Origin of the sequence: Actinomadura terrae, assembly GCF_022751215.1 — a bacterium.
In the GTDB taxonomy this organism is placed as follows: Bacteria; Actinomycetota; Actinomycetes; order Streptosporangiales; family Streptosporangiaceae; genus Spirillospora; species Spirillospora terrae.
The window spans coordinates 227024-454498 of the sequence record NZ_JAICDG010000002.1; the positions used below are offsets into that span (position 1 = coordinate 227024).

A 227475-nucleotide genomic window follows, 5' to 3' on the forward strand; every position below is an offset into this window, starting at 1 on the left:
CGTCCCGCTGACGATCTCGCCGCCCACCCGCGAGCAGCTCGCGAGCATCGTCCGCGCCCGGCTCGGCGAGGAAATGGAGAACACGAGCGAGGACCTGCTGGCGCGCTTCGTGGAAAGGCAGCACAGCGGCCGGGAGCTCGCCACCGACCAGCTCCTCAACGCGGTCTACTTCCGTTTCGAGGCGGCGCGCAGGCAGGGGACCTGTATCGAGGACGTCGCCGAGAAACTGATCGAGCACCTGCGCACGACGACGGACTGACGATGGCGTCCATCGAGGATCTTCTGGCCGCGCTGGAGGCGCTCGGCGTCCGGGGCACCGACCGGGAGATCGCCGAGACCCTGTGGCTGGCCGAGCAGTTCGGCTCGGCCGCGCCCGCGTCCAGGCGCGAACGCGAACGCCGCGCGCCCGCCGAGCCGCCCGAACCCGGCCCCCCGGCACCGCCCCGCCCGCAACTCGGCGAACCCGCCGGGCCGCGCCCGGTCGAGAACCGCGTCGCGCTCCACCCGCCCGAGCCCGTGATCGAGGGCGCCGCCCGCGAGACCGGCCGCGCCGTGGCCGCCCGCGCGCCCGCCGTCACACCGCTGCCCCAGGGCCTCGACATCCTGCGCGCGCTGCGCCCGCTCAAGCGGCGGTTCCCCTCCGACCACGCGCTCGTCCTGGACGAGGACGCCACCGCCGACCGGGGCGCCGACGAGAAGGTGCTGCTCCCGGTGCTCGTCCCGGAGTCGCGGCGCTGGCTCGGCCTGTCGATCGTGGTCGACGCCGGGCCGTCGATGGCGGTGTGGCGGTCGCTGGCCCTCGAACTCCGCCGGCTCCTGGAGACGCTCGGAGCGTTCCACGACATACGGCTGTGGTACCTGCGGCGCCTGCCCGGCGGCGGCCTCGGCCTGCACGCCGGGCCGGGGAGCGGGACCGCGCCGCGCAGCGCCAAACAGATCATCGACCCGTCCGGGCGGCGGCTGACGCTGATGCTGAGCGACTGCGTCGGCGATATCTGGCACGACGGCGAAGCCCTCAAGGTGCTGGACGACTGGGGGCGCCACGGCCCGGTCGCGATCCTCCAACCATTTCCGCAGCGCCTCTGGAAACGCACGGGCCTGAACGTCGTCCCGGCGCGTTTCAACGCGTGCGAGGCAGGGGTGCCGAACGCCCGGCTCACGGTGGAAAGGCGCGGCCGTCGCCCACCTAGCGGCGATGTCCCCGACGGGCAGGGCATTCCCATTCCCGTCCTCGAAATCGAGCCGGAATGGCTCGGGCCCTGGGCGAAACTGCTCGCCGCGAACGCGCCGGGCGGCATCGACGGCATGGTCGCCTGGACGCGCCCCGTTTCCCAGCCCGTGGATGAGGAACCGCCCGACCTTGTCGTTCCCGGCGACCGCGACGCGTCGCCGGAACAGCGGGTCGCCGCGTTCCGGGCCGCGTCACCGCAGGCGTACCGGCTCGCCGGATACCTCTCCACGGTGCCGCTGTCGCTGCCGGTGATGCGCCTCGTCCAGCAGCTGATGCTGCGCGACAGCCGTCCGTCCCACCTGGCGGAGGTGCTGGACAGCGGCCTGCTGCACATCGTCGGCGAGGCCGCCGCCGACCCCGACGAGACCCGCTACGCCTTCGACGAGGGCGTCGCCGAGGTGTTGCAGTGCACGATCCGCCGGTCCGAGGCCGTCCGGGTCATCGAGGAGGTCAACGCCTTCGTCACCGAGCGGCTCGGACAGCCCCGCGCGACCGGCGTGCTCCTGGAAATGCGCGCCGCGCCCGGAGGCCGCGCCCTTTCGCCGTCCAGCAGGCCGTTCGCCGAGTTCTCCACCGACCTTCTCGGACGCCTCGGCGGCGACTACGCGGAACTGGCCAAGCCCCGTGTCGACGCGCCCCCGCGAAGAACCCCGCGAACGCTGGTCGAACACGTGGACGCCGTGGTCGTCGGCTCCGGATTCGGCGGCTCCGTCGCGGCGTACCGGCTGGCCGAGGCGGGCCATTCCGTGGTCCTTCTGGAACGCGGCCGCCCCTACCCGCCGGGCAGCTTCGCCCGCTCGCCGTCCGAACGGGAAAAGGCATTCTGGGAACCGGATGCCCGGCAGTACGGACTGTTCGACATCTGGACCTTCGACGGTGGCGACTCGGTCGTGTCGGCGGGCCTTGGCGGCGGTTCGCTGATATCCGCCAACGTCCTGATGCGAAAGGACGAGCGCTGGTTCGAGTCATGGCCGATCTCGCGGGCCGACCTCGACCCGCATTACGACGCCGTCGAGCGGATGACAGGCGTGACGCCCTACCCGATCGACCACAGGCCGTACGACGACACCCCGAAGACGCACGCGATGCGGGACGCGGCGTCCGAACTCGGCCTCGACTTCACGCTTCCACCGCTGGCGGTCAGTTTCGCCGGCGAACCGGGTGGAACTCCGGGCCTCAGCCTGCCCCTCGTCAATCGGGACTTCCCCGACCTGCACGGAATCCCCCGCCGGACCTGCCGGCTGTGCGGCGAATGCGTCATCGGCTGCAACGACGGTTCGAAGAACACGCTCGACTTCACCTATCTCTCGGCCGCCGCGCACCACGGCGCCGATCTCCGCACGTCCCACGAGGTGAAGGCGATCCGTCCCCGGCCGGGCGGGGGATACGAGGTCGACTACGTCCACCACGTCGAAACGGAAAAGCGGCGCCCCCGGATCCATACGCTGTCCTGCGACAAATTGATTCTCGGCGCGGGCGCATACGGGACGACGTACCTGCTGCTGAAGTCCCGCACCGCGTTCCCGGGCCTGAGCGACGCGCTCGGAACCCGGTTCAGCGGCAACGGCGACCTGCTGACCTTCCTGCAAAGGACCAGGGACAACACCCGGACACGACCGCTCGACGCCAGCCGGGGCCCCGTGACCACCAGCGCGATCCGGCTGCCGGACGGCTTCGACGGCTATGTCGAGGACGGCGGCTATCCGAATTTCACCGACTGGCTCGTCCAACCTCTCGACAGCGAAGTCCAGCGCGTGACGAGGTATCTGACGAGCAGGTTCACCGACTTCCTCACGCGCACGCCGGAATCTCACCTCGCCCGGGAATTGTCGGAGATGATCGGCGAAGGTGCCCTGTCCGCCGGTGCGCTGCCGCTGGTCGGCATGGGGGACGACGCCGCCGACGGTCGGCTGCGGCTGGAGCGCGGGCGGCTCGCCGCCGACTGGACGACGGAAGGCGGCGAGGCCCACTTCACGCGGCTTCGCCGGACGATGCAGCGTATGGCGCACGTCCTCGGCGCCGAGTACGCCGACAATCCCGCATGGTTCCGGCCCCGGATTCTCACCATCCACCCCCTGGGCGGCGCGCCCATGGGCCGCCATCCCGGCGAAGGCGTCTGCGACGAGTTCGGCGAGGTCTTCGGATATCCGGGCCTCTACATCGCCGACGGCGCCGCGATGCCGGGCGCGGTCGGCTCGAACCCGGCACTGACCATCGCCGCCCACGCCGACCGCATGAGCACGCACATCGCGGAATCGTCCCCGGCCGTCCGGGTCTTCCCCACGTCCGGGAACCCGGACGCGACATCGCTGTCGTTCACCGAGGAACTACAGGGCTATTTCACCTTCGGCAGGGCCGAACCCCGGGCCGGTGAAATGTCGGCCAAGCGCGAACGGATGACGGTCGAGATCGGCGCGGTCATCGATGACACGAGACGCTTCCTGAGCGAGCCCGGGCGCCGGGCCGAAGTCGGCGGATGGGTGAGGTACGGGGAGCAGCGATACGGCGTGAAGGGGACCCTCACCATGGATGCCGAGGCCGGGGACTCCCAGCAGATGAGGTACCGCCTCTACGACATAGTCGGACACCGGACGCTGGTCATCGAGAGAAGCGTCTCGAACCCTTCGGCGGGGCAACCGGTGAGGCTTTTCCCGGGCCGGGTCGCGGAAGGCGGGGAGGACGGCGCCCAGGCCACCGGAGCGGGAGTCCTGTATCTCCGGCTCTCGAACTTTGCGCGCGTGCTGAACTCTTTCCACACGCGCGGTCCCCACGGCGGCGACGCCATGGACCATGTCGGGCCCCTGCTGTACGGCCCTATGTGGGGGGACTGGGGCCCGAGGGAGTGACACCCGCCCGCCGGGGCCAACTTTCGCAAAAGCCCTGGTCAACAGCGGTGTGATCGTGGTTTGGCGCGGCCGCCGTCGGACATGTCGGGCTTTGTGGGCATTAGTCCGCCGGGGCTGTGGCCATGGACGAGGGGAGGTTCCGATGACGACCAGAGCCATGCACGAGCGCCCAGAGGCGCGCCACCCGCATCGGACGTCCGGATGGTTGACGTTCGCGGGCACGCTGGCCATGGTGGTCGGCGCGTTCAACGTCATCGACGGGCTGGTGGCGTTGTTCAACGACGACTACTACCTCGTCGCCCAGAACAAGATCATGGTCTTCAACTTCACCGCGTGGGGATGGTTCTGGCTGATCCTGGGCGCGATCCAGGTCGCGGTGGGCCTGAGCATCCTGACCGGCAAGCTGTGGGCCCGCGCGGCCGGCGTCCTGTTCGCGGTGCTCGCCGCGATCGGGCACGTGGCCTTCCTCCAGGCGTATCCGCTCTGGTCGGTGCTGACGATCGCGATGTGCGTCCTGCTGATCTACGCGCTCACCGCGCCGCCCGCCGGAGCGACCGGCGCTTAGCCGCAGCCGCCCCTACCCACGCGAATCCCCGGGCCCGGGAGGGCCCGGGGATTCACGGCGTCACGCGTAACCGAGGTGTCCCGCGAGCCTGCCGATCTCCTCGACCATGGCGTGGGGGAGCCCGCAGAACGCCTCCCGCAGGCTCACGTCCGGCAGGGACGGCGGGAGCGTCTCCGGTGAGCGGAGGGGGTCGTGCTCCCCGGTACCGGCTCCGGCGAAGACCCAGTCCTCGGCGGGCTTCACCAGGGCGGCGTCGGTGCCGTCCACCCCGAGCCAGTCGAAGATTCCGGGCAGGTGCGCGGCGGGGTCGGTGAGCACCTCCTCGGCGCGCACGCTGATCGAGCGTCCGGGAGGCAGCGACGCGAGCGCGGACACCGCCCGCAGGTGCCCGCGATACCAGGCGGACGCCCCGCGCTCCAGCAGTTCGCCTTCGCCGTCGGACGGGAACAGGTCGCGCCACTGCTCCCGCATCGACCGCGCCGTGGTCACCGGATGCCGGACGAGATGGACGTACCGCGCGTCCGGGTACGCCGCGAAACAGCGCCGGAGCCCCTCGGGGTGCATCAGCGTGTCCGTCGACCTCTCCACCGGAATGCACCGTTCCAGGCGCGCGCGGAGATGGTCGAACAGGCGCGGCGTCGGCCAGTCGTGGCGTTCTTCGAGCCACCGGCGCGCCCGCTCGACGGCCGGTGCGTCCTGGCGGCCTTCGTGGATCTCGGCGACCGCGCGCAGCGGTCCGCTCAGCCGGGCCTCGACCCAGCTCTTCGGGAGGTTCGGGCGGCGCGTGCCCTCGTCCAGCAGCTCCGCGACGGTGGTCGCGCCGAACAGCAGCAGCTCTGGAAATCCGTAGATTCGGTCGTGTCCGGAAAGCAGGGCGACGAGGGCGGTCGAGCACGAGCGTGCCGGGGCGAGGACGAACACGGGGCTTTCCCGGTTCTCCCGGGCGTGGACGGGGCCTTCTACAGGGGTTGGCGCAGGCATGACGGCTCCTCGGCCCGCCGCTCCATCATGTGGGCGGCCGGGCGGTCAGGCGAGCGGGTCGGGGTGGGTCGAGCTCGTCGGGGGCGGGACGGGTCGTCCGGTCGCCGCATTGGATCTGTGGGGGTGGGGGGCGGGTGACCGGGATCATGACCCACCCGCATCGTAGGCCGACCGCCCCGGTTTCGGGGGCCGTCTGGCCGATGCGGGGGTTTCGGCTCCCGGGGACCCGGCGCCGTGCGCATTCCGGAAGATGCCCGGCCCGGTGCGGGGGTGGAAGCGTCGTGTGTGGCGGCCCGGGGCGCCGCCGATCGGTCGTCGTTCGTCGGGTTCGCGAGGAGGATGCGATGTTGGCCAGGGATGCTGTGGGTCAGGACGAGCTGGTCGGGCGTGCCGTGGAGGCGGCGCGCGCGGCGGGGGCGCATGTGGAGTGGTCCGATCGGAATCGTCGGCTGGCCGATGAGCAGATCCAGATCCTGGCCGACGCGGGGATCTTCAAGCTGCGGACCCCGGCCCGGTTCGGCGGTTACGAGGCCGACACCGCGACGCTGGTGCGGATCGGTGCGGAGCTGGGAGCGGTGGACGGGTCGCTGGGCTGGACCGCGCAGGTGTACTGGATTCCGACCTGGATGGTCGGCCACTTCCCCGAGTCGGTGCAGGAGGAGGTGTTCTCCACCCCCGACGTGCGGGTGTGCGGCACGCTCAGCCCCTCGGGCATGGCCACCGAGGTCGACGGCGGGATCGTCGTGAACGGCCGGTGGGGGTTCATCACCGGCGCCCATCACGCGCACTGGCAGGAGATCATCGCGGTCGTGGTCAGCGCCGAGGCCGAGCCGATGCCGGTGATGGCGCTGGTCCCCATGTCCGACCTGGAGGTGGGCGACGACTGGGACACCTACGGGCTGCGCGGCACCGGGAGCGTGAGCACCTCGGCCACCGACCTGTTCATCCCCTCCGAGCGCGTCGTCCCGCTCGGCGCGGTGCTGGAGGGCCGCTCCGGCGGTGATGGCCCGGCGATGTACCGGGCGCCGCTGGTGCCGGTCGCCTCGGCGTCCTCGGTCGGTGTCGCGGTCGGCCTGGCCCGCGCCGCCCGGGACCTGTTCGGGGAGCGGCTGCCGAACCGGAAGATCACCTACACCTCCTACGACCGCCAGGGCGAGGCGCCCGTCACCCACCTGCGGGCCGCGCGCGGCGAGCAGCTGATCGACGAGGCGCGGTTCCACGCCCAGCGGCTGGCCGACCTGGTCGATTCCGGTGCGGCCTCGGGCACGCCCTGGACGCTGGCCGACCGGGTCGCCGCGCGCGGGATGCTCGGCGCCTCCTGCGGCCGCGCCCGCGAGGCGGTCGAGACGTTCGCGCAGGCCAGCGGCGGATCCTCGGTGTATCGGGGGGTGTCGATGGGGCAGATCCTGGCCGACGTCCAGGCGGTCAACCTGCACGCGCTGATGAACCCCGAGACCAACGCCGAGCTGCACGGCCGGATGCTGTGCGACCAGGAACCCAACACCCTCTACATCTGATGCCACCCACCGGCGGCCCGGGAGGGAGAACACCGTGAGCGGCGCCATTTCGTCCCCCGCGGTCAAGCATGTGCCGGTCAGCGAGGCCATGCGCGCGTATCTGGCGCGCTCGTGCAGTCCCCCGGACGCCGCGCTGACCAGCCTGATCGAGAAGACGGCCGCGCTCGGCGACCAGGGGGGCATGATGGTGCCCGCCGAGCAGGCCGCGCTGCTCACCCTGCTCGCCCGGACCGTCGGCGCGCGGACGGTCGTGGACGTGGGGACGTTCACCGGCCTGTCCGCGCTGGCGTTCGCCCAGGGGCTCGCGCCCGGCGGGACGGTCATCACCTGCGACGTGTCCGACGAGCACGCCGAGCTGGCGCGCGAGCACTGGGAGCTGGCGGACGTGTCGGACCGTGTCGACTTCCGACTCGGCGCGGCGGGCCGGACGCTCGCCGCGCTGCCGGACGACCTAGCCGCCGACATCGTCTTCATCGACGCCGACAAGATGAACTACCTGAACTACCACGCGCTGGCCGTGCCGCTGCTGCGGCCGGGCGGCCTGCTGATCGCCGACAACGTCCTGCTCGACGGCTACGTCATGGACCCCGACCTCGCCGACGACACGCTCATGCGCAGTTGCGCGCGGAAACTCCGTGAATTCAACGCGGCGCTCGCGTCCGACGACAGGCTCGACACGGTCATGCTGCCCATCGCCGACGGTCTGACCATCGCCCGGAAACGCTGAACGGCACGACGGCCGTCCCACGAACGCGGGCGGTCCGGATCCTCACCACAAGCTCGGTACCCCCGGATCCGGACCGCCCGTACTTCTTTTCCCTAGGCCTTCTGGGCGGTCGCCGCGACCTCGCGGGCGAGCGTTCCGGCGTCGCAGTCGCCGAAAAGGACGCCGATGTCCAGCACGACCCCGAACTCGTCCTCGACCCGCGCGACGATGCGGGCCGCGGAGATCGACTGCCCCTGGAGCTCGAAGAACGTGGCGTTCTCCTCGCCCTCGCCGGCGTTCAGCACGTCCGCCCAGATCTTCCTGACCCGGTCCTCGATCTCCTGCGGACTCAAGGCACCCATCATGCGGCTCCCTTTTCCTCGTGACAATGCCGCCGGTGAACGCGGCGCAGCAGGTCCATCGTCATCGTGGCCGCGCCGGCCCGGCATCCTGGCGATTGCGCTTTCCCAGGTCGCCCCGCCCGGGAAGTCGCCGCGCAATTCATGAGAAGCGTGCCGGTTCGGCGCCGTGTGAGGATCCATAACTGTCAAAGGAGGTGAAATGGCGGCGACGAATTCAGCGGCGGTACGGGAGCGGCGGCCCGCCATTTCCCGCGCCCAGGAGGGGCTCTGGTTCCTGGACCGGCTGACCCCGTCCGCGCCCGCGCTGATCCTGCGCAGGAGCTACCGGGTGACGGGCGAGCTGGACGCGGGCAGGCTGGACCTGGCCTGGCGCGCCGTCACCGAACGGCACCGGGTCCTGCGGACCCGGATCGTGCGGGTGGACGGACGGCCGGTGCCACGGGTCGACCCGCTGGCCCTCGCCACAGTGGGCCACCGCCTCGACCTCGCCGAGGGCCCGGTGGCCGGGCTCACGATCGTGCGGACCGGCCCGTCCGAGCACCGGATCCTGCTGGACGCGCACCGCGCGGTCGCGGACCGCGCCTCGCTCGCGATCCTCGCCGGCGAGCTGTCCGCCGCCTACGGCACCGGCCGCGCGCCCGACGTCCAGGCCCCCCGATACGCCGACTACCTGCGGTGGGAGGCCGAGGCGGAGTGGCAGGCCGCACGCCGGTACTGGGACGGCGCGCTCACCGCGCCCCCGCCCGCGCTGCCCTTCGACCGGGGCAGCGGCGCGCCCGTCGCGGTGCCCTTCGACTGGGGGCCCGGGACCGCCGCGCGGGTGGCCGCGCTCGCCGACCGGTGCGCCACCACGCCCGAGATCGTGCTGCTCACGGCGTTCCACGCGCTGCTCTCCCGCTACTCCGGTGGCGGCGTCGTGCCGGTCACGGTGCCGATGGACGTGCGTCCGGCGGGCTTCGAGCGCACGGTCGGGCCGCTGGAGAACCCGGTGGTGGTGTGCGGCGACGCCTCGGGCGGGCCGTCCTTCGCCGTGCTGGTCGCCCGGGTCGCGCGCGCCCACGCCGAGGCCCACGAGCACCGCGGCCTGCCGTTCGCCGACGCACTACGGTCGATGCGGGCCGATCGCGACCCGGACCGCGTGCCCTGGAGCGACGCGACGTTCGTCCCGCCGATCACGGTGGCCGACACGCTGGTCCTCGGCGAGGCCCGCGTCGAACTCCTCCCGGTGGCCGACGCCGAACCCGCCGACCTGTGCCTGAGCCTCGACGAGACGCGGCGGACGGTCAGCGGCAGGCTGACCCACCGCGCGCACCCGGACGCGCCCGACCCGTCCGCCATGCTCGACCACCTGCGGACCCTCGTCCAGGCGGCGACCGATGACCCCTACGTCCTGATCGGCGACCTGCCCCTGGAGCGGCGGGTCCTGCTGGCCGACGACCGGCTCGCCGCCGGCGCCCCGCGCGAGCCCGTCCACATGCTCCTCGGCCGGCACCGCGACGGCACCGCCATGACCTGGCCGGACGGGGAGCTCTCCTACCCGGCCCTCCAGAAGCGGGCCGCCGCGTCCGCGTCCCGGCTGGCGGAGATCGGCGTCGACGGGGCACCGGTCGCGATCCGCATGGCGCACGGGCCCGCGCAGCTCACCGCGTCCGTCGCCGTGCACCTGGCCGGCGGGCACGTGGTGTGGTTCGGGCCGGGGGACGCGGGCGAGCGCGGCCGGTCGGTGCTGACCGAGCTGCGCCCCGCCTGCCTGATCACCGAGACCCCGGACGCGCCGCTGGAGCGCTGGTACCACGACCACCTCGGCGGCACGCTGCTCCTCCCGTCCGATCTCGCCCCGGGCGGAGCGGCCGAGGCCCCCGTCCCGCCGTCCGACCTGGAGCGGCTCGCCTACGCCGCCTACACCTCGGGCTCGACCGGCAAGCCCAAGGGCATCGCGCAGACGCACGGCGCACTCGCCCAGTTCGCGAGCTGGCTGGCGGACGAATGCGGCATCGTCGCCGACTCGCGCGTCGCCCTGTGGGTCGCCCCCGAACACGACCCGAGCCTGTGCGAGATCTTTGCGACGCTGGTCGCGGGCGGCACGCTGTGCGTGATCCCCGACCGGCTCCGGCTGCGTCCCGAGGCGCTGCTGGAATGGCTGCGGGACGAGCGGATCACCTTCCTCCAGACCGTCCCCAGCTTCGCGGCCGAACTGCTGCGCGCCGCCCACGAGGGCGCCGGCGGATGGCCCCGGACGCTGGACCGCGTCGCGCTGATGGGCGAGGCCCTCCCGGCGGAGCTGGTGAACGGGCTGCGCGCGGCGGCCCCGCACGCGCGGATCTTCAACGGCTACGGCCCGACCGAGACCATCGCCGCCACCTGGCACGAGTTCACCGCGCCGGTGGCCGCGACCGCCCCGATCGGCCATCCCATCCCGGGCCGCCAGGTGCTCGTGCTGGACGGGAACGACCGGCCGTGCCCGGCGGGCGTCACCGGGGAGATCGTGATCCGCAGCCCGTTCGCCGCCGACGGCTACATCGGCGGCGACGACACGGGCGCCTTCCGGCCCGTCCCGGGCCTGGGCGGCGCGATCCGCTGCTACCGGACGGGCGACCTCGGCCGCTGGGGCTTCGACGGGACGCTGGAGTTCCGCGGCCGCCGCGACCACCAGGTGAAGCTCGGCGGCAACCGCGTCGAGATCGCCGGGGTCGAGGCGGAGCTGGCGGCGCACCCGTCCGTGCGCGAGTGCGCGGTCGTCCCGGTCACCGACGACCGGGGCCTGGTCACGCACCTGCTCGCCCATGTCGTACCGCGGGACGGCGCCGAGGCCGCCCCGCACGCCTGGCGCGCCCACCTCAACCAGCGGCTGGGCGCGTCCATACGGCTGATCGCCTTCCACACCCTGGAGGCCGGACTGCCGCGCAACATCGCGGGGAAGGTGGACCGCCGCCGCCTGCCGGAACCGGCCCGGGTGCTGGCCCGGCGGGGCCGCGCCCCGGCGTCCGATATCGAACGCGCACTGGCGGACATCTGGCGCGACCTGCTCGGGGCCGCCCCGGAGACCGTCGAGGAGAGCTTCTTCTCGGCCGGCGGCCACTCGCTGCTGGTACCCGCGCTCGCCCAGCGAATACACGGCAGATTCGGCGTGCCGGTCTCCCTCCGGGAATGCCTGCTGCGCCCTTCGCTCGCCGGAATGGCGGCTCTGATCGAGTCCGTCACTGTCAATTCCCGTCCCCACAACGACGAGCGCCGTCGTGATCGAGTGAGAGGTTGAGTTTGGTGGATTCCGAGTCGCGGGTTGTTTTCGATGGTGTGGGTGTGACGACCGCCGACGTGCGGCGGCTGGCGGAGTCCGGCACCCCCTGCGAGGTGGCGCCGGGCGCGCTGGAACGCGCCGCCAAGAGCCGCGGCCAGTTCGAGGACCTGGTGAGCCAGGGCGTCCCCGTCTACGGGGTGACCACCGGATACGGCGAGATGATCTACATGCTCGTCGACCGTGCGCACGAGACGGAGTTGCAGACCAACCTGGTCCGCAGCCACGCCGCCGGGGTCGGCCCGCTGTTCAACATGGTGGAGGCCCGCGCGATCGTGGCGGCCCGCTTGAACGCCCTCGCGAAGGGGCATTCGGCGGTGCGGCCCGAGGTGCTGGAACGGCTGGCGCTGTACCTGAACTCCGGCCTTATTCCGGCGATTCCGCAAATGGGATCGCTGGGCGCCAGCGGCGACCTGGCGCCGCTGTCGCACATCGCCCTCTCGCTGATCGGCGAGGGCTACCTGCTCGGCAAGAACGGCGAGGGGCAGGTGCCGACCGGCCCGGTGCTGAAGGAGCGGGGCATCGAGCCGATCCGGCTGCGGTTCAAGGAGGGTCTCGCGCTGATCAACGGGACCTCCGGCATGACCGGTCTCGGTGCCCTGATCGTGGAGCGCGGGCTGGACCAGGTCCGCCAGGCGGAGATCGTCACGGCCCTGGCCGTCGAGGCGCTGCGGGGCTCGACCGGGGGATTCCAGCCCGAGGGCCACGACATCGCCCGCCCCCACCCCGGCCAGATCGACACCGCCGCCAACCTGCGCGGCCTGCTGTCGGGCAGCGACCTGGTCGTCTCGCACGCGCAGTCGCGCGAGTCGGTGCAGGCCGCCCGCCGCGAAGGCGACGGCGTGCAGCGCACGCAGATGTACATGCAGAAGGCGTACTCGATGCGGGCGATCCCGCAGGTGCTCGGCGCCGTCCGCGACACCCTCTACCACGGCCGCCGCGTCGTGGACATCGAACTGAACTCCGCCAACGACAACCCCCTGTTCTTCGAGGGGATGGAGGTCTTCCACGGCGCGAACTTCCACGGCCAGCCGGTCGCGTTCGCGATGGACTTCACGATGGTCGCGCTGACGCAGCTGGGGGTGCTGTCGGAGCGGCGCACCAACCGGATGCTCAACCGGCACCTCAGCTACGGCCTGCCCGAGTTCCTCGTCGCGGGCGACCCGGGGCTCAACAGCGGGTTCGCGGGGGCGCAGTACCCGGCGACGGCGCTGGTGGCCGAGAACCGCACGATCGGCCCGGCCTCCACGCAGAGCATCCCGTCCAACGGCGACAACCAGGACATCGTCTCCATGGGCCTGATCGCCGCTCGCAACGCGCGCCGGGTGCTGGACAACAACCGCTACATCCTGGCGGTCGAGTTCCTCGCCGCCGCGCAGGCCGTCGACATCGCGGACCGCGCCGCGGGGCTGTCGCCCGCCGGGCGCGCCGTCTACGACCACATCCGCGCGACCGTCCCCACGCTGGACGCCGACCGGTTCATGGCCGACGAGATCGACCAGGTCGCCGGAATGATCGAGCGCGGTGAGTTCCTCGCCGCCGTCACCAACACCGGCACCACCCTCCACTGAAGGAGAGACATCAATGGACGAGCCCGGGTTCGATGTGGTCGTGGTCGGCGGTGGCCCGTGCGGGTCGACCGTCTCGACCCTGATCGCCCGTGAGGGCCACCGGGTGCTGCTGCTGGAGCGCGAGCGGTTCCCCCGCTACCAGATCGGCGAATCACTGCTCCCCGCGACCGTGCACGGGATCTGCCGCCTGCTCGGCGTGAGCGAGAAGGTCGAGGCGGCGGGGTTCACGGTGAAGCGCGGCGGGACGTTCCGCTGGGGCGCGAGCCCCGAGCCGTGGACGTTCGCGTTCGCCGCGTCCCCGCGGTTCGCGGGGCCGCACTCGACGGCGTTGCAGGTCGAGCGGATGAAGTTCGACCAGATCCTGCTCGAGAACGCCCGCGAGACCGGCGTGGACGTCCGCGAGGAGGCGACGGTCACCAGCCTCCTGCACGAGGGCGACCGCGTCAGCGGCGTGACCTGGCACGACGCGAGCGGCGTCAAGCACCAGACCAGCGCGAGGTTCGTCGTGGACGCGTCCGGAAACGGGTCGCGCATCCACACCGCCACCGGCGGCAGCCGACGCTATTCGGAGTTCTTCCGGAACCTGGCCCTGTTCGGCTACTTCCGGGGCGGAAAGCGCCTCCCACCGCCGAACCGGGGCAACATCATCGCGGCGGCGTTCCCGTCGGGGTGGTTCTGGTACATCCCGCTCAACGACGAACTCACCAGCGTCGGCGCCGTCCTGTTGCCCGAGGCGCTCGAACGCGTTCGCGGCGACAGGGCGGAAGCGCTCGAAACGCTGATCGGCGAATGCCCGTTCATCGCCGATCTCCTCGAAGGCGTTCCGCGGGTCACGTCCGGGCCGTACGGGGAGGTGCGCGTCCGCAAGGACTACTCCTACATCCAGGACGCCTTCACCGCGCCCGGCCTGGTGCTGGCGGGGGACGCGGCGTGCTTCATCGACCCGGTGTTCTCCTCCGGCGTGCACCTGGCCACCTATTCCGGCCTGCTGGCCGCACGCTCCATCAACACCGTTCTCACCGGCACGCTCGGCGAGAGCGAGTGCATGGAGGAGTACGAGGCGCGGTACCGGCAGGAGTACGCCCGGTTCCACGACTTCCTGGTCGCGTTCTACGACATGCACCAGGACCAGCACTCCTATTTCTGGCGCGCGAAGAAGGTCACCGAGAACACCGGCACCGAACTGGAGTCGTTCGCCGAACTGGTCGGCGGCGGCTCGTCCGGCGAGACCGCCCTCAGCGGCAGGACGGCCGCCATCCAGGAACTGTCCCAAGCCGTCCAGACCATCGACAGGGACACCGAACAGGTAGCGCCCGACCGCGACCTGCTGCACACCAGCCTCGCCCGGTCGGTCACCCGGACCGGCATCCGCCTGCAACTCCAGGCCACCGGCGACACCGACGACACCACTCCGATCCGTCCCGGCGGGCTCATCCCCACGCCCGACGGCACCCACTGGACGGTAGCGAAGTAAGGCAGTGTTTATTGAAGTCCCGGCCCACGGCCGCTCGCCTGGCGGCTCGCGGCCGTGACCGTGCCTTTGCGGGCGCGGATCGCTTCGCGATCTTCGCGGTGGGGCCTCGCCTCCGGCTTCGGCCCCACCGCTCAGCTACGCGCCCGCGTGACGGCTGAGGCCACTTTGAAACACGCCCTGGGGCACGGCGTCTCACCGGTGGGGCCACGCCTTCGGCGTCGGCCCCACCGGTCGGTTATGTGCGGGGGTCGTCGCCGCGCAGGTACCGGGTCACCATGGCCACCAGCTCGTTCTCGAACGTCTCGACCGGGATGCCGCGTGGGTCGGCCATGACCTTGTGCGTGTTCATCTCCACGGTGAACACGATCAGCTCGGCGGCGGTGTCGAGGTCGCCCACATGGACGTCCGGGTGCCGCGCGAGGAGGTCGCGCACCCGGCCGACGCGGATCCGGCCGTGCCGGTCCACGGTGTCGAGCAGCTCCCGCGACAGCGGCGCCTCCTCGATCATGATGCGCAGCAGCTGCGGGTCCTCGCCGTGGTTGGCGACGGCGTCGCGGACCCACGTCCGCACCGCCGCCTCCAGGCTGCCGGGGGACAGGTCGAGCCGATCAGGCGCGGTCCAGCTGCCGCGGTCGATGTGCCGCACGAGCAGCTCGGCCAGGATCGCGTCCTTGTTCGGGAAGTACTGGTACAGCGAGCCGATCGAGACGCCGGCGCGTTCGGCGATGCGGTTGGTGGTTCCGGCGGCGTAGCCGTGCTCGGCGAAAACGTGAGCAGCGGCGGTGAGGATGCGCTCGCGGGTGAGCTCGGCGCGCACCTGGCGGGGCCTGCGACGTGGCTGGATTCCGCGGTCGGCCGAGGGCATCCTGAGGTCCTTTCCGGGCCCGAAAAGCGAGTAGCAAAGAGTTGAGCTATTGCTCATAATAACGCTATGAGCTGCGAAAACAAGCAGAACTCGGGTGCCGTATCGCACCGGTTGACGACGGCCCGGCAGATCGAGGCGACGGTCGGACGGCCGCCCTCGTTCATCATGCTCAAGCAGATCGGCACCCTCGACGCGGGCTGCCGCGCCGTCCTCGCCCGCTGCCCGATCGCGGCCATGGGCTACCGGGACGGCGACGGCGCTGCCAGGACGACCTTCGTCGGCGGGACGCCCGGGTTCGCGCGCGTCCACTCGCCCACGCGGATCTCGTTCGCGCTGCCCGGGCCCGATGTCGCGCGCGGTCCGGTCTCGTTCTTCTTCCTGCTGCCGGGCATCGGGGAGATCCTGCGCGTCAACGGCTCGCTGGCCCGACGGAAGGGCGCGGAGGCGATCGTCGGCGTCAAGGAGGCGTACGTGCACTGCGCGCAGGCCGTCCTCCGGTCGCGCCTGTGGAAGCCGCCCGCCCCACCCGAGCCGCCCACCGAGATCCCGGCCGACGGGCCCCTGGGCCTGCCCGGCGTCGCCGAGTTCCTGGCCGCCTCGCCGTTCCTCGCGCTGTCCACCTGGGACGCGTCCGGCGGGAGCGACACCAGCCCGCGCGGCGACCGGCGGACGGTGGCGCGCGTCCTGGACGGCCGCACCCTCCTCGTCCCCGACCGGCGGGGCAACAAGCGCGCCGACACCCTCCACAACCTGCTGGAGGACGACCGGCTCTCGTTCGCCGCGCTCGTGCCGGGCCGCGACGGCGTGCTGCACGTCCGCGGCCGGGGTGCGATCACCGACGATTCCGCGCTGCTGGAGACGATGGCGCTGCGCGGGACGCCCCCGCACGCGGCGCTGCTCATCGACGTCGAGGATGCCGAGCTGACCGGCAACGACGCCGTGGCGCGCGCCCGGCTGTGGACGCCGGACGCGCACGTCGTCCGCGGGACGGTGCCCGACCTCCTCGGGCTGTCGCGGGAGCACCTCGCCGCCAACACCGCGAAGGCCGACCGCGGCCCGGCGACGTTGCTGCTGAAGGCCGCCGGGGCGGTCCCGGGGGCGTCCCGGTTGCTGCGGGCGGCGATGAACCGCCTCTACCGGTCGGAGCTGCGGAAAGAAGGGTACGAGGACGTCGATGCGTGACCGCGGGCTACGTGCCGGTTCGCCCGGACGTCAGGAATCCAGGTCGGGCACCGTCCAGCCGTCGAGGTCGTATTCGGCCATGCACTGGTCGACGAGGTCCTTGTAGGACGCGAGCTGACCGCCGAGCGTGTGGGCGCCGAGCAGTTCGAGCCGGGTGTTCTCGTGGTTGCCCGCGTAATTGCGCTCGTAGAGCTCGTGCCGCCCGCCGAACTCGGTGCCGACCGCGTCCCACAGCAGCTTCATGAGCTTGACGCGCTCCACCGAGTCCGCGCCGCCGGAGCCGCGCAGGTACTTGTCGAGATACGGGCGGACGCGGGGATCGCGGAAGTCCGCGGCGCTGGAGTTGACATAGATCAGGCCGCTCGCCACGTCCTGGAGCACGATCTCCCGGATGCGGGGATAGCCGATCTGCATGAACCAGCGGTAGGCCATCCCGTAGTCGGGATTGGGGAGCACGGCCCCGTTCTTCCACGGGACGGGATTGCGCGCCGCCGCGTCCGACAGGCCCCAGAACAGGTTCCGCCAGGCGAGCACTTCCCCGAGCCGGGTCTGCACGCCACGGAAGTCGGCGACGCCGGTCAGGTCCAGTGCCTTGGCGAGCAGCCCGGCGATGAATTCCAGCTTCACCGCCAGCCGCGTGGTCCCGTGGAAGGTGAAGCGCTCCACGAATCCCGACTGGCTCGTGAACGTCTGCGCCTTGCCCAGGTCGCCGTAGACGAACACGTTCTCCCAGGGAATGAGCACCTTGTCGAGGACGAGGATCGAGTCGTTCTCGTCCATGCGCGCCGAGAGCGGGTAGTCGAACGGGCTGCGCGCCGCCGCGGCCGCCGTGTAGGAGGGGCGGCAGATCAGCTTCACCCCGGGCGCGCCGGTCGGCACGGTCGCCACGAGCGCGAATTCCTTGCGCCTGACCGGGACGCCGTAATGCGCCACGAAAGTGTGGTGGGTGAGGGCCGAGCCGGTGGCCACGACCTTGGCGCCGCTGACCACCAGGCCCGCGTCGGTCTCCCGCTCGACGTGCACGAACACGTCGGCGACCTCGTCCGGCGGCCTGCTCCGGTCGACCGGCGGATGCACGATCGCGTGGTTCCAGTACAGTACGCTCTCCTGCGCCCGCCGGTACCAGTGGCGGGCATTGTCCGCATACTCGCCATAGAATTCGGCATTGGCGCCCAGCGTGCCGAGAAAGGACCCCTTGTAGTCGGGGCCGCGCCCCATCCAGCCATAGCTCATCCGCGCCCAGAGCGCGATCGCGGCCTGGTCGGCGACCAGGTCCTCGGAACTGCGCGGCGCGGTGAAGAACCGGTGGGTGTAGCCCTCGCCGCCGCCGTCCAGCGGAACGGTGAGCACCGGCCGGGTCTTCTCGTCGTGCAGCGAATCGTAGAGCCGCGCCGTCATCGCGATCGGGTTGCGGAACGCCGGATGGGCGGTGACGTCCTTGACGCGCTCACCGTCCAGGAAAACCTCGCGGTCGTCGCGGAGACTCTCGACGTACTCCGCACCGGTGTACGGCCTTGTCTCGGGCATCGCCAGCCGCCCTCCTTCACTCGTCGATCGCGGTGGCCGGGGCAGCGCCCGGTCGGCCGGGACGCGCGCCGGGCGTCGCCAGCATCCCCCGCGCGGCCGCGCGGCCACATCTCGCGACGTGCGCTCACCCACCCGCGACCGACCGAGCGCCGCCGCCGCGTCCCGCCGCCCCGGCCCTTTAATTGGGCGGTGTTATGGAAATGCGTTATAAAATGGTGTTATCAATAAATGATCGACGGGCGCACGTAAAGAGAAGCCGGGAGAACGCCATTACGGCACGCTGTCAGCAGAATTAATTGTGGTCACGCACGGGGGAGATGAGTCCTTGAGCACATCGGAGATCGATTTCGTCCCCGTACCCGCCCCGCGGCCGGTGAACGGCCACGCCGTCGCGCCCGCCATCGTCCCGCCGAGCCTCTCCATCCCGGCCGGACCGGCCACGATGCGGGAACTGCGGGAGCGGCGGCGCGAGCTCGCGGACCGCGTCAGGGCGGGCAAGGCGCCCGCGGTCGCGCGGCAGCACGCGCTCGGCAAGCGGACGGCGCGGGAGCGGCTCGACCTCCTGCTCGACGAGGGCTCGTTCATCGAACTCGACGCGCTCCGCCGCGCCCGGGGCGAGGACGGCGCGCGCCCCCACACCGACGGCGTCATCACCGGCTCGGGGACGATCGACGGCCGCAGGGTGTTCGTCTACGCCCAGGACTTCACCGTCATCGGCGGCTCGCTCGGCGAGGCGCACGCCGCGAAGATCCAGAAGCTGATGGACCTCGCGCTCGCGAACGGCGCGCCGCTGATCGGGCTCAACGACAGCGGCGGCGCCCGCATCCAGGAGGGGGTGATGGCGCTCGACGGGTACGGCGGGATCTTCCGCCGCAACGTCCGCGCGTCCGGTGTGATCCCGCAGATCAGCGTGATCCTCGGCCCGTGCGCGGGCGGCGCGGCCTACTCGCCCGCCCTCACCGACTTCACGTTCATGGTCCGCGACACCGCGCAGATGTACCTGACCGGGCCCGACGTCATCGAGGCCGTCAGCGGCGAGCGCGTCACCCACGCCGAACTCGGCGGCGCCGACGTGCACGGCCAGCGGACGGGCGTGGCGACGTTCGTCCACGACGACGAGGAGAGCTGCCTGGACGAGGTCCGCTACCTGGTCTCGATGCTGCCGGCCAACTACCTGGATCCCGCGCCCGCCGGGCCGCGGCGCGGCGCGACCACCGACGAGCGGCTCGCGCTGGCGGACATCGTGCCGGTCGAGCCGAACAAGCCCTACGACATGCGGCTGGTGATCGGCGAGCTGGTGGACGACGCCGACTTCCTGGAGGTGCACGAGCGCTGGGCCGCCAACGTGATCTGCTGCCTGGCGCGGATCGACGGGCAGGTCGTCGGCATCGTCGCCAACCAGCCGATGGTGCTGGCGGGGGTGCTGGACGCGGCGGCCGCGCAGAAGGCCGCCCGCTTCGTCCGGTTCTGTGATTCCTTCGGCATTCCGCTGGTGACGCTCGTCGACGTCCCCGGATTCCTGCCCGGCACCGACCAGGAGCACGCCGGCGTCATCCGGCACGGCGCCAAGCTCCTGTACGCCTACTGCGAGGCGACGGTCCCGCGCGTCCAGGTGATCATCCGCAAGGCGTACGGCGGCGCCTACATCGTCATGGACTCCCGGTCGATCGGCACCGACCTGTCGCTCGCGTGGCCGACCAACGAGATCGCCGTGATGGGCGCCGAGGCGGCCGTCAACCTCGTCCACCGCCGCGAGCTCGCGGCCTCGCAGGACCCGGCGGCGCTCCGCGCGGGGCTGGTCGCCGACTACACCGAACGGCTCATGCACCCCTACTACGCGGCGGAGCGGGGCCTGGTGGACGACGTCATCGACCCGTCCGACACCCGTGCCGCCGTCGCGCGCGGCCTGGCGATGCTCGCCGACAAGCAGGCCACCGCGCAGCCGCGCAAGCACGGGATCGGGCCCCTCTGAGCCGGGCGTCCCCGGAGAGCGTCAACCGCCGGTGTCGCGGAGCCGCTCCAGCGCCTCCCGCGACGCCTGGACGGACCCGGACGCCCGCTCGGGCGCGTCCCCCTGGCCGACCATGAGGCTGACGAGCTGGCTCTCGAAACAGGTGTCGGCGTCATAGGGGGGCACCAGATAACCGCCCAGCTCCAACGCCACGAGCCCGTGTATCGCGCTCCACATCTGGTGCGCGACGAGTTCGGCGTCGACGGACGTGAAGCGCCGCGCGGCGACGCAGCGCGCCGCCGTCTCCACCACCCGCGCCAACGTGAACCGGCCGTACTGGCGGTCCTGGTCGGTGAGGGAGAAACCGGCCAGCGTCGTCGTCCCGAACATGATCGCGTAGAGATACGGATTCGTCCGGGCGTTGGTCCGGTAGACACGGCCGATCAAGGCCATGTCCGCCACCGGATCGGCGGAATCGGTGATACCGGTAAAGCCGCGCTGCAAACGCGCGAACCCCTCGTGCACCATTCCTCGGACCAGCCCGCCCATGCCGCCGAAATGGGTGTAGACGGCCATTGTCGAGCATCCGGCCTCGGCCGCCAGTCGCCGCGTCGACAGCGCTCCGGGCCCGCCCTCGGCCAGCAGTCGGGCGCCGATGTCGATGAGCCTGGTGGTCAGTCGGGGATCAGGGCGCCGGGGCGACACGGTCGCGTCCACGAGTGCGCCGCCACGCGTGCCCGTTCAAGACACCACTTCCTTTCCCTTATCACGAAAGGGGGAATGCGCCGATGGTAGCCGCTGATCGTCGGTAGGCCTAATTTCTGATGAGCCACGTTAGAGGGAAAAAGGTGATATTCCTGGCTATAAGCCTTGAACGCGGTGGTTCATGGCGGGGTCGGGTGATCATCTTCGGACTCGCGGAGAGGCGCGGTACGACCCTCGGCCCCGGCCTCGGTGCCGGCCTCACCGCGCACCTCGGCGCCGATCTCGTCCAGCAGCGCGACCAGCTCGCCCGGTGCGGACACCATCGGCCAGATGCCGGTATCGAGCGTGCGGAACCGCCAGGCGGGCGATGACCGCAGCCGCTCCACGTCCGGTGGGAGCCGTCCGTCGAAATGCTCCAGCCCGCACACCACGTAGGTGGCGGGCCGCTCCGCCACCGGCCGGCTCAGGCGGATCGGCTCGGTGAGCGGGCGCCCCGGGTGGTCGAGCAAGCGATCGGTCAGCCATTTCGCCTGCTCGGGCGTCAACCCCTGGCCGTCGGCGACCGCCTCCATGTCGGGCGTCGGCCACCGCCCGTCGTGCTCCTCGATCAGGCGGAGCTCGGCGGAGCGCAGCGGCTCGCCAAACGCGTCGATGGCCGACCTGCCGTCGCGCGGGACGAACGCCTCCACGTACACCGAGTGGACGACCCGGTCGGGCCTGCGGTCGGCGACCACCCCGGCCACCAGCCCCGAGGTGCTGTGGCTGACCAGGATGACCTCGTCGAGCGCGGCGACGACGGTCTCCACGTCCTCGACATGCCGGTCTATCCCGATTTCGGAGACGTCCTCTCCGTACTGGGCGAGTCCCGACAGCGTGACGGGATGGACGGAGTGGCCGCGGGCGCGCAGGCCCTCGGCGACACCCTCCCAAACCCAGGAACCCATCCAAGTCCCGGGGATCAATACGTACGTCTGCACGAGATCTGGCCTTCCCTTCCGCATCGGAGCGGACCCACTCGCGATGTCAGTTCAAAATGATCGCACCACTACGGGACGAGTTTTGTCGCGACAATGGCTCTCTGCCAGATCAGGCGGTGAATGGCCGCGATCCCAACGGCGGACACGGGGGACACGGCGGACCCGGCGGGCGCTCGCCGGCGCGGTTCCCGACCACGGGAGGCCGGGCCGTTCCGGTTCGCGGCGGTACGACGTGGTCCTCACCGACAGCCCCTCCACCCTGCGGCAGGCCGAAGCCCGGCCTCGCGACCGTGTCGGCGCCCTCGTGCACACCCTCACCAATGGGGCCGCTGGCGCGTGTTCGCTGTAGACAACCTCACCGCAGGGGCCCTGGCCTCGGCGTTCCCACACGCGCGCACGCGGCACGGCCCCGCGCCGCGGCCCGGCCCAGGTCCGGTGAGCCCGGCGCGGCACGGCCACCATACTCCGTGTTCGCGCCCGTCTCGGCTCGGACGCCACGCCCGGCTCGCCGTTCTCGCGGCAGCCCGTCCACACCGGACGACAGCGGCCCTGACCAGCCCGAACACCGCCACGGCGCGCTCGCCGACCGGCATCGGCGGGGCGGCGTCCGGAAAAATGGATCTATAAGTGCTCGTGCGCTAACCGCAATTAGATGTCAACCGGTTCTGGTATCCGTCCGGCGGGTGATCCGGCGCGAGGCGCGGCCCCCTCCGCACGGCCCCAGTTGAAACGGTGTGCGGGGCGTCCGCGGTGAGTTTTCGGGCGCTCGGTCGTCACATAACCGAGCCGTGCGGGTGCGGCGATCTTCGGGTGTAAGGGGACGGGTATGGGTGCGGTGTCCGAATCGATGCCGCGGGCGGCACGGTGTGAGCGGCCGGAGGCCCGCGCGGGCTCGCCGTGGGCCGCGCCCGCCGGCCGGCCCGGCGACTGATCATCCATAGGACGACGAGGGGCGGGCGCCCGTGTGGCGCCCGCCCCCAGAGGACGAGGTCGGCGGACCCGGGGCCCGCCGACCCGGGATCACTGCTTGGCCGCGGCCAGGACCCGGCTCGACGTGCGCATCACGCGCATCATCAGACCGGGCTTCATCAGCGCCTGCGGCTGGTCGACGAGACCGGCCGCCCGCATGAACGCCTCGGTGACGCTGGCGTCCTGGGTGGCGGCGATGATGACCCGCGTCATGTACGCCTGCATGATCTTCAGCTTCCGGCTGCGCTCCCCCTCGACGCCGGGGAAGCTGAGGTCGATGCCCCGGGTCATCTCCCACGCCGGGTCGATGATCTGGCCGACCTCGCGCATGAACTCCAGCGAGGACGGCGCCTTCCCGTTCCGCATGTGCTTGAGCAGCGCCAGCGCCTCCAGGGCCGCCAGCGTCTGCGCCTGCGCGAAGACGGGGTTCGGGGTGCAGACCGCGTCGCCGATGATGAGGAAGCCCTCGGGGAACCGGTTGAACTTCTCATAGCGGCGGCGCAGCGTGGTCGGGAACTTGTAGAGGGCCGGGTCGTCGATCGCCTTCGCGTCCACGATCGACTCGTAGATCTCCGGGGCCGCCAGCGTCTTGACGAAGGCGGTGAACCCCTCGGGGTCGGTGGGCGGGTGGTCACCGAGGATGCCGTAGGCGGTCAGCTCGACGGTGCCGTGGTCGGTCTTGGTGAAGATCGCGCCACGGGGCCGGTCGGGCGAGGCCACCACGATGATCGAGTGGTCCTTGCCGAACGGGTCGGACTTCAGCACGTAGTGGCGGCTGGCGTAGCCGAGGCCGATCTTCGCCCCGTCCTCCTGCACCCGGCCGTAGCCGAGCTCGGTGAGCCAGAGCGGGGACCGCGAGCCGCGCCCGGTGGCGTCGATGACGAGGTCGGCGTCCAGCACGATCTCCTCGCCCTCGGTGTCGCGCGGCTGGACGCGCGCGCCGATGACGCGGGAGTTGTCGTCGTTGGTCACCAGCCCGAGCACGTCGTGCTTCTCCATGAACGTGACGTTCTCGTACGCCTGCACCCGCTCGCGGACATGCGCCTCCATGAGCGGACGCCGCGCCGCGACGTTGGTGAGCCCGGCGCGGGTCTGTTGCAGCGGCACCCCGTTGAAGTACCACCGCACCGTGCCCGCGAGGTCCGTCAGCGGGCAGCCGTCCCGGACCAGCTCCGCCGTGATCTCGGGGAACATCTCCTCCATGGCCCGCGACCCGCGCGCGAGGAGGCCGTTGATGTGGCGGCCCTGCGGTGCACCCCGGCGCACCTCCGTGACCCCGATCAGCTCGTCCCGGTCGACCAGGACGACCTCCTCGTACCCCTCGGCCAGCGCCCGCGCCGCGAACAGGGCGGCGATGCTTCCACCGAGCAGTACCGCGCGGTTTCCAATCTTGGCACCCACCCGATCATCTCCTTCAGTCTCTGTTCGCACTGGAATTCACCGTCGCAGCCCGCGCGCGGCCGGGCACCTTCTGGATTGCTGGAGTCGGGGCCGCCCCCGCCATTGGACTTTCATGAGCGCGCGGCTCTCTCGGCGGGCGCGTCGCCGTTGACGTCCTCGACCTCGGCGGCCAGCCGGAGCAGGGACGCGGCCACCGACCGGGACGCGTCCCGCCGGGTGTCGCCCGCGCTCGTCATGAGGTTCACGAGCTGGGTCTCGAAACAGGTGTCGGGATCGTAGGGAGGAATGAGGTAATGGCCGAGTTCGAGGGTGACCAGGCCGTGCAGGGCCGTCCACATGTGGTGCGCGACCAGCTCGGGATCGTCGGTGCTGAAACGCCCGTCGGTGATGCAGCGGTGGGCGGTGTGGACGACCTTCGCGAGCGTGTAGCGGCCGTACTGGCGGTCCTCCTCGGTGAGCGAGAAGCCGGCGTGGGTCGAGGTCCCGAACATGATGCTGTAGAGGTGCGGATTGCGGTGGGCGTTGTAGCGGTAGGCGCGGCCGAGCAGGGCCATGTCGGCGACGGGGTCGGACGTGTCGAGGACGTGGGAGAAATGGACCTGGAGCCGGGCGAACCCCTCGTGGACCATTTCGCGGACGAGCCCGCTCATGCCCCCGAAATGGGTGTAGACGGCCATCGTGGAGCATCCGGCCTCGGCCGCCAGCCGCCGCGTCGACAGCGCGCGGGGGCCCTCCTCGGACATCAGCCGGGCCCCGATGTCGATCAGCGTGGGCCGGATGAGCGGGTCGGATCGGCGGGGGCTCACGACGCCGCCCGGGGCCTGCGGGCTGCCCCTGTCCGGGACGTTCGTACGCGCATGGGACGGTCCCTCCTCGGTGCGTCCAGACTCGTACCGGCCAGATGTATACATCTCAGGCGGTGGTATTCAGACGACTTTCCCGAGGCTAATCACCCGCTGATCGGCCGAAATCTCCGATTGTGCGGGCGGCCGCCCGCCGGGTGCGCACGGCATGAGATGACGGGGCACGGCGGCGGATGTGAGCATTGGAGCGCTACCGCCAACGGCCGGTCCTCGGGGCCCTCGACCATGGGAGCGACCGCGCATGGAGCAGCCGCGCATGGAGCAGCCGTGCTCGGAGCAGGAGCGACCCGAGCAGGAGCGACCCGAGCAGGAGCGACCCGGGCCGCAGCGACCCGGGCCGCAGCGAACCGGGCCGCAGCGAACCGGGCCGCAGCGAACCGGGCAGCCGCCCTCGGAGCAGTGCGGCGGCGGCCCCGTCGTGATCCGGCTGGACGCGTCGTCCTTCGGCGACGACCCCTCGGAGCGGCTGCGTGATGCGCTACGAGCGGCGGAGGCGGCACCCCGCGAGGTCGTGTGCGATGTCGGTGAGCTGGCGCGCCCGGATATGGCGACGCTCGAAATTCTGCTCCGCATGCAGCTCACGGCCCGGCGCCTCGGGCACGAGATAAGGCTGTACCGGCCCAATGCCGAACTCGTGCAACTGCTGGAGCTGATCGGTATGGCCGACACTCTCCCCTTGTACGGTTCCTGACAAACCGGCAGGGTTGATCGGCCATTTCCCGTGGTTGCCGTGCCGTCGCGGACGGTAATGCCGTGATCATGGCAATACGCGCTGTCGCCACAGCCGCGTCGAAACCACCAGCGCCGGAATTGACCGCTTCCGGCTGATACGCGATTCGCCCGGCCTTCGAGGATTGGGTCACTATTCCGGCACCGAGGGTGACCGCGATTTCTTCATTCGTGCTCAGTGATCGAACTTACGACGAAGATCGTTGCGGCCCTTCATTTCCCACTGGCATCCCCCGTAATATCCGAGGCGGCGTCTGTGACGCCTGTGATCGGGGATCGCATGTGTTTCATATGTGGAGGGGAGCCTGGCATGAATACCAAGCGAAATCTCGAAGGAGCGGGGTCGCGGACACGCTCCCGAAGGCTGGGCCTCATCGTCGGCGCGTTCGTGGCCCTCGCGGCGCTGCTCTTCGGCACCACGGCCGCCACCGCGTCCCCCACCGCCGGGCCCGGCCAAGGCGACCTGAAGGGCCTGAGCGGTTTCCGACACGGGTTCGTCCCGGTCGACGGAGGGTCCCTGCACTACGTCAAGGGCGGTCAGGGGCCCGCCCTTGTGCTGCTGCACGGATGGCCCGAGACCTGGTACGAGTGGCACGAGGTGATGCCCGAACTCGCCAAGACCCACACGGTGATCGCCTTCGACCTGCCGGGCCTCGGCAAGTCCGCCGTCCCCACCGACCGCAAGTACGACCTGGTCACGATCGCGGCGAAGGTGCACCAGGGCGTGACCAAGCTCGGCTACGACAACGTCGCGATCCTCGGCCATGACGTCGGCGCGCTGGTCGCCTACCCCTACGCGCGCAACTTCCCCGGCAGCGTCTCGCGCATGGCCGTGCTGGAGGCCCCGCTCAACGGCTTCGGCCTGGAGTCGGCGTACGGGTTGAGCTGGCACTTCCAGTTCAACATGACCGCCGCGCCCGTCCCCGAGCAGCTCATCAACGACCGGGCGCACGTCAAGACCTACCTGGGCTGGCTGTTCGCCGCCGCCAAGCACCCCGACAAGATCGCCCAGTCGGCCTACTTCGACGCCTACTCCGACGCCGACCACCGCAGCGCGGGCTTCGACTACTACCGCGCCTACCCGACCAACGCCGCCGACAACAAGAGGCTGGCGGAGCAGAAGCTGACGATCCCGGTCCTCGCCATGGGCGCGGCGGACGTGTTCGGCCCCGCCGTCGGGCAGTCCTTCGGCGCGGTCGCCACCGACGTCCGCACGGTCGTGGCCCCCGACAGCGGCCACTGGATCCCCGAGGAGAACCCGGCCTTCCTTGAGCAGTGCTCGGCGCTGTTCTTCGGTAGCGCCGACACCAAGCCCACCACCCCCGAACTGGCCGGCTGCGCCCGCTGACGGTCGGTCCCGCACGTCCCGTCCAGGCGGCAGGTCACTCCATATGGCCTCCCGCCTGGACGTTCGTCGCGGCGGGCCGGTACCGCACGTTGACGATCAGCGAGGGATCGCCCGCGCCGATCCGGTCGAGCCGGATCGGCTCGCCGCCCGGGCTGTCGTAAAGCCGGATCCCGTCGCCGAGCAGCACCGGCACGATGTGCAGGTCGATCTCGTCGATCAGCCCCCGTTCGAGCAGTTGGCGGCCGATCGTCGGCGAGAACACCTCCAGGTTCTTGCCGCCCGCCGCGTCCAGCCCGATCCGCACCGCCTCGGCGACATCGCAGTTCAGGAACGTGACCCCTTCGGCGGGACGCGCGTCCTCCGGATGATGGGTGAGGACGAAGATCGGCCCGTCCCACTCGCCGCCGTAAGGGCGCTGGTCGTCCACTATGGCGTCCCAGCCGTCGCGTCCGCCGAGCACCGCGCCCGTCGTCTCGACGTACTCCCGCACCAGGCCCGGCCGCGACGGCGTCCCGGTCATCCAGTCCATCGTGTGGTTCCGCCCCGCCACGAATCCGTCCAGCGACATTGAGAAATGCCAGAGGACCTTGCCCGCCGCCGTCTGCGGTTCCGTATCGTCCATGCCCGCCTCCCAGCCCTGTGCGAGCAAGCTACGCCCCGCCTGTGACAGAACGACGACCAGGCGTTTCGGACTTATTGCGACTTTGTGGCAGGAGCGAGGTGTGTCACCATAAGCGGGTAGGCGACGGCGGAACGAGGAAGCCGGTGTGAATCCGGCGCGGTCCCGCCACTGTGATCGGCGAGCGGATCCCACGACGAGGCCACCACCGCGCGAGCGGCCGGGAAGGCCGGGACGAGCGTTGACCCGAGAGCCAGGAGACTCACGCGGTCGCCTCCTCAACTGACCTGGGGCGGATCTCCCCAGAGAGGAGCGCGGGATGCCATGGGCACGCCGGATACGACACGCGGCGCTGCTGCTCGTCGCGGTCTTCCTTGTGGGCGGATGCGGTTCCGCCGCTGAGGACGCCGCGGAGGAGAGCAGTGCGGCGCCCGGGTTCCCGGTGACGGTGACCAACTGCGGGGTCACGACCACCTACGAGCGTCCGCCCCGGCGCGCGGTGTCGCTGAACCAGCACGCGACCGAGGTGATGCTGGCGCTCGGCCTCGAACGGTCCATGGTCGGGACGGGCTTCCTCGACGACCGCGTCCTGCCGGAGTTCCAGGCCGCCTACGACCGGGTGAAGGTGCTGTCCAAGGAGTACCCGTCCTTCGAGGCGCTGCTGGCGGCCGAGCCCGACTTCGTCTACGGCGGCTGGGTCAGCACGTTCGACGAGAAGGAGGGCCGCGGACGACCGGCCCTGCGCAAGGCCGGGATCGACACCCACCTCAACATCGAGGAATGCCCCAAGGGCCCGGTCACGATGGCGACCGTCGAGGAGGAGATCCGGACGATCGCCAAGATCTTCGGCGTCCCCGACCGGGCCGAGCAACGGATCGCGGCGCTGCGCGCCGTCCTGAACCAGGTCAAGAGCAAGGTAGCCGGCACAACCCCCGCCAAGGTCGCCGTCTATGACAGCGGCGAGAGAACGGTCCTCACCGCCGGAGGCGCGGGGATCGGCAACGAGATCATCCGCATGGCGGGCGGCACCAACGTGTTCGCCGACGTGCGGAAGGCCTACGGCGACGTCTCGTTCGAGCAGTTCGCCGAGCGGGCGCCCGACGTCGTCCTGATCTATGACTACGGCGACCAGACCGCCGACCAGAAGAAGCGGTTCCTGCTGGCCAGCCCGGCACTGAAGGACGTCCCCGCGATCAGGAACCGCCGGTTCGCGGTGCTGCCGCTGTCGTCCACGGTGACCGGCGTCCGGGCGGCCGGGGCGGTGGACGCGCTCGCCCGCCAGCTGCACCCGGACCGCTTCGCGTGACCGGCGTCCGGCGATACGCACTGGTCCTCACGTCCCTCAGCGCGCTCGTCCTGATAACGGCGACGGCAGGAATCACGGCCGGATCGATCCACATCCCCTCGGACCAGGTCTGGGGCATCCTCCTGCACCGGCTGCACCCGGCGCTGGCCGACCCGACCTGGTCGCCGGTCCGCGAGACGATCGTGATCGACGTGCGGCTGCCCCGCGTCCTGCTCTGCGGCGTGGTCGGCGCGGGCCTGTCGGTGTGCGGGATGGCGCTCCAGGCCCTCGTGCGCAACCCGCTCGCCGACCCGATGCTGCTCGGCGTCTCCTCGGGCGCGACGGTCGGCGCGGTGACGGTCGTGGTGTTCCACATGGCCTGGTTCGGAACGTTCTCGCTGCCCCTCGCCGCCTTCTGCGGCGCGCTCGCCGCGCTGGTCGCGGTCTACTTCCTGGCCCGCTCGGGCGGCCGGATGACCACGGTCCGCCTCGTCCTCGCCGGGGTCGCCACGGCCGAGGTGCTGTCGGCGGTCGCGAGCTACCTCGTGATCAGCTCGGACGACCCGCGCGCGGCCGAGTCGGCGCTGCGGTGGATGCTGGGCGGCCTCGCCGGGACGACCTGGACGGTCGTGTGGATCCCGGCCGCGATCGTGCTCGCCGGAACCGCGATCCTGCTCGGCGTGTCCCGCCACCTGAACCTGCTGCTGGCCGGGGAGGAGGCCGCCGCGTCGCTGGGCCTGGACGTGCACCGGTTCCGCGTGTCCCTGTTCGTGCTGGTGGCGCTGATGATCGGCGCGGTGGTCGCGGTCAGCGGCTCGATCGGGTTCGTCGGCCTGATGCTGCCGCACGTGGTCCGCCTCCTCGTGGGCGCCGACCACCGCCGCGCCCTCCCGGCCGTCGCCCTGCTCGGCGCGGCGTTCCTGATCCTCGCCGACCTGGCCGCGCGCACCCTCGTCACCCCCGAGGAGATCCCCGTCGGCGTCCTCACCGCCCTGGTCGGAGGCCCCTTCTTCCTGTGGCTGATGCGCCGCAAGGCGGCCCGATGACGACAGCACTGCAAGCCGAGAAGGTAACGGTCGTCCTCGACGGCCGAACCCTGGTCAACGCGATCTCCCTGGACGCGGCGCCCGGCGAGGTGATCGGCCTCGTCGGCCCCAACGGCGCCGGAAAATCCACGTTCCTCCGCACCTTCTACCGCGCCCTGCGTCCAACCTCAGGCCGAGTACTCCTGGACGGCGAGGACGTCTGGCGAATGCCGGGCAAGAAACTCGCGCGCCGCCTGTCCGCCGTCCTTCAGGAAACCCCCGGCGACTTCGAACTGACCGTGTACGACGTTGTGGCGATGGGCCGCACCCCCCACAAACGCGCCTTCCAGGGCGACGACGCGTACGACCGCGAAATCACCCTGCACTCCCTCTCCGAACTGGACGTCGCACACCTCGCCGAGGCCGACTTCGACCGCCTCTCCGGCGGCGAGAAACAACGCGTGCTGATCGCCCGCGCGCTGGCCCAGCGAACCGGCGCCCTGATCCTGGACGAGCCCACCAACCACCTGGACCTACGCCACCAACTGGACGCCCTGCGCCTCGTCCGCACCCTGGGCGCCACCGCCCTGATCGCCCTACACGACCTGAACCTGGCCGCCACCTTCTGCGACCGCCTCTGCGTCCTCCACGAAGGAAACCTGATAGCCGAAGGCCCACCCAAAAACGTCCTGACCCCAGACCTCCTGGCCGACGTCTACCGAGTAAAAGCAGAAATCACCACCCACCCCCGCACAACAACCCCCCAAATAACCGTCCTCCCAGACTGACGTCAGAGATGGCCGCACCGGGCCAGTGGCCTCGCCAACGGGGGGAGGAGCGCGACCACACGGCCCGGTACGGAGTCAGAACGGCGCCCGATGCCGCCCCCGATAGCCGCCCCGCCGCGCCCCGGCAAACGCCAAGCCGACGCCCGTCACCAGGGCCGTCGCGAGGATGAGCGAGGCCACCAGGAGCGCCGTCATGTCACGTCCCCGCCCGGACCGCCCGCGAGGAAGCGCAGCCGCTCCCGGGCCGCCTTCAGGTCGCCCGCGTACAGGGGGAACTCGGCCCACAGGCGGTCCTGCCGGTGAGTCTCACGGGCGCACGCGTCCGGCCCGTATACGGCGGACTCCAGTCCACCGCACTGCTCGCGGGGTGTCAGCCGCTCCTGGAGGCGGGCCGTCCAGTGCTTCCCGTCCGCGTCGTATTCCGGTGATCGCCACCGCCGAGTCACGCGGGCCATATCCTCGGAAGTCATCGCTTCTCCATGGTCACTATCGCGCATGGATATACGATGCAGCACCCACGCGCATCCGAATTCTCGACATGTATCCCGCCCCGCGTCATCTGCGTGGTCAGTCCGTATGCGCAGATTGCGATCCTCAACGCGTCCAGCCTCGCCTTGACCTCGGCAGTCATCAGTCGCTCGCCTCCTACCGGGGTCGTCACCCCGTGACTTCCATGAGCGTCTCGCGGGCACGGGGGACACCGGAACCTCACCCAAACCACACTTGGGGACGTCCTGCACGGGGCAAAATGTCGCTAGCGACGTCCTCCAGGTCCGGGAGCGGACATGCCGAATGAACGACTCAGAACGGCCATGATGGCGGGTGGCTGGACATATGCCACGCTTGCTGAAACGCTCGGCGTAGATCCTAAATCGGTGGAGCGGTGGGTCAATCGTGACCGCACACCTCACCGTCCTACGGCCACGCGCGCGGCTGAGATCCTCAACGAAGATGTGTTCGCCCTGTGGCCTGCACTTAAGCAAGCGCGGGCGGCGCGGGTGGTGAGCCCGGAGCTCGCCGCTCTGTACGACCAGCGCGCGGAGGTTCCGATCTCCGCATTCGTGGACCTGCTGCAGCAGGCGCGGGAACGGATCGACGTCCTGGTGTATGCGGCGGTGTTCCTCCATGAGGCGTACCCGCGCCTGAACGACCTCCTGCGGGAGCGGGCCGCAGGCGGGTGTGACGTACGAATCGCAGTGGGAGACGCTGAAAGCGACAATGTCCAGCAACGCGGGAAAGAGGAGCGGTTCGGGCACGGTATCGAATCGCGCTGTCGTCTCGCGGTGATGCATTACCGGCCGCTGGTGGGTGCCTCCGGAATCGACGTCCGGACGCATGGCACAACGCTCTACAACAGCCTCTACCGTGCTGACGGGCAGATGTTCGTGAACGCCCACGTATGGGGCATGAACGCCTACGACGCGCCCGTTTGGCACTTGCGGCGTGCTGGGGACGGTGGGCTCTTCGACAAGTATGCTGCGAGTTTTGATGCCGTTTGGGCGACTGCGCGGCGGGTGGGAAGAGGTGATCGGGATGGTGCGTACTGAGTATTTTGATGATCCGGGAGCGCCGGAGGTTAACAGTATTGTGGTTGCGGCCTCGGCTGTGGTTACGGACGAGGGCGGCAGGGTTTTGTTGCAGCGGCGGGCGGACAGCGGGTTGTATGCGCTGCCCGGGGGCGGAATGGATTTCGGGGAGTCGCTGCCTGGGGCGGCGGTTCGTGAGGTTCGGGAGGAGACCGGGCTGGACGTGGAGATCACGGGGCTGGTCGGCACCTACACCGATCCCCGTCATGTCATTGCTTATAGTGATGGTGAGGTGCGTCAGCAGTTCAATGTGTGCTTTACCGCGCGGGTTGTTGGTGGGGCGTTGCGAATTTCTGATGAATCTACGGATCTTCGGTTTGTGGCGCCCAGGGAGTTGGGTGACCTTCCTATGCATCACACGCAGCGGCTTCGGTTGCGGCATTTTTTGGAGGGGCGGGAGCGGCCCTATTTGGGGTGAGTGGGGGCGCAGGTGGACGGGGTGCGCTTTTCGGTGTTCTGGATGAAGTCGTGTAGGGCCTGGCGGGAGCGGGTGAGGGTTTCTATGCGCTCGTCCAGGCCGTGCAGGCGGGCGTTGAGGACGTCCATGAGTTCGGAGCAGGGGTCGATTTCGAGGAACACGCCGCTGACGCAGGGGAGCATGTAGGCGATCTCCTCGGTCGACAGCCCGGCTTCGAGCAGCTTCCTGATCTGGTACACGGTGAGGACGTCGTCGTCGGTGTACTCGCGGTAGCCGTTGGCGCGGCGGTCGGGCTCCAGGAGGCCCTGGGCCTCGTAGTAGCGCAGCTGGTGGGTGTGGACTCCGGCGCGCCGGCTCAGCTCCCCGATCCGCATGGAGGTTCCCCCTTGACCTTCATATCGATGTGAACGTTGATGATTCTGGCATGACCTCCAACATGACTGGAAAAGAGCACACGTCCGTGAGCGTTCTCGGGCTCGGGCTGATGGGGCAGGCGCTGGCCGACGCCTTTCTGCGCGCCGGGCATCCCACGACCGTGTGGAATCGCACGGCCGCGAAGGGTGAGGAGCTCGTGGCGCGGGGTGCGAAGTTCGCCGACTCGGTGGGGGACGCCGTTGCGGCCGGCTCGCTTGTTGTGGTGTGTGTTACGGATTACGAGGCGGCTCGGGGGCTTCTTGAGCCCTTGGGTGATGTCTTCGGGGGGCGGGTCCTGGTCAATCTGACCTCGGGGACGCCGGGGGAGGCGCGGGAGGCCGCGGAGTGGGCGGCTGGGCGGAACGTCACCTATCTCGACGGGGCGATTCTGGCCGTTCCCGAGGGGGTGGGGAAGGACGCCCTCATCTTGTACAGCGGGCCGCGGGCGGCCTTTGAGGCGCATGAGTCGGCGCTGGGCAGTCTCGGGGAGGGGGTGACGTATCTCGGGGACGACCATGGGCTGGCGTCGTTGTACGACGTCTCCGTGCTGAGCCTGATGTGGAACATCCTGAACGGGTTCCTTCAGAGCGCGGCCCTGCTCGGCGCGGCGGGGGTGAACGCGTCGGCGTTCGTGCCGATCGCGACCAAGGGGGTCGAGACGGTGACGAGCTGGTTGGGCGACTACGCGCGGCAGGTCGACGAGGGTGTTTATCCGGCCTACGACTCCACGATCGACACTCATGTGGCCGCGATGCGGCATCTCGTCAGTGAGAGCGAGGCCCTTGGTGTGAATGCCGAGCTGCCGAAACTCATTCAGGAGCTGGGTGCGCGGGCGGTGGCGGCGGGGCGTGGTGGTGACGGGTACGCGGCGTTGATCGAGCAGTTCCGGACGCCCGCGCGGGGTTGACGGGTCAGGACTTGCGGGCGAGGAGGAGGCGGTAGCGGGGGCTGCCGTCTTCTCTGCGGCCCAGGGCCTTCATGGGGACGGTCGTCACGGTGAATCCGGCCGCTGTCAGGTCGTCGCGCATCGCCTGTAGAGGGCAGGTGCGGTAGTACATGACGAACGGGGGACGCCATACCGCGTTGCGGATTCGCATGGCCGCGTCGAATCCGAGCAGCGTCCAATACCAGGGGGACGTGATGGGCGGCGGGGCGCCGATAGGAAAGGCGAACAGGCCGCCCGGACGCAGCGCGCGGTGAACCCCGGTGAAGAGCGCGGGACGTTCGGCGGGCAGCAGATGTCCGAGGGCGCCGAAGGTGACGGCCAGGTCGAATGCCTCGGAGAAGGGAAGGGCGCGGACGTCGGCTCGTATCCATTCCGCGTCCGGGTGCGCCTCGCGTGCCCGGGCGAGCATTCCGGTGCTGAAGTCGACGCCCGCGATCTGCTCCCGGCACAGGGGTTCGAGCGTCCGCATGCCCGCGCCGGTGCCGCAGCACACGTCCAGTCCCCGGCCGAAAGGACCGAACGGACGCAGCGCGTCGGTCGTCGCGTCGAGGATGGCGTCGGGGGTGCGAAAGGGGGTGTGGTCGAACTTCGGGGCGAGCAGGTCGTAACCGCGCTCGACCGAGGACAGCGACTGGACCGCCAGTTCGCGCAGCGACGGGCCCTGGGACGAGAACATCGCCCAAGCCTAGGCCGTAATTCAGGACACCGAGCGCTGGGGGCGCGCACCGATGCCCAGGACCTCGTACAGGTGGATGCCGCGCGCGGCCCAGTCGATCAGGCTCTCGCGGTCGATGAGGTGCATTCCGGCCTTCGCGGCGAATTTCCTGGCGTCCCTCGTATAGGTGTTGGTCGTCACGACGAGCGTCAGTTTCGCCTGGTAGATCGGCCACGCCGCGCCCGCGACCTTCTGGACGTCCTCGGAGGTGACCTTGGTTCGCGGGCCGTAGTGCTTGACCTGGACCATCCAGTTCTCGCCGAGTACGGGGTCGAGGCCGATCACGTCGCCGGAGAAGTCGCCGGTCTTGCCGACGTGCTCGGCGGCGATGCCGTCCCGGCGCATCAGGTCGCGGACCGCGACCTCGAAGTTCAGCCAGGTCATGCCGTCGAGTTCGCCGATCGTCCAGGACAGGGCGGCGAGCCGTTCGCGCCGCACCTTCTCGTGCGCCCAGCGCGCGCGGTACCAGCGGTCGACGAGCCACCACACCCCCGCGAGGACCGCCAGCGCGATCAGTGGATGCGCGAGCGCCTGCCGCAGGAGCAGCCAGACCGCCAGGACCGCGACCAGTAACCCGAGGCCCGTGTAGCCCCATTCCCGGGCGTCCCGCGGCGGCCTGATCCGGGTCGCCCAGTCGGGAATCAGCCAGCGGTGCCGGTGCTCATGGAAGGGACTCGGCCGATCGCGCGCCACCGGTCCGCCGAGCCCTTTCCTGGGAGGGGTCCTCATGCTGCGATGGAAACACGGATGCCTCACGGAATCGGTCCCCTGGCCGCGAATTCAGAACGTCGCGTCCACATGAGGCCATCCGGTCGGATGATCAACTTTGCGCGTTAGGGATATCCGAAACATGAAACAGGGTCAGGATCGGGTGCCCTTTCCGCCGAACACATCTGTCGCTGATTTTCGGGCGGCGCGCCGCGCGCCGGGGCTAGGGGATCCGGCGGGTGCCGAAGCGCACCCATTCCGCGTCCCACAGGCGGTATCGGCGCTGGTCGCAGCGGTAGCGGACGATCAGGTACAGCCCCAGCAGCGGCATGCCCAGGGCCATCGCGGTACCGAGGGCGACGGTGAGAGTGTCGCCGATCGTCCGCGTGTGGTGGCGCGGCGCCTCGTCGGTGACCACGGACGGCCCGACCCACACCGCGCGCCGCTGGCCCACGTTGCCGCCGTGGAACGCGGTGAACGAGCCTGTCCGCGCGGTACCGTCCGGCTCACGCCAGGTCACAGTGACCTTACGTCCGGACCGCATGTCCTCGACCTTCAGGACGGTGGCGCCGACCTCGTGCCGGGTCGCCGCCTCCCGCCGCTCGGCGCGGACGCCCGAGGCGTAGACGCTTCCGCCCGCCCACACGCACAGCGGCGGGGCGAGGCTCAGGAACAGCATCAGCAGGGCGACCCCCAGCATCCACTGCCTGCGGTCCACGTCGCGGCGCAGCGCGTTGTGGTCGAAGCCGAACCTCCGCCTCAGCCGGTCGAGGCCCGACGCCGCTCCGGTCGGCCGCATAGCCGCCTCCCTCATCCGTTCCTAGTGTGAGGCTAGGCAAGCCGATTATCGCCGCGACAGGGCCCAATGTCCCTGTATCAGAGCAAACTTCCGGTATGTTCGCGGCCGGTCTTGTGATCTGCGCCGATCGCTGCCGGGCACCGCGTCCACTCCTGGACGGCGGGCACCGGCGCCCCGCTACTCTCCGTGAGGCGCCGGTGCGGCACGTCGCCCTCGCGTCTCGTGCGGTCAGCCGCCGGACGCGCGGGCTTGGAGAAGGTCCGCCACGTCGGCGACGGCCGTCTCGACGCGTCCGTAGACGCGGGGGTTGAGCAATGTCGTCCCGTCGAAGTCTCCTGAAGACGCGAATATCGCGACCGGTATGGTCAACGCCTGGAAGAAGCCGAACAAAGGGCGCAACGCGTGTTCCAGGACGAGCGCGTGATGGTCGCCCCCTCCCGTCGCGGCGAGCAGGACGGGTTTGTTAGCGAGCGCGTACTGGTCGACCAGGTCGAAGAAATGCTTGAACATTCCCGGATAGGAACCGCGGAACACCGGCGCCGCCGCGACCAGCAGATCGGCCCCCTCGGCGAGCCGCAGCGCGTCCTCGACCTCGGGCGTGACGTCGTCGCGTTCGATCGCGCCGGTGAATCCCGCGCCGAGACCGTACACGTCGACCCTGGACGTCTCGACCGGCAGCGCCTTCTCCAAGGTGTCGAGGACGACGTCGACGAGCCCCATCGTCTTGGACGGACGGCTCGGGCTCCCGTTGACCACGACGACCCGCAACGCCGTCATGCCGCCCTCGCCTCAAGCGCGGCGACCTCGCGCCGCACGACCGGCGCCACCTCCGTGCCGAGCCGCTCGATCGCGTCCAGGTGCTCCTTCTGCGGCATGCCGCCGAAACCCATCTGAATGATGGCCCGCCTCACCCCGTACAGGGCGTGATATCCGAGCAGTTTGTCGATGATCTCCTGCGGGCTGCCCACCAGCAGCCCGGCCCTCGGCGACGACTGCGCGTCGAAGGCGGCCCGGGGGATCAGCATCCCTTTTCCGCGCTGATGGTTGTTATCCGCCATTCCCTTGGCGAAATAGGGATACATGACGTCCCGCGCTTCCTGGCTGGTGCGTCCGACATATCCGTGCACGTTGATGCTGACCGGCAGCGCGTCCGCGTCGTGCCCCGCCTCCTCGGCGGCCGCCCGGTAGAGGTCCACGGTCTGCTCGTGGGAGGACATCGGCCCCAGCAGCAGCGCGAGCGCCATCGGCAGCCCGAGCCGTCCGGTGCTGATCGCGGACGCCGGTGACCCGCCCACGCCGACCCAGATCGGGATCGTGGCGCCGTCGGCGCGCGGCGCGATGTCGGCCTCGACCAAGGGGGCGCGGAAGTTCCCGTCCCAGGTCAGCGGGTTGTGATCGCGGATCTTGAGCAGCAGGTCGAGCTTCTCGCGGAACAGGTCGCCGTAGTCGCGCAGGTCGTAGCCGAACAGCGGGAACGACTCGGTGTAGGAGCCGCGGCCCGCGATGATCTCCGCGCGGCCCGCCGACAACAGGTCGATCGTCGCGAACTGCTCCCACACGCGGACGGGGTCCTCCGAGCCGAGCACGGTGACCGAGCTCGTGAGCCGGATGCGCTCCGTCCGCTCGGCCGCCGCCGCGAGCAGGACGGCCGGGGCCGACCCGACGAAGTCGCCGCGATGGTGCTCCCCGACGCCGAACACGTCCAACCCCACCTCGTCCGCGACCCCCGCCTGCTCGATCGTCTCCCGGACGCGCCGCCGCGGCGACGGCGCCGCCCCGGTGATCGGATCCTCCGTGACCTCGCCGAACGTCATGATGCCGAGCTCGAACGTCATCTCCGGTCCCTCCCTCGGTGCGGGCCGGGGGTCCGTCCCGCCTGACCACAACAACTTGTCTGCGCAGGCAAATATTCCGGCTTGGTCGTGGCGCGGACATCTGGATACGGTGCGGTCATGGCGACGGACGGTCTGAGCGACCTTGAGCAGGACGCTTGGCGCGGATTCCTGCTGACCCACGACCGGCTCTGGCGCGCGCTGGAGGCGGAACTCGCCCAGCTGAACGTCAGCATGGCCGAGTACAGCGTGCTCGCCCTGCTCTACGAGGCCGGGCCCGAGGGCATGCGCATGTCGGACCTGGCCCAGCGCCGCCTGATGTCCACCGGCGGGTTCACCCGCCTCGCCGACCGCCTCCAGAACCGCGGCCTGATCGAGCGCCGCCGCTCGGCCGTCGACGGGCGCGGCTTCGACGCGACGCTGACCGGCAGCGGGCGCGCCCTGATCCGCCGCGCCCGCCGCCGCCACCACAGCGACCTGCGCGCGCTCTTCTTCAGCCGCCTGGACGACGACCACCTGCGCTGCCTCGCCGAGATCTGGACCCGCCTGGACCCGGACGTCTTCTCCTAGATCCGGACGTCCTCTCCTAACCCTTGGCGAAGGCGTCGATCGCGGCGATGTCGTCCGCCGTGAGGGTGAAACCGTCCAGGTCGAAGTTGGCGGCGATGTGCTCGCGGCGCGACGACCTGGGCAGGATCACGATGTCGTGCTCCAGATGCCAGCGCAGGATCACCTGGGCCGGGCTGGCGCCGTGCCGCTGCGCGATCTCGGTGAGCACGGGATCGCGCAGGTCGGTGTTGTTCAGACCGCTGTAGCCCTCGACGACGACGTCCCGCCGCCGGTGCTCCTCCAGCAGGCCCGGATCGTGCCGCGCCGGGCTCCACGAGATCTGGTTGACGGCCGGACGCCGCCCGGTGGCCTCGGTCACCAGGTCGATCTGCTCCGGACTGTAGTTGCTCACCCCGACATTGCGGGCCAGCCCGGCGTCCTTCGCCGACAGCAGCTCCTCCCAGGTCGGGACGAGATCGTCCGGGCCGGTCGCCCAGTGGATCAGCCAGAGGTCCACATAGTCGGTGTCGAGCAGCCGGAGGCTGGACTCCAGCGTGCGCCGGGCGTGCCGCGCGTCCCGCGGCTGTAGCTTGGTGGTGACGAAGACCTGCTCCCGGTCGACGTCGCTGTCCTTGACGGCCCTGCCGACGTCCGCCTCGTTCCGGTACAGCGTCGCGGTGTCGATATGCCGGTAGCCGATCTCAAGTGCCGCGCGTACCGCGTCGTAGGCCGTCGTGGGCCGTAGCTGCCAGGTCCCGAAGCCGATCAGCGGCAGCGCGGTCCCGTCGGGCAGGTTCACAGTCCGAGTCATGCTCCGCATTCTGCCCGGACGAGTCGGCGCGGAACCGGTGCGAAGTGACCTGGCTCAGAGGCCGAGTTCCCTGGTCACCCGGTCGGTCAGCTCGTCCTCGCCCATCGCGGTATCGACCTCGATGGCGGGCAGCCCGAGTTCCTTGCTCTCCTCGAAGAGCCGGTCGGTGAACATTCGGTCGCGTTCGAGCAGGTTGCGCCGAGCCCTTTCGGGGTCGCTCGTCCTACGCGGAATGTCCCAGCCCCTGCCGTCGAACGCGGCCCAGCGGAATTCGGGCGTCGGCAGCAGCCAGACCGCGTTTCCTTCGCCTGCCAGAAGCGGCTGGACGAGGCGGGGCAGCAACCGGAAACCCTCGACGATCACGCCTTCGCCCTTCGGCAGCCGCAGCAGATCCTCAACGATCAGACCGAAGCCCTCACCCCGAAACCAGTGGAAGGTGGCCAGCATCGTCTCCGGAGACCGGTGCACCCACCGCTCGTCCATTCCCATGGACGCGAACTGGCTCAGAAAAGGCGCGTCCTCCGGCGAAAGGCGGGCGGCATGATCCGGCATCACGTCGTCGGTCGAATAGAGGCGCATTCCATGCCGGGCGGCGAGGCGCCGGGCAATGGTCGTCTTGCCCGCGCCGCTGCCGCCGCCGATCCAGTAAACGTTCCGCATGGGCATAAGAGTAGGCGGTGCCTTACCGAATGGAGGCCGCGCCGACCCAGCGGTGATAGGAATCCAGGTCGACGTTGCTGCCGCACACGATCGTGACGATATGACGTCCGGCGAAACGCTCGCGGTCCTCCAGGATCGCCGCGATCCCGAGCGCCGCCGACGGCTCGACGACGAGGCCCGCGTGGTCGAGCAGCAGCCGCATCCCCGCGGTGATCGACTCCTCCCGGACCAGGACGGCGTCGTCGGCGACCAGGAGCAGATCGTCCAGCACGACCTTGATGGGCCGCCGCCCGGCCACGCCGTCGGCGATGGTGTCGGTCGAGTCGGTGGTGACGACGCTCCGCCGGTGCCACGACCGCGTCATCGCGGGCGCCCCCTGCGGCTGGACGCAGATCACCTCGACCCCGGGCGCGAGCGCCTTCAGCACGTGCCCCACGCCCGTGGCCATCGCCCCGCCGCCGAGCGCGACCAGGACGGCGTCGATCGGCTGCGCCGCGTCCACCAGCTCCAGGCCGATGGTCGCCGCGCCCTCGCAGGTCTCGATGTCCTCGCTGTCCTCAAGGAGCCGGATCCCGTCGCCGCGCGCGATGGCCACGGCCCGTTCCCTCGCCATGTCGAAGTCGCCGTCCACGAGCTCCAGCCCGGCGCCCAGCGCGCGGATCCGGTCGAGCTTGGCGGCGGGTGCGAATCTCGACGCCACGACCGTGACGTTCAGCCCCCGTCCGCGTCCCGACCAGGCGAGGGCCAGCCCGAGATTGCCCGCGCTGGCGCACACCACGTCATGCGAACCCTTGTCGACGAGCTGGCTCGCGACCAGCTCCGTCCCGCGCGCCTTGAAGCTGCGGACGGGATTGGCCGTCTCCAGCTTCACGCTGACCGCGCACCCCAGCTCGGGCTCCAGCCCCTCGCACCGGTACTGCGGAGTATCGAGGAAAAGAGGGTCGATGACCCGGCGCGCCGCCCGGATCCGTCCAGTATCAAGCCGCGTTTCTAGCACGACACAACACCCTAACCTCACCGTACAGCCTTATCCGCCTGAGGTTCGGCGACCGGCGGCGTCCCGCGTGCCTTCTGGTTATGCTGACCATGGGAATGGCCAATTCAAATCGAAGGGATCATCGCCATGGGTAAGCATGAGAATCCCGCGAACTGCGGCATGTGCGGCGGAAATGGAAAGGTCGTGGTGAACAACGACAGCAAGGAGGAGAAGATCGACTGCCCTATCTGCAACGGCTCGGGCAAGGCGTGAGCATCGACGCGGCCTTCGGCGCGGTACCGCGCGCGGCGTTCGTCCCCGACCTGGTCTGGGTCCGCGGCGGCGACGGGTGGGCCGTTCCGCTGCGCCGCCAGGACGACCCGGAACGCTGGCGCGCCCTGGTGGAATCCGACGACGCGGTGACGACCCAGATGGACGACGGGGCCACCGGCAGGGGGATGTGGCCCACCAGTTCATGCTCGGCACCGTCCGTCGTCCGGGAAATGCTCGAATTGCTCGACCTCGAACCTGGACACCGCGTAATGGAGATCGGCACCGGCACGGGCTGGAACGCCGCGCTGCTCGCGCGGATCACCGGGCCCGAGAACGTGACCACGATCGAGATCGACCCGGCGCTGGCGGCCCGGGCCCGGCTGAACCTGTCCGGCGCCGGCTGCCCCGTCCGGGTGATCACCGGGGACGGCGAGGCCGGGCACCCGGCGGGCGGCCCGTACGACCGGGTGATCGCCACCGCCGCCGTCGCGGAACTGCCGCACGCGTGGGTGCGGCAGACCCGGCCGGGCGGGCTCCTGCTGGTCCCGTGGGCCCCGACCTTCCACCCGGACGGCCCGCTCGCCCTGCTCACCGCGCACACCGAAGGGCACGCCGAAGGCCGGTTCGTGGCCCCGTCCTGGTTCATGCCGCTACGCGGCCAACGGATCTCCCAGCCCGACCGGAACGCCTACAAGTCCCGCTGGACGCAGGCCGGCGAACCCGCCTGCGACCGTTTCGGAATCACCGTGACCTCCGAGGGCCAAACAATCTGGCTCGACACCCCCGCCAACCCGATCACCCCCTGAAGCGGGCGCCTTTCACACGAGCGGGTTATCCGGAGAGTCCAACCAGACGCGTTGCCCTTCTGAGGTGACGGTGAGGCCGTACCGCGACACCTTAGGCTCCCCGGTGGCCTTCCAATGCTCCTCTGCCTCTCGGGTGCTTTGAGCGTCGACGTGTTGCGCGCGCAGCGGCATGAACGGTGACGGGGCGACGCAGCGCCCCCGCGCCGTGCCGTCCTCCCGCACCTCGAGCACCACGAGTGGCCACTCCGGGTGGACCGTCGGCGCCAGCGGAACGATGATCAGCCCGCCCGGCCGGGTCTGCCGCACCCACGTGTACGGGACGGTATGCGCGGACGCCGTGGCGACGATCCGGTCATAGGGCGCCCCGGGCGGGTGGCCGGACTCCCCGTCCGCCGTGACCACCTCCACCGGGCGGCCGACGGCCTTCAGTGCGGCCCGGGCCGAAGCCGCCGCGACCGGGTCGATCTCCACGCTGACGACGTTCTCCGCGCCGACGAGGTGGGCGAGCACGGCGGCGTTGTAGCCGGTACCGGTGCCGATCTCCAGGACGCGCATGCCGGGTTCCACGTCCATCGCCTCGATCAGGCGGGCCATGACGAACGGGGCGCTGCTGGAACCGGTGGAGATCATTCCCTTGCCCGTCGCCGGGTCGGCGTCCCCCGGGGGCAGGGCGGGATCGGGGGCGACCTGCGTTACGACGGGAGCGTCCGCCGCCACCAGTTCATGCCACCGCTCCGGATCGTCGGTGCGGCGCAGCGGCACCAGCCACCCTGCGGCATCGCGCACGAAGACCAGTTCAGGAATGAACGGTTCCCTGGGAACCGCCGCTACGGCATCGTAGGCGTTCACTGCTTACCTGATCCATTGCACAGGATGCAGGGTTGCCACACCTTGTTACCGTCGTCAGATCCCCACTTTCCGCCCTTGCCGCTACAGGCGGAGCAATCTACTACCTTCTTGTGCTTTCCCATGCCCCTGCCTCCTCCGTTTCTCGCTCAGTATCGCGCCTCCGAGGGATTGGGGGGTGGGGTGGCCCGTTTTGGTGGGCCACCCCGGGGTTTCTTCTCAGGTAGGGCTTACTTCCGGTAGCAGAGGTAGATGTACTTGCCTCCGGCGCCCTTGTTGAGGTCGGTGTCGATCTTGGTGTAGCCGTCCGGGGCGTCCTGGTCCTTGGCGAGGAGGAAGTAGATGTCGCTGACCGCTTCCTCGGAGCCGTCGGTCTCGAAGGCGAGGTAGAGATAGGCGCCGCCGGCGCCCTTGTTGAGATCGGTGGGGTCCTTGTGCCAGCCGGGCGGGGGAGATTGGTCCTGACCTTCCAGGATGGTGATGTTGGTGACTGCCACGCGCTGTCTCCTCTGGCGGATCGAGGGGATCTGAGCGGTACCGCTCGCTACACCGTTACCGCTACCCCGCGGTATTGATCGATTACCGGCAATGCCGGTCTTTTTGGTATTTGTGTCTTTTGGCATTCGGGGGCGGGGCTTAAGGGCTTTCCGTTTGGGATTCTGGACGGGTGGTCGCGTGAGCCCGGAGAGTGCGTGCTGGCGGTATGGCGGGGAAGGGCGGTTCCGGTCAGGGCGCCGAAAAGGCGTGGCGTGGGTGGAAAATCGCTGGCGTGGGCCGCGGAGCGTCGTTAGGGTCGCGCGGTGATCTACGAGCATCCATTGGCCTACCTGCTCGGCATCGAGGGTGTCGCGCTGCTGCGGGCGTTCACGGGGGAGGGCGACCGGCGGTTCGTCGAGGAGCGGATCGCCGAGGTGCGGCGCCTGCTGGACGACGAGGCGCTGGCCGGTCTCGGCACCGAAGTCCGGCGGGTCGACACCGTCGAGGGGTACGGCGTGTGGGCCGGGACCTATGACGATCCCGGCAACGCGGCGTTCGGCATCGACCGGCCCGTCGTGGACGAGATCCTCGACGGGCTCGCGCCGGGGGTCGCGCTGGACGCGGCGTGCGGCACCGGCCGGTACGCGCGCGAGCTGGCCGGACGCGGGCACCGGGTCATCGGCGTCGACAGCTCACCGGACATGCTCGACCGCGCCCGGGCGAGCGTGCCGGAGGCGGAGTTCCGGCTCGGTGGGCTCCACCGGCTGCCGGTGGACGAGGTGGACGAGGTGGACGTGATCGTGTGCGCGCTCGCGCTGACCCACGTCGCCGACCTCGGGCCCGTGATGGCGGAGTTCGCGAGGGTGCTGCGGCCCGGCGGGCACCTGGTGATCTCCGACGTCCACCCCGAGGCCGTCGCGCGGGGGTCGGTGCCGTCGCTGCGCGGGGCCGACGGGCGTCCCGCGCGGGTCGCGACCCACCGCCATCTGGTCGGGGACTACCTGCGGGCGGCCCTGGCGGCGGGCCTGCGTTTGCGGCGGTGCGAGGAGCCCCGGCTGCCGATGACCTCCCACGAGGCGACCGATGAGGCGGGGCCGTGGGAACTGTGGCCGTGGAGCCTGGCGCGCATGGTCCCCGAGGCGGCGCGGGCGGCGAACGCCGGGGTCCCCGCGATGGTCGTCTGGCATTTCCAGGCGTGACGCGTCACGGCTCCGGGCGGCAGCGCTTCGCGTCGACGAAGCCGTTCCAGGAGAAGGCCGTCCGGCAGCGGTGCATTCCGGTGGCCCCGCTGATGACCTTGATCACCACGTCGACGCCCTTGACGTCGCAAATTTGGGCGGCGAGGTCGTAGTAGCCGTTCTCTCCGGGGGTGGTTCTGCCGAAGAAGCAGGTGTAGTAGTCGTCCGCGTGGGCGGCCGGGGTGGACGGCGCGGACGAGAGCAGGCCCGCGAGCACGGTGGCGGCGACGGCGAGGCTGGTGAGGCGCACGGTGATCCTTTCGCGGATCCGGTTTTTCCTCCCCTCAAATTAGGCAGTGGAAGCCGCCGCCACAATGGGGGCCGGGATCGGGCTCGGCCTTCAGGGGAGTTCGTTCGCGCGGATCGGTTCCAGCCTCGGGCGTTTCGCGATGCGTCCGTCCGCCGATGAGCGGCCGCGTAGTCGCCTCACTATCCACGGGCCGAGAAAAGTCGCGGCCCAGGTGAATTCGGCGCGGGCGCGTTGCCATTGCGGCATCGGCGGTAGGGGCGGAAGGGGGGCCGTCCAAGACGCGTCGCCATCCGTAAGTTCGAGGGCCTCGGCGACCGCCGCCGCGATGCGCGCGTGGCCGAGGGGACTGGCGTGGATGCGGTCGCTGCTCCACAACCGGGGATCGGTCGTGACGGCGTGGGGAAAGGTGTCGACCAGTACCGCGTCGTGGCGGCGTGCGGCCGCGCGGATTCGGGCGTTGAAGTCCAGGAGTTTCGGGCGAAGGTGCCGGACCAGCGGGGCTATCTTTCCGACGTCGGGAAAGGTGAAGGCGACGACCCGGGCCCCGGACGCGGCGAATTCCGCGTACATCGCCTCCAGGTCGGCGGCGACGGCGCGGGCGTCGAACCCCGGTCTGATCAGGTCGTTCACTCCCGCCATGACCGTCACCAGGTCGGGCTTCAGCGCGCGGGCGGCGCTCGCCTGCTCGGCCCGGATCCGCGGGGTGAGGTGGCCGCGGACGGCGAGGTTCGCGTAGCGGAACTCCGGTTCGCGCGCGGCCAGGGATTCGGCCAGCCGGTCGGCCCAGCCGCGGTAGCCGGTCCGCTCGTCGCCGTCGTTCAGTCCCTCGGTCTGGCTGTCGCCGATCGCCACGTACCGCAGGTAGCGCACTGGTCCGCCTCCACGATGGAGCCCGTCCGAAAGCCGTCCTGACCCGCACGATACCCGTAAACGATCATGATTGGGGTCGAGAGTGAAACCGGGCCTGAAACCGGGGTGAAAGGGCGCTGAAGGGCGGCCGCCGCAGGGTTCGGGGCATGGAGAACTCAGCGGAGCAGACGGCGATACACGCGACCGGGCTGCGGAAGGCGTTCGGCGACAAGGTCGTCCTCGACGGGCTCGACCTGGACGTGCGGCGCGGGACGATCTTCTCGCTGCTCGGCCCCAACGGCGCGGGGAAGACGACCACGGTCCAGATCCTGTCCACGCTCATCAGCGCGGACGGCGGGGACGTGCGGGTCGCGGGCCGCGACCTCGCCCGCGACCCCGAGGGCGTGCGGCGGGCGATCGGCGTGACCGGGCAGTACTCGGCGGTGGACGGGCTGCTGACCGGCCGGGAGAACCTGATCATGATGGCGGACCTGCACCGGCTCGGCCGGGCGGCCGGTCGGCGCGCCGCCGACGAGCTGCTGGAGCGGTTCGACCTCGTCGAGGCGGGCCGGAAGCCCGCCCAGACCTACTCGGGCGGGATGCGCCGCAAGCTCGACCTCGCGATGACGCTGATCGGCGACCCGCGGATCATCTTCCTGGACGAGCCGACGACGGGCCTCGACCCGCGCAGCCGCCGCACGATGTGGGAGATCATCCGCGAGCTGGTCAGGGGCGGTGTGACGGTCTTCCTGACCACGCAGTACCTGGACGAGGCCGACCAGCTCGCCGACCGCGTCGCGGTGCTGGACGGCGGCCGCCTGGTCGCCGAGGGGACGCCCGACGAGCTGAAGCGGCTGGTGCCCGGCGGCCATGTGCGCCTGCGGTTCGCCGACCTCGCGGCGCTGGACGCGGCGGCGCGCACGCTCGGCGTCCAGACGCGCGACGACGAGGCGCTGTCGTTGCAGGTGCCGAGCGACGGCGGCGTGCGGGCGCTGCGGGACCTGCTCGGCCGGCTGGACGCGCAGTCGATCGAGGTCGACGAGCTGTCGGTGCACACCCCTGACCTGGACGACGTCTTCCTCGCCCTGACCGGGCGGCACGAGAACGAGGTGGCCTCGGCATGAACACTTTTCACGACTCGGCGACGATGCTGCGCCGCAACCTGCGGCACGCGCTCCGCTACCCGTCGCTGACGGCCGCGACGCTCGCCACGCCGATCCTGATGCTGCTGCTGTTCGTCGGCGTGTTCGGCAACGCGCTCGGGACGGGCGTCGGCGGGACGTCCAGGGGCGACTACATCGGATATGTCGCCCCCGGGATCATTCTGATGGCGGTGGCGTCGGGCTGCATGGTCACGTCGGTGTCGGTGTGCGTCGACATGACCGAGGGCATCGTCGCGCGGTTCCGGACGATGCCGATCGCCCGTTCGGCGCTGCTGACCGGGCATGTCGTCGGCAGCATGATCCAGACGCTGCTCAGCACGGCCGCGGTGGTCCTGGTCGCGGTGGCGATGGGGTTCCGGACGAACGGGAACCTCCTGGACTGGCTGGGCGCGGCCGGCCTGCTGACGATGCTGACGTTCGCGCTGACCTGGCTCGCGGTCGTGATGGGGCTGGTCGCGAAGAACCCGGAGGGCGCCAGCAACACGCCGCTGATGGTCCAGTTCCTGCCGTTCCTCGGCAGCGCGATCGTCCCGCCGGAGTCGATGCCCGCCGGGGTGCGGTGGTTCGCCGAGTACCAGCCGTTCACGCCGGTCATCGAGACGCTTCGCGGGCTGCTGATGGGCACCCCCGTCGGCAACGACGCGTGGATCTCGGTGGCCTGGTGCGTGGGGATCGCGATCGTCAGCTACGTCGGGGCCAAGCGCCTGTTCAACCGCTCCCAGTGAGCCCGCGTTCGCTGAGGACGGCCAGCGCGGCGGACCGCAGACCCTGACGGTCGAGGCCGGCGTACTCCGACACCGCGTCGGCGTACGCCGGCCCGTCGGCGTCCCGCGCGGCGCGGTGGGCCAGCGTCGCGGACATGGTGGGCTGGAAGTTGCGGATGAAGCGCAGCCGCTCCGCCAGCGCGATCATCCGGGCGGCCCGGGCGGGTTCGTCGCCGCGTGCCAGGTCGGTCATCGCGAGCGCCAGCAGACCGGCGCCGCAGACCGGCAGGTCCATGTAGAAGGACGGGATCTGCTCCTCGGGGAGGGTGAGCAGGATGGTCAGCTTGCCGGGCAGCCCGTCGGCGATGTCCTCGACCAGGGCGAGCTCGCCGTGCCGGGCGTGCGCCACGACCGCCGCGCTGTGGGTCTCCAGCGTGAACGGGTCGAGGTCGAGGTCCTCCGAGGCGAGCGGGCGTTCGACGTCGTTCAGCTGCTCGGCGGCCTGCCGCCACAGGGCGAGGCCGGTGGCCGTGTCGCCGCGCGCGAGGGCGATCTCGGCGCGGGCGGTGAGGTAGAAGGGGGGCGTGCCGGACGCGTCGTCCGTCTCGTGCAGGAACGAGATCTCCAGCCAGTGTTCGGCCCCGTCCAGGTCGCCGAGCTGGAGGCTGATGATCGCGAGGGCCCAGCGGAGGCCGATGACGTCGGCCCACGCCTCGTGCCCCTCCAGGACGTCCAGCGCCACCCGCATGTGGCGTTGCGCGCGGGCGCTCTGGTTGACCTGCATGTACAGCTCGCCGAGGCGGGAGTGGGAGGCCATCCGCAGCCACGGAGCCTCCTGGTCGTCGAGGGCCTCGACCATCCGCTCGGTGGCGGCGATCGCGCGGTCCAGGTCGCCGTGGCTCTCGTGGATGTAGCCCGCGACGGCGTTCGCGGCCCCCGCCAGCAGCGGCTCGCCGCTCGCGCACATCTCCGCCAGCGCCGCGCCGTCCCGGGCGAGGAGCTCCGGCAGCGACCGGACGACGGTGGAGATCGCGCTTCCGACGGTCGTGGGCGGGACGGGCGGGAGGCGGCGCAGCGCGACGAGCGCGCGGGTCGGGCGCGGCCCCTCCAGGACGAGGCCGGTCATCGCGCACAGCGTCAGCGCCGACCGGGCGACCTCGACGTGCTCGGGCCCGGGACGGAACCGCGACAGCACCCCGGCGGTGTCGGCGGCGAGCGCGCCGAGCCGGATGAACGCGGACTCGACCGTCCACAGGCAGCCGAGGACGGCGGTCACGGCGGCGACGGCGGGACCGTCCCGGCGGTCGACGGCGTGGTGCAGGGCGAGCTGGAGGTTGTCCTGCTCGGCGCGGACGAGTTCCCCGGTCGTGAACGGCTCGGCGCCGAACAGCGCGGCGTGGTGCGCGGCGCCGAACTCGCGGGCCCACGCGACGAGCCCGTCCACCGCCCGCGCCTCCTCGTCGGCGCCGGCGAGCTGGGCCGCGCTGAACTCGCGGACGGTCTCCAGCATCCAGAACCGGACGCCCGCGCCGGTGTCGGACACCTTGAGCAGCGACTGGTCGGCGAGGTCTTCGAGGATCGCCAGCACGTCGCCGTCGACGAGGTGGCGCGCCGCGTCCACCGTGAACCCGCCCGGGAGGATCGACAGCGCCCGCATGGCGGCCCGCCCGGACGGCGCGAGCAGCGCCCAGCTCCAGTCGACGACGGCGTGGATCGTCCGGTGCCGGGACGGCGCGTCGCGGGCGCCGCCGCGCAGCAGCGCGAACCGGTCGCCGAGGCCGCGCGCGATCTCCGGGACCGACATCACCCGGACCCGCGCCGCCGCCAGCTCGACCGCGAGCGGCAGCCCGTCCAGGTGGCGGCAGATGTCCGCGACGACGTCGCCGGGCAGGTCGGCGCGCGGCCGCGCCGCCCGCGCCCGCTGGACGAACAGCTCGGCGGCCGTCGCGAGGTCCAGTTCGGGCAGCGGGTACACCGACTCCGACGACAGCCCGAGCGGCGCGCGGCTCGTGGTCAGCACCCGCACGTCCCGCGTCATCGACACCAGCGCGCCGACCAGGTCGGCCGCCCCGCCGACGACGTGCTCGCAGTTGTCCAGGACGAGCAGTGTCGGTCCCGGCCCGAGTATTTCCGCGATTCCCGAGACCGGGCTGTTCCGGGGGGTGTGGGGGGTCGTCCCCCCACCGGGGCCCGGGCCGGTGTGGCCGGGGCCGCGGCCGGGGGTCAGGCGGGTGTCGCCGACGCCGAGCACGAACGCGACCTCGGCGGCGACGTCCTCGTCCCGCGCGACCCCGGCGAGCGGGACGAAGTGCACCGAGCGCTGTTCCGCGCCGCGCGCGACCGCGTTCGCGAGCCGTGTCTTGCCGAGCCCGCCAGGCCCGACGATCGAGGTGACCCGCGACGCGCGCACGAGGTCGCGGACGGCGGCGAGGTCGCCCTCCCGGCCGAGCAGCGGGTTCGGCTCGTGCGCGACGCCGCGCCGCACGGTGGGCGCCTCGTCCCGCAGCAGGTCCTGGTGGACGGCCCGCAGCGCGGCGCCCGGGTCGGTGCCGAGATCCTCGCGCAGCGTCCGCCGGTACTCCTCGTACCGGGCCAGCGCCGCCGCCGGGCCCGCCGTCGCGGCCTCGCAGCGCAGCAGCTCGCCCAGGATCTCCTCGTCCTTCGGGTACTCGCGGGCCAGGACGGTGAGCGCGTCGGCCGCCTCGGCGCGCCGGCCGAGCCGTGCCAGCGCCAGGCCGCGGGCGCGCAGCAGCGTCCAGTACGTCGGGACCCGCGCGGCGCGCAGCGCGGACACCGGGTCGTCGCCCGCCTCGCCCTCGGGGCGGTGGGCCTCCCAGTGCGCGAGGCCCGCGTCGGCGTGCGCGAGCGCGGCGGCGTGGTCGCCGTCCCGCGCGGATCGGGCCGCGGCGGACGCGGCGAGCAGCACGGCGGACGCGTCCACCGCGTCCTCGGCGAGCGAGAGCCGGTAGCCGGACGGCGTGCTCGCGATGACGTCCGCGCCGAGCTGCGACCGCGCCCGCGACACCACGACCTGGAGCGCCTTCGCCGGGTTCTCCGGCCGTTCGTCCGGCCACAGCCCCTCGGCCAGCCGGGACGCGGCGACGCCCGCGCGCGGTTCGGCGGCCAGCAGCGCGAGCAGGTCCCGCACGCGCGGGCTCGTGATCTCCCGCCCCCGGCACGCGACCCGCGTGAGCAGCGCCAGCTCGACGGCCATCAGCCGCTGCGGTAGTGCTTGCGCAGCGCGATCCCCGCCGCGACCCCGCCCGCCAGGGCACCTGCCCCGGCGGCGGCGGGCAGCGCGACCATCGTCACCTTGCGGCCGGTACGGAAGTCGTGGATCGGCCAGCCGTTCGCCCTGGCGTGCTCGCGCAGCTCGGCGTCGGGGTTGACCGCGTGCGGATGCCCGACGGCGGTGAGCATCGGCAGGTCGTTGGCCGAGTCGCTGTAGGCGGCGCAGCGCGCGAGGTCGAGGCCCTCGCGCTGGGCGAGCGCGCGGACCGCCTCGGCCTTCGCGGGCCCGTGCAGCAGGTTCCCGACGAGCCGTCCGGTGTAGACGCCGTCACGGGTCTCGGCGACGGTGCCGAGCGCGCCGGTCAGCCCGAGCCGGTGCGCGATCGTCCGGGCGACCTCGACGGGCGTCGCGGTGACCAGCCAGACCTGCTGGCCCGCGTCGAGGTGCTGGAGCGCGAGCGTGCGGGTGCCGTGCCAGATCCGGTCGGCCATCACCTCGTCGTAGATCTCCTCGCTCAGCTGGACGATCCCGGCGACGTGCTGCCCCGCGACGAAAGCGAGCGCGGCCTCCTTCGCGCTGCCGATGTGCTCGGAGTTCTCCGTGCCGCGCAGCCGGAACGCTGCCTGGCCCCAGGCGAACGTGGCGAGGTCGCGCAGCGTGAACAGCCGGCGGGCGGCGAGGCCGCGCGCGAAGTAGTAGATCGACGCGCCGCGCATCATCGTGTTGTCCACGTCGAAGAACGCGGCGGCGGCCGGATCCGGCGCGGGCGGCGGTGCCGCCGCGGCGGCCGCCGCCGCGGCCGCCTCGCCGGCGCTCACGGGGTCCTCGTCCTTGCCGCGCTGCCAGAACAGCCCACGCCGCCAGAATTGCCGCATGGGCCCGAGCCTAGTCAAACGGGCCCGGACGCGACGTCTGATCTCCTCCCGGTCGACCTGCCCTTTTATGCCATGGCTTGTCTGACGGTGTACTCGACGGGCTTACTCGACGGCTTCGGTGTGGTTGTCCTTGCGGTGGTCTTCGCCGTGCCCACCGGCGGCGGCCATCAGCCGCTCGCGCAGGTCGGCGCGGAACCGGGGGTCGGGACCGTCCCCGCTCGTCCGCAGCCGCGCCAGCGCGCCACCCTTCTCGACGATCTTGCCTCGCCTGGTTCTCACCGGCCGCTCCCTTGCGGATCCAGGCGCGAAAGCGCTCTCCTGCCCGCGAGAACGACCCTGGGGCGGGCCGGGTTACGGGCAATCCGTCACCGGACCGTCCGTCCGACGGGGTCGGACGGGCCGTCCGGCGGTGCCCGGGCCGCCCCGGTGTGTCACGTTCCGGCAGGTCACGCGACGCCGCGCCGACATGCGCCACCCCGGAACATCACACGGGTCGATACGGCCCGATAACACCGGTTAATAGCGTAGATCGTCCGGCAGCATCCGGGCCAGCGAGCGGACGGCCCGGTATTGCAGCGCCTTGATCGCGCCCGGCTTCTTGTCCATCACGAGCGCGGTCTCGGCGACCGACAGCCCGTGCAGGAACCGCAGCACCACGCACTCCTGCTGCTCCGAGCCGAGGCGGCGGACGGCGGCGAGCAGCGTCCGGTTCGTCATCGCCTCGATCACGGCGCGCTCGGGCCCCTCCTGCGGGAGGTCCGGCTCCACCTGCTCGGCCGTGCAGACCTCCAGCCGGTACCGGCCGGACTTGAAGTGGTCGGTGACGAGGTTCCGCGCGATCGTGACGAGCCACGCGCCGAAGTCCTTGCCCTGCCAGCGGAAGTCGGGCATCCGGCGGAGCGCGCGCAGGAACGTCTCGCTCGTCAGATCCTCGGTTAGGGAATGGGCGCCGACGCGGTAGTAGACGTACCGGTAGACGAGTTCGACATAGTGGTCGTAGAGGGAGCCGAACGCCTCGGCGTCGCCGTCCCTCGCCCGCAGCACCAGCGCCTTGAGCATCGCGGCCCGGTCGGCGCCCGGCTCGGCCGCCCGCGGGGTGGGCCGGCGAAGCGGGACGACCCGGGTATCGAGGGTCAAGCTGCTCATGCAGTTCTCCTCGGGGCGTACGCGACCTCCGGCGTGATCTGCCACTCTAGATACCGAAAGGTACGGCGGGCAATGGCCTGCGGTTTTGGGGCCCCGAACCGGACCCGCCCGGGGCCCGGGAGGGCAGGCTCCGCACCGGGGGTTTCCCAGGGTTTCGGACGCCGGACCGGAAAGCGGTTACCCGTCACGCCCCCGTATCGGGCACCATGGGGCGCGATGGTCGACGCTCTGCTCGCGCTGCTGGCGACCCTTGGTGCCTTAGTGGCCACCGGGTTGCTGATCACGCGCGCCTACAAGGACCGGCTGCTCTACCTGATCAGCTGGTCCATCACCCAGGTCGGGCTGACGCTCGCGCTGCTGGCGATGGGCATCGGCTTCCTGGCCGGGTTCAACGGGCCGCTGTTCCGCGTCGCCGAACTCGGCGCCGCGATGATCGGGCCGGTCTGGCTCGCGCTCGGCATCATCGAGTTGATCGCGCGGTACGTGCAGGTGCGGTTCGCCGCGTGGCTGTTCGCGGTGTCCTACACGCTCGTCGCGCTCGTGATCCTCATGGTCGACCCGCTGAAGGGGTCGCTGAGCAAGAGCCTGCCGAAGCCGGGCGACACCTACGACGCGCTGCCGCTGCTGCTCATCGACGGCGCGCACGTGGTCGCGGTGATCGCGCTCGTCGGCTGCACCGGCGTCACCGCCTGGCTCGCGAGCAAGCAGGACCGCGAGGCCGGGGAGCTGCTGATCCCGGTCGCGCTGCTCGCGCTCGCCGGGGTGCTGGTGGTCAGCGGCAGCCGCGGGCTGCTGCCCGCCCCGATCGCGATCATCGCCCTGGGCGCCGCCGCCGGGCTGGTCTGGTACGGCGCGATGCGCATCGCGCCCGGCTACGAGGGCGACGAGCGCTACGACGACGACTACGCCCAGCAGTACCGGGACGAGCCCGCCACCGGCTACGAGCAGCAGGGGTACGAGGATCAGGGTTTCGAGCAGCAGGGTTTCGAGCAGCCGGGCCTGGCCGCGCCCCAGCCGCGGCACGAGCTGGCCGCCGCGCCGACCCCGCCTCCCGTGCCCCAGCCGGGGCAGCCGCCCGCGACCAAGCGCGGCGAGCTGCGCTTCCCCGAGCAGGCCCCGGCCGACGAGCTGCGCTTCCCCGACGCGCCGGGCCTGCTGGACGACCCGTCCGCCGACCCGGCCGGGCCGACCTCCATCGACGGCCTCCGCGGCCCCGTGCCCCGGCCCGCCCCGCCGGGCGGGTTCGGCGGCGCCGACCTGCCGGGCGGCTGCGGGCAGATCACCGTCTACACCCTCCTGGAGGGACGCGAGGACGCCTTCGACCGCCTCGCCGCCAACCTCGTCCAGGCCGCGCGGGCGGCCGAGCCCGACACCGTGATCTTCGCCTCGCACGAGGTGGTGGGCGCGCCCACGCAGCGGATCTTCTACCAGGTCTTCCGGGACGAGGCGGCCTTCGCCGCGCACCGGCGCCAGCCGCACCTCCAGCGGTTCCTCGCCGAGTCCCGCACGCACGTGCTGGCGACGAACGTGATCGAGCTGCGGCTCGGCGCCGCCAAGCTCCCGCTGCCCGCCGCGCCCGAGTTCCCCGGGAGGTGACGGTGGAGCCCAACACTGTGGAGCCCCACACGGCGGAAGCCATCACGATCACGCTGCTCGGCAAGCCGGGCTGCCACCTGTGCGACGACGCCCGCGCGGTGATCGAGCGCGTCGCGGGCGAGCTGGAGGTGCCCTGGGAGGAGCGCGACATCACCCGCTCCGAGGAGGACACCCGGCTCTACTGGGAGCAGATCCCGGTCACGCTGATCAACGGCGTCCAGCACGACTTCTGGCGGGTGGACGAGAACCGCCTCCGCGCCGCGATCGCGAAACTCCGCGCCGCCCGCTGACCCGCGTCCCGCCACGCGCGTCCCCGAGGTGCCCGACATCTCCTGAGATCGAGGACGGTCGGCTGTCTGGTCGGTCACATCCGGCGGAGCCGGGGCGGGCGCCGCGTCCGCCGGAACGGTCCGCCGGCCCCTGCTGGACGGGGCATTCCGCGCGCCGCGCCTGGCCAGCGATGATCGCGCTAGCAGGGGGGCACTTTGTGCGCGTATTCACAAAGGCTTAACCTGGTCGGTAGCCCCGGGGGGTCAGGCCGCGGCCGTGCGGCCCGGCCAGGCGAGCCGGGGTGAGGGGTGCACCGGCCCCGCCTCAGCGTCGAGCCCCGAAGAAGCAGGCCGTGACTCAGAACCGTCAGCGCGACCGCGGCATCCCCGAAGCCACCGTGGCGCGCCTCCCCGTTTACCTGCGGGCCCTGACCGGGCTCCAGGAGCGCGAGGTGGCGACCGTCTCGTCGGAGGAGCTGGCCGCCGCCGCCGGCGTGAACTCCGCCAAGCTCCGCAAGGACCTGTCCCACCTCGGCTCGTACGGGACGCGCGGCGTCGGCTACGAGGTCGAGTACCTCGTCTACCAGATCTCCCGCGAGCTCGGCCTGACCCAGGACTGGGTCGTCGCCATCATCGGCGTCGGCAACCTCGGCCGCGCGCTGGCCGGATACGGCGGGTTCGCGTCCCGCGGCTTCCGGGTGGCGGGCCTGCTCGACGCCGACGAGGCCATCGTCGGCCAGGAGATCTCCGGCATGACCGTGGCGCATATCGACCGGCTGGAGGACATGATCGCCGAGCACGGCGTGTCCATCGCCGTGATCGCGACGCCGGCGGGCGCCGCGCAGGTCGTCTGCGACCGGGTGGTGGCGGCCGGCGTCACGAGTGTCCTGAACTTCGCGCCTGTCGTACTCTCCGTACCAGAAGGTGTGGATGTGCGTAAGGTCGACTTGTCCATCGAATTGCAGATCCTCGCTTTCCACGAGCAGCGCAAGGCCGGAGGCCCAGGGGACTATGAACCCGGGGCGGGCGGCGGTGACGCGCCTCCCGGCCCCACGCAGTACGTGGAGGCGGTAGAGGCGTGACGGCAGATGCGCGGCGTCGGCGGCGTTGATGTCGGCAAGGGCTTGACGATGCTCGACGGTGCTCGACGGTGGGGAGAGGCGTGATGGCGGGAGAGACGGTATGAGCGTGTTGGTCGTGGGGCTCAGTCACCGCAGCGCCCCGGTGGCCGTGCTCGAACGCACGGCGGTGACCGGGGACGATCTGGCCAAGCTGCTGACCTCCGTGCACGGCGCCGCGAACGTCGCCGAGGCCGCCATCGTCTCGACCTGCAACCGGGTCGAGGTGTACGCGGTGGTCGACAAGTTCCACGGCGGCGTCTCGGCGATCTCCGAGCTGCTCGCCCTGCACTCGGGCGTCCCGCTGGAGGATCTGACCCGGTACCTGTACGTCCACTACGAGGAGCGGGCCGTCCAGCACGTGTTCGCGGTGGCGTGCGGGCTGGAGTCGATGGTCGTCGGCGAGGGGCAGATCCTCGGCCAGATGCGGCAGGCGTTCCGGCTCGCGCAGGAGCACCGGACGCTCGGCCGCGACCTGCACGACGTCCTCCAGCAGGCGCTGCGGGTGGGCAAGCGCGCCCACCACGAGACCGGGATCGACAAGGCCGGGGCGTCGCTGGTCAGCGTGGGCCTGGAGGTCGCCGAGCGGCACCTCGGCCCGCTGCCCGGCGTGCGCGCGCTGGTCGTTGGCGCCGGGTCGATGAGCTCGCTCGCCGCCGCGACGCTGAGCCGCGCCGGAGCCCGCGAGATCGTCGTCGCGAACCGCACGCACGCGCGCGCGGTGCGGCTGGCGGAGTCGCTGGAGGTCCCCGCCCGCGCCATCGAGCTCGCCGACCTGGACGAGGCGATCACCGACGCCGACCTCGTCGTGTCCTGCACCGGCGCGGCCGGGCTCGTGCTCACCGCCGAGCGGCTGCGCGCCCGCGGCGTCGGCGCCGACGGCCGCCGCCGCTTCTTCCTCGACCTCGCGCTCCCGCACGACATCGACCGCGCCGTCCGCGACCTGGCCGGCGCGGCGCTCGCCGGGCTCGACGACCTGCGCACCGCGCAGGAGGCCCGCCGGGCGATCGGGCCCGAGGCGGTCGAGGCCGCCCGCGTGATCGTGCGCGAGGAGGTCGCCGCGTTCCTCGGCGCCGCCCGCGCCGCCGCCGTCGCGCCGACGGTCGTCGCGCTGCGCAGCAAGGCCGCCGAGGTCGTGCGGTCGGAGCTGGCCCGGCTCGGCGGACGGCTGCCCGAGCTGGACGAGCGGGCCCGCAAGGAGATCGACCAGACCGTCCGGCGCGTGGTGGACAAGCTGCTGCACGCGCCGACTGTCCGGGTCAAGGAGCTGGCGGCGGCGCCGGGCGGCGACTCCTACGCCGTCGCGCTCCGCGAGCTGTTCGACCTGGACCCGAAGGCGCCCGAGGCCGTCACGCGCCCGGACCTGCGCGAGGGGGAGCCGCAGTCGGCGCGGGAGTCGGGACGCGCGTCCCGGCAGATCTCCCGCGGGACCGCCCCCTTTCGGAACGGCGCCGCGCGTTCGGCGCCCGCCGCCCCTACGGTGGAATCGGGCATGCGGGAGGAATGCGCGGACGCCGACTGCCTGAGCGGCGGTCCGATCGAGGCGGCCGGTGCGGCGGCTAGCGCGATCGAGGCGATCGAGGGGCCCGGCGGGGTGACCGCCGAGACCGTCACCGCGCAGGCCGCGAGCGTCCGCGCGGTGAGCGGCCGCGACCCGCGCGGCGAGGGAGAGCAGTGAGCAGTCCAGGGGCAGTGAGCAGCACGGGGGACGGCGGGCCGCTGCGGCTCGGCACCCGCAGGAGCCTGCTGGCGATGGCGCAGTCGCAGCAGGTCGCGGACGCCCTGACGCGGCGGACCGGGCATGCGGTCGAGCTGGTCGGGGTAACGACCGAGGGTGATGTCTCCAAGGCGCTGCTGGCGCAGATCGGCGGGACCGGGGTCTTCGTCAACCGGCTGCGCGAGAAGCTGCTGTCCGGTGAGATCGACTTCGCCGTGCACTCGCTGAAGGACCTGCCGACGGGCCCGCCCGACGGGATCGCGCTCGCCGCGACCCCGGTCCGCGAGGACCCGCGGGACGCGCTGTGCGGCCCGGCCAAGCTGTCCGACCTGCCGCGCGGCGCGCGCGTCGGCACCGGTTCGCCGCGCCGCGCCGCGCAGCTGCGCGCGCTGCGTCCCGATCTGGAGGTCGTGCCGATCCGCGGCAACGCCGACACGCGGCTGCGCAAGGTCTCCGACGGCGAGCTCGACGCGGTCGTCCTCGCGTACGCGGGGCTGCGCCGCCTCGGCCGGGTGGAGGGCGTCGCCGAGGTGTTCGACCCCGACCAGATGCTCCCCGCCCCCGGGCAGGGCGCGCTCGCGCTCGAATGCCGCGCCGACCGGGACGACCTGCGCGCCCTGCTCGCGGCGGTCGACGACCCCGCGACCCGGCGCGCCGTCACCGCCGAGCGGACGGTGCTGGCGGTGCTGGAGGCGGGCTGCTCGGCGCCCGTGGGAACATACGCTGCCGAAGAAGAAGAGAACCTGCGCCTGACCGCGACCGTCGTCGCCTACGACGGCGGCCGCCAGGTCAGGCTGTCCGCCAGCGGCCACCCGGAGCGGGCCGAGGAGCTCGGACGCGAACTCGCGCGCCGGCTGCTCGCCCAGGGGGCCGACCAGTTGATGGGGGAGCGCGACATTGAGCCCCGCTAGCCAGAGCCCGGCGACCCAACCCGCGTCCCAGCGGGCCGCCGCGAAGACCACCAGGCCCGTGCCCGCCGGCGGGAGGACGGCCGACCCCGGCACCGTCGCCATCGTCGGCGTCGGCCCCGGCGATCCCGGCCTGCTGACGCTGCGCGCCGCCGCCGAGCTGGAGCGCGCCGACACCGTCGTCGTCAGCCGCGCCCACTGCCCCGCCGAGATCCTCGCGTACTGCCGTCCGGACGCGGAGATCATCGACTCCGCCGAGGGCGACCCGGCCAAGCTCGCCGCGCGCGCCGCGAAGGCGGGGCGGCGGGTCGTCCGGCTGTTCCAGGGCGATCCCGGCCTCGGCTGCGGGCTCGCCGACGAGGGGAGCGCGCTCGCGAAGGCGGGCGTGCCGTTCGAGGTCGTCCCCGGGGTGTCGGCGGTGACCGGCGTCCCCGGCTACGCGGGCATTCCGCTGACCGACGCCAAGCACCGCGAGGTCCGCGTCGTGGACGCCTCGCACGGCGGCGTCGACTGGGAGCGGTTCGCCGACCCGGCCGCGACGCTGGTGATCCTCGGCGCCGAGGACACGCTCGCCGAGACCGTCAAGGGGCTGGTCGCCGCGGGCCGTCCGGCGAGCACCCCCGCCGCGATGACCAGCCTCGGCACCACCACCGAGCAGGAGACCGTCGTCTCGACGCTGAACCGGCTGGTCGCCGACACCAAGGGCATGGAGTCCCCCGCGATGATCATCGTGGGCGACGTGGTCGGCTGGCGCGACAGGCTGTCGTGGTTCGAGACCAAGGCGCTGTTCGGCTGGCGGGTGCTCGTCCCGCGCACCAAGGAGCAGGCGGCGTCGCTGTCGGACCAGCTCCGCGGCTACGGGGCCGTGCCCGACGAGGTCCCGACGATCTCCGTCGAGCCGCCCCGCACGCCCCAGCAGATGGACCGTGCCGTCAAGGGCCTCGTCACCGGGCGCTACGAGTGGGTGGTGTTCACCTCCACCAACGCCGTCAAGGCCGTCCGCGAGAAGTTCGTCGACTACGGCCTGGACGCCCGCGCGTTCGCCGGACTGAAGGTCGCCGCCGTCGGGGAGCAGACCGCCGCCGCGCTGGTCGAGTTCGGCATCCAGCCCGACCTCACCCCGACCGGGCAGCAGTCCAGCGAGGGCCTGGCCGAGGTGTGGCCGCCCTACGACGAGGACCTCGACCCGATCAACCGCGTGCTGCTGCCGCGCGCCGACATCGCCACCGACACGCTCATCGCCCGGCTCACCGAACTCGGCTGGGAGTGTGAGGACGTGACCGCCTACCGCACGGTCCGGGCCGCGCCGCCGCCCGCGCCGATCCGCGAGGCGATCAAGGGCGGCGGGTTCGACGCGGTGCTGTTCACCTCCTCCTCCACGGTGAAGAACCTCATCGGGATCGCCGGCAAGCCGCACAACGTCACGGTCATCGCCGTGATCGGGCCGCAGACCGCGAAGACCGCCGAGGAGTACGGGCTGCGCGTGGACGTCATGGCCGACCGGCCCTCGGTCTCGGCGCTCGCCGAGGCGCTCGCCGAGTACGGGGCGAAGCGGAGGGCGGCCCAGATCGAGGCGGGGGACCCGCTCCGCAAGCCGAGCCAGATGCGCCGGGGAGCCCGCCGCCGCAAGTAGCCGAGCCGCAACCAAGGCCCAGCCGCGAGTAGCCCAGACACGCCGAAGAGCTGGAGAAGGACGATGACCGCTCAGTTCCCCGTCGCGCGCCCCCGGCGCCTGCGCCGCACCCCCGCGCTGCGCCGGATGGTCGCCGAGACCCGGCTCAGCCCCGCCGAGCTGGTGCTGCCCATGTTCGTCAAGGAGGGCATCACCGAGCCGCAGCCCATCGCGTCCATGCCGGGCGTGGTGCAGCACACCCGTGACAGCCTCCGCAAGGCCGCGCACGAGGCCGTCGAGGCGGGCGTCGGCGGGCTCATCCTGTTCGGCATCCCCGCCGTGAAGGACGGCGTCGGCTCGGGCGCCGACGACCCGGCCGGGATCGTCCAACTCGCGCTGCGCGACCTGACCACCGACCTCGGCGACGCGACCGTGGTCATGACGGACCTGTGCCTGGACGAGTACACCGACCACGGGCACTGCGGCGTCCTCACCGGCGCGGGCGAGATCGACAACGACGCGACGCTGGAGCGCTACGCCTCGATCGCGGTCGCGCAGGCGGCGGCGGGCTCGGCGGTGATCGGCCCGTCCGGGATGATGGACGGCCAGGTCGGCGCGATCCGCGAGGCCCTCGACGGCGCCGGCTACCAGGACATCTCGATCCTCGGCTACTCGGTGAAGTACGCCTCGGCCTACTACGGGCCGTTCCGCGAGGCCGCCGAGTGCGCGCCCCAGTTCGGCGACCGCTCCACCCACCAGCAGGACCCGGCCAACGCCGAGGAGTCGCTCCGCGAGGTCTTCCTCGACCTCGACGAGGGCGCCGACATGGTCATGGTGAAGCCCGCGGGCGCCTACCTCGACATCGTCCGCCGGGTCCGCGACGCGGTCGACGTGCCCGTCGTCGCCTACCAGGTCAGCGGCGAGTACTCGATGATCGAGGCCGCCGCCGAGCGGGGCTGGATCGACCGGGAGCGCACGATCCACGAGTCGCTGATCTCGATGCGCCGCGCCGGCGCCGACCTCATCCTGACCTACTGGGCCACCGAAGTGGCCCGCGCGCTCTGAGCCCCGCTGGTTCCGTGCGCCTTTGACCCCCGGTTACCCAGAATCCCCTAGTTACTTAGGGTGGGTTACCGGGGGTTGCCGTGTGCCCGGGGGCCGGACGGCGGCATCATCGTCCTAAGAGGAACCCACGGGCGACGTTGGGAAACGGGGGGCGACATGCTGGCGGTCACGGGGAACAGGCGGCAGCGGGCGGCGCGCGACCGGATGGCGGCGGCGGCTCTGGAGTACGCCGTGCTGGGCTGGCCGTGCTTCCCCGGGGCGCATCCGCCGGTCGGCGGCGACCGGGCGTGCTCGTGCGACCGGGTCGGCTGTCCCGACCCGGGCGCGCACCCGGTGTCGGCGGCGTGGAAGCTTGAGGCGAGCGTCGACCCGGCCATGATCCGGCGCTGGTGGGCCGAGCGGCCGCGCGCCAACCTCGTCCTGCCGACGGGACGGGTCTTCGACGTGATCGACGTCCCGGCGACGGCGGGCGCGCGGGCGCTGGAGCGGATCGCGCGCGACGACCTGCCGGTGGGGCCGGTCGCGAGCGTCGGCGGCGAGCGGCACCTGTTCTTCGTCGCGACGCGCGGCGCCCCCGCCGACGAGGACGAGTGGTGGTCCTGCCACCTCGACACCTCGCCCGAGACCGTCACCGAGACGCCCGGCATGCGGTGGCACTGCCGCGACAGCTACGTGATGGCGCCGCCGTCCGTCCTGCCCTACGGGCGGGACGTGGGCTGGCTGCGCGCACCGGAGAAGGGCGGCCTGCCCGACCCGCTGCGGCTGCTCGAAGTGCTCTCCGACAGCTGCGAGGACGCCTGACGCGGTCTCAGGAGGTCAGCGCGGGGCCTTGACCGGTGCCGCGTGGCCCCAGCCCGAGTAGGAGACCGAGAGCACCTGCGTGTGCTTCTTCGCGGCGTCCTGCGCGCGGACCCACAGCTTGACGGGGAGCCCCCCGTCCATCCGGAGCGCGAAGCTGATCTTGGACGCGCCGGTCGCGCGGGCCATCTCCGCGTACAGCGGGCCCGAGCCCGGGTCCTGCGCGAGCTTCGGCGCGGGCGCCTCGCCCTGGTAGACGTCGCCGGCCCGGCGCAGCGCCGTCGCCGACCGCAGCAGCGACGTCATCGCCGGGACGGAGCTGCCCTGCCGGATCTGCCCGGCCAGCGCCGGGTAGCCGCGCCCGCTCGTCGGGGCCTGCCGCCACCGCTTGCCGGCCCGCAGGTACACGACGTCGCGGACGACGACGGCCTGGGCCGCCTTGCGGGTCCCGCCCGCGCCCGACAGCGTCATCGAGTACGACGCCGGGCCGCCCTGCACCAGCGTGAAGGCGCCGCGTCCGGTGGCTGCTCCGCCGGTGCCGGTCCGGCGGTAGGAGAACCGGGCGCCGCCCGCCTGCGCGGTCGACTGGTCGATGCTCGCCACGAGCGGGGCCGGGTCCACGCCGCCCGCCGGGAGGGAGGGCTGCGGGGTGCTGCTCTGCGCGGGGGTCGGGTCGGGGTCGGCGGCCTTGTCGTCCTTGCCGAGCAGCAGGACGCCCGCCGCGACGACGCCGATTACGACGACCGCCGCCGCTGCGGCGATCCACCTGCCGCGCCCGCCGCCCGCCGCCGGGGCCGCGGTCGCCCCGGTGGCCGCCGCGACGATCGGGTTGCGGCCGCTGCCGCGCGCGGGTTTCGGCTTCGGCTCCGGTTGCGCCGCCGCCTGCGCGGCGAGCTCGGTGAGGCGGCCCCGGCCCTGCGCCTCCCAGGACGGCCCGTACGCCGACACGGCCGCGTCCTCCAGCGCGCCGAGGAAGTCCGCCGCCGTCTTCGGACGCTCGTCCGGGTCCTTGGCCAGGCCCTGCGTGATCAGGCCGCGCAGCGGCCCCGGGACCTCCTCGGCGGGGATCGGGCCCTCGCGGTGCAGCTTGGCCATGTTCCGCCCGGCGAACGGCGGCCGCCCGGTCAGGCACTCGAAGAAGACCGCGGTGGCGGCGTAGAGGTCGGTGGCGACGCTCGCGGGCGCGCCGTCCCACAGCTCGGGCGCCGCATAGGCCGGGCCGGCGGCCGTCTCGGTGCCGGCGGGCGCGGTCGCGAAGTCGGCGAGGCGGGCGTTGCCCTGCCCGTCCACCAGCACGTTGGACGGCCGGACGGCGCCGTGCACGATCTCCCGCGCGTGCCCGGCCGCCAGCCCGAGCAGGGTCCCGCCGAGCATCGACAGGGCCGCGAGCGGGCCGGTGGGGCCCTGCGCGGCGAGGATGCGGCGCAGCGGGACGCCGTCCACGCGCTCCATCACGATCGCGGCGCCGTCGGCGGTCTCCACGAAGTCGTAGAGATCGACCACGTTCGGGTCCTCCAGTTGGGACAGCGGCCGGGAGAGCGCGCGGAACCGCGCGCGGAACTCCTCGTCGGCCTGCCGCCCGCCGAAGTACCTGATGGCGACCTTCGTGCTGGTGAGGTCGTCGACCGCCAGCACCACCCGGCCTGAGGCGCCGCCGCCGAGCTCTCGCTCGTGGGTGAAGCCCGGGACCGTCCAGCCGTCAACCACGGTGAAAGCCATCCCTCCGATCCGGCCGCCGCCGGTGAGAGTCGTCGATGCGGGTAGATGCGTTAGAGAAGGACATAGCAGGCCCAGTACCCCGTGGGTCTCATGTCGTACTTGGTGGAATATCGGCCCGTACCCGGCGAGGTCAAGGGCAGTCGCCGAACTGCAACTGAGAGGATTGGAGCGTGACTGGAACCGATCGCTCCCAGCAGTTGTTCGACCGTGCCGCCGAGGTCGTCCCCGGCGGCGTGAACTCCCCGGTGCGGGCCTTCGGCGCCGTCGGCGGGACGCCCCGCTTCATGGCGTCCGGGCGCGGCCCGTACCTCACCGACGCCGACGGTAACGAATACGTTGACCTCGTGTGCTCGTGGGGGCCGCTGATCCTCGGGCACGCGCATCCGGCCGTCGTGGACGCGGTGCGCGAGGCGGCGGCGCACGGCACGTCCTACGGGGCGCCGACGCCCGGCGAGGTGGAGCTCGCCGAGGAGATCGTCGGCCGCACCCCGGTCGCGAAGGTGCGGCTCGTCAACTCGGGCACCGAGGCCACGATGTCGGCGATCCGGCTCGCCCGCGGCTTCACCGGCCGCAGCACGATCGTGAAGTTCGCGGGCTGCTACCACGGGCACGTCGACTCGCTGCTCGCGGCGGCGGGCTCGGGCGTCGCCACGTTCGGGCTCCCCGACACCCCCGGCGTCACCGGCGCGACGACCGCCGACACGATCGTGCTGCCCTACAACGACGTCGCGGCCGTGGAGCTGGCCTTCGACGAGCACGGCCACGAGATCGCCTGCGTGATCACCGAGGCGGTGCCGTGCAACATGGGCGTGGTGCCGCCGCTGCCCGACTTCAACGCGCTGCTCAAGCGGCTCTGCGAGCGCAGCGGTGCGCTGCTCGTGATCGACGAGGTGCTCACCGGGTTCCGGGCGTCCAGGTCGGGCTGGTACGGGATCGAGGGCGTCCCCGGCGACCTGGTGACGTTCGGGAAGGTGATGGGCGGCGGGCTGCCCGCAGCCGCGTTCGGCGGGCGCGCCGACATCATGGACCACCTCGCCCCCGCCGGGCCCGTCTACCAGGCGGGCACGCTGTCGGGGAACCCGCTCGCCACGGCGGCGGGCCTCGCGACCCTGCGCGGCGCCACCGACGAGGTGTACGCGGCCGTCGACGCGGCGGCGGAGCTGGTGTCCAAGGCCGCGTCCGAGGCGCTGACGCGCGAGGGCGTCCCGCACCAGGTGCAGAACGCCGGGAACCTGTTCTCGGTCTTCTTCACCGAGGAGGCCGTTGGCGACTTCGCCGCCGCCCAGCGGCAGGACTCCAAGGCGTACGCGGCGTTCTTCCACGCCGCGCTCGACCACGGCGTCTACCTGCCGCCGTCGGCGTACGAGGTGTGGTTCCTGTCCGCCGCGCACGACCAGGCGGCGCTGGACCGCGTCCTCGCCGCCCTCCCGCACGCCGCCCGCGCCGCCGCCGCTGCCTCCTGAACTCGCGATTCCTGTAACCCGGCCGGGGCTTGCGGCGAGACCCCGGCCGGGAGCCGGTCAGTGTCCGGGAGTTCAGTAGGGGAGGATGTGCAGGGCGTCCCTGGCCCGCGCGACCGTGTCCGGGTGCGGCGCGCGCAGCGGCGCCCGGACGGCGGGGTCGTCGATCACCCCGGCCTCGGCCAGGCACGCCTTCAGCACCGCCGGGGACGGCTCCGCGAACAGCGCCTCCACCACCGGGTGCAGCGCGTCGTGGAAGGTCAGCGCGCGGGTCGTGTTGCAGGTGCGCGACGCCTCGGCCATCGCCGCGAACGCCTCGGGCGCCAGGCACGCGGACGCCGCGATGGCCCCGCACGCGCCGAGCTGGAGCATCGGGTAGGTGTAGGCGTCGTCGCCGCACAGGATCGCCTTGCCCGTGCGGGCGGCGAACAGGGCGAGGGTGTCCTGGTCGATGCCGCCCGGGCAGTGCTTGAGGCCGAGGACGCAGTCGAGCTCCAGCAGCCGCAGCAGCGTCGCGGCGGAGAGCTGCTTCCCGGTCCGGTAGGGGATGTTGTAGACGAGCAGCGGCACGTCCACGGCGGCGCCGATCGCGGCGATGTGCTCGATCACGCCCTCGTCGGAGGGGCGCAGGTAGTACGGGACGACGACGAGCAGGACGTCGGCCAGAGGGGCGCGCTCGCGGGCCTGCCGGACCGAGTCCTCGGTGCCCATCGTCCCGGCGCCGACGATCAGCGGCGCGCCGTGCTCGGTCGCGACGGCGCGGCACGTCTTCAGCACCGCCTGCTGTTCGGCGGCGGTCAGCGTCGCCGCCTCGCCGGTCGTGCCGAGCGCGACGAGCCCGCACACGCCGCCCGCGAGGCAGTGCGCCGCGAGCCTTTCGAGGGACTTGACGTCGACCTTGCCAGCGGGGGTGAACGGCGTCACCAGGGACGCGTGGATTCCGTGCATGTGTCTCACCTCGTCTGGACGGGTCAGGTCACCCGTGCGATGGCCGTGGAACGTTCTATAGACGCGCGACCCCCTCCACTGGACGGCAGCCCCTTGCACACAGGGCCCGCAGAGTGCGGGCCCCGCCCAATCGTCCCCGCCGGATAGCTTTAGGACAAGCTAGAACTCTTTGACGGTTCGTTTTAGCATTGCTACATGCTCGATCTGGAACGGCTGCGCGCCCTGCACTCCGTCGCGACCTACGGCTCGGTCAGCGCCGCCGCCGACGTGCTCCACGTGACCACCTCCGCCGTCTCCCAGCAGCTCGCGAAGCTGGAACGGGAGACGGGGCAGAAGCTGCTCGAACGCAACGGGCGCGGCGTCCGGCTGACCGACGCCGCCGAACTGCTCGTCACGCACGCCGAGCGTATCCTCTCGCTCGTCGAGCAGGCCCAGTCCGACCTGGAGGCGCACCGCGGCTCCGTCGTCGGGCAGCTCTCGCTCGCCGCGTTCCCCACCGCCGTGCGGGGGCTGATGCCCGCCGCGCTGCGCAGGCTCCGCACCGAGCACCCCGACCTGCGCGTCCTGCTCCGCGAGGAGGACCCGATGCAGAGCATGCCGCTGGTCTCGCGCGGCGACCTCGACCTGGCCGTCGTCCAGGACTGGAACAACGAGCCGCTGCCGGTGCCCGAGGGCCTGTGCAAGGGCATCATCTGCGCCGACGTCGCCGACGTCGCGCTCCCGGCGGGCCACCCGCTCGCCGGGCGGGACACGGTCGAGCTGAGCGAGCTCGCCGGCGACTCCTGGATCAGCTCCTCGCCCGACAGCATCTGCTGCGACTGGCTCCTGCGGACGCTGCGCGGCATCGACAGCGAGCCCCGCATCGACCACATGGCCTACGAGTTCGCCACCCAGCTCTCGCTCGTGGCGGCCGGGCTCGGCAACTCGATCCTGCCCCGCCTCGGCCGCTGCGACGTCCCGCCGGACGTGGCGATCGTGCGGCTGACCGAGCCGCTGACCCGCCGCGTCTACGCGCTGTGGCGGGAGGAGGCGGCCCGCCGTCCGGCGATCCGCGCGGCGGTGGCGGCGCTGCGCTCCGCCGTCCCGGCCGCGGGATGATCTCGGCGGGGCGCGGCCGGTGGACCGGGATACCGCGCGGCCTGGGTAACCTGACGGGCGATGACCGAGAAGACGATCGTTCACCTGCTGCGGCACGGTGAGGTGCACAACCCGGACGGGATCCTCTACGGGCGGCTGCCCGGCTACCGGCTGAGCGAGGACGGCGTCCTCATGGCCAAGGCCGCCGCCAAGTGGTTCGGCGACCGGGACGTGACCGCCCTGTTCTCCTCGCCGATGCAGCGGGCCCTGGAGACGGCGGCCCCGCTGGCCGAGGCGTTCGACCTGCCCGTGACGGTGGACGACCGGCTGATCGAGGCCGAGAACCACTTCGAGGGGCTGACGTTCGGGGCGGGCGCGGGGTCGCTGCGCCGTCCCGAGCACTGGCGGCACCTGCTCAACCCGTTCCGCCCGTCCTGGGGCGAGCCCTACAAGGACCTCGCCGCCCGGATGCGCGCGGCGGTGATCAGGGCCAGGGAGGCCGCCCGCGGCCACGAGGCGGTGTGCGTGAGCCACCAGCTGCCCGTGTGGATCCTGCGGCTGCACGCCGAGCACCGCAGGCTCTGGCACCATCCGAACAAGCGCGAATGCGGCCTGGCCAGCGTCACCAGCCTCACGTTCGAGGGCAGCCGGCTCGTCGAGGTGGCCTACGGCGAGCCCGCCGCCGGGCTCGCGAAGGGGCCCGGTGTCGCGGGTGCCTGAGGGCACCGCTACCGTTGTGTACTACGTCCTGTAGTAGTAGGAGGGTCCGTTGAGCCCCCGACTTTCCCCCGCGCGCGCCGGAGCCGTCGCCGTCGCGCTCTGCGGGCTGCTCGCCGGCTGCGCCGGGACGAGCGCCTCCGACAACGGCGCCGGCGGCAACGACAACCGGTTCATCTCGGGCGACGGGAACGTCACGGAGTTCAAGCCCGGCGACCGCAAGAGCGTCCAGGACGTCGAGGCCGAGGGCCTTTCCGGCGGGCGGCACCGGCTCGCCGACCTCAAGGGCAAGGTCGTCGTCGTGAACTTCTGGGCGTCCTGGTGCGCGCCGTGCCGCGGCGAGGCGCCCTCGCTGGAGCAGGTCTACAGCGAGAACAAGGCCAAGGGCGTGGAGTTCCTCGGCGTCAACTTCAAGGACGCCAAGGAGAACGGCAAGGCGTTCGAGCGCAAGTTCAAGGTCACCTACCCGAGCATGTTCGACGCGGACGGGCGGGTCACGCTCGCCTTCCGCGAAGTTCCGCCGAGCGCGATCCCGAGCACGCTCGTCCTCGACCGGCAGGGCCGCATCGCCGCCCGCGTCATCGGCGCCACGACCTACTCCAAGCTCGGTCCGCTGGTCGCCAAGACCCTCGCGGAGAAGTGAGCCCGCCATGATCCCGGGAAGCGGCGCGGGCCGATGAGCGCGGCCGAGACCGTCACGAGCGGGTCGCTGTTCGCGGCGGCGCCGCTGGCCGCGCTGGCCGGGCTGGTCTCGTTCGCCTCGCCGTGCGTGCTGCCGCTCGTCCCCGGCTACCTGTCCTACGTGACGGGCATGACCGGCGCCGACCTCGCCGAGCAGCGGCGCGGCCGGCTGCTCGCGGGCGTGTCGCTGTTCGTCGCGGGCTTCAGCCTCGTGTTCGTCAGCTACGGCGTGCTGTTCGGCGGGCTCGGCCGGTGGCTGCTGGAGTACCAGGACCCGATCACCCGCGTCCTCGGCGTCGTCACGATCGTGTTCGGGCTGGCGTTCATGGGCTTCATCCCCGGCCTCCAGTGGACGCTCAAGTCCGGCCGGATGCCCGCGGCCGGCCTGGCCGGGGCGCCGCTGCTCGGCGTCCTGTTCGGGCTCGGCTGGACGCCGTGCATCGGCCCCACGCTCGGCGCCGTCCAGGGCCTCGCGATCACGGAGGCGAGCGCCGGACGCGGCGCGCTACTGTCGCTGGCGTACTGCGCGGGTCTCGGGCTGCCGTTCGTGATCACCGCGCTCGCCTACCGGCACGCGCTCGGCGCGTTCGGCGCGGTGAAGCGGCACTACCCCCTCGTGATGCGCACCGGCGGCGGGATGCTGGTGCTCATCGGGGTACTGCTGGTGAGCGGCCTGTGGGGCGACCTGACCATCGAACTGAGGTCGTGGATCAGCGGCTTCCAACCGGTTATCTGAGATGAGCGAGACGACGGACGAGATCACAGCCGAGGCCCGCGAGGCCGCCGAGGCCGAGGACGCCGAGGCGGGGACGCGGGCGCCCTCCGCCCGGCAGGCCCCCGGCGAGGTGCCCCGGCCCACCGGCATCGGCCCGCTCGGCTGGCTGCGCTGGGGCTGGCGGCAGCTCACGACGATGCGCACGGCGCTGATCCTGCTGTTCCTCGTCGCGCTCGGCGCGGTGCCGAGCTCGATCTTCCCGCAGCGCGACCAGACGCCCGAGAAGGTCGCCAAGTACTTCGAGGACCACAAGACCCTCGCGCCCTGGCTCGACCGGCTCTCGCTGTTCGACGTGTTCTCCGCGCCCTGGTTCGCGGCGATCTACATTCTGCTGTTCGTGTCGCTGGCGGGCTGCGTGGTCCCGCGCGCCGTCAAGCACTACCGCTCGATGCGGGCGCGGCCCCCGGCGGCGCCCCGCAACCTCGGGCGGCTGCCGCAGTCGGCGTCCTACGAGACCGACGCCGCGCCCGAGGACGTCCTCGCCGAGGCGCGCCGGGTCCTGCGCAAGCGCCGGTTCCGGGTGGACGTGTCCGGGGGCAGTTCTGGTGGCACGGCGGCCGCCGAGAAGGGGTACCTGGGCGAGACCGGCAACCTGCTGTTCCACCTGGCGCTGCTGGCCCTGCTGTTCGCGCTCGGCCTCGGCAACCTGTTCGGCTACCGCGGCAACATCCTGCTCACCGAGGGCAAGTCGTTCGCCAACTCGCTGAGCCAGTACGACGACTTCAAGCCCGGACGCGCGTTCGGCGGCGACGACCTCTCGCCGTTCTCGCTCACGCTGGACGAGTTCACCGCCACCTACGAGACCAAGGGCGACAAGCGCGGCCAGGCCACCGACTTCCACGCCGGGATCCGCTACCGAGACTCCCCGGGCGACAAGGAGAAGCGCTGGGACCTGCGGCTCAACCATCCCCTCAAGGTCGGCGGCGCCAAGCTGTACCTGCTCGGCCACGGGTACGCGCCGGTGTTCACCGTCCGGGACGGCAAGGGCAACATCGCCTTCCAGGACGCGGTGCCCTTCCTGCCGATGGAGCCGCGCAACCTCACGTCCGAGGGCGTGATCAAGGCGCCCGACGCCGAGCCCGAGCAGCTGGCCTTCTACGCGATCCTGTGGCCGACGGCGATGGCCAGCGAGGACCAGAAGCAGATCGTCTCGGCGTTCCCCGGGCCGATCCGCCCGGTCGTGACGATCTCCTCGTTCAAGGGCGACATCGGCCTCGACTCCGGTACCCCCCAGTCGGTCTACAAGCTGGAGGGCATCGGCAAGACGCTCCAGCCCGTCAAGGACGGGCAGAAGCTGCTGGAGCCGGGCGAGACGTTCAAGCTCCCCGGCAACGCGGGGTCGATCACCTTCGACGGCCTCCGCGAGTACACGACGATGTCGGTCAACCGCGACCCGGGACGGTTCCCCGCGCTGATCGCCGCCGTCCTCGCGGTGCTCGGCGTGGCGACCTCGTTCATGGTCCGGCGCCGCAGGGTGTGGGTCCGTGCGAGCGCCGGAAAGGGCGGGCGTACGGTGGTGGAGGTCGGCGGCCTCACGCTCGGGAACCCGACCTCGGAGTTCGACGACATCGTGACCGCGCTGCGCGGCCCCGCGCCCGACGCGGAGCCCGCGCCTGAGGACAAGCCCGAACCCGCTGAGCCCGAACCCGGCGAGGCCGAACCCGGCGAGGCCGGGGCCGAGCCCGAGGCGGGGTCGGCCGGGCACGACCCCGACACAGAACCGAAGGAGTGACGAGGGTGGGCGACGCCGACCTCGCGAACCTGAGCGACAAGCTCATGCTGACCACGGTGGTGCTCTACATCATCGCGTTGTTCGCCTACGCCGCGGACCTCGGCTTCGGCCGCCGCCGCTCCGCCGCGCTGGTGGCGGAGAAGGCGGAGGCGAAGGTCCTGGTGGGCGCCGGGGGCGCGGTCGACGCCCCGCCCGCGAAGACCGCTGCCCCCGAGGGCGAGGACGGCGAGCGCCGCCAGGTCGACTGGGCGCGCCTCGGCGTCGTGCTGAACCTGCTGGGCTGGTCCGCGCACCTCGGCATGCTGGTGACGCGGGGCCTGTCGGCCGACCGCTGGCCGTGGGCGAACATGTACGAGTTCCTTGCCGCGATCGCCTTCGCCGCCGTCACCGCGTTCCTCGTCGTGATGTGGCGCTACCAGGCGCGGTTCCTCGGCGCGTTCGTGATGGTCGCCGCCGTGGTCGCGCTCGGCATCGACAACCTGTGGCTGTACGACTCGGTCGGCCCGGTGAGCCCGGCGCTGAACTCCTACTGGATCGCCATCCACGTGACCGCCGCGATCACCGCGACCGGCGCGTTCACCGTCGCCGGGGCGGCCACGATCCTGTACCTGGTCAAGACGCGGGCGCAGGCGCGCGGCACGGTCGCCGAGGGCGGCGTGCTCGCCCGGATCCCGGCCGTGGACGTCCTGGACCGGCTGTGCCTGCGCGTGACGATGTTCGCGTTCCCGATCTGGACGGCCGCGATCATCATGGGCGCGATCTGGGCGGACGAGGCGTGGGGCCGCTACTGGGGCTGGGACCCCAAGGAGACCTGGTCGTTCGTCATCTGGATCACCTACGCCGCCTACCTGCACGCGCGCTCGACGGCGGGCTGGAAGGGACGCAAGGCCGCGATCCTCTCCCTGATCGCCTTCGCCGCGCTGCTGTTCAACTTCTTCGGCGTGAACTACATGTTCTCCGGCCTGCACTCCTACGCCTGAGAACTCCACGCAACCGAGGGGACCGCTGTGGCGGTCCCCTCGTTGTTTTGCTCCCGAACCCGCGCCACCAGCGGATACGTCCCTGACCTGAGGGCAGCCGGTGACTGATGGGGATGACGCGATGTCGGGTTCCGGCTTACCCTGCCTCCGGGACCCGGACGCTCGTCGAACCCCGCCGGGGTCCCGCCGACAGAGGAGCCCGATGCGCTTCAAAGGCATCCACCGCAAGCCCCGGGAGCTGAGGAATCGGGAGGCCTCCCGGGGCTGGCGGACCGACAGGAACGACACCGCCGACCGGAACGATCCCGCCGACCGCGCCGGCGACACCGCGTACTCGCCCTCACCGCCCGACTCGGGCGGACCGCCCGAGGCCGGGCGCGTGCGCCCGCGCAGCAACCAGCCGCGCGACCGGTTCGGCCGGTTCCGCAAGGCCGGCCGCGACGACGAGTTCACCGCCGGGCCCGACGTCGCGGGCGAGGTCCGTCCGGGCGACGCGCCCGAGGGCGTCACGGGACGGTACGGGCGGCGCCGCCCCGGCCGGGCCGGAGCGCGCGACCACGCGCTGCGCGCCTTCGAACTCGACGACGACACGCTCCGCGTCGAGCCCTACCCGCCGGGCATGCCGCACGTCGCCGACGGCCGCCGGCACTGCGGCGTCCTGGAGGGCGTGCTGTACCGGCAGTGGGACGCCCGGCTCGGCCCGCCGCCGCCCGAGGTGATCCGCGCCGTGGACAGCCTCGCCGGGCTGCCCGCGCCGCTCAAGGAGAAGCTCGCGGCCGGGCTCGACGGCATCTACGTCGGCCCCGGCGGCGTCCCGCAGCTCGACGACATGGGCCACCTGCGCGACCGGCCGCTGCCCTCGGGCCGCGCGACCTGGGACATCTGCGCGGGCGCCTACGGTGACCGCAAGATCGTCGTGGGCGACCGGCCCTCGCCCACGCCCGACGTCATGCTGCACGAGGTCGGGCACGCGCTCGACGACATCGACGGCGACGACGGCGCGTGGACCTCCGACAGCCCGGCGTTCGTCGCGCTGTACGAGCAGTGCAGACCGCACCTGGCCAGCGACTTCCACCGGCAGCCCGACGCGCTCGGCCGCCGCGAGTTCTTCGCGGACGCGTTCGCGGCGATCTCGTCCCGGCAGCGGCCCGCGCTGGTCGATATGCTCGCCGGCAACATCCGGACGGCACTCGAGGTCATGCTCTTCTTCAACCGCAGATACGGGATCTAGGACCCCCGATGGACCCGACGCACACCGATGCACACCAAGGGTGATCGACGATGCAGGTGATCCGGCTCCCCGACGGCAGGCTCCGGGTACCCCACAGCGTCCTCGCCGACACCGGCGCGGACGAGCCGGGCCGCGGGCGGATCATCGCGGACGCCTATGTCGAGATCGGTCCGGACGATCCCGACTACGACCGGCTGCTCGACCAGTCGCTCACCGAGGACGAGCTGGCCGAGCGGCGGCGGCGCTGGCGCGACGAGGACGCGGAGCTCCTCAGGCGTTTCGAGGAGTGGAAGACGGACCGGTCGGAGGACTGAGGGCGCTTCCCCGTGAGGCGCCCTTCCCGCCGTGCCGGCGGTCCGGAAGAAGTTCCTGGACGGGTAGGGTCAGCGAGCCGAGGGCTCGGCGACCGGCTCCTCACCGCGCAGCAGCGCGTGCACCTCGGACTCGCGGAAGCGGCGGTGGCCTCCGGGAGTGCGGATGCTGCTGATCCGGCCCGCCGCGGCCCATCGTGTGACCGTTTTCGGATCGACCCGGAAGAGGGCGGCGACCTCTCCCGGGGTGAGCAGGCGCTCGCTCGTGCTCTCCACGTTTTCTCTCCCCCTTTGTCCCGCTCTCGTCGCGGGTGGACTGTTTACAGTGTGGCGGTTCAAGACCGATTTCTCCCTTGTTTTCGGAAAACATCACGCTCGGTAGTCGCATGAGCTGCCGTGATGACCTGATGTGCTCGCGACGTCGCTCGCAGCGGCCATCCGAGCAGCGGGAACGCCCCGATCGACCGGCCGTGTCGCACTCGCGACGCGGGGTTGACGGAGAGGCGGCGGAGAGGCGGCGAACGGACGTCGGGCAAGCGGCGCGCGGGCGGCGGCGAAGCGAATAGTCTCCGATCATGTCTCGTCTCCGGACCACGTCGGACCTCGTCTCGCTGACCGAGATCGAGGCCGCCGCCGGACGGCTCGCGGGGATCACCGTTCGGACGCCGCTCGTCCCGTTCCCGCTCCCGCCCGGCGCGCCCTCGCTCCTCGTCAAGCCCGAGTCGCTGCAACCGGTCGGCGCGTTCAAGCTGCGCGGTGCGTACGCCACGATCTCCTCCCTCCCCGATGACGTGCGCGAGCGGGGAGTCGTGACGCACTCCAGCGGCAACCACGCGCGCGCCGTCGCCTACACCGCCCGCGAGCTGGGCATCCGCGCCGTCCTGGTGATGCCGCACACCACGCCCGCCGTGAAGGTCGACGCGTGCCGGGAGCTCGGCGCCGAGGTCGTGTACGTCGAGCCGAACGCCGAGGCGCGCGTCGAGACCGCGGACCGGCTCGCGGCCGCGCACGGCTTCACGATGATCCCGCCCTACGACGACGCGCGCGTTATCGCGGGCCAGGGCACGGTCGGCCTGGAGATCGTCCAGGACCGCCCGGACGTCGACGTCGTGCTCGTCCCGATCAGCGGCGGCGGCCTCATCTCCGGGGTCGCGGCGGCCGTCAAGGCGCTGCGCCCGGAGGCGCGGATCATCGGCGTAGAGCCGGAGCTCGCCGCCGACGCCCGCGACTCGCTGCGCCTCGGCCGCCCCGTCTCCTGGACGGCCGAGGACACCGGCCGCACGATCGCCGACGGCCTGCGCGTCCAGCAGGTCGGCGACCTCCCGTTCGCCCACATCCAGGCGCTCGTGGACGGCATCGTCACCGTCACCGAGGACGACATAAAGGCGACGATGCGCCGCCTCGCCCGCGAGACCCGCCTCGTCGCCGAGCCGTCGGGCGCCGTGGCCACCGCCGCGTACCTGCACCACCGCGACGAGCTGCCCGAGGGTGCGACTTATGTATCGGTGCTGTCAGGCGGAAACGTCGACCCGGCCCTGTTCCAGGAGGTGTACGCCTGACCTGACCCCGACCTGCCGCGAGGTCGCGAAAGGGCGGCGGTAGGCTCGGGGTGTCATGCGTTCCGTATTCTTCTACACCGCCGCGCGGTTGATGATCTTCGTGGCCACCGCGGGCGTGCTGGCGCTGCTCGGCACCCGCGGGTTCCCGCTCGTGCTGCTGGCGTTGCTGATCAGCGGCATCGTCAGCTTCGTCCTGCTGTCGAACCAGCGCGACCGGATGTCGGCGGCCGTGCTGACCGGCGTCCGCGACCGGCGCCGCAGGTTCGAGCGCTCCCGCACCAAAGAGGACGCCTAGTACTACCTGGCGTGGCCGGTGCACGGCGGTGGTTCCGCTAGCTCTTAGGGTGGACCCATGACCCGCGCCTCACTCGACAAGCAGCCCGCCGACGTGGCGGCGATGTTCGACGGCACCGCCGAGCGCTACGACCTGCTCAACACGCTGATGACCGGCGGGCAGGACCGGCGCTGGCGCAGGGCGGTCGTCCGCGCGGTGGACGCGCGGCCCGGCGAGCGGGTGCTCGACCTCGCCGCCGGGACCGGCACCTCCTCGGTGCCGTTCGCCGACGCCGGGGCCGACACGGTGGCGTGCGACTTCTCGCTCGGGATGCTGCGGGTCGGGACGCGGCGGCAGGCCGGAGTGGAGCGGCTCAACTTCGTCGCGGGCGACGCGCTGCGGCTCCCGTTCGCGAGCGGCTCGTTCGACGCCGTCACGATCTCCTTCGGGCTCCGCAACGTCGCCGACACCGTCGGCGCGCTGCGCGAGCTGCGGCGTGTCGCGAAGCCGGGCGGGCGGCTGCTGGTGTGTGAGGTCAGTCACCCTCCGAACACGCTGCTCGCGCTCGGCCACAGGGCCCACCTGCGGTTCGGGCTGCCGCTGCTCGCGAAGGTCAGCTCCAACCCGGGCTCCTACCACTATCTGGCCGAGTCGACGCTCGCGTGGCCGGACCAGGCGGCGCTCGCGCGGCTCATCCAGGACGCCGGCTGGACGTCGGTGCGATGGCGCGACCTCACGTTCGGGGTCGCGGCGCTGCACCACGGCACCAATCCGGGATGACCGTGACGGCAGGTGGATCGGGGACCGCTCCATATTTGGATCGGCCCAGAAGTACCCACCGGTCGTGATAAAGGAATAGACTCCCCACCGGATCCTTGTGAAGTACTTCACAAGCGAACGAGCTGAAGAGGAAAGCCGTGACCGACTCGACCCGACACGCGGACGTCATCGTCGTCGGGGCCGGCCCCGCCGGGGCCTCGACCGCCTACTGGCTGGCCCAGGCCGGCCTCAGCGTCCTGCTGCTGGAGAAGGCGACGTTCCCGCGCGACAAGATCTGCGGCGACGGGCTCACCCCGCGCGCGGTCCGCGCGCTGATCGGCATGGGCGTGGACGTGGGCGATCCGGGTTGGGGACGCAACAAGGGCCTGCGGATCTACGGCGGCGGCGTCAAGGTCGAGCTGCCCTGGCCCGAGCTCGCGAGCTTCCCCGACTTCGGGCTCGTCCGCAAGCGCGCCGACCTCGACCAGCTCCTCGCCGAGCACGCCGCCAAGGCCGGCGCCCGGCTGCTCCAGGGCTGCACGGTCACCGGCCCCATCCTGGACGAGCGCACCGACCGCATCACCGGCGTCACCGCCACCTACGAGGGCGAGGAGACGTCGTTCCACGCGCCGCTCGTCGTCGCGGCCGACGGCAACTCCACCCGGCTCTCGCTGGCGATGGGGCTGCGGCGGCGCACCGACCGGCCGATGGGCGTCGCCGTCCGCCGCTACTTCGAGACGCCCCGCCACGACGACCCCTACATGGAGGCGTGGCTGGAGATGTGGGACGGCCAGCGCCTGCTCCCCGGCTACGGCTGGGTGTTCGGCGTCGGCGACGGTACCGCGAACGTCGGGCTCGGCCTGCTCAACACCAGCAAGGCCTTCCAGAACGTCGACTACCGGGGCATGCTGCGGGGCTGGTGCGCGCAGATGCCCGCCGAGTGGCAGTTCTCCGAGGAGCACGCCACGTCCAAGATCCGTGGCGCGGCGCTGCCGATGGGCTTCAACCGGCAGCCGCACTACACCCGGGGCATGCTGCTCGTCGGCGACGCCGGCGGCATGATCAACCCGTTCAACGGCGAGGGCATCGACTACGCGCTGGAGTCCGGCCGGCTGGCCGCCGACATCATGGTCCAGGCGCTCGCCCGCCGCACCCCGGCGCAGCGCGAGCGGACCCTGTACGAGTACCCGCGCATCCTCAAGGACGAGCACGGCGGCTACTTCACGCTGGCCCGCGTGTTCGTCCAGGCCATCGGTGACCCGCGCGTGATGAAGTTCCTCACCTCGCACGGCCTGCCGCACCCCACGCTGATGCGCTTCACGCTCAAGCTGCTCGCCAACCTGACCGACCCGAAGGGCGGCGACGCGATGGACCGGGTCATCAACGCTATGCAGAAGGTGACCCCAGCAGCATGAGTGGGTTGACCCGGAGGGGAGTGCTATTGAACGCCTTGGCTAGGGTGGCGGACCGCGGAGGCGCCGCCCCGTATCGCGCCGCGGGTTCCCGAGAGAGGAAGTAGGGACATGGATCTCTATATCCCGATCATTGTGCTGGGGGTGCTCGCCTTCGTGTTCGCCGCCGGTTCGGTGGCGATGGCCTCGATGACGGGGCCCAAGCGCTGGAACCGGGCCCGGCTGGACGCCTACGAGTGCGGCATCGAGCCGACGCCGCAGCCGGTGGGCGGCGGCCGTTTCCCGATCAAGTACTACCTGACGGCGATGCTGTTCATCGTCTTCGACATTGAGATCATCTTCCTGTACCCCTGGGCTGTCGCGTTCGACCGGATGGGGATCTTCGGCCTTGTGGAGATGGTCCTTTTCATCGTCACCGTGCTTGTGGCGTACGCCTACATCTGGCGGCGCGGCGGTCTGGAGTGGGACTGACATGGGCCTAGAGGAGAAACTCCCGAGCGGGTTCCTGCTGACGACGGTCGAGCAGGTCGCGGGTTGGGCGCGCAAGAGCTCGGTGTGGCCGGCGACGTTCGGCCTCGCGTGCTGCGCGATCGAGATGATGGCGACCGGCGACCCCCGGCACGACTTCTCCCGGTGGGGGATGGAGCGTGCCTCGGGAACGCCCCGGCAGGCCGACCTGATGATCGTCGCGGGCCGGGTGAGCCAGAAGATGGCGCCGGTGCTGCGGCAGATCTACGACCAGATGACCGAACCCAAGTGGGTCATCGCCATGGGCGTGTGCGCGTCGTCCGGCGGGATGTTCAACAACTACGCGATCGTGCAGGGCGTGGACCACATCGTTCCGGTGGACATCTATCTGCCCGGCTGCCCGCCGCGGCCCGAGATGCTGCTGGACGCGATCCTGAAGCTGCACGACAAGATCCAGAACACCAAGCTCGGGCCGCAGCGCGAGCGGCAGATCGCCGAGCTGGAAGAGGCCAAGCGCCGCCGGCTCCCGCTGCTCGGACAGGGGGCCTGATGTCGTCCCAGCACCCAGAGCAGCGGGCCGAGCAGGCCGCCGACCAGCTCCCCGCGCAGGTCGAGGAGGAGCGCCGCGAGCAGCCGGTCGCCCGCAAGGGCATGTTCGGCGCGAAGACCACCGGCGACACCTCCGGGTACGGCGGGCTGGTCGTCCGGCAGAGTCCGAAGGTCAGCGCGCCGCGCCCCTACGGCGGGCCGGACGGCGCCGCCGAGCCGGGCGAGTTCGACGAGATCGCCGACGAGCTGGAGCGCGTCTACCCGGACTTCGGGGACGCGATCGAGCGGGTCGTGATCCACCGCGGCGAGATGACGTTCTACGTCAGGCGCGAGCACCTGCTGGAGGTCGCCCGGACCATGCGGGACGAGCCGTCGCTGCGCTTCGAGCTGTGCTCGGGCGTGTCGGGCGTCCACTACCCGCAGGACACCGGCGCCGAGCTGCACTCGGTGACGCACCTGCTGTCGATCACCCACAACCGGCGCGTCCGCCTTGAGGCGACCTGCCCCGACGCCGACCCGCACGTCCCGTCGCTGGTGCCGGTGTACCCGACGAGCGACTGGCACGAGCGGGAGACCTACGACTTCTTCGGCATCGTGTACGACGGGCACCCCGCGCTGACGCGGATCCAGATGCCCGACGACTGGGTCGGTCACCCGCAGCGCAAGGACTACCCCCTCGGCGGCATCCCCGTCGAGTACCGCGGAGCGGAGATCCCGCCGCCCGACGAGCGGAGGTCGTACACATGAGTTCCACGAAGTACACCGAGTACGACGCCTACGCCGCCGCCGACGAGGCGACCGCGACCGAGGGCCGGGTGTTCGACGTCGGCGGGCAGGACTGGGACGAGGTCGTCGCGGGCGCCGAGGACCTCGGCGACGAGCGGCTCGTGGTCAACATGGGCCCGCAGCACCCGTCCACGCACGGCGTGCTGCGGATCATCCTGACGCTCGACGGCGAGACGGTGGACGAGGCCCGCGTGGTCATCGGCTACCTGCACACCGGCATCGAGAAGAACATGGAGTTCCGCACCTGGACGCAGGGCACCACGTTCTGCACCCGGATGGACTACCTCGCGCCGATCTTCAACGAGACCGCGTACTGCCTCGGCGTGGAGAAGCTGCTCGGCGTCACCGACCAGGTGCCGGACCGGGCGCAGATCATCCGCGTCATGCTGATGGAGCTGAACCGGATCTCCTCCCACCTGGTCGCCATCGCCACGTTCGGGCTGGAGCTCGGCGCGACGACGGTCATGCTGAACGGGTTCATCGAGCGCGAGTACACGCTCGACCTGTTCGAGGAGATCACCGGCCTGCGCATGAACATGGCCTACGTCCGCCCGGGCGGGGTCGCGCAGGACCTGCCGAGCGGAGCGCTCAGCAAGGTCCGCGACTACCTCGACCGGATGCCGAAGCGCATCCAGGCGCTGCGCAAGCTGATGGACTCCAACCCCGTCTACCTCGCGCGGACGAAGGACGTCGCCTACCTCGACCTCACCGGCTGCATGGCGCTCGGCGTCACCGGCCCCGTGCTGCGCGCGACGGGCCTGCCGTGGGACCTGCGCAAGTCGCAGCCCTACTGCGGCTACGAGACCTACGACTTCGAGGTCGCGACGCAGGACACCTGCGACGTGTACGGCCGCTATCTCGTCCGGATGGAGGAGATGGAGCAGTCCCTGAAGATCGTGGAGCAGTGCGTGGAGCGGCTCCAGGGGACCAAGGGACCGGTCATGATCGAGGACAAGAAGATCGGCTGGCCGGCACAGCTCGCGATCGGCGCGGACGGCATGGGCAACTCGCCCAAGCACATCGCGCACATCATGGGCACGTCGATGGAGGCGCTGATCCACCACTTCAAGCTGGTGACCGAGGGCTTCCGGGTGCCCGCGGGGCAGGCGTACTCGCACATCGAGTCGCCGCGCGGCGAGCTCGGCGCGCACGTGGTCAGCGACGGCGGCACCCGTCCCTACCGCGTGCACTTCCGCGAGCCGTCCTTCGTCAACTTGCAGGCCACGCCCGCGATGGCCGAGGGCGGCATGATCGCCGACGTCATCGCGGCCGTCGCCAGCATCGACCCGGTCATGGGGGGAGTGGACCGATGACGGCGAACGAGACGGGCGCGGCGAGCGAGACGAGCGCCGCGTACGAGCCGGACGTCCGGGAGCGGTTGGAGCGGGACGCCAAGGAGATCATCGCCCGCTACCCGAAGCCGCGGTCGGCGCTGCTGCCGATGCTGCACCTGGTGCAGTCGGTGGACGGGCACGTCACGCAGCAGGGCATCGAGTTCTGCGCCGAGCAGCTCGGCATCACGCCCGCGCAGGTGACGGGCGTCGTGACGTTCTACACGCAGTACAAGCAGCGGCCCGTGGGCGAGTACCACGTCGGCGTGTGCATCAACACGCTGTGCGCGGTGATGGGCGGCGACCAGATCTGGGACGAGCTGAGCGCGCACACCGGGGTCGGCCACGACGAGGCCACCCCGGACGGCAAGGTCAGCCTGGAGCGGATCGAGTGCAACGCCGCCTGCGACTTCGCGCCGGTGATGATGGTCAACTGGGAGTTCTTCGACAACATGACTCCCGAGAAGGCCAAGCAGCTGGTCGACGACCTGCGCTCGGGTGAGCGGGTGCTGCCCTCGCGCGGCCCGAACACGCTCGCCACCTGGAAGGACGCCTCGCGCGTGCTCGCCGGGTTCCCCGACGGGCTCGCGCACGAGGGCGTCCAGGCCGGTCCCGAGTCGCTGCGCGGGCTGGAGCTCGCGCGCGAGCGCGGCTGGGAGGCCCCGCCCGTGGACGCGGACCGCGAGCAGCCGCAGGAGCCGGTGCGGCCGAGTGAGATCAGCGACCCGCCGCCCAACGAGCCGGGCAAGCCGATCGGCGGCGACGTGAAGCCGGGCAGCCAGGAGGGGCGGAACCAGTGACCACGCTCACCCCGATCCTCACCAGGAACTGGGACCAGTCCGACTCGTTCACCCGCGAGGGCTACGAGCGCGAGGGCGGCTACCGGGCGCTGCGCACCGCGTTCGGGATGGAGCCGGACGCGATCGTCCAGGCCGTCAAGGACTCCGGTCTGCGCGGCCGCGGCGGCGCGGGCTTCCCCACCGGCATGAAGTGGGGGTTCCTGCCGCCGAGCAGCCCGAACCCGCGCTACCTCGTCGTCAACGCCGACGAGTCCGAGCCGGGGACCTGCAAGGACATCCCGCTCATGATGGCGAACCCGCACGTCCTGGTCGAGGGCGTCATCATCAGCTCCTACGCGATCCGGTCCAACCACGCGTTCATCTACGTGCGCGGCGAGGTCCTGCACGTGATCCGCCGGCTCCAGCGCGCGGTCGCCGAGGCCTACGAGGCCGGCTACCTGGGCAAGGACATCCTCGGCTCCGGCTACGACCTCGACGTGGTCGTGCACAGCGGCGCCGGGGCCTACATCTGCGGCGAGGAGACGGCGCTGCTGGACTCCCTGGAGGGATTCCGCGGTCAGCCCAGGCTCAAGCCCCCCTTCCCGGCGGTCGCGGGCCTGTACGGCGGCCCCACTGTCATCAACAACGTCGAGTCGATCGCGTCCGTTCCCTCGATCGTCGGGAACGGCGCCGACTGGTTCGCCGCGATGGGCACCGAGAAGTCCCAGGGATTCGGGATCTTCTCGCTCTCGGGGCACGTGACGCGGCCCGGCCAGTACGAGGCGCCGCTCGGCATCACGTTGCGGGAGCTGCTCGACATGGCGGGCGGCGTCCGCGAGGGGCACCGGCTGAAGTTCTGGACGCCGGGCGGCTCGTCCACGCCGATCTTCACCGAGGAGCACCTCGACGTCCCGCTGGACTTCGAGTCCGTCGGCGCCGCCGGGTCGATGCTCGGCACCCGCGCCCTCCAGATCTTCGACGAGACGACGTGCGTCGTCCGGGCCGTGCTGCGGTGGTCGGAGTTCTACGCGCACGAGTCGTGCGGCAAGTGCACGCCGTGCCGCGAGGGCACCTACTGGTACAAGCAGATGCTGAAGCGGCTGGAGGCCGGGCAGGGCGAGGAGGCGGACCTCGAAACGCTCCTGGACCTGTCCGACAACATCCTCGGCCGCTCGTTCTGCGCGCTCGGCGACGGCGCGACGAGCCCGGTGGTCTCGTCCATCAAGTTGTTCAGGGACGAGTACCTCCAGCACTTCGAGCAGGGCGGCTGCCCGTTCGACCCGTCCAAGTCCACCCTCTGGGGAGGTGCCAAGTGACGGTCACCAGCGACTCGGCGGCTGTCGAACAGGTCGAGATGATCTCGTGCACCATCGACGGCTTCGAGATCGAGGTGCCCAAGGGCACCCTGATCATCCGGGCCGCCGAGCTGCTCGGCATCCAGATCCCGCGGTTCTGCGACCACCCGCTGCTCGACCCGGTCGGGGCCTGCCGCCAGTGCCTGGTGGAGATCCCCGACGCCGGGAACGGGCGCGGGATGCCGAAGCCGCAGGCGTCCTGCACGACGACGGTGATGCCGGGCATGGTCGTCAAGACCCAGCTCACCTCGCCGGTCGCCGACAAGGCGCAGCACGGCGTGATGGAGCTGCTGCTCATCAACCACCCGCTGGACTGCCCGGTCTGCGACAAGGGCGGCGAGTGCCCGCTCCAGAACCAGGCGATGTCCAACGGACGCGGCGAGACGCGGTTCGTCGAGGCCAAGCGGACCTTCCCCAAGCCGCTCGCGCTGTCCAGCCAGGTCCTGCTCGACCGCGAGCGCTGCATCCAGTGCGCCCGCTGCACCCGGTTCTCCGACCAGATCGCCGGGGACGCGTTCATCGACCTGTTCGAGCGCGGCGCGAAGGAGCAGGTCGGCACCGCCGACGGCAAGCCGTTCCAGTCCTACTTCTCGGGCAACACCGTGCAGATCTGCCCGGTGGGCGCGCTGACCGGCGCCGCGTACCGGTTCCGGTCGCGGCCGTTCGACCTCGTGTCGCAGCCGAGCACGTGCGAGCACTGCGCGTCCGGCTGCGCGCTGCGCACCGACCACCGGCGCGGGAAGATCACGCGCCGGCTGGCCGGGGACGACCCGCAGGTCAACGAGGAGTGGAACTGCGACAAGGGCCGCTGGGCGTTCACCTACGCCACCCGGCCCGACCGGCTGACGCACCCGCTCGTCCGCAACGAGGCCGGTGAGCTGGAGGTCGCGTCCTGGCCCGAGGCGCTGGAGATCGCCGCGCGCGGTCTCGCGGCGGCGCGCGGCTCGGCGGGCGTGCTGACCGGCGGGCGGGTCACGCTGGAGGACGCCTACGCCTACGCCAAGTTCGCGCGGATCGCGCTCGGCACCAACGACGTCGACTTCCGCGCCCGTCCGATGTCGGACGAGGAGTCGCGGTTCCTCGGCTCGTCGGTGGCGGGCCGTCCGATCGAGGTGACCTACGCCGACCTGGAGAAGGCGCCCGCGGTGCTGCTCGCCGGCTTCGAGCCGGAGGAGGAGTCGCCGATCGTGTTCCTGCGGCTGCGCAAGGCGTACCGCAAGAAGGCGCTGAAGGTCTTCGCGGCGGCGCCGTTCGCGACGCGCGGCCTGCGCAAGGTCGGCGGGACGCTGCTGCCGACGCAGCCGGGCGCCGAGGCCGAGACGCTCGGCTCGCTGATCGGCGAGGGCGGGCCCTCCGGCGTGCGCGCGCTGCTGGAGACGCCCGGCGCCGTGATCATGGTCGGCGAGCGGCTCGCGGGCAGCCCGGGCGCGCTGTCGGCCGTCGTGCGGCTCGCGCAGGTGACCGGGGCCCGGCTGGCGTGGGTACCGCGCCGGGCCGGGGAGCGCGGCGCGGTCGAGGCCGGGGCGCTGCCCGGGCTGCTGCCGATCGGCCGCCCGGTCGCCGACGCCGGGGCGCGCGCGGAGGTCGCCCGTGCCTGGGGCGTCGCCGAACTGCCCGCCGAGCCGGGGCTCGGCACCGAGGCGCTCATCGAGGCGGCGGCGCAGGGGCGGCGCGGCGCGCTGCTCGTCGGCGGCGTCGACCCCGAGGACCTGCCCGACCCGCAGGCCGTGCTCGCGGCGCTGGAGGCGACGCCGTTCGTGGTGAGCCTGGAGCAGCGTCCGAGCGCCGTCACCGACCGCGCCGACGTGGTGCTGCCGGTCGCGGCCGTCGCCGAGAAGTCCGGCACGTTCGTCGACTGGGAGGGCCGCGGCCGCCAGTTCGAGGTCGTGCTGAGGTCCGCCGGGCGGCTCTCCGACCTGCGGGTGCTGAACTCGCTGGCCGACGAGATGGACGTCCACCTCGGCCTGCCCGGGCCGGACGCGGCGCGCCGCGAGCTGACCGGGCTCGGCGCCTACCGCGGCGAGCGCCCGGACGCGCCGCACGTGCCGCAGGTGATCACGCCGCACCCCGAGCGGGGCGAGGCGCTGCTGGCGACCTGGCGGCTGCTGCTCGACCGGGGCCGCCTCCAGGACGGCGAGCCGTACCTCGCGGGCACCGCCAAGCCCGCGGCGGCGCGGCTGTCGCCCGCGACGGCCGCCGAGATCGGCGCGGACGGCCCGGACGGCGCGGTGCGCGTGTCGGGCCCGCGCGGCGAGGTCACGCTCCCGCTGGAGATCACCACCGACCTGCCGGACCGCGTCGTGTGGCTGCCGACGAACTCGGCGGGCTGCGCCCTGTACCGCGACATCGGCGCGGTGGCGGGCGACGTGGTGCGCGTCGCGGGCGCCCCGGGCGGTACGCTCTCCGGCGCCGCCCCGCGTGGCGGCGCCATCGCGGCCAGGGACGTCCCGGGCGGCGTGGCCGACGCACCCGCCGACGCACCCGCCGACGACCCCGCTGGAGGCTCCCGATGAGTCCGCTCACGCTCGCGGCGGCGTCCGCGAAGGAACCCACGCTGAAGAGCTTCGGCGACGACCCGTGGTGGCTGATCGGCGGCAAGGTCCTCGCGATCTTCGTCTTCCTGGTGCTGACCGTCCTGCTGTCGATGTGGGTCGAGCGCCGCGTGATCGCCCGGATGCAGCTCCGGGTCGGCCCGAACCGGGTCGGCCCGCAGGGCCTGCTCCAGGGCCTCGCCGACGGCGTGAAGCTGGCGCTCAAGGAGGACATCGTCCCGCGCCAGGTCGACAAGCTGGTGTTCGTCCTGGCGCCGATCGTGTCGGCCGTCCCGGCGTTCATCTCCTTCATCATCATCCCGTTCGGGCCGACGGTGTCGGTGTTCGGGCACCAGACCGCGCTCCAGGGCACCGACCTCCCGGTCGCGGTGCTGCTCGTGCTCGCGATGTCCTCGATGGGCGTGTACGGGATCGTGCTGGCCGGCTGGTCGTCGATGTCGCCGTACTCGCTGCTCGGCGGGCTCCGCTCGTCCGCCCAGGTGATCTCCTACGAGATCGCGATGGGCCTGTCGTTCGTCGCGGTGTTCCTGTTCGCGGGGTCGATGTCGACCTCCGACATCGTCGCCGCGCAGCACGACAAGTGGTTCGTGGTGCTGCTGCTGCCGTCCTTCCTCGTGTACGTGATCACGATGATGGGCGAGTCGAACCGCATCCCGTTCGACCTGCCCGAGGGCGAGGGCGAGCTGGTCGGCGGCTTCCACACCGAGTACTCGTCGCTGAAGTTCGCGATGTTCTTCCTCGCGGAGTACATCAACCTCGCGACGCTGTCGGCGCTCGCCACGACGCTGTTCCTCGGCGGCTGGCGGGCTCCCGCGCCGATCTCCACGGTGTGGGCGGGCGCCAACGCCGGCTGGTGGCCGGTGCTGTGGTTCCTGGTCAAGCTGTGGCTGTTCATCTTCTTCTTCATCTGGCTCCGCGGCTCGCTGCCGCGCGTCCGCTACGACCAGCTGATGAAGCTGGGCTGGAAGGTGCTCATGCCCTTCTCGCTCGGCTGGATCCTGCTGGTGTCGACGATCCGCGCGCTGCGCAACGAGGGCCACGACATGCGGCAGATCGTCATCATCGCCGCCGTGGTCGCGGCGGTGGTGCTGGTGGCCACGGTGATCTGGGAGATGCTCCGCGGCGGCGAGGACGAGAAGGAGATCGTCCCCGGCGCGGGTCGGGACGCCGCGCCCGATCCGGCGGCCGGCGGGTTCCCGGTGCCGCCGCTGGACCTGCCGCACTACCACGGCGGTCCGGCCGGGGCCACCAAGGTCAAAACCCCTCCTGAGGAGGTCACCAGTGGGACTCACTGATTTCCTGAATCCCGTCAAGGGGTTCGGGGTCTCGTTCCACCAGATGTTCAGCAAGAGCGAGACCGTTCAGTACCCCGAGGTGAAGAAGCCGACCGCGCCGCGCTTCCACGGCCGGCACCAGCTCAACCGGTGGCCGGACGGGCTGGAGAAGTGCGTCGGGTGCGAGCTGTGCGCCTGGGCGTGCCCCGCCGACGCCATCTTCGTCGAGGGCGCCGACAACACCGTCGACGAGCGCTACTCGCCCGGCGAGCGGTACGGCCGCATCTACCAGATCAACTATCTGCGCTGCATCCTGTGCGGGCTGTGCATCGAGGCGTGCCCCACCCGGGCGCTCACGATGACCAACGAGTACGAGCTCGCCGACGACAGCCGCGAGAGCCTGATCTACACCAAGGAGATGCTGCTGGCGCCGCTGCGCGAGGGCATGGAGCAGCCGCCGCACGAGATGCGGCTCGGCGACACCGAGGAGGAGTACTACCGCCTCGGCCTCCAGCCCGAGGAGTCCGCCGCGGCTCCCGCGGAGAGCGGCGGCGCGTCCGCGGCGAAGCGCCCGCGCGGACGCAAGGGCGGTGACGCCAAGTGAGCGCCGCGCTGACCGGCCACGCGCTGGCGGGGCACGTCGCCTCCGGGCACGTCCTGGCCGGGCACGTCGCCGACAAGCAGTCCGGCGAGCCGTTCTTCTTCTGGCTGCTGGCCGTCGTGTCGGTCTGCGCCGCCCTCGGCATGATCTTCATGCGGAAGGCGGTGCACTCGGCGCTGCTGCTGGCGACCGTGATGCTCTCGCTGGCCGCGCTGTACGCGATCCAGGACGCGCCGTTCCTCGCGTTCGTCCAGGTCATCGTCTACACCGGCGCGGTGCTCATGCTGTTCCTGTTCGTGCTGATGCTGGTCGGGGTCAGCTCCACCGACTCGCTGGTGGAGACGATCAGGGGCCAGCGGTTCTGGGCGGCGGTCGGCGCGATCGGGTTCGTCGTGCTACTGGCGATCGGGCTCGGGAACGCGGCGCTCGGCGACTCGGCCGGGCTGAAGACCGCGAACGGCGACGGCAACGTCGTCGGCCTCGCGCGGCTGCTGTTCAAGGACTACGTGTTCGCGTTCGAGGCGACCAGCGCCCTGCTGATCACGGCGGCGCTCGGCGCGATGGTGCTCGCGCACCGCGAGCGGACCGAGCCGAAGCCGACGCAGCGCGACCTGTCCAAGGGCCGGTTCCTGTCCGGCGAGCACCCCGGCCCGCTGCCGGGCCCGGGCACCTACGCCCGGCACAACGCCGTCGACATGCCGGCGCTGCTGCCCGACGGGACGCCGTCCGAGCTGTCGGTCAACCCGATCATCGCGGCCCGGACCGACACCGTCGAGCGGCACGTCGACCTGCACGGCGAGACCGAGGAGGAGGCCCTCGGGCACGACGTCGCGGCGGTGCGCGCCGTGACCGGTGAGGCGCGGGACGCGGGCGCCGAGTCGCGCGTCGTCAAGGCCGGGTCGCCGGTCGCGGGCGGGCCCTCCGAGGGCGGCGCCGGCGGCGGGACGTCCGGCAACGAGCGTGAAGGCGAGGCTGGTCAATGAGTCCGGGGCACTATCTGGCGCTCTCGGCGATCCTGTTCACCATCGGTGCGCTCGGCGTCCTCGTGCGCCGCAACGCGATCGTGGTGTTCATGTGCGTCGAGCTCATGCTGAACGCGACGAACCTGGCGTTCGTCTCGTTCTCCCGCATGCACGGCGAGCTGGACGGCCAGATCATCGCGTTCTTCGTGATGGTGGTGGCCGCGGCGGAGGTCGTGGTCGGCCTGGCGATCATCATGACCATCTTCCGAACGCGCAGGTCCTCGTCGGTCGACGACGCCAACCTGCTGAAGTACTGAGAGGCCGGGGATGAAAGCGGAAGGCATCCAGGCCGCGTCCTGGCTTCTCATCGCGCTCCCGCTCGCGGGCGCCGCGATCCTCCTGCTCGGGGGGAGGCGCACCGACCGGTGGGGCCATCTGCTCGGCGTCACGATGTCGCTGGCCTCGTTCGTCGTGGGCGCGGCGATGTTCGTCCAGATGCTCGGGTACGAGGCCGAGGAGCGGCGCCGGACCCTGCACCTGTGGGACTTCATCGACGTCGGCTCGTTCAAGGTCGGCATGGACCTGCTGGTGGACCCGCTGTCCATCAGCTTCGTCCTGCTGATCACCGGTGTGGGCTCGCTCATCCACATCTACTCCATCGGCTACATGGCCGAGGACCCCGACCGGCGCCGGTTCTTCGCCTACCTGAACCTGTTCGTCGCGGCGATGCTGCTGCTGGTGCTCGGCAACAACTTCCTGGTGCTGTTCCTCGGCTGGGAGGGCGTGGGCCTCGCGTCCTACCTGCTGATCGGGTTCTGGCAGTACAAGCCGACCGCAGCGACCGCCGCGAAGAAGGCGTTCGTCGTCAACCGCGTCGGCGACATCGGCCTGATCCTCGCGATCGCGCTGATGTTCTCCACGTTCGGGACGGTCGGCTTCGACCAGATCCTCGGCACCGGCGCCGAGCACGTGGGCCTCGCGTCCCAGCTCAGCACCGGCACCGCCACCGCGATCGGGCTGCTGCTCCTGCTCGGCGCGTGCGGCAAGTCCGCGCAGCTGCCGCTCCAGTCCTGGCTGCTGGACGCGATGGAGGGCCCGACCCCGGTGTCGGCGCTCATCCACGCCGCGACGATGGTGACCGCCGGCGTCTACCTGATCGTCCGGTCCGGGCCGATCTTCGAGATGTCCGACACCGCGCAGCTGGTGGTGACGATCGTCGGCGCGGCCACGCTGCTCGCCGGTGCGATCATCGGGTGCGGCAAGGACGACATCAAGAAGGCCCTCGCCGGGTCGACGATGTCGCAGATCGGCTACATGCACCTCGCCGCGGGGCTCGGCAAGCCCGGTTACGTCTTCGCCATCGCGCACCTCATCGCGCACGGCTTCTTCAAGGCGGGCCTGTTCCTCGGCGCCGGGTCGGTCATGCACGGCATGAAGGACGACGTGAACATGCGCCACTACGGCGCGCTCCGCACGATGATGGTGATCACCTACGCCACGTTCGGGCTCGGCTACCTCGCGATCATCGGGTTCCCGGGCCTGTCGGGCTGGTTCACCAAGGACGGCATCATCGAGGCCGCGTTCGACAAGGGCGGCACGTCCGGGGCGATCCTCGGTACGTGCGCGCTGGTCGGCGCGGGCATCACCGCCTACTACATGTCGCGCGTGATGTTCATGACGTTCTTCGGTGAGAAGCGCTGGGCCGAGGACGTCCACCCGCACGAGTCGCCGAAGGTGATGACCGTTCCGCTGATGCTGCTGGCGGTCGGCTCGGTGTTCGCGGGCGGCTTCCTCATCCTCGGCGGGTTCTCCGACTTCCTGGAACCGGTCGTCGGGGCGCCCGAGCACGAGCACGAGTTCAAGCTGATCACCGCCGCCGGCGCCGGCACGTTCGTGCTGATGGTCATCGGCGTCGCGATCGCCTGGCGGCAGTACGGCAGCCGGAAGGTGCCGCGCGAGGCGCCCGCCGGCTCGTTCGTCACCGTCGCCGCCCGCAAGGACCTGTACGGGGACGCGCTGAACGAGTCGCTGCTGATGCGGCCCGGGCAGTGGCTGACCCGGCTCGCGGTCTGGTTCGACGGACGCGGCGTCGACGGCGCCGTCAACGGCCTGGCCGCGGGCGTCGGCGGCAGCTCCGGGCGCATCCGGCGGCTCCAGACCGGCTTCGCCCGCTCCTACGCCCTTTCGATGTTCTTCGGCGCGGCTCTCGTCGTCGCGGCGCTCCTGGTGGTGAACGTGTCGTGAATGACTTTCCCTGGCTGAGCGTCCTGATCGCGCTGCCGCTCGTCGGCGCGGTGCTCGTGGCGGTGCTGCCGCGCGAGCGCGAGGCGCTGGTCAAGCAGGTCGCGCTCGGCGCGTCCGCGGTCACGCTGGCGGTCGCGCTGGTGATGGCGGCCCGCTTCGACGCGGGCGGCTCGCGGTTCCAGTTCACCGAGAAGTACTGGTGGATCAAGGAGTTCGGCGTCCACTGGGCGGTCGGCGTCGACGGCGTCGCGCTCGTGCTGATCGTGCTGTCGGTGATCCTCGTCCCGCTGGTGATCCTCGCGTCCTGGACCGAGGACGACCGGTCGGGCGGCGTGGACGTCCCCGCCAAGCGGTCGGTGAAGACCTACATGGCGCTGCTGCTCACGCTGGAAGCGGCGATGATCGGCGTGTTCGCCGCGACCGACGTGTTCCTGTTCTACGTCTTCTTCGAGGCGATGCTGATCCCGGTGTACTTCATCATCGGGTACTTCGGCGGCCCGCAGCGCTCCTACGCGGCGGTGAAGTTCCTGCTGTACTCGCTGTTCGGCGGGCTGCTGATGCTCGTCGCGGTGATCTGGCTGTACCCGCTGTCGGCCAAGTCCACCGCCGACGGCGGCCTCGGGCACGGCACGTTCATGTTCGACGAGCTGTCGAAGATGAACATCGACCCGACCACGGCCAAGTGGCTGTTCCTCGGCTTCTTCGTCGCGTTCGCGATCAAGGCGCCGATGGTGCCGGTGCACACCTGGCTCCCGGACGCGGCGCAGCAGTCCCCGCCCGGCGCGCTCGTGCTGATCGTCGGCGTCCTGGACAAGGTCGGCACCTACGGGATGCTGCGGTTCTGCCTGGAGCTGTTCCCCGGCGCCGCCAAGTGGGCCACGCCGGTCGTGCTCGGGTTCGCGGTGCTCAGCATCATCTACGGCGCCGTGCTCGCGATCGGCCAGGTCGACCTCAAGCGGCTCATCGCCTACACCTCGGTCTCGCACTTCGGGTTCATCGTCCTCGGCATCTTCGCGATGACGTCGCAGGGGCAGTCCGGCGCGACCCTCTACATGGTCAACCACGGGTTCTCCACCGGCGCGCTGTTCCTGATCGTCGGCTTCATGATCGTCCGGCGGCGGTCGGCGCGGATCGGCGACTACGGCGGGGTGCAGAAGGTCGCGCCCGTCCTCGCCGGGACGTTCCTCGTCGCGGGCCTGTCCGGGCTGTCGCTGCCCGGCCTGTCCACGTTCGTATCGGAGTTCCTCGTCATCGTCGGGACGTTCAGCCGCTACAGGTGGGCCGCCGTGCTCGCGGTCAGCGGCGTCGTGCTCGCCGCGATCTACATCCTGTGGATGTACCAGCGGACCATGGGCGGGCCCAAGGCCCCGGCCGTCGAGGGCATGCGGGACCTGACCGCGCGCGAGAAGTGGGCGATCGCGCCCATCCTCGCGATCATCGTGGCGATGGGCCTGTTCCCGCAGCCGGTGCTGCACGTCATCAACCCTTCGGTGAAGGAGACGCTGGTCCGGGTCGATCGGCATGATCCCGCGCCGAAGACCACCGGGAACGTCGCCGAGAACGGAGCCCGTCCATGAGCCGCAGCAGTCAGGTGAGCGCCGTCCTCGCGCAGGGGGGTGACATCCCGGCGCCGCACATCGAGTACGACCAGATCGGCCCGCTGCTGCTCGTGCTCGGGATCGCCGTCGCCGGCGTGCTGGTCGAGGCGTTCGTCGGACGCACCTGGCGCTACTACGCGCAGGTCCCCCTCGCCTTCCTCGGCCTCGCCGGCGCGTTCGCGTGGACGATCGTCCTCGGCGTCCACGACGAGCCGCACCACGTCGCCGCCGAGGGCGCGCTCGGCGTGGACGGCCCCACCCTGTTCCTCCAGGGCACCATCCTCGTGCTCGCGCTCGTCAGCCTCCTGCTGATCGCCGAGCGCGGCGGCAGCGTCGTCGGCGGCGGGCACTTCGCCGCGCAGGCGTCCGCGCTGCCGGGCAGCGAGGCCGAGCAGCGCAGCGCCGCCGCCGGGATCACCCAGACCGAGGTGTTCCCGCTGATGATGTTCGCGGTCGGCGGGATGCTGATGTTCCCGGCGTCCAACGACCTGCTCACGATGTTCGTGGCGCTGGAGGTCATGTCGCTGCCGCTGTACCTGCTGTGCGGGCTCGCCCGCCGGCGGCGCCTGCTCTCGCAGGAGGCGGCGGTCAAGTACTTCCTGCTCGGCGCGTTCTCCTCGGCGTTCTTCCTGTACGGGACGGCGCTGCTGTACGGCTACGCGGGCTCGGTGCGGCTCGCCGACATCTCCGCCGAGATCAGCAAGGACGCCGGGAGCGAGACGCTGCTGCTCGCGGGCGTCGCGCTGCTGTCGGTCGGGCTGCTGTTCAAGCTCGGCGCGGTGCCGTTCCACATGTGGAAGCCGGACGTCTACCAGGGCGCCCCCACCCCGATCACGGCGCTGATGGCGTCCTGCACGCTCGTCGCCGCGTTCGGCGCGATCCTGCGCGTCTACTACGTCGCGTTCGAGACGCTCAAGTGGGACTGGGAGCCGATCATGTGGGGGGTGGCCATCCTCACGATGGTCATCGGCGCCGTCATCGCGATCACCCAGACCGACCTCAAGCGGATGCTGGCCTACTCCTCGGTCGCGCACGCCGGGTTCCTGCTGACCGGCGTCGTCGCCACGTCCAAGGACGGCCTGTCCGGCTCGCTGTTCTACCTCGCGGCCTACGGCTTCACCACGATTGGCGCGTTCGCCGTGATCACGATGGTGCGGGACGCGGGCGGCGAGGCGGCGCACCTGTCGCGCTGGGCCGGGCTCGGCAAGCGCTCCCCGGTCGTCGCGGGCACCTTCGCCTTCTTCCTGCTGGCCTTCGCCGGAATCCCGCTGACCAGCGGCTTCACCGGCAAGTTCGCGGTGTTCAAGGCGGCCGTGCAGGCGGACGCGACGCCGCTGGTGATCGTCGGTGTGATCTCCTCGGCGATCGCGGCGTTCTTCTACGTCCGCGTGATCGTCGTGATGTTCTTCAGCGAGCCGGAGGCGGACGGACCGACGGTCGTCGCCGGCCCGGCGACCGCGGCGGCGGTGGCACTCGGGTTGACGGCTACTGTTGTACTCGGTGTGCTCCCCCAGCCGATCCTGGACCTCGCGGGGCACGCAACGACACATATGTTCGTCCGGTAAGGGGTCATGGGTGAGCAACGCCTTCGCTGAGGAGTCCGGGCAGGTCTCTGGTGGGGGGAGTGCGCCCCCGCAGGCCCCGCCCGAGGAGACCGGCCCGTTCGGCCTGCACGTCGACGCGGCGCTCGCGGCCGACGCCAAGCGCCGCCTCGCCGCCGTGGAGGCGCTCCTGCTGGAGTCGGTCCAGGGGGAGGACGCGCTGCTCACCGAGGCGTCCAAGCACCTGGTCGTCGCGGGCGGCAAGCGGTTCCGCCCGATGCTGGTGCTGCTCGCCTCGCACTTCGGCGACCCCGCCGCGGCCGGCGTCGTCCCGGCCGCGGTGGTGGTCGAGCTGACCCACCTCGGCACGCTCTACCACGACGACGTCATGGACGAGGCGACCGTCCGGCGCGGCCGGGAGTCGGCGAACTCCCGCTGGACCAACACGGTCGCGATCCTCACCGGCGACTACCTGTTCGCCCGCGCGTCCGACCTGCTCGCCGACCTCGGGCCCGAGGCCGTCCGCATCCAGGCCCGCGCGTTCGCGCGGCTCGTCCGGGGGCAGATCCAGGAGACCGTCGGCCCCGCGGAGGGCGCCGATCCGCTCAAGCACTACCTCCAGGTCGTCGCCGACAAGACCGCCTCGCTGATCGCGGTCTCCGGCCAGTTCGGCGCGCTGCTGTCGGGCGCCCCCGCGTCCGTCGTCGACACCGTCACCTCCGCGTGCGAGAAGATCGGCATCGCGTTCCAGCTGTCGGACGACATCCTCGACATCGACTCCGACGCCGAGCAGTCGGGCAAGACCCCCGGCACCGACCTGCGCGAGGGCATCCGCACGCTGCCCGTCCACCACGTCCTCGCGGGGACCGACGAGAAGGACGCCCGGCTGCGGGAGCTGCTCGTCCAGGACCTCTCCGACGACGACGCCCTGCACGCCGAGGCGCTCGCGCTGCTGCGCGCGCACCCCGCCATGGACCTCGCCCGCGCCGACCTGCGCCGCTGGGCCGAGGACGCCCGCGCCGAGCTGCTCACGCTTCCCGACATCCCCGCGCGCTCGGCCTTCACGGGCCTGTGCGACTACGTCGTCTCCCGCACGGGTTGAGGCCTGCTCGTCAGACGCTCTGGGTCTCGGTGAGGCCGCGCGACTTCATCGCGTGCAGGACGAGGTCGATCAGCACCTGCTTGCAGGAGCCGAGCTCGCGCGCGTCGCAGAGCATCACCGGGACCTTCGGGCCCAGGTTCAGCGCGAGCTGGATCTCCTCCAGCTCGTAGGCGCGGGCGCCCTCGAAGCAGTTGACGGCGACGACGAACGGCGTGGACCGGCGCTCGAAGTAGTCGACCGAGGGGAAGCAGTCCGACAGCCGGCGCGTGTCGGCGAGGACGACGGCGCCGAGCGCGCCGAGCGCCACCTCGTCCCACATGAACCAGAAGCGCTCCTGGCCCGGGGTGCCGAACAGGTAGAGGACGTAGTCGTCCCGCATGGTGATGCGGCCGAAGTCCATCGCGACCGTGGTGGTCTTCTTGCGCTCCACCCCGGCCATGTCGTCGATGCCGACGCTCTCGTCGGTGAGCAGCTCCTCGGTGCGCAGCGGCTGCGTCTCCGACACCGTGCCGACCATGGTGGTCTTGCCGACCCCGAAGCCGCCCGCGATCACGATCTTGACCGCGGTGGGGAGCCGGCGGGCGCGTACCTCCCGCCTAGAGGGCCCGGAGTCCATCGATCACCGCCTTGTAGAGCCTGATGTCGTGCATGTCCGCCTCCGGTTCCGGTTCCTGGAGCGAGACGAACCCCTTGTCGAACAGGTCGCCCAGCAGCACCCGCACGGTCGCGACCGGCAGGTCGAGCCGCCCGGTGATCTCGGCCACCGACAGTACCGACTGGCACAACCGGATGATCGCCAGATGCTCGGGGCCGAGCCCGATCGCGCCCTCCGGCTCCGGACCCTCGGCCACCACGAGCGTGATCAGGTCGAACCTGCCGCGGGTCGGCTCGATCCGCCCGCTGGTCATCACGTAGGGCCGCACCATCGGCCCGGTGCCCTCCGCCAAGAGCCTCGGGTCCTGGACGGGCGGCCGCGGCGCCGGCACCGCGGGCGGCGGCTCGTCCCGCCAGGGATCGAGCGGGTGCTCCTCGGGCGGCATCATGAGGTGCGTCCCTCCGCGGCGGCCTCGGTGCGGGCGGGCGAGCTGAGGTGCTGGCCCATCGCGGTCACGAGCATCGCCATCTCGTAGGCGACCAGGCCCACATCGGCCTCCTCGCCGGCCAGCACCGCCAGGCAGGCGCCCTTGCCGGCCACCGTCACCAGCATGAAGGCCGACTGCATCTCGATGATCGTCTGCCGTACCGGGCCGCCGCCGAAGCGGGTCCCGGCGCCCTTGGCGAGGCTCTGGATGCCCGCCGAGACCGCGGCGAGGTGCTCGCCGTCGTCCTGCGTCATGCCCTTGGAGGAGGCCATGAGCAGGCCGTCGGCCGACAGCACGACCGCGCTGCGGGTGTGCGGCAGCCGGTGGACCAGGTCGTCCAGCAACCAGCCCAGATCGGATGAAGGACCCGTCTTCTGCATCACTGGCCTTCCTCGCCTTCCTCTGCGTGACTGCCGAGGGCACCGGATGCGGCAGCGGACGCGGCGCCGGCCGGGGCGCCGTTCGCGGCACCGGCCGCGTCCGTGCGGCCGCGGCGGGTGCCGCGCTGGTACGAGCCCATGATCTGCTTGATCTCCTCGGGCGAGCGGCCGGGATCGTCCTCCTCGTCCGGCCGTCCGGCGGCGTCCGCCTCCCCGGTCCGCAGCGGCTCGGCGAGGTTCGCCTGCGGCACCCGGACGGGCAGACCGGACGGTGTCGTGGAGATGTCGGCCACGGGTGACTGGTCCTCCGCCTCGGTGGTCGGGACTTCGGTGGTGGACGCGTGGTGCCCGCCGGCCACCGCGGCCCGCCGGTAAGACGAAGCCCGCCGGAAGGACGAAGCTTGCCGGTAAGGCGAAGCGACCGGCACACCACCGCGGAGAGCCGTGGCCCCGGCCCGCGGACACGCGTCGCGGATGCGCATGACAACCCGTCCCAACGAGATCGAACGGGACCGTGCCACCGGCCGGTGAAGCTACCGGCGGTCGCGGGGCCCTCGGTGTCCAGGTGTGCGGCGCGGCCGGGCACACGGCCTCGCGGCCGGCTCCCCGCCCTGCGGCCGGGAACACGGCCTCGCACACCGCAGCACCTTAGCAACGCCTGTTCGCCCTAAGGCGTCAATTTTCACTATTTGAAGGGGTTATTTGTGCGGCGACTACTGAGAGCCATGTGGCAAAGTTCACTTAAAAGTTTCAGATAGGTACTTGCGCACCGCGCTCGCTCTCTAACGCGCGAGGTGAAGTGCCGCGAGGACCGTCCCGCGGACAATTGCCCGTGGCAGGTAAAGGTCCTTATCGTGCCAGAGCGGCGGGTCGGACGTCCGGCCGCTGAAGCGTTCCAACCAGGCGCGGCCCCGGACCGCCGCCCCCACCGACGGGATGCTCCGCGACATTCCCGCCATGGCGCCGCGGCCGAGCAGCAACGCCTGCACGGCCTGCGCGGTCTCCTCGGCGGTGCCGTCCCACAGCCCCCAGGAGCCGTCCACGCGCTGGGTGTCCACCACCCAGCGCAGCGCGCGGCGCACCGGCTCCCGGGCCGCCTCGCCGCCGAAGCTCCGCAGCGCGGCGGTCGCGCAGGCCGTCGCGTAGTACGGCGAGACATGCCACCGGTCGGACCAGCTCCCGTCCGGCCGCTGCTGGCCGAGCAGCCAGCTCGCCGCCTTCGCGATGGCGCGCGCGTACCGGGGCGCCGCGGCGGGACGGGACTTCACGTACTGCCCGAACGCGTCGAGCACGTGCGCGTTGGTCGTGACGGAGGCCCCCTGCTCGCCCTGCCAGGTGCAGAAATGCTCGTCCAACTCGAAGGCGAGCAGGCTGTCGGGCTCGTGCGGCGCGCCGAGGAGCGCCAGCGTGTAGAGGGTCACGGCGGTGGTGTCGGCGTCCGCGGGCAGGCCCTCCCCGGCCGGCGTGCCCTCAGGCCCGAGCGCCGCCGCCAGTTCCTTCCGCTGGCCCTCGGGCACCTGGATCGGCACCCCCGCCCGGACCGTTCCGCTCAGCGTCCACGCCTGCTCGAACACGGTGATGGGCAGGCCGCACGGGACGGGCCCGCCGTGGAGTCGCGCGGCCCGTTCGAGGAAGCGGCGCGCCCGGTCGCCCGGCGGCGGGACGCTGCCGCCCAGCCAGGCCGCGGTGGCGGCGGGCGACGCCCCGACCGCGCCGGTGCGCGGCCCCGGCGACACGCTCGCCGATCCCCGCGCCGCGGGCCCGGCGATCTCCAGCGCGTGGACCATCTTCGTGGGGACGCTCCGTCCGGCGGCGATCCGGGCGCGGATCGGTTCGAGGAGCGCGCCGTCCCAGCCGTGGGGGAGGCTTAGCCGGGCCCCGCCCAGCCAGGCGTCCAGGCCGCTGATCGGCGCGGCGTCGAGCGCGGCGAGATGCCCGTTGAGCAGCTCGGTCAGGTACGCCGAGATGAGCTCGATGGCGGGCATGTCGGGGACCGGCCGCCCGCGCCCGCCGGTGAGGAGGGCGTCCGCCGCGCGCAGGCCGCGGTCCGCCGCCCGCGCCAGCACCTGCGGGTCCAGGCCGCTGTCGCGCGCCCGCAGCGACGACAGGACGCCCTCGGTCGCGCTCAGCGTCGGGACGATCGCGTAGCCGTCCCGCGCTCCCCAGCCGCCGTCCTGGCGCTGCGCCGCGAGCAGGAACCGGAGCCGCTCCTCGTGCCCGGTCAGCCAGGGCGCGAGGGACACGAGGCGTCCGGTCTCGTACACCGAGGGGGAGACCTGCCCCCAGGGCTCGCTGGTCAGCCCGGCGACGAGCGCCTGCGCGCCCGCCCTCGTCCGGGCCGCCGCGCCGGTGGCCGGTGCCCGGTCCGCTTCGGCGAGGGCGCAGCCCCCGCCGCGTCCATTGCCGGCCGAGATTTCACCTGTTTCTTCGCCTGCGGTTCCCATCCGGCTACCTCCCGCCAACCGATCGCGGCGCGGTTTTCCAAGGTCCGCCGAATTCGCGCGGGAACCGGCCCTGAGGGGTGAAGCGTTTCAGCCCGCTCTTTCGGCCACGGAACGGCCGGCGCGGGCGCGGGGTGGGTCGGGTCCGGGGTACCTGGCGGGTGCGGAAAGGGGCGATGCCAATGGCTACGGGCATTCTCGGCTGTCCCTCTTCGGATGGGTGGCACATGCTGAGCCGTGGGGAGGCTTGAAGGTGGACGCGCGGACCAGGAGCGGGAGGTTTGTTCGATTATGCGAAGTAAGCGCTGTGTGAGTGGTTCCGCTGAAGTATCACATGATCACTTAACGTAAACAAGGGGCGTTAGGGTAGGAAATCTACCTATTTGCGCGTGATGTAGCTCACTTTGCAAGAGATTCGTCGGTGCGCTACGCGAAAGCTCGACGACTCATTGATGACGCTGAGTTCAAGATCCCGAACACTGGGCAATCAGGGACTGGAACTATCGAATTCCCATTCGACGACACGAGCGCTCAGGAATCGAAAAAGCGGGCGCCCGGAGAATGGTTTACAGGCCGTCGGAAGTGGGGAGAATAGCGGGCCAGGCAAGGCCGTTGGAAACCTTGAACCTGCCGGTGACCGTGCGGGCGCCGCAGCGCGCCGTGATCGTGTAGTGGCCCGGCTTGGCGTCCCGCCGGACGCTCGCGACGCCCTCGCCGTGATCGGCCTTGCCGCGCAGCGCGATCTGCCTGGTGAACGCGGGAGAGACCGCCTCACGCGGCTGCGCGCACCGCGGCACCGACACCTCCACCCGCTGGCCGGGCCGCGCCACGCCCGGCTCGACCGAGATCTCTCCGCGTCCCATGCCGCTGGCCTGTCCCGCCGCGGGCGCCGCGAGCCCCGCGATGACAAGTCCGCTTCCCAACATGGTGACGCTGAGCAGGCGCAACGGGGGACTCCTCGGCCAGGAGGGGATGTGACGTCCGGCACTCTAGTACCTCTAGGCGGCCTCGGACACAGGCTCCGGAATCTGCGGCGCCCGCCGGGCGGCGTTCAGCCCGTCCCAGGTCAAGACAATGAGCGCGAGCCATACCAGAAGGAAGCCCGTCCAGCGGCTCGCGGGCATCTCCTCGCCCTGCACGAGCAGGCCGATGAGGAACTGGAGCGCGGGCGCCAGGTACTGGAGCATGCCGATCATGCTCAGCGGCAGCCGGATCGCCGCCGCGTTGAACAGCATCAGCGGGACGGCCGTGACCAGCCCCGCCGTCGCCAGCAGGACCGCGTGCCCCGTGCCCGCGTGCCCGAACGCCGCGTCGCCGCGTCCTTCCAGGACCAGGCTGACCACGAGCGCGGGCACGAACATCGCCGCCGTCTCCACCCCCAGGCTCTCGGCCGAGGGCATGGCGGCGAACTTCTTCAGCAGCCCGTACGTCCCGAAGGAGAACGCCAGGATCAGCGCGATCCAGGGCGGCTCCCCGTAGTCGGCGGTCAGCAGCACGACCGCCGCCGCACCGAGCCCCACCGCACCCCACTGCCAGGCCCGCAACCGCTCCCGGAAGACGACGACGCCGAACACCACACTGATCAGCGGGTTGATGAAGTACCCGAGAGCGCCCTCGATCGTCCGCCCGCTGTTGACCGCGTAGATGAACACGCCCCAGTTGACGCTGATCGTCACAGCGGCCAGCGTCAGCAGTCCGATCCGCCGCCGCCCCAGCGTCCTGATCCAACCCCAGTTCCGCTTGACCGCGAGCACGACCGCCACCGTGACCAGCGACCACATGATCCGGTGGGCCAGGATCTCGGCCGCCCCCGCCGGCTTGAGAAGCGGCCAGTACAGCGGAAACAACCCCCACAGGGCATACGCCCCGACTCCGCACAGTACGCCCCGTTTCACGCCCCGCACGATAGCAGCGCGGTAATCACCCACCACCACTCAGGCTCATGTCGCCGAGGCCGAGCTACATTGGATCGTATGTTCGCGAAGACCCAGCTGGTCACCCCGGAGAACGCCCTCCCGGGCAGGGACACGCCACTCCCGGTCCCGCCCCGCCACGAGGTCCTGGACGCACCCCTGGCGCCGCCCTTCCCCGCCGGCACCGAGATCGCGGAGTTCGCCCTCGGCTGCTTCTGGGGCGCCGAGCGCCGCTTCTGGCAGACCCCCGGCGTCGTCTCCACGTCCGCCGGCTACGAGGGCGGCCACACCCCGAACCCCACCTACGAAGAGGTGTGCAGCGGCCTCACCGGCCACACCGAGACCGTCCGCGTCGTCTACGACCCGTCGAAGGTCTCCTACGACGACCTCCTCCGCGTCTTCTGGGAGTCCCACAACCCCACCCAGGGCATGCGCCAGGGCAACGACGTCGGCACCCAGTACCGCTCCGCGATCTTCTACCGCACCGACGCCCAGCGCGCGGCGGCCGAAGCGTCCCGCGACGCCTACCAACCCGTCCTCACCGCCGCCGGCCACGGCCCCATCACCACCGAACTGACCCCCGCGACGACCTTCTACTACGCCGAGGACTACCACCAGCAGTACCTCTCCGACACGAAGAACCCGAACGGCTACTGCGGCCTAGGCGGCACCGGCCTCTCCTGCCCCGTAGGCGCCGCCGGCACCACTAGCTGATCCAGCACCCGAGCTGACTCCGCGGCCTGCGATGTTGTAGACACCCGCGATGGGCTCGCCTCGCCTTCGCGGCCGCGGCGTTCTACGTCGATCTACTCGCTGACCAGGGGTGTTGCTAGGGGAGCCGTACACGCGTCAGCTCCACGGCAAGTTGCGAGAGTTGCGCTTCTATCTCGGTACCGAGGCCGTGCGAGTGACCTACTGGATCGCTCCGGGCAAGCGGTTCATCCTGCTAACGGTCTTCCACGAGACGCGTATGCGAGAAGTGGAGCGGGCTCGCCGGGCATTGCGGCTGTGCGTGGCCGAAGCGCACATGGTGGACGCTGGGGAGGGGAGAGGTCGATGGGTGGCCGGTCCGACTGGGGTGAGCTGCGGGAACGCCGCATGGGCGAGCCCGGCGCCGTCGAGGCCTACGCCGCTACTCGCGTGGCCTACGAGCTGGGACGTACCGTCCGCTCCCTGCGTGAGGAGCGTGGGTGGAGCCAGAGGGAGTTGCAGGGGCAGCGGAGATGACGCAGTCCGCCGTGGCCAGGTTTGAGACCGGCGGCACTATCCCGACTCTGCTCGTACTCGAACGGCTGGCGAAGGCCCTCGGAGCCGAACTCGTCGTCCAGCTACGGACCCCCGCCGCATGACCTGAGCGTTCCGGCGGTGGTCGGGGCGGGTCAGACTTTCAGCCAGTCCACGGGGGAGGGGCGGTCGGCGCTGGCGGTCTTGCACAGGGTCGGGATGTGGGAACCGTCGCTGGAGACGACCTTGGCGGGGCCGGTGGCGCTCGCGGCGGTGGCCACGACGAGGGCGTCGATCACGCACTCGTGGCCGGAGAGCCCCGTGGAGTCCAGCAGGGCGGCGGCCGCGTCGGCGATGTCCTCGGTGACGGGGACGATCGTGAGCCTGGAACGGAGCCATGCCAGCCGTTTGCCCGCCCGGTCGGCGCGGCGTTGTTCGGCGACGGTGACGGCGCTGATCACTGGCATGAACTCCTGGCGCACGGCGAGTTCCAGACGTGCGGTCATGCGCCGGTCGTCGTCGGCGAGGAGCGACAGCCCCTGGGCGTCCAACACGAAGGCGGGGCCGACGAGGGGCGAGCCGGTCACTCGCCTCGCCACGCGAACTCCGCCTCGGCCAGTTCCTCCGGCGTGAACTCTCCGTGCCGCGCGACGTGATCGTCGACGATCTCCTGTGCCTTGAGCAGGGAGAGATGGCGCTCGGCCGCGGCGTCCAGGAACTCGGAGAAGCCACGCGCGCCGGTACGGGCCTCGATCTGCTCCACGACGGACTCGCGGAGGGTGACCGACTTCTTGACGGTCTTGCCGTAGCGTCCGCCGGTGGCTCGGCGGACCCTTCGCCCGGGGGAGCGCTGCTCCGGGTCACGGGTGTCTGCCATGGTCCAACTGTACTACTGAAAGTAGGATAGTTGTGGGGGCGGCGCTGGGGGGCGCCGCCCCTGGGTCAGGTGGTCAGGGATTTTGAGTCGGGGATCTGGTGGACGGGGGTTCGGGTCTCGGATTGGCGGCGGTCGCCGTTGGTCCATTGGAAGGCCCATTCGGCGGACATCAGGGCGCCCTCCTGCCAGCCGGGGAGGGGGGAGACCTGGTCGCCGATCACCAGGAACCTGTTGTTGCCCTGGGGGTAGATCAGGGTTTGGTAGATGCGTTTGTGGTCGGGGATTTCGGGGTCCCAGTGGGCCCAGCCGTGCTGGATGTAGGGGACCTTCTGCCAGGCGATGGAGATGGCCTTCTCGTCGGGGACGATGGCGCGGCTGAGGAATTCCTGGTGGAGTTTCGCGCCGGCCTCGCGGGCGGTGGCCAGGCGTTGGAGGTGGGTCTGCTCGCCCAGTTGGCGGCCGGCGTCGTAGGAGGAGTAGGCGCCGGTCAGGGTGGCCTTGCCGGGGGCGAAGCAGTCGTTGGAGGGGTAGACGATCTGGCGGGCGAGGTTGCCGAGCCAGCTGATGCCGCCGTAGATCTGGTAGCGGTCCGACTCCCAGAAGCGCTGGCTGACCTGCCAGCCGACCTTGACGGCGCCGGAGTTCTGCGCGTTCTCGACCGCCCAATTGAACTCGGGTGAGAAGCCTTCGAGGTGGACGCGCTGCCGCAGCACCGGTATCGGGATGCTGCTCAGGCAGTGGTCGAAGGTCTTGTCGTGCGTTCCGTCGGCGTCCCGCCAGGAGACGCGGACGTTGTCGTCGGTGAGTTTGATCGCGTGGACGGGTGCGTTCAGTGTGATGATTCCGGCGGGCACGGTCTTCGCGATGGAACGGACAATGGCGTCCATGCCGCCGACCGCCTGGAACATCGAGTTCTGCCAGACGATGTCGTCGCCGCGGAAGAACTGGTCGTTCCAGAACTCGCTTTCCAGTAGGGCGATGAGGGGCAGCGGGGCGACGCCCTCGGCGGCCTGCGGGACGCCGAGGGGCTTGGCGAGGCCGGAGCGGGTGGAGCCGTTGAAGGCGTGGTCGGTCTTGTCGAGCTGGCCGAACTCCGTGAGGAGGATCAGCAGTTTCTCGCGCTGGGAGTCGGTCAGCTTGTCGCTGTCGAGCAGGCCCTTCTTGACGGCGGCGGCCGCGTATTCGGCGACGTATCCGCGGGTGTCGAAGGCGATCTGGCGGTAGGTCCTGCTCGCCTTCTGGAAGGCCTTGTCGGTCTGGTAGAGGTTGGCGGTCGACTGCATGATGTAGGGCTCGAGCGGAATGTGGAACCGGCGGCAGAGCGCGAACACGCGCTGGTGCTGGTGGGAGAGCCGGCTCGGCCCGATGTTGAGGTAGAGGCCCTGGTCGAACTGGCAGGTCAGGGTGTGGGACGAGCCGTCCGCCCACACTTCGGTGATCGTGTCGCCGCGGCGCAGCGTGCGGGCGCGGCCGTTGGTGCGGTCCTGGGCCTCCAGGACGGTGACCGCGTAGCCGGCCTGGTGGAGTTTGACGGCGACCGTCATTCCGCTGACCCCCGCGCCGAGGACGGCGACGGACCTGCCGCTGGCCTTTCTGGTGGGCGGGGTGAAAAGGCCGGTGGGCGCGGGTTCGGCATGGGCGGGGAGTGCGCCGGTCATGACCTGGAGCAGGCCGGCGGAGGCCGCCATGCCCAGGAAATTCCGGCGTGAGGACCCCTTGGCTGAATTCTCCATTGTGTTCTCCTTGGGAGCGAAACCGACGAGGTGCGGTAGGGCTGCCGGAGGAGGTCGGGGGCGAGGCATGGGGGCGGGTACCTATGGCGCGGTTCGCGTCGCGGGCATGCGCGCAGGGTACGGGGCGCGGGTGGTCCGAACCATGGGCGCGGACGGAAGCGGCCACGTCCTGGCAGCCTTTTCCTCGCCTTGAAGTCGACCGTTTTCGGTCTTCGGTTGTATGGAGTTCTTGTTACCGGAGTTCGCAGCGGGGGCGCCGGGGCGACCGTGTTCAGGGTGGCTGTGGATTTCCGGTCAGGGGCCTATGGGCGAGATTGGCCGTAGATGTGGACGCGCTGGCTGCGGTAGGTCGTGTCGCGGAGGTGCGTGTGGCCGATCCGGGTCGCGACGGCGATGGAGCGGACGTTGGACGGCAGGATCACCGAGATCACCTCGTCCGCGCCGAGCTCGGTGAAGCAGTAGGCGACGGCGGCGCGGCCCGCCTCGGCGGCGTAGCCCTTGCCCCAGTGGTCGCGGGCCAGGCACCAGCCGACGCCGAGGCCGGGGAAGCCGTGCGGGCGCCAGGGGCCGGCGCGTCCGGCGAAGCGTCCGGTGGACTTCTCGACGATCGCCCAGTGCGAGTAGCCGCGGATCTCCCGGTGGCCGATGAAGGTGGCGAGGCTGCGCCAGGCGTCGGCGGGGGACGTGCCGACGGATTCGGCCAGCCCGCCCGTGACGTCCGGGTCGGCGAGCATCGCCGCGTAGTCGTCGAAGTCGTCGCCCGTCAGCGGCCGCAGCAGCAGCCGTTCCGTCTCCACCACGCTCATGATCACAGTGTGCACGGGCCGTCAATGGCGCAGAGCCTCCCCTTGGTGGGAAGGCCCTGCGTTTCGCGCTTTCCGCGGGAGGCGGAGTATGTCTCTAGCGGTGGACGGTGCGTTCGTCAGTACGGCAGGAGGCGGCCCGAAGGCGTCCTCAGGTCGGGCGGGCTCGGTTGACGTGGGGGCTTGGGGCTCTTGATGAGCTGCTGCCGTGCCATGGTGATCATCTCCCCCGTCGGGCCGGGTGTTAACCCGTTGATCGAGCCGATGTCGCCTGCACTTGTACGACGCGCCAGCTGTACGTGAGGTTCGCCGAGCTTTTGCTCCAACTCTGCCCTTTCGACCGAATTTCGCTTGCGGAGCGTGGTCAAAGGCGCGTGGCCGATCACGGTCAGGAGACGGTTCACGGTCAGGAGACGATGTCGCGGTTGCGGAAGCGGCGGAAGGCGAGGGCGAACAGGACGGCCGTGTAGGAGAGGGAGATCGCGGAGCCCTTCGCCATGCCGGTCCACTGGATCTGGGGCTGGAGGGCGTCCATCCACGAGTACATCCAGTGGGTGGGCAGGAAGTCGCGCCAGGAGCCGAGCGCGGTCACCGCGTCCAGGATGTTGCTGACGATCACCAGCCCGACCGCGCCGCCGACCGCGCCGAGCGGCGAGTCGGTGGTGACCGACAGCAGGAACGCCAGCGCGGCGACGACGAGCTGGGCGACCAGCGAGTAGCCGATGATGATCGCCATCCGGCCGAGCGCGGTGCCCGCCGGGACGGTGCCGCCCGTCGGCAGTTCGACCGGCCCCCAGCCGAACCCGACGGTGCCCGCGACCAGCGCCATCAGTGGGAGGCTGACGACCGCGACGACGGCGTAGGACAGCGCGACCGCGAGCTTCTGCCGCAGCAGCCGGGCGCGCGGGACGGGTGCGGCGAGCAGGTAGCGCAGCGACGACCAGCCCGCCTCGCTCGCGACCGTGTCGCCGCAGAACAGGGCCACCGCGACGACGAGCAGGAAGCCGGTCGAGACGAACAGCGCGAACAGCGCGAAGTTGAGCGCGCTCGCGGTGGCGACGTCGACCAGGCTGGGCACGCCGTCCGGCCCCGGATCGCCGCCGATCTTGAACGCGCCGACCAGCACCCACGGCAGGACGAGCAGGATGCCGAACGCGACCAGCGTGCGGCGCCGCCGGAACTGGCGGATCGCCTCCACGCGCAGCGGCAGCGTCCGCCGGACGCGGTACCCCGAGCCGCCCGCCGCGGCGGCGCCCGAGCCCCCCTCGGTGGCGGTGATCTCTCCGGTGGTCATGGGGCCTCCCCGATGATCTCCAGGAACGCGTCCTCCAGCCGCCGCCCGGACCCGGTGATCTCGGCGACGGGACCGGCGGCGACGCGGCGCCCCCCGGCCATGACGACGGCGTGCGTGCAGGTCTGCTCGACCTCGGCGAGCATGTGGCTGGAGACGATGACGGTTCGCCCTCCGGCCGCGTACCGGACGAGCACCTCGCGCATCTCGCGGATCTGCGGCGGGTCGAGGCCGTTGGTCGGCTCGTCCAGGACGAGGAGGTCCGGGAGGCCGAGCATCGCCTGCGCGATCGCGAGGCGTTGCCGCATGCCCTGCGAGTACGTCCGGACGGCGCGCTCCAGGGCCGATCCGAGGTCGGCGATCCGCAGCGCCTCGTCCATGTGGGCCTCGTCCAGGGGACGCCCGGTGGCGCGCCAGTACAGATCGAGGTTGTCGCGCCCGGAGAGGTGGGGGAGGAACCCGGGCCCCTCCACGAAGGACCCCAGCCGCGACAGGACGGCCGCTCCGGGCGTGACACGGTGCCCGAAGATGCGGATCTCACCCGAGTCGGGGTGGATGAGGCCCATCAGCATGCGGAGTGTGGTCGTTTTCCCTGCGCCGTTGGGGCCGAGCAGCCCGAGCACCTGGCCCTTCTCCACGCGGAATGACAGATCCGCCACGGCGAGGTGACCGTTCTTGTACTTCTTGGTAAGGCCGCTTATCTCCAGCGGGACGTCGCTCAACGACGGCTCAGAGGCCCGCCCGCGCCGTCCGCGCACCAGAATCCCGGCGGCCACACCCAGCGCGACGAGCGGCAGCACCCAGACCCACGCCGGGATCGGGGCGGGCTCGGTCTTCAGCGCCGGAACGGTCGGGACCGTCAGCCCCGACACCACCCGCACCTTGTACGAGGCGGGCTGCGGCGGCGTCGCGAACCCCATGTCGGTGGTGGCGAGGACGACGCGGAGCCGGTGGCCGCGGTCGAAGCGGTAGTCCATCGCCGGGAGCGTGACCGTGGCCTCGCCGCCGGGGGTGACGCGCAGCGGCGCGGCGATCCGCCGGGCCGGGACGGAGATTCCGCCCGGCGACACGTCGTACAGCTTGGCGAACAGGGGGACCGGCCCCTTGCCGCTCACCGCGATCCGGACGGTGGCGGCGCCGGTCAGCCGCAGTGGGCTCGCCAGCGGAGCGGTGTCGAAGTGGGCGGCCTGCCCCGGCATGTCGATCGGCAGCCCCGCGCCCAGTCCGCCCGCGAGCCCGCCCAGGTCGCCGAGGTTTCCGAGCGCGCCGAGGCCGGGCAGCGCCGAGATCGACGCGGGCGCCCCGCCCGCCGGGTTGAAGACCGTCTGCTCGCGCCCGGCCAGCGGGAGCGAGCGCGGCCCGGCGCCGAGCCCCGGGTACGCGCGGGACCGCGCCTCCTCCACGACGACCTGCTGCGTGGACGAGTCGAGCCCGCCCGCGCGCGTCACCGCGAAGCCGTCCTCAGGCAACGAACCATTCCGGAGCCGCGCGTCGAAGAAATCGTGCAGCAGCCCCCGGATGCGGTCGGTCTCGGAGTCGCCGCCGTCGTGCCCGCCCTGGTACCAGACGACCGACACCGGCGCGCCGTTGCGGGCGATGCCGCGCGCGTTGGCGTCCGCCTGGTCGAGCGGGAACAGCGAGTCGGCCTGCCCCTGGACCAGCAGCGTCGGCACCTTGATCTGGCCGATGACCGACGACGGGCTCGACCTGCGCAGCGTCGCCACCGCGTCCGCCGTGGGAGCGCCCGTCTCGGCGACCTTCTGGTACATCTCGCACAGGGACGGCAGGAAGCGCCCGCATGCGGAACTGCCCGCGCCGTCGGTGAAGAACAGGCCCGCCCACAGCTTCTTGAAGACGCCCGTCTGGGCGCCCCCGCCTGTTGCGTTGGGGAACAGCGCGTCGGCGAGGTCGTTCCAGGTGATCTGCGGCGCGATGGCGTCCACCCGCCGGTCGTAGGCGGCGGTCATCAGCGCGATCGCGCCGCCGTAGGACTCGCCCGCCATGCCGAGCCGCGGGTCGCCGGGGCCGTCGAGCTGCACCTCGGGACGTTTCGCCAGCCAGTCGATGAGCTGCCGGGTGTCCTTGACCTCGTAGTCGGGGGAGTTCAGCGCGATCTCGCCGGTGGAGCGCCCGAAGCCGCGCGCCGACCACGCGAGCACCGCGTAGCCGTCCCGGGCGAGCGCGCGCGCCTCCTCCGAGACGCCGTGCTTGTCGCCGCCGAAGCCGTGCCCGAGCATGATCGCCGGGCCCTTCGCCCGGCCCACGGGCGCGTAGAACGTGGTGTCGAGGGTGACGCGCTGGTCGCCTTTCGGGCCGTCCATAACGGCGATGTTCTGCTCGGACGTCCGGACGCGCGGTGCCTCGCCCGCCGTGGCGCCCACGGCGGCGGTACCGCCCACCAGCGCGATCGCCGCGACGGCGGCGCTCCAGCGGGCGGCGCGGCCCGTCCTGCCCCATCGCGCCCGGAGCGCGCCCCCCACCCTCATGCAGAGCAGCCTATGCGCGGCTTCGACGCGACCGCTCCGCCGTCAAGTCGATCTACGCTGCGCCCGCTGCCGTACGCGCCGCCCGCCCCTTACAACCAGCGCTGTACGCCGTTAACCGGCGGGAGCGAGCGCGGCGGTGAACATCGCCGTCAGCCGGTCGGCCAGGTCGGCGGGGTCGGCGTCCTCCAGCGCGTGCACGTTGAGCAGCCGCCGGATCGGCCCGCCGCCCATGATGAGCGCGGACGCGAGCAGCGCGCGGGCCCGCGCGTCGGGCCCGTCGAGCTGCGCTGCGATCGGCTGGACGATGACGTCCTCCAGGTAGCGCAGCATGATCTGCTTGACCTCGGGGTCGCCCCCGGACCGGTCGATCATGCGGGTGACCACGGTCGGGGTCTGCCGGTCGAGGTGCCGGACGTAGTGCTCGGCGAGCCGCCGGGCCAGCCCGTCCGGATCACCGGCGATGACCGCGCGCAGCGCCGACTCGCCCGACAGGACCTCGCCGAACAGCGCCGCCTTCGAGCCGAAGTACCGGTTGACCAGCGCCGTGTTGGCCTCGGCCGCGCTCGCGATCATGCGGACGGTGACGTCGGCGTAGCCGTGCTCGTCGAACAGGTCGCGCGCGGCGGCGAGGATGCGCCGCCGGGTCGCCTCCCGGTCGCGTTTCGGCCGGGCAGGCTCGGCCGCGCCCTCTCCAGTTTCCGCAGGTCGCGCTGCCTCCGCAGCCCGCATCACCATCGCGTTCCATCCCCGATCACCCGGCATCCGGACACGGTCCAGTATCCCCGAGTTGCAAGTAAACAAGCGTCTACATAATATACATGCAAAGCACAGATAATCGGTTGAAATGGGGACAGGGTGGCTCAACCGAGCATGGCGGCCCGGGGCATGGGGGCCCAGGGGCCGGGAGCGCGACCCACCGAGCAGGCGCGGCCGCACTACACGCACCGCCAGATCCTGGAGATCCTCTCCGGGCTCATGATGGCGATGCTGACCGCGATGATCTCCACATCGGTGATCAGTACCGCGCTGCCGACGATCGTCGGCGAGCTCGGCGGCCAGGACCAGCTCTCCTGGGTCGCCAGCGCGTCCCTGCTCACGATGACCGCCTCGACCCCGCTGTGGGGCAAGCTGTCGGACATCTTCGGCCGCAAGCTGATGTTCCAGACCGCGCTGCTGCTGTTCGTCCTCGCGTCCGTCGCCGGCGGGCTGTCGCAGAACATCGGCCAGCTCATCGCGGCGCGCGCGTGCCAGGGCCTCGGCGTCGGCGGGCTGTCCGCACTGGCCCAGGTCATCCTCGGCGACGTGGTCGAGCCCCGCCAGCGCGGCCGCTACGCCGGATACATGGGCGCGACGTTCGGCGTCGCGACCGTCGCCGGGCCGCTGCTCGGCGGGTTCATCGTGGACGCGGGCGCCCTCGGCTGGCGCTGGTGCTTCTACGTCTGCGTCCCGCTCGCGGTGATCGCGTTCCTGGTGATCCAGCGGGTGCTGAAGCTGCCGAAGGTCCGCCGGGACACGAGGCTCGACATCTTCGGCGCGGTCACGATCACCGGCGCGGCCACCGCCGTGATGCTGCTGCTGTCCATGGGCGGCCAGCAGTTCGCCTGGAACTCGCAATGGACGTACGTCCTGCTCGGCGCGACCGGCGTGCTCCTCGTCCTCGCGGTGTTCGCCGAGCGCGGCGCCCGCGACCCGATCCTGCCGCCCCGGCTGTTCCGCAACCGGACGTTCGTGCTCGCCAGTCTCACGTCGGTCTGCATCGGCGTCGCCATGTTCGGCGGCATGATCTACATGCCGCAGTACCTCCAGGTCGTCAAGGGGATGAGCCCGACCGCGTCCGGCCTGATGACGCTCCCGCTGGTGCTCGGCATGCTCGTCACCTCCACCGGGTCGGGCCAGCTAGTCACCCGGACCGGCCGCTACAAGATCTTCCCGGTGGTCGGGCTCGTCTTCGTCGGCGCGGGGATGTTCCTGCTGTCGCGGCTGCACGTCGGCTCGTCCAAGCTGCTGATCGGCGCGGACGTCGCCGTCCTCGGCGTCGGGCTCGGGCTGACGCTCCAGATCCTCATCCTCGCCGCGCAGAATGCGTCCGCTCCGAAGGACCTCGCGTCGACCACGTCCGGGATCTCGTTCTTCCGCAACCTCGGCGGCGCGATGGGCGTGGCCGCGTTCGGCGCGATCCTGTCCAACCGGCTGGCGGCCGAGCTGGCCGACGGCCTCAGCGCCGCGCACGTGGCGCCCCCGGCGGGCGGCGGCGAGCTGGGCTCGCCCGACCAGATCGCGGCGCTCCCCGAGCCGTTCAAGCACATCGTGCTCACCGCGTTCACCAACGCGCTGGAGAGCGTGTTCCTGGTCGGCGTCCCCGTCGCGGTGCTCGGCTTCCTCGCGACGCTCGCGCTGAAGGAACTGCCCCTGCGCGGCTCCGGTGGACGCGGCGCCGCCGCCCCCGCACCCGAGCCGGCACCCGTCCAGACGCTGACCGACCTCCCGGTCGTCACCGGGCGCGAGCAGGAACTGGTCGCGGTGGCCGCGGGCGGCCCGTCCGGCGAGAGGCCCGCCGCGATGAACGAGATGCCGTCCAACGGGATCTCGCCCAACGGCATGTCCCCGCCCGGCCCGCCGGCCGGTGGCGGTATGGAGCGGTCCGAAACGGGAGAGGCGATGGGCGGCGGCGTCCCGGTCCAGGGTGTGGTGCGGTCGGGCGAGGGCGAGCCCGTCGCGTCCGCCGCGCTGACCCTGATCGGGGTGGACGGGCACCAGCTCGCCCGCGCCATCACCCGTCCGGACGGCCGGTACGCGCTCCCCACCCCCGGCCCCGGCACCTACGTGCTGATCGCCGCGACCGGCGAGCACGAGCCGCAGGCCGCGACGGTCGTCGTCGGCGACCGTCCGGTGGACTTCGACCTCGTGCTGGCCGGGAACGGCGGCCTCGGCGGGACGGTGCGCGGCGCGGGCGGCGCCCCGATCACCAACGCGATGGTCGTGATCACCGACGTGCGCGGCGAGGTCGTCGGCACCGGGCGCACCGACGCGTCCGGCCACTACACGTTCCGGGACGTGATGTCCGGCCCCTACACGCTCGCGGTCAGCGCCGCCGCGCACCGTCCGGTCGCGGTGCCGGTGGAGGTGACCGGAGGCGGCCAGAACCGCGTGGACGTCGACATGCCGCCCGGCGCGCGGGTGCGCGGAACGGTCCGCACGGCGACCGGCGAGCCGATCGGCGAGGCCAGGGTCACGCTCGTGGACGCGGCGGGCAACGTCCTCGCGATGGTGATCACCGGCCCGGACGGCGAGTACGCCTTCACCGACCTCGCCGGCGGCCAGTACACCGTGATCGCCTCCGGCTATCCTCCGGTCGCGACCGGCCTGGCGCTGTCGGGCGGCGGCGCGGACGGCCACGACCTCACACTCGGCTACCCGGACGAGTGAAAACCCCCCAGGCGAAACGAGAGCGCGGGTCGAGCATGGATGAGAGTCAGGGTCTGCGCGCGGCGGTGCGGACGCGGGACGGCTGGGCCGTGCCGCACGCCATCGTCACGATCACCGACCTGGCGGGCCGCCAGGTCGCGCGCGAGCGCACCGGCGAGGACGGCCTGCTCGCCGCCGGGCGGCTGCCCGCCGGGACCTACACGGCGATCGTGACGGCGCCCGGCTACCGGCCGGAGGCGGCCACACTGATCGTGCACGGCTCCGGCTCGGCCGACCTCGGCACGCTGGTGCTGGCCCGCGCGGGCGGCGCCGCGCTGCCCCCGCCCGGCACCTGGACGATCGACCCGGCGCACTCCATCGTCGGCGCCGTCGCCCGGCACATCGGGTTGTCGAGCGTCCGCGGCCGGTTCGGGGCGTTCGAGGGCCGGATCGAGGTCGCCGAGCCGGTGGAGCGCTCGCGGGTCACCGCCCGGATCGAGGCCGCCTCCATCGACACCGGCAACAAGCTCCGCGACGACCACCTGCGCTCGGCCGACTTCCTGAGCGCCGACGTCCACCCCGTCATCGAGTACGCGGGCGACGGCCTGACCGCCGTCGGCCCCGACCGCTGGACGGTGCAGGGCACCCTCACGCTCAACGGCGTCACCCGTCCCGTCGACCTCGACATGACGTACCTCGGCAGCGGCGGCGACCCGTGGGGCGGCGTCCGGGCGGCGTTCCGCGCGACGGCGGAGCTGCGCCGCGCCGACTTCGGCATCCGCTTCAACCAGGTCATGGAGGCGGGGATCGCGATGGTCGGCGAGAGCCTCAAGGTCGAGCTGGAGATCCAGGCCGTCCAGGGCACGGAGCTGCCCCAGGCCTGACCGGGGGGCTAGTGGCCCTTCAGCTCGCGGATGAGGCGCTCGGCGGCCGCGCGGTCCGGCGACCCGGTGACGGCGAGCTTCCCGTCCAGCACCGGCGTGTCGACGCGCGGCAGCGTGACCAGCCGGTCGCGGACGACGAACGCGAGGTCGCGTCCCACGGTCATGCGGGTCAGGGTGGCGAACGCGCGCCGGTCCACCGGCCGCAGCGTGACCGCCACGTCGTAGCCGGGTGTGCCCTGCGCCCGCTGGACGCGCAGGTCGGCCACCTTGTGGATCGCGATGCCCCGGTTGAGCCAGTAGCAGGTCGGCCCGGCGCCGACCTGCCCGGTGATGCCGGGCGTCCCGGCGGGGCACTGCCCGGGCGTCGTCATCTTCACCGGGTAGATGTGCAGCGGCGCGGCCAGCGTCACCGGACGGGTCCGCAGCGACGCCGCGACCATCCCGCCGGTCACCACCACGGCCGCGATCAGCAGCCCCAGCGTCAGCACCATGACGAGCAGCGCCGACCGGTGCTGCGCCGCCGCCCGGTCGGCCTGCGTGGGCCGCCGGGCCCGCTGCGCGGCGCGGCTGCGCTTGGCCTCCGCCGCCTCGCGGCGCCGGGCCGCCGTGCGCTCGCGGCGGCGCTGCTCGGGATTGGAGGCGGCGGGAAGGGTGGGAGCGGTGGGCGGGGCGGCGGGGAGCGGCGCGGTCCGCCCGTCGGAGGCGCGGCCGGTGGCGGGCGGGCCGGGCGGGACGGGCGGCGGCGCCGACCTCGGCGGCACCGCCGGAATCGGAGAAGGCTGAGGCGGGGCCGGAGCCGACGGCGGAGGCGGGGGAGGCTGGGGCACGGTGGGGGCGGGCGCCTGGTCGCGCGGCGGCGGCGCGGGAGCCGCGTTGCCCGGACGACCCTTGCTGCGGCGCGGAACGACCCGCATCGTCACCTCCAGGGCTGGATGGTCTCGACAGTCTGTCAGGACGGGGCCGCGCCCCGCACCGTGTGATCGGCCGAAAGGCGCGCCGCGCCACTGCCGAAAGGCGCGCCGCGCCGGGACGAGGCCGCCACGGGACAACCGTGCCCCGTCCGCACCGTTTCAATGCCGTGCGACTTCGATGCCGTGCGACGCGGCCGAGGCCCGTCCCCAGGGAGAACCGGGGGACGGGCCTCGAAGGTTCCGCGGCACGCGCCCGCTAGTCGATGCGCCAGGTGTCGCCGCTGCCGAGCAGCGCCGCCAGGTCGCCCTGGCCCTGGGACTCGACGGCCTCGTCCAGCTGCTCGCGCATCAGCTCGTCGTAGGACGGCCGGTCCACGTCGCGGAACACGCCGATCGGGGTGTGCTCGAACGCCGGGGAGTCCAGCCGCGACAGCGCGAACGCCTGCGAGGGGTCCGGGTTGTGGGCGTCGTGCACGGCGATCTCGGACGGGTCGACGTCCGCGATGTTCACGACCTCGAACGAACCGGACGGCGAGCGCCGCAGCGCCTTGGTCCGTTCCGCGCCGAAGATGATCGGCTCCCCGTGCTCCAGCCGGACCGTGATGTCGTCGCGGACCGCCGCGTCCTTCAGCGGCTCGAACGCGTTGTCGTTGAAGATGTTGCAGTTCTGGTAGATCTCGACCAGCGCCGTGCCCCGGTGCTGCGCCGCCGCCCGCAGCACCGACTGGAGGTGCTTGCGGTCGGAGTCGATCGTGCGGGCGACGAACGTGCCCTCGGCGCCGATCGCCAGCGACAGCGGGTTGAACGGCGCGTCCAGCGACCCCATCGGCGTCGACTTGGTGATCTTGCCGATTTCCGACGTGGGCGAGTACTGGCCCTTGGTCAGCCCGTAGATCCGGTTGTTGAACAGCAGGATCTTCAGGTTGACGTTGCGGCGCAGCGCGTGGATCAGGTGGTTGCCGCCGATCGACAGCGCGTCGCCGTCGCCGGTGACGACCCACACCGACAGGTCGGGACGCGAGGTCGCGAGCCCGGTCGCGATCGCGGGCGCGCGGCCGTGGATCGAGTGGAACCCGTAGGTGTTCATGTAGTACGGGAACCGCGACGAGCAGCCGATGCCGGACACGAACGTGATGTTCTCCCGGCGCAGCCCCAGCTCGGGCAGGAAGGACTGGACGGCGGCCAGGATCGCGTAGTCACCGCATCCGGGGCACCAGCGCACCTCCTGGTCGGTCTTGAAGTCCTTCATCGTCTGCGTCTCGTCCGCCTTCGGGACGAGGGAGAGCAGCGACCGGCCGGCCGAGGCGCTCGCGCCGTTCACTCCGTTGTCACTCACTGTCGATCACATCCTGGATGACGCCCTGGAGCTCCTCCGCCTTGAACGGCAGCCCGCGGACCTGGTTGTAGCCGATCACGTCGACGAGGAACCGGCCGCGCAGCAGCAGCGCGAGCTGGCCGAGGTTGATCTCCGGTACCACGACCCGGTCATAGGACCGCAGGACCTCGGCGAGGTTGGCGGGGAAGGGGTTGAGGTGGCGCAGGTGCGCCTGTGCGACGTGGCCGCCGTTCGCCCGGACGCGGCGGACGCCCGCGGAGATGGCCCCGAACGTCCCGCCCCAGCCGAGCACCAGCACCCGCGCGACCCCGGACGGGTCGTCCACGGCGAGCGGCGCGATGTCGTTCGCGATCCCCTCCACCTTGGCCTGCCGGAGCCGGGTCATGCGGTCGTGGTTGGCCGGGTCGTAGGAGATGTTGCCGGACCCGTCGGCCTTCTCCAGCCCGCCGATCCGGTGTTCGAGACCGGCCGTGCCCGGAATCGCCCAGGGCCGGGCGAGGGTCTCGGGGTCGCGCGCGAACGGCTGGAAGTCCTCCTGCCCGGGGGCGGCGAAGCTCGGCTCGATCTTCGGCAGCGACGCCACGTCCGGCAGCTTCCACGGCTCGGACCCGTTGGCGAGGTAGCCGTCCGAGAGCAGGATGACCGGGGTGCGGTACTTCACCGCGATCCGCGCGGCCTCCAGCGCGGCGTCGAAGCAGTCCGAGGGCGACTGCGGCGCGATCACCGGGACCGGCGCCTCGCCGTTGCGGCCGTGCATCGCCTGCAACAGGTCGGCCTGCTCGGTCTTGGTCGGCATCCCCGTGGAGGGCCCGGCCCGCTGGACGTCGATGACCAGCAGCGGAAGCTCGGTCGCGACGGCGAGGCCGATCGTCTCGCTCTTCAACGCGATGCCCGGGCCGGACGTCGTGGTGACGCCGAGCGACCCGCCGAACGAGGCGCCGAGCGCGGCGCCGACGGCGGCGATCTCGTCCTCGGCCTGGAACGTCCTGACCCCGAACCGCTTGTGCTTGGACAACTCGTGCAGGATGTCGGACGCCGGAGTGATCGGGTAGGAACCCAGGTAGATCGGCAGTCCGCTCTGCTCGCCCGCCGCGACCAGCCCGTAGGCGAGCGCCACGTTCCCGGTGATGTTGCGGTACAGGCCGGGCTCGTGCTCGGCGGGCTTGATCTCGTACTGCACCGAGAACGCCTCGGTGGTCTCGCCGTAGCTCCAACCCGCCTGGAACGCCGCGATGTTCGCCTTCATGATCGCGGGCTTGCGGGCGAACTTCTTCTCAAGGAAGGACACCGTCCCCTCGGTGGGACGGTGGTACAGCCACGACAAAAGCCCGAGCGCGAACATGTTCTTCGCGCGCTCGGCGTCCTTCTTGGAGATCTCGAAACCGGCCAGCGCCGTCACGGTCATCGAGGTCAGCGGCAGCGCGTGCACGCGGTACTCGGCGAGCGCGTCGTCCTCGACGGGGTTGCTCGCGTAGCCGACCTTCGCCAGGTTGCGCTTGGTGAACTCGTCGGTGTTGACGATCAGGTCCGCCCCGCGGGGGAGGTCCCCGAGGTTGGCCTTGAGGGCGGCCGGGTTCATCGCGACCAGCACGTTGGGCGCGTCGCCCGGCGTGAGGATGTCGTGGTCGGCGAAGTGCAACTGGAAACTGGACACGCCGGGGAGGGTCCCGGCTGGGGCACGGATCTCGGCCGGGAAGTTCGGCAACGTCGACAAGTCGTTGCCGAACGCCGCCGTCTCCTGGGTGAAGCGGTCGCCGGTCAGCTGCATGCCGTCGCCGGAGTCCCCGGCGAAGCGGATGATGACGCGGTCGAGTCGCTGGACCTGTTTGGTCACAGAGGAAGACCTCCTCGACGCGCAGCACCCGCCCCGGGGGAGGCTCCCGGGAGCGGGGTGCTACTTAGGCTTACCTTCATGGTATGTCCGGGATGACATGCTCTTCGTGGGGGACGGGGGGCACGCCGGAAGAAGCGCGCGGGCCGCATTCGTGCCCGCTGCCGGCCCGTCGATGGCCGCCGGTCAGGGGAAGAGATCCGACCGGAAACCCTTGCTCCGCCCGTCATGTGACGTCCCGCTTCCAGGGAGGTCGTCGCCCCGTAACACAAGACGTACCACTCCCGACCGGAGTTCACCTGACTCCCCTGGATTCGGGCAGGCCCTATCCCGTCGTGCGGCCAGGGCGGGTCCCCCGCTTCATCGCGAACACAGACAGCTCGCCAGGCGGCACAGGTCGACGTGGAGCCGACGCACGAGCCGCGCGGGGATCGTCGAGGAGCCGGGGCTCCCGGGCACGGATTTCACGCCTGAAGTGTAGACAGCACGAGCAAAGCCGCTCCGAACCGGCCCCAGGCCGAGGCCCCGGGCCGGCCCCGCAACAAGGGTCCTCCCTAGGCCGGTTCGGCAGATGAGGCAGGGTTAGACAAGGGATTGGGCAGGGGTGGGCTAAGGCTGCTCCGGGACCGGACACCCTCACTCAGGTGTGCTCGACTTCACTCCGGACTTCTCGCCCTGCTTCTCCTCCGACCCGGCGCTCACCGCCGGTCCGGGCTTCTTTCCGCGCTCCTTGTCGATCATCGCGAGCAGGCCGGGGACGTCCGACTGGGCCACCGCCTCGCCGATCACGCGCGCCTGCGCCTGGTAGGGGTGCGGGCCCGGCTTGTCGAGCGCGGCCTTCATCCACGTCCGCCAGGGCTTGCCCGTGACCATGCACCGCAGCTGGACGCGGCGCCCGGACGGCACCGGCTCCGAGCCCGCGCACGAGCCGAGCGCCTTGCCCTTCGAGACGATCGCCGTGTAGAGGGCGGCGCGGGCGCCGCGCGGGACGTCGCCCTCCGGCGAGGAGAGCGTGGCCGGGACGCTCACCGTGCAGCCGTTGGTGTTCTGGTTGCAGTTGACGAACTCCAGCTTCCCGGGCGCGAACCGCAGCCCCGGGTCGGCGGCGCCACCGAGCTTGGCCACCCGCGCGCGCACCTCGGAGAGCAGCGAGGACGTATCGTCCAGCGGCGCGGAGGTGAAGCTGGGGCTGCGCTGCCCCGCCGCCCGGACGGCCAGCAGGGCGTGCGGGGCCGCCGCCGCGACCAGGTAGTCGGCCCCCTCCGTTTGCACCCGGTACGCCTGGACGCCGTTCACGTTCTCGGTCGGCGGGTTCGGCTTCGCGTGGGCGAGCCGTCCGGCGATCGACTTCGGGCCCAGCACGCCGGGGAGGTCGAAGCCGGGCATCGACGCCGGGGCCTTCGACCAGCGGCCCGCGTAGTTGTCGGGGTGCGTGCTCTCCCCGGCGTAGTCGCGCCAGAACGCGATCGGGGCCTTGAGGTAGGTGACGCCGTCCACGGCCACGACGTCGGCCTTGAGCGCGCCCGCCGTGAGCGTCCCGCTCGCCGAACCCGCCTTGGTGATCCGCAGCCGCGCCTGGACGGGCCTGCCGTCCACGGTCAGCGTGCCGTCGTAGCGCAGCCCGGACGCCGAGGTGAGCTGCCGTCCCGCCGCGAGCGCCCAGCTCGACGGGGGCGGCGACGCCTTCTTCGGGGCCTCCGGCTCCGACCCGCCGGTCGAGGTGAAGGCGAGGACGCCGACCCCGGCCACCGCGACGGCGGCGGCCACGGCACCCGTGACGATCAACTTCAGCCTGCGGTTGCCGGGGCCTGGAGGCATGGCGCCGGGCGCTGGGGGCGGCGGAGGCGGGGGCAGAGTGGGCTGGAAGCCGTCCGGGACCGTCGCCCTCGGCGACACAGGGACGAGGACCTCCGGGACGGGGACGTCCATGACCGTCGCGCTCGCGCTCTCGGCCGCCGGAGCCGGAGCCGGGGCCGGAGCCGGGGCCGGGAAGCCGTCCGGGACGGTCCTGTCGGCGACCGCCGGAGCCTCTTCGGCGTTCTCCGCCTCCTCGGGCTCGGGCGCGGGCTCGGGCTCGGGCTCGGGCGCGGGTTCGGGCTCGGGCGCGGGTTCGGCGGCGACCGGCCGCTCGGGCTCGGTCCCGCCCGCCACCGGCTTCGCGGCCGCACGTCCGCCCGCGACGAGCTTGTCGCCGGGCGCGGGACGGGACGGACGCGGCGCCGCCTCGGGCGGCTCGTCCTGTTCAACGCTCACTCGACGCTCACTCTGCTCGCTTCCGGGGGCTCGGGGGGCGCCCACCCAGAGCATAAGTGTGCCCGGCGACGCGTCCCGCCGGAGCGGGAACCACGCATCGCCGGGCACAAGCCCTCAGATCGGACCGATCCGGGCTATTCGCTGTCGAGACCGCCCTGGAGCGCCTGCACCTCGCTCGCCGTCGCCCCGATGACCTTGTAGTCGGCGTGCTTGTAGTACGTGCCACCGGTGGACTTCGCCCAGCTCGACCAGGCGCTGCTGGTCACCCGGCAGCTGGCCCACTGCGCGGTGCTGCTGGTGATCGTGATCCGGGCGGTGCAGTTGCCGAGGTCCTTGCCGGTCAGCGTCCCGGCGGTGAGCCGGAACCGGACGTCGACCGTGACCGGCGTCTCCACCCCGTACGGCGGACGGATCTTCGCCTCGACCGTGCAGCCGCTGTCGCCGTTGCAGCCGCCCTTCTTCCACTCGTCCACCGTCGGGCGCGCCGAGCCGTCGAAGGAGTCCTTCAGCTCGCCCATGCTCGTGCGCATGTCGGAGATGATCGAGGACGCCTGGCCGGAGCTCTTCGGGCTCACGTCCAGCGCGAGGCGCGGCGTCGTCGACTCGTAGCGCAGCAGCTCCGCGTCGTCGGCGTCGGTGATGTAGAGGGTGGAGGAGAACGTGCTGAACCGCAGCGCCTTCTTGCCCTGCCAGGTGATTTTGGTCGGCTTCACCTTCGCGGCGGCCGCCGCGCGCAGCTTGTTCGACAGGGCCGTCGGCGTCAGCTCCTGCTTGAAGTCGACGTCGAGCTTGTCGGCGCTGAGCCGGCCCCACTGCTCGCCGGTGCCGAGGTAGTACGGCGTCTCGGAGCCGGAGATCTGCCGCCGCCAGTACGACGCGTCGGCCTTGACGAACAGCTTCCCGTCGGCGACGAGGAGCGTGACACTGTCGCTGTTCCAGCGGACGGGACCGGTGACGCGGCCGCCCTTGGTGACGTTCAGCTCACCCTGGATCGTCTCGGCACCGCCGCCGAAGTTGCCCTTGAGGCCGACCGCGCGCGCCGACGCCATCGTGTCGGCCGCCGCGCGCAGCTTCTCCTCGGGCTTTTTCTCGCCGCCGGAGGACAGCACGAGCACCACCGCGCCGATGATCACGACGACGGCCAGCACGCCGCCGATCAGCACCGCGATCAGCGCGCCGCCGCCCTTCTTGCGCGGCGGCGGCATCGGACCGCCCGGGGGCGGCGGGTAGAAGCCGGGAGGGGTATTGGGGGGGCCGAAACCGCCAGGTGGAGGGGGTGCCCCGCCCGGTCCTCCGGGGCCGCCCGGGATGCCGGGACCACCCGGCCCGGGGGGACCGCCGGGGCCCGCGGGCGGTGGCGGCGGCGGCCATGAGGCGCCGCCGGGGGGTTCCCAGCCCGGGGGAGGCGGAGGGTTGCTCATCCGGTCACGTCCTTCCAGGTCAATTGACCCCAATGCTCCTCTAGTGTGCAGCAAAACCTTGACATTGTGATCCTCTCGGGAGGAGGTAGGACGCCACACTCGCGCACACGCGTATCAGCGATACTGGTTGGACGCTCCCCGGGAGGTAACGGTGCGGGACTATTTCGACTCGTACGGGGTCTTGGTGGCGTTGATCGTGGTCGGCGGGGGGATCGTCGGCGGCGGACTGGCCGCGAACCGGCTGCTGCGGCCGAACCGTCCGACGGCCGAGAAGCTCCTCACCTACGAGTGCGGCGTCGATCCCGTCGGCGGCGGGTGGGCGCATTCATACGTGCGCTACTACGTCTTCGCCTACCTGTACGTGGTGTTCGCCGTGGACGCGGTGTTCCTGTTCCCGTGGGCCACGGTGTTCTCCGCCCCCGGGTACGGCGCGACCACGCTCGGGGAGATGTTCGTCTTCCTCGTCTTCCTCGCGGCGGGCCTCGCCTACGCGGGGAAGAAGGGCGTGCTCTCCTGGGTCTGACCCCCGCGGGCCGGCGACCCCGTCCGCGACACGTCGCGGACGGGGGCCGAAACGGGGCCCTGGCGTCATCCGCGAGGGCTGCAACAATGCCCTGTGTGAGCACTATCGATCTCCCGCCGCCCAGCGTCGGGCCGGTCTCCCGGCTGGCGCCGAAGCCGATCAAGTTCGTGCTCAACTGGGGCCGCCGGTACTCGCTGTGGGTGTTCAACTTCGGCCTGGCCTGCTGCGCGATCGAGTTCATCGCCACGTCCATGAGCCGGCACGACTTCATCCGGCTCGGCGTGATCCCGTTCGCGCCGGGCCCGCGGCAGGCCGACCTGATGGTCGTGTCGGGGACCGTCAGCGACAAGATGGCGCCCGCCGTCCGCCGCCTCTACGAGCAGATGCCCGAGCCCAAGTACGTGATCTCGTTCGGCGCCTGCTCCAACTGCGGCGGCCCGTACTGGGACTCCTACTGCGTGACCAAGGGCGTCGACCAGATCATTCCGGTGGACGTGTACGTACCGGGCTGCCCGCCGCGTCCCGAGGCGCTGCTGCACGGCATCGTCCACCTCCAGGACAAGATCGCGGGCGAGTCGCTCGGCGAGCGCTACGACGGCGGCGAGCCGATGTCGCCGCCGCCGGCGCCGCGTCCGCTGTCGGCCACGGTGCTCCGCCGCCCGATCCAGCCCGCACCCGAACCGGCACCCGCGCCCGAGCCAGAGCCCGCGCACGAACCCGCGGTCGAGCCGGAGGCGGAGACACGGCCGCTGCCGCCCGTCGCCGAGCCCGTGCGCGAGGAGCGGCCGTCGCCGCCGGACGAGGCCGGACCCCCGCTGGACCACGACCCGTCGATCATCCCGGGCCTGACCGACCACGGGCACGACGACGAGATCGGACGCGAGCGGTGAGCGCGAACCCGGACCCCGCTGCGCTGACCGCCGCCTGGACGGAGCGGTTCGGCACGGAGATCACCACCGAGGAGACGTTCGGCGGCCTCGCGGTCGGGGTGCCGTCCGAGCACTGGCTGGCGGCGCTGACGTTCGCGCGCGACGAGCTGTCCTGCGGGTTCTTCGACTGGCTGACCGGCGTGGACGAGCTCGCCGACGGCTTCGCGGTCGTCGTCCACGTGTACTCGCTGGAGCGCCGCCACCACCTGCTGCTCCGCACCCGCGTCCCGCGCGCGGAGCCGGTGCTGCCGACCGCGACCGGCGTGTACCGGGGCGCCTCCTGGCACGAGCGGGAGACGTTCGAGATGTTCGGCGTCGTGTTCGAGGGGCACCCGCACCTCGTCCCGCTGCTGCTGCCCGACGGCTTCGAGGGCAACCCGCTGCGCAAGGAGTTCGTGCTCGCCGCGCGCGTCGCCAAGCCGTGGCCGGGCGCGAAGGAGCCCGGCGAGTCGGGGCACGGCGCGCCGAGCCGGCGCCGCGTCCGCCCGCCGGGCGTGCCCGAGGAGGGGACGTGGGGCCCGACCCGGCGGCCCCCGGCCCCGGAGACCCCCGATGCTTGAGATCGTCGGCAAGCTGATCCTGGTCGCGGCGGCGTTCGCGCTGCTGCCGCTGCTGGTGGGCCAGGCCGAGCACAAGGTCATGGCCCACATGCAGGGACGTCTCGGCCCCATGTACGCGGGCGGCTTCCACGGCTGGGCGCAGCTCGTCGCCGACGGCGTGAAGTTCGCCCAGAAGGAGGACGTCGTCCCCCGCGACGCGGACCGGTGGGTGTTCAAGCTCGCGCCGGGCGTCGCGCTCGTCCCCTACCTGCTGGTGCTGCTCGTCGTGCCGGTCGGCCCCGGCGGGCAGGTCGTGCTCGACCTCGGCCTCGGCCTGTTCTTCGCGCTGGCCGTGATGGGCGTCGGGGTGATCGGCGCGATCATGGCGGGCTGGGCGAGCGCGAACAAGTACGCGCTGCTCGGCGGGATGCGGGTCGCGGCGCAGCTGATGTCCTACGAGCTGCCGATGGTGTTCGCGGCGTCGTCGGCGGCGATGGCGGCGGGCACGATCTCGCTGACCGGCATCGCCGACGAATGGCGCTGGTACTGGCTGCCCTGGCAGGCGGTCGGCGCGGTCGTGTTCTTCGTCGCGGGCCTCGCGGAGCTGCGCCGCCCGCCGTTCGACATGCCGGTCGCCGACTCGGAGATCATCTTCGGCCCGTACACCGAGTACGGCGGGCTGCGGTTCGCGCTGTTCCTGCTGGCCGAGTACGCCGGGATCGTGGTGCTGTGCGCGCTGACGACCGTCCTGTTCCTGGGCGGGTGGAAAGGCCCGTTCCTCAACACCGAACTGGGCTGGCTCTGGACGCTGGCCAAGGTCGGCGTGCTGGCGTTCGTCGTCATCTGGCTCCGGGTCAGCTACCCGCGCATGCGCGAGGACCAGCTCCAGAAGCTCGCGTGGGCCTACCTGGTGCCGCTGTCGCTGGCGCAGCTCGCGCTGACCGGCGTCCTGAAGGTCGCGTTCGGCTGATCGGTCACGGCAGGAAGATCGAGTACTCGGAGAGCTGCGTGAGGATGTCGGGCGGCAGATCGGCGTCCACCGCCATCTCCTCGGCGGACACGAACGGGCCCTGCGTCTCCCTGACCCGGACGACGCGCTCGGCGAGTTCGGCGTCCATGCCGGGCAGCGCGGCGATGATGTCGCTCGGGACGTGGTTGACGTCCACGAGACCGCCGTCGTCGTAGGTGCGCGGCGCGTCGGGACGGCCGATCCGCAGTTCGTGGGCGAGCGCCGGGTCCTCGGCGGCGAGCGTGCGGGCCTCCTCGCGCAGCGTCCTGCGGTACTTGGCGACCTCGATGGCGTGCTGGTTGATTCGGTTGCGCGGGATCTCGGGCGGGAAGACCGACGAGCGGACCGCGAACGCGTGCGCGGTGCCCGCGACCCACAGCGTCATCGTCAGCATCGTGCCGAACGCGGCCGGGATCACCCCGTCGGACGAGGTGAGCGCCAGGCACCCGGCCAGCGCGATGCCGTAGCCGGCGGCGGTCACGCCGAGGTTCTTCGAGCCGCGCCGGATCGCCGCGTACAGGAACGAGAACGGCGTTCCGAGACCGAACGTCAGGAACGGGACGAACGCCCAGAGGATGCCCTTCGGGCCCTCGGAGCCCGCCGGGCCGGGCGGCATCGGCGGAACGGGCTGCATCGGCTGCATCGGCGGCCCGGCGAACGGGGGCCGCCACCCGGGCCCGCCGTACGGACGGCCCGGGGGATACGGAGTGGCGCGAGGGTCGTGGGGAACCTGTCCATAAGAAGGGCGTCCATGGGGCGGACGGGCATACGGCGGCCGTCCGGGGGACGGGTGGCCATAGCGCGGGCCCCCCTGGTCGTGGCCGGATTCTGGACCATTGGGGCCGTCCGCGTGATGGCTCACATGCCCTCCCCACCCGTAGGCCGTCCGGAGCGCGGGACGCCAGGTCCCACGTGTGGTTTGACGAACGCGGCCACCGGCGCGTTCCCTGGCGGCGCTTCGTACGCAATCATGGGGCGCGTGGGACGGCTACCAGGAGGCGGGCTGGCCAAGGGGCTCGCCGTGACGCTACGGACGATGACGCGGCGATCCATCACGCGTCAGTATCCGGAGGTCCAGCCTGACCTGGCCCCGCGCAGCCGGGGCGTGATCGCGCTGTTCGAGGAGAACTGCACGGTCTGCATGCTCTGCGCGCGCGAATGCCCCGACTGGTGCATCTACATCGACTCGCACAAGGAGACCCTCCCCGCCGAGGGCGGCGGGCGCGCGCGCATGCGCAACGTCCTCGACCGGTTCGCCATCGACTTCGCGCTGTGCATGTACTGCGGCATCTGCATCGAGGCGTGCCCGTTCGACGCGCTGTTCTGGTCGCCGGAGTTCGAGTACGCCGAATACGACATCGCCGAGCTGACCCACGAGAAGGAGCGGCTGCGCGAGTGGATGTGGACGGTCCCGCCGCCGCAGGCGCACGACCCGTCCGCCGAGCCGCCGAAGGAGGTGGGCGCCGCCGAGAAGGCGGCCGCCCGGGCGGCCCGCAAGCCCCGGGAGGCACAACCGCCGGAGGCGGGGGAGTGAGCGGGCAGGAGGTCGTCTTCGCGCTGCTCGGCGTGGTGGCGGTCGGGTCCGGGATCATGGTGGTGACGACGCGGCAGCTGGTCCACGCGGCGCTGTGGCTGGTCGTGTCGTTCGGCGCGCTGGCCGGCGGCTACCTCGTGCTCACGGCGGAGTTCGTCGCGTGGGTGCAGGTGCTCATCTACGTCGGCGCGGTCGTCGTGCTGCTGCTGTTCGGGATCATGCTGACGCGCGCGCCGATCGGGGAGTCCGCCGACCTGGACTCCGGCAACCGCTGGGTCGCGGCGGGCGTCGCCGCCGCCACGGCCGCCGTGCTCGTCACGGTCATGGCCATGGGCTTCCGGGACGAGGAGATGCCGCTGAAGGCGGGCGGCGGCTCGGCCGACGAGCTCGGCGCCAGCGTGTTCCGGACGTGGGTGCTGCCGTTCGAGGTGCTGTCGGTCCTGCTGCTGGCCTCGCTGGTCGGCGCGATCGTCCTGTCCCGCACGGATATCGGAAGCGGCGCGGAGACGGACGAGGAGGGCGGCGCCTGATGCACCTCGCCTATCCGACGGTCGTGGCGGCGCTGCTGTTCTCCGTGGGCGTGTACGGGGTGCTCGCGCGCCGCAACGCGATCCTCGTCCTGATGTCGGTCGAGCTGATGCTGAACGCGGTGAACCTCAACCTGGTGGCCTTCGACATCCGCTTCGCCGACCGGCTGCACGGCGGGCAGGTCATGACGCTGTTCACGATCGTGATCGCGGCGGCGGAGATCGGGCTCGGGCTGGCGATCGTCCTGCTCGTGTACCGGAACCGGCGGATGATCGACGTCGACCGGCTGGACGCGCTCGCCGAGGAGCCCGACGGCGCGGACGAGCGGCCGCACGAGCGGCCGCACGAGGAGGCGGCCCGGTGATCTGGCTGGCGTCGCTGACCGTCCTGCTGCCGTTCCTCGCCGCGTTCGCCGGGATGCTGCTCGGCCCGAGCCTGACCCGCCTCCTGCGCCGCGTCCGGCCCAACGGGCCCGCGCTGATCGCGTGCGTGCCGATCGCGGTGTCGCTCGTCTTCGCCGCGATCGTCGCGTTCACCGTCTGGCGCGACCCCGGCGAGCGGGTCGGCGAGCTGGCGACGATCGACACCGGCGGCGTGCCGATCCGCGTCGCGCTCCAGGTGGACGGCCTCTCGGCGGTCGTCGCGCTGATGGTGTGCTGCGTGGCGCTCGCGGTGCAGGTCTACTCCGTCGCGTACATGCGGGACGACCGGCGCTACTCGTCCTACGCCGCGTTCATCTCCATGTTCACCGCCGCGATGCTGCTGGTGGTCTACTCGGGCGACCTGATCGTCCTGTACGCGGGCTGGGAGGTCATGGGCATCTGCTCGTACTTCCTGATCGGGCACCACTGGGAAGACCGCGACAACTCGCGCGCGGCGGTCAAGGCGTTCCTGGTGACGCGCCTGGGCGACGTCGGTTTCCTCATCGGAATCCTGGTCCTCGGCGTGGGCGCGAACACCTTCTCCATAAGGGGCGTGCTGGCCGAAGCGGGCAACATGCCGCATTCGACGGTGACGGCGGCGGCCCTGCTGCTGCTCGCCGGTGTCGCGGGCAAGAGCGCGCAGTTCCCCCTCCACACCTGGCTCCCGGACGCGATGGCGGGCCCCACCCCGATCAGCGCGCTCATCCACGCGGCGACGATGGTCGCGGCGGGCGTCTACGTCGTCGCCCGGCTGTACGGCGTGTTCGTCGAGGCCCCCGCCGCGCTGACCGTTCTCGGCGTCGTCGCGGTGGTCTCCATGGTCGGGTCCGCGCTCGCCGCCCTCGCCCAGGACGACCTGAAACGCGTCCTCGCCTACTCCACGATCAGCCAGCTCGGCGTGATGGCGGCGGGCCTCGCGGTCGGCGCCGACACCGCCGCGATCTTCCACCTGCTCACGCACGGCGCGTTCAAGGCGCTGCTGTTCCTGTCGGCGGGCTGCGTGATCGTCGTCGCCGGGTCGAACATGCTCGCGCACTACGGCGGGCTGCGGCGCGGCATGCCGGTCACGTTCTGGTCGATGACGGTCGGGCTGGCCGCGCTCGTCGGCGTCCCGCCGTTCAGCGGCTGGTTCAGCAAGGACTCGGTCATCGAGGCCGCCCAGCACTCCGCCCTGCACGGCGGCGAGTCCGCCGCCGGGCCCGCCCCGGCCGGTTGGTCCCCCGCCCCCTCCGCCCTCCCGGAAGCCAACCCGTTCCCTCAGCTCGTCCGGCCGCCGGCATGCGCGAACGACGTCACGGCCGCCTGCCTGTCGCGGCCGGACGAGGCGCGGGCCGTGCTGACCTCCCCCGGGCTCGTCGAACTGAGGACCATCGGCGTGGACCTGCCCGCCGGGGTGGCGTGGCTGATCTACCTCGGGCTGCTGCTCACGGTCGCGCTGACGGCGGCGTACGCGACGCGCGCCTGGCTGATGACGTTCTTCGGCGAGCCGCGCGGCACCTACGAGATCCGCGAGGCGCCCCGGGCCATGTCGTGGACGGTCGCGGTGCTGGCCGTCCCCGCCGCGATCCTCGGGTTCTTCGGGCTCGGCGCTGAGGAGCTGCGCCCGCATGTCGGGTCCGCGCTGCTCGGGCTGCTGCTGGCGGTGCTCGGCGCGGGCGCGGCGTTCCTGATCTGGAACCGCGATCCGGCGGCCGATCCGTCGCGCGCGCTGGGCCGGGCCCGTCCCGTCTTCGCGCGGGCCTTCTATGTGGACGAGGTGTATGCGGCGCTCGTCGTCCGCCCGTTCCTGGCGCTGGCGCGCGGGGTCGTCGCGTTCGACTCGCGGCGGATCGACGGCGCGGTCGTCGGCGCCGGACGCGGCGCGCGGCGGCTCGGCGGCATCCTGCGCGTCCCGCAGAACGGCAACCCGCAGACCTACCTGACCGGCCTGCTCGCGGGCGTCGTCGTCATCGTCGCCGGGGTGGTGATCTTCCGATGATCTTCCTGCTGCTGATGGCGATCCCGCTGCTCGGGGCGCTCGCGATGCTCGTCCCGGCCGACCGGTTCCTGCGCACGGACTTCGCCGTCCGCGTGTTCGGGACGGCCGTGTCCGGCGCGGCGCTGCTCGTCGCGGTGTCCGCGCTGACCGCGTTCGACTTCGACGCGCCGTCCTCCGAGGGCATGCAGCTGGAGATCGACCGGTCGTGGGCGCCCGCGATCGGGCTGCGCTTCCACCTCGGCGTGGACGGGATCTCGCTGCCGCTCGTCGCGCTGACCGCGCTGCTGACGTTCCTCTGTTTCCTGTACACGCTGCGGCACCCGCCCGCCGGGGGCCGGATCCGGCTGCTGACCGCGCTGCTGCTCGTCCTGGAGATCGGGCTGGTCGGCACGTTCGTCGCGCTCGACCTCGTGCTGTTCTTCGTGTTCTTCGAGGTCGTGCTGATCCCCATGTACGTGGTGATCATGCTCTGGGGCGGGGCGGACCGGCGCGCCGCCGCCTACAAGTTCATCCTCTACACGCTGCTCGGCTCCGGCCTGCTGCTCGCCGGGATGCTGCTCGTCGCGGTCAACGCGGACACGCTCGACATGACCGAACTCGCCGCCCGGCACGGCGACGGCGTCTCGCACGGCATCCAGGTCGCCGCGTTCGCGCTGATGGGGCTCGGGTTCGCGGTCAAGGCGCCGATGTGGCCGCTGCACACCTGGCTGCCGGACGCGCACACCGAGGCGCCGACGGTCGGGTCGGTGCTGCTCGCGGGCGTGCTGCTCAAGATGGGCACCTACGGGCTCGTCCGCGTCGCGCTGCCGCTCGCCCCGCACGGCGCGCAGGTGTGGGCGCCCTGGCTCGGCCTCCTCGCCGTGATCGGCATCGTGTACGGGGCGCTCGCCTGCCTCGCCCAGCGCGACCTCAAGCGGATGATCGCCTACTCGTCCGTCGGGCACATGGGGTTCGTGCTGCTCGGCATCGCCACCCTCACCCCGGTCGGCATCAACGCCGCGCTGTTCGGCAACATCGCGCACGGCCTGATCACCAGCCTCCTGTTCTTCCTCGCGGGCGCGATCAAGGAACGCTGGGGTACCGCCGACCTCGACGAACTCGGAGGCGGCCTGCTCGGCACGTCCCCGCGCCTCGCCTCGATCCTCACGTTCGCGTCCGTCGCCTCGCTCGGCCTGCCCGGCCTCGCCGGGTTCTGGGGCGAGATGCTCGCGCTGCTCGGCGCGTACCGCCCGCACGCCGACCTGCCCCGCGAGACGTTCGTGACGTTCATGGCGGTCGCCGCGCTCGGCGCCGTGCTCACCGCCGCGTACTTCCTGCGAATGCTCGCGAAACTCACGCACGGCCCTTCGTCGGGGGTGAGCGCCGCGCCCGGGCACGCCGTCTCGACGCAGGAGTACGCCGCCTGGGTCCCGCTGATCGCGCTCACGCTGCTGGTTGGGCTCTGGCCGAAGACCCTCCTGGACGTGACGACCGGGCCCGTCCACGCGCTGTTCGGAGGCGGCTGATGATCCAGGGCATCGACTACGCGGCGATCGCGCCGCCACTGATCCTCGCCGTCGCCGCGATCGGACTGCTGCTCGCCGACGCCTTCGACGCGCCGCGCCGCGTCCTCGGCCTGGCCAGCGGCGGCGCGCTCGCCGTCGCGCTGGCCGCCGTCGTCGCGCTCGCCGCCGGAGACCGCCGCGCCACCTTCTGCCTTCCCACCGAACTGCGCTCCGGCGGCCCCCGCTCCTGTTCCTATGTCGCCGATGACTTCACGCTGTTGTTCCAGGGGATCGTCCTCGCGGCCGCCGTGGTCGTCGTCCTGCTGTCCCTCCAGGAGATCACCGACTCGAAGATCCCGGTGGGGGAGTACCACTTCCTGCTGCTGTCGGCCGTGATCGGCGCGCTCGCCCTGGTCGCCGCCCGCGACCTGATCCTGCTGGTCGTCGCGCTGGAGACGCTGTCGCTACCGGTGTTCGCGCTCGTCGGCCTGCGCCGCTACGACGGGAACGCCTCCGAGGCCGCGCTCAAGCTGTTCCTTGTTTCCGTCGTCTCCGCCGCGATCATGCTGTTCGGCATCAGCCTGGTCTACGGCGCGACGGGCGCCATGCACCTGGACCGCATCGCCCCCGCCCTGGAGAAGCTCCCCTCCGACCTGGACCCGGTCGCGTCCGTTGGCGTCGTCCTCGTCCTCGCCGGGTTCGGGTTCAAGGTCGCCGCCGTCCCGTTCCACTTCTGGGCCCCGGACGTCTACCAGGGCGCCCCGCTGCCGGTCGCCGCGTTCCTGTCGGTCGTGTCGAAGGCCGCCGGATTCGCCGGGCTCGCGATCGTCCTCGCCCTCGGCTTCCCCGCCTACGCGCACGTGTGGGGACCGCTCGTCGCCGTCCTCGCCGCGATCACGATGACGCTCGGCAACCTCCTCGCGCTCCGCCAGAAGACCGCGATCCGCCTGCTCGCCTGGTCGTCGGTCGCCCAGTCCGGCTACATGCTCGCGCCGCTGTCGGTCGGCACGCACCGCCTCCCCGAAGCCGTCGCCGCTACCACCGCCTACGTCGCGCTCTACGCCGTCATGAACCTCGGCGCGTTCGCCGTCGTGATCGGCTTCCACCGCCGTCCCGGCGCCCGCGGCTACGCCACCCTCGACGACTTCCGCGGCCTGGCCCGCCGCAGCCCCGCCGTCGCCGCCGCCCTCGCCTTCTTCCTGATCTGCCTCGCAGGACTCCCGCCCGGCGTGATGGGCCTGTTCGCCAAGGTCGTCGTGTTCCGCGCGACCGTGGCCGGGGACGTCACCTGGCTCGCCGTCGTCATGGCCGTCAACACCGTGATCGGCCTGTACTACTACCTGGTCTGGGCGGCCCGCCTGTTCTCGCCGGGTCCTGCCATCGCGGGCGACGTCGCGCCGGGCCTCCCCGTCCGCGCCGCCATAGCCGCGACCGCCGCCGGTGCCGTCGTGCTGTCGATCGCGCCGCAGATCGTCCTGCAAACGGTCACGCAGGCCACCTGACCAGGGCCGCCGCACCTCCCGGCCACGGGAACGTTTGAGCAGGTCAAACCGTTGATGTTCATGGCGGTTATCGACGGGGAGGCTCAGGAGAAGTGCGGTTCAACGGCGTCCGGACGGCAGCGCTGATCGCCGCGCTGTCGGCATTGATGCTCGTCGCCGGATGGGTGTTCGGCGGCGGCGCCGGGCTGACGATCGCGCTCGTGATCGCGCTCGGCACCAACGGCGTCGCGTTCCTGTTCAGCGACCGGATCGCGCTGCGCTCCATGCGCGCCCACCCGGTCGGCGAAGTAGAGGCGCCCACGCTGTACCGGCTCGTCCGCGAACTGTCGACCTCGGCCCGCCAGCCCATGCCGCGCCTGTACGTGTCAGAGACGCGCCAGCCCAACGCGTTCGCCACCGGACGCAACCCGCGCAACGCCGCCGTCTGCTGCACGCGCGGCATCCTCCAGATGCTGGACGAGCGGGAGCTGCGCGCCGTCCTCGGCCACGAGCTCTCCCACGTCTACAACCGCGACATCCTCATCTCCTCCGTCGCCGCCGCGATCGCCACCGTGATCACCTACCTGTCGCACCTGGCGATCTTCCTGCCGATCGGCCGCTCCGACGACGATGACGGCCCCGGCATGCTCGGCGCGCTCATGATGCTCGTCCTCGGCCCGGTCGCCGCCGCCGTCGTCCAGATGGCCATCAGCCGCACCCGCGAGTTCGCCGCCGACGCCGCCGGAGCCCGCCTCACCGGCGACCCCCTCGCCCTCGCGTCCGCCCTCCGCAAGATCGACGCCGGCACCCGCGCGATGCCGCTGCCCCAGGACCCCGAGCTGGCGACCACCAGCGCCCTGATGATCGCCAACCCGTTCTCCGGCGCCGGGATCGGCAAGCTGTTCTCCACCCACCCCCCGACGGCCGACCGCATAGCCCGCCTGGAACGCATGGCAGGCCCCCGCCGCTAGGCCGCGCTTACGGAGCTAGGGCGCCGTAAGGATCACTGGCCCGTCCCCGGTAATGGCCACGGTGTGCTCGAAATGCGCGGCGCGGCTCCCGTCGGCGGTGGCGACGGCCCACCCGTCCGGCATCTGCCACGTCCCGTCCCGCCCGCTCTCGGTCACCAGCGGCTCGATCGCGATCGTCAACCCCTCCCGGAGCGGCATCCCCCGCCCGGCCCGCCCCGTGTTGGGCACCGGCGGATCCTCGTGCATCTCCGTCCCGATCCCGTGTCCCCCGGACCCGTCGGCGATCCCGTAACCGGCGTCCCGCGCCGTCCGCTCCACCGCAGAAGCGACATCGCCCATCCGATTCCCAGGAACGGCCGCCGCAATGGCGTTCTCCAACGCCCGCCGCGTGGTCTCGACCAACCTCGTGGACGCCGCGTCCTGCGTCCCCACCACGAACGACACGGCCGTGTCCCCGCAATAGCCGCCCAGCCGCGCCCCGGCATCGATCGTGACGACATCCCCGTCCTTCAGCACCCGCGAGCCCGGGATGCCATGCACCACCACCTCGTTGACCGAGACGCAGATGTTCCCCGGATACGGAAACGGAGCCCAATCAGGCTTGTAGTGCAGGAACGGAGACGTCGCCTGGTGTTCCTTGAGGATCCGCCCAGCCAACGCGTCCAACTCGGCCGTGACGACACCGACCTCCGCCGCGTCCCGTACCTCGGCGAGGATCCGGGCCACGACCCGCCCCGCCTCCCGCATGCGCTCCCACTCCCGTGGGCTTCGATAGGTCACCATGCAGAATATTTTAATACCAGTATTACAATGCTCGCATGGTCCGCACCCCACTCACCGAGGAGCAACGCGACCGGGGCCGCGCCCTGGGCCAGATCCTCCGCGCCGCCCGAGGCCCCCGCAGCGCCGCCGACGTCGCCCGCTCCGCCGGAATCTCCCTCGACACCCTCCGCAAGATCGAACGCGGCGCCATCGCCGCCCCCGCCTTCTTCACCGTCGCGTCCCTCGCGACCGTCCTCGACCTGGACCTCACCGTCCTCGCCCGCACCCTCGCCCCCTTCGACGACCCCGCCTCCGAATTGGCGGGCTGACACCCGAACCATTTCGCGAACCCCCGCGTCATACCAGTTACGAGCGCGCCGGCCACTTCTGCGGGGGAAGAAGTCGGCGCGCTCGCTTTATCACCCCCACCGCCGTCGCCCTTCACAAGGTCGCGAACCCCCGACCATGCGCAGGCGGCCCGTGCCCCCGATGCGCCACTTCCACCGGAGTGTCCCCAGCTCATTGGGACATCCCCTGTGAAGGCGAGGACCCCGCGCCTACCGTGGAGTCGTCGGAGCTTCACGGAAGGGGCAGGGCCTGATGTCGGACGAAACCCCGGACACCGTTGGCAGACGCGTAGCGCGGGCGCGCAAACGGCGTGGCCTGACCCAGATCGGCTTAGCGCAGCGCGCGGCCTACTCACGATCGCACGTCGCGGGTGTCGAGTCGGGCCGCAAGGTCGCCACCCCCGCCTTCGTCGCCGCAGCCGCCGCCGCGCTCGGTGTGGATCCCGCCGAGATCTACGGACAGCCCTACCGCCTCAACGGCCACGACGACCATGTGCACGACGCGATCCCAGAGTTGCGCCGCTGCATGGTGCACACCGAGATCGGCCCCGAGTTGACCGGGCCGCCTCGCGCGCTGGACGTCCTCGCCGCCGAGGTCGCCACGATTCGGCGGTTGATGAACCAGGCCAAGTTCGTCAAAGCGGCCGCGCGCCTGCCCTCGGTCATTGACGAGCTGTCGTACTGGGCACATGAGAGCGACGAGCCCCGGGTGTGGTCGCTGCTGTCGCGGGCGCTGCGCAGCGGGGTCTCCCTGACCTACAACCTGGGGTACGGCGGTGACTCCCTGGCGTTGCTGGAGCGCGCGGCGGCGACGGCGGCTCGTGCCCAAGACCCGCACGCACAGGTACTCGTTACCTGGTCACGCGCGCCGGTGCTCATGAAGATGAACCAGTACCTGCCCGCACTGAAGCTGCTTGAGGACGCCGCCGCGAACGTCGACCCGACCCGGCCCGACGCGAGCGAACTCGCCGGGGCGGTGGCGCTGCGGGCGGCGATCGTATCTGCCCGCGGCAATCTCGGCGGCCAGGCATGGGAGCAGTACGCGGTGGCCGAAGAACGCATCAGGTCAGGCCGGGTGGGGGCGCTGGTGCACGAAGTGGAGTTCACGCCGGGCAACGTCGCGATTCACGGCGCGGCCGTCGCGATGGAACTGGGGGACCTGGACGAGGCCGCCCGCCGCGACCAACGGATCGGGGATGGTCTGCTGGCATCTCTGCCGCCCTCGCGGCGCACCCACCACCACATCGACATGGCGCGGGCGCTGGCCGAGAACGGCGCCTACGACCAGGCGTTGAAGCGGTTGATGGTGGCGGAGCACAGCGGACCCCAGATGGTCCATTACCACCCGACAGCGCACGTCACGGTGGCGCACCTTGTGGACGTGCGGCGGACACTGCCGGAGCCCCTACGCCGCCTCCACACCCGCCTGATCAACTAGATGCAGAGGCGGGTTGGCAACCCCAGAATGTTCCAACGCGGAACAATGTCACTCTCCGTGGCTTGCATTGTGTGACGCGTGACACAAGAACTCACTGACGCCGAGATAGCCGAAGCGAAGGCGAAGCTCCGGGCCGAGTTCCCGGAGTGGTCGATCATCTACACCACCGACACACGCCGCTGGTGGGCCAACCGCGGACCGCTCGTCCGCGAACACATAGACCCGCGCTCCAGCGTGGACGCCGACACCGCCGACGGCCTCCGGCGCAAGATCAAAGAGCCTCCGTGACGTGGGCGCGGCGGTAGCTGACAAGCGCGGCAGTCGCCGCCGCGTCCACCCGAATGTGCGGGACGTCCTGTCGGCGTCACCGCACCACCGGCACGGACCCGTCGCCCCCGAGGTCCGTGCCCGCCGCCCGCCCGGTGACCGGCATCACCGGGCGGGCGGCCCATCGACGACGCGGCGGCGCGGCTCCTTCCCCCGATCAGACGTGCCGCCGCGTCCGCGGCCCAGCAAGGCGCCGAAGGCGATCGAAGCTGCTGCCCACCCGGGCTGGTGTCGACAGGAGGGCCCAATTCGCCAAGCGTCGTCGACGCACTGTCCAACCCACTTCGGATCACCAGAAGGGGCACACTCATCGGAGCGACCCTCGGGGACGCGGTCACGCATGCGGGAGCGCCGCGCCCGCCCCCTCACCGATAGTTGACGAACTGGAGCGCGACGTCCAGGTCCTTGCCCTTCAGCAGGGCGATGACGTCCTGCAAGTCGTCCTTCTTCTTGGAGCTGACCCGCAGCTCGTCCCCCTGGATCTGCGCCTTGATCCCCTTGGGCCCCTCGTCCCGGATGATCTTGCCGATCTTCTTGGCGTCCTCCTGGGCGATGCCCTCCTTGAGGGCCACCCCCAGCTTGTACACCTTCCCCGACAGCTTCGGCTCGCCGGGATCGATCGCCTTCAGCGAGATCCCGCGCTTGACGAGCTTGTCCTTCAGCACGTCCAGAACGGCGTTCGCCCGCTCCTCGGTGTTCGCCTGGATCTCGATGGTCTCCCCCGACCACTTGATCCCCGCGTCCACGTTCCGGAAGTCGAACCGGTTGGCCACCTCCTTCGCGGCCTGGTTCAACGCGTTGTCGACCTCCTGCCGATCAAGCTTGGACACGATGTCGAACGATGAGTCGCTCAAGGGACAACAACCTCTCTCGTCTGCGTCGCCGCGTCGCTGCTCGTGCTCTGGGGGCGGTGGCTCCCCGCATCGAACGACGAGTCGGCCATAGCACACCCACATCCCCTCGGCAGCAGCTTCCCGATCCAGGGATCGTAGCGACGAACCCGCCCCCGAGCACCCGGCCGCCCCGCCCGCTCCGATGTCACGACCGCTCCGCCCGTCCGCTATCCTTTCCAGTGCCGTCGCGAGAGCGACGCCCAGGCGGGTTGCCCGAGTGGCCAATGGGAGCGGACTGTAAATCCGTCGGCTTAGCCTACGCAGGTTCGAACCCTGCACCCGCCACACCCCGGAAAACGGCCCCTGACCAGCTACAACGCTGACAGGGGCCGTTCGCATCTGAAGATCGTCTAGGCAGTCGGATGCAGCCATGTGCAGCCGGTTGTCGCGGGTTGTGGGATATCCGTGGGATGAGAGTCGGTGCATCGTCGCAGGTAGCCCCAGCAAAGCAGAAGGGCCCCGGCGTCAGCCGGAGCCCTGGAGTGTGCGTCGGATCAGTCGCCGAGCGCGCTGTCGATTCGTCTGTGAGTCGTCGCCTTCTGGCCGTCGATGCACTTCGCATAGATGTCCAACAGGACCTTGACGCTGTGCCCGGCCTCTTCGGCGACCTCGGTTGCTGGCACACCGGCGTTGAGCCGCAGGGACACCCCCCGCATGCCGCAGGTCGTACAGGAGCGACCGGACCACAGTCAGTTCGCCCCATCCTGTTTCCGGCAGGTAGCAGTTGTCCTTGTGCAGCGCGGTCGCCTCGGCCGGGCGAAGCATCGCGTAGTACATCGTCGCGTACAGAGCCCGCAGGCGTCGGCCCCGCCCACGTGCCCCGATGTAGGTGACGGCGACTAGGCATTCCCGCATGTGTCGCGGTCCGGTAACCGCGCGTGGACCGACCCCTTCTGTACGAGTACATCGAGTTGCGCGACGCCGCCCGCGACGGCTGGAAGCTGACCCACTGGGACGAGTACACCGCCGGACTCAACACCGAAGACCCGCCCCAAGCCGCACACCTCACTATTGACAACCGCCTAGGCGCAGCCGTCAGCCTCGCCGACCAAACCCGCCGAGCCCTCACCAAACTCATTCCATAACCGCAGCTCAGCCAGGCAGCACCTGCGCCGGATGAGAACTTTCTCTACGTCTTTAAAGGCGCCCGCTACGCGGTCGCCGGGGCCAGCGCGGGACGGCGGGCGTGCGGCCTCTCCGGGCCGTTCCCGCCGTCCCGCGCTGCCCCAGGCGAACAGGGAGCCAATCGTAGGAGTGCGAGCGACCGGGTAGGTCTGGGATGCTTCGGGCGTGCCCGCCGTCGGGATCGATCTTGATCGTTTCAGCGACACGCCGGGGTCTCGCGCACTACCGGAGGCTTGCTGAAATCGCAGTCCATGTACGGCCGCCTGTGCGCCATCCAGCCAGCGGCTTTACCATGGGGTCCTCATCACCCCTGCGAGGGTTCGCAACCCGTACAACGCGACCTCATCGAGCAGGTGCCCAATCACGGGTCCTCATCACCCCTGCGAGGGTTCGCAACTGACCATCGACACCGACCGCCCGCACCTCTACTTCGTCCTCATCACCCCTGCGAGGGTTCGCAACAGGGCGTGCGGCCAGGACGGGCAGCGTCCCAGCGGTCCTCATCACCCCTGCGAGGGTTCGCAACAGCAGGACGACGCGCGACCACGCGCCGGTCGCGAGGTCCTCATCGACTCTGCAAGGGTTCGCAACTTACCGCTGAACCAGACGAACGCGTTGCCTTCCAGGTCCTCATCGCCCCTACGAGGGTTCGCAACATCTCGCTGCCAGTGAGTTTGAACAGCGCGCCGTCGGGTCTTCATCCGCTCCCGAGGGGGCGCAACACCACGCGGCGGGTGATCCCGAACTCTTCTGCAAGCGTTGGCGCTTGGAGGGTGTTCGCCCGGCGACTGGGCCGAATACGGGCGAGAAGCTTGGTTGTTGGCGGGTTTTTGCAGGTCAGGGGAGTTCGGCGGTGGGACTGTAAATCCGTCGGCTTAGCCTACGCAGGTTCGAACCCTGCACCCGCCACAGCAGCGGAAATAGCCTCTGACCAGCGCAAATGGTTAGAGGCTGTTCGCGTCTCCAAGATCTCTCCGCACGCAGCCGGACGTCGCCAGGCGTCACCGGATGGCGCTGGTCCCGGAATATGCGCGGAATGACTCCGAGCGCGGTCCCGCAGGTCGTGCCGGGAACGGCGAAGCCCGCGCGAGCCGGAGGCTCTGGAGGGGGTGCCGGATCGGCCGTCGCATCGTCGATTCGTCTGTGCGTTGTGGATCCGCGGGGTGCGGTGCGGTCGAGCTGGGTGCTCAGTGTGGTGTGAGGGCGGCGCTGTCTTGGAGGCTCGCGGCGCGGTGTGTGTCGACGAAAGTCGATGGGGGGTGGGGACTATTGCCCGCTGCCGCGGCGTCGGGCCTTTGAGGAGGCTTGGCGTATGGGTTTTTCGAGAGCGGTGGTGGTGTGCGTGGTCGTTGCCTTCGCAGCGATGGCGTGTTCACCGGCGGAGGACGAGTCCGCGGGGCTGGTCGTTGGGACGCAGTATGGGAAGGTGCGTGGATCGGAGTCGGGGGGAGTCGGGCATTTTCAGGGCATTCCCTTCGCTGACCCTCCGGTAGGGAATCGTCGTTGGGAGGCGCCGATGCCGCCCGGGTCCTGGTCCGGGGTGCGCGACGCCACCGAGCCGGGCAGTGCCTGTCCGCAGGAGCCTACCGAGCAGCCGCGGAGAGTCGTTGAGGAGGATTGTCTCTACCTCAATGTGACGGCGCCCCGTGGCGGTCGTTCACGGAAGAAGCCTGTGATCGTGTTTCTCTACGGTGGAGGATTCACTGCGGGGGAGGCGAGCAAGTACAAGGCTGATCGGCTGGTGCGGCAGGGGGACGTGGTCGCGGTCACCGCCAACTATCGTGTCGGCGCCTTCGGGTTTCTCGGCCTGGCTGGGCTGAGGCATTCGGGCAGTTTTGGCATCCTCGATCAGCAGGCGGCTCTGAGTTGGGTGCGGCGTAACATCGCGGCTTTCGGTGGCGATCCGGGTAACGTCACGCTGGCCGGGCAGTCCGCGGGTGGTATCAGTACCTGCATCAACATGGTTTCCCCAGGGGCGGAAAAGCTTTTTGATAAGGCTGTTATCCATAGCGGCCCCTGTACCAATACGGGAAATGGTTTGCTGGCGCCGGTGGGCGAGGTTGAGAAGGAAGGTGAGAAGGTCGAGCGGAAGCTGGGATGTTCCAGTGTCGCCTGTATGCGCTCGAAGTCCGCCGCCGACGTGCTGGACGCTGTGGCGAAGAGCCACGCGGCGGTGGGGCGGGTGGCCTACGGAACGTCCGTGCTGCCGATCGATCCCTACAAGGCCGTTCGGGCTGGTCGGATCCGAAGGATGCCAGTGCTCGTGGGGTCGACACGGGACGACGGTACGCTCGCGGCGTCCGGGCTTCTCCCGCTCATCGGCGGTGTGACTCCCCAGTCGTGGCCGGACGTCCTCAAGGGGCTGTTGTTCTCGCCCAGTGATATTCGGCAGGTCACCAGGCGGTATCCCGTTCGTACGAAGGAGGAGGGGGCGGGTCGGTTCACGGCCGTGCAGACGGATTGGGGCTTCAGTTGTCCGGCGGCGTTCATGCGGGAGAATCTCGCAGCACGGATGCCTGTCTACGGGTTTGAGTTCGCTGACCGGAAAGCGCCGGTATTGCCGGGGCTTGGAGAGGGCATGCCGTCGTTGTCTTTGGGTGCGTATCACTCGTCCGACCTGATCTATCTGTTCGACATGCCTGTGAGGCTGCGACCGGAGCAAGATGTTTTGTCTCAGGAAATGATCGGGTATTGGACGGGGTTCATGTACCACGGTAATCCCAACCGTCCTGGGCTGCCGGTGTGGCCTTCGGCGACGCAAGGGAAGAGGTCTCCTGTGCTGTCGCTCGCGCCGGGAAGGGGAGGGAGCAGGGCGGTCGACGTGAGTAGTGACCACAACTGCGGGCTGTGGAACCGTCTCGGCCGCCCCTGACGGGACGTAGACCAAAGTCGATGGCAGGCGGGAACCAATGCCCGCTGGCCTACTGCGGACGCTCCGCCAAGGTGAAGACATGAACCGGACACCGCACGACCGAACCGCGGCGGAGCCACTCGCCCGCGCCTCCTATATCGGCTCCACGACCGAAGAGCTGGCTCGCAAGAGGCGCGGCGACCGGATCGCGGCCGGTGTGGACCAGAAGACGCTCTTCCCGAGACGCGGAGTGGTCACGCTGCGCTCCGAGCAGCTCGTGCTCGAAGGCTGGCACGATGGGAGAGATCTTGTACTGCGGCGCGCGGACATCACGTCCATCGCGAACGAATTCACCGAACTCTACGGGCGCTTTCTGGGTGGACTTCTCAACGCGGGTAAGCCGCTCATCCTTGGCACCACGGTCGTCGGTGAGATCTATCTCATGATCGACCACAAGTCGTTCCTGGAGACCACCAGCAACCGCAAGTGGGCGAAGCTCCTCAACACATGGCTGCATTCCGCCGATTGATCCGCTGCTGGCGGCGGTGGTTCCGGATGGTGTCGAATGAGGTCATGACCGCATCCGCTCCTTGGCCGCTGTTGCCCGGTGCGCTGCGCGCGGAAACCGACCCCGACCCCGAGTCCGGCACGGGCCCTCGGCGTTCGGCACGCGACATCGCCGTGGACGCGGGCGCGGTCGCCATCGCCCTGCTGGTGGGCGGCCTCGCCTCGTGGCCGCGTATCGCCGCAGGTCCCGGTGGGCTGGAGGCGGTCGCTCTGGTCGGCGGCGGCGGCTGCTGTCTCGTCCTGCCGTTGAGGCGGCGGTTCCCGGTGGCCTTGGCAGCCGTGGCGGGCGCCGTCTCCGCCGTTTCACCGGCCGCTGGCGGGGCGGCGTTCATCGGCCTGTTCTCCGTGGCGGTTCACCGGCGGATGCGGGACGCCGGCTGGATCGCCGCCCTCGGTGTGGCGACCGGCCTGGTCAGTTCGTGGGCGACGCCCGTGCACCACGTGCCGTATGTCGCGAGCGCCGTGATCGCCGTTCTGGGGACCGTGGCCGCCCTCGGCTGGGGCCGGCTGGTACGGGCCCGGAGGCAGTTGCTCGTCTCCTTCGCCGAACGCGCACGGCGTGCCGAGGCCGACTTGCTGGCGCAGGTCAGAGAGGCGCGGCGGCTGGAGCGGACCCGGCTGGCCCGCGAGATGCACGACGTGCTCGCCCACCGCATTTCGCTGATCAGCCTGCACGCCGGTGCGCTGGAGTTCAGACCCGACGCGCCCACGGAGGAGATCGCCCGTGCGGCCGGAGTCATCCGCAGTGGTACGCATCAGATGTCGGACGACCTCCGCGAGATCATCGGCCTGTTGCGGGAGGACTCCGGCGACGATACGGGGACGGATCGGGCGGCGCTCGCGGGACTGCCGGAGCTGGCGGAGGAGTTCTGCAGGACGGGTACGGAGGTCACGCTGATCAGGGATGTCGGCGACCTGGCGACGGTCCCGGTGATGACCGCCCGTACCGCCTACCGGATCGTCCAGGAAGGGCTGACCAACGCCGCCAAACACGCGCCGGGAGCTCCCGTCACCGCGACGGTGCGGGGGGCGCCGGGTGACGGGCTCGCCGTTGAGGTCCGCCAGCCGCTGTCACCGAAGCGGCAGGAGGCCGCGATCGTCCCGCCCGGCTCCGGGGTCGGGCTGGTCGGCCTCGCCGAACGAGCCCTGCTGGCAGGCGGCACCCTGGACCACGGACCGACCGCCGGCGTGTCGGACGGGGGAGAGTACCTCTTGCGGGCATGGCTACCTTGGGAAGCGTGATGGACACGGTGCACACTGCGGAAACGGCTGCTCGGACCGAGGGCGCGGCGCCCGTGCGGGTCCTCCTCGTCGACGACGAGTGGCTGGTTCGTGCCGGACTGCGGACCATGCTCACCGGCGCGGAGGGCATCGAGGTCGTCGGGGAGGCGGCTGACGGGACCCTCGTCCGGGAGCAGGCGCGGGAGACCGGAGCCGACGTCGTCCTCATGGACATCCGCATGCCCCGCACCGACGGGCTGACCGCGACCCGGCAGGTCCGTGCCGGGGACGACCCGCCCGAAGTCATCGTGCTGACGACTTTCGACCAGGACGACCTCGTCCTGAACGCCCTGCGCGGAGGCGCCGCGGGCTTCCTGCTGAAGACCACGCCTCCGGGACGGATCGTCGAGGCGATCAGGGCCGTGGCCGCGGGCGAGCCGGCCTTCTCGCCGAGAATCGTGCGCACGCTCGTCAACCACGTCACCGACGACAGGCACCAGCGGCGCCTCGCCGCCCTGCGCCGACTCGACCAGCTCACTCCCACCGAGCGCCAGATGGCCGACGCGGTCGCGCTGGGACTGTCGAACGCGCAGATCGCGGAGCGGCTTGTGGTCAGCGTCGCAACCGTCAAGTCCTATGTCTCACGGCTGTTGGCCAAGCTCGACCTGGAGAACCGCGTCCAGATCGCGCTTCTCGTGCACGACGCCGAATGAGTTGGGTGACTGCGAACCTGGGAGGAATCCCGGGACGGGGAGATCCCGTGTGGACTCGATGCGGCCGTGCCACATGTGGGGGCCTTCAGGGGCGGCCGTTTCGTTGGCTTGGGGGCGGAGGGCTGAGGGCGGAAGCGAGGAACTGGTCGCGGCCTCGGGCGTCGCGGAACTCTGTGACGCCGTCGGTGTATTTCGAAGCGTGGTTGAGGGGATAGAGAGGCCCAGGGGAACCGCCGTTGTGGCCGCCGTCGTCGAAGGGCCTGCGGGAGGCGCGCTGGTCTGTTCGGCAGTGCTGGTTGAGCTGTTTCTCCGGCGCATGTGCGGGCCACCGGACCTGTGGTGGTCAGGGTGTCTGCTTGCGGATTCGTCCTGAGGGGCGCTGGACACGTCCGGGCAGGGACGTCAGCCATGGTGTCCGCCGGTGCGGGCTCGCGGCAATGGACGACAGCGCTTTGAAAACTCCCTGTTATGGGGACTGGTCGGACGGTGCTGCCTCGCTGTCGGTGGCGGGCCGGCAAGCAGTGTGGGCGGCGAGCCGGTGGGCGAGTTCGTCGCGTTCGCGAGTGATCTCTCGGAGCTCAAGCTGGAGTTCGAAGATGCGCCGGATGGCGGGCAGGCTCATACCCCGGTCCATCATGGAGACGACCTCCTGGATGCGGCCGATCTCGGCGCGGCTGTAGCGGCGCTGTCCGCCGGTCGAGCGCTGTGGTGAGACGACCTGCTGGGCGTCGATGCGTCGCAGGAATGCCTGCCGTACCTGCAACATGTCGGCGACCTGTCCGACGGTGAACAGGGCGGCGTACTCGTCGTCCATAGAAAGCTTCACCAGCCGTCCTCCTTTCTTGTGGTCACCGGCTCCCGTGCAGGGCCCGGAGGTAGGAAACCGGGCTGGACGGTCGGGGCTCGCGGCTTGGGAAGGACAGCGGCCCCGCCCCCGGTGCGGCGGTGTGGTGTGACCCTGGGTACCGCTCGCGTTGGGGCGGGGCCGCGTCGGCCGGGCCGTCACCGGATTCTCCGAACCGACGCCCTTGGGGTGCCGCCGGTGACGGGCCCGTCGCTGTGATGGCCGACCGTTGCCGGGCCGATGTCAGTTGCGGAGAGCCTTCTGGCCACCGGCCTGGACCGCGATCTTGCGGGGCTTGGCCTGCTCGAGGACCGGGATGCGGACGGCCAGGACGCCGTTGTTGTAGGCGGCCTCGATCGCCTCGGCGTCCAGGTGCTCCGACAGGTACACGCGACGGGTGAAGGTGCCCATCGTGCGCTCGCGGACGAAGACGCGGTCGTTCTCGCCGAACTCCTCCTCGCGCCGCGCGCTGACGGTCAGCACGCCGCGGTCCACGGTGACCTCGATGGAGTCGGGGTCGATCCCGGGCAGGTCGAACCGCAGGACGACGTCGTCGGCGCGGCGGATCCCGTCCACCGGCATGGTGCCCGCGCTTTCGCTACGGCCGCTCAGACCGACCTGCCGGATCGCCCGGTCGAACTGACGCTCGAACTCCTGCACGAACGGGTCGATCGACGTCAGCAGCATCTCTCGCTCACCTCCGAAGATCTCCCGGGGCCTCCAACCCCGGGACTGTGTCTCTACAGAGAGGAAATCTACAACTGAAACTATAGGTAGCTTGCGAGGGGAGTTGTCAAGCCCTGCAGCGGCAGTTGGGTGGCTCCAGCTGCCCCTCGGAGGTCAACTCGTGCTGTCTTTGCAGGTCAGGATGCCAGGGGCGGGTTGGCTGGAAGGGGAGGTCGCGCCTGAACGAGCCGGTGTAACGGGCGACCGCCCATACTTCGCTGGGCTTAGCTGAGAACCTTGCGGCAGTCGGCTTGACAAGTATCTGCGGCTCTAGGTATAGAAAATGTGTATCGGTCGTTGACCTGGTGACGCTGGCTGAGGTTTCCGGGAGTGATCGACATGCAGACGATGGCCCCGACACGGGTGCCGCGGCGGGTAGACCGCGAGTTCGCAGAGCTGATCTGCGCCGACGACCAGTGGCTGCGCGAGGAGTTCGACGCCCTGATCGCGGCAAGCTATGGCGCGCCACCCGCCCGGCTCGGACCGCCCGCGCCTCCGTCCACACCGCCCACCGGGCGACCGTGGCCATATGACGTGCCGGAGGCCCCTGGCCGCCGCGCGGTCAGGAGGCGGGCCGCTGGCGGCGGCAAGATCCCGCGTCAGCGCTCACCTCCGCCACGACGATGTGGCTCCGGTGCTCTAGCCGCAGCCTGGAGGTCGGCTTTCGTGACGGCCCGGCCATGACGCACCTGACGGCGGAGCAACCAGATGACGAGGCGGCACGTCCCGCGTCCCGAAGTGCAGAACGTCGGGGCGTGCGGCTTCCAGAACACTCATATCCAGTGCAGCACGTCACGACGAAAGGAGGAGGCGGCAAACCAGCTAAGAGAGTCTCGCTCAGTCTCAGTGCATCAGCCAGGTCGGCGCGTGCTCTCCCTCAGCACTCGCCGACCTGGCGGCTGCTGTACCTCTGGCGCATCCGAGATCCAACCCGATTGAGCCACCTTCTCCGGTGAAGGACGGCAATCGGCGTGGTGATCGGCTCCAATGCTGCGCAAAACCGCGGACTGCCGTCGGCTACGTCCACATCCAGGCCTCCAACTCCCTCACCTGGCATTGCTCTGCCGTCGTCCTGCACGACTTGGTCGCCGCTTACGACCTTGGTGGACCCCAATAGGGCCAAGTGGCTGTTGGGAACTGCCGGCGGTCACCGACTGTGTACGCACCGGCTAGCTGTATGCCGACAACCGGATGCCCCCGAGGGTTCCCGGATGGCGCGCAACCGTCGGTAGGTTCGCAACTCCCAATCGCGACAGCGGAGTGTCATGCGGGTCGAGGAGGCACAGGCGCAGTTGCTCACGTGCCTGGACTCCCTGCTGTACGAGTACGGCACCTTCTCTTTTGGAGGGCCCCGACGCTTCAGCCTGAGCTTCTGCCGTCAGTTCGACGTCGATGAGGACGGCGCACAGGCTCGTTGTGAGCTCGAATACGAGCCGACCCCTGTGCTTGAGGGCCTTGGTGCACACAACCAGTGGTGGTCCGGTGCGGAGGGCGAGCCGTCGCTTCAGGAGCGTTCTTGCTGATGCCTCCTCCTGAGAGCTCGGTTTCATGTGGCTGTGGTTCTCCAACGGACCCGGATGGACGAGTTCGGTCGTACGCATGTCCGTGTTGCGGGTATCTGACGCTTCGGCGGCGTGGCTACTTCGAGATTCGTCCGTGCTCCGCGTTCGTCCGAGTACCCGCCGCACAGCCAGGGGTAGAGGACGGTACTCGGCGTCAAAGCCGGTTGAGTAAGTGATCCGAATCCGTGGCGCACTGCTGATCCGTCGGCTTGCCCGTGCAAGGTTCGCGCTCTGGGCCTGTCAGATCCCTTCTCGCACGGCGCGACACAGGTGAGGGGCTCTTTCATCGGTGTCTGGCCCTCAGCGGGTCAGATGCCCACGGCACGCAGGGTGCATGCGGGTTGACGCCTCTCCTCGCTGGTGGTGCTTCCGTGATGTGACGCTTGAGCTTCTTCCGCGGACCGGCAACATGTTGGGTGTAGGTGTGGAGGAGTGTGGCGTTTCGGCGTGGGGCGGGGAGGGTGCGCCAGGTTGCTTTGGCCGATGTCGGGGGCGCCTGGCAACTGTGCTGGTGGCTGCTCTGTAGCTTGAAGATATGACTGAACGTGATGGGCGACCTAGGTATGCGCGGGTCGCTCAGGAGATCCGGGAGGAGATCCTTGCTGGCGGGCTGAGGCCGGGGGGCCTGCTTCCGAGCGAGGCGGACCTTGCCGACCGGTTCGGTGTGTCGCCGACGGGCGTGCGCAACGGTATTCGCCGGCTGCGGGAGCGGGGCCTGGTCGGCGCGGAGCAAGGGCGGGGCTTCGTGCGAGCGCCACGTCAGCGTCTTCGGCGGCATCACAGCGAGCGCTACCAGTGGGAGAAGGACAGGGCCCGCCAGACGGCTGAGGTCCGAGCGCGGACCGGTGCCACTGAATTTGACACTGATCTACAGTCCACCGACCTCAAGTTTCATGCTGAGTACAGCGAGACTGCGGCTTGCTCAGAGCTCGCGATGCGATTTGATGTTCCGGTTGGGACGCGTATGCTCCAACGTGATTATTCGACATCGTGTAGAGAGGATGACGCGGCGCTGAGCGTTGTGCATTCTTATCTTGTCTATGATGTTGTGGCGACGAATCCGGAACTGCTTGATGTGGCTCGGGAGCCCTACCCGGGCGGGACGCAGAGCCAGCTGTTCACGATCGGCATTGAGGTGGACCGGATCGTCGATGAGTTGTCCGCTCGTCCAGCACTGCCCGAAGAGGCCGGAGTTCTCGGTATTGAGGTCGGCGCATCGGTGCTGGTCTTGAACAAGACCTCTATTGACGTCACCGATCGTGTGGTCGAGTATTCGGAGGTCATCCTTCCGGGGGAGTGGACTGAGGTGGTTTACACGACCGAGCTCAAGAGGTGGTAGCCATGTCGCTGATATCTATCGTGACGCCCATTTATAACCCTGCCGCCGAACACCTTAATGCGGCTTATGAGTCGATTGCGTCACAGGAGCTTCCGGAGGGATGGGAGTGGGAATGGGTGCTTCAGGAGGACGGGAGCACCGGAGTCGCCATGGAGATGCTCCCGAGAGATTCGCGTATAAAGTTCGGGGAGGGGCGCCGGGGTGGCGTCGCCCTTACGCGGAATCTGGCGCTTGCGAGGTCTCGGGGGGAGCTTGTCAAGAATCTTGATCATGACGACTTTTTCACGCCTGGGGTTTTGGCGCGCGACATCGCTGTCTTGGTCGCTAATAACGATATCCAATGGACCACCTCGCCCGTCCTCGATCTACTTCCGGACGGGTCGACGGTCGGGTTCGAGAGCGACCCGCCGGAGGGACGCCTTGAGCGGGGCGTTGTCTTCGAGCATTGGAAGGCTCACAATTACCGGCTCCCTGTGCATCCGACGACCATCTGTATCCGGCGGCCGCTGGTTACGGCGATTGGGGGATGGATGGGGGTGCCGGGGTCTGACGATACGGGAATGCTGGTCGCTGCCAGCGTCCTGAGCGTTGGCTACTTCCACGGAGAGGTGGGGCTTCTCTACCGGAAGTGGCCGGGGCAGGAGACGGCAGGGAAGGCTCATTACCAGGAAGTGGAGTGGAACTCGCGTATGAGCCTTATCCGCGAACGAGGCGAAGCCATTAGTCGGATGATCAACGTGCTCTGAATGTTTCGGCTCGTTCGTGGTGCGTGGCTGTCGTCGGGGGAGGGCGGTCGCTCGCGCTCGCCGTGTGTGGACGAGGGGCAGAGGGCGGATTTGGGTGGTTATGGGGTGGGTCGGTGTTGTGCGTGCGGCTGTGGTGCTGGGCGGGTGGGCCATGCCCGTCTGTGTGAGGTTACTGGGGAGTGGTAGGGGTGTCACCTTTTGTTCATAGCGGAGGGTAATTGAGCGCTGACAGGATGCGGTCGTTGTGATCCCGTGGGGCTGGGGTGGTGTGAGTGGTGGCTGTCATCACGAAAGACATGGTGGCTCGAAGCGGTAGTCCGGACTCGCCTGTGGACCGGGTGGCCGACTTCTATGGGGCCTACATAGACGCGATCCTGGATCGTTCGGCGGAGCTGGGTGAGCAGTTGCGGGCTCACTATCTCACCGAAGATCTCCAACGGAAGCTTTCCGAGTGGGAGGATCTCTACAGCAACGACGGTGTTCTGCGCACCCCGGACATTCCCATCGAATGGGAGGTGCGCTACCAGGAATCCGGTATCGGCGTCGTGCTCACCGCCATCACTCTGACCTGGGAGTATGGGGACGGCTTCGGGTACACGCGCCTGACTGTGCAAAGCGATGTCGGCACCAATTTCATCTCCGATATCCAGGACGTGGAATAGGGGGCCGGGCGCGCCGTTGGCGGACTTACCCGGTGCTGCTGGGCGGTCGCCGGGTGTACGCCTTGGCTTGGCTGATCTTCCTATCCGGGTGGTCGGTGCGTGCGGCTCGTTGGTCGCTCAGTGGTGATCGGCGCGGGGGTAAGGGTGGGGTGGTGTGTCCCGCCGCGCGCGGATGGGGTGGCGGGGCGTTGTCGTGGTGGTTAGGAGCGATCAGTGGTTAGTGGGGTTTGGTTGGTTATTGGGTAGACCAGGACGGGTGGGAGCGTTGGGTCCAGGAGCGTGATCGGGGTTCCCCAGCAGAAGTAGGACGGTTGGAGGACCAGCCCGCGGCCGTCCAGCGCTATGTGGTGGTCGTCGGGGTAGTCCATTTCCAGGACGGGGAAGCTCCAGCGCGCCGACGGGTGGACGGTGGTGAGGAAATTGTGGCCGTTTCCGTCGGTGATCTGCTTGTTCAGTTGCGCGCGGTCACGGTCGATCAGTTCGTGGATGCTGGGCCAGTAAGGGGTGAGGCACGTCGTGAAGTAGGTGGCGGCGGTGCCTGCCACCTGGCGGACGATCTCGGGGCGGCCGGTGGCGAGGGTACGGGTCCAGCCTGGGGTGCGGCGTTTGGGGTGGCGGCTGGCGAGTTGGGCCAGGTCGGCGGCCAGGCGGGCGTTCGGGGTGCTGCATAAGGCTTCCAGGCCCGCGTCCAGACTGCCGCTCTGGGTGGCGGGGGTGAGGAAGTCGGGGGCGTAGCCCGTCGGGGGGATCAGGTCGGTCAGCAGGCGGGCCGAGGCGGGGACTTTGGGACGTATGTCGCGTTTCCAGGGGCCGAATACCGGCTTGCCTTCGGGGCGGCGTAAGCGGTACAGGCTGAGGAGCAATTCCCACAGCGCGTCCGGGCCCTGGGCCACCTGGATCCGGGTCAGATCATCGTTGGTGAAGTGAATTCTGAGCATGGCCACCCCCGTGGCGTACAGCGATCGCGGTCGCCCGCGCCCCCGCGCTTGGTACTTCCCGCACGATGAACCGGGCCTTGAGCCGCTGTCAAGTGGATTTGACATGCTGGTATAGCCCGGGTCATTGAGCGTAAGAAATATTCGAAAATGGTGTGGACCAAGGGGAAATTGAGTGCGGATCTTGGGGTTTCGAAGATCCACTTGGCTGCGGTCTGGGGTGCGTGTTCAGGTCTGGGGCCGGATGCGGTCAGATGTCCGGTAGTGAACTCCCTAGGCAGTTGCTCCAGGTCGTTCTAATTTGAAACGGAGTCTTCGTCCAGAGGACGCACACGTCCTGCGGGGTGGGACGCCGTTCCTGTGTGGCCGAGTTGGGGGCCGGCAGAGAGGTGGTCCAGTGATCGCGCGCAGACGGCTGGGGACGGCCCTGGTGGTCACGACGTTCATCGCCGTGGTGGGTGGGTCCGGGCCTCTGTCGGTGGGAGTGGGCGCGGCGACGCGGCCGGACACTCCGAAGGTCGAGCCGCCTCCGCTGCCCGTTGACCCGCGGACGCCGCAGGAGGCGTTGGACGGGCTCGGGATCAGCGGGTATCCCGACCGGCTGAGCGTCGAGCCCGGCCAGTCCGTGAAGATCAGCGTGAGCACGAAGAGCCCGGCGTTCAAGGCGACGATGGTGCGCGTGGTGCACGGCGACGCGGATCCGCGTGGGCCGGGGATCAAGGAGCAGGTCGTCGCGTCCGACGTCAACAAGGAGTACCCGGGGAAGTATCAGACGCTTCCGCTGGGTTCGTACGTGAGCGTCCCCGATGACGACAGCCTGCGGTTGGACGGGAGTTTCACGCTCACCGCGTGGATCGCCCCGACGACCGTGCCGGGGTCCAAGCTCAACCCCATCGCCTACCAGCGGACGCCGGTCGGCACGGGTGCGGTGCAGGGGATCGTGACCAAGTGGTCGGACGCCGAGCAGGCCGGCTACGGCATGGTCGTCGACCGGGACGGCGGGCTGGGGCTGCGGCTGACCGATCGGTCAGGACGGGTTCACGCGGTGAGCACCGGCGTCAAGCTGAAGCCGTGGGCTCCCGCGCTGCGGGGCGTCGAGCCGGGCGGTGTCGTCCGGCCGCAGCATGTGAACTCCTCCGGCTGGTACTTCGCGGCCGTCTCGTATGACGCCAGGACGGGCAAGGTGCGGCTTTACCAGCGGCCGTTGAGCGGGCACCCGAACAATTCCGATGCCGTGGTGACGAAGACGATCGACGCGCGGGGGCTGAAGAACGCGTCCGGTCCGCTGCTGGTCGCCGCCTACCAGGGTGGGCAGAAGAAGCCCGCCGGGTTCTACAACGGCAAGATCGATGCGCCGCGGGTGTTCGACCGGGCGCTGGACGAGAGGGAGATCGGCGCTCTGCAACGCGGCGGGCCCGCGAGAGGCGCCGTGGCGGACTTCGACTTCTCTCAGAAGATGGATACCGACCGGGCTGTCGACACTTCCGGCAATCATCTGAACGGGCACGTGGCCAACCTGCCGGTCCGGGCCGTCACCGGGCACAACTGGAAGGCGGACGAGCAGGACTTCAAGCGGGTGCCCGACCAGTACGGCGCGATGTACTTCCACGACGACGACCTGGGCGATTCCGCCTGGGAGCCCAGTTTCACCTGGCGGGTGCCGGACGACGCGCGCAGCGGCGTCTACGCGGCCAAGCTGGAGGCGGACGGGAAGATCTACCACGCCACGTTCGTGGTGCGTCCCAAGAAGCCCACGTCGAAGGTCGCGCTGCTGATTCCGACGTTCAGTTACCTCGCCTATGGTCTGAGCGGCGACTTCGTGAGCGGGTTGAGCCAGTACTCCCATCACACCGACGGGAGCGGCGTGGTCTACTCGTCGGGGCTGCGGCCCATCGTCAACCTGCGTCCGATGGCCACGGGACGCAAGGGCGAAGGGCGGCCGTGGCAGTTCGAGGCCGACACGCATATCACCGACTGGCTGGAGTCCACCGGTCGCAAGGTCGACTACATCACCGACCATGACCTGCACAAACAGGGCAGGAAACTGCTGGACGGATATGACGTCGTCATCACCGGCAGCCATCCCGAGTACACGTCGGAGACCATGCTCGACTCACTTCAGGGCTGGCTCAACGATGGCGGGCGGCTCATGTACCTGGGCGGTAACGGCTTCTACTGGGTGACGCCGATGGACCGCACCGGTACCTACACCGAGTTGCGCCGTCATGACGGTACCGAGGCGTGGCAGGGCGCTCCCGGCGAGTACTACCACAACACGACCGGCGAATACGGCGGGCTGTGGCGGTTCCGGGGACGGCCGCCGCAGCAGCTCGTCGGTGTCGGATTCACCGCGCAGGGCTTCGGGTCCCGGATGGGTACCGGAATGTACAGCCGTCCGCTGGACCGCTCGCCGCAGAGCCACGACCCGAAGGCCGACTGGATTTTCAACGGCGTCAAGGCGACCGGGCAGATCGGCGACTTCGACTCGTTGCAGAGCCCGGGCGGGCCGATGGGCGAGGAGCTCGACCGCGCCGAATACGCGCTGGGCACCGCCGACAACACGATCGTCCTGGCCTCGGGGACCGGCTTCGGCGACGAGTACCTGTTCGTGAAGGAGGAGAACAACACCGCCAATCTCATGGAGGGCGGGACCGTCAACTGGCTCGTCCGCGGCGATGTCACGCTGACCCAGTATCCGCATGGGGGAGCGGTCTTCTCCGCCAGTTCCATCTCCTGGGCCGGAAGCCTCTTCTACAACAAGTACAACAACGACATCGCCACCATGACCGGGAACGTCCTGAACGCCTTCGCCTCCGGCAAGCCGCTCCCGGGCACCGACTGATCCCGTCCGCTGGTTTTCCGGAGGCCCCATGTACGTATCGGTGCGCGATATCCCGCGCGGAACGCGGATCAGGGCGCGGGTGCCCAGGGTGGTCGTCGTCCTGGGCGTGGTGAGCCTGATCACCGATATCTCGACCGAGATGGTGACGGCCGTCCTGCCGATCTACGCGACGCTGGCGCTCGGCCTGACGCCGCTCGCGTACGGGATGCTGGACGGCCTCTACCAGGGCGCGACCGTCGTGGTGCGGCTGCTCGGCGGCTTCTTCGCCGACCGGTTGCGCCGTCCGAAACTCGTCGCGGGCTCGGGTTACGCGATCGGTGCCGTCGCCAAGTTGATGTTGCTTCCGGTGGGCGGCGCCGGGACGCTGTCGGCGGCGGTCGGCGTGGACCGCGCGGGCAAGGGCCTGCGGACCGCGCCGCGGGACGTGCTGATCGCCACGGCGGGGCCGCGGGACCGGCTCGGCAGGTCGTTCGGCGTGCACCGGGCGCTGGACGCGACGGGCGCGCTGCTCGGCCCCGTCGTCGCGTTCGGCCTGCTCGCGCTCGCGCCGGGCGACTTCGACATGGTGTTCGTCGTGTCGTGCTGCGCCGCCGTCCTCGGCGTGTTGCTGTTCGTCCACCATGTGCCGGAGCACCGGACCGAAACCGAGGGCGGCGTCTCGCTCCGGGACGTCGCGGCGCTGTTGCGCATCACCCGGTTCCGGCGGTTGCTCTGCGCGGCGGCCGTGCTGTCGGTGGCGACGATCGGCGACAGTTTCCTCTATCTCGTCCTGCTGCGTAACGAGGCCGTTACCACCCGCTGGTTTCCGCTGCTCTTTGTCTGTACGAGCCTGGTCTATCTCGCGTTGGCGGTTCCCTTTGGACGCGTGTCCGACCGCTATGGCAGGAACCGGGTGTTCGCCGCCGGATACGGCCTGCTGTTGTGCGCCTATCTCAGCGCGGTCCTTACGGGCGGGGCCGCCGGGGCGGGATTGTGCCTGATGTTCCTTGGCGCCTATTACGCGGCGACCGATGGTGTTCTGCCCGCGGCCGCGGCGCCGCTGTTGCCGGTCGAGCTGACCGCTACGGGGATCTCCGTCGTCCAGGCGGCGGTCGCGGGCGGGCGCGCGCTCGGCGCGGTGGCGTTCGGCGCGGTCTGGACGGCCGCCGAGGGCGCCACCGCCGTGTGGACCTTCGCCGCCGCGCTCGCGGTGGCGCTGCTCACCGCGGTACCGATGATCACACGAGCCCGCGACCAGCGGACGGAGGCCCGATGACCCAGCCCGACCGGCGCCGGTCCAGGGACAGCAAGATCATGTTGGTGTTGGCGGTCCTCGTCGTCGCCGTCGCCGCGACCTGGGTGACCTCGTCGGTGCTGCGCGCGGGCGCGTCCGGCGGGGGCGGTGACGCGAACCTGCCCGGCGGGCGGCAGATCGTGTTCCGGTCGCTGCGGGCCGGGCCCTCGTTCGGGCACATCGCCGTGGTTCCGGCCGGTGACGCGGGACGGGAGCGCGTCGTCCTGCCGACGCGATGCGAGCGGACGGCGGCGTCGGCCGCCGGTGGCCTCTGCCTGCGGCAGACACGCAACCCGATCGAGCTTTTCGCGGTCACTTTGCTGGACGAGCGGCTGCGTCCCGGAAAGGAGACGCGGCTCAACGGAATTCCGAGCCGCGCCCGGTTCTCCGAGGACGGCCGTTACTACGCCACGACCGCCTTCGTTACCGGGCACTCCTACATCTCCGACGGCTTTTCCACCGAGACCGTCATCGGACGTGTCGGCGGCGAGCCGGTCGGCAATGTCGAGGACTTCGCGTTCCTGTTGAACGGGCAGCGGAACCAGAACGCCGACCGCAATGTGTGGGGCGTGACGTTCGTCCCCGGCGGGGAGCGGTTCTTCGCGACCGTCGCCACCCAGAACCGCAGATACCTGGTCGAGGGTGATATCCGGCGGCGCACGCTGACCGCCCTGCGCGACAACGTCGAGTGCCCGTCCCTTTCCCCGGACGGGCGGCGGCTCGTCTACAAGAAACGGACGGGCCTCAATACCGACGTGTGGCGCTTCCACGTCCTCGACCTGGCGTCCGGCGTCGAGAGGCCGCTGGCCGAGACGCGGAGCGTGGACGACCAGGCGGCGTGGCTGGACGATGGCCATGTCATGTACGGGGTGCCCAAGGGCGGCGCGGGCGGGCGCAACGCCGACGTCTGGGTCGTGCCCCTGAACGGCGGCGCGCCGCGGCTCCTCATCCCGGACGCGGACTCGCCGACCGTCCGCGGCCCGGCCAAGGCGCGCTCACAGCGCTGATCCGGCGGCAGGGAGGGGTCCCGTTCGGCGGCGCGTACGGTGCGTGCGAAAACGAGCGGCGGAGGGTGCCCCGTGAACATGAAGACATCGGTCGAACGCACTTTTGCTCGAACCTTCGACTGGAGCGGCCGGGCCTCGCGTTCGGAGTACTGGTGGTTCGTCCTCTTCTACATGATCACCCTTGCGATCTCCATCGCGCTCGCGATGACGGTCGCCACGTTCTTCACTCTGCTGATCTGGTTACTGGTGATCCTCGTGCCGAGCCTCGGGGTGTCCGTGCGCAGGTTCCATGACATCGACCGTTCGGGATGTTGGTTGCTGGTGGGCCTCGTGCCCAACGTCGGCGGACTTATAGTCATCGTCTTCCACTGCCTTTCCAGCACCCCCGGTCCCAACACCTACGGCCCTCCGGACGACCCGGCCGCGCAGGTGAAGGCGCACCGGAAATTCGCCCATCGGTTCGACAGGTACGGCGATATCTATCTCGCGGTCGGTTACGCCGCACTGGCCGTGATGTACGCGCACGAGGCGGGCAAGAAGGTCGAGAAGGACCTGGCCTGGCTGGCGCTCCGGCGCGAGGTGATGGGAGACGAGGCGTACCGGCAGCGCCTTCTGGAAGTGCTCGACCCGGGCGGAGTCGACGACCTCCTCCGGCTGACGCCCGTGCCGGTTCACGAACCCATTGCCGAGCCGTCCCCGGAATTCAACGCCCCGCCGCCGCCCGGGCTCAGCGTCCCGCCGCCCGGGCCCGGTGCGCAGCCTCCGGGGCCCAGCGCGCCATCCGCCGGGCCCGCCGCGCACACGATTTCCGACCCTCCCGAAGGCGGCGTTTAGGCTCGCGGCGGCGGCGCGGCAGATGGCGATGGCGATGGCGACGAGGTAAATGGGTCGTTCGGCGGACGCAGCCTTGACCTGCTCGTCCGTCGGCGCGCGACCCCGCGTGCGACGCGCGCGGCCTCGCCCTGTTCTTCACCGACTGATCACACCCGCGCCCCCCGAGCCGCTGATTTGCGGGTAAACCTGGGGTTGTGCAGGTGAGCTATGTGAGTGAGGCGGCGCCGGGGCGTCCGAACGAGGACTTCGTGGCGGCGGGTCCCGGATGGGTCGTGCTGCTGGACGGCGCGACCGAGCCCGACGGAGTGGACAGCGGATGCCGGCACGACCCGGCGTGGCTCGTGCGGCGCGTCGGCGGGCAGATCGCGGCGCGGCTGGCGCTGGAGGGCGGCCAGCCGCTGCCCGACCTGGTGGCGGAGGCGATCAAGGTGACCGGCGAGGCGCACACCGCGACCTGTGATCTGGCGAACCCCGACAGCCCCTCGGCGACCGTGTCGCTGCTGCGGCGGCGGGACGAGGTCGTGGAGTGGTACGTCCTCGCCGACTCCCCGATCGTGGTGGACGACGGGCAGGTCCGCGTGTTCCGCGACGACCGGGTCGACCGGCTGCCGAGCTACACGCAGGAGTCGGTGCGCCGGTCCCGGAACAGCCCCGGCGGGTTCTGGGTCGCGAGCACCCGTCCCGAGGCCGCGTACGAGGGGCTGACCGGGGAGGTGCCGGTGCGGGGGCTGACGCGCGCGGCGGTCCTCAGCGACGGCGCGTCCCGGCTGGTGGAGAAGTTCGGCGCCCTCGGGTGGGACGAGCTGCTCGACCTGCTGGACGAGGCGGGCCCCACCGAGTTGGTCAGGCGGACGCGGGCCGCGGAGGCCCGGGCGGACGTCCGCCCGGGCAGCAAACGCTACGACGACGCCACCGCCGTCCTCGTCCGCTTCTGACATGGACGCACGTGATTTCGCCGACGTGCTCGCGGCCGCCCGCGCCTTCGTGCGCGACCGGGTCGTCCCGAGCGAGGACGAGATCGAGGAGACCGACGCCATCCCCGAGCCGATCCGGCGGGCCGCACGCGACATGGGCCTGTTCGGATACGCGCTGCCCGAACGCTACGGCGGCCTCGGCCTCACGGTGAGCGAGGAGGTGCGGCTGGTCTTCGAGCTCGGCTACGCGAGCCCCGCGTTCCGGTCGATGTTCGGCACCAGCAACGGCATCGCCGGGCAGGTCCTCGTCCATGCCGGGACCGACGAGCAGAAGGACGCCTGGCTGCCGCGCCTCGCGTCCGGCGAGGCCGTCGGCGCCTTCGCGCTCACCGAGGCCGAGGCGGGCTCCGACCCGAGCGCGCTGACCACCACCGCGCGCCGCGAGGGCGACGGCTATGTGATCGACGGCGCCAAGCGGTTCATCACCAACGCGCCCGAGGCCGACGTCCTCATGGTCTTCGCCCGGACGGGCGGCCCCGGCGGCCGCGGCATCTCCACCTTCCTCGTCGAGCGCGACGCGGGCGGCCTCAGCGTCGGGCCCGCCGACGCCAAGATGGGCCAGCGCGGCGCCCACACCGCCGAGGTGCTCCTCGACGGCGTCCGCGTCCCCGCGTCCTCCCTGGTCGGGACGGAGGGCAGCGGCTTCCGGACCGCGATGGCGTCCCTCGCCCACGGACGGCTGAGCATTTCCGCCGTCTGCGTGGGCCTCGCCCAAAGGCTCCTGGACGAGACCGTCGCGTACGCGAGGGAACGCGTCCAAGGGGGAAAGCCGATCGGGGAATACCAGCTGGTCCAGGGGCTGATCGCCGACTCCCAGGCCGAACTCTACGCCGGACGTTCGATGGTGCTGGAGGCGGCGCGCGCCTACGACGCCGGGGAGGACACGGCGCTTGGGCCGTCCTGCGCGAAGTACTTCTGCTCCGAGATGGCCGGACGCGTCGCCGACCGCGCCGTGCAGGTCTTCGGCGGCATGGGCTACATGCGCGGCGTCGCCGTCGAACGCCTCTACCGGGACGTCCGCCTCTTCCGCATCTTCGAGGGCACCAGCCAGATCCAGCAGCTCGTGATCGCCCGTCACCTGCTGCGCTGACCAGGCACGACGAAGACCCTCCAAACGATTTCGCAACCGGGCCGCGAACCCTGTATGGTTTCACTGCGCGAACGGCGCAGGCCCCTTTAGCTCAGTCGGCAGAGCGTCTCCATGGTAAGGAGAAGGTCTACGGTTCGATTCCGTAAAGGGGCTCACGGCATCTCGGCCGCCATCCGGAACCAGCGGACGGCGGCCTTCGTCGTCCCAGGGCCGCCGTCCGGCCTCGCCCGCCCCCGCGATCATGGGCGGCGGGTGCCTGATTCGCTCCATACGGGGCCCTGTGATACCGTCCCACCGGTTCCAGTAGGACGTTTCGCAGGTCACCGGCCAGCCGGTAGCCTGGGCGACGCTCCCGGGAGCCCGCGAAACCGATTCCCGATCTTCGTACGGGGTTTTCTCGTTTCCAGGGCTCGGTGGGCATCCGGTATCCTTGCAATCCGGTCCACACCGACCATCACGGCGGGGTAGCTCAGTCAGGCAGAGCAAGCGGCTCATAATCGCTGTGTCGCCGGTTCAAGTCCGGCCCTCGCTACTACCCAAGTCTCTCACCTCCACCCGGGGGTGAGCAGGCTGGGTCGAATCGCCGGCCGCCCGCACGGGCGGCCGAGGTACGTAGTCCATGTCCCTAGCCCAGAAAGGCACTCCATCGTGGCTGCCACCGACGTCCGGCCGAAGATCACGCTGGCCTGCCAGGAGTGCAAGCACCGCAACTACATCACGCGGAAGAACCGGCGCAACGACCCGGACCGCCTTGAGATCAAGAAGTACTGCCCCAACTGCCGCACCCACCGTCCGCACCGGGAAACCCGCTAGCTGAGGCCCGGACGGGAAGTACTGCCCGCTCCGCTTCCACACGGGGCCGGGACGCACCGTCCGCGCCGCGAAACCCGCTAGCCGAGGCCCGAACGGGACGTATCGCCCACGCAACGCAGGGGCGCACCGTCCAAACCGGGAAGCCCGCTAGTTCGCGGAGGGCCCAGGGGCCCGCAGTGGGTGACTTCTTCGCAAGCTTGCCCTGACGTGACTGACCAGCCCGTCCTCGCCCAGAAGACCCGCGAGGGCGGGCTGAGCGTTGTTCTGTTACGGTCCCGTCCGGGAGCACGCGGACGCCCGCGCGGGCGTCGGGAGACCGCGGCGGCCGCGGGAGGCGCGAGGCTTGGAACGACCGGAGGGACGGACCGCATGGCACTGAACCGCGACTTCGTCGGGCGGAGCTTCCCGCCCGGCGAGCCGTACGAGGTCGGCAGGGTGAAGATCGGCGAGTTCGCGGACGCGATCGGCGACCCGAACCCGATCTTCCGCGACCCGGAGGCGGCCAAGGCCGCCGGATACCCCGACGTCATCGCGCCGCCGACCTTCCCGATCGTGATGTCGCTCTACACCCCCGGGCTGGCCGACCCCGAGCTCGGGCTGAACTTCTCGATGGTCGTGCACAGCGGGCAGCGCTTCGAGTACGTCCGGCCGCTGCGCGCCGGGGACGTCGTGACCTGCGCGTCCACGATCGCTGAGATCAAGTCCGTCGGCAGCCACGAGAGCATGACGGTGGTGACGGAGATCGCGACCGTCGAGGGCGAGCCGGTCTGCACCTGCCACAACACGTTCGTGGAACGGGGGGCGTGATGACCGCCACGGTCAGGTACGACGACGTCGAGGTCGGCACCGAGATCGCCGCGCGGACGTTCGAGATCGACCGCGCGAACCTCGTCATGTACGCGGGCGCGTCCGGCGACTTCAACCCGATCCACTGGCGCGAGAGCACGGCGAAGGCCGTCGGGCTGCCGGACGTCATCGCGCACGGCATGTACACGATGGCCCAGGGCGGACGGTTCGTCTCCGACTGGGCGGGCGACCCGGGCGCCGTCCTCGACTACGGGGTACGGTTCTCCTCGCCGGTCGTGGTGCCCGACGAGGGCGGCGCGACGCTGGAGATCAGCGGCAAGGTGGAGAGGAAGCTCGACGACAACACCGTCGTCGTGGCGCTCACCGCGCGGTCGGACGATCAGAAGGTCCTCACGCGTGCGAAGGCCACCGTCCGGCTCGCCTGAACGAGCGCGCCCGAGCGAGCGCGCCTGAACGAGCGCCCGCGGCCGGGCCCGGACGTACGGGAGGGGAAGACGTGGCGGTGTTCGCTGAAGAGGTGAACCTGGCCGGGTACACGACGCTGCGACTGGGCGGGCCCGCGCGCCGCTTCGTCGAGGCGACGACGGAGGCGGAGCTGGTCGCCGCCGTCCGCGAGGCCGACGACGCCGGGCAGGACGTGCTCGTGCTCGGCGGCGGCAGCAACCTCGTCGTGTCCGACGACGGCTTCCCGGGGACGGTCGTCCGCGTCGGGACGCGCGGCACCGAGCTTCAGCCGGGGGAGGGCGACACGGTCCTCGTCCGCGTCCAGGCCGGTGAGGACTGGGACCCGTTCGTCGCCCGCTGCGTGTGCGACGGCCTCGCCGGGGTCGAGTGCCTGTCGGGCATTCCCGGACGCGTCGGCGCGACCCCGATCCAGAATGTCGGTGCCTACGGGCAGGATGTCAGCGAGACGATCGTGGAGGTCCGCGCCTACGACCGGCGCGCCCGCGCGATCGTGACGCTCGACCGCGACGCGTGCCGCTTCACCTACCGGAACAGCGTGTTCAAGGGCGCGGACCGCTACGTCGTCCTGGACGTGACGTACGCGCTCCGCGAGGCCGAGGAGTCGCAGCCCATCGCCTACGCCGAACTGGCCAGACGCCTCGGCGTGCAGCCGGGGGAGCGGGTGTCGCTGAAGGAGGCGCGCGACGCCGTCCTCGAACTGCGGCGCGGCAAGGGCATGGTGCTGGACGCGGCCGACCCCGACACCCGCAGCGCCGGCTCGTTCTTCACCAACCCCGTCCTCGACCCGGCCCAGCTCGCCGACCTGGAGCGCCGCGTCGCCGAGCGGCTCGGCCCCGACGCGCAGTTCCCCCGCTACCCTGAGGCCGGGGGGCGGGTGAAGACGTCCGCCGCCTGGCTGATCGACCGCGCGGGCTTCACCAAGGGCCACGCGCTCGGCCCGGCGCGGATCTCGACCAAGCACACGCTGGCGCTCACCAACCCGGGCGGCGGCGGGACGGGCGACCTCCTCGCCCTGGCCCGCGAGGTCCGCGACGGCGTCCGCGCCGCGTTCGGCGTGGAACTGGTGAACGAACCCGTCCTCATCGGCGTGACCCTCTGAGCCCGTCCGGCGCAACCCGCTGAGCTCGATCGGCGTGACCCGCTGAACCCGATCGACCAAACCCTCTGCGCACGATCGGCATGACCCTCTGAGCCCGTCCGGCGCAACCCGCTCAGCCCGTTCGGCGCAACCGGCTGCGCACGATCGGCGTGACCCTCTGAGCCCGTCCGGCGCAACCCGCTCAGCCCGTTCGGCGCAACCGGCTGCGCACGATCGGCGTGACCCGCTGAGCTCGATCGGCCTAGCCCTCTGAGCTCGATCGGCGTGACCCGCTCGGCCCGATCGGCGTGGCTCGCTGAGCCTCCGCCTGGCCGGTCCGGGGTTGAGGGGGGTTGGTAGGGTTGGCGGCGTCGAGGGGGAGTAGTCCCGAATCGCGTGATCGACATGCTGGCGCCGCGTGCGGTGCCCGGTCATGCGGGCCTCGGGCCGCGCGCGGCGCGGTCGGTCGAGGCGGACGAGACCTTCGGTCCGGCAGTCATGCCGGGCCGAGGTCGTGTGCCCTGAAAGCTCCCCGCCCTCCGCCCGGCATCCGAGCGAGAGGGACCCGTGTACGCCTTCATCATCAGCCTGGCCGTGATCTTCGTCGCCGAGCTCGGCGACAAGAGCCAGCTCATGGCCATGACCTTCGCCACCCGCTTCCGGGCGCTGCCCGTCCTGGTCGGGATCACGGCGGCGACGGCGCTCGTCCACCTGGCGAGTGTCGCGCTGGGCGCGGCGCTCGGCGCGGCGCTGCCCACCGGTCCGATCTCGTTCCTCGCCGGGATCGCCTTCATCGGGTTCGCGTTGTGGACGCTGCGCGGCGACGAGCTGGACGACGAGGAGCGCGAGAAGGCCAAGCACGCCACCGGCTCGGCGATCCTGGCCGTCGGCGTCGCGTTCTTCCTGGCCGAGCTGGGCGACAAGACGATGCTCGCGACCGTGACGCTCGCCGCCGACCACGGCGGCCTGCTCGCGCTGACGGGGGTCTGGGCGGGGTCGACGATCGGCATGGTCGCCGCCGACGGGCTCGCGATCATCGTGGGGCAGCTGCTGGGCAAGCGGCTGCCCGAGCGGGTCATCAAGTACGGCGCCGCGGCCGGGTTCGCGATCTTCGGGGTGCTGCTGCTCGTCGAGGGCTTCACCGCGTAGCCGTTGACGTAGTTAGTGATTGAGTACTAACTTACGTCGCATGGGGTCGAGGATGAGCGCCGAGGAGCGCCGGGAGATGGCGATCGAGGCCGCGCTGGCCGAGTTCGGCCAGACCGGCTACAACGGCACGTCCACGGCGGTGATCGCCGAGCGCGTCGGCGTGTCCCAGCCCTACCTGTTCCGGCTGTTCCCGTCCAAGCGGGCCCTGTTCCTCGCCGCCGCCGAGCGCTGCTTCGACGACATCGAGGGCCTGATGCGGGACGCCGCCGGAGGGCTGTACGGCGAGGACGCGCTGAAGGCGATGTCCGTCGCCTACAACCGGACCCTCCGGGAAAGACCCGAACTGCTGCGCTTCCAGCTCAAGCTGTATGCGGCGGCCGTCCACGACAAGGAGGTCGGCAGGCTCGGCCACATCCGGTGGGCGCGGTTGTGGCGCATCTTCACCGAGTTGTCAGGCGCGGACCCGGAGGCGATGACGCGGTTCGTCTCCAGGGGTCTGCTGGCGACCGTGCTCACCACGTTCGACGTCCCCTACACACCGGGCGACAGGCTCGCGGGCTCGGTGCACGACTGGTCGGAGGGGTTGCGGGGCGTCGACCGCCTCAGCGACTGGCCGATCGAACCCGGCGGGCCCTAGGCGAAGCGTCCCTGTCCCCCGCGCGCGTGGGCACAGCCCAGGGCGCGCGTTTTTTTACCCGGCTAAGTTAGTGAGTGATAACTAGATGAAGCAGCCACATCCGCTCCGGACCTTCCTCATCACCGGTATCGCGCTGTTCATGGTCGCCCTCGACAACCTGATCGTCACCAACGCCCTGCCCGCGATCCGGGTGGACCTCGGCACCGGCCTCGAAGGGCTGGAGTGGACGGTCAACGCCTACACGCTGACCTTCGCCGTCCTGCTCCTGCCCGCGTCCGCCATCGCGGACCGCTATGGTCGCCGCCGCCTGTTCATCGGTGGCCTCGCGGTCTTCACCCTCGCCTCCGCCGGGGCCGCGCTCGCCCCCGGCATCGGGACGCTGATCGCCGCGCGCGCCGTCCAGGGCGCGGGCGGTGCCGTCGTCCTGCCGCTCACGCTGACGCTGCTCGCCGCCGCCGTCCCCCCAGCCCGCCGGGGCGTCGCGATCGCCGCCTGGAGCACGATGAGCGGGCTCGGCGTGGCGCTCGGGCCCGTGCTCGGCGGCGCGATCACCGAGTACGCCGCCTGGCAGTGGATCTTCTGGATCAACGTCCCGGTCGGCGTGGCGCTGCTCGCGCTCGCGCCCGGGTTCCTGACCGAGAGCCGCGGCGCCCCCCGGCGGCTGGACGCGCCCGGCACGCTGCTGGTCACCGGCGGCCTGCTCGGCGTCGTCCTCGGCCTGGTCCGGGGCAACGAGCACGGCTGGACGAGCGGCCAGGTGCTCGGCTCGCTCGTCCTCGGCGCCGTGCTGCTCGCCGCGTTCGTCGCCTACGAGCTGCGCACCCCCGAGCCGATGCTGCCGATGCGGCTGTTCCGCGCCCGCGGGTTCGCCGTCGTCAACGCCGTCATGCTGGCGATGGGCGCCGGGATGTTCGGGGCGACGTTCCTGCTCGTCCAGTTCCTCCAGGGCGTGAACCACATGAGCCCGCTGGAGGCCGGCGTCCGGACGCTGCCGTGGACCGCGATGCCGATCATCGTCGCGCCGCTGACCGCGCCGCTCATCGCCCGGTTCGGCGTCCGCGCCGTCCTGGTGCTGTCGCTGACGTCGCAGACCGCCGGGCTCACCTGGCTCGCCGTGGTCATCTCGCCGGACGTCGGCTACGGCGCGCTGGTGCCCGCGTTCGTCCTCGGCGGGACGGGGATGGGCCTGTTCTTCCCGCCCGCCGCCCGCTCCGCGCTCGGTTTCGCGCCGCCGGAGATGGCGGGCGTCGCGTCCGGGGTGAGCAACGCCGCCCGGCAGCTCGGGACCGTCTTCGGCATCGCCGTGCTCGGCGCCGTCTTCTCCGCCCGGGGCGGGTTCACGAGCCCGCAGGAGTTCACCGACGGCCTGCTGCCCGCCCTGTGGATCGCCGCCGGGCTCCTCGGCGCCGCGGCCCTCGCCGCGCTCGCGATCCCCGCGCACCTTCCCGTCCAGGGCGAGACCGTCGCGACCTCGGCCCCGGCCCCGGCGCCTACGAGAGCCAGGCGGTGATGCCCGACAGCAACCGGGCGCGGACGTCGTCCGGAGCCGCCGACGCGCGGACCGACTGACGCGCCAGATCGGCCAGCTCCACGTCGCTGAAACCGTGCTCGCCGCGGACGAGCTCGTACTGGCGGGCCAGCCGGGAGCCGAACAGCAGCGGGTCGTCGGCGCCCAGCGCGATCGACGCGCCCGCCTCGTACAGGCGGCGGACGGGGACGTCCGCCGCCGTCGCGGCCACACCGAGGCTCACGTTGGACGCGGGGCAGACCTCCAGCGTCACCCCGCGCTCCACGATCCGCTCCAGCAGCCTCGGATCCTCCACCGCGCGCACCCCGTGGCCGAGCCGGTCGGCGGCGAGGTTCTCCAGGCACTCCCGGACGCTGACCGGGCCGAGCAGCTCGCCGCCGTGCGGCGCCGACAGCAGCCCGCCGCGCTTGGCGATCCGGAACGCGCCCTCGAAGTCGTAGGCCCGGCCGCGCCGCTCGTCGTTGGACAGCCCGAACCCGACCACGCCCTGGCCCGCGTACCGGACGGCGAGCCGCGCGAGCGTCTTCGCGTCCAGCGGATGTTTCGTCCGGTTCGCCGCGATCACCACGCCTATGCCGACGCCGGTCGCCTCCGTCGCCGCGCGCGCCGCGTCCAGCACCAGCTCCACGGTCGGGGTCAGGCCCCCGAAGCGCGCCGCGTACCCGCTCGGGTCCACCTGGATCTCCAGCCAGCCCGAGCCCTCCGCAGCCTCGTCCTCCGAGGTCTCGCGCAGCAGCCGCCGCAGATCGTCCGGCGTGTGCAGGACGGAACGCGCGATGTCGTACAGCCGCTGGAACCGGAACCAGCCGCGCTCGTCGGTCGCGTGCAGGCGCGGCGGCCAGTCCTCCACGAGCGCGTCCGGGAGCTGCACGCCGTGTGTGGCGGCCAGCTCCACGAGCGTGGAATGCCGCATGGAACCGGTGAAGTGCAGATGCAGATGCGCCTTGGGGAGCAGGGCCACGTCCGGGCGTGTGGAACGGGACGGGACGCGGGCGTCCTCGTGATGGTCCGGCGCGGAACGCTGCCTGGCCGGATGGGGTGACACGGTACGGGCCTCCATGGACGTATGTTGCCGGATCACATCGCCTCCTGGACGTCCGCCCCGGCAGGATCACCTGACCGGACTATCCGCCATGACTCGCGGCGGCCATGCCCGGAGTGGCCCGGACCGGGGCGGCCACACGGGTGAACACAGTCCTCTGCACATGCCCGAAAAAACTTTGGAATCGCGTGCAACCCCGCTCCGGGGTCGCGCGTATACGAGGGGTGCAAGAGACAGACGGGCAGAGAGGGAAACAGGATGATCACGCTGAAGGCCGCCCTGATCGCGGCGTCCGCCGTCGGTGTCGTCTCGGTGGGCGGCGGTGCCACCTGGGCGATGACCGGTTCGCACCAGGACGCGGGCCTCCAGTCCGAGAGCTCCAGGACCACGGCGGTGCACGACCTGAAGAAGATCGCCCCGGCCCCGGCCGCGCCGACGTGCCTCCCGGCCAAGCCCGGCGTGCCCGGAGCGCCGAACGTCCCGAACGTCCCGGGCGCGAAGCTGCCCGACGGCCGGCTCCCGGACGCGCGGGTCCCCGGCGGCGCGAAGCTGCCCGACCCCAAGCTCCCCAACACGAAGGTCCCCGGCGGCGCGAAGCTCCCGGACGCGAAGGTTCCGGGCGGCACCAAGCTTCCCGACGCGAAGGTCCCCGGCGGCACGAAGGTCCCCGGTGGCGCCAAGCTGCCCGAGGGCAACCTCCCCAAGCCCGGCATCGCTCCTGGTGACACACAGAAGAAGCTGCCGTCCGTCCCGGGCGGGAAGGTGAACGTCCCGGGTGGGCAGGGCCTCCCCGGCAAGGCGAATCTCCCCGGCGGGACCAACCTCCCCGGCAAGGGCAAGCTGCCCACCTGCCTCCCGGACGCCAAGCGGACGCTGCCCAAGGGCACCTCCCCGGACACGCCGACCGCGCGCGTCCCGGCCAAGCCCGGCCTGCCCGCCGTTCCCGCCGTCCCCGGCGCCAAGGGGCTCGACTGCTCCAAGCTGCCGCCCGCGGTGAAGATCGGCAGCCCGGCCGAGCGGGCCGTCATGCTGGCCAAGGGCCTCACCTACACCTCCTCCACCCCCGTCTCCAAGGCGCTCCAGGCCAAGAAGGTCTGCGGCGTCACCCAGAAGTGGACGGGCAAGGCCGGCCAGTGGCTCACCGTCGAAACCCTGAAGACCCCGGCGGGCATGCCGCAGACTGAGCTGCGCAAGGCGCTCGCGCTGCCCGCGACCGGCGGCAGCCCCGTCACCGTCGGCGGCTTCGTCGGCTGGCAGGCCCCGGGCGGCGGCGGCGTGCTGCTGTTCGACCCGAACGGCTACTCGCTGTTCGTCAACGGCAGCCCCGTCCTCGCCGGTGACCTCCAGAACGTGGCCGCCGCCCTGCGGCAGGCCAAGTAGGACGCGGACGGGCGGCTCCGGCGCGGGGGCCGCCCGTCCTCGGCAGGCGTATCCGCTCTCAGCCGGACGGAGCACAGTGGCGCGTCGAGACGACAGTTCGTTCGTGGAGTTCGTGACGGACCGCGGCAACGCGCTGCTACGAACCGCGTCGCTGCTGTGCGGCGCCCACCAGGACGCCGAGGACATGCTCCAGACCGCGCTGGAGAAGGCGTACCGGCACTGGGGCAGGCTGGACGCCGACACCGATCCCGAACCCTACGTCCGCCGGATCCTGGTCAACCTCGTGATCAGCCGGTCCCGGCGCTGGAAGGTGCTGCGGGAGATCCAGATGGCGAGGCTGCCCGACACCCCGGCCGCCTCGTCCGACCACGCCGTGGAGCTACGGGGGACGCTCATGAACGAACTGCGCAAGCTGGGGCCGCGGCAACGCGCCGTGCTCGTCCTGCGCTTCTGGGAGGACCTCTCGGAGGCGGAGACCGCGCGGGCTCTCGGCTGTTCCGTCGGGACGGTCAAGAGCCAGGCATCCCGGGGGCTCGCCAGGCTCCGGGAGCGCCTCGGCAGTCACCTGGCGCCGTTGGGGAGCTGAGCGATGGACCTGGAGAGCGAACTACGGAAGGCGATGGCCGAGCAGGTCGCGACCGCGACCGCGCCGCCCTCGCTGGTCGCCGACGTGCGGCGCCGCCACCGGCGCCGGGTCACCCGGATCCGCGTCACGGTGGGCGTCGCCGCCGCGTCCGTCGCCGCCGTCGCCTTCGTGCCCACCTACCACTCGTTCAGGGCCACGCCCGCCGGAGCTCCCGAGAGCAGCCAGTCGCCGACCGGTGTCTCGGTGCTCCAGCAACCGGAGAAGCCGTCCGTCCCGGGCGTCCCCACCTCCCCACCGGCGAAGGGGAAGCCCGGGACGGGCCCCGCGCACGAGTCGCCGGGCGCTCGTCCACCCGGGGGCGGGCCCGAGCAGCACCCGGCCAAACCGGGGCTGCCTCCCGTCCGGGGGCTGCCCGGCTGGGTGACGTTCCTGCCGGACGGCCTCACCCCGTCCAAGCCCTGCGCGAGCACCGGCGAGGACGGCCGCAGGACCACCACGTGCGCATGGCGCGGACCCGGCGGCTGGGTCGAGATCGCCATCGTGCGCGGCAGCGGGTTCGGGATCACCGACCTCGCCCCGGTGCACGGCATGCCCGACCGCACGTCCGTAGCCGGGACGCCCGCGCTCACCAGCGACGTCCCTGGTTCCGGACGGGCCGGACGGCAGGTGTCCTGGCTGGCCCGCCCCGGCGTGGGCGTGATCGTGCAGGCGGGTGGGTCGGCGGAAGGGCAGTTGATGCGAATCGCCGAGGGAGTCCGTCCCTAGGACGGCTCTGGAGGGGACGGACACCCGAGGCGAATTCCCGCTCCGGCGGGGCGTCCCACGGCGGAGAGGGGCCGCCACGGGACGCCCCGCCGAAGTGACAGTTTGTAAGACCACGGAATGACGCAGGACCACGGACGGGACCCGGTGTGCCCCGTCCAGCATGCGACCGGCCCCGGGGCAGGGGTGCCTCCGGGGCCGGTCGCCTTTCTTGTCTGGTTGTGCGATGCGGTTCAGACCGCCTCGGACAGCAGCTTGCCGACGCGCGACACGCCCTCGACGAGGTCGTCGTCGCCGAGCGCGTACGAGAGCCGGAAGTAGCCCGGCGTCCCGAAAGCCTCACCCGGCACGATCGCCACCTCGGCCTCCTCCAGGATCAGCGAGGCCAGCTCCACCGACGTCTGCGGGCGCTTCCCCCGGATCTCCTTGCCGATCAGCGCCTTGACCGAGGGGTAGGCGTAGAACGCGCCCTCCGGCTCGGGGCACACGACGCCCGGGATCTCGTTCAGCATCCGCACGATCGTCTGCCGCCGCCGGTCGAACGCCTTGCGCATCTCCGCCACCGCCGACAGGTCGCCGGTCACCGCCGCCAGCGCCGCCGCCTGCGACACGTTCGCCACGTTGGACGTCGCGTGCGACTGGAGGTTCGCGGCGGCCTTCACCACGTCCGCCGGGCCGATCAGCCAGCCCACCCGCCAGCCCGTCATCGCGTACGTCTTGGCGACACCGTTCAGGACGAGCGTCCGGTCGGCCAGCTCCGGCACCACGACCGGGATCGAGTGGAACTCGGCGTCGCCGTACACCAGGTGCTCGTAGATCTCGTCGGTGACGACCCACAGGCCGTGCTCGTCGGCCCAGCGGCCGATCGCCTCGACCTCGTCGCGGGTGTAGACCGCGCCGGTCGGGTTGGACGGCGACACGAACAGCAGCACCTTCGTTCGCTCGGTGCGGGCGGCGTCCAGCTGCTCGACGCTCACCTTGTAGCCGGTCGTCTCGTCGGCGACCACGTCCACCGGCACCCCGCCCGCCAGCTTGATCGACTCGGGGTAGGTCGTCCAGTACGGGGTCGGGACGATCACCTCGTCGCCCGGGTCGAGCAGCGCCGCGAACGCCTCGTACACCGCCTGCTTGCCGCCGTTGGTGACCAGCACCTGCCCGGCCTCGACCTGGTAGCCGGAGTCGCGGGCGGTCTTGTCGGCGATGGCGGAGCGCAGCTCGGGCAGCCCGCCCGCGGGCGTGTACTTGTGGAAGCGCGGCACCCTGCACGCCGCCACCGCCGCCTCCACGATGTATTCGGGGGTGGGGAAGTCGGGCTCGCCCGCGCCGAACCCGATGACCGGGCGGCCCGCCGCCTTCAGCGCCTTGGCCTTGGCGTCGACGGCCAGCGTGGCGGATTCGGAGATCGCGGCGATGCGCTTGGAGATGCGAGGACGGTCGATGCTCATGCCCCTATCGTTACAGACGCCGCCCCCTCACCCGTGACATATATACCCGCCGGTCGGACGGGCCGCCCGCGCGGCCGCCCGATGATCTCCGGCGCTCTGGTTCGACGCGGGGGCCCGTGGGACGTAGACTCACCCTCCAAGTGACGCGTCATCGGTATACGAGGCTGTCCGCCCACGGAGGCGGCAGGTTCTAGACTGGTGGCGGGGCACGGCCCGGTTCCGTGACCGGGGTTCTCCACCCGGAGAATGAAGGGCAGTGGCTCAATTGGTAGAGCTCCGGTCTCCAAAACCGGCGGTTGGGGGTTCGAGTCCCTCCTGCCCTGCGAGGTGCGGTGCGCGCACCGCGCCGTCCGCGCTACGGCGGTCGCCGTGGCACCCCGTGGCACGGGCACGCGCGACAACCACCAGGGTGGTCGGACCACGACCTATGAGGTGAACGGCGACGATGGCGACTGAGACGCGCGGCGAGGCCGCGGAGAAGGACGAAGGCAAGGGCAGGGCCGCGCACAAGCGGACCACGCCTCCCCTCTTCGTGCGCCAGGTCATCGCCGAACTGCGCAAGGTCATCTGGCCCACGCGCCGTGAACTCATCACCTACACGACCGTCTCGCTCGTGTTCGTGCTGGTCATGGTCGGCATCGTGTCCGGCGCCGACTGGGGTCTCCAGAAGCTGATCTACCAGATCTTCGCCTGATCCCCTTATTTCGCCGGGGCGGTCGCCGCCGCACCGGCGCCAGTTACATCACCGCAGACCGTACGAGAGAAAGAGTCATCGTGTCCGAGTCCTCACAGCCCTACGACGAGGCCGTTGAAGAGGCCCAGTCCGCTGCGGCTGCTGCGGCCGACCAGGCGGCCGAGCCCGCCGACGAGACGGCCGAGGCTGCCGTCGCCGCCGGCGAGGCCGAGCCCGCGGACACGAAGACCGAGGGCGAGGACGAGCCGCCCGCGGACGCCGCCGAGGGTGCCTCCGAACTCGCCGAGGCGGTCGAGGGCGCCGACGGCGAAGAGGCCGCCGAGGCCGAGGAAGCCGAGGAGGAGGACGCCGGCCCGCCGGCCGACCCCTACGCCGACTTCAAGATGCAGCTTCGCCTCCAGCCGGGCGACTGGTACGTCGTGCACTCCTACGCGGGGTATGAGAACCGGGTCAAGACCAACATCGAGACCCGCACCCAGACCCTCAACATGGAGGACTACATCTTCCAGATCGAGGTCCCCCAGCACGAGGTGACCGAGATCAAGGGCGGCAAGCGCCAGAAGGTCAACGAGAAGGTGCTGCCGGGCTACATCCTCGTCCGGATGGAGCTGACCGACGAGTCGTGGGCCGCCGTCCGCAACACGCCGGGCGTGACCGGCTTCGTCGGCCTGCTGAACAAGCCGTCCCCGCTGAGCCTGGACGAGGTCGCCAACCTGCTCGCCCCCGAGCCGGAGGAGGGCGTCGTCAAGACCAAGGAGCAGGCCAAGGTCGCCGCGACCGTCGACTTCGAGGTCGGCGAGTCCGTCACGGTCATGGACGGCCCGTTCGCCACGCTCCCCGCGACCGTCAACGAGATCAACGCTGAGCAGCAGAAACTGAAAGTCTTGGTTTCGATCTTCGGCAGGGAGACGCCGGTCGAGCTGTCGTTCAACCAGGTCTCCAAGATCTGACCGAGCCGCTCCACCCAGGCCGTATCCTGGACGGGTTCCCCGCGCACGCGGGGGTGGTCCGGTGCTCGTTTCGATCTTCGGCCGGGAAACACCATTGCTCCCTGCGCACGCGGGGGTAGCGAGACTTCAACGGTTCCTACACGGCGGATTCGTCCCAGCCGCCGTGTTGCCCGGACGACCGGGAGTCGGAACCACCGATAACTGGGACAAAGGGGTTCGCATGCCTCCGAAGAAGAAGATAGCCGCGCTGGTCAAGGTGCAGCTCCAGGCCGGCCAGGCGACCCCGGCGCCGCCCGTCGGTACCGCGCTCGGCCCGCACGGCGTCAACATCATGGACTTCTGCAAGCAGTACAACGCTGCCACGGAGTCCCAGCGCGGCAACGTCATCCCCGTAGAGATCACCATCTACGAGGACCGGTCGTTCAGCTTCGTCACCAAGACGCCGCCGGCCGCGCAGCTCATCCTGAAGGCCGCCGGTGTCGAGAAGGGCAGCGGCGAGCCGCACAAGACCAAGGTCGGCTCGGTGACCCGCGACCAGATCCGCGAGATCGCCACGACCAAGATGCCCGACCTGAACGCCAACGACCTCGACGCCGCCGAGAAGATCGTCGCGGGCACCGCCCGCTCGATGGGCATCGACGTCAAGTAACAGCCTGTATCAGGCACCACCGTGGCAGGGCCGGCGCTGGCCCGTACCACAACGTTCCAATTGGAGGAACCGGAAGATGAAGCGCAGCAAGGGCTACCGCGCCGCGGCCGAGAAGATCGACCGCGACCGGCTGTACAGCCCGGTCGAGGCCGTGCAGCTGGCCAAGGAGACCGCCGTCACCAAGTTCGACGCGACCGTCGAGGTCGCGCTGCGGCTCGGTGTCGACCCGCGCAAGGCCGACCAGATGGTGCGCGGCACCGTCATCCTGCCGCACGGCACCGGCAAGACCGCCCGCGTGCTGGTCTTCGCGGGCGGCGCGAAGGCGGAGGAGGCCCGCGAGGCCGGTGCCGACCTCGTCGGCTCGGACGAGATGATCGAGCGGATCCAGGGCGGCTTCCTGGACTTCGACGCGGTCGTCGCGACGCCCGACCAGATGGGCAAGGTCGGCCGCCTGGGCCGCGTCCTCGGCCCGCGCGGCCTGATGCCGAACCCGAAGACGGGCACGGTCACGATGGACGTGGCGAAGGCCGTGTCCGACATCAAGGGCGGCAAGATCGAGTTCCGGGTGGACCGGCACGCGAACCTGCACTTCGTGATCGGCAAGGCGTCCTTCGCCGAGCGCCAGCTGGTGGAGAACTACGCGGCGGCGATCGAGGAGATCCAGCGGCTCAAGCCGTCGGCCGCCAAGGGCCGCTACGTCAAGAAGGCGGCGCTGACGACCTCGATGGGCCCGAGCATCCCGCTCGACCCGAACGCGGTCCGCAACCTCGCGTCCGACCTCGAAACGGCCTGACCAGCCACAAACACACCGGCAGGGCGTCCCCGAGACTTCGGGGGCGCCCTGCCGCCGTTTCACCAGCTCTCACGCACGGGCGGGCCTGGGCAGCAGGAACGTGGCGGCGAAGCACACCGCCGCCATCGCGGCGACGACCCACAGCGTGACGGCCATGGCGTGGTCGAAACCGGCGTCCGGCAGGCGGCCGAAGAAGATCGTGCCGAACGCGGCCACGCCCAGGGCGCTGCCGAGCTCCTGGACGGCGCCGAGCGTGCCGCCCGCCGAGCCGCTCTCGTGCGGCTCGACCCCGGCCAGGACGGTGGCGAAGCACAGCGCCATGACCAGGCCCATGCCGAGCCCGGTGACCAGCAGGGCCGGGGCGAGCTGCCACGGTGAGACGCCCTGGCCGGCCAGGGGCAGGGTGGCGATGACGCCGGTGACCCCCGCGATGGCCACGACCGTGCCGCCGTGGATGACCGTGCGGCCGAGCCGCCGCAGGGGCCGCACCACGGCGAAGCCGACGATCGTGCCGACGGCCAGCGGGATGTTGGCGAGGCCCGCCCTCGGCGGCGTGCAGTGCAACCCCGACTGCACCTAGAGGCTGAGGACCAGGCCGCCGCTGAACGCCCGCTTGCCGAACAGGCCGGGCGTGACCAGCGTGGCGCGGCCGGGCCGTCGCCGCCGCACCTGGTGCCGGGCGAAGCCGCCGAAGACCGCGAGCGACGCGGCCATGGACCCGAACGTCCAAACCGGCCAGTGCAGCTCCCGCCCTGACCAGCGGATAGATCAGCAGCAGCGTGCCGGACGCGACCAGCAGCATGCCGGTCAGGTCGAGCCCGCCCTGCGCCGTCCCCGGGCCGGGGCAGGAAACGGAGATCCGCGGCGACGGCGGCGAGGCCGACCGGAAGGTTAACCAGGAAGATCATCCGCCAGCCGGTGCCGGGCCGCCGACCGAGGACGGGCCCATGACCGGGCCGAACACGCAGAACGCGGCGCCCGTCTCGGTGGGCGGGAACATGTCCCGGATCAGCCCGAACCCCTGCGGGACCAGCACGGCTCTGCCATCGCCGTCGTGTCAGCGGCGCCGACCCACTGGATCATGCTGGTCGAGCCGCCGAGGTCGTGCCGCATGGACGGCGCGGCGATTGTGGTGACCAGTGCGTCGAGCATGTCCATGACTGCCCCGACGAGGATCACGCACAGCCCGGCCCAGCGCCACCGGTAAAGAGCCGACGCGGGGGTGTGCCGGGTCTCGACCGTGCGGGTCATGGGGGCCTCCTCGGGGTGGTCGCGAGCGCTATACGGCAACCCGATAATCGATCGCGCCCCTGCCTAGTCAAGTAAGTGTTTGATTGAAATAAGCATTGACATAACAAACTCACATGCTCATATGATCGGGCCATGCCCGAGAAGAAGCCACGCAGGTCCCCCAAGTCGCAGGAGCGGCAGCGCGACGCCGAGCGCACGCGCAAGCAGATCCTGGACGCGGCGCTCGTCGAGTTCGGCGCGCACGGGTACGCCGGCGCCCGGATCGCCGCGATCGCGTCCAGGGCGCAGGTCAACGTGCAGTTGATCTCGTACTACTTCGACGGCAAGGAGGGGCTGTACCAGGCCGTCTCGCGGCACTGGCAGGAGCGGCGCGGCGAGCTGGTGCCGCCCGGCACGCCGCTGCCCGAGCAGCTCCGCCGGTACGCGCTGGAGGCGCTGAACAACCCCGACGGCGTCCGGCTGCTGGCCTGGAACGGCCTGGAGTACACCGGCCCCTCGCAGGAGCCGGTGGAGGGCGCCGACGGCCCCCGCAGCGGCGCCGACGAGATCCGCGCCTTGCAGGCCGAGGGCCGGCTGCCCGCCGAGCTGGATCCCGCCTGCCTGACCATCGCCCTGATGGCCGCCGCGATGGCGCCCACCACGCTCCCGCACATGATCGACGCCACGTGCGGAACCGACCCCCGCTCCGCCGAGTTCGTCCGCCATTACGCGGACCAGATCGCCCTGCTCGCCCGGCTCCTCGGGCTCGACCCCGACGAGCGCCCCCCGTCCTGAAGGAGTCCGCCATGGCCCACATCGCCTTCCTCAGCCCGCCCGAGTCCGGTCACCTCAACCCCACGCTGCCGATCGCCCGGGAGCTGGTCGCCCGGGGCCACCGGGTCAGCTACCCTGCCCCCGCCTCGGTCGCGGACCGCGTCCGCGAGACCGGCGCGCAGGTCCTGCCCTACGACCGCCGCCCGAGCGAGCCGATCGTGATCGACGGCATGGACGCGGCGGCGCGCGCCACCCTCGCCCTCCTCCAGGACCTGGAGTACGCCCTGCCGCAGATCGAGGCGGGCTACGCCGGCGACCGGCCCGACCTGATCGTCAACGACTGGCTCGCGTGGGAGGGCGCGATGCTGGCCGCGAAGTGGGACGTCCCGCGCGTCCAATCATGGAGCGCCCATGCCGCCAGCGAGGGCTACGACTTCGGGCAGTTCATCGTCGGGATGTTCGCGGCGAGCCCGATCAGGGCGGAGTTCGACGCCCTGCTCGCGACGGTGCTGGACCGGCACGGCATACCGCCGTTCGAGCTGCACGACTTCTACCGGCCCGCCGCGTCCAACCTCGTCTACCAGCCCCGGTCGTTCCACGTGCACAACGAGACCTTCGACGACCGCTACGCCTTCGTCGGCCCCACCCGCACGTCCGACCCGGAGGGCTGGACCCCGCCGGGACGGCCCCTGGTGTACGTCTCGCTGGGCACGATCATCAGCGACCCGGCCTTCTTCCGCACCTGCGTCGCCGCCTTCACCGGCCAGCCGTACCAGGTCGTGCTGTCGGTCGGCCGCGACCTGGACCCGACAGACCTCGGCCCGCTGCCCGCAGGCATCGAGGCGCACCAGCACGTCCCGCAGCCCGCGGTGCTCGCACACACCGACGTGTTCGTGACGCACACAGGGATGAACTCCACAATGGAGGCGCTGGCCGCCGCCGTGCCGATGGTCGCGGTGCCCCACACGCCGGAGCAGCAGACCACCGCCGACCGCGTCGCCGAACTCGGTCTGGGCCGGTGCCTCTCCCCGGCCGAGGCGACCCCGGACCGGCTGCGCGCCGCCGTCCGCGACCTGCTGGACGACGCCGCCACCAAGCAGCGCCTGCGCGCCATGCAGCGCGACGTTCACGCCGCGGGCGGCGCTCCCCGAGCCGCCGACACGATCGAAACCAGGCTCACCACCGCAAAGACCCCCACCGCCCCCTGACCCCGCAGAGGCGCCAGAGCCTGGCGTGCAAGGGCCTGTTGGTCTGTGAGTGTTGACGAGTGCTCGCGAGATGTCATGCGTACGGTGAGTGACGTGAACCTGACGGAATGGATGAGGGCGCAGGGCGTTGGGCCGCGTACGGCGTATCGCTGGTTCCGTGAGAATCGTCCTGGACGAAGGTGAGGACAAAGACGACCTGGTACGGGACATGGTTGAGATCTTGGCCTCGTTGTGTGCCCGTCTGTACGGGCACCGGTCGGCGCGCGATCGTGCTCGCAAGGCGCTGAGGGCGGCTGAGCATGGCTGAGCAGAAGAGGTTGCGGGACATCGCCCGGCCGTTCGTGGCCGAGGGGCCGACCGGGGTGAGCATCCGGGACCGGCTCAAGGGCCTGACACCGCAGGACGAGGAGGTGTTGCGGGCCGTAGGCGCGCACATGGGGTCGTTGGCGTCGGGTGACCTGACCCGGCGGTGTCGGGATGGCCTGGCGCATTCCACCGACACCTGGGCCGCGCGGAAGCGGGAGTTGACGGCGGTGTCGTCTTCGCGGTGGGCAGGGTCGGTCACCTCCCATACCCACGACCAGTGGGGTCTTGCGCGACGTGCGCAGTGGGCGCACCTGCGGTCGTTGGAGGCGGGGGCCCGCACGGTCGCGTACCGGCTGTCACTGCCGGTCGGGGAGAAGGGCGGCAAGGGACGGCCGGGCGGGTACCGCAGCAAGCACGAATGGTTCACCAAGACGCGTCGGCTGGCGATTCTGGAGGCTGAGTACGCGCGGGTGGCGGCCGCGCGTGACGCGGGGCGGGTGTCGGTGGTACGCGGTGGCCGCCGGTTGGCCAAGCAGCGTCACAACCTAGCGGCCGCAGACACAACCGTGCGGGAATGGCGGGCGAGATGGGAGGCGGCACGGTGGTTCCTCACCGCCGACGGCGAATCCGGCAAGCGGTTCGGTAACGAGACCATCCGCGTCACCCCCGCTGGGGAGGTCTCGATCCGGCTCCCGGCGCCGCTCGCCGGGCTGGCCAACGTCAAGCCCGGCCGGTACGTCCTGGCGGCGCGCGTGGCTTTCGCGCACCGGGGCGCCGAATGGGCCGACCGGGTCCAAGCCAACCGAGCGGTGGCCTACCGCATCCACTACGACACCCGCCGGGGACGCTGGTACCTGGACGCCTCCTGGAAGCGTCAGGACCTGCCGACCGTGCCGCTGGATGCGCTGCGGGCCGGGGGCGTGGTCGGGGTGGACGCCTCCTACGCTGGACCCGGGCCGTCGGCGTGCGGGCCATCGCGATCGAAGACCTCGACTTCACCGACTCATCCACCCGCGAGAAGCACGGCCGCCGTAAACGGTTCCGGCAGCTGATCTCCGGCATTCCCACGGGCAGGCTCCGCGCCCGGCTGCTGGCCATGTGCGCCGAGGCCGGCATCGGCGTGATAGCCGTCGACCCCGCCTACACCTCCCGGTGGGGAGCCCAGCACTGGCAGGCCCCCACCAGCTCCACAACGCGCAAGACGTCCCGGCACGACGCGGCGAGCATCGCGATCGGACGACGCGCTCTCGGGCATCGGATCCGGCGACGGACGGCACCGCCCCCTGCTCACCAGAGCGATGAGCAGGGGCATCGGACCACCCAGGCCCCTTCCGGTGACAGGGAGCGCGAGGAAACCCGCCCACCCGGCCCGGACCGCGGACAGGATCTGAGGGAACCGGACCACGGTGCGAACGCGGGCGACCAGCCCCTCCAAGACCGTTCGGGACGGGCGCAGTACCGGAACGACCTCCGCAGTCGTTTCGGATCACTGTCCAGGAGCGGTACGCCAATGGTCGTAGCGGATTGGTGGGCATTCGTACCACCGGGGGATGTAGGGCTGGGGGCCCGCGGCGAGACTGGGGTCACCTGAAGGCGACGAAGGAGGCTCAACCCCCATGAACCGACGAATCGTGGTGGCGGCCGGCGGTACCGCGGTGGGCGCGGCGCTGGTGCTGTCCGGATGCAACGGGGACAACGGATCGGGGAACGGTTCGACGGAGAACGTGAAGCTCAGCGCCAACGAGGCGCTGCTGAAATCGTCCGAGAAGACCGGGCAGGCCGACACGTTCAAGGCCGACCTCACCGTGCGGAGCACCGGGACGGGCGGCGGCAAGGTGCACGCGAACGGGCAGTTCCGGCTGCGTCCGACGCTCAAGTTCACCGCGAAGCTGGACGAGTTCAGCCTCGGCGGACGGGACGCCCCGGGCCTCAAGGGCCAGGCGATCTACACCGACAACGTCCTGTACGCGAAGGTCCCGCAGGTGGCGCAGTTCGTCAGCGGCGGCAAGTCGTGGGTGAAGATCGACGCGAACAAGCTCGCGCAGCGCGGCGGCCTGAACCTCGGGGATCTGCTGAACCAGGTCCAGCAGGTGGACCCGGCCGAGCAGACCAAGATGTTCACCGGCTCCAAGGACGCCGCGCGCGTCGGCACCGAGACGATCGACGGGGTGAAGACCACGCACTACCGCGGCACGGTGACCGTGCGGGACGCGCTGAACCGGCTGGACCCGCAGGCGCGCCAGCACGTCGAGAAGTGGCTGCCGAAGAGCAACGACAACGGGAAGATCAGCTTCGACCTGTGGACGGACGGCAAGAACCTCCCGCGCAAGCTGGAGTCGAAGGTGACGGGCTCGCAGGCCGAGAACGGCACCGTGACCGTCCTTTACAGCGACTACGGAAAGTCGTTCGGCGTGAACCCGCCGCCGTCGGACCAGGTGGGTGAGCTCTCACTCGGATCGTTGTTCGGCGGTAACTAGCCACGGTTGGAAAAGCGGCAGCGCGGACAAAACGAACCCCGCTAGTCTCCTCTGCGTCCTACTTTGCGTCCGGCCGGAGCGCTCGGGCACTCAGACCAGACGAAGGAGACCCCCAGATGATCCGTCGCTTCACCGTGGGGACGGCGGTGGCCGCCGGCCTCGCCCTCTCGCTCACCGGCTGTCTCGGCGACTCCGGTACGAAGGTGGACGAGGCCGGCAAGAACATCAAGTTGACCGCCGCGCAGGTGCTGGGCAGGACCGCGCAGAAGACCGGGCAGACCGACGCGTTCAAGGCCGACCTGTCCATGCAGATGCAGGGCGCCGCCATGGGCGACACGTCGATGACGGGCAGCGTGCAGTACCGGCTGAAGCCCGAGCTGGCGTTCAGCATGCGGTTCGACCAGATGTCGGTCGCGGGGCGGTCGATGCCCGGCATGGAGCAGCGGCTGGTCGGCCGGACCATGTACATCAAGATGCCCATGCTGGCGCAGCTCGGCGTCAAGACGGGCAAGCCCTGGCTCAAGATCTCGCTGGACGAGCTGGGCAAGAAGTCGGGCATGAACCTCGACCAGCTCATGGAGCAGTCGCGGCAGACGGACCCGGTGGAGACCACGAAGATGCTGACCGCCTCCAAGGACGTCCGGGAGGTCGGCGAGGAGACGGTGGACGGCGTCAAGACGACGCACTACACCGGCACCTACCGGCTGGAGGACGCGCTCGCCAAGCTGCCGGCCGAGGAGCAGCAGCGCAAGCGCCAGGCCATGGACAAGCTCAACATGGACTCGATGGCCTTCGACCTGTGGGTGGACGACCAGCAGCTGCCCCGCAAGATGGCGATGCGGTCGGGCCAGGCCGCCGACGGCAAGATGACCATCACCATGCGGTTCCACGACTTCGGCAAGCCGGTGCAGATCACCGCGCCGCCCGCGAGTGCGACCAGCGACTTCGGCGAGATGCTCGGGCAGCTCGGCAACGGGCTGAAGCCCCCGGCCGGCACCTGATCGCCTGACGTAGGGGAGGGGCCGCGCCGGGAACGGCGCGGCCCCTCCTGATTTGGTATGAGGACGGCGAACGCGTACGCTGTTGTCTGCCGAAGACCGCCGGTCGTCGCCTCCCACGAGGCGACCGAAGGACCCGAAGAGATTCGGGCGGCCCGCGTAGGTGAGACGAGAGCTTCACATGACCTCCGCGTCGTGTCACGCCCCGTGCGCCTACGCCGGGGCGTTCCTGTTTTTCTGGAGCTTTTCGCCCCGGCGGCTTCCCCAGGTAATCGGAAGGAGGCCCCATGGCCAAGGCCGAGAAGGCAGCGGCGATCGCCGAGCTCAAAGCCGAGTTCGAGAGCTCGAACGGCGCCGTGCTGACCGAGTACCGCGGGCTCACGGTGGCGCAGCTCAAGGAGCTGCGTGGCAACCTCGGCGACAACGCGAGGTTCGCCGTGGTGAAGAACACGCTGACCAGGCGCGCGGCGGGCGAGGCCGGTGTCGACGAGCAGTTCAGCGAACTGCTCGAAGGCCCGTCGGCGATCGCGTTCGTCAAGGGCGACGTGGTCGAGGCCGCCAAGGGCCTGCGTGACTTCGCCAAGGCCAACCCGCTGCTGGTGATCAAGGGCGGCTTCATCGACGGTCAGTCGATGGACGCCTCCGAGGTCGCCAGGCTCGCGGACCTCGAGTCTCGCGAGGTGCTCCTCGCGAAGCTGGCCGGTGCGATGAAGGCGAACATGAGCAACGCGGCCGCGCTGTTCAACGCCCTGCCGACCAAGGCCGCGCAGCTGGCCGAGGCCCTGCGCGTCAAGCGCGAGGCGGCCGGCGAGACCGCCGAGGCGCCCGCCGACGCCGCGACCGAGGCTCCGGCCGACGCGTCCGACGACGCGGCGACCGACGCACCCGCCGAGGCTCCGGCCGACGCGCCCGCCGCCGAATAGGCACCCGCGGTTCCCCTTAAACACTGAAGCCATAGCGGAGGAGACACCATGGCGAAGCTCAGCAACGACGAACTGCTCGACGTCTTCAAGGAGATGACCCTTCTTGAGCTGTCCGCCTTCCTGAAGGAGTTCGAGGAGGCGTTCGACGTCAAGGCCGCCGCCCCGGTCGCGGCCGTGGCCGCCGCCCCCGCCGCCGGTGGTGCCGGTGGTGGCGAGGAGGCCGCCGTCCAGGACGAGTTCGACGTCATCCTCGAGGGTGCCGGCGACAAGAAGATCCAGGTCATCAAGGAGGTTCGCGCGCTGACGAGCCTCGGCCTCAAGGAGGCCAAGGACCTGGTCGACGGCGCGCCGAAGGCGCTGCTGGAGAAGGTCAACAAGGAGACGGCCGACAAGGCCAAGGAGGCCCTGGAGAAGGCCGGCGCTTCGGTGACCGTCAAGTAGTACGGCCCGAACGCTTCTCTTCGACGAGGCGGTCGTCCCACCCGGTGGGGCGGCCGCCTCGTCGCGTCCTCCCGGATTCGCGTCCTCCCGAACGGGTTGTGTGGGGCCGGGTGCGGGGCGTAGCGTCCCGTCTGACGCGGTGGCCCCGTCACGCCCCATCGTCCCCGGCAGCGCCGTAAGTAACGATTGTCTTACAACGTCGCATTTCACCGCTGAACTGGGACCGAACCCCTTCCATTTGCGCGACGGGCCGCTACGGTAGTGGCACCCGTCACGGCTACCGGACGGTAGCAACAGGGTGGACACGAGGTGTCACCGCCCGCGTGCTACTCGCTCAGTGGTTCGGGAGCCCCCCGGCCTGGACGAAAGGTGACGAGTGGGTGTCGAGATCAGGGTCGAGGGCCTGACGAAGTCCTTCGGCCGTCAGACCATCTGGCAGGACGTGTCGCTGACCGTCCCCGCCGGAGAGATCTCCGTGCTGCTCGGCCCGTCCGGCACCGGCAAGTCGGTGTTCCTGAAGTCGCTGGTCGGCCTGCTCAAGCCCGACCGCGGCCACATCTGGATCGGCGACCGCGACCTGCCCCGGCTGCCCGAGTCCAAGCTGTACGAGACCCGCAAGCTGTTCGGCGTGCTGTTCCAGGACGGCGCGCTGTTCGGCTCGATGAACCTCTACGACAACGTCGCGTTCCCGCTGCGCGAGCACACGAAGAAGTCCGAGTCGCAGGTCCGGCAGATCGTCATGGAGAAGCTGGAGCTGGTCGGGCTCATCGGCGCCGAGCGCAAGCTGCCCGGCGAGATCTCCGGCGGCATGAAGAAGCGCGCCGGGCTGGCCCGCGCGCTCGTCCTGGACCCCGAGATCCTGCTGGTGGACGAGCCGGACTCCGGCCTCGACCCGGTCCGCACCGCGTTGCTGAACCAGACGATGGTGGACCTCAACGCCGAGATCGGCGCGACGTTCCTGATCGTCACCCACGACATCAACACCGCCCGCACCGTGCCCGACAACATCGGCCTGCTGTTCCTGCGCGAGCTGGTGATGTTCGGGCCGCGCGAGATGCTGCTGTCCAGCGAGGAGCCGGTCGTCCGGCAGTTCCTCAACGCCCGCACGGTCGGGCCGATCGGCATGTCGGAGGAGAAGGACGTCTCGGAGCTGGAGGCCGAGGCCGCGCTCGGCCGCGACCCCGGACGGCTGCCGCCGATCCCGCCGCAGCTCATGACCAGCGACGGCCGCGTCCGCGCCGGTCAGCACGCCCCGGGCGCGTGGTGCGCGGCGCACGGCGTGACGCCGCCGCCCGGCTCGTTCGTCGACGACCTCGGCCGTAACTGGGTGGAGGAGTGGCCGCGCTACGTCGCGTCCATGGCGCCCGGCGAAGCCGTCGCGCCCGGCGGCCGCTTCCCGGGCGACCCGCCGCCGCCCAGGTCGTCCGGCGCGGGTGCGGGCCGCTGATGGCCGCACCCGGTATCGACGCGGACCGGCGCGGGGACGAGGCCGACGAGGCGTCCCCCGGCGTGTTCCGGCGGGTCACCGACGGCGCGGCCAACGTCGCGATCAAGGAGCCGGGCCGGTTCTTCGCGCTGTGCCTGGACACCTTCCGCGCGATGTTCAAGTGGCCGTTCCAGTGGCGGGAGTTCATCGAGCAGGCGTGGTTCATCGTCAGCGTCACCGTCGTCCCGACGATGCTGGTCGCGATCCCGTTCGGCGGCGTGCTGTCGTTGCAGGTCGGCGGGCTGATCCGGCAGCTGGGCGCGCAGTCCTACACGGGCGCGACCGCGGTCGTGGCGATCGTGCGGGAGGCGAGCCCGCTGGTGACCTCGCTGCTGGTCGCGGGCGCCGCTGGCTCGGCGATGTGCGCCGACATCGGCTCCCGGAAGATCCGCGAGGAGATCGACGCGATGGAGGTGCTCGGCATCAACCCGCTGCACCGCCTGGTCGTGCCGCGGATGCTCGCCTGCGCGTTCGTCGCGGTGTTCCTCAACGGCCTGGTGTCGGTGGTCGGGCTGATGGGCGGCTACTTCTTCAACGTCATGCTCCAGGACGGGACGCCCGGCGCCTACCTGGCCTCCTTCAACGCGATCGCGCAGCTGCCCGACCTGCTCCAGGCCGAGCTGAAGGCGTTCGTGTTCGGGATCACCGCCGGGCTCGTCGCCGCCTACAAGGGGCTGAACGCCAAGGGCGGGCCGAAGGGCGTGGGCGACGCGGTCAACCAGACCGTCGTCATCACGTTCATGCTGCTGTTCCTGGAGAACTTCCTGATCTCCACCCTGTACTTCCAGTTCGTCCCGTCGAAGGGCATGTGATGGGGACCTGGGCGCCGCGAGGGGTGCGGCGATGAGCGCGGCGGCGGGCGGTTCGCGCCGGACGTTCTTCCGGTGGCTCGGCGTCCCGTTGCAGCGGCTGGAGGACCTCGGGCACCAGCTCTGGTTCTACCTCCGCGCGTTCGCGTGGACGTTCCGGGTGCTGCGCCGCTACCGGACAGAGGTGCTGCGGCTGCTCGCGGAGGTCAGCCTCGGCACCGGCGGCCTCGCGGTGATCGGCGGCTCGGTGGTGATCGTCGGGTTCATGACGTTCTTCACCGGCAGCCAGGTCGGCCTCCAGGGGTATGAGTCGCTGAACCAGATCGGCACGGCCGCGTTCACCGGGTTCGTCGCGTCCTACTTCAACACGCGGGAGATCGCGCCGCTGGTGTCGGCGCTGGCGCTGTCGGCGACGGTCGGCTGCGGGTTCACCGCGCAGCTCGGCGCGATGCGGATCTCCGACGAGATCGACGCGCTGGAGGTCATGGCCGTCCCGTCGATGCCGTTCCTGGTCACGACCCGGATGATCGCCGGGATGATCGCGGTGGTGCCGCTGTACATCGTCGGGCTGCTCGCCTCCTACGGCGCGACGCGGCTGATCGTCACATTGTTCTACGGGCAGTCGACGGGCACCTACGACCACTACTTCCACCTGTTCCTGCCGCCGAACGACATCCTGTGGTCGTTCGGCAAGGTGATCGTGTTCGCGGTGCTGGTCATGCTGATCCACTGCTACTACGGCTACCACGCGAGCGGCGGCCCGGCGGGGGTCGGCATCGCGGTCGGCCGCGCCGTCCGCACCAGCATCGTCGTGATCAACGTGGTCGACCTGATGCTCGGGATGGCGATCTGGGGCGCCTCCACGTCCGTGCGGATCGCGGGGTGAGGGCGCGATGAGGGAACGGTTCCGATACCGGCTGCTCGGCCTCGCGATGCTGGTCGCGGTGGCGCTGCTGCTGGCGCTGACGGTCGCGCTGTTCAACAAGGCGCTGACACCGGTGACCAGGGTGGACGTCGCGGCCGAGCGGGCCGGGCTGCAACTGCTGCCGCACTCGGACGTGAAGGTGCGCGGGCTGATCGTCGGGGAGGTGCGCGGCACGGAGGCGACCGACGGCGGCGCCCGGCTGCACCTCGCGCTCGACCCGGACAAGGCCAAGCTGATCCCGAACAACGTCCAGGCGCGGCTGCTGCCGAAGACGCTGTTCGGCGAGAAGTACGTGGACCTGGAGATCCCCGACCGCGCGGGCGCGCCGGGCCTGCGCGGGGGGCAGGTGATCCCGCAGGATCGCTCGCAGGCCGCCGTCGAGGTCAACAAGGTCTTGGACGACCTGCTCCCGCTGCTCCAGGCGGTGAAGCCCAAGGAGCTGAACTCGACGCTGAACGCCCTCGCCACCGCGCTCCAGGGACGCGGCGACCAGATCGGCCGCGACATCGAGCAGGCCGACGCGCTGCTGCGGAAGGTCAACCCGGAGCTGGGCACGCTGGTGCACGACCTGAACGCGCTGTCGGACGTCTCCGACATCTACACCGCGGCGGCGCCCGACCTGCTCCAGACGCTCCGCAACCTCAACGTGACCAGCAAGACGATCACCGACCGGAAGGCGACGATCGAGCAGCTGATCCCGGCGGTGACGAGCCTGGCGGACGACGGCGACGCGTTCATGCGGCGGAACGGCCCGAAGATCATCGGCTTCAACATCGCGAACCGGGACGCGCTCGGCGTCATCGCCCGGTACTCGCCGTCGCTGCCGTGCGTGCTCGCCGGGATGATGAAGCTGAAGGGCGAGGCCGAGCGGGCGGCGGGCGCGAACGGCTCCAAGACCTTCAACCTCACGATCGAGATCGTCAAGCCGCGTCCGGCCTACAAGTACCCGCTGGACAAGCCGGAGGCCAAGGACCAGCGGAACCCGCGCTGCTACGGCCTGCCGAACCCGAAGGTCCCCTTCCCCGACTACCTCGCGCTGGACGGCACGCAGGACGACCTGTGGTGGAAGAACCCCGACGACCCGAACGGCAACGGCACCCCGACCGGTAACGGGACCCCCGCCGGCCCCGGTGGCCGCGGGCGGGCCCTGTCGAGCGTGTTCGTCGACCCCGGGTCGATGAGCGAGAAGGAGCGGGTCAAGAGCATCGCGGCGCCGATGACGCGGACCCCGTCCGAGCAGCTCTCGGACCTGTCGCAGCTGATGCTGGCGCCGCTGCTGCGCGGATCGGTGGTGACGGTCCGGTGAGGACGACGAGTGCCGCGATCAAGCTGGGGATCTTCGTGGTCCTCACCTCGCTCGCGACCGGGGTGCTGGCGATGACGATCTCGGGCGTCCACTTCGGCGAGACGCGCAGCTACAAGGCGATCTTCACCGATGTCGCGGGGCTGCTGACCAAGGACGACGTGCGGGTCGCGGGCGTCCGGGTCGGCCAGGTCGAGAAGATCCGGCTGCACCACGGAAACCAGGCCGAGGTGACGTTCAGCGTCAAGAAGGGCGGGGTGTTCGAGGCGGGGCTGCCGGCGTCCACGAAGGTCCAGATCCGGTACCGGAACCTGATGGGCCAGCGCTACGTCGCGCTGACCGACGGGGCCGGCCGCTCCAACGAGTACCTGCGTCCCGGCGGGACGATCCCGGTCGGCCAGACCACGCCCGCGCTCGACCTGACGACGCTGTTCAACGGGTTCCGGCCGCTGTTCAAGGCGCTGGAGCCGGGGGATGTGAACCGGCTCGCGTTCCAGATCGTCCAGACGCTCCAGGGCGAGGGCGGGACGGTCAACAGCCTGCTCGGGCACGTCGCGTCGCTGACCAACACGCTCGCCGACCGCGACCGGGTGATCGGCAGGGTGATCGACAACCTGAACGCCGTGCTCGGCACGATCAACGAGCGGCACGACGAGATCAACCAGCTGATCACCGACCTGCGCGGCTTCGTCGGCGGGGTGGCCGACGACCGGCAGGCGATCTTCGACTCGGTCGCGGCGATCAACGACCTGACCGGGACGACACAGGGGCTGCTGAAGGACGTCCGGCCCGACCTGAAGGACGACATCGCGGGCCTGCGGCAGCTGACCGGCACGCTCAACGCCAACAGCGGCGTGCTCGACCAGGGCTTCCAGCGGACGCCGGGCCGGCTCCAGAAGCTCGTCAACATCTCCTCCTACGGCTCCTGGTTCAACATGTACATCTGCGGTTTCGACGCGAGGGTGCGGCTGCCGGGCGGACCGGCCATCCAGACCCCGGCGCTCGTGAACGAGAACGCGAGGTGCAAGTAGATGAGGGTCCCGTTCCGGGAGCGCAACCCGATCCCCATCGGCCTCGCCGGGTTCGCGGTCATCATCGTGGCGCTGGCGGTCGCGCTGAACCTCGACGGCATCCCGTTCCTGTCCGGCGGCACGACCCACACCGCCGACTTCAAGGAGGCGGCCGGGCTGAAGTCCGACGAGGAGGTCCGCGTCGCGGGCGTCAAGGTCGGCAAGGTCACCGGCCTCGAACTCGACGGCGACCACGTGAAGGTCACGTTCCGGGTGGACGACGGCGTCCGGCTCGGCGACCGCACCGGCGCCGACATCAAGATCAAGACGGTGCTCGGCGCGCACTACCTGGCGCTGACCCCGCGCGGGAAGGGCACGCTCGGCCGGCACATCCCGATCGACCGGACGCACGTCCCCTTCGAGGTCGTCCCGGCGATCAGTGAGCTGACGAAGAAGTTCCAGAAGATCGACGAGCGGGAGGTCGCGCGGTCGTTCGACGTGCTCTCGCAGACGTTCCAGAACTCGCCGGAGGAGATCCGGGCGTCGCTGCGCGGGCTGCGGCGGCTGTCGAACACCGTCGCCTCCCGCGACGACCAGCTCCACGAGCTCACCGGCAAGGCGAAGGACGTCTCGCAGCTGCTCGCCGACCGCAACAAGGACTTCGCCAAGCTGGTCCAGGACGGCGACAAGGTGCTCCAGGCCGTCCAGGCCAGGCGCGCGGTCATCCACCAGCTGCTCGTCAACACGGTGACGCTGTCGCAGCAGGTCAACGCGCTGATCAAGGAGAACGAGGCGCAGCTGCGCCCGATGCTGGACAACCTGCGCAAGACCAACGCGATCCTGCTGCGCAACCAGGACAACCTCGACCGCATCCTCCAGCTGTTCGCGCCGTTCGCCCGCCAGTTCGCGGACGTCACCGGCACCGGCCGCTGGTTCGACTCCTACATCCAGAACCTCATCCCGATCCCGGCCTCGCTCCAGCTCCCGTCGAACGGCGGCCTGCCGGGCGGCGGCCAGAAACAAGGCGGTCAGCAACGTAACCGGCCCGGCAACGACAGCCCGTTGCCCTTCCTCCCGTGAGCGGCAGGCAGGTTCCCCGTGCGTAACTCAGCGACCATCCTCCGGCTCGGCGGCGTGATCCTCGCGCTCGCCGTGCTGGCCGCGCTGCTCACGCTGCTCTTCCCGGACAAGAAGCAGCGGCACATGACGGCCTACTTCAGCCGGACGGTCGGCCTCTACAAGGGCGCCGACGTGCGCATCCTCGGCATCCCGGTCGGCGAGGTGACCAGCGTGACCCCGGTCGGCGACGCGGTCCGGGTCGAGCTGCGCTACGACGCCAAGTACAAGGTCCCGGCGAACGCGCACGCCGCCATCGTCAACCAGACGCTCGTCGCCGACCGCTACGTCCAGCTGACGCCGGTCTACAAGGGCGGGCCCGTGCTGCCCGACAAGGCGACGCTCAGGATCGAGCGGACCCAGGTCCCCGTCGAGGTCGACGAGGTCGGCGGTAGCCTGAACGACCTCAGCGAGGCGCTCGGCCCGAAGGGCGCCAACGCCCCGGGCAAGGACGGCACCGGCGCGCTGTCGCGGCTGCTGAAGGTCGGCGCCGACAACCTGGACGGGCAGGGCGCCGACATCCGGCAGACGATCGGCGACACCTCCAAGATGCTGAGCACGCTCAGCGCCGACCGCGGGGACGTCGCGAAGACGATCCAGAACCTGCGGATCATCACCGACGCGATGAAGGCGAACGACCAGCAGATCAAGTCGTTCACCGGCCATCTCAACGGGGTGTCGGGGCAGCTCGCGGGGGAGAAGGAGGAGCTGAGCGCCGCGCTCAACACCCTCGCGCCGACGCTGCGCAACATCCAGCGGTTCATCAAGGACAACCGGGGCGAGCTGGCCGTCAACGTCCGGCAGCTCGCGCAGGTGACGGGCGTGCTCGTCAAGGAGAAGGACGCGCTGTCGGAGGTGCTGGAGGCCGGCCCGCTGGCGATCAACAACCTGGCGCGCGCCTACGACCCGATCAGCGGCACCATCCACGACCGCGCCGACCTGCGCCAGTTCCACGACCTGGCCGACTGGCTGTGCTCGCTGGCCTACTCGGTCGGGACGCCCGCGAAGCAGTGCCTGAGCTTCCTGCGTCCCATCAACCCGATCGGCAAGGCGCTCACGAACTTCAGCCTGGACCTGTCCTGGATCACCGCGTTGACCACGCACTACGACCCGGTGCCGATCCCGCAGGACGCCTACGGCCCGGGCGGCAAGGGCGGCTCGAACGGCGGCTCGTCCGGCAAAGGCAAGGGCACGGAGAACGCGGGCAAACCGGTGCGCAACCCGCACAAGCCGCAACCGATCACCTCACTGCTACCGGGGGGCGGCCGATGAGTCCCACCCGGCGCCGTGCGCGGCTGCTCCTCTCGTCCGCCCTGGCGGGCGTGACCGCGCTGTCCGGCTGCTCGTTCGGCGGCGTGGACAGTCTCCCGCTGCCCGGCGGCCCCGACCTCGGCTCGAACCCGCGCACCGTGAAGATCGAGTTCTCGAACGTGCTGGACCTCGTCCCGCAGTCGGTGGTCAAGGTCAACGACGTGTCGGTCGGCAAGGTGCAGAAGATCGACCTCGCGGGCGGGGACGCGGGCTGGCACGCCGTCGTCACCGTCAAGGTGCGGCGGGACGTCCGGCTCCCCGACAACGCCACCGCCACGATCGGGCAGACCAGCCTGCTCGGCGAGAAGTACGTGGCTCTGGCGCCGCCCACCAAGGAGCCCCCGACCGGCGAGCTCGGCTCGGGCGACCTGATCCCGCTCGGCCGCACGTCCCACGGCACCGAGATCGAGGAGGTGCTGTCGGCGATGTCCCTGCTGCTGAACGGCGGCGGCCTCGAACAGGTCGCCACGATCAGCCACGAGCTCCAGGCCGCGATGGGCGGCCGCGAGTCGACGATCAGGTCGGTGCTCTCCCAGGTGAACACCTTCACCGGCACCCTGGACCGCAACCGCGCTGCGATCACCCGCGCGCTCGACAGCATCGACCGGCTCACCGGCAAGCTGTCGGCCGAGCGCCGCACGATCACCGACACGATCGACCGGACGGGACCGGCGGTCACCGTCCTGAACCGCAACCGCGCCGACCTCACCAAAATGCTCGTCGCGCTCGACCGGCTGAGCCGCACCACGACCGGCGTGATCAAGGCGTCGCAGGCCGACCTGGTCGCCAACCTGCGCGACCTCGACACGATCCTGCGCAACCTCAACAAGGCCGGGTCCGACCTGCCGCGCTCGCTGGAGGCGCTGATCACCTTCCCGTTCCCGGCGACGTTCGGCAACGTCGTCGAGGGCGACTACGGCAACGTCCGGCTGACGCTCGACCTGGACTTCGAGTCGATCGCGCGGAACCTGCTCGGCGGCACCGACCTCGAAGGGCTGCTCGGCAGCGGCCAGCAGATGCGGAACATGCTCCAGGTGCCGAACGTGACGCTGCCGCAGACCCCGCTGGGCGTGCTGCCGCAGTCGCCGGAGGGCGGTGGCGGGGGCAGCGTCCTTCCGGCGCTTCCGAGCCTGCCCGGCCTGTCGGACGGCGGCGCCGCCCCGAGCCCGTCCGGAACGCCCACCACGCCCACCAAGCCGGCGAAGCCGAGCAGGTCGGGCAAGCCGCGCGCGATGGCGCCGCCGGGCGACCTCGCGACCCTGATGACGGGGGGCCTCTCGTGATCCTCAAGCGCGGCGTGAAGTTCCAGCTCGTCGCCTTCGCGCTCATCACGATCATCGGCGTGACCGTCGTGTCGGTGAACTACATCGGCATCGGACGCGGCGTCCTCGGCAAGGAGTACACCGCCTACGTCGACCTCACCGACTCCGGCGGCGTGTTCACCGGCGCGGAGGTCACCTACCGGGGCGTGCCCGTCGGACGCGTCGGCCCGATCGAGCTGACCCGCGACGGCATCCGGGTCAAGCTGAAGCTCGAACGCGGCGGCGGCAAGCGGATTCCGCGCGAGGGGACGTCCGCGATCGTGGCGAACCGGTCGGCGGTGGGGGAGCAGTACATCGACCTCCAGCCCAGCCGCGACGGCGGTCCCTACCTCGACCAGGGCAAGGCGTACACGATCCCCCGGAGGCTGACGAAGCTCCCGGTGTCGACCGCCGAGCTGCTGCGCAACGTCGACGCGCTCGTCGGGTCGGTGAACACCAAGGACCTCGCGACGATCGTGGACGAGCTGGACAAGGCGTTCACCGGCTCCGCGTCCGACCTCCAGTCGATCCTGGACGACACCGACCGGCTGCTGAAGACCGCCGACCGGGCGTTCCCCGACACCAAGCGGCTGCTGGACAACAGCGTGACCGTCCTCGGCACGCAGCGCGCCCAGGGCGCGAACATCCGCGGTTTCGCCCGCAACCTCAACGAGCTGACCACCTCGCTCCGCAAGGACGACCCCGCGCTGCGCCAGACGCTCACCAACGCCCCCGGCGCGGTGGACGAGACGCACCAGGCGATCAACCAGCTCGCGCCGACGCTGCCCGTCCTGCTGGCGAACCTCACCACGACCGGGCAGATCGTGTCGGCCCACAAGGCGGGCCTCCGGTCGCTGTTCATCCTGTATCCGGTGACGCTCGCGGGCGCGTTCACCGTCACGCCCGGGGACGGCACCCAGCACCTCGGCCTCGCGCTGAACATCGACGCGCCGCCGCCCTGCACCAAGGGCTACGAGCAGGTCAAGAAGCGCTGGCCCCAGGACACGTCCGACAAGGAGCCCAAGCTCAACGCCGGATGCAAGGACGCGCACGACTCGCCCAGCGCCGTCCGCGGGGCCCGCAACTTCCCGCGCGAGGCCATTGCCCCCTACCCGCAGGTCCCGCCGGGCGCCACCAGCGGCGCCGGATTCCCCGAAGGCGGCGCGGACGGGAAGACCGGCACCGGCTCACAGGGCGGCTCACAGGCCAAGGGGCCGGACGGAAAGCAGCCGACGAAGGCCCCGACCAAGGAGCCGACCGGCCAGCTCACCGACGGTCATCTCTACCTTTCGTACCCGGCCGACACAGTCGAGTTCGCTGGATACGATCCATCGACCGGGGCGGTCTACGGGCCCGACGGCAAGCAGTACGTGATGCCCCGGAGCGCCGGAACCCGCCAGTTGGGAGAGGAAGCGTCGTGGAAGTGGCTCCTGCTCGGACCGTTGAGCCAGTGAGGCCGGCCCGATGAGGCGCCTCCCCTGGCTCCCGCTGACCACGGTCGTGCTGAGCGTCCTCGTGGTGGGGCTCGTCGTCGCGTCCGCGTGGCTCGGCGTCGTCTCCATGCAGAAGAAGGACGACGCAGACCAACGCGCGAAGGCCCTCCAGGCGGCGCGGCAGATGGGCGTGAACCTGATGACGCTCGACCACACGACCGCCCAGCGCGACGTCGACCGCATCGTCGCCGGCACCACCGGCGACCTCAAGAACAAGCTCGGCACCCAGGCGAAGCAGCTGCTGGACCAGCTCGCCAAGACCGGTGCCAAGTCCAGCGTCAGCGAGGTCGACGCCGCCGTGGTGTCGATGGACGGCGACTCCGCCGAGGTGATCGTCTCCCTGAACGGCACCGTCACCAACGCCAAGGTGAAGCAGGGCGCCCCGCGCGCCTACCGGTACCAGATGGACCTCACCCGCGACGGCGACCGCTGGCTCGTCTCAGAACTGGAGGTGGTCCCGTGACGGCCGAGACGACCGACAAGGCCCGCCGGGCCGCCGAGCAGGCCACGAAGGCGGAGGAGGCGGCCGAGGCCGCCCGGCTCGCCGAGGAGGCCGCCGCCAAGGCGAGGGAGGCGGCGCGGCTCGCCCAGATCGCCGCCGAGGCGGCCGCCGCCGACGCCGAGACCGACCCCGAGCCGGAACCCGAGCCCGAAGCCGCACCCGAGCCCGAATCCAAGTCCGAGCCGGAGGCCGTGCCCGAATCCGAGGCCGCCAAATCCTCTGAGACGCGTTCGCGCGACGGAGAGGCCCCCGAAGGCGCGACCGGTACCGCCGAGGACGCAGCGGACGTCTCAGCCCCTCCGGAGGCCGCCTCCGCGCCCGACGAGACCGCCGAGGACGCGGCCGCCGAAGGCGAGGAGGGTGGCGCGGAGGACACAGAAGACGCACCGAAGCGTAAGCGCGCCCGTACCCCCAAGGTCCCTGCTGCGGGCACCGAGAGTCGGGGAGTCGGGGCGCTGCGGAGTTGGACGCTGGTCGTCGTCCTGGTGGGCCTCGTCCTGGCCCTGGGCGGCGCGACGACCATGCTGGCGCTCAAGGTGCGCGACCAGAAGGCGACGGAGACCGCGTCCAGGCAGGGCCTGTTCGCCGCGTCCCGCGCGGCGCAGGCGCTGTCGTCCTACGACTACCGGAGCCTGGACAGCGACCTGAAGGCCGGCGCGGAGATGACCACCGGCAGGCTGCGCGGCGAGTTCGAGAAACTGGCCGAGACGCTGCGGACGCTGGCGCCGCGCGAGCGGGCCGTCTCGTCGACGACCGTGATGAAGGCGGGCGTCGTCAGCGCGTCCCGCGACAAGGTCGTCGCGCTGGTGTACGCGAACCGGTCGTCGCAGACGAGCTCGGACAAGCAGCAGCGCTTGCCCGAGCCCTTGCGGATCAGGCTGACGATGGTGAAGAAGCAGGGGAAGTGGCTCGCGTCCGAGCTCGCCGTGATCTCCTGAGAGCACCAGGGCAGGCTCGGCGAGGCCGCCCGCGAGACCCGTCCTGACCGGCCTCGACGGGCCCGTCCGGTACCGCCTGATCAGTGCCTCAACGCCCGTCGCCAGGGCGGTTTCGAGGCCTTACCAACCGGTAGGCGACCAGATCCTAAACTATGGCCTTCCTCACTGCAGGTCAGAGCCCGAAAAGTCCAAATCCGCTCTTGACTACAACGCCCTGAGGGGCGATGCTCCAAGGCAACTGTGATGCATACTGCGGCGCTAGAGTTGCGAGCGGTGTGGCAGTCGGCTACACTGCCCCTTTGCGCTGCCCTCTGACTATCCACGTGTGAGAGCTCCCCCGCGAGGGGTCCGTTTTGGACCCTGATGTGCGGGTCTTGGACGTGGATCGTCTGGCGTGCGTGTCGTCAGTTACGCCGCGAGCCCTCGGAAGGACCACTCTTGGCAGCCTCGCGCAACGCCTCGAATACCGCAACCGGTCCGAACCGCGTCTCCTTCGCGCGCATCAAGGAGCCGCTCGAAGTCCCGGACCTCCTTGCACTGCAGACCAACTCCGTTGACTGGCTGCTGGGCAACGAGAGGTGGAAGGCCCGGGTCGAGGCGGCCCAGAAGGCCGGAAGTAAGAGCGTCCCGACCCAGTCGGGGCTGGAGGAGATCTTCGAAGAGATCAGTCCGATCGAGGACTTCTCCGGAACCATGTCGCTGTCGTTCCGCGACCACCGGTTCGAACCGCCCAAGTACTCCGTCGAGGAGTGCAAGGACAAGGACATGACCTACTCCGCCCCGCTCTTCGTGACGGCGGAGTTCATCAACAACACCACCGGTGAGATCAAGAGCCAGACGGTGTTCATGGGCGACTTCCCGCTCATGACCCCGAAGGGCACCTTCATCATCAACGGCACCGAGCGCGTCGTGGTCTCGCAGCTGACCCGCTCGCCCGGCGTGTACTTCGACCGCGCCCTCGACAAGGCGTCCGACAAGGACATCTACGGCTGCCGGGTCATCCCGAGCCGCGGCGCCTGGCTCGAGTTCGAGATCGACAAGCGCGACAACGTCGGCGTGCGCATCGACCGCAAGCGCAAGCAGCCGGTCACGGTCCTGCTGAAGGCCCTCGGCTGGGACGAGGCGCGCATCCGCGAGCACTTCGGCGCCTACGAGTCGATCAATGTCACGCTGGAGAAGGACCACACCTCCGGCCAGGACGACGCGCTGCTGGACATCTACCGCAAGCTGCGGCCGGGCGAGCCGCCGACCCGCGAGTCGGCGCAGACCCTGCTGGAGAACCTGTACTTCAACCCGAAGCGGTACGACGTCGCCAAGGTCGGCCGATACAAGATCAACAAAAAGCTCGGCCTCGACCTGGACATGAAGCAGGGCACGCTCACCGAGGACGACATCGTCGCCACGATCGAGTACCTCGTCCGGCTGCACGCCGGTGAGGAGGAGGCCACCCTCGGGGCCGTCGCCGTGCCGATCGAGGTCGACGACATCGACCACTTCGGCAACCGGCGGCTGCGCACGGTCGGCGAGCTGATCCAGAACCAGGTCCGTCTCGGCCTGGCTCGTATGGAGCGCGTCGTCCGCGAGCGGATGACCACCCAGGACGTCGAGGCGATCACGCCGCAGACGCTGATCAACATCCGGCCGGTCGTCGCCTCCATCAAGGAGTTCTTCGGCACCAGCCAGCTCTCGCAGTTCATGGACCAGACCAACCCGCTCGCCGGGCTGACGCACAAGCGCCGCCTGAACGCGCTGGGCCCGGGCGGTCTGTCCCGTGAGCGCGCGGGCATGGAGGTCCGCGACGTCCACCCGTCGCACTACGGCCGCATGTGCCCGATCGAGACGCCGGAAGGCCCGAACATCGGCCTGATCGGCTCGCTGGCCGCCTTCGGCCGGGTCAACCCGTTCGGGTTCGTCGAGACCCCGTACCGCAAGGTCACCGACGGCGTGGTCACCGAGCAGATCGACTACCTCACCGCCGACGAGGAGGACCGCTACGTCATCGCGCAGGCCAACTCCCTGCTCAACGAGGACGGCACCTTCGTCGAGGACAAGGTCCTCATCCGCAAGAAGGGCGGCGAGGTCGAGCTGATCCCGCCGCGCGACGTCCAGTACATGGACGTCTCCGCGCGGCAGATGACCTCGGTCGCGACCGCGATGATCCCGTTCCTGGAGCACGACGACGCCAACCGCGCGCTGATGGGCTCCAACATGCAGCGCCAGTCGGTGCCGCTGCTGCGCAGCGAGGCGCCGCTGGTCGGCACCGGCATGGAGTACCGTGCCGCGACCGACGCGGGCGACGTCATCACGGCCGAGAAGGCGGGCGTCGTCGAGGAGGTCTCCGCCGACTACGTCACGGTGATGAACGACGACGGCACCCGCACGACCTACCGTGTCGCCAAGTTCAAGCGGTCGAACCAGGGCACCTGCTTCAACCAGAAGCCCATCGTGGAAGAGGGCGCCCGGGTCGAGCTCGGCCAGGTCATCGCCGACGGGCCGTGCACCGACAACGGTGAGATGGCGCTCGGCAAGAACCTGCTCGTGGCGTTCATGCCGTGGGAGGGCCACAACTACGAGGACGCGATCATCCTCAGCCAGCGCCTCGTCCAGGACGACGTGCTGTCCTCGATCCACATCGAGGAGCACGAGGTCGACGCCCGCGACACCAAGCTCGGCCCCGAGGAGATCACCCGGGACATCCCGAACGTCTCCGAGGAGGTCCTGGCCGACCTCGACGAGCGCGGCATCATCCGCATCGGCGCGGACGTCGTCCCCGGCGACATCCTGGTCGGCAAGGTCACGCCCAAGGGCGAGACCGAGCTGACCCCCGAGGAGCGGCTGCTGCGCGCGATCTTCGGTGAGAAGGCCCGCGAGGTCCGCGACACCTCCCTGAAGGTGCCGCACGGCGAGCAGGGCAAGGTCATCGGCGTCCGGGTGTTCTCCCGGGACGAGGGCGACGAGCTCCCGCCCGGCGTGAACGAGCTGGTCCGGGTGTACGTGGCGCAGAAGCGCAAGATCACCGACGGGGACAAGCTCGCGGGCCGGCACGGCAACAAGGGCGTCATCTCCAAGGTGCTCCCGGTCGAGGACATGCCGTTCCTGGAGGACGGCACGCCCGTCGACATCGTCCTGAACCCGCTCGGCGTCCCCGGACGCATGAACGTGGGCCAGGTCCTGGAGACCCACCTCGGCTGGGTCGCCTCCCGCGGCTGGAAGGTCGAGGGCGACGACGCCGAGTGGAAGCGCGCGCTCAGGGAGATCGGCGCCGACGAGGCCCCGCCGTGGACCAACACCGCGACGCCGGTGTTCGACGGCGCCCGCGAGGACGACGTCACCGGCCTGATCGAGAGCACGCTGCCGAACCGCGACGGCAACCGCATGGTCGGCCCGGGCGGCAAGGCGCGGCTGTTCGACGGCCGTACCGGCGAGCCCTACAAGGACCCGATCTCGGTCGGCTACATCTACATCCTCAAGCTGCTCCACCTGGTCGACGACAAGATCCACGCCCGCTCGACCGGTCCGTACTCCATGATCACCCAGCAGCCGCTCGGCGGTAAGGCCCAGTTCGGTGGCCAGCGCTTCGGTGAGATGGAGGTGTGGGCGCTGGAGGCCTACGGCGCCGCCTACGCCCTCCAGGAGCTGCTGACCATCAAGTCCGACGACGTCCTCGGCCGGGTCAAGGTCTACGAGGCCATCGTCAAGGGCGAGAACATCCCCGAGCCCGGCATTCCCGAGTCCTTCAAGGTGCTCATCAAGGAGATGCAGTCGCTGTGCCTCAACGTCGAGGTGCTCTCCAGCGACGGCATGTCGATCGAGATGCGCGACACCGACGAGGACGTCTTCCGCGCCGCGGAGGAGCTCGGCATCGACCTGTCCCGGCGTGAGCCGAGCAGTGTCGAAGAGGTCTGATCAACTCAAGGGGAAAACAGTTGCTTGACGTCAACTTCTTCGACGAGCTACGCATCGGCCTGGCGACCGCTGACGACATCCGCCAGTGGTCGCACGGCGAGGTCAAGAAGCCGGAGACGATCAACTACCGCACCCTCAAGCCGGAGAAGGACGGGCTCTTCTGCGAGAAGATCTTCGGTCCGACCCGGGACTGGGAGTGCTACTGCGGCAAGTACAAGCGCGTCCGGTTCAAGGGCATCATCTGCGAGCGCTGCGGCGTCGAGGTGACGCGCGCCAAGGTGCGGCGTGAGCGGATGGGCCACATTGAGCTGGCCGCGCCGGTCACGCACATCTGGTACTTCAAGGGCGTGCCCTCGCGCCTCGGCTACCTGCTGGACCTGGCCCCGAAGGATCTCGAAAAGATCATTTACTTCGCGGCCTACATGATCACCAGCGTGGACGCCGAGCGCCGCGACCGCGACCTGCCGACGCTGGAGGCCCACATCTCCGTGGAGCGCCAGCAGATCGAGCAGGCCCGCGACGCGCAGGTCGAGGCCCGCCAGCAGAAGCTGGAGGGCGACCTCGCGGAGCTGGAGGAGGCCGGCGCGAAGGCCGACCAGAAGCGCAAGGTGCGCGACGGCGCCGAGCGGGAGATGAAGCAGCTACGCGACCGCGCGCAGCGCGAGATCGACCGGCTCGACGAGGTCTGGAGCCGCTTCAAGAACCTCAAGGTCCAGGACCTTGAGGGCGACGAGCTGCTCTACCGCGAGATGCGGGACCGGTTCGGCAAGTACTTCGAGGGCGGCATGGGCGCCGCGGCCATCCAGGCGCGGCTCCAGAACTTCGACCTCGACGCCGAGGCCGAGAAGCTGCGCGACATCATCCGCACCGGCAAGGGGCAGAAGAAGGCCCGCGCGCTGAAGCGGCTGAAGGTCGTCTCGGCGTTCCTCAACACCCGCAACAGCCCGCTCGGGATGGTGCTGGACTGCATTCCGGTGATCCCGCCGGACCTGCGTCCGATGGTGCAGCTGGACGGCGGCCGGTTCGCCACGTCCGACCTGAACGACCTGTACCGCCGCGTGATCAACCGGAACAACCGGCTCAAGCGGCTGCTCGACCTCGGCGCGCCCGAGATCATCGTCAACAACGAGAAGCGGATGCTCCAGGAGGCCGTCGACGCGCTGTTCGACAACGGCCGCCGCGGCCGCCCGGTCACCGGGCCGGGCAACCGTCCGCTGAAGTCGCTGTCGGACATGCTCAAGGGCAAGCAGGGCCGGTTCCGCCAGAACCTGCTGGGCAAGCGCGTCGACTACTCGGGCCGGTCGGTCATCGTCGTCGGCCCGCAGCTGAAGCTGCACCAGTGCGGCCTGCCCAAGCAGATGGCGCTGGAGCTGTTCAAGCCGTTCGTGATGAAGCGGCTGGTCGACCTCAACCACGCGCAGAACATCAAGTCCGCCAAGCGGATGGTCGAGCGGGCCCGCCCGGTCGTGTGGGACGTGCTGGAAGAGGTCATCACCGAGCACCCGGTGCTGCTGAACCGCGCGCCGACCCTGCACCGCCTCGGCATCCAGGCGTTCGAGCCGCAGCTGGTCGAGGGCAAGGCCATCCAGATCCACCCGCTGGTCTGCACGGCGTTCAACGCCGACTTCGACGGCGACCAGATGGCGGTGCACCTGCCGCTGTCCGCCGAGGCGCAGGCCGAGGCGCGGATCCTGATGCTCTCGACCAACAACATCCTGAAGCCGTCGGACGGCAAGCCCGTCACCATGCCCACCCAGGACATGGTCATCGGCCTGTACTGGCTGACGACGGAGAAGGACGGCGCGCAGGGCGAGGGCCGTGCGTTCGGCGGCATCGCCGAGGGCATCATGGCCTACGACCGGGGCGAGCTGGACCTCCAGGCGAAGATCCACATCCGGCTCAAGGACGTCCCGCCGCCGCGGGACTGGATCGCGCCCGAGGGGTACGAGCCCGGCCAGCCCTACCGGCTGGAGACCACGCTCGGCCGCGCGCTGTTCAACGAGACGCTGCCGGAGGACTTCCCCTTCGTCAACGACGAGATCGGCAAGAAGCAGCTCTCGGCGATCGTCAACGAGCTGGCGGAGACCTACCCGAAGGTCGCCGTCGCGAACGCTCTGGACGCGCTGAAGAGCACCGGCTTCCACTGGGCCACCCGGTCCGGCGTCACGATCGCGATCGACGACGTCATCACCCCGCCGAACAAGCAGGACATCCTCGGCGGGTACGAGGCGCGCGCCGACAAGGTGCAGCGGGAGTTCAACCGCGGTCTGATCACCGATGACGAGCGCAAGCAGGAGCTCATCGAGATCTGGAACCACGCGACCGCCGACGTCGCCAAGGACATGGAGCAGGCGTTCCCGAAGGCCAACCCGATCTGGATGATGATCCAGTCGGGCGCCCGCGGCAACCCGCTCCAGCTGCGGCAGATCGCCGGTATGCGCGGGCTGGTGTCGAACCCGAAGGGCGAGACGATCCCGCGTCCGATCAAGTCGTCGTTCCGCGAGGGCCTGTCGGTCGTCGAGTACTTCATCTCGACGCACGGCGCCCGCAAGGGCCTGGCCGACACGGCGCTGCGCACCGCCGACTCGGGCTACCTGACCCGGCGTCTGGTGGACGTCGCGCAGGACGTCATCGTCCGCGAGGAGGACTGCGGCACCGACCGCACGATCCCCTTCGAGGTCGCCGACCGGATGGCCGACGGCTCGCTGGTCAAGCTCGCCACGAGCGAGACGAGCCTGGTCGGCCGCACGATCGCCGAGGACGTCGAGGTCGACGGGACCGTCATCTTCCCGGCCGACACCGACCTGTCCGACGCGGTCGTGACGCGGCTGGTCGAGGCGGGCGTGGACCGCGTCCGCACCCGCAGCGCCCTGGTCTGCGAGGCGAAGATCGGTGTCTGCGCCGCCTGCTACGGCCGCTCGCTGGCCACCGGCAAGCGGGTGGACGTCGGCGAGGCCGTCGGCATCATCGCGGCGCAGTCGATCGGTGAGCCCGGCACGCAGCTGACCATGCGCACCTTCCACACCGGCGGTGTGGCCGGTGGCGACATCACGCACGGTCTGCCGCGTGTCCAGGAGCTGTTCGAGGCGCGCATCCCGAAGGGTGTCGCCCCGATCAGCGAGGTCGCCGGCCGCGTCAAGATCGACGAGACCGAGAAGGCGCGCAAGGTCGTCGTCGTCCCCGACGACGGCGCCGACGAGATCGCCTACCCGGTGCCGATGCGCTCGCGCCTGCTGGTGAAGGAGGGCGAGCACGTCGACGTCGGCCAGCAGCTCATCGCGGGTGCGATCAACCCGCACGAGGTGCTGCGCATCCTCGGCCCGCGCGCCGTGCAGCTCCACCTGGTCCACGAGGTCCAGGAGGTCTACCGGTCGCAGGGCGTGTCGATCCACGACAAGCACATCGAGATCATCGTCCGCCAGATGCTGAAGCGGGTGAACATCCTCGAGTCCGGCGACACCGACCTGCTGCCGGGCGACCTCGTGGAGCGTCCGATCTTCGAGGAGACGAACCGGAACGTCGTCGCCGAGGGCGGGGTGCCCGCCGCGGGCCGCCCGGTCCTGATGGGCATCACCAAGGCCTCGCTCGCGACCGAGTCGTGGCTGTCGGCGGCGTCCTTCCAGGAGACGACCCGGGTGCTCACCGAGGCCGCGATGCACGCCAAGAGCGACCCGCTGCTGGGCCTCAAGGAGAACGTCATCATCGGCAAGCTCATCCCGGCCGGTACCGGCATGCCGCAGTACCGCAACGTCCGGGTGGAGCCCACCGAGGAGGCGAAGGCGGCGGTGTACTCCGTCGGCTCCTACGACGACGGCGCCGAGTACGCGTTCGGCCAGGGGTCGGGCGAGGCGGTTCCGCTGGAGGAGTACGACTTCGGCCAGTACAACCGGTAGTTCCGCAAGCCACGGAAAGGCCGCTTCCCGCATCCGCGGGAGGCGGCCTTTCCGCGTTGTCACAGGATGCGCGCCTGTTCCGTCCCCATGACGTGCGGGATGACGAAGAGGTGGCGAGGGAGTTCCAGGCGCTGCGCGGGCGGCTCCTGGGCGTGGCCTACGGGCTCCTCGGCAGTGTGGACGAGGCGGAGGACGTGGTCCAGGAGAGCTGGCTGCGGCTCCGCTCGGCCGACCGCGCCCGGATCGAGGACCTGACCGGCTGGCTGATCGTCACGACCGCGCGGCTCGCGCGGGACGTGCTGCGGTCGGCGCGGCACCGGCGGGAGGAGTACGTCGGGCCGTGGCTGCCCGAGCCGCTGGTCACCGGCGAGCGTCCTCGCGCCGACCCGGCGGGCGGCGGCGATCCCGCCGACCGCGTGACGCTGGACGAGTCGCTCAGCATGGCCCTGCTGGTCGTGCTGGAGTCGCTCACCCCCGCCGAGCGGACGGCGTTCGTGCTGCACGACGTGTTCGGGGTCGGGTTCGCCGAGATCGGCGAGGTGGTGGGCCGCGAGCCGGCGGCCTGCCGCCAGCTCGCCGTGCGGGCCCGCAGGCGGATCGAGGCACGCGCGCCGCGCTTCGAGCCGTCCCCGGACGAGCAGCGCCGCGTCCTCGCGGCGTTCGCCGCCGCCTGCCGGACCGGCGACGTCCAGGCGCTGCTGGCGCTGCTCGACCCCGGCGTCGTCGTGCGCAGCGACGGCGGCGGGTGGGTGGCGGCGGCGCGCCGTCCCGTGCACGGCGCCGACCGCGTCGCCCGCTACCTGGCCGGTGTCGCGCGCTGGTACGCCGACGACGGCGAGATCGCGCACGCCACGGTGAACGGCCGCCCGGGGCTGCTCTGGACGCGGGGCGGCGAACTGCACGGCGTCATGTCCGTCACGCTCGACGGCGGCCGGATCACCTCCGTCGACTTCGTCCGCAACCCCGACAAGCTCGAACGCGCACGACAACTGAGAGGAACACACTGATGCCGGATGTTCTGATCCTGGGCGGCGGGTTCGCCGCCGTCTGGAGCGCCGCCGCGGCCACGCGGCTGTTGCGCGCGGAGGGCGCTCAGCGCTCCGTCACGGTCGTCGCGCCGGACGACCACATGGTGATCCGGCCCCGGCTCTACCAGGCCGACCCGGGCGCGATGCGGGTCCCGCTGGACGACGTCCTCGGGCCGATCGGCGTGGAGCGGGTCCGCGGCTACGCCACCGCCATCGACACCGAGCGGTCGGCGGTGACCGTCCGGGGGCGGGACGGGAGCGTCGCCGAGTTGAGCTATCGGCGGCTCGTCCTGGCCACGGGCAGCGCGTTGGCGAAGCCGGACCTGCCCGGTGCCGAGCACCTCCACAACGTCGACACGGTCGAGGCCGCCGTCGCGCTCGACGACCACCTGCACGCCCTGCCCGAGGCCCCGGGCCGCCACACCGCCGTGGTCATCGGCGCGGGCTTCACCGGCCTTGAGGTCGCGACGGAGCTGGCCGGACGGATGCGGGCGCCGGGCGTCGCCGGGGACGCGGCGGACGAGGTCCGCGTCGTCCTCGTGGAGCGCGCCGACGTCATTGGCCCCGACCTCGGCCCAGGCCCCCGTCCCGTCATCACGTCCGCGCTGGAGGAGCTGGGCGTCGAGGTGCGGCTCGGCGCGTCGGTGACCGAGATCACGCCGGACGGCGTCGTGCTCGGCGACGGGACGTCCATCCCGGCGAGCACGGTCGTGTGGACGGCCGGGGTCCAGGCCAGCCCGCTCACCCGCGACGTCCCGGCCGAACGCGACCGCATCGGACGCCTGGTCACCGACGCGTTCCTGCGCGTCCCCGGGGTGCCCGGCGTGTACGCGGCGGGCGACACCGCCGCCGCCCCGGCCGAGGACGGCCACGTCACGATGCCGAGCTGCCAGCACGCGACCCCGCTCGGCCGCCACGCGGGCCACAACGCCGCCGCCGACCTGCTCGGGCTCACCCCGGCCGAGTTCAGGCCCGACCCCTACGTGACGTGCCTGGACCTCGGCACGGCCGGGGCGGTCTTCACCACCGGGTTCGAGCGGACGGTCGAGAGCACGGGGGAGACGGCCAAGGCGCGCAAGCGCGCGGTGAACGAGGAGTGGATCTACCCGCCGGTGCGCGACGCGGAGGAGCTGCTGCGGCGTGCCGACCACCGGATGTCGGTCCGCCGCCCGGTCCCCGCCGGCTGACCCGGCACGCCGTTTACCTGCGGTTATCTCGGTTTTCTTGACCTTTGACCGGGTTTTGCGGTGCCGTGCCCGGGGAGGGACTCGTTGCTGGCTAATCTTCGTGACGGGGAGGAAACCATATGAAACGGGTCATTACCGCAGCAGTGATCGCGATCGCGGCGACGGGGGTCGGGGTGGGAGCAGCCGGCGCCGCCCAGCCGTCGCAGCAGACGCAGCCGTCGCAGCAGCAGCGCCAGGATTGCCGTACCTACTCCAGCACCGCCGTGTGCGGCAAGGTCCAGCTCGACCAGAAGCAGCAGGCGTGCGCTACCGCGATGGTCCAGCAGGGGATGACCCAGCGCCGAGCCGAGGTGGAGTGCAAGGCCTTCGGCTGACCGTCCGAGAGGGCCCGCTTCCCGTACAGGGGAGCGGGCCTCCGGCATTCCGGACACCCCCGAAGTCGCCGTCAGGGCGTGCGGGGTGAAACGATCGGGGTCCGGTTTGCGAAGGAGGCGGGACATGGAACAGGTACGGCTCGGCACGACGGGGACGAAGGTCTCGCGGATCTGTCTCGGCATGATGAGCTACGGCGACCCGAAGTCGCGGGAGTGGTTCCTCGGCGAGGACGCCGCCGAGCCGATCGTCCGGCGCGCCGTCGAGGCGGGCGTGACGTTCTTCGACACCGCCGACATGTACTCGACCGGCGCCAGCGAGGAGATCACCGGCCGCCTGCTGGGCCGGATGTTCCAGAACCGCGACGACTACGTCCTCGCGACGAAGGTGTACTTCCCGATGGGCCCCGGCGCCAACGAGTCCGGCCTGGGCCGCAAGCACGTGATGGCCTCCATCGACGCGGCGCTGCGCCGCCTCGGCACCGACCACGTGGACCTGTACCAGATCCACCGGTGGGACTACGAGACGCCCATCGAGGAGACCATGGAGGCCCTCCACGACGTCGTGCGCTCGGGCAAGGCCCGCTACATCGGCGCGTCCAGCATGTACGCGTGGCAGTTCGCCAAGGCCCAGCACGTCGCCGAGACGCGCGGTTGGACGAAGTTCGTCACCATGCAGAACCACTACAACCTCGTGTACCGGGAGGAGGAGCGGGAGATGATCCCGCTCTGCCTCGACCAGGGCGTGGGCTGCCTTCCCTGGAGCCCGCTGGCGCGCGGCCTGCTGGCGGGCAACCGCGAGCGGGGCGGCGGACGCAACACCGTCCGCGCCAACACCGACGCCTACGCCGACGAGCTCTACGAGGAGGCCGACTTCGACGTGGTGGACGTCGTCCGGCAGGTGGCCGCCGAGCGCGACGTCCCGCCCGCGCGGGTCGCGCTGGCGTGGCTGCTCGCCAAGCCCGGCGTGACCGCGCCCATCATCGGCGCGACGAAGCTCGGCCACATGGAGGACGCGATCGCCGCCGCCGACATCCGCCTGGACGACAAGGAGATCGCCCGCCTGGAGGCGCCCTACCGTCCGCACCCGGTCAACGGGCACTCCTGACCTGCGCGGCCGACATGACGCCCCCGGGTCAGGAACGCTCCGGGGGCGTCCGACGTCTATCCGGGGGTGGTGATTTGCGATTCCACCGGCTATCGGGGCAGGCTGGTGACGAGAACGCCCACGGGTGGCAAGACCGCCACGTGGGGACATCGGTGACAAGGTTCGGAGGCCGCGTTATGCGCCGCGCGTCTCCGAGCGTCCGGGTGCTGAGGAGCCCCGGGACGACGGCGCTGAAGGAGCCCGACGATGACCGACAATGACGGCACGCAGGGACCGCAGTGGCCGTTGCCGGAGGACGAGGGCCAGCGGCCCCCGGAGCAGAACGAGCCTCCGGCCCGTCCCCTGGGCGACCGCACGGTGGTCTTCGGTGCCCCCCAGCTGGGCGGCAACGCGGGCCAGCAGCCTCCACAGCCCCCGCAGCCGGAGCAGCCCGCGCACCCCACGAGGGTCGAGCAGCCGATCCAGCAGCAGCAGTACGGCGAGCAGCCCCCGGCGCCGCCCCAGCAGCCCTACAACCCGCCGCAGGAGCAGCCGCAGTACGGCCAGCCCGAGCAGCAGCAGTACGGCGGGCAGCAGGGCTACGGCCAGCAGCCGGCCCAGGGCGGCTACCCGCAGCAGCCCGAGCAGCCGCAGTTCGGCCAGCAGCAGCCCTACGGCCAGCAGCCCGAGGACCCGTACGGCCAGCAGCAGGCCTACCCGCAGCAGCCCCGGCACGCCGCGCCCCAGGAGCCGCAGCACCAGTTCGGCCAGCCCGAGCAGCAGCAGTACGGCCAGCCCGAGCAGCAGCAGCCGTTCGGCCAGCCGCAGTTCGGCCAGGAGCAGCCGCAGCAGGACGGCACCGACCGCACGCTGATCGTCCCCGGCCCCGGCGCGAGCACGCCGCCTGCCCCCGAGCCCGAGGCGCCGCGTCCGGTCATCGACGACCAGGCCACGCTGCACTGGTCGCCCGGCACCGACATCCCCGTCGCGACCGGCCCCGAGCGCAAGCACGAGGCCCCGGCCGAGCCCTGGCAGTCGTCGCCCGCGCCCGAGCCGTGGTCGTCGGAGCCGTCCCAGCCGCCCCAGCAGGGCCAGGTGGACCACGAGCGGACGATGATGGTGCCGCCCCCCGAGTCCGGCTTCGGCGCGCCCGCCGCCCCGTCCCCGGCCGAGGACCCCTACGGCCGTCCCGAGGTGGAGGACGCCAAGCCGACCCAGGCCTTCGACCCGGGCCGCCAGGCCGAGCCGCAGGGCATGGCCGAGCACACCCGCATGGACATCGGCCAGCAGCAGTGGGGCCAGCAGCAACAGCAGCAGCCCGGCCAGCAGCAGTACAACCAGCAGCAGCCCTACAACGCCCAGCAGCAGTACGGCCAGCAGGACCAGCAGCAACAGCAGTTCGGCCAGCAGGACTTCGGCCAGCAGCAGTCCTACGGCTCCCAGCAGAACCAGGGCCAGTACGGCCAGCAGCAGCAGTACGGCCAGCAAGACCAGCAGTACGGGCAGCAGGATCAGCAACAGCAGCAGTACGGCCAGCCGGAACAGCAGTACGGCCAGCAGGACCAGCAGTACGGCCAGCCTGACCAGCAGCAGCAACAGTTCGGCCAGCCCGACCAGCAGCAGTTCGGTCAGCAGCAGTTCGGCGGTCAGCAGCAGTACGGCGGCGGCGCCCAGCAGCCCGCCCCCTACAGCGGCGGCGACGAGGGGAAGGGCGGCGGCAGGAACACGCTGTGGCTGGTGATCGGCGGCGTGGCGATCGTCGTCATCCTGGTCGTGGTGGTAGTAGCCTTCGTCCTCTAGGACGGCCGGGGGCGGCGTAAAAAGTGGCCAAGATCTTCCCCAAGCGGGGATGAATGGGCCACAATGCGAGAACCGCGCCGTCCCCGACACCCGCCCCAAGGGCACAGACCGGAACCGGGGAAGGTAGTAAGCGCAACTACCAGCGACCGAAAACGTTGCGATCGCGTCCGAAGGCAGGTTCGAGCGTCAGCGAGAACCTGATCGCGGAGCGAGCCGCCAGGCGAGTTCGGAGCGATGCCAGCGATCGCCGCGGTGTCCGCCGAAGGAGGGCCGCCAAGGCCCGACGCCAAGGGCACCGCAATGAACACCGCCGGAGCCAGGGCGCTGCGGCCGACCCCCCATTTTGATTTTCGACGCGTAGGTCGGTAACCTCTTCACTTGTGCCCGCTGTGCGGGCCGCTATGCGTGCGCACCGGCGAGGTCCAGTCGGCCAGGCCCAGCGCCGCATCTACTCCCCGGCTTGATCTGGCCCTGGTATGGGCCGGGCGGTCTGTGTCGGTTCTGAACGGCGCGATGCTCCGTGAGGTGGCGACACGCCCGACCGCGTGGGTCGGAGAGGTCGGGAAACCGGCAGGTCACAGCCTCGCCTGAGGTGGTGATTGCAGCATAGGACTTACCGGCTCGGTACGAGGAAGACGGAGACGCGGTGCCCACGATCCAGCAGCTGGTCCGAAAGGGCCGCCAGGACAAGGTGACCAAGAACAAGACGCCCGCGCTGAAGGAGAGCCCCCAGCGGCGGGGCGTCTGCACGCGCGTCTACACGACGACGCCCAAGAAGCCGAACTCCGCGCTTCGCAAGGTCGCTCGTGTCCGGCTGACCAGCGGGATCGAGGTCACGGCCTATATCCCCGGCGTCGGTCACAACCTGCAGGAGCACTCGATCGTGCTCGTGCGCGGCGGGCGTGTGAAGGACCTCCCCGGTGTTCGGTACAAGATCATCCGCGGGTCCCTCGACACGCAGGGGGTCCGCAACCGCAAGCAGGCGCGTAGCAAGTACGGCGCGAAGAAGGAGAAGAGCTGATGCCGCGCAAGGGCCCCGCTGGCAAGCGCCAGCTGATCGCTGACCCGGTGTACAACTCGCCGCTGGTCACCGCGCTCATCAACAAGATTCTCCTGGACGGCAAGCGGTCGATCGCGCAGAGCATCGTCTACGACGCTCTGGAGGGCGCTCGCGAGAAGACCGGCAACGACCCGGTCGTCACGCTGAAGCGCGCGCTCGACAACGTCAAGCCGACCCTGGAGGTCCGCAGCCGCCGCGTCGGTGGCGCGACCTACCAGGTCCCGGTGGAGGTGCGGCCCGCCCGCAGCACCACCCTCGCGCTGCGCTGGCTCGTGGTGTACGCCCGGCAGCGTCGCGAGAAGACCATGACCGAGCGGCTGATGAACGAGCTGCTCGACGCGAGCAACGGCCTCGGCGCGTCTGTCAAGAAGCGCGAGGACACCCACAAGATGGCGGAGTCCAACAAGGCCTTCGCCCACTACCGCTGGTAACCCCGGCGGGCCTGAGAACGACGAGACGACGCGAGGACGCGAGGACACAGTGGCTACCAAAACCGGTGTAGACCTGGCCAGGGTCCGCAACATCGGGATCATGGCCCATATCGACGCTGGCAAGACCACGACGACCGAGCGGATCCTGTACTACACGGGCATCAGCTACAAGATCGGCGAGGTCCACGACGGCGCCGCCACCATGGACTGGATGGAGCAGGAGCAGGAGCGGGGGATCACGATCACCTCCGCGGCCACCACCTGCGAATGGCCCGTCGACGAGGTCAAGCACACGATCAACATCATCGACACCCCCGGGCACGTCGACTTCACCATTGAGGTGGAGCGCAACCTGCGGGTGCTCGACGGCGCGGTCGCGGTGTTCGACGGTGTGGCCGGTGTGGAGCCGCAGTCCGAGACGGTGTGGCGGCAGGCCGACCGCTACGGCGTGCCCCGCATGTGCTTCGTCAACAAGCTCGACCGGGTCGGCGCCGAGTTCCACCGCTGCGTCGACATGATCGAGAACAGGCTGAACGCGACCCCGCTCGTGCTCCAGCTCCCGATCGGCGCCGAGGCGGACTTCAAGGGCGTCATCGACCTGGTGACGATGAAGGCGCTCCTCTGGAACGAGGAGGCCAAGCTCGGCGAGATGTACGACACGGTCGACATCCCCGAGACCCACGCCGAGCTCGCGCGCGAGTGGCACGACAAGCTGGTCGAGACGCTCGCCGAGAACGACGACGAGATCATGGAGCTGTACCTGGAGGGCGACGAGCCCACCGTGGAGCAGCTGCACGACGGCATCCGGCGCGCGACGATCGCCGCGAAGCTGACCCCGGTGACGTGCGGCACGGCCTTCAAGAACAAGGGCGTGCAGCCGCTGCTGGACGCGATCGTCCGCTACCTGCCCTCGCCGCTGGACGTGGAGGCCATCGAGGGCCACGCCGTCCGGGACGAGGAGAAGGTGCTCGTCCGCAAGCCGAGCGAGGACGAGCCGTTCTCCGCGCTCGCGTTCAAGATCGCCAGCGACCCGCACCTGGGCAAGCTCACGTTCGTGCGCGTGTACTCCGGCGTGCTGGAGTCCGGCGCGAACGTGATGAACTCCGTCAAGGAGCGCAAGGAGCGCATCGGCAAGATCTACCGGATGCACGCCAACAAGCGCACCGAGATCGAGCGCGCGGGCGCGGGCGACATCGTCGCGGTGATGGGCCTCAAGCAGACCACCACCGGCGAGACGCTGTGCGACGAGAAGAACCCCATCGTCCTTGAGTCGATGAACTTCCCGGCGCCGGTCATCCACGTGGCGATCGAGCCGAAGACCAAGGCCGACCAGCAGAAGCTGGGCACCGCGATCCAGCGGCTGGCCGAGGAGGACCCGTCCTTCCAGGTCCGCACCGAGGAGGACACCGGCCAGACCGTGATCTCCGGCATGGGCGAGCTCCACCTGGAGATCCTCGTCGACCGGATGAAGCGCGAGTTCAAGGTCGACGCCAACGTCGGCAAGCCGCAGGTGGCCTACCGCGAGACCATCAGCCGCAAGGTCGAGAAGGTCGAGTACACCCACAAGAAGCAGACGGGTGGCTCCGGCCAGTTCGGCCGCGTGATCATCGACCTGGAGCCGCTCGGCGGCGGTTCCGACGGGTATGAGTTCGAGAACAAGGTCACCGGTGGCCGCATCCCGCGGGAGTACATCCCGTCGGTGGACGCGGGCTGCCAGGAGGCCGCCGAGTTCGGTGTCCTCGCCGGCTACCCGATGGTGGGCGTCAAGGTCACCCTGCAGGACGGCGCCTACCACGAGGTGGACTCCTCGGAAATGGCGTTCAAGGTCGCCGGTTCCATGGCGTTCAAGGAGGCCGCCCGCAGGGCGAAGCCGACGCTGCTGGAGCCGATGATGGCCGTCGAGGTCACCACGCCCGAGGACAACATGGGCGATGTGATCGGCGACCTCAACAGCCGTCGCGGCCAGGTCCAGTCCATGGACGAGCGGCACGGCATGCGCGTCATCAAGGCGCTCGTGCCCCTGTCCGAGATGTTCGGCTACGTGGGTGATCTGCGCAGCAAGACCCAGGGCCGGGCCGTCTTCACCATGCAGTTCGACTCCTACGCCGAGGTTCCGGGGAACGTCGCGCAGGAGATCATCGCGAAGGCGCGGGGCGAGTAAGCGCCGGGCCTGCCCACAGATCACACCAGACGTACATCGAAGCGGTCGTCTAGACGGCCGAGGATCGCGACAAGGAGCAACCAGTGGCGAAGGCCAAGTTCGAGCGGACGAAGCCGCACGTGAACATCGGCACCATTGGACACATCGACCACGGTAAGACCACGCTTACCGCGGCGATCACCAAGGTGCTCCACGACAAGTACCCGGACCTCAACCCCTTCACGCCGTTCGAGGACATCGACAAGGCGCCGGAGGAGCGCGAGCGCGGCATCACGATCTCGATCGCGCACGTCGAGTACCAGACCGAGGCCCGGCACTACGCGCACGTGGACTGCCCGGGTCACGCCGACTACATCAAGAACATGATCACGGGTGCGGCGCAGATGGACGGCGCCATCCTCGTGGTCGCCGCCACCGACGGCCCGATGCCGCAGACCAAGGAGCACGTGCTCCTGGCCCGCCAGGTCGGCGTCCCCTACATCGTCGTCGCGCTGAACAAGTGCGACATGGTGGACGACGAGGAGATCCTGGAGCTCGTCGAGCTCGAGGTCCGCGAGCTGCTCTCGGAGTATGAGTTCCCGGGCGACGACGTGCCGGTCGTGCGCGTCTCCGCCTTCCAGGCGCTCCAGGGCGACGCCAAGTGGGGCGAGACGATCGTCGAGCTGATGGACGCCGTCGACAACAACGTGCCGGAGCCGGTGCGCGACATCGACAAGCCGTTCCTGATGCCGATCGAGGACGTCTTCTCGATCACCGGTCGCGGCACGGTCGTCACCGGCCGCGTCGAGCGCGGTGTCGTGAACGTCAACGAGACCGTCGACATCATCGGCATCAAGAACGAGACCACCTCGACCACCGTCACCGGTGTCGAGATGTTCCGCAAGCTGCTCGACCAGGGCCAGGCGGGCGACAACGTCGGCCTGCTCCTGCGCGGCATCAAGCGCGAGGACGTCGAGCGCGGCCAGTGTGTCATCAAGCCGGGCACGACCACCCCGCACACCGAGTTCGAGGCGCAGGTCTACATCCTGTCCAAGGACGAGGGCGGCCGCCACACGCCGTTCTTCAACAACTACCGTCCGCAGTTCTACTTCCGGACCACGGACGTCACCGGCGTGGTGAACCTCCCCGAGGGCACCGAGATGGTCATGCCGAGCGACAACACCGAAATGCGCGTCGAGCTGATCCAGCCCGTCGCCATGGAGGAGGGCCTGAAGTTCGCCATCCGCGAGGGCGGCCGGACCGTCGGCTCGGGTCGCGTCACCAAGGTCATCAAGTAACACCTCTCGTGGACGCGGCGGCCTTGCCGCTGGCAACAGCAGGCGGGCCGCCGCGTCGCGATCACTGAAGTATCCAGCGGCACTACAGCAAAGGACACCGAGGCCACCATGGCGGGACAGAAGATCCGCATCCGGCTCAAGGCCTACGACCACGAGGTCATCGACACTTCCGCGAAGAAGATCGTTGAGACGGTGACGCGGACGGGCGCCAAGGTCGCGGGCCCGGTGCCGCTGCCGACCGAGAAGAACGTGTACTGCGTCATCCGCTCGCCGCACAAGTACAAGGACAGCCGCGAGCACTTCGAGATGCGCACGCACAAGCGGTTGATCGACATCATCGACCCGACGCCCAAGACGGTCGACTCGCTGATGCGGCTCGACCTTCCGGCCGGCGTTGACATCGAGATCAAGCTCTAAGGGACGCACCGAGAGATGAGTACGCAGAGGAAGGGCGTCCTGGGCGAGAAGCTCGGCATGACCCAGGTCTTCGACGATGAGGGCCGGATCGTGCCGGTGACCGTCGTCCAGGCCGGGCCGTGTGTCGTCACGCAGCTCCGCACCCAGGAGAAGGACGGCTACACCGCCGTCCAGATCGGGTACGGGCAGATCGACCCGCGCAAGGTGAACAAGCCGCGCACGGGTCACTTCGAGAAGGCCGGCGTCACGCCGCGCCGCTACCTCGTCGAGCTGCGTTCGGACGACACCACCGAGTTCGAACTCGGCCAGGAGATCACCGCCAGCGTCTTCGAGGCCGGCCAGAAGATCGACGTCACCGGGACGAGCAAGGGCAAGGGCACCGCGGGTGTCATGAAGCGCCACGGCTTCAAGGGCCTCGGCGCCTCGCACGGCACCCAGCGCAAGCACCGCTCCCCGGGCTCGATCGGCGGCTGCGCGACCCCCGGTCGCGTCTTCAAGGGCCTCCGCATGGCGGGACGGCACGGCAACGCCCGTACCACCGTGCAGAACCTGACCGTCCACGCCATCGACGCGGAGAAGAACCTGCTGCTCATCAAGGGCGCGGTTCCCGGTCCCAACGGCGGCGTGGTGCTGGTCCGCGACGCAGTGAAGGGGACGGGCAAGTGACTGCCAAGCTCGACATCGATCTGCCCGCCGAGGTCTTCGACGCGAAGACCAGCGTGCCGCTGATCCACCAGGTCGTGGTGGCCCAGCTGGCCGCGGCGCGCCAGGGCACGCACGCCACCAAGACCCGCGGCGACGTCCGCGGCGGTGGCAAGAAGCCGTACCGGCAGAAGGGCACCGGTCGCGCCCGCCAGGGTTCGACCCGCGCGCCCCAGTTCGCCGGCGGTGGCACCGTGCACGGCCCGCAGCCGCGGGACTACACGCAGAAGACGCCCAAGAAGATGAAGGCGGCGGCGCTGCGCGGCGCGCTGTCCGACCGCGCCCGGTACGGCCGGGTGCACGTGGTCGACCACCTCATCGAGGGCGACGCCCCGAAGACCAGGACGGCGCTGACCGCGCTGCGCTCGGTCACCGAGGCCAAGCGCGTCCTGCTGGTCCTGGACCGCGAGGACGAGCTGACCTGGAAGAGCCTGCGCAACGAGCCGAGCGTGCACGTGCTCGTCTCCGACCAGCTCAACACCTACGACGTGCTGGTGAACGACGACGTCGTCTTCACGCAGAAGGCGTACGACGAGTTCATCTCGCGCGCGGCGAAGAAGTAAGGAGGGTCCGCACATGAACAAGATCGCCGACCCCCGCGACATCATCATCGCGCCGGTCGTCTCGGAGAAGAGCTACGGGCTGCTGGACGAGAACAAGTACACGTTCGTCGTCCGTCCGGACGCCAACAAGACGCAGATCAAGCAGGCCGTCGAGGCCGTGTTCGGCGTCAAGGTCGTCAACGTGAACACGCTCAACCGGCAGGGGAAGCGCAAGCGGACCCGGTTCGGCTACGGCAAGCGCAAGGACACCAAGCGCGCCATCGTCAGCCTCGCCGAGGGCGAGCGGATCGACATCTTCGGCGGCACGGCCTAGGACAGGCCGCGTCGTCCCGAAGTCAGATAAAGGGATGAACGAATAAGATGGGCATCCGTAACTACAAGCCGACGACTCCGGGTCGTCGCGGCTCCAGCGTGGCCGACTTCGTCGAGATCACGCGCAGCGAGCCAGAGAAGTCGCTGCTGCGTCCGCTCCCCAAGAAGGGCGGCCGCAACAACCACGGCCGCATCACGACCCGGCACCAGGGCGGCGGCCACAAGCGCGCCTACCGCGTGATCGACTTCCGTCGGCACGACAAGGACGGCGTCCCGGCCAAGGTCGCGCACATCGAGTACGACCCGAACCGCACCGCGCGGATCGCGCTGCTGCACTACGTGGACGGCGAGAAGCGCTACATCATCGCCCCCCGCGGCCTGCGCCAGGGCGACCGGGTCGAGAACGGTCCGGGCGCCGACATCAAGCCGGGCAACTGCCTGCCGCTGCGCAACATCCCGACGGGTACCGTCGTCCACGCCATCGAGCTCCGGCCCGGCGGCGGCGCCAAGATCGCCCGCAGCGCGGGCGCGGGCGTCCAGCTGCTGGCCAAGGAGGGCAAGTACGCCACGCTGCGCATGCCCTCGGGCGAGATGCGGATGGTGGACGTGCGCTGCCGCGCGACGGTCGGCGAGGTCGGCAACGCCGAGCAGTCGAACATCAACTGGGGCAAGGCCGGACGCATGCGGTGGAAGGGCAAGCGCCCGACCGTCCGCGGTGTGGCCATGAACCCGATCGACCACCCGCACGGTGGTGGTGAGGGCAAGACCTCCGGTGGTCGGCACCCGGTGAACCCGAACGGTAAGAAGGAAGGCCGCACTCGCCAGGCGAACAAGTCGAGCGACCGGCTGATCGTCCGTCGTCGCAGCAAGAAGAAGCGGTAGGAGTCGCTCGTCATGCCACGTAGCCTCAAGAAGGGCCCCTTCGTGGACGACCACCTCATCAAGAAGGTGGACGTCCAGAACGAGAAGGGCACCAAGAACGTCATCAAGACGTGGTCGCGGCGCTCCATGATCGTGCCGGACATGATCGGTCACACGATCGCCGTGCACGACGGCCGCAAGCACGTCCCGGTGTTCATCACCGACGCCATGGTGGGGCACAAGCTCGGCGAGTTCGCGCCGACGCGGACGTTCCGCAGCCATGTCAAGGAAGACCGCCGCAGCCGACGCGGCTGAGTCCTAGCAACAGAGAGGGATCAGCGATGGAAGCCAGGGCCCAGGCGCGGTTCATCCGCGTCACGCCCAGGAAGGCCCGCCGCGTGGTGGACCTCATCCGCGGCCTGCCCGCCGCGGAGGCTCAGGCGGTGCTGCGGTTCGCCCCCCAGGCGGCGAGTGAGCCTGTGGGCAAGGTGCTGGCGAGTGCCATCGCCAACGCCGAGCACAATTTCAAGCTCGACTCGGACACGCTCGTCGTGAGCCGTGCGTGGGTGGACGAGGGGCCGACGCTCAAGCGTTTCCGCCCCCGTGCCCAGGGCCGGGCGTACCGCATCAACAAGCGCACGAGCCACATCACCGTGGTCGTGGAGTCGCGCGACGAAGCAGCGTCCGCGTCCGGCGGCGGTAAGAAGACGAGGAGGGCCCGGTAGTGGGTCAGAAGATCAACCCGCACGGGTTCCGGCTCGGGATCACCACCGACCACAAGTCCGTGTGGTTCGCCGACAAGCTCTACAAGGACTACGTCAAGGAAGACGTCCAGATCCGGCGCATGCTCCAGAAGGGCATGGACCGGGCGGGCATCTCCAAGGTGGAGATCGAGCGGACCCGGGACCGTGTCGAGGTCAACATCCACACCGCCCGGCCGGGAATCGTCATCGGCCGCCGCGGCGCGGAGGCCGAGCGGCTGCGCGGCGACCTGGAGAAGCTGACCGGCAAGCAGGTCCGGCTGAACATCCTCGAGGTCAAGAACCCCGAGATCGACGCGCAGCTCGTCGCGCAGGGCGTGGCCGAGCAGCTGTCGAGCCGGGTCGCGTTCCGGCGCGCCATGCGCAAGGCGATCCAGTCCGCGATGAAGTCGGGCGCCAAGGGGATCAAGGTGCAGTGCGGCGGACGGCTGGGCGGCGCCGAGATGTCCCGCTCGGAGTTCTACCGCGAGGGCCAGGTCCCGCTGCACACGCTGCGCGCCGACATCGACTACGGCTTCTACGAGGCCCGGACGACGTTCGGCCGCATCGGCGTCAAGGTGTGGATCTACAAGGGCGAGGCCGCGCAGACGCGCGCCGAGCGCGAGCAGCAGGCCGCGCAGCAGCGCGCCGCCGGTGGCGGCGGCGGCCGTGAGCGCCGCGGCGGCGACCGCCGGGGCGGCGGCCGCGGTGGCCGTGGCGGCCGCGGCGGAGCCGGTGGCGGCGGCGAGCGCGGTGGCGCCCGCGACGGCGCGCCCCGCCAGCAGCAGCAGAGTTCCGAGCAGCCCGCGCAGACGGCCGAGGCTGCTCCGCAGGGTGAGGGGAGCTGAGTAACCCATGCTGATCCCTCGCAAGGTCAAGCACCGCAAGCAGCACCACCCGAAGCGCCGGGGCATGGCCAAGGGCGGCACGAAGGTGACGTTCGGCGAGTACGGCATCCAGGCGGTCGAGCCCGCGTACGTGACCAACCGGCAGATCGAGGCCGCGCGTATCGCGATGACCCGCCACATCAAGCGCGGCGGCAAGGTGTGGATCAACATCTTCCCGGACCGTCCGCTGACCAAGAAGCCCGCCGAGACCCGCATGGGTTCCGGCAAGGGCTCGGTCGAGTGGTGGGTCGCGAACGTCAAGCCGGGGCGCGTGATGTTCGAGATCTCCTACCCGAACGAGCAGGTCGCGCGCGAGGCGCTCACCCGCGCGATCCACAAGCTGCCGATGAAGTGCAAAATCGTTAAGCGAGAGGTGGGTGAGTCCTGATGGCCAAGGGTCTTGCCGCCGACGACCTGCGGACCGAGCCCGAGGACGTCCTGGTGACCAAGCTGAAGGAGGCGAAGGAGGAGCTGTTCAACCTCCGCTTCCAGGCCGCGACCGGCCAGCTTGAGAGCCACGGGCGGCTGCGCACCGTGAAGCGCGAGATCGCCCGCATCTACACCGTGATGCGTGAGCGGGAGCTCGGCATCGTCACGGTCGCCGAGGACGCCGTGGAGGGCGAGGAATGACCGAGCAGCAGACCGAGCAGCGGAACAGCCGCAAGGTCCTTGAGGGTCTCGTGGTCAGCGACAAGATGGACAAGACCGTGGTCGTGTCCGTCGAGGACCGCGTGAAGCACCCCAAGTACCACAAGGTGATCCGCCGCACGAAGAACTACAAGGCGCACGACGAGGCCAACGAGTGTGGCGTCGGCGACCGCGTCCGTCTCATGGAGACCCGCCCGCTGTCGGCCACCAAGCGGTGGCGCGTGGTCGAGATCCTTGAGAAGGCCAAGTAATTACTGGTTCCACCAGGCTGCCCCGCGGACGCGGTCCGTGGCAGAACCGGTGTGACGAACAGGAGTTGACGTGATCCAGCAGGAGTCGCGACTCAAGGTCGCCGACAACACGGGTGCGAAGGAGATCCTTTGCATCCGGGTTCTCGGCGGCTCGGGTCGGCGCTACGCGGGAGTCGGCGACATCATCGTCGCGACGGTGAAGGACGCCCTTCCCGGCGCGGGCGTGAAGAAGGGTGACGTCGTCAAGGCGGTCGTCGTGCGCACCCGCAAGGAGCGCCGGCGCCCGGACGGCTCCTACATCCGCTTCGACGAGAACGCGGCCGTCCTGATCAAGGACGGCGGAGACCCCCGGGGCACCCGTATCTTCGGCCCGGTGGGCCGTGAACTGCGCGAGAAGAAGTTCATGCGCATCATCTCGCTCGCGCCGGAGGTGCTGTGATGAAGATTCGCAAGGGCGACGAGGTCATCGTCATCGCCGGCAAGGACAAGGGCGCGACGGGCAAGGTCCTGCGCGTCGACCTGCGCGCCGAGCGCGTCGTCGTCGAGGGCGTCAACCTCATCACCAAGAACATCAAGGCCGACCAGCAGCGCGCGGGCAAGGAGAGCGGTCGCGTGACGGTCGAGGCGCCGCTGCACGTCAGCAACGTCGCCCTCGTCGAGGACGGCAAGCCCGTCCGCGCCGGCTACCGCTTCAACGACGACGGGACGAAGGTCCGGATCTCGCGCCGCAGCGGTAAGGAGATCTGAGACCGATGACCGACACCGCCACCGAGACGCAGACGGACTCCCGTCCCGTCCCCCAGCCGAGGCTCAAGCTCCGCTACCGCGCGGAGATCGCGCAGGCGATGCAGGAGCAGTTCGGCTACCCCAACGTCATGCAGATCCCCGGGCTGACCAAGATCGTGGTCAACATGGGGGTCGGCGAGGCGGCCAAGGACGCCAAGGTGATCGAGGGCGCGATCCGCGACCTGTCGGCGATCACCGGCCAGAAGCCGGCCGTGAACCGGGCCCGCAAGTCCATCGCGCAGTTCAAGCTGCGCGAGGGCATGCCGATCGGCGCGCACACCACGCTGCGCGGCGACCGGATGTGGGAGTTCCTCGACCGGCTGCTGTCGACCGCGCTGCCGCGCATCCGTGACTTCCGGGGCCTGTCGCCGCGGCAGTTCGACGGCAACGGCAACTACACCTTCGGGCTGACCGAGCAGGTCATGTTCCACGAGGTCGACCCCGACAAGATCGACCGGCAGCGGGGCATGGACATCACGGTCGTGACGACCGCGAAGACCGACGAGGAGGGCCGGGCGCTGCTCAAGCTTCTGGGCTTCCCTTTCAAGGAGAACTGAGCAGATGGCGAAGAAGTCGCTGATCGCCAAGGCCGGGCGCAAGCCCAAGTTCGGCGTCCGCGCGTACACTCGGTGCTCGCGCTGCGGACGTCCGCGCTCGGTCTACCGGAAGTTCGGCCTGTGCCGTGTGTGCTTCCGGGAGATGGCCCACCGCGGCGAGCTGCCCGGCATCACGAAGTCGAGCTGGTGACGTCCCGCCCCCTCGGGGGCGGCGCACCGGCATGTAATAACCACCGGGCACCCGGCGAGGGTGCCCACGACCGCGCCAAAGGTCCACGGGACCACATCAGCCCGAGGAAACCGTGGCGAGGGAGGGCCAGCAGGCCATGACGATGACCGACCCGATCGCAGACATGCTGACACGTCTGCGGAACGCGAATTCGGCGTACCACGACCAGGTGGCGATGCCGTACTCGAAGATCAAGGCGCACATCGCCGAGATCCTCCAGCAGGAGGGGTACATCTCGGGGTGGACCGTGGAGGACGCCGAGGTCGGAAAGAAGCTCAACATCGAGCTGAAGTTCGGCCCGACCCGCGAGCGTTCGATCGCCGGTATCAAGCGCGTCTCGAAGCCGGGTCTGCGCGTGTACGCGAAGAAGGACAACCTGCCCAAGGTCCTCGGCGGACTGGGCGTCGCGATCATCTCGACGTCCTCCGGCCTGATGACCGACCGGCAGGCGGGCAAGCGCGGCGTGGGCGGGGAAGTCCTCGCCTACGTCTGGTGAGGGGAGGGCTTTAACAATGTCGCGAATCGGACGTCTCCCCATCGCCGTGCCCGGTGGCGTCGAGGTGAGCCTCGACGGCCAGCAGGTCACCGTCAAGGGGCCCAAGGGCACGCTGTCGCACACGGTCGCCGAGCCCATCGAGGTCTCGATGGAGGACGGCACGGTCACCGTGTCCAGGCCGAACGACGTCAACACGGTGCGGGCCCTGCACGGGCTCACCCGCTCGTTGATCAACAACATGGTCGTCGGTGTGACCGAGGGCTACAAGAAGACCCTCGTCATCCAGGGCGTCGGCTACCGCGTGGTCGCCAAGGGCAAGAACCTGGAGTTCTCGCTCGGGTACAGCCACCCGATCACGGTCGAGCCCCCGGAGGGCATCACCTTCACGGTCGAGCGGCCGACCCAGCTCGTGGTCGAGGGCATCGACAAGCAGAAGGTCGGCGAGGTCGCCGCTAACATCCGCAAGCTGCGCAAGCCCGACCCGTACAAGGGCAAGGGCGTGCGGTACGAGGGTGAGCAGATCCGTCGTAAGGTCGGAAAGGCTGGTAAGTAGTCATGGCAGGCACCAAGACCCTGGCCGGCAAGGCCACGTCGGCGCGGGCCAAGTCTCGCAAGCGCCGGCACCTGCGGGTCCGGAAGAAGGTCGTGGGCAGCGCCACGCGTCCTCGCCTGGTCGTGACCCGCTCCACCCGCCACGTGTTCGTCCAGGTCATCGACGACGCGAAGGGCCACACGCTGGCCTACGCCTCGACGATGGAGGCCGACCTGCGCGCCGCCGAGGGCGACAAGACCGCCAAGTCCCGTCAGGTCGGCGAGCTCGTCGCCCGCCGGGCCAAGGAGGCCGGTGTGTCCGCGGTCGTCTTCGACCGCGGCGGCAACAAGTACCACGGCCGCATCGCCGCTGTCGCGGACGGTGCGCGCGAGGGGGGCCTGGAGCTGTGATGGCCCTTCCCATGGCAAACGAGAGGAACCACTGATGGCAGCGCAGAGGCGCGGTGGCGGTCAGGGTGGCGACCGTCGCGACGGCCGCCGCGACGACCGCCGCGGTGGCGCCGACAAGGGCCAGTCGTACATCGAGAAGGTCGTGGCGATCAACCGTGTCGCCAAGGTCGTCAAGGGCGGTCGTCGCTTCAGCTTCACGGCCCTGGTGATCGTCGGTGACGGCAACGGCACCGTCGGCGTCGGCTACGGCAAGGCCAAGGAGGTGCCCGCGGCGATCGCCAAGGGCGTCGAGGAGGCCAAGAAGCACTTCTTCAAGGTGCCGCGGATCCAGGGCACCATCCCGCACCTGGTGCAGGAGCGGGACGCGGCGGGCGAGGTCCTGCTGCGTCCGGCCAGCCCCGGTACCGGCGTCATCGCCGGTGGCCCGGTGCGCGCGGTGCTGGAGTGCGCGGGCATCCACGACGTGCTGAGCAAGTCGCTGGGCAGCGACAACGCGATCAACATCGTGCACGCGACGATCGCGGGCCTCAAGGCACTGAAGCGTCCCGAGGAGATCGCGGCCAAGCGCGGCCTGCCGATCGAGGACGTCGCCCCCGCCGCCATGCTGCGGGCCCGCGCCGCGGGCAGCGAGCCGAGGGCGGAGGCCGCGACCACATGAGCAACCTGAAGATCACGCAGACCAAGTCCGTGATCAGTGAGAAGCAGAACCAGCGTGACACGCTGCGCACCCTCGGCCTGAAGAAGATCGGGCAGAGCGTGGTCCGCGAGGACCGCCCCGAGGTGCTCGGCATGATCCGGACGGTGGCGCACCTGGTCACCGTCGAGGAGGTCGACTGACATGGCGGCTGATCTCGGTAAGAACGCCACCGAGGACACCACCGAGGGCACACCGCTGAAGGTGCACGACCTGCGTCCCGCCCCCGGTGCCAACCGCCGCAAGGTCCGCAAGGGCCGCGGCGAGGCGTCCAAGGGCAAGACGGCGGGCCGCGGTACCAAGGGCACCAAGGCGCGCGGCACCGTCCCCGTCGGGTTCGAGGGCGGCCAGATGCCTCTGATCATCCGGCTCCCGAAGCTCAAGGGCTTCAAGAACCCGAACCGGGTCGAGTACCAGGTCGTGAACCTGGACAAGCTGGCCGCGCTGTACCCCGAGGGCGGCGAGGTGACCGCGGACGATCTGGCGGCCAGGGGAGCGGTTCGCCGCGGCCGTCCGGTCAAGGTGCTCGGCACCGGTGAGATCTCCGTGGCGGTTCAGGTGAGGGTTCACGCCTTCTCCGGCGCCGCCAAGGAGAAGATCGCCGCTGCTGGCGGCACCACTGACGAGCTGTAAGTAGGACGCCTGCGATGCCGGGGCCGTCTTCACCAAGCGCCGGGGGCCGGAAGGTCGCCGCGTTCGGCGGGGCGGCCCCGCTTGCATGTGCTGTTAGAGTCACACCGGCAGATGCGCTCGGAGTGAGATTTCACACGATCGTTTCGGCCGACCCTCATGGACCTGTAACCGGCCCCTCGGCGGCCATGAATTCGCCAGTCGCGCAGGAGGAATGGTGCTGACCGCGTTCGCTCGGGCTTTCCGTACGCCTGACCTGCGTAAAAAGCTGTTGTTCACGTTGCTCATGATCGTGGTGTTCCGGGTGGGGTCGATCCTCCCGACACCGAACGTGAACGTGAAGGTGCTGAAGGAGACGGCGGACCAGGCCAAGGACCAGAACCAGCTCTACGGTCTGGTCGACCTGTTCAGCGGCGGCGCGTTGCTGAAGCTGTCGGTGTTCGCGCTGGGGATCATGCCCTACATCACCGCGAGCATCATCCTCCAGCTGCTGACCGTCGTGATCCCCCGGCTGGAGGCCCTCAAGAAGGAGGGCCAGGCCGGCACCACGAAGATCACCCAGTACACCCGCTACCTGACGGTGGGCCTCGCGATCCTGCAGGCCACCGGCATCGTGGCGATGGCGAGTACCGGGCAGCTCTTCCAGGGCGTGAGCGGCAGCAACGGCGACATCCTGTACGACACGGGCGTGTTCCCGATCATCACCATGGTGATCTGCATGGTGGCTGGCACCTCGGTGATCATGTGGCTGGGCGAGCTGGTCACCGACCGCGGCGTCGGCAACGGCATGTCCATCCTGATCTTCACCCAGGTCGTCGCGGTCTTCCCCGCGCAGTTCTGGAGCATCTACCAGACCAAGAACGGCTTCGTCTTCGCGGTCGTCGTCCTGGTCGGCCTGGCGATCATGGCCGGTGTCGTGTTCGTCGAGCAGGCGCAGCGCCGCATCCCCGTCCAGTACGCCAAGCGGATGGTCGGGCGCCGCATGTACGGCGGCACCTCCACCTACATCCCGCTCAAGGTGAACCAGGCCGGCATCATTCCGGTGATCTTCGCCTCATCGCTGCTGTACCTCCCGGTGCTGGCGACGCAGCTGTGGCCCAACACCAAGTGGCTCCAGAAGATCCAGCCCTACCTCCAGCAGAACAACGCCTGGCACATGGCGGTCTTCTTCGTCTTCATCATCTTCTTCACCTACTTCTACGTGGCGATCACGTTCAACCCCACTGAAGTGGCCGACAACATGAAGAAGTATGGTGGGTTCATCCCAGGTATCCGTCCGGGACGGCCGACCGCCGAATACCTCGACTTCGTGCTGACCCGGATCACCACACCCGGTGCGCTGTACCTGGGGCTCGTGGCACTGATCCCCATGGTGGCCTTCGCACTCCTGAAGGCCAGCCAGGACTTCCCCTTCGGCGGCACGAGCATCCTCATCGTCGTCGGCGTCGGACTGGATACCGTGAAGCAGATCGAGAGTCAGCTGCAACAGCGCAACTACGAGGGCTTCCTCCGGTAGTGCGTATCGTGCTGGTGGGCCCCCCGGGAGCGGGCAAGGGGACACAGGCCCAGTTCATCGCATCTCATCTGTCCATCCCGAAGATCTCGACAGGTGACATCTTCCGCGCCAACGTGAGCGGTGGTACCGAGCTCGGCCGGCAGGCCAGGCAGTACATGGACCGCGGTGACCTCGTCCCCGACGAGGTCACGATCGCGATGGTGCGCGACCGCCTCGGCGAGGACGACGCGCGCGACGGGTTCCTGCTCGACGGGTTCCCGCGCAACGTCCCGCAGGCAGAGACGCTGAAGAAGATCCTCGCGGAGTGGGACACCCGCCTGGACATCGTCCTGGAGTTGGTCGTCGACGAGGACGAGGTCGTCCGGCGGCTGTCGGGCCGGCGCACCTGCGACAAGTGCGGGCGCATCTGGCACGTCGACTTCGACGACAAGCAGGACGACATCTGCGACGACTGCGGCGGTCACCTGTTCCAGCGCGACGACGACAAGGAAGAGGTCGTCATGCACCGGCTGGAGGTGTACCGGCACGACACGGCCCCGCTGGTGCAGTTCTACGCCGACGAGGACATCCTCGTCGGCATCGACGCGACCGGCCCGGTCGAGGAGGTCACCAAGCGCGCGCTCACCGCGCTTCGGCCGCTGGAGAAGTAGCGGCGGGGCCCCTGATGGAGGGCCCGCCGGAGAACTGACCATGGACGCGGTGACCCCGCGTCCATGGGCCGGGCTCCGCAGCATGAGCGGTCCCGGGCGAGGCGTTCAGGGGAAAACAGTGTTCAAACGGCGTAGGCCCGCGATCCAGGTGAAGACGCCGGAGCAGGTCGAGGCGATGCGCGTGGCCGGGCTGCTGGTCGGCGAGACCCTCGAGGTGCTGCGCGAGGCGGTCCGGCCCGGCATCACGACGATGGAGCTGGACGAGATCGCCGAGCGGCACATCCGCGCGAACGGCGGCGTCCCGTCCTTCAAGGGCTACCACGGCTTCACCGGGACGATCTGCGCGTCGATCAACGAGGAGATCGTGCACGGCATCCCCGATCAAGAGCGGGCCGTCCAAGAGGGCGACATCATCTCGATCGACTGCGGCGCGATCGTCGACGGCTGGCACGGCGACGCGGCGATCACGGTCCCGGTGGGGGAGATCACCGACGAGCTGCGCGCGCTCCTGGACGTCACCGAGACGTCCCTGTGGCGCGGTCTGGCGGCCGGAAGGGCCGGGGCGAGGCTGAGCGACATCTCCCACACGATCGAGGCTCACATCCGCTCTCAGGGCCCCTACGGCATCGTTGAGGGCTACGGCGGGCACGGCATCGGTACCGAGATGCACATGGACCCGCTCGTCCCGAACCACGGGCCCGCGGGCCACGGCCCGGAGCTCGTGCCCGGGATGTGCTTCGCGATCGAGCCGATGGTCAACCTCGGCACCAAGGAGACCCTCGAACTCGACGACGGCTGGACGGTGATCACCGCCGACGGCCGCCGCTCCGCCCACTTCGAGCACTCCTTCGCCGTCACGCCGGACGGCCCGCGTGTGCTGACCGCACTTGACGAGGGCCGGGAGTGGTTCGCCAAGCTGGAGGCGGACGCTCCGTCCTAGCCGATCGAGACGAGGAGCCTTGCGATGGCGCCGAACCCTGACCTCCGGGCGTCGGACGCCGACCGCGACCGGGTCGCCGCGAACCTGCGCGAGCACTGCGCCGTGGGCCGGATCACCGTCGAGGAGATGAACGAGCGGCTCGACCTGGTCTACGAGGCGAGGACCCTGGGCCAGCTCCAGGCGGTCACCCACGACCTGCCGGAGGAGGACCTGCACCAGCTGCCCGTCCCGGCGGCCCAGGGCAACAGCACGGCCTCGGTGGCGCCGCGCCCCTCCGGCGGCGACCTGTACCGGCGCGGCGGCCGCGCGATGTGGGGCACCTGGGCCGTGGTCAGCGGCATCAACCTCACGGTCTGGCTGATCATCGCCCTGACCGGCCACGTCGTCTACCCCTGGTGGCTGTGGGTCGCGGGCCCATGGGGCGCGCTGATCCTGCTCGGCTCGCTCCTGGGCCCGAAACGCCACGGCTAGGGGGTTACTCGACCTCCATGAGCGGCCGGTAGTTCCCGGTGGGGACGAAGTGCGTGGTCGCCATCCCGTCGTCCGCCACCAGATGCACCGCGAACCCGGCGGGCTCCCCGGTCACGGCCGCGCGGCCTGGGCGGGTCAGGTCGAGGAACAGCTGCCGGTAGGTGCTCGGGCAGGTGGTGCTGACCCGTCCCGCGAGCTGCCCGACCGCGCCCCGATGCACATGCCCGCTGATGATCCGGACGACCTGCTCGTGCCGCGCGATCACCGCCGCGAACCCCGCCGGGTCCACGAACCGCATGTCGTCGATGAACCGGATCCCGATCGGGAACGGCGGATGATGCGTCGCCACGATGGTGGGGACGTCGGGCGCGGCGCCGAGCGTCGCGTCCAGCCAGGCGAGCCGCTCCTCGCTCAGGTGCCCGTGCGGATGCCCGTCCACGGTCGTGTCGCAGCACACGAGTCGCACGCCGCCGATGTTCACCGCGTACTGGACGGGTGCCTGTGGAGCGGTCCCGGTCTCCGCGACGGCCGGATGATCGCTGAACGCCGCGCGCAGGGCGTCCCGGTCGTCGTGGTTGCCGGGCATCGGGAACACGGCCATCGGCAACGGCGACAGCAGCGCGTGCAGCCGCGCGTACTCGGAGGGCCGCCCCCCGTCGGCGAGGTCCCCCGTCAGCACCACCGCGTCCGGTCGCGCGGGCAACGCCAACAAGCTGGAGACCGCCGCCCGCAACGCCCGCACCGGCCCGGACGCGTCGTCCACCTCACCGTCCCGCCCCGCCGCGAGATGGATATCGCTCAACTGGGCCAGTATCACGACACCGCCCACGTGTTCATTGCAGTGCCCTTGGCGTCGGGCCTTGGCGGCCCTCCTTCAACGGGCACTGCGGCGATCGCTGCATCGCTCCGACTCGCCTGGCGGCTCGCTTCGCGATCAGGTTCTCGCAAGCTCGAACCTGCCTTCGGACGCGATCGCAACGCTTGGGGCTGAAGCGGGCTCAACTTACGACCTCCATGGTTCACAGTGTCCGTCGGCCGGCACCTTCGGCTCACCCTGGGACTCGCTGCGTGATCAGTTTCCCGCATGCACGAAACCGCCTTCGCACACAACCACGCCCCCCGAGCCCCGAGCAAGCGTCAGCTTCGCCGAGGCGACCGGCCTGACCTGCGGCGTTGCTGTGAGCGCAGCGCCGTTGCGCCATTCAGATTCGCGTTGGGGCAGGTCCAGACGACCCAGGAAAGGACGGGGAAGTCGATCAGCCGACCGAGACCGGCGCGAGGGGTAAGCCCAGCCGCCCAGCAACCGAAACGTTGCGATCGCGTCCGAAGGCAGATGCGAGCGAAGCAAGCATCTGATCGCGAAGCGAGCCGCCAGGCGAGTCGGAGCGATGCCAGCGATCGCCGCAGTGCCCGTTGAAGGAGGGAGCGCCAGCGACCGACGCCAAGGGCACTGCAATGAACACAGCTACGCGACGTGGGGGATTACCAGGGAGAGTGCGGAGGTGACGTCCTTGGCGGCGGGGGCCACGTCGGGGACGACGTCGCGGAGGGCCAGCCAGCCGTTGATGGCCTGGACGGTGGGCTTGGCCTCGATGAGCTGGGGGTCGTCCAGGCCGTACCAGGCGGCGACCTTGGACCAGCGCCAGAGGCGGTGGCCGGCGGTCGACATCTCCGAGGCGGGGAAGCCGCCGGGGCCGCGGGCGCCGGTGATCGCCAGGCGGACGGATTCGAACGAACGGCCGACCCGTTCGGCGATGTCGCGGATGGTGAGCAGCGGGTCGGCCTCGACCTGGAGGACGTGCAGCTCCGGCGCGCTGGCCTCGACGTGCTCGACGACCTCCATGATCGCGGCGGCGAGGGTGGCGCCGGTCCAGGTGCAGGAGGCGTTGCCGGGGCGCTCGGCGTGCTGCGGCTCGCTGATGATCGACACGGTGACGGCGCCGTGCGTCCGGTCGAAGAGGGGGTCCAGCTCGTCCTCGTAGAGGGGACGGCTGAGGATCAGCGCGAAGTCATAGCTCGGCATGCTGACCCTCCTTCGGACGTCTTGACGCCCTGTCATCGCAGGGGAACCGCCCCGTAGGTCCCCCGCCCGCTGTGCGGGCTCTCTACTGGAAAGGTACAACGCGGACGCGAGGTATGCTTGGGTCAGGACAGGTCTCCCGAGCCGTATCATGCGACAATTTCGCATTCGACGGCCCGGTGCCGTAGACTCCTATGCCGGTCCGCTGTCGGCCGTCTGATTCCCTCTTCTCGGTGCTCTGGCGCCGTGCGTGGGTGTGGCCGCCTCCCCTCACGGGACTCCGGACCGGGTCCAATGAGCCGATCAGCGAAGCGCGGAGGACATGCCCAAGAAAGAAGGGGCCATCGAGATCGAGGGCACCGTCATCGAGTCCCTCCCGAACGCCATGTTCCGGGTGGAGCTCGACAACGGGCACAAGGTGCTCGCCCACATCAGCGGCAAGATGCGGATGCACTACATCCGGATCCTGCCGGACGACCGCGTCGTCGTGGAGCTGAGTCCCTACGACCTCACGCGCGGCCGGATCGTCTATCGGTACAAGTAAGCACATCCACTGGGGTTGCCTTCCCCGCGCGTGGCGGCGCGGGGGTGACCCTGATTCCTAGGAGACCCAGTGAAGGTCAAGCCGAGCGTCAAGAAGATCTGCAACAAGTGCCGCGTCATCCGCCGGCACGGCCGGGTCATGGTGATCTGCTCCGACCCGCGCCACAAGCAGCGCCAGGGCTGACCGGCCGCCACGGCCGCGTCGTCCGACAACTGAAGCGCATCGCAGCCTTCGCACGGGTAGCCGTACGACCTTGATCGGGTCGTACGGCGCCATCGTGCGTAGGGACACCCCCGGACCGCCGGAGGCCGGGGCCGCCACCCGGGCAGGGTGTGTGCGGAGGCGATGCGTCCATACCTCCGCGAAATGAAGGGAACTGCCCACGATGGCACGCCTGCTCGGCGTCGACCTCCCGCGCGAAAAGCGC

Annotated in this window: 230 protein-coding genes, 5 tRNA genes, 1 CRISPR repeat array and 1 riboswitch (2 of these 237 only partly in view); of the genes, 170 read left to right on the top strand and 65 right to left on the bottom strand. The window is 70.6% G+C overall.

All coding sequences use genetic code 11. The annotated features are described in order from the left end of the window. The 3 genes from K2F47_RS11150 to K2F47_RS11160 form a co-directional block, all read left to right on the top strand. On the top strand, positions 1-259 hold the final stretch of the coding sequence (locus K2F47_RS11150; RefSeq protein WP_242902800.1) for an AAA family ATPase. It extends 737 nt beyond the left edge of the window; 259 of the gene's 996 nt are visible here — the last part of the coding sequence; the start codon falls outside the window, past its left edge; it ends in the stop codon at positions 257-259. Positions 260-261: 2 nt separating this feature from the next. Continuing rightward, positions 262-4077 carry a GMC family oxidoreductase gene (locus K2F47_RS11155; RefSeq protein WP_242902801.1) on the top strand — a complete coding sequence of 1272 codons (3816 nt, stop codon included), beginning with the start codon at positions 262-264 and terminating at the stop codon, positions 4075-4077. 142 nt (positions 4078-4219) lie between these two features. Next, positions 4220-4642 (top strand): DUF7144 family membrane protein, encoded by a 423-nt coding sequence (locus K2F47_RS11160; protein WP_242902802.1) that lies wholly within the window; start codon positions 4220-4222, stop codon positions 4640-4642. 60 nt (positions 4643-4702) lie between these two features. On the opposite strand, the gene K2F47_RS11165 is transcribed toward K2F47_RS11160, so the two are convergent. Then, positions 4703-5623 (bottom strand): sulfotransferase family protein, encoded by a 921-nt coding sequence (locus K2F47_RS11165; protein ID WP_242902803.1) that lies wholly within the window; start codon positions 5621-5623, stop codon positions 4703-4705. A gap of 344 nt (positions 5624-5967) precedes the next feature. Here K2F47_RS11165 and K2F47_RS11170 point away from each other — a divergent pair, with 344 nt between their 5' ends. Further along, on the top strand, positions 5968-7140 hold the full coding sequence (locus K2F47_RS11170; protein ID WP_242902804.1) for an acyl-CoA dehydrogenase family protein: 1173 nt from the start codon (positions 5968-5970) through the stop codon (positions 7138-7140). Between the two features lie 34 nt (positions 7141-7174). Further along, on the top strand, positions 7175-7867 hold the full coding sequence (locus K2F47_RS11175) for an O-methyltransferase (RefSeq protein WP_242902805.1): 693 nt from the start codon (positions 7175-7177) through the stop codon (positions 7865-7867). A gap of 92 nt (positions 7868-7959) precedes the next feature. On the opposite strand, the gene K2F47_RS11180 is transcribed toward K2F47_RS11175, so the two are convergent. Beyond that, positions 7960-8199, bottom strand: a complete 240-nt coding sequence (locus K2F47_RS11180) for a phosphopantetheine-binding protein (RefSeq protein ID WP_242902806.1) — start codon at positions 8197-8199, stop codon at positions 7960-7962. 208 nt (positions 8200-8407) lie between these two features. On the opposite strand from K2F47_RS11180, the gene K2F47_RS11185 reads away from it, so the two are divergent. From K2F47_RS11185 to K2F47_RS11195, 3 genes are read left to right on the top strand one after another with little or no spacing between them, the layout of a single operon-like run. Then, positions 8408-11464 (top strand): AMP-binding protein, encoded by a 3057-nt coding sequence (locus tag K2F47_RS11185; RefSeq protein WP_242902807.1) that lies wholly within the window; start codon positions 8408-8410, stop codon positions 11462-11464. Between the two features lie 38 nt (positions 11465-11502). Next, entirely contained in the window at positions 11503-13074 is a 1572-nt protein-coding gene (gene cmdF, locus K2F47_RS11190) for a tyrosine 2,3-aminomutase (protein WP_308198396.1), read from the top strand. A gap of 13 nt (positions 13075-13087) precedes the next feature. After that, on the top strand, positions 13088-14548 hold the full coding sequence (locus K2F47_RS11195; RefSeq protein ID WP_242902809.1) for a tryptophan 7-halogenase: 1461 nt from the start codon (positions 13088-13090) through the stop codon (positions 14546-14548). Between the two features lie 235 nt (positions 14549-14783). Here the strand turns inward: K2F47_RS11195 and K2F47_RS11200 are convergent, their stop codons facing one another. Beyond that, entirely contained in the window at positions 14784-15413 is a 630-nt protein-coding gene (locus tag K2F47_RS11200) for a TetR/AcrR family transcriptional regulator (RefSeq protein WP_242902810.1), read from the bottom strand. 66 nt (positions 15414-15479) lie between these two features. Here K2F47_RS11200 and K2F47_RS11205 point away from each other — a divergent pair, with 66 nt between their 5' ends. After that, complete coding sequence (locus tag K2F47_RS11205) at positions 15480-16595, top strand: pyridoxamine 5'-phosphate oxidase family protein (protein ID WP_242902811.1); 1116 nt, start codon at positions 15480-15482, stop codon at positions 16593-16595. A gap of 30 nt (positions 16596-16625) precedes the next feature. On the opposite strand, the gene K2F47_RS11210 is transcribed toward K2F47_RS11205, so the two are convergent. After that, positions 16626-18122, bottom strand: a complete 1497-nt coding sequence (locus K2F47_RS11210; RefSeq protein ID WP_242902812.1) for a 4-hydroxyphenylacetate 3-hydroxylase family protein — start codon at positions 18120-18122, stop codon at positions 16626-16628. A 442-nt stretch (positions 18123-18564) separates the two neighbouring features. On the opposite strand from K2F47_RS11210, the gene K2F47_RS11215 reads away from it, so the two are divergent. Then, positions 18565-20094, top strand: a complete 1530-nt coding sequence (locus K2F47_RS11215) for an acyl-CoA carboxylase subunit beta (protein ID WP_372490865.1) — start codon at positions 18565-18567, stop codon at positions 20092-20094. Positions 20095-20115: 21 nt separating this feature from the next. Here the strand turns inward: K2F47_RS11215 and K2F47_RS11220 are convergent, their stop codons facing one another. The 4 genes from K2F47_RS11220 to K2F47_RS11235 all read right to left on the bottom strand — a co-directional run bounded on the left by K2F47_RS11220 (position 20116) and on the right by K2F47_RS11235 (position 24931). Continuing rightward, a complete protein-coding gene (locus K2F47_RS11220; RefSeq protein WP_242902814.1) occupies positions 20116-20790 on the bottom strand; it encodes a TetR/AcrR family transcriptional regulator in 675 nt (224 codons plus the stop codon). Positions 20791-20957: 167 nt separating this feature from the next. Then, positions 20958-21779 (bottom strand): alpha/beta hydrolase, encoded by an 822-nt coding sequence (locus K2F47_RS11225; RefSeq protein ID WP_272496875.1) that lies wholly within the window; start codon positions 21777-21779, stop codon positions 20958-20960. Positions 21780-22775: 996 nt separating this feature from the next. After that, entirely contained in the window at positions 22776-24125 is a 1350-nt protein-coding gene (locus K2F47_RS11230; RefSeq protein ID WP_242902816.1) for an NAD(P)/FAD-dependent oxidoreductase, read from the bottom strand. Between the two features lie 110 nt (positions 24126-24235). Next, entirely contained in the window at positions 24236-24931 is a 696-nt protein-coding gene (locus tag K2F47_RS11235) for a TetR/AcrR family transcriptional regulator (RefSeq protein ID WP_242902817.1), read from the bottom strand. Between the two features lie 313 nt (positions 24932-25244). Here K2F47_RS11235 and K2F47_RS11240 point away from each other — a divergent pair, with 313 nt between their 5' ends. Further along, on the top strand, positions 25245-25679 hold the full coding sequence (locus K2F47_RS11240) for an STAS domain-containing protein (RefSeq protein ID WP_242902818.1): 435 nt from the start codon (positions 25245-25247) through the stop codon (positions 25677-25679). 348 nt (positions 25680-26027) lie between these two features. After that, positions 26028-27065 (top strand): alpha/beta fold hydrolase, encoded by a 1038-nt coding sequence (locus tag K2F47_RS11245; RefSeq protein WP_272496876.1) that lies wholly within the window; start codon positions 26028-26030, stop codon positions 27063-27065. Between the two features lie 34 nt (positions 27066-27099). Here K2F47_RS11245 and K2F47_RS11250 read toward each other — a convergent pair whose 3' ends face one another. Beyond that, entirely contained in the window at positions 27100-27687 is a 588-nt protein-coding gene (locus K2F47_RS11250) for a dihydrofolate reductase family protein (protein WP_242902819.1), read from the bottom strand. A gap of 83 nt (positions 27688-27770) precedes the next feature. Continuing rightward, a riboswitch (cobalamin riboswitch) is annotated at positions 27771-27968 on the top strand. 35 nt (positions 27969-28003) lie between these two features. Between K2F47_RS11250 and K2F47_RS11255 the strand changes: the two genes are divergently transcribed. The 3 genes from K2F47_RS11255 to K2F47_RS11265 are packed head-to-tail and all read left to right on the top strand — an operon-like array spanning position 28004 to position 30782. Next, the gene (locus tag K2F47_RS11255) at positions 28004-28990 is read left to right on the top strand and encodes an ABC transporter substrate-binding protein (RefSeq protein WP_242902820.1); all 987 of its coding nucleotides are present in this window, start codon (positions 28004-28006) and stop codon (positions 28988-28990) included. Continuing rightward, positions 28987-30015 (top strand): FecCD family ABC transporter permease, encoded by a 1029-nt coding sequence (locus tag K2F47_RS11260; RefSeq protein WP_242902821.1) that lies wholly within the window; start codon positions 28987-28989, stop codon positions 30013-30015. The genes K2F47_RS11255 and K2F47_RS11260 overlap by 4 nt, the downstream gene beginning before the upstream one ends. Further along, positions 30012-30782 carry an ABC transporter ATP-binding protein gene (locus K2F47_RS11265; RefSeq protein WP_242902822.1) on the top strand — a complete coding sequence of 257 codons (771 nt, stop codon included), beginning with the start codon at positions 30012-30014 and terminating at the stop codon, positions 30780-30782. Before K2F47_RS11260 ends, K2F47_RS11265 begins: the two co-directional genes overlap by 4 nt. A 191-nt stretch (positions 30783-30973) precedes the next feature. On the opposite strand, the gene K2F47_RS11270 is transcribed toward K2F47_RS11265, so the two are convergent. Further along, positions 30974-31252, bottom strand: coding sequence for a hypothetical protein (locus K2F47_RS11270; RefSeq protein ID WP_242902823.1), 279 nt, complete (start codon positions 31250-31252; stop codon positions 30974-30976). A 315-nt stretch (positions 31253-31567) separates the two neighbouring features. Here K2F47_RS11270 and K2F47_RS11275 point away from each other — a divergent pair, with 315 nt between their 5' ends. After that, a complete protein-coding gene (locus tag K2F47_RS11275) occupies positions 31568-32329 on the top strand; it encodes a helix-turn-helix domain-containing protein (RefSeq protein WP_242902824.1) in 762 nt (253 codons plus the stop codon). After that, a complete protein-coding gene (locus K2F47_RS11280; RefSeq protein ID WP_242902825.1) occupies positions 32316-32786 on the top strand; it encodes an NUDIX hydrolase in 471 nt (156 codons plus the stop codon). The genes K2F47_RS11275 and K2F47_RS11280 overlap by 14 nt, the downstream gene beginning before the upstream one ends. Here the strand turns inward: K2F47_RS11280 and K2F47_RS11285 are convergent. Beyond that, on the bottom strand, positions 32774-33160 hold the full coding sequence (locus tag K2F47_RS11285; protein WP_242902826.1) for a MerR family transcriptional regulator: 387 nt from the start codon (positions 33158-33160) through the stop codon (positions 32774-32776). The genes K2F47_RS11280 and K2F47_RS11285 overlap by 13 nt on opposite strands. A gap of 50 nt (positions 33161-33210) precedes the next feature. Here K2F47_RS11285 and K2F47_RS11290 point away from each other — a divergent pair, with 50 nt between their 5' ends. Further along, positions 33211-34107 (top strand): NAD(P)-dependent oxidoreductase, encoded by an 897-nt coding sequence (locus K2F47_RS11290; protein WP_242902827.1) that lies wholly within the window; start codon positions 33211-33213, stop codon positions 34105-34107. Positions 34108-34111: 4 nt separating this feature from the next. Here K2F47_RS11290 and K2F47_RS11295 read toward each other — a convergent pair whose 3' ends face one another. The 5 genes from K2F47_RS11295 to K2F47_RS11315 form a co-directional block, all read right to left on the bottom strand. Next, on the bottom strand, positions 34112-34822 hold the full coding sequence (locus K2F47_RS11295) for a class I SAM-dependent methyltransferase (RefSeq protein WP_242902828.1): 711 nt from the start codon (positions 34820-34822) through the stop codon (positions 34112-34114). Positions 34823-34843: 21 nt separating this feature from the next. Beyond that, positions 34844-35590, bottom strand: a complete 747-nt coding sequence (locus K2F47_RS11300) for a restriction endonuclease (protein WP_242902829.1) — start codon at positions 35588-35590, stop codon at positions 34844-34846. Between the two features lie 202 nt (positions 35591-35792). Then, the gene (locus K2F47_RS11305; RefSeq protein WP_242902830.1) at positions 35793-36368 is read right to left on the bottom strand and encodes an Rv1733c family protein; all 576 of its coding nucleotides are present in this window, start codon (positions 36366-36368) and stop codon (positions 35793-35795) included. A 228-nt stretch (positions 36369-36596) separates the two neighbouring features. Beyond that, on the bottom strand, positions 36597-37145 hold the full coding sequence (gene msuE / locus K2F47_RS11310) for an FMN reductase (protein WP_242902831.1): 549 nt from the start codon (positions 37143-37145) through the stop codon (positions 36597-36599). Further along, positions 37142-38203 (bottom strand): LLM class flavin-dependent oxidoreductase, encoded by a 1062-nt coding sequence (locus tag K2F47_RS11315; RefSeq protein ID WP_242902832.1) that lies wholly within the window; start codon positions 38201-38203, stop codon positions 37142-37144. Before K2F47_RS11315 ends, msuE begins: the two co-directional genes overlap by 4 nt. 117 nt (positions 38204-38320) lie before the next feature. Between K2F47_RS11315 and K2F47_RS11320 the strand changes: the two genes are divergently transcribed. Continuing rightward, the gene (locus K2F47_RS11320) at positions 38321-38770 is read left to right on the top strand and encodes a MarR family winged helix-turn-helix transcriptional regulator (protein ID WP_242902833.1); all 450 of its coding nucleotides are present in this window, start codon (positions 38321-38323) and stop codon (positions 38768-38770) included. A gap of 16 nt (positions 38771-38786) precedes the next feature. Here the strand turns inward: K2F47_RS11320 and K2F47_RS11325 are convergent, their stop codons facing one another. The 3 genes from K2F47_RS11325 to K2F47_RS11335 are packed head-to-tail and all read right to left on the bottom strand — an operon-like array spanning position 38787 to position 41217. Next, positions 38787-39560: an aldo/keto reductase gene (locus K2F47_RS11325; RefSeq protein WP_242902834.1), complete on the bottom strand. Its 774-nt coding sequence runs from the start codon at positions 39558-39560 to the stop codon at positions 38787-38789. Positions 39561-39614: 54 nt separating this feature from the next. Beyond that, the gene (locus K2F47_RS11330) at positions 39615-40226 is read right to left on the bottom strand and encodes a hypothetical protein (protein ID WP_242902835.1); all 612 of its coding nucleotides are present in this window, start codon (positions 40224-40226) and stop codon (positions 39615-39617) included. A 16-nt stretch (positions 40227-40242) separates the two neighbouring features. Beyond that, complete coding sequence (locus K2F47_RS11335; RefSeq protein ID WP_242902836.1) at positions 40243-41217, bottom strand: threonine ammonia-lyase; 975 nt, start codon at positions 41215-41217, stop codon at positions 40243-40245. 126 nt (positions 41218-41343) lie between these two features. On the opposite strand from K2F47_RS11335, the gene K2F47_RS40605 reads away from it, so the two are divergent. Next, positions 41344-41469 carry a hypothetical protein gene (locus tag K2F47_RS40605; RefSeq protein WP_272496877.1) on the top strand — a complete coding sequence of 42 codons (126 nt, stop codon included), beginning with the start codon at positions 41344-41346 and terminating at the stop codon, positions 41467-41469. After that, positions 41466-42275, top strand: a complete 810-nt coding sequence (locus K2F47_RS11340; RefSeq protein WP_242902837.1) for a methyltransferase domain-containing protein — start codon at positions 41466-41468, stop codon at positions 42273-42275. The genes K2F47_RS40605 and K2F47_RS11340 overlap by 4 nt, the downstream gene beginning before the upstream one ends. 12 nt (positions 42276-42287) lie before the next feature. Here the strand turns inward: K2F47_RS11340 and K2F47_RS11345 are convergent, their stop codons facing one another. Then, complete coding sequence (locus tag K2F47_RS11345) at positions 42288-43061, bottom strand: methyltransferase domain-containing protein (RefSeq protein WP_242902838.1); 774 nt, start codon at positions 43059-43061, stop codon at positions 42288-42290. 290 nt (positions 43062-43351) lie between these two features. Further along, a complete protein-coding gene (locus tag K2F47_RS11350; RefSeq protein WP_242902839.1) occupies positions 43352-43618 on the bottom strand; it encodes a hypothetical protein in 267 nt (88 codons plus the stop codon). A gap of 303 nt (positions 43619-43921) precedes the next feature. On the opposite strand from K2F47_RS11350, the gene K2F47_RS11355 reads away from it, so the two are divergent. Further along, positions 43922-44797, top strand: coding sequence for a class I SAM-dependent methyltransferase (locus K2F47_RS11355; RefSeq protein WP_242902840.1), 876 nt, complete (start codon positions 43922-43924; stop codon positions 44795-44797). A gap of 4 nt (positions 44798-44801) precedes the next feature. Here the strand turns inward: K2F47_RS11355 and K2F47_RS11360 are convergent, their stop codons facing one another. Together K2F47_RS11360 and K2F47_RS11365 are read right to left on the bottom strand one after the other, a co-directional pair. Beyond that, positions 44802-45086 (bottom strand): hypothetical protein, encoded by a 285-nt coding sequence (locus tag K2F47_RS11360; RefSeq protein WP_242902841.1) that lies wholly within the window; start codon positions 45084-45086, stop codon positions 44802-44804. Positions 45087-45176: 90 nt separating this feature from the next. Further along, positions 45177-45956, bottom strand: coding sequence for an SGNH/GDSL hydrolase family protein (locus K2F47_RS11365; RefSeq protein ID WP_242902842.1), 780 nt, complete (start codon positions 45954-45956; stop codon positions 45177-45179). Positions 45957-46102: 146 nt separating this feature from the next. On the opposite strand from K2F47_RS11365, the gene K2F47_RS11370 reads away from it, so the two are divergent. After that, positions 46103-47059: an ATP-binding cassette domain-containing protein gene (locus K2F47_RS11370; protein WP_242902843.1), complete on the top strand. Its 957-nt coding sequence runs from the start codon at positions 46103-46105 to the stop codon at positions 47057-47059. Continuing rightward, complete coding sequence (locus K2F47_RS11375) at positions 47056-47823, top strand: ABC transporter permease (RefSeq protein WP_242902844.1); 768 nt, start codon at positions 47056-47058, stop codon at positions 47821-47823. The genes K2F47_RS11370 and K2F47_RS11375 overlap by 4 nt, the downstream gene beginning before the upstream one ends. Here the strand turns inward: K2F47_RS11375 and K2F47_RS11380 are convergent. From K2F47_RS11380 to K2F47_RS11395, 4 genes are all read right to left on the bottom strand, one after another. Further along, positions 47807-51016 carry an AfsR/SARP family transcriptional regulator gene (locus K2F47_RS11380; protein WP_242902845.1) on the bottom strand — a complete coding sequence of 1070 codons (3210 nt, stop codon included), beginning with the start codon at positions 51014-51016 and terminating at the stop codon, positions 47807-47809. The genes K2F47_RS11375 and K2F47_RS11380 overlap by 17 nt on opposite strands. Further along, on the bottom strand, positions 51016-51909 hold the full coding sequence (locus K2F47_RS11385) for an HAD family hydrolase (RefSeq protein ID WP_242902846.1): 894 nt from the start codon (positions 51907-51909) through the stop codon (positions 51016-51018). The genes K2F47_RS11380 and K2F47_RS11385 overlap by 1 nt, the downstream gene beginning before the upstream one ends. A 102-nt stretch (positions 51910-52011) precedes the next feature. Then, positions 52012-52188, bottom strand: coding sequence for a hypothetical protein (locus K2F47_RS11390; protein ID WP_242902847.1), 177 nt, complete (start codon positions 52186-52188; stop codon positions 52012-52014). Between the two features lie 237 nt (positions 52189-52425). Further along, positions 52426-53055 carry a sigma-70 family RNA polymerase sigma factor gene (locus tag K2F47_RS11395; protein ID WP_242902848.1) on the bottom strand — a complete coding sequence of 210 codons (630 nt, stop codon included), beginning with the start codon at positions 53053-53055 and terminating at the stop codon, positions 52426-52428. A 216-nt stretch (positions 53056-53271) separates the two neighbouring features. Here K2F47_RS11395 and K2F47_RS11400 point away from each other — a divergent pair, with 216 nt between their 5' ends. The 8 genes from K2F47_RS11400 (at position 53272) to K2F47_RS11435 (ending at position 62141) form a co-directional block, all read left to right on the top strand. Next, positions 53272-54651, top strand: coding sequence for a putative quinol monooxygenase (locus K2F47_RS11400; RefSeq protein WP_242902849.1), 1380 nt, complete (start codon positions 53272-53274; stop codon positions 54649-54651). 2 nt (positions 54652-54653) lie between these two features. Next, positions 54654-54941: a glutaredoxin family protein gene (locus K2F47_RS11405; protein WP_242902850.1), complete on the top strand. Its 288-nt coding sequence runs from the start codon at positions 54654-54656 to the stop codon at positions 54939-54941. Positions 54942-55222: 281 nt separating this feature from the next. Further along, positions 55223-56002, top strand: a complete 780-nt coding sequence (locus tag K2F47_RS11410; protein WP_308198398.1) for a redox-sensing transcriptional repressor Rex — start codon at positions 55223-55225, stop codon at positions 56000-56002. 100 nt (positions 56003-56102) lie between these two features. After that, positions 56103-57716 (top strand): glutamyl-tRNA reductase, encoded by a 1614-nt coding sequence (locus tag K2F47_RS11415; protein WP_308198399.1) that lies wholly within the window; start codon positions 56103-56105, stop codon positions 57714-57716. Then, positions 57713-58666, top strand: coding sequence for a hydroxymethylbilane synthase (gene hemC, locus K2F47_RS11420; RefSeq protein ID WP_308198400.1), 954 nt, complete (start codon positions 57713-57715; stop codon positions 58664-58666). Before K2F47_RS11415 ends, hemC begins: the two co-directional genes overlap by 4 nt. A gap of 58 nt (positions 58667-58724) precedes the next feature. Next, positions 58725-60296: a bifunctional uroporphyrinogen-III C-methyltransferase/uroporphyrinogen-III synthase gene (locus K2F47_RS11425; RefSeq protein ID WP_242905901.1), complete on the top strand. Its 1572-nt coding sequence runs from the start codon at positions 58725-58727 to the stop codon at positions 60294-60296. 63 nt (positions 60297-60359) lie between these two features. Beyond that, entirely contained in the window at positions 60360-61340 is a 981-nt protein-coding gene (gene hemB, locus K2F47_RS11430) for a porphobilinogen synthase (protein ID WP_242902852.1), read from the top strand. 156 nt (positions 61341-61496) lie between these two features. Then, entirely contained in the window at positions 61497-62141 is a 645-nt protein-coding gene (locus K2F47_RS11435) for a bifunctional DNA primase/polymerase (protein ID WP_242902853.1), read from the top strand. Positions 62142-62156: 15 nt separating this feature from the next. Here the strand turns inward: K2F47_RS11435 and K2F47_RS11440 are convergent, their stop codons facing one another. Continuing rightward, the gene (locus tag K2F47_RS11440) at positions 62157-63857 is read right to left on the bottom strand and encodes a serine/threonine-protein kinase (RefSeq protein WP_242902854.1); all 1701 of its coding nucleotides are present in this window, start codon (positions 63855-63857) and stop codon (positions 62157-62159) included. Between the two features lie 170 nt (positions 63858-64027). On the opposite strand from K2F47_RS11440, the gene hemL reads away from it, so the two are divergent. Continuing rightward, on the top strand, positions 64028-65320 hold the full coding sequence (gene hemL / locus K2F47_RS11445) for a glutamate-1-semialdehyde 2,1-aminomutase (RefSeq protein WP_242902855.1): 1293 nt from the start codon (positions 64028-64030) through the stop codon (positions 65318-65320). Positions 65321-65392: 72 nt separating this feature from the next. Here hemL and K2F47_RS11450 read toward each other — a convergent pair whose 3' ends face one another. Then, positions 65393-66265, bottom strand: a complete 873-nt coding sequence (locus K2F47_RS11450; protein WP_242902856.1) for a dihydrodipicolinate synthase family protein — start codon at positions 66263-66265, stop codon at positions 65393-65395. 195 nt (positions 66266-66460) lie between these two features. On the opposite strand from K2F47_RS11450, the gene K2F47_RS11455 reads away from it, so the two are divergent. The 8 genes from K2F47_RS11455 (at position 66461) to K2F47_RS11490 (ending at position 73772) form a co-directional block, all read left to right on the top strand. Then, the gene (locus K2F47_RS11455; protein WP_242902857.1) at positions 66461-67363 is read left to right on the top strand and encodes a LysR family transcriptional regulator; all 903 of its coding nucleotides are present in this window, start codon (positions 66461-66463) and stop codon (positions 67361-67363) included. Positions 67364-67423: 60 nt separating this feature from the next. Further along, positions 67424-68062: a histidine phosphatase family protein gene (locus tag K2F47_RS11460; protein WP_242902858.1), complete on the top strand. Its 639-nt coding sequence runs from the start codon at positions 67424-67426 to the stop codon at positions 68060-68062. 49 nt (positions 68063-68111) lie between these two features. After that, the gene (locus K2F47_RS11465) at positions 68112-68702 is read left to right on the top strand and encodes a TlpA family protein disulfide reductase (RefSeq protein ID WP_242902859.1); all 591 of its coding nucleotides are present in this window, start codon (positions 68112-68114) and stop codon (positions 68700-68702) included. 33 nt (positions 68703-68735) lie between these two features. Beyond that, a complete protein-coding gene (locus K2F47_RS11470) occupies positions 68736-69476 on the top strand; it encodes a cytochrome c biogenesis CcdA family protein (protein ID WP_242902860.1) in 741 nt (246 codons plus the stop codon). Position 69477: 1 nt separating this feature from the next. Further along, a complete protein-coding gene (gene resB / locus K2F47_RS11475; RefSeq protein ID WP_242902861.1) occupies positions 69478-71247 on the top strand; it encodes a cytochrome c biogenesis protein ResB in 1770 nt (589 codons plus the stop codon). Positions 71248-71252: 5 nt separating this feature from the next. After that, complete coding sequence (gene ccsB / locus K2F47_RS11480; protein ID WP_242902862.1) at positions 71253-72227, top strand: c-type cytochrome biogenesis protein CcsB; 975 nt, start codon at positions 71253-71255, stop codon at positions 72225-72227. A 202-nt stretch (positions 72228-72429) separates the two neighbouring features. Then, positions 72430-73458 carry a hypothetical protein gene (locus K2F47_RS11485; protein ID WP_242902863.1) on the top strand — a complete coding sequence of 343 codons (1029 nt, stop codon included), beginning with the start codon at positions 72430-72432 and terminating at the stop codon, positions 73456-73458. Positions 73459-73508: 50 nt separating this feature from the next. After that, a complete protein-coding gene (locus K2F47_RS11490) occupies positions 73509-73772 on the top strand; it encodes a hypothetical protein (protein WP_242902864.1) in 264 nt (87 codons plus the stop codon). Positions 73773-73841: 69 nt separating this feature from the next. Here K2F47_RS11490 and K2F47_RS11495 read toward each other — a convergent pair whose 3' ends face one another. Next, positions 73842-74045, bottom strand: a complete 204-nt coding sequence (locus K2F47_RS11495; RefSeq protein ID WP_242902865.1) for a BldC family transcriptional regulator — start codon at positions 74043-74045, stop codon at positions 73842-73844. 299 nt (positions 74046-74344) lie between these two features. Here K2F47_RS11495 and K2F47_RS11500 point away from each other — a divergent pair, with 299 nt between their 5' ends. The 19 genes from K2F47_RS11500 (at position 74345) to K2F47_RS11590 (ending at position 94915) form a co-directional block, all read left to right on the top strand. Next, positions 74345-75328, top strand: a complete 984-nt coding sequence (locus K2F47_RS11500; RefSeq protein ID WP_242902866.1) for a threonine ammonia-lyase — start codon at positions 74345-74347, stop codon at positions 75326-75328. Positions 75329-75383: 55 nt separating this feature from the next. Then, the gene (locus K2F47_RS11505; protein ID WP_242902867.1) at positions 75384-75623 is read left to right on the top strand and encodes a DUF4229 domain-containing protein; all 240 of its coding nucleotides are present in this window, start codon (positions 75384-75386) and stop codon (positions 75621-75623) included. A gap of 57 nt (positions 75624-75680) precedes the next feature. Further along, the gene (locus K2F47_RS11510; RefSeq protein WP_242902868.1) at positions 75681-76382 is read left to right on the top strand and encodes a demethylmenaquinone methyltransferase; all 702 of its coding nucleotides are present in this window, start codon (positions 75681-75683) and stop codon (positions 76380-76382) included. A gap of 137 nt (positions 76383-76519) precedes the next feature. Next, complete coding sequence (locus K2F47_RS11515) at positions 76520-77776, top strand: geranylgeranyl reductase family protein (RefSeq protein ID WP_242902869.1); 1257 nt, start codon at positions 76520-76522, stop codon at positions 77774-77776. 108 nt (positions 77777-77884) lie between these two features. Continuing rightward, positions 77885-78244 carry an NADH-quinone oxidoreductase subunit A gene (locus K2F47_RS11520; RefSeq protein WP_242902870.1) on the top strand — a complete coding sequence of 120 codons (360 nt, stop codon included), beginning with the start codon at positions 77885-77887 and terminating at the stop codon, positions 78242-78244. A gap of 1 nt (position 78245) precedes the next feature. Continuing rightward, positions 78246-78791 carry a NuoB/complex I 20 kDa subunit family protein gene (locus tag K2F47_RS11525; protein ID WP_156222172.1) on the top strand — a complete coding sequence of 182 codons (546 nt, stop codon included), beginning with the start codon at positions 78246-78248 and terminating at the stop codon, positions 78789-78791. Next, positions 78791-79537 (top strand): NADH-quinone oxidoreductase subunit C, encoded by a 747-nt coding sequence (locus tag K2F47_RS11530; protein WP_242902871.1) that lies wholly within the window; start codon positions 78791-78793, stop codon positions 79535-79537. The genes K2F47_RS11525 and K2F47_RS11530 overlap by 1 nt, the downstream gene beginning before the upstream one ends. Next, on the top strand, positions 79534-80889 hold the full coding sequence (locus K2F47_RS11535; RefSeq protein WP_242902872.1) for an NADH-quinone oxidoreductase subunit D: 1356 nt from the start codon (positions 79534-79536) through the stop codon (positions 80887-80889). Before K2F47_RS11530 ends, K2F47_RS11535 begins: the two co-directional genes overlap by 4 nt. Beyond that, the gene (nuoE, locus tag K2F47_RS11540) at positions 80886-81707 is read left to right on the top strand and encodes an NADH-quinone oxidoreductase subunit NuoE (protein ID WP_242902873.1); all 822 of its coding nucleotides are present in this window, start codon (positions 80886-80888) and stop codon (positions 81705-81707) included. The genes K2F47_RS11535 and nuoE overlap by 4 nt, the downstream gene beginning before the upstream one ends. After that, positions 81704-83002 (top strand): NADH-quinone oxidoreductase subunit NuoF, encoded by a 1299-nt coding sequence (gene nuoF / locus K2F47_RS11545; protein WP_242902874.1) that lies wholly within the window; start codon positions 81704-81706, stop codon positions 83000-83002. The genes nuoE and nuoF overlap by 4 nt, the downstream gene beginning before the upstream one ends. Beyond that, entirely contained in the window at positions 82999-85554 is a 2556-nt protein-coding gene (locus K2F47_RS11550) for an NADH-quinone oxidoreductase subunit G (RefSeq protein ID WP_242902875.1), read from the top strand. Before nuoF ends, K2F47_RS11550 begins: the two co-directional genes overlap by 4 nt. Beyond that, positions 85551-86888 (top strand): NADH-quinone oxidoreductase subunit NuoH, encoded by a 1338-nt coding sequence (gene nuoH, locus K2F47_RS11555; RefSeq protein ID WP_242902876.1) that lies wholly within the window; start codon positions 85551-85553, stop codon positions 86886-86888. The genes K2F47_RS11550 and nuoH overlap by 4 nt, the downstream gene beginning before the upstream one ends. 43 nt (positions 86889-86931) lie before the next feature. Continuing rightward, positions 86932-87471: an NADH-quinone oxidoreductase subunit NuoI gene (gene nuoI / locus K2F47_RS11560; protein WP_242905903.1), complete on the top strand. Its 540-nt coding sequence runs from the start codon at positions 86932-86934 to the stop codon at positions 87469-87471. 23 nt (positions 87472-87494) lie between these two features. Further along, positions 87495-88451 carry an NADH-quinone oxidoreductase subunit J gene (locus tag K2F47_RS11565; RefSeq protein WP_372490866.1) on the top strand — a complete coding sequence of 319 codons (957 nt, stop codon included), beginning with the start codon at positions 87495-87497 and terminating at the stop codon, positions 88449-88451. Continuing rightward, positions 88448-88747 (top strand): NADH-quinone oxidoreductase subunit NuoK, encoded by a 300-nt coding sequence (nuoK, locus tag K2F47_RS11570; protein ID WP_067466785.1) that lies wholly within the window; start codon positions 88448-88450, stop codon positions 88745-88747. Before K2F47_RS11565 ends, nuoK (K2F47_RS11570) begins: the two co-directional genes overlap by 4 nt. A 10-nt stretch (positions 88748-88757) precedes the next feature. Beyond that, positions 88758-90674: an NADH-quinone oxidoreductase subunit L gene (gene nuoL, locus K2F47_RS11575; RefSeq protein ID WP_242902877.1), complete on the top strand. Its 1917-nt coding sequence runs from the start codon at positions 88758-88760 to the stop codon at positions 90672-90674. Beyond that, complete coding sequence (locus tag K2F47_RS11580; protein ID WP_242902878.1) at positions 90671-92251, top strand: NADH-quinone oxidoreductase subunit M; 1581 nt, start codon at positions 90671-90673, stop codon at positions 92249-92251. Before nuoL ends, K2F47_RS11580 begins: the two co-directional genes overlap by 4 nt. Then, a complete protein-coding gene (gene nuoN / locus K2F47_RS11585) occupies positions 92248-93837 on the top strand; it encodes an NADH-quinone oxidoreductase subunit NuoN (RefSeq protein WP_242902879.1) in 1590 nt (529 codons plus the stop codon). Before K2F47_RS11580 ends, nuoN begins: the two co-directional genes overlap by 4 nt. A gap of 103 nt (positions 93838-93940) precedes the next feature. Next, on the top strand, positions 93941-94915 hold the full coding sequence (locus K2F47_RS11590) for a polyprenyl synthetase family protein (RefSeq protein WP_242905906.1): 975 nt from the start codon (positions 93941-93943) through the stop codon (positions 94913-94915). 10 nt (positions 94916-94925) lie between these two features. On the opposite strand, the gene K2F47_RS11595 is transcribed toward K2F47_RS11590, so the two are convergent. From K2F47_RS11595 to rarD, 7 genes are all read right to left on the bottom strand, one after another. Beyond that, positions 94926-95531: a GTP-binding protein gene (locus K2F47_RS11595; RefSeq protein WP_242902880.1), complete on the bottom strand. Its 606-nt coding sequence runs from the start codon at positions 95529-95531 to the stop codon at positions 94926-94928. Then, on the bottom strand, positions 95512-95958 hold the full coding sequence (locus K2F47_RS11600) for a DUF742 domain-containing protein (RefSeq protein ID WP_242902881.1): 447 nt from the start codon (positions 95956-95958) through the stop codon (positions 95512-95514). The genes K2F47_RS11595 and K2F47_RS11600 overlap by 20 nt, the downstream gene beginning before the upstream one ends. Further along, positions 95955-96377, bottom strand: coding sequence for a roadblock/LC7 domain-containing protein (locus K2F47_RS11605; RefSeq protein WP_242905908.1), 423 nt, complete (start codon positions 96375-96377; stop codon positions 95955-95957). The genes K2F47_RS11600 and K2F47_RS11605 overlap by 4 nt, the downstream gene beginning before the upstream one ends. Continuing rightward, positions 96377-96670: a hypothetical protein gene (locus K2F47_RS11610; RefSeq protein WP_242902882.1), complete on the bottom strand. Its 294-nt coding sequence runs from the start codon at positions 96668-96670 to the stop codon at positions 96377-96379. Before K2F47_RS11610 ends, K2F47_RS11605 begins: the two co-directional genes overlap by 1 nt. 489 nt (positions 96671-97159) lie before the next feature. Beyond that, positions 97160-98821, bottom strand: a complete 1662-nt coding sequence (locus K2F47_RS11615; protein WP_242902883.1) for a prenyltransferase/squalene oxidase repeat-containing protein — start codon at positions 98819-98821, stop codon at positions 97160-97162. A 563-nt stretch (positions 98822-99384) separates the two neighbouring features. After that, positions 99385-99765 (bottom strand): hypothetical protein, encoded by a 381-nt coding sequence (locus K2F47_RS11620; protein ID WP_242902884.1) that lies wholly within the window; start codon positions 99763-99765, stop codon positions 99385-99387. A 51-nt stretch (positions 99766-99816) separates the two neighbouring features. Beyond that, positions 99817-100722 carry an EamA family transporter RarD gene (gene rarD, locus K2F47_RS11625; protein WP_242902885.1) on the bottom strand — a complete coding sequence of 302 codons (906 nt, stop codon included), beginning with the start codon at positions 100720-100722 and terminating at the stop codon, positions 99817-99819. Between the two features lie 69 nt (positions 100723-100791). On the opposite strand from rarD, the gene msrA reads away from it, so the two are divergent. The 3 genes from msrA to K2F47_RS41325 all read left to right on the top strand — a co-directional run bounded on the left by msrA (position 100792) and on the right by K2F47_RS41325 (position 102080). After that, the gene (msrA, locus tag K2F47_RS11630; protein WP_242902886.1) at positions 100792-101445 is read left to right on the top strand and encodes a peptide-methionine (S)-S-oxide reductase MsrA; all 654 of its coding nucleotides are present in this window, start codon (positions 100792-100794) and stop codon (positions 101443-101445) included. A gap of 109 nt (positions 101446-101554) precedes the next feature. After that, positions 101555-101983, top strand: coding sequence for a type II toxin-antitoxin system RelE/ParE family toxin (locus tag K2F47_RS41320; protein ID WP_308198401.1), 429 nt, complete (start codon positions 101555-101557; stop codon positions 101981-101983). Beyond that, entirely contained in the window at positions 101955-102080 is a 126-nt protein-coding gene (locus K2F47_RS41325) for a helix-turn-helix domain-containing protein (protein WP_308198402.1), read from the top strand. The genes K2F47_RS41320 and K2F47_RS41325 overlap by 29 nt, the downstream gene beginning before the upstream one ends. A gap of 30 nt (positions 102081-102110) precedes the next feature. On the opposite strand, the gene K2F47_RS11645 is transcribed toward K2F47_RS41325, so the two are convergent. The 8 genes from K2F47_RS11645 to K2F47_RS11680 form a co-directional block, all read right to left on the bottom strand. After that, on the bottom strand, positions 102111-102554 hold the full coding sequence (locus K2F47_RS11645) for a PIN domain-containing protein (protein WP_242902887.1): 444 nt from the start codon (positions 102552-102554) through the stop codon (positions 102111-102113). Beyond that, positions 102539-102832, bottom strand: a complete 294-nt coding sequence (locus K2F47_RS11650; RefSeq protein WP_242902888.1) for a hypothetical protein — start codon at positions 102830-102832, stop codon at positions 102539-102541. Before K2F47_RS11650 ends, K2F47_RS11645 begins: the two co-directional genes overlap by 16 nt. 65 nt (positions 102833-102897) lie before the next feature. Continuing rightward, a complete protein-coding gene (locus K2F47_RS11655; protein ID WP_242902889.1) occupies positions 102898-104565 on the bottom strand; it encodes a flavin monoamine oxidase family protein in 1668 nt (555 codons plus the stop codon). Between the two features lie 302 nt (positions 104566-104867). Beyond that, the gene (locus K2F47_RS11660) at positions 104868-105371 is read right to left on the bottom strand and encodes a GNAT family N-acetyltransferase (RefSeq protein WP_242902890.1); all 504 of its coding nucleotides are present in this window, start codon (positions 105369-105371) and stop codon (positions 104868-104870) included. A 116-nt stretch (positions 105372-105487) separates the two neighbouring features. Then, on the bottom strand, positions 105488-105772 hold the full coding sequence (locus K2F47_RS11665) for a hypothetical protein (protein WP_242902891.1): 285 nt from the start codon (positions 105770-105772) through the stop codon (positions 105488-105490). A gap of 2 nt (positions 105773-105774) precedes the next feature. Then, positions 105775-106662: an ABC transporter permease gene (locus K2F47_RS11670; protein ID WP_242902892.1), complete on the bottom strand. Its 888-nt coding sequence runs from the start codon at positions 106660-106662 to the stop codon at positions 105775-105777. Then, positions 106659-109145, bottom strand: a complete 2487-nt coding sequence (locus K2F47_RS11675; RefSeq protein ID WP_242902893.1) for an alpha/beta fold hydrolase — start codon at positions 109143-109145, stop codon at positions 106659-106661. Before K2F47_RS11675 ends, K2F47_RS11670 begins: the two co-directional genes overlap by 4 nt. A 111-nt stretch (positions 109146-109256) precedes the next feature. Then, a complete protein-coding gene (locus K2F47_RS11680) occupies positions 109257-109907 on the bottom strand; it encodes a TetR/AcrR family transcriptional regulator (protein WP_242902894.1) in 651 nt (216 codons plus the stop codon). 123 nt (positions 109908-110030) lie between these two features. Here K2F47_RS11680 and K2F47_RS41330 point away from each other — a divergent pair, with 123 nt between their 5' ends. Both K2F47_RS41330 and K2F47_RS11695 read left to right on the top strand, forming a co-directional pair. Then, entirely contained in the window at positions 110031-112571 is a 2541-nt protein-coding gene (locus K2F47_RS41330; RefSeq protein ID WP_308198403.1) for an MFS transporter, read from the top strand. A gap of 35 nt (positions 112572-112606) precedes the next feature. Then, entirely contained in the window at positions 112607-113434 is an 828-nt protein-coding gene (locus K2F47_RS11695) for a YceI family protein (protein ID WP_242902895.1), read from the top strand. Positions 113435-113442: 8 nt separating this feature from the next. Here the strand turns inward: K2F47_RS11695 and K2F47_RS11700 are convergent, their stop codons facing one another. From K2F47_RS11700 to K2F47_RS11720, 6 genes are all read right to left on the bottom strand, one after another. After that, on the bottom strand, positions 113443-114195 hold the full coding sequence (locus K2F47_RS11700) for a SecDF P1 head subdomain-containing protein (RefSeq protein ID WP_242906021.1): 753 nt from the start codon (positions 114193-114195) through the stop codon (positions 113443-113445). A gap of 406 nt (positions 114196-114601) precedes the next feature. Beyond that, positions 114602-115681: a 2-oxoacid:ferredoxin oxidoreductase subunit beta gene (locus K2F47_RS11705; RefSeq protein WP_242902896.1), complete on the bottom strand. Its 1080-nt coding sequence runs from the start codon at positions 115679-115681 to the stop codon at positions 114602-114604. Then, the gene (locus K2F47_RS11710; protein ID WP_242902897.1) at positions 115674-117515 is read right to left on the bottom strand and encodes a 2-oxoacid:acceptor oxidoreductase subunit alpha; all 1842 of its coding nucleotides are present in this window, start codon (positions 117513-117515) and stop codon (positions 115674-115676) included. Before K2F47_RS11710 ends, K2F47_RS11705 begins: the two co-directional genes overlap by 8 nt. Positions 117516-117872: 357 nt before the next feature. After that, the gene (locus K2F47_RS41685) at positions 117873-117980 is read right to left on the bottom strand and encodes a putative leader peptide (protein ID WP_372490843.1); all 108 of its coding nucleotides are present in this window, start codon (positions 117978-117980) and stop codon (positions 117873-117875) included. Positions 117981-118148: 168 nt separating this feature from the next. Next, complete coding sequence (locus K2F47_RS11715; protein WP_242906022.1) at positions 118149-119765, bottom strand: LolA-like protein; 1617 nt, start codon at positions 119763-119765, stop codon at positions 118149-118151. 134 nt (positions 119766-119899) lie between these two features. Then, positions 119900-120970, bottom strand: coding sequence for a hypothetical protein (locus tag K2F47_RS11720; protein WP_242902898.1), 1071 nt, complete (start codon positions 120968-120970; stop codon positions 119900-119902). Between the two features lie 367 nt (positions 120971-121337). Here K2F47_RS11720 and K2F47_RS11725 point away from each other — a divergent pair, with 367 nt between their 5' ends. The 4 genes from K2F47_RS11725 to K2F47_RS11740 all read left to right on the top strand — a co-directional run bounded on the left by K2F47_RS11725 (position 121338) and on the right by K2F47_RS11740 (position 124147). Next, the gene (locus tag K2F47_RS11725; RefSeq protein ID WP_242902899.1) at positions 121338-121709 is read left to right on the top strand and encodes an NADH-quinone oxidoreductase subunit A; all 372 of its coding nucleotides are present in this window, start codon (positions 121338-121340) and stop codon (positions 121707-121709) included. A 95-nt stretch (positions 121710-121804) separates the two neighbouring features. Beyond that, on the top strand, positions 121805-122599 hold the full coding sequence (locus tag K2F47_RS41905; RefSeq protein ID WP_308198404.1) for an NADH-quinone oxidoreductase subunit B: 795 nt from the start codon (positions 121805-121807) through the stop codon (positions 122597-122599). After that, positions 122596-123198 carry an NADH-quinone oxidoreductase subunit C gene (locus K2F47_RS11735; protein ID WP_242902900.1) on the top strand — a complete coding sequence of 201 codons (603 nt, stop codon included), beginning with the start codon at positions 122596-122598 and terminating at the stop codon, positions 123196-123198. Before K2F47_RS41905 ends, K2F47_RS11735 begins: the two co-directional genes overlap by 4 nt. Continuing rightward, positions 123191-124147, top strand: a complete 957-nt coding sequence (locus K2F47_RS11740; RefSeq protein WP_242902901.1) for a complex I subunit 1/NuoH family protein — start codon at positions 123191-123193, stop codon at positions 124145-124147. The genes K2F47_RS11735 and K2F47_RS11740 overlap by 8 nt, the downstream gene beginning before the upstream one ends. 4 nt (positions 124148-124151) lie before the next feature. On the opposite strand, the gene K2F47_RS11745 is transcribed toward K2F47_RS11740, so the two are convergent. Beyond that, the gene (locus K2F47_RS11745) at positions 124152-124820 is read right to left on the bottom strand and encodes a ComEA family DNA-binding protein (protein ID WP_242902902.1); all 669 of its coding nucleotides are present in this window, start codon (positions 124818-124820) and stop codon (positions 124152-124154) included. Positions 124821-125222: 402 nt separating this feature from the next. On the opposite strand from K2F47_RS11745, the gene K2F47_RS11750 reads away from it, so the two are divergent. From K2F47_RS11750 to htpX, 7 genes are all read left to right on the top strand, one after another. Then, positions 125223-125720, top strand: a complete 498-nt coding sequence (locus K2F47_RS11750) for a 4Fe-4S binding protein (protein WP_242902903.1) — start codon at positions 125223-125225, stop codon at positions 125718-125720. After that, positions 125717-126250: an NADH-quinone oxidoreductase subunit J family protein gene (locus K2F47_RS11755; RefSeq protein ID WP_242902904.1), complete on the top strand. Its 534-nt coding sequence runs from the start codon at positions 125717-125719 to the stop codon at positions 126248-126250. The genes K2F47_RS11750 and K2F47_RS11755 overlap by 4 nt, the downstream gene beginning before the upstream one ends. Next, positions 126250-126612: an NADH-quinone oxidoreductase subunit NuoK gene (gene nuoK, locus K2F47_RS11760; RefSeq protein ID WP_242902905.1), complete on the top strand. Its 363-nt coding sequence runs from the start codon at positions 126250-126252 to the stop codon at positions 126610-126612. The genes K2F47_RS11755 and nuoK (K2F47_RS11760) overlap by 1 nt, the downstream gene beginning before the upstream one ends. After that, positions 126609-128648, top strand: coding sequence for an NADH-quinone oxidoreductase subunit 5 family protein (locus K2F47_RS11765; protein ID WP_242902906.1), 2040 nt, complete (start codon positions 126609-126611; stop codon positions 128646-128648). Before nuoK (K2F47_RS11760) ends, K2F47_RS11765 begins: the two co-directional genes overlap by 4 nt. Next, positions 128645-130153 (top strand): complex I subunit 4 family protein, encoded by a 1509-nt coding sequence (locus K2F47_RS11770; RefSeq protein ID WP_242902907.1) that lies wholly within the window; start codon positions 128645-128647, stop codon positions 130151-130153. Before K2F47_RS11765 ends, K2F47_RS11770 begins: the two co-directional genes overlap by 4 nt. Then, positions 130153-131634 carry an NADH-quinone oxidoreductase subunit N gene (locus K2F47_RS11775; protein ID WP_242902908.1) on the top strand — a complete coding sequence of 494 codons (1482 nt, stop codon included), beginning with the start codon at positions 130153-130155 and terminating at the stop codon, positions 131632-131634. Before K2F47_RS11770 ends, K2F47_RS11775 begins: the two co-directional genes overlap by 1 nt. A gap of 92 nt (positions 131635-131726) precedes the next feature. Next, a complete protein-coding gene (gene htpX / locus K2F47_RS11780) occupies positions 131727-132584 on the top strand; it encodes a zinc metalloprotease HtpX (RefSeq protein WP_242902909.1) in 858 nt (285 codons plus the stop codon). A gap of 15 nt (positions 132585-132599) precedes the next feature. On the opposite strand, the gene map (K2F47_RS11785) is transcribed toward htpX, so the two are convergent. Then, on the bottom strand, positions 132600-133367 hold the full coding sequence (gene map, locus K2F47_RS11785) for a type I methionyl aminopeptidase (protein WP_242902910.1): 768 nt from the start codon (positions 133365-133367) through the stop codon (positions 132600-132602). A gap of 35 nt (positions 133368-133402) precedes the next feature. On the opposite strand from map (K2F47_RS11785), the gene K2F47_RS11790 reads away from it, so the two are divergent. The 3 genes from K2F47_RS11790 to K2F47_RS11800 all read left to right on the top strand — a co-directional run bounded on the left by K2F47_RS11790 (position 133403) and on the right by K2F47_RS11800 (position 135419). Then, on the top strand, positions 133403-133675 hold the full coding sequence (locus K2F47_RS11790) for a helix-turn-helix domain-containing protein (RefSeq protein WP_242902911.1): 273 nt from the start codon (positions 133403-133405) through the stop codon (positions 133673-133675). 271 nt (positions 133676-133946) lie between these two features. After that, positions 133947-135131, top strand: coding sequence for a helix-turn-helix domain-containing protein (locus K2F47_RS11795; RefSeq protein WP_242902912.1), 1185 nt, complete (start codon positions 133947-133949; stop codon positions 135129-135131). Between the two features lie 78 nt (positions 135132-135209). Continuing rightward, positions 135210-135419: a hypothetical protein gene (locus K2F47_RS11800; RefSeq protein ID WP_242902913.1), complete on the top strand. Its 210-nt coding sequence runs from the start codon at positions 135210-135212 to the stop codon at positions 135417-135419. A gap of 404 nt (positions 135420-135823) precedes the next feature. On the opposite strand, the gene K2F47_RS11805 is transcribed toward K2F47_RS11800, so the two are convergent. Further along, entirely contained in the window at positions 135824-136312 is a 489-nt protein-coding gene (locus K2F47_RS11805; RefSeq protein WP_242902914.1) for a YajQ family cyclic di-GMP-binding protein, read from the bottom strand. A gap of 242 nt (positions 136313-136554) precedes the next feature. Between K2F47_RS11805 and K2F47_RS11810 the strand changes: the two genes are divergently transcribed. Beyond that, positions 136555-136636: transfer RNA gene (locus K2F47_RS11810), tRNA-Tyr, on the top strand. Positions 136637-136845: 209 nt separating this feature from the next. Here K2F47_RS11810 and K2F47_RS11815 read toward each other — a convergent pair. Then, entirely contained in the window at positions 136846-136998 is a 153-nt protein-coding gene (locus K2F47_RS11815) for a site-specific integrase (protein WP_242902915.1), read from the bottom strand. Positions 136999-137229: 231 nt separating this feature from the next. On the opposite strand from K2F47_RS11815, the gene K2F47_RS11820 reads away from it, so the two are divergent. From K2F47_RS11820 to K2F47_RS11845, 6 genes are all read left to right on the top strand, one after another. After that, positions 137230-137436 (top strand): hypothetical protein, encoded by a 207-nt coding sequence (locus K2F47_RS11820; RefSeq protein ID WP_242902916.1) that lies wholly within the window; start codon positions 137230-137232, stop codon positions 137434-137436. A 337-nt stretch (positions 137437-137773) separates the two neighbouring features. Further along, a CRISPR array of direct repeats spans positions 137774-138132; the repeat unit is 30 nt; unit sequence GTCCTCATCACCCCTGCGAGGGTTCGCAAC. Positions 138133-138297: 165 nt separating this feature from the next. Further along, positions 138298-138385: transfer RNA gene (locus K2F47_RS11825), tRNA-Tyr, on the top strand. 454 nt (positions 138386-138839) lie between these two features. Then, positions 138840-140348 (top strand): carboxylesterase/lipase family protein, encoded by a 1509-nt coding sequence (locus K2F47_RS11830; protein ID WP_242905912.1) that lies wholly within the window; start codon positions 138840-138842, stop codon positions 140346-140348. A 79-nt stretch (positions 140349-140427) separates the two neighbouring features. Further along, positions 140428-140856, top strand: coding sequence for a hypothetical protein (locus K2F47_RS11835; RefSeq protein WP_242902917.1), 429 nt, complete (start codon positions 140428-140430; stop codon positions 140854-140856). A gap of 44 nt (positions 140857-140900) precedes the next feature. Then, the gene (locus tag K2F47_RS11840; RefSeq protein ID WP_242902918.1) at positions 140901-142136 is read left to right on the top strand and encodes a sensor histidine kinase; all 1236 of its coding nucleotides are present in this window, start codon (positions 140901-140903) and stop codon (positions 142134-142136) included. Continuing rightward, positions 142136-142828: a response regulator gene (locus K2F47_RS11845; protein WP_242905914.1), complete on the top strand. Its 693-nt coding sequence runs from the start codon at positions 142136-142138 to the stop codon at positions 142826-142828. The genes K2F47_RS11840 and K2F47_RS11845 overlap by 1 nt, the downstream gene beginning before the upstream one ends. Before the next feature lie 466 nt (positions 142829-143294). Here K2F47_RS11845 and K2F47_RS11850 read toward each other — a convergent pair whose 3' ends face one another. Together K2F47_RS11850 and K2F47_RS11855 are read right to left on the bottom strand one after the other, a co-directional pair. Further along, a complete protein-coding gene (locus K2F47_RS11850; protein WP_242902919.1) occupies positions 143295-143642 on the bottom strand; it encodes a helix-turn-helix domain-containing protein in 348 nt (115 codons plus the stop codon). Positions 143643-143915: 273 nt separating this feature from the next. Further along, entirely contained in the window at positions 143916-144359 is a 444-nt protein-coding gene (locus K2F47_RS11855; protein ID WP_242902920.1) for an Hsp20/alpha crystallin family protein, read from the bottom strand. 1304 nt (positions 144360-145663) lie between these two features. Between K2F47_RS11855 and K2F47_RS11860 the strand changes: the two genes are divergently transcribed. The 4 genes from K2F47_RS11860 to K2F47_RS11875 all read left to right on the top strand — a co-directional run bounded on the left by K2F47_RS11860 (position 145664) and on the right by K2F47_RS11875 (position 148707). Continuing rightward, positions 145664-145921, top strand: a complete 258-nt coding sequence (locus K2F47_RS11860) for a hypothetical protein (protein WP_242902921.1) — start codon at positions 145664-145666, stop codon at positions 145919-145921. Positions 145922-146495: 574 nt separating this feature from the next. Continuing rightward, complete coding sequence (locus K2F47_RS11865) at positions 146496-147299, top strand: GntR family transcriptional regulator (protein ID WP_242902922.1); 804 nt, start codon at positions 146496-146498, stop codon at positions 147297-147299. Between the two features lie 2 nt (positions 147300-147301). Continuing rightward, the gene (locus K2F47_RS11870) at positions 147302-148045 is read left to right on the top strand and encodes a glycosyltransferase family 2 protein (RefSeq protein ID WP_242902923.1); all 744 of its coding nucleotides are present in this window, start codon (positions 147302-147304) and stop codon (positions 148043-148045) included. A gap of 275 nt (positions 148046-148320) precedes the next feature. After that, on the top strand, positions 148321-148707 hold the full coding sequence (locus K2F47_RS11875) for a hypothetical protein (protein WP_242902924.1): 387 nt from the start codon (positions 148321-148323) through the stop codon (positions 148705-148707). Positions 148708-148907: 200 nt separating this feature from the next. On the opposite strand, the gene K2F47_RS11880 is transcribed toward K2F47_RS11875, so the two are convergent. Beyond that, positions 148908-149645, bottom strand: coding sequence for a hypothetical protein (locus K2F47_RS11880; protein ID WP_242902925.1), 738 nt, complete (start codon positions 149643-149645; stop codon positions 148908-148910). A gap of 394 nt (positions 149646-150039) precedes the next feature. Between K2F47_RS11880 and K2F47_RS11885 the strand changes: the two genes are divergently transcribed. From K2F47_RS11885 to K2F47_RS11955, 15 genes are all read left to right on the top strand, one after another. Beyond that, on the top strand, positions 150040-152484 hold the full coding sequence (locus K2F47_RS11885; RefSeq protein ID WP_242902926.1) for a N,N-dimethylformamidase beta subunit family domain-containing protein: 2445 nt from the start codon (positions 150040-150042) through the stop codon (positions 152482-152484). Between the two features lie 28 nt (positions 152485-152512). Next, positions 152513-153739 carry an MFS transporter gene (locus K2F47_RS11890; protein WP_242902927.1) on the top strand — a complete coding sequence of 409 codons (1227 nt, stop codon included), beginning with the start codon at positions 152513-152515 and terminating at the stop codon, positions 153737-153739. Then, a complete protein-coding gene (locus K2F47_RS11895) occupies positions 153736-154764 on the top strand; it encodes a TolB family protein (protein WP_242902928.1) in 1029 nt (342 codons plus the stop codon). Before K2F47_RS11890 ends, K2F47_RS11895 begins: the two co-directional genes overlap by 4 nt. A 78-nt stretch (positions 154765-154842) precedes the next feature. After that, positions 154843-155598, top strand: coding sequence for a DUF805 domain-containing protein (locus tag K2F47_RS11900; RefSeq protein WP_242902929.1), 756 nt, complete (start codon positions 154843-154845; stop codon positions 155596-155598). 200 nt (positions 155599-155798) lie between these two features. Next, on the top strand, positions 155799-156533 hold the full coding sequence (locus tag K2F47_RS11905; protein WP_242902930.1) for a protein phosphatase 2C domain-containing protein: 735 nt from the start codon (positions 155799-155801) through the stop codon (positions 156531-156533). Position 156534: 1 nt separating this feature from the next. Next, positions 156535-157662 carry an acyl-CoA dehydrogenase family protein gene (locus tag K2F47_RS11910; protein ID WP_242902931.1) on the top strand — a complete coding sequence of 376 codons (1128 nt, stop codon included), beginning with the start codon at positions 156535-156537 and terminating at the stop codon, positions 157660-157662. Between the two features lie 80 nt (positions 157663-157742). Continuing rightward, a tRNA-Thr gene (locus K2F47_RS11915) sits at positions 157743-157815 on the top strand. Positions 157816-158120: 305 nt separating this feature from the next. Continuing rightward, a tRNA-Met gene (locus tag K2F47_RS11920) sits at positions 158121-158194 on the top strand. A 116-nt stretch (positions 158195-158310) separates the two neighbouring features. Continuing rightward, entirely contained in the window at positions 158311-158475 is a 165-nt protein-coding gene (rpmG, locus tag K2F47_RS11925; RefSeq protein ID WP_026404241.1) for a 50S ribosomal protein L33, read from the top strand. A gap of 369 nt (positions 158476-158844) precedes the next feature. Further along, entirely contained in the window at positions 158845-159282 is a 438-nt protein-coding gene (locus K2F47_RS11930; RefSeq protein WP_242902932.1) for a MaoC family dehydratase N-terminal domain-containing protein, read from the top strand. Next, entirely contained in the window at positions 159282-159707 is a 426-nt protein-coding gene (locus tag K2F47_RS11935) for a MaoC family dehydratase (protein ID WP_242902933.1), read from the top strand. Before K2F47_RS11930 ends, K2F47_RS11935 begins: the two co-directional genes overlap by 1 nt. Before the next feature lie 71 nt (positions 159708-159778). Continuing rightward, positions 159779-160846, top strand: coding sequence for a UDP-N-acetylmuramate dehydrogenase (locus K2F47_RS11940; RefSeq protein WP_242902934.1), 1068 nt, complete (start codon positions 159779-159781; stop codon positions 160844-160846). Positions 160847-161392: 546 nt separating this feature from the next. Then, the gene (locus K2F47_RS11945; RefSeq protein WP_242902935.1) at positions 161393-161974 is read left to right on the top strand and encodes a TMEM165/GDT1 family protein; all 582 of its coding nucleotides are present in this window, start codon (positions 161393-161395) and stop codon (positions 161972-161974) included. Between the two features lie 40 nt (positions 161975-162014). Further along, positions 162015-162611 (top strand): TetR/AcrR family transcriptional regulator, encoded by a 597-nt coding sequence (locus tag K2F47_RS11950; protein WP_242902936.1) that lies wholly within the window; start codon positions 162015-162017, stop codon positions 162609-162611. Positions 162612-162696: 85 nt separating this feature from the next. Further along, a complete protein-coding gene (locus K2F47_RS11955; RefSeq protein ID WP_242902937.1) occupies positions 162697-164121 on the top strand; it encodes an MFS transporter in 1425 nt (474 codons plus the stop codon). On the opposite strand, the gene K2F47_RS11960 is transcribed toward K2F47_RS11955, so the two are convergent. Further along, positions 164102-165199 (bottom strand): adenosine deaminase, encoded by a 1098-nt coding sequence (locus tag K2F47_RS11960; RefSeq protein ID WP_272496880.1) that lies wholly within the window; start codon positions 165197-165199, stop codon positions 164102-164104. The two genes, K2F47_RS11955 and K2F47_RS11960, sit on opposite strands and share 20 nt — an antisense overlap. A 240-nt stretch (positions 165200-165439) precedes the next feature. On the opposite strand from K2F47_RS11960, the gene K2F47_RS11965 reads away from it, so the two are divergent. The 3 genes from K2F47_RS11965 to K2F47_RS11975 all read left to right on the top strand — a co-directional run bounded on the left by K2F47_RS11965 (position 165440) and on the right by K2F47_RS11975 (position 167912). After that, the gene (locus K2F47_RS11965) at positions 165440-166561 is read left to right on the top strand and encodes a hypothetical protein (RefSeq protein ID WP_242902938.1); all 1122 of its coding nucleotides are present in this window, start codon (positions 165440-165442) and stop codon (positions 166559-166561) included. Between the two features lie 103 nt (positions 166562-166664). After that, positions 166665-167147, top strand: a complete 483-nt coding sequence (locus K2F47_RS11970; RefSeq protein ID WP_242902939.1) for a SigE family RNA polymerase sigma factor — start codon at positions 166665-166667, stop codon at positions 167145-167147. 3 nt (positions 167148-167150) lie between these two features. After that, entirely contained in the window at positions 167151-167912 is a 762-nt protein-coding gene (locus tag K2F47_RS11975) for a hypothetical protein (protein WP_242902940.1), read from the top strand. A gap of 230 nt (positions 167913-168142) precedes the next feature. Here the strand turns inward: K2F47_RS11975 and K2F47_RS11980 are convergent, their stop codons facing one another. Beyond that, positions 168143-169354 carry a pyridoxal phosphate-dependent aminotransferase gene (locus tag K2F47_RS11980; protein WP_242902941.1) on the bottom strand — a complete coding sequence of 404 codons (1212 nt, stop codon included), beginning with the start codon at positions 169352-169354 and terminating at the stop codon, positions 168143-168145. A gap of 250 nt (positions 169355-169604) precedes the next feature. Here K2F47_RS11980 and K2F47_RS11985 point away from each other — a divergent pair. The 5 genes from K2F47_RS11985 (at position 169605) to rplA (ending at position 172440) form a co-directional block, all read left to right on the top strand. After that, positions 169605-169677, top strand: a tRNA-Trp gene (locus K2F47_RS11985). A gap of 122 nt (positions 169678-169799) precedes the next feature. Beyond that, the gene (gene secE / locus K2F47_RS11990) at positions 169800-170048 is read left to right on the top strand and encodes a preprotein translocase subunit SecE (protein WP_156219803.1); all 249 of its coding nucleotides are present in this window, start codon (positions 169800-169802) and stop codon (positions 170046-170048) included. A gap of 80 nt (positions 170049-170128) precedes the next feature. Then, the gene (nusG, locus tag K2F47_RS11995; protein WP_242902942.1) at positions 170129-170998 is read left to right on the top strand and encodes a transcription termination/antitermination protein NusG; all 870 of its coding nucleotides are present in this window, start codon (positions 170129-170131) and stop codon (positions 170996-170998) included. Between the two features lie 220 nt (positions 170999-171218). Then, a complete protein-coding gene (gene rplK / locus K2F47_RS12000; RefSeq protein WP_242902943.1) occupies positions 171219-171647 on the top strand; it encodes a 50S ribosomal protein L11 in 429 nt (142 codons plus the stop codon). A 76-nt stretch (positions 171648-171723) separates the two neighbouring features. Beyond that, the gene (gene rplA, locus K2F47_RS12005) at positions 171724-172440 is read left to right on the top strand and encodes a 50S ribosomal protein L1 (RefSeq protein ID WP_242902944.1); all 717 of its coding nucleotides are present in this window, start codon (positions 171724-171726) and stop codon (positions 172438-172440) included. A gap of 69 nt (positions 172441-172509) precedes the next feature. Here rplA and K2F47_RS12010 read toward each other — a convergent pair whose 3' ends face one another. The 3 genes from K2F47_RS12010 to K2F47_RS12020 all read right to left on the bottom strand — a co-directional run bounded on the left by K2F47_RS12010 (position 172510) and on the right by K2F47_RS12020 (position 173691). After that, positions 172510-173016: an MFS transporter gene (locus tag K2F47_RS12010; RefSeq protein WP_242902945.1), complete on the bottom strand. Its 507-nt coding sequence runs from the start codon at positions 173014-173016 to the stop codon at positions 172510-172512. After that, positions 173017-173154 carry a hypothetical protein gene (locus tag K2F47_RS12015; RefSeq protein WP_242902946.1) on the bottom strand — a complete coding sequence of 46 codons (138 nt, stop codon included), beginning with the start codon at positions 173152-173154 and terminating at the stop codon, positions 173017-173019. A gap of 294 nt (positions 173155-173448) precedes the next feature. Continuing rightward, positions 173449-173691 carry an MFS transporter gene (locus tag K2F47_RS12020; RefSeq protein ID WP_242902947.1) on the bottom strand — a complete coding sequence of 81 codons (243 nt, stop codon included), beginning with the start codon at positions 173689-173691 and terminating at the stop codon, positions 173449-173451. Positions 173692-173823: 132 nt separating this feature from the next. Between K2F47_RS12020 and K2F47_RS12025 the strand changes: the two genes are divergently transcribed. The 54 genes from K2F47_RS12025 to K2F47_RS12295 all read left to right on the top strand — a co-directional run bounded on the left by K2F47_RS12025 (position 173824) and on the right by K2F47_RS12295 (position 224484). Continuing rightward, positions 173824-174465 carry a TetR/AcrR family transcriptional regulator gene (locus K2F47_RS12025; protein WP_242902948.1) on the top strand — a complete coding sequence of 214 codons (642 nt, stop codon included), beginning with the start codon at positions 173824-173826 and terminating at the stop codon, positions 174463-174465. Between the two features lie 11 nt (positions 174466-174476). After that, positions 174477-175652 (top strand): macrolide family glycosyltransferase, encoded by a 1176-nt coding sequence (locus K2F47_RS12030; protein WP_242902949.1) that lies wholly within the window; start codon positions 174477-174479, stop codon positions 175650-175652. 317 nt (positions 175653-175969) lie between these two features. Further along, complete coding sequence (locus K2F47_RS12040; protein ID WP_242902950.1) at positions 175970-177010, top strand: hypothetical protein; 1041 nt, start codon at positions 175970-175972, stop codon at positions 177008-177010. Positions 177011-177574: 564 nt separating this feature from the next. After that, positions 177575-178435, top strand: a complete 861-nt coding sequence (locus tag K2F47_RS12045) for an SCO4651 family lipoprotein (RefSeq protein ID WP_242902951.1) — start codon at positions 177575-177577, stop codon at positions 178433-178435. A 116-nt stretch (positions 178436-178551) separates the two neighbouring features. Beyond that, the gene (locus K2F47_RS12050; protein ID WP_242902952.1) at positions 178552-179436 is read left to right on the top strand and encodes an SCO4651 family lipoprotein; all 885 of its coding nucleotides are present in this window, start codon (positions 178552-178554) and stop codon (positions 179434-179436) included. A gap of 284 nt (positions 179437-179720) precedes the next feature. Further along, positions 179721-180356 (top strand): 50S ribosomal protein L10, encoded by a 636-nt coding sequence (rplJ, locus tag K2F47_RS12055; RefSeq protein ID WP_372490844.1) that lies wholly within the window; start codon positions 179721-179723, stop codon positions 180354-180356. A 48-nt stretch (positions 180357-180404) separates the two neighbouring features. Beyond that, entirely contained in the window at positions 180405-180797 is a 393-nt protein-coding gene (gene rplL, locus K2F47_RS12060) for a 50S ribosomal protein L7/L12 (RefSeq protein ID WP_156219795.1), read from the top strand. Between the two features lie 376 nt (positions 180798-181173). Further along, the gene (locus K2F47_RS12065; protein ID WP_242902953.1) at positions 181174-182244 is read left to right on the top strand and encodes an ABC transporter ATP-binding protein; all 1071 of its coding nucleotides are present in this window, start codon (positions 181174-181176) and stop codon (positions 182242-182244) included. Beyond that, on the top strand, positions 182244-183095 hold the full coding sequence (locus tag K2F47_RS12070; RefSeq protein WP_443611970.1) for an MlaE family ABC transporter permease: 852 nt from the start codon (positions 182244-182246) through the stop codon (positions 183093-183095). Before K2F47_RS12065 ends, K2F47_RS12070 begins: the two co-directional genes overlap by 1 nt. A 31-nt stretch (positions 183096-183126) precedes the next feature. Then, entirely contained in the window at positions 183127-183978 is an 852-nt protein-coding gene (locus K2F47_RS12075; protein WP_242902954.1) for an MlaE family ABC transporter permease, read from the top strand. A 7-nt stretch (positions 183979-183985) separates the two neighbouring features. Continuing rightward, complete coding sequence (locus K2F47_RS12080; protein ID WP_242902955.1) at positions 183986-185323, top strand: MCE family protein; 1338 nt, start codon at positions 183986-183988, stop codon at positions 185321-185323. Beyond that, positions 185320-186351: an MCE family protein gene (locus tag K2F47_RS12085; protein WP_242902956.1), complete on the top strand. Its 1032-nt coding sequence runs from the start codon at positions 185320-185322 to the stop codon at positions 186349-186351. The genes K2F47_RS12080 and K2F47_RS12085 overlap by 4 nt, the downstream gene beginning before the upstream one ends. Next, positions 186352-187410 (top strand): MCE family protein, encoded by a 1059-nt coding sequence (locus K2F47_RS12090; RefSeq protein ID WP_242902957.1) that lies wholly within the window; start codon positions 186352-186354, stop codon positions 187408-187410. 18 nt (positions 187411-187428) lie between these two features. Beyond that, positions 187429-188718, top strand: a complete 1290-nt coding sequence (locus K2F47_RS12095; RefSeq protein WP_242902958.1) for an MCE family protein — start codon at positions 187429-187431, stop codon at positions 188716-188718. Beyond that, positions 188715-190040, top strand: a complete 1326-nt coding sequence (locus tag K2F47_RS12100; protein ID WP_242902959.1) for an MCE family protein — start codon at positions 188715-188717, stop codon at positions 190038-190040. Before K2F47_RS12095 ends, K2F47_RS12100 begins: the two co-directional genes overlap by 4 nt. Continuing rightward, a complete protein-coding gene (locus K2F47_RS12105; protein WP_242902960.1) occupies positions 190037-191512 on the top strand; it encodes an MCE family protein in 1476 nt (491 codons plus the stop codon). Before K2F47_RS12100 ends, K2F47_RS12105 begins: the two co-directional genes overlap by 4 nt. Before the next feature lie 10 nt (positions 191513-191522). Beyond that, entirely contained in the window at positions 191523-192014 is a 492-nt protein-coding gene (locus K2F47_RS12110) for an Rv1363c family protein (protein ID WP_242902961.1), read from the top strand. Further along, positions 192011-192991: an Rv1363c family protein gene (locus tag K2F47_RS12115; RefSeq protein ID WP_242902962.1), complete on the top strand. Its 981-nt coding sequence runs from the start codon at positions 192011-192013 to the stop codon at positions 192989-192991. Before K2F47_RS12110 ends, K2F47_RS12115 begins: the two co-directional genes overlap by 4 nt. Before the next feature lie 438 nt (positions 192992-193429). Continuing rightward, a complete protein-coding gene (gene rpoB / locus K2F47_RS12120) occupies positions 193430-196897 on the top strand; it encodes a DNA-directed RNA polymerase subunit beta (protein ID WP_242902963.1) in 3468 nt (1155 codons plus the stop codon). A 20-nt stretch (positions 196898-196917) separates the two neighbouring features. Next, positions 196918-200790 carry a DNA-directed RNA polymerase subunit beta' gene (locus tag K2F47_RS12125; protein ID WP_242902964.1) on the top strand — a complete coding sequence of 1291 codons (3873 nt, stop codon included), beginning with the start codon at positions 196918-196920 and terminating at the stop codon, positions 200788-200790. Positions 200791-200882: 92 nt separating this feature from the next. After that, entirely contained in the window at positions 200883-201797 is a 915-nt protein-coding gene (gene sigJ, locus K2F47_RS12130) for an RNA polymerase sigma factor SigJ (RefSeq protein WP_242902965.1), read from the top strand. Continuing rightward, the gene (locus K2F47_RS12135; protein WP_242902966.1) at positions 201797-203005 is read left to right on the top strand and encodes an NAD(P)/FAD-dependent oxidoreductase; all 1209 of its coding nucleotides are present in this window, start codon (positions 201797-201799) and stop codon (positions 203003-203005) included. Before sigJ ends, K2F47_RS12135 begins: the two co-directional genes overlap by 1 nt. A gap of 119 nt (positions 203006-203124) precedes the next feature. After that, a complete protein-coding gene (locus K2F47_RS12140) occupies positions 203125-203379 on the top strand; it encodes a hypothetical protein (protein ID WP_242902967.1) in 255 nt (84 codons plus the stop codon). Between the two features lie 124 nt (positions 203380-203503). Beyond that, positions 203504-204484, top strand: a complete 981-nt coding sequence (locus tag K2F47_RS12145; protein ID WP_242902968.1) for an aldo/keto reductase — start codon at positions 203504-203506, stop codon at positions 204482-204484. 246 nt (positions 204485-204730) lie between these two features. Beyond that, on the top strand, positions 204731-206263 hold the full coding sequence (locus tag K2F47_RS12150) for a hypothetical protein (RefSeq protein ID WP_242902969.1): 1533 nt from the start codon (positions 204731-204733) through the stop codon (positions 206261-206263). A gap of 646 nt (positions 206264-206909) precedes the next feature. Then, complete coding sequence (rpsL, locus tag K2F47_RS12155; RefSeq protein ID WP_030176166.1) at positions 206910-207284, top strand: 30S ribosomal protein S12; 375 nt, start codon at positions 206910-206912, stop codon at positions 207282-207284. Then, positions 207284-207754, top strand: coding sequence for a 30S ribosomal protein S7 (gene rpsG, locus K2F47_RS12160; RefSeq protein WP_021597494.1), 471 nt, complete (start codon positions 207284-207286; stop codon positions 207752-207754). The genes rpsL and rpsG overlap by 1 nt, the downstream gene beginning before the upstream one ends. A gap of 49 nt (positions 207755-207803) precedes the next feature. Further along, the gene (gene fusA / locus K2F47_RS12165) at positions 207804-209915 is read left to right on the top strand and encodes an elongation factor G (RefSeq protein WP_242902970.1); all 2112 of its coding nucleotides are present in this window, start codon (positions 207804-207806) and stop codon (positions 209913-209915) included. An 83-nt stretch (positions 209916-209998) separates the two neighbouring features. After that, entirely contained in the window at positions 209999-211192 is a 1194-nt protein-coding gene (tuf, locus tag K2F47_RS12170) for an elongation factor Tu (RefSeq protein ID WP_242902971.1), read from the top strand. 108 nt (positions 211193-211300) lie between these two features. Further along, positions 211301-211609, top strand: coding sequence for a 30S ribosomal protein S10 (gene rpsJ, locus K2F47_RS12175; RefSeq protein WP_018657599.1), 309 nt, complete (start codon positions 211301-211303; stop codon positions 211607-211609). Positions 211610-211624: 15 nt separating this feature from the next. Next, a complete protein-coding gene (gene rplC / locus K2F47_RS12180; protein ID WP_156219778.1) occupies positions 211625-212275 on the top strand; it encodes a 50S ribosomal protein L3 in 651 nt (216 codons plus the stop codon). Next, complete coding sequence (gene rplD, locus K2F47_RS12185) at positions 212272-212874, top strand: 50S ribosomal protein L4 (RefSeq protein WP_214618233.1); 603 nt, start codon at positions 212272-212274, stop codon at positions 212872-212874. Before rplC ends, rplD begins: the two co-directional genes overlap by 4 nt. A gap of 13 nt (positions 212875-212887) precedes the next feature. Further along, complete coding sequence (rplW, locus tag K2F47_RS12190) at positions 212888-213187, top strand: 50S ribosomal protein L23 (RefSeq protein ID WP_242902972.1); 300 nt, start codon at positions 212888-212890, stop codon at positions 213185-213187. A 47-nt stretch (positions 213188-213234) separates the two neighbouring features. Then, positions 213235-214068 carry a 50S ribosomal protein L2 gene (rplB, locus tag K2F47_RS12195; RefSeq protein WP_242902973.1) on the top strand — a complete coding sequence of 278 codons (834 nt, stop codon included), beginning with the start codon at positions 213235-213237 and terminating at the stop codon, positions 214066-214068. A 12-nt stretch (positions 214069-214080) separates the two neighbouring features. Continuing rightward, a complete protein-coding gene (rpsS, locus tag K2F47_RS12200; RefSeq protein ID WP_067454662.1) occupies positions 214081-214362 on the top strand; it encodes a 30S ribosomal protein S19 in 282 nt (93 codons plus the stop codon). 26 nt (positions 214363-214388) lie between these two features. Continuing rightward, complete coding sequence (gene rplV / locus K2F47_RS12205; RefSeq protein WP_156219773.1) at positions 214389-214772, top strand: 50S ribosomal protein L22; 384 nt, start codon at positions 214389-214391, stop codon at positions 214770-214772. Next, a complete protein-coding gene (rpsC, locus tag K2F47_RS12210; RefSeq protein WP_214618234.1) occupies positions 214772-215635 on the top strand; it encodes a 30S ribosomal protein S3 in 864 nt (287 codons plus the stop codon). The genes rplV and rpsC overlap by 1 nt, the downstream gene beginning before the upstream one ends. 7 nt (positions 215636-215642) lie before the next feature. After that, positions 215643-216062, top strand: a complete 420-nt coding sequence (gene rplP, locus K2F47_RS12215) for a 50S ribosomal protein L16 (RefSeq protein WP_067454653.1) — start codon at positions 215643-215645, stop codon at positions 216060-216062. Then, positions 216062-216304 (top strand): 50S ribosomal protein L29, encoded by a 243-nt coding sequence (gene rpmC, locus K2F47_RS12220; RefSeq protein WP_242902974.1) that lies wholly within the window; start codon positions 216062-216064, stop codon positions 216302-216304. The genes rplP and rpmC overlap by 1 nt, the downstream gene beginning before the upstream one ends. Further along, positions 216301-216573, top strand: a complete 273-nt coding sequence (rpsQ, locus tag K2F47_RS12225; protein WP_242902975.1) for a 30S ribosomal protein S17 — start codon at positions 216301-216303, stop codon at positions 216571-216573. Before rpmC ends, rpsQ begins: the two co-directional genes overlap by 4 nt. Before the next feature lie 70 nt (positions 216574-216643). Then, a complete protein-coding gene (gene rplN, locus K2F47_RS12230; protein ID WP_021596728.1) occupies positions 216644-217012 on the top strand; it encodes a 50S ribosomal protein L14 in 369 nt (122 codons plus the stop codon). Beyond that, positions 217012-217320: a 50S ribosomal protein L24 gene (gene rplX, locus K2F47_RS12235; protein WP_242902976.1), complete on the top strand. Its 309-nt coding sequence runs from the start codon at positions 217012-217014 to the stop codon at positions 217318-217320. The genes rplN and rplX overlap by 1 nt, the downstream gene beginning before the upstream one ends. Positions 217321-217325: 5 nt before the next feature. Then, the gene (gene rplE / locus K2F47_RS12240; RefSeq protein WP_242902977.1) at positions 217326-217916 is read left to right on the top strand and encodes a 50S ribosomal protein L5; all 591 of its coding nucleotides are present in this window, start codon (positions 217326-217328) and stop codon (positions 217914-217916) included. A gap of 4 nt (positions 217917-217920) precedes the next feature. Next, positions 217921-218106: a type Z 30S ribosomal protein S14 gene (locus tag K2F47_RS12245; protein ID WP_067454638.1), complete on the top strand. Its 186-nt coding sequence runs from the start codon at positions 217921-217923 to the stop codon at positions 218104-218106. A gap of 136 nt (positions 218107-218242) precedes the next feature. Then, positions 218243-218641 (top strand): 30S ribosomal protein S8, encoded by a 399-nt coding sequence (gene rpsH / locus K2F47_RS12250; protein WP_156219882.1) that lies wholly within the window; start codon positions 218243-218245, stop codon positions 218639-218641. A 16-nt stretch (positions 218642-218657) separates the two neighbouring features. Next, the gene (gene rplF / locus K2F47_RS12255; protein WP_242902978.1) at positions 218658-219194 is read left to right on the top strand and encodes a 50S ribosomal protein L6; all 537 of its coding nucleotides are present in this window, start codon (positions 218658-218660) and stop codon (positions 219192-219194) included. A 2-nt stretch (positions 219195-219196) separates the two neighbouring features. Further along, positions 219197-219583: a 50S ribosomal protein L18 gene (gene rplR, locus K2F47_RS12260; protein WP_242902979.1), complete on the top strand. Its 387-nt coding sequence runs from the start codon at positions 219197-219199 to the stop codon at positions 219581-219583. Positions 219584-219617: 34 nt separating this feature from the next. Beyond that, positions 219618-220241, top strand: a complete 624-nt coding sequence (gene rpsE / locus K2F47_RS12265; protein ID WP_372490845.1) for a 30S ribosomal protein S5 — start codon at positions 219618-219620, stop codon at positions 220239-220241. After that, positions 220238-220420, top strand: a complete 183-nt coding sequence (gene rpmD, locus K2F47_RS12270; protein ID WP_021596720.1) for a 50S ribosomal protein L30 — start codon at positions 220238-220240, stop codon at positions 220418-220420. Before rpsE ends, rpmD begins: the two co-directional genes overlap by 4 nt. A 1-nt stretch (position 220421) precedes the next feature. Beyond that, positions 220422-220910 (top strand): 50S ribosomal protein L15, encoded by a 489-nt coding sequence (gene rplO, locus K2F47_RS12275; protein ID WP_242902980.1) that lies wholly within the window; start codon positions 220422-220424, stop codon positions 220908-220910. A 214-nt stretch (positions 220911-221124) separates the two neighbouring features. Continuing rightward, on the top strand, positions 221125-222423 hold the full coding sequence (secY, locus tag K2F47_RS12280; RefSeq protein ID WP_242905921.1) for a preprotein translocase subunit SecY: 1299 nt from the start codon (positions 221125-221127) through the stop codon (positions 222421-222423). After that, a complete protein-coding gene (locus tag K2F47_RS12285; RefSeq protein ID WP_214618235.1) occupies positions 222423-223073 on the top strand; it encodes an adenylate kinase in 651 nt (216 codons plus the stop codon). The genes secY and K2F47_RS12285 overlap by 1 nt, the downstream gene beginning before the upstream one ends. A gap of 118 nt (positions 223074-223191) precedes the next feature. After that, complete coding sequence (map, locus tag K2F47_RS12290; RefSeq protein WP_242902981.1) at positions 223192-224013, top strand: type I methionyl aminopeptidase; 822 nt, start codon at positions 223192-223194, stop codon at positions 224011-224013. Positions 224014-224037: 24 nt separating this feature from the next. After that, a complete protein-coding gene (locus K2F47_RS12295) occupies positions 224038-224484 on the top strand; it encodes a DUF1707 SHOCT-like domain-containing protein (protein ID WP_242902982.1) in 447 nt (148 codons plus the stop codon). A 4-nt stretch (positions 224485-224488) separates the two neighbouring features. Here K2F47_RS12295 and K2F47_RS12300 read toward each other — a convergent pair whose 3' ends face one another. Continuing rightward, complete coding sequence (locus K2F47_RS12300; RefSeq protein ID WP_242902983.1) at positions 224489-225286, bottom strand: phosphodiesterase; 798 nt, start codon at positions 225284-225286, stop codon at positions 224489-224491. Between the two features lie 663 nt (positions 225287-225949). Further along, the gene (locus K2F47_RS12305; protein ID WP_242902984.1) at positions 225950-226507 is read right to left on the bottom strand and encodes a hypothetical protein; all 558 of its coding nucleotides are present in this window, start codon (positions 226505-226507) and stop codon (positions 225950-225952) included. A gap of 319 nt (positions 226508-226826) precedes the next feature. On the opposite strand from K2F47_RS12305, the gene infA reads away from it, so the two are divergent. The 3 genes from infA to rpsM form a co-directional block, all read left to right on the top strand. Further along, positions 226827-227048: a translation initiation factor IF-1 gene (gene infA, locus K2F47_RS12310; RefSeq protein WP_018657567.1), complete on the top strand. Its 222-nt coding sequence runs from the start codon at positions 226827-226829 to the stop codon at positions 227046-227048. Positions 227049-227117: 69 nt separating this feature from the next. Further along, the gene (rpmJ, locus tag K2F47_RS12315) at positions 227118-227231 is read left to right on the top strand and encodes a 50S ribosomal protein L36 (protein ID WP_021596712.1); all 114 of its coding nucleotides are present in this window, start codon (positions 227118-227120) and stop codon (positions 227229-227231) included. A 202-nt stretch (positions 227232-227433) separates the two neighbouring features. Continuing rightward, positions 227434-227475, top strand: partial view of a 30S ribosomal protein S13 gene (rpsM, locus tag K2F47_RS12320; protein WP_067454606.1) — the beginning only. Its footprint extends 339 nt past the window's final position; the window shows 42 of its 381 coding nt (coding positions 1-42); it begins with the start codon at positions 227434-227436; its stop codon lies beyond the right edge, outside the window.

Excerpts from the sequence above, each read along its gene's own strand:
- K2F47_RS11155 (WP_242902801.1), top strand. The coding sequence starts at position 262 with ATGGCGTCCATCGAGGATCTTCTGGCCGCGCTGGAGGCGCTCGGCGTC.
- K2F47_RS11160 (WP_242902802.1), top strand. The coding sequence starts at position 4,220 with ATGACGACCAGAGCCATGCACGAGCGCCCAGAGGCGCGCCACCCGCAT.
- K2F47_RS11165 (WP_242902803.1), bottom strand. The coding sequence starts at position 5,623 with ATGCCTGCGCCAACCCCTGTAGAAGGCCCCGTCCACGCCCGGGAGAAC.
- K2F47_RS11170 (WP_242902804.1), top strand. The coding sequence starts at position 5,968 with ATGTTGGCCAGGGATGCTGTGGGTCAGGACGAGCTGGTCGGGCGTGCC.
- K2F47_RS11185 (WP_242902807.1), top strand. The coding sequence starts at position 8,408 with ATGGCGGCGACGAATTCAGCGGCGGTACGGGAGCGGCGGCCCGCCATT.
- K2F47_RS11195 (WP_242902809.1), top strand. The coding sequence starts at position 13,088 with ATGGACGAGCCCGGGTTCGATGTGGTCGTGGTCGGCGGTGGCCCGTGC.
- K2F47_RS11200 (WP_242902810.1), bottom strand. The coding sequence starts at position 15,413 with ATGCCCTCGGCCGACCGCGGAATCCAGCCACGTCGCAGGCCCCGCCAG.
- K2F47_RS11205 (WP_242902811.1), top strand. The coding sequence starts at position 15,480 with ATGAGCTGCGAAAACAAGCAGAACTCGGGTGCCGTATCGCACCGGTTG.
- K2F47_RS11210 (WP_242902812.1), bottom strand. The coding sequence starts at position 18,122 with ATGCCCGAGACAAGGCCGTACACCGGTGCGGAGTACGTCGAGAGTCTC.
- K2F47_RS11215 (WP_372490865.1), top strand. The coding sequence starts at position 18,565 with ATGCGGGAACTGCGGGAGCGGCGGCGCGAGCTCGCGGACCGCGTCAGG.
- K2F47_RS11225 (WP_272496875.1), bottom strand. The coding sequence starts at position 21,779 with ATGCGGAAGGGAAGGCCAGATCTCGTGCAGACGTACGTATTGATCCCC.
- K2F47_RS11240 (WP_242902818.1), top strand. The coding sequence starts at position 25,245 with ATGGAGCAGCCGTGCTCGGAGCAGGAGCGACCCGAGCAGGAGCGACCC.
- K2F47_RS11245 (WP_272496876.1), top strand. The coding sequence starts at position 26,028 with ATGAATACCAAGCGAAATCTCGAAGGAGCGGGGTCGCGGACACGCTCC.
- K2F47_RS11250 (WP_242902819.1), bottom strand. The coding sequence starts at position 27,687 with ATGGACGATACGGAACCGCAGACGGCGGCGGGCAAGGTCCTCTGGCAT.
- K2F47_RS11255 (WP_242902820.1), top strand. The coding sequence starts at position 28,004 with ATGCCATGGGCACGCCGGATACGACACGCGGCGCTGCTGCTCGTCGCG.
- K2F47_RS11265 (WP_242902822.1), top strand. The coding sequence starts at position 30,012 with ATGACGACAGCACTGCAAGCCGAGAAGGTAACGGTCGTCCTCGACGGC.
- K2F47_RS11270 (WP_242902823.1), bottom strand. The coding sequence starts at position 31,252 with ATGACTTCCGAGGATATGGCCCGCGTGACTCGGCGGTGGCGATCACCG.
- K2F47_RS11275 (WP_242902824.1), top strand. The coding sequence starts at position 31,568 with ATGCCGAATGAACGACTCAGAACGGCCATGATGGCGGGTGGCTGGACA.
- K2F47_RS11280 (WP_242902825.1), top strand. The coding sequence starts at position 32,316 with ATGGTGCGTACTGAGTATTTTGATGATCCGGGAGCGCCGGAGGTTAAC.
- K2F47_RS11285 (WP_242902826.1), bottom strand. The coding sequence starts at position 33,160 with ATGCGGATCGGGGAGCTGAGCCGGCGCGCCGGAGTCCACACCCACCAG.
- K2F47_RS11290 (WP_242902827.1), top strand. The coding sequence starts at position 33,211 with ATGACCTCCAACATGACTGGAAAAGAGCACACGTCCGTGAGCGTTCTC.
- K2F47_RS11295 (WP_242902828.1), bottom strand. The coding sequence starts at position 34,822 with ATGTTCTCGTCCCAGGGCCCGTCGCTGCGCGAACTGGCGGTCCAGTCG.
- K2F47_RS11300 (WP_242902829.1), bottom strand. The coding sequence starts at position 35,590 with ATGAGGACCCCTCCCAGGAAAGGGCTCGGCGGACCGGTGGCGCGCGAT.
- K2F47_RS11305 (WP_242902830.1), bottom strand. The coding sequence starts at position 36,368 with ATGCGGCCGACCGGAGCGGCGTCGGGCCTCGACCGGCTGAGGCGGAGG.
- msuE (WP_242902831.1), bottom strand. The coding sequence starts at position 37,145 with ATGACGGCGTTGCGGGTCGTCGTGGTCAACGGGAGCCCGAGCCGTCCG.
- K2F47_RS11315 (WP_242902832.1), bottom strand. The coding sequence starts at position 38,203 with ATGACGTTCGAGCTCGGCATCATGACGTTCGGCGAGGTCACGGAGGAT.
- K2F47_RS11320 (WP_242902833.1), top strand. The coding sequence starts at position 38,321 with ATGGCGACGGACGGTCTGAGCGACCTTGAGCAGGACGCTTGGCGCGGA.
- K2F47_RS11325 (WP_242902834.1), bottom strand. The coding sequence starts at position 39,560 with ATGACTCGGACTGTGAACCTGCCCGACGGGACCGCGCTGCCGCTGATC.
- K2F47_RS11330 (WP_242902835.1), bottom strand. The coding sequence starts at position 40,226 with ATGCCCATGCGGAACGTTTACTGGATCGGCGGCGGCAGCGGCGCGGGC.
- K2F47_RS40605 (WP_272496877.1), top strand. The coding sequence starts at position 41,344 with ATGGGTAAGCATGAGAATCCCGCGAACTGCGGCATGTGCGGCGGAAAT.
- K2F47_RS11370 (WP_242902843.1), top strand. The coding sequence starts at position 46,103 with ATGGAGAACTCAGCGGAGCAGACGGCGATACACGCGACCGGGCTGCGG.
- K2F47_RS11375 (WP_242902844.1), top strand. The coding sequence starts at position 47,056 with ATGAACACTTTTCACGACTCGGCGACGATGCTGCGCCGCAACCTGCGG.
- K2F47_RS11380 (WP_242902845.1), bottom strand. The coding sequence starts at position 51,016 with ATGGCCGTCGAGCTGGCGCTGCTCACGCGGGTCGCGTGCCGGGGGCGG.
- K2F47_RS11385 (WP_242902846.1), bottom strand. The coding sequence starts at position 51,909 with ATGCGGCAATTCTGGCGGCGTGGGCTGTTCTGGCAGCGCGGCAAGGAC.
- K2F47_RS11395 (WP_242902848.1), bottom strand. The coding sequence starts at position 53,055 with ATGAGCAGCTTGACCCTCGATACCCGGGTCGTCCCGCTTCGCCGGCCC.
- K2F47_RS11400 (WP_242902849.1), top strand. The coding sequence starts at position 53,272 with ATGGTCGACGCTCTGCTCGCGCTGCTGGCGACCCTTGGTGCCTTAGTG.
- K2F47_RS11415 (WP_308198399.1), top strand. The coding sequence starts at position 56,103 with ATGAGCGTGTTGGTCGTGGGGCTCAGTCACCGCAGCGCCCCGGTGGCC.
- hemB (WP_242902852.1), top strand. The coding sequence starts at position 60,360 with ATGACCGCTCAGTTCCCCGTCGCGCGCCCCCGGCGCCTGCGCCGCACC.
- K2F47_RS11435 (WP_242902853.1), top strand. The coding sequence starts at position 61,497 with ATGCTGGCGGTCACGGGGAACAGGCGGCAGCGGGCGGCGCGCGACCGG.
- K2F47_RS11440 (WP_242902854.1), bottom strand. The coding sequence starts at position 63,857 with ATGGCTTTCACCGTGGTTGACGGCTGGACGGTCCCGGGCTTCACCCAC.
- K2F47_RS11450 (WP_242902856.1), bottom strand. The coding sequence starts at position 66,265 with ATGCACGGAATCCACGCGTCCCTGGTGACGCCGTTCACCCCCGCTGGC.
- K2F47_RS11455 (WP_242902857.1), top strand. The coding sequence starts at position 66,461 with ATGCTCGATCTGGAACGGCTGCGCGCCCTGCACTCCGTCGCGACCTAC.
- K2F47_RS11460 (WP_242902858.1), top strand. The coding sequence starts at position 67,424 with ATGACCGAGAAGACGATCGTTCACCTGCTGCGGCACGGTGAGGTGCAC.
- K2F47_RS11470 (WP_242902860.1), top strand. The coding sequence starts at position 68,736 with ATGAGCGCGGCCGAGACCGTCACGAGCGGGTCGCTGTTCGCGGCGGCG.
- resB (WP_242902861.1), top strand. The coding sequence starts at position 69,478 with ATGAGCGAGACGACGGACGAGATCACAGCCGAGGCCCGCGAGGCCGCC.
- K2F47_RS11485 (WP_242902863.1), top strand. The coding sequence starts at position 72,430 with ATGCGCTTCAAAGGCATCCACCGCAAGCCCCGGGAGCTGAGGAATCGG.
- K2F47_RS11490 (WP_242902864.1), top strand. The coding sequence starts at position 73,509 with ATGCAGGTGATCCGGCTCCCCGACGGCAGGCTCCGGGTACCCCACAGC.
- K2F47_RS11500 (WP_242902866.1), top strand. The coding sequence starts at position 74,345 with ATGTCTCGTCTCCGGACCACGTCGGACCTCGTCTCGCTGACCGAGATC.
- K2F47_RS11505 (WP_242902867.1), top strand. The coding sequence starts at position 75,384 with ATGCGTTCCGTATTCTTCTACACCGCCGCGCGGTTGATGATCTTCGTG.
- K2F47_RS11510 (WP_242902868.1), top strand. The coding sequence starts at position 75,681 with ATGACCCGCGCCTCACTCGACAAGCAGCCCGCCGACGTGGCGGCGATG.
- K2F47_RS11520 (WP_242902870.1), top strand. The coding sequence starts at position 77,885 with ATGGATCTCTATATCCCGATCATTGTGCTGGGGGTGCTCGCCTTCGTG.
- K2F47_RS11525 (WP_156222172.1), top strand. The coding sequence starts at position 78,246 with ATGGGCCTAGAGGAGAAACTCCCGAGCGGGTTCCTGCTGACGACGGTC.
- K2F47_RS11530 (WP_242902871.1), top strand. The coding sequence starts at position 78,791 with ATGTCGTCCCAGCACCCAGAGCAGCGGGCCGAGCAGGCCGCCGACCAG.
- K2F47_RS11535 (WP_242902872.1), top strand. The coding sequence starts at position 79,534 with ATGAGTTCCACGAAGTACACCGAGTACGACGCCTACGCCGCCGCCGAC.
- nuoE (WP_242902873.1), top strand. The coding sequence starts at position 80,886 with ATGACGGCGAACGAGACGGGCGCGGCGAGCGAGACGAGCGCCGCGTAC.
- nuoH (WP_242902876.1), top strand. The coding sequence starts at position 85,551 with ATGAGTCCGCTCACGCTCGCGGCGGCGTCCGCGAAGGAACCCACGCTG.
- nuoI (WP_242905903.1), top strand. The coding sequence starts at position 86,932 with ATGTTCAGCAAGAGCGAGACCGTTCAGTACCCCGAGGTGAAGAAGCCG.
- nuoK (WP_067466785.1), top strand. The coding sequence starts at position 88,448 with ATGAGTCCGGGGCACTATCTGGCGCTCTCGGCGATCCTGTTCACCATC.
- nuoL (WP_242902877.1), top strand. The coding sequence starts at position 88,758 with ATGAAAGCGGAAGGCATCCAGGCCGCGTCCTGGCTTCTCATCGCGCTC.
- nuoN (WP_242902879.1), top strand. The coding sequence starts at position 92,248 with ATGAGCCGCAGCAGTCAGGTGAGCGCCGTCCTCGCGCAGGGGGGTGAC.
- K2F47_RS11595 (WP_242902880.1), bottom strand. The coding sequence starts at position 95,531 with ATGGACTCCGGGCCCTCTAGGCGGGAGGTACGCGCCCGCCGGCTCCCC.
- K2F47_RS11600 (WP_242902881.1), bottom strand. The coding sequence starts at position 95,958 with ATGATGCCGCCCGAGGAGCACCCGCTCGATCCCTGGCGGGACGAGCCG.
- K2F47_RS11605 (WP_242905908.1), bottom strand. The coding sequence starts at position 96,377 with ATGCAGAAGACGGGTCCTTCATCCGATCTGGGCTGGTTGCTGGACGAC.
- K2F47_RS11615 (WP_242902883.1), bottom strand. The coding sequence starts at position 98,821 with ATGGGAACCGCAGGCGAAGAAACAGGTGAAATCTCGGCCGGCAATGGA.
- msrA (WP_242902886.1), top strand. The coding sequence starts at position 100,792 with ATGTTCGCGAAGACCCAGCTGGTCACCCCGGAGAACGCCCTCCCGGGC.
- K2F47_RS41325 (WP_308198402.1), top strand. The coding sequence starts at position 101,955 with ATGACGCAGTCCGCCGTGGCCAGGTTTGAGACCGGCGGCACTATCCCG.
- K2F47_RS11650 (WP_242902888.1), bottom strand. The coding sequence starts at position 102,832 with ATGGCAGACACCCGTGACCCGGAGCAGCGCTCCCCCGGGCGAAGGGTC.
- K2F47_RS11655 (WP_242902889.1), bottom strand. The coding sequence starts at position 104,565 with ATGGAGAATTCAGCCAAGGGGTCCTCACGCCGGAATTTCCTGGGCATG.
- K2F47_RS11660 (WP_242902890.1), bottom strand. The coding sequence starts at position 105,371 with ATGAGCGTGGTGGAGACGGAACGGCTGCTGCTGCGGCCGCTGACGGGC.
- K2F47_RS11670 (WP_242902892.1), bottom strand. The coding sequence starts at position 106,662 with ATGACCACCGGAGAGATCACCGCCACCGAGGGGGGCTCGGGCGCCGCC.
- K2F47_RS11675 (WP_242902893.1), bottom strand. The coding sequence starts at position 109,145 with ATGAGGGTGGGGGGCGCGCTCCGGGCGCGATGGGGCAGGACGGGCCGC.
- K2F47_RS11680 (WP_242902894.1), bottom strand. The coding sequence starts at position 109,907 with ATGCCGGGTGATCGGGGATGGAACGCGATGGTGATGCGGGCTGCGGAG.
- K2F47_RS41330 (WP_308198403.1), top strand. The coding sequence starts at position 110,031 with ATGGGGGCCCAGGGGCCGGGAGCGCGACCCACCGAGCAGGCGCGGCCG.
- K2F47_RS11695 (WP_242902895.1), top strand. The coding sequence starts at position 112,607 with ATGGATGAGAGTCAGGGTCTGCGCGCGGCGGTGCGGACGCGGGACGGC.
- K2F47_RS11720 (WP_242902898.1), bottom strand. The coding sequence starts at position 120,970 with ATGCCGCCGCCGCGCAAGAAGGGCGGCGGCGCGCTGATCGCGGTGCTG.
- K2F47_RS11740 (WP_242902901.1), top strand. The coding sequence starts at position 123,191 with ATGCTTGAGATCGTCGGCAAGCTGATCCTGGTCGCGGCGGCGTTCGCG.
- K2F47_RS11745 (WP_242902902.1), bottom strand. The coding sequence starts at position 124,820 with ATGCAGCCCGTTCCGCCGATGCCGCCCGGCCCGGCGGGCTCCGAGGGC.
- K2F47_RS11750 (WP_242902903.1), top strand. The coding sequence starts at position 125,223 with ATGACGCGGCGATCCATCACGCGTCAGTATCCGGAGGTCCAGCCTGAC.
- nuoK (WP_242902905.1), top strand. The coding sequence starts at position 126,250 with ATGCACCTCGCCTATCCGACGGTCGTGGCGGCGCTGCTGTTCTCCGTG.
- K2F47_RS11770 (WP_242902907.1), top strand. The coding sequence starts at position 128,645 with ATGATCTTCCTGCTGCTGATGGCGATCCCGCTGCTCGGGGCGCTCGCG.
- K2F47_RS11775 (WP_242902908.1), top strand. The coding sequence starts at position 130,153 with ATGATCCAGGGCATCGACTACGCGGCGATCGCGCCGCCACTGATCCTC.
- map (WP_242902910.1), bottom strand. The coding sequence starts at position 133,367 with ATGGTGACCTATCGAAGCCCACGGGAGTGGGAGCGCATGCGGGAGGCG.
- K2F47_RS11790 (WP_242902911.1), top strand. The coding sequence starts at position 133,403 with ATGGTCCGCACCCCACTCACCGAGGAGCAACGCGACCGGGGCCGCGCC.
- K2F47_RS11795 (WP_242902912.1), top strand. The coding sequence starts at position 133,947 with ATGTCGGACGAAACCCCGGACACCGTTGGCAGACGCGTAGCGCGGGCG.
- K2F47_RS11830 (WP_242905912.1), top strand. The coding sequence starts at position 138,840 with ATGGCGTGTTCACCGGCGGAGGACGAGTCCGCGGGGCTGGTCGTTGGG.
- K2F47_RS11835 (WP_242902917.1), top strand. The coding sequence starts at position 140,428 with ATGAACCGGACACCGCACGACCGAACCGCGGCGGAGCCACTCGCCCGC.
- K2F47_RS11840 (WP_242902918.1), top strand. The coding sequence starts at position 140,901 with ATGACCGCATCCGCTCCTTGGCCGCTGTTGCCCGGTGCGCTGCGCGCG.
- K2F47_RS11845 (WP_242905914.1), top strand. The coding sequence starts at position 142,136 with ATGGACACGGTGCACACTGCGGAAACGGCTGCTCGGACCGAGGGCGCG.
- K2F47_RS11850 (WP_242902919.1), bottom strand. The coding sequence starts at position 143,642 with ATGGACGACGAGTACGCCGCCCTGTTCACCGTCGGACAGGTCGCCGAC.
- K2F47_RS11855 (WP_242902920.1), bottom strand. The coding sequence starts at position 144,359 with ATGCTGCTGACGTCGATCGACCCGTTCGTGCAGGAGTTCGAGCGTCAG.
- K2F47_RS11860 (WP_242902921.1), top strand. The coding sequence starts at position 145,664 with ATGCGGGTCGAGGAGGCACAGGCGCAGTTGCTCACGTGCCTGGACTCC.
- K2F47_RS11865 (WP_242902922.1), top strand. The coding sequence starts at position 146,496 with ATGACTGAACGTGATGGGCGACCTAGGTATGCGCGGGTCGCTCAGGAG.
- K2F47_RS11870 (WP_242902923.1), top strand. The coding sequence starts at position 147,302 with ATGTCGCTGATATCTATCGTGACGCCCATTTATAACCCTGCCGCCGAA.
- K2F47_RS11880 (WP_242902925.1), bottom strand. The coding sequence starts at position 149,645 with ATGCTCAGAATTCACTTCACCAACGATGATCTGACCCGGATCCAGGTG.
- K2F47_RS11890 (WP_242902927.1), top strand. The coding sequence starts at position 152,513 with ATGTACGTATCGGTGCGCGATATCCCGCGCGGAACGCGGATCAGGGCG.
- K2F47_RS11895 (WP_242902928.1), top strand. The coding sequence starts at position 153,736 with ATGACCCAGCCCGACCGGCGCCGGTCCAGGGACAGCAAGATCATGTTG.
- K2F47_RS11900 (WP_242902929.1), top strand. The coding sequence starts at position 154,843 with ATGAAGACATCGGTCGAACGCACTTTTGCTCGAACCTTCGACTGGAGC.
- K2F47_RS11910 (WP_242902931.1), top strand. The coding sequence starts at position 156,535 with ATGGACGCACGTGATTTCGCCGACGTGCTCGCGGCCGCCCGCGCCTTC.
- K2F47_RS11930 (WP_242902932.1), top strand. The coding sequence starts at position 158,845 with ATGGCACTGAACCGCGACTTCGTCGGGCGGAGCTTCCCGCCCGGCGAG.
- K2F47_RS11935 (WP_242902933.1), top strand. The coding sequence starts at position 159,282 with ATGACCGCCACGGTCAGGTACGACGACGTCGAGGTCGGCACCGAGATC.
- K2F47_RS11950 (WP_242902936.1), top strand. The coding sequence starts at position 162,015 with ATGGGGTCGAGGATGAGCGCCGAGGAGCGCCGGGAGATGGCGATCGAG.
- K2F47_RS11955 (WP_242902937.1), top strand. The coding sequence starts at position 162,697 with ATGAAGCAGCCACATCCGCTCCGGACCTTCCTCATCACCGGTATCGCG.
- K2F47_RS11960 (WP_272496880.1), bottom strand. The coding sequence starts at position 165,199 with ATGGAGGCCCGTACCGTGTCACCCCATCCGGCCAGGCAGCGTTCCGCG.
- K2F47_RS11965 (WP_242902938.1), top strand. The coding sequence starts at position 165,440 with ATGATCACGCTGAAGGCCGCCCTGATCGCGGCGTCCGCCGTCGGTGTC.
- K2F47_RS11975 (WP_242902940.1), top strand. The coding sequence starts at position 167,151 with ATGGACCTGGAGAGCGAACTACGGAAGGCGATGGCCGAGCAGGTCGCG.
- K2F47_RS11980 (WP_242902941.1), bottom strand. The coding sequence starts at position 169,354 with ATGAGCATCGACCGTCCTCGCATCTCCAAGCGCATCGCCGCGATCTCC.
- secE (WP_156219803.1), top strand. The coding sequence starts at position 169,800 with ATGGCGACTGAGACGCGCGGCGAGGCCGCGGAGAAGGACGAAGGCAAG.
- rplK (WP_242902943.1), top strand. The coding sequence starts at position 171,219 with ATGCCTCCGAAGAAGAAGATAGCCGCGCTGGTCAAGGTGCAGCTCCAG.
- rplA (WP_242902944.1), top strand. The coding sequence starts at position 171,724 with ATGAAGCGCAGCAAGGGCTACCGCGCCGCGGCCGAGAAGATCGACCGC.
- K2F47_RS12015 (WP_242902946.1), bottom strand. The coding sequence starts at position 173,154 with ATGGCCGCGTCGCTCGCGGTCTTCGGCGGCTTCGCCCGGCACCAGGTG.
- K2F47_RS12020 (WP_242902947.1), bottom strand. The coding sequence starts at position 173,691 with ATGACCCGCACGGTCGAGACCCGGCACACCCCCGCGTCGGCTCTTTAC.
- K2F47_RS12025 (WP_242902948.1), top strand. The coding sequence starts at position 173,824 with ATGCCCGAGAAGAAGCCACGCAGGTCCCCCAAGTCGCAGGAGCGGCAG.
- K2F47_RS12030 (WP_242902949.1), top strand. The coding sequence starts at position 174,477 with ATGGCCCACATCGCCTTCCTCAGCCCGCCCGAGTCCGGTCACCTCAAC.
- K2F47_RS12045 (WP_242902951.1), top strand. The coding sequence starts at position 177,575 with ATGAACCGACGAATCGTGGTGGCGGCCGGCGGTACCGCGGTGGGCGCG.
- K2F47_RS12050 (WP_242902952.1), top strand. The coding sequence starts at position 178,552 with ATGATCCGTCGCTTCACCGTGGGGACGGCGGTGGCCGCCGGCCTCGCC.
- rplJ (WP_372490844.1), top strand. The coding sequence starts at position 179,721 with ATGGCCAAGGCCGAGAAGGCAGCGGCGATCGCCGAGCTCAAAGCCGAG.
- rplL (WP_156219795.1), top strand. The coding sequence starts at position 180,405 with ATGGCGAAGCTCAGCAACGACGAACTGCTCGACGTCTTCAAGGAGATG.
- K2F47_RS12070 (WP_443611970.1), top strand. The coding sequence starts at position 182,244 with ATGGCCGCACCCGGTATCGACGCGGACCGGCGCGGGGACGAGGCCGAC.
- K2F47_RS12075 (WP_242902954.1), top strand. The coding sequence starts at position 183,127 with ATGAGCGCGGCGGCGGGCGGTTCGCGCCGGACGTTCTTCCGGTGGCTC.
- K2F47_RS12080 (WP_242902955.1), top strand. The coding sequence starts at position 183,986 with ATGAGGGAACGGTTCCGATACCGGCTGCTCGGCCTCGCGATGCTGGTC.
- K2F47_RS12090 (WP_242902957.1), top strand. The coding sequence starts at position 186,352 with ATGAGGGTCCCGTTCCGGGAGCGCAACCCGATCCCCATCGGCCTCGCC.
- K2F47_RS12100 (WP_242902959.1), top strand. The coding sequence starts at position 188,715 with ATGAGTCCCACCCGGCGCCGTGCGCGGCTGCTCCTCTCGTCCGCCCTG.
- K2F47_RS12110 (WP_242902961.1), top strand. The coding sequence starts at position 191,523 with ATGAGGCGCCTCCCCTGGCTCCCGCTGACCACGGTCGTGCTGAGCGTC.
- K2F47_RS12135 (WP_242902966.1), top strand. The coding sequence starts at position 201,797 with ATGCCGGATGTTCTGATCCTGGGCGGCGGGTTCGCCGCCGTCTGGAGC.
- K2F47_RS12140 (WP_242902967.1), top strand. The coding sequence starts at position 203,125 with ATGAAACGGGTCATTACCGCAGCAGTGATCGCGATCGCGGCGACGGGG.
- K2F47_RS12145 (WP_242902968.1), top strand. The coding sequence starts at position 203,504 with ATGGAACAGGTACGGCTCGGCACGACGGGGACGAAGGTCTCGCGGATC.
- K2F47_RS12150 (WP_242902969.1), top strand. The coding sequence starts at position 204,731 with ATGACCGACAATGACGGCACGCAGGGACCGCAGTGGCCGTTGCCGGAG.
- rpsG (WP_021597494.1), top strand. The coding sequence starts at position 207,284 with ATGCCGCGCAAGGGCCCCGCTGGCAAGCGCCAGCTGATCGCTGACCCG.
- rpsJ (WP_018657599.1), top strand. The coding sequence starts at position 211,301 with ATGGCGGGACAGAAGATCCGCATCCGGCTCAAGGCCTACGACCACGAG.
- rplC (WP_156219778.1), top strand. The coding sequence starts at position 211,625 with ATGAGTACGCAGAGGAAGGGCGTCCTGGGCGAGAAGCTCGGCATGACC.
- rplW (WP_242902972.1), top strand. The coding sequence starts at position 212,888 with ATGAACAAGATCGCCGACCCCCGCGACATCATCATCGCGCCGGTCGTC.
- rplB (WP_242902973.1), top strand. The coding sequence starts at position 213,235 with ATGGGCATCCGTAACTACAAGCCGACGACTCCGGGTCGTCGCGGCTCC.
- rpsS (WP_067454662.1), top strand. The coding sequence starts at position 214,081 with ATGCCACGTAGCCTCAAGAAGGGCCCCTTCGTGGACGACCACCTCATC.
- rplV (WP_156219773.1), top strand. The coding sequence starts at position 214,389 with ATGGAAGCCAGGGCCCAGGCGCGGTTCATCCGCGTCACGCCCAGGAAG.
- rplP (WP_067454653.1), top strand. The coding sequence starts at position 215,643 with ATGCTGATCCCTCGCAAGGTCAAGCACCGCAAGCAGCACCACCCGAAG.
- rpmC (WP_242902974.1), top strand. The coding sequence starts at position 216,062 with ATGGCCAAGGGTCTTGCCGCCGACGACCTGCGGACCGAGCCCGAGGAC.
- rpsQ (WP_242902975.1), top strand. The coding sequence starts at position 216,301 with ATGACCGAGCAGCAGACCGAGCAGCGGAACAGCCGCAAGGTCCTTGAG.
- rplX (WP_242902976.1), top strand. The coding sequence starts at position 217,012 with ATGAAGATTCGCAAGGGCGACGAGGTCATCGTCATCGCCGGCAAGGAC.
- rplE (WP_242902977.1), top strand. The coding sequence starts at position 217,326 with ATGACCGACACCGCCACCGAGACGCAGACGGACTCCCGTCCCGTCCCC.
- K2F47_RS12245 (WP_067454638.1), top strand. The coding sequence starts at position 217,921 with ATGGCGAAGAAGTCGCTGATCGCCAAGGCCGGGCGCAAGCCCAAGTTC.
- rpsH (WP_156219882.1), top strand. The coding sequence starts at position 218,243 with ATGACGATGACCGACCCGATCGCAGACATGCTGACACGTCTGCGGAAC.
- rplF (WP_242902978.1), top strand. The coding sequence starts at position 218,658 with ATGTCGCGAATCGGACGTCTCCCCATCGCCGTGCCCGGTGGCGTCGAG.
- rplR (WP_242902979.1), top strand. The coding sequence starts at position 219,197 with ATGGCAGGCACCAAGACCCTGGCCGGCAAGGCCACGTCGGCGCGGGCC.
- rpsE (WP_372490845.1), top strand. The coding sequence starts at position 219,618 with ATGGCAGCGCAGAGGCGCGGTGGCGGTCAGGGTGGCGACCGTCGCGAC.
- rpmD (WP_021596720.1), top strand. The coding sequence starts at position 220,238 with ATGAGCAACCTGAAGATCACGCAGACCAAGTCCGTGATCAGTGAGAAG.
- rplO (WP_242902980.1), top strand. The coding sequence starts at position 220,422 with ATGGCGGCTGATCTCGGTAAGAACGCCACCGAGGACACCACCGAGGGC.
- K2F47_RS12295 (WP_242902982.1), top strand. The coding sequence starts at position 224,038 with ATGGCGCCGAACCCTGACCTCCGGGCGTCGGACGCCGACCGCGACCGG.
- K2F47_RS12305 (WP_242902984.1), bottom strand. The coding sequence starts at position 226,507 with ATGCCGAGCTATGACTTCGCGCTGATCCTCAGCCGTCCCCTCTACGAG.
- infA (WP_018657567.1), top strand. The coding sequence starts at position 226,827 with ATGCCCAAGAAAGAAGGGGCCATCGAGATCGAGGGCACCGTCATCGAG.